The organism is Gracilibacillus pellucidus (assembly GCF_033949965.1).
Classification (GTDB): domain Bacteria; phylum Bacillota; class Bacilli; order Bacillales; family Amphibacillaceae; genus Gracilibacillus; species Gracilibacillus pellucidus.
This window is the reverse complement of sequence record NZ_JAWZSR010000001.1, coordinates 403698-634383: the sequence shown is the minus strand read 5'-3', so window position 1 is coordinate 634383 and position 230686 is coordinate 403698. Positions and strand designations below refer to the sequence as shown.

The window sequence follows — 230686 nt, the reverse complement described above, 5'->3', positions numbered from 1 at the left end:
CGTTTGAAAACCTAAAACACTTGTCACTTGTACACCCTTTTCCTTCAATGTTTTCGCAAGATAGTAGAGTGGTGGAACACCAATTCCACCACCTACGATTAATGCTCGCTCCAATTCTAACTGCTCAATTGGATAATAACTACCACATGGCAAGATAACATCAAGCGAATCACCAGCTTGAAAAGTACTTAATGCACGTGTACCTTCACCAAATATCTTAAAGATAATTGTAAATGTCTCCTGTTGAACGTCAACTCCTGCAACAGATACAGGTCTTCTTAACATATGATGCGCCAGGGCAATGTGTACAAATTGCCCTGGTTTTAATTGTTTTGCTAAAGCTGATTCTAGTACGACTTCATATGTGTCTTGTGCTATTTGTATATGACTTTTAATCGTTAACGATTGTTTCGTGATCATCGTACAACAGCCTTCCCTTCTACTGCTGGTTTCGCATTAAATGTTGTGGAATCAATCACATTGACAATTGCCTCTGCCGTATCTAAGCTTGTCAAACATGGAACACCATGTTCTACCGCTTCACGACGAATTCTAAAGCCATCAGAACGAGGTTTTTTACCAGAAGTCAGTGTGTTAATCACGACTTGCACTTCCCCTTTTTCAATTATCGAGATAACATTCTTATCTTCCGCTCCTACTTTCCCAACTTCTGTGACTGGAATAGATAATTCTCGAATAGTTTGAGCCGTTCCTTCTGTCGCATAAATATGGAAGCCTAATTCATTGAAGCGTTTAGCTAGCTCTGCTGCTTCTTCTTTATCCTTATCTGCAATCGTAATTAAGATCGCACCTTCCGTCGGAATCGTTAATCCAGATGCTGTTAATCCTTTGTATAATGCTTTTTCCAATGTTCGATCTCGTCCAATTGCCTCACCTGTTGATTTCATTTCCGGTCCAAGCATTGTATCAACACTACGTAATTTAGCAAACGAGAAGACAGGCACCTTTACAGATACAGTTGCTGGTTCTGGTAACAAACCTGTTGTGTAATCCATATTTGCAAGTGATTCACCTATGATACAACGTGTAGCAATATTAGCCATTGTTACGCCAGTAATTTTACTTAAAAATGGAATTGTACGGCTTGCTCTCGGATTTACTTCTAATACATATACTTCATTTTCATGTACAACAAATTGCAGATTGATTAGTCCTTTGACTCCTAATTTTTCCGCAATTTTAATCGTGATATCCACACACTTATCCTTAACTTCCTCAGAAAGTCGTTGTGTCGGATAGACAGCGATTGAGTCACCGGAGTGTACACCTGCTCGTTCAATGTGCTCCATTACACCAGGAATGATCGTTGTGTCGCCATCACTAATCGCATCTACTTCTACTTCGATTCCTGTTAAATATTTATCAATTAAAACTGGATGCTTATGTTTTATATGATTTGTCTTCGCTAAATAGCTTTCTAGCTCTGCTTCACTATAAACAATCTCCATCTGGCTTCCACCGATTACATAGGACGGTCTAACAAGAACAGGATATCCAATTGAAGCCGCTACTTCTTTTGCTTGTTCAAGTTGTCTAACACTTTTACCTTTTGGCTGCGGAATGGCCAATTCTTCCAAGAGTTGTTCAAACTTATCACGATCTTCTGCCGTATCGATTGCAGAAAGTGGTGTACCTAAAATCTGTACCCCTCTTCGCTCTAATCCCTCTGCTAGATTAATAGCAGTTTGACCACCAAATTGTACGATAACTCCTTCAGGCTGTTCTAGTTCCACCACATGCATCACGTCTTCTAATGTTAATGGTTCAAAATACAATTTGTCGGATACACTAAAATCTGTTGAAACGGTCTCTGGATTACTATTCATAATAATTGCTTCATATCCTGCTTCTTTTAATGCCAAGACCGAATGAACCGTCGCATAGTCAAATTCAATCCCTTGACCGATACGAATCGGCCCAGAACCAATTACTAAGATCTTCTTACGTTCTGATACAATTGATTCATTTTCTTCTTCATAAGCACTATAGAAGTAAGGTGTTGCTGATTCAAATTCTGCTGCACACGTATCAACCATTTTATAGACAGGCAACATATTTTCTGATTTTCTTAAATGATAAATATCATCTACATCCACATTCCAGATTCTTGCGATATGTGGGTCAGATAACCCTAATATTTTCGCCTCTTTCAACAAGTCTAGGTTTTGTGGAATATCGGCTAATTTAGCTTCAAAATCAATCATTTTCTTCAATTTATTTAAGAAGAAGCGATCGATCTTCGTCATTTGAAAAATTTCTTCAACTGACATACCTTTTCTTAGCACTTCTGCTAATACATAAATACGTTCATCATCCGCATCTACTAAACGATCTTTTAATACTTCCAATGATTGTTCTGATAATTTTGGTAAATAGAAATCCTCCCCACTAATATCTAGTGAGCGAATACCTTTTAGAAACGATTCTTCAAAGTTACGTCCAACTGCCATTACCTCTCCCGTTGCTTTCATTTGCGTACCAAGTTTTCGATTTCCTAGTACAAACTTATCAAATGGAAAACGCGGAAATTTCGTTACAACATAATCTAATGCTGGTTCGTACAAGGCAAAAGTTGTACCAGTGATTGGATTAATAATTTCATCTAGTGTCATACCAATAGAAATTTTCGCCGCAATCTTCGCAATAGGATAACCCGTCGCTTTCGAAGCTAATGCTGATGAACGACTAACACGAGGATTTACCTCAATAATATAATATTGGAAGCTATCAGGGTCTAATGCTAACTGGACGTTGCAACCACCTTCGATTTCTAATGCGCGAATTATTTTTAAAGATGCCGAACGGAGCATTTGATATTCACGATCACTTAATGTTTGTGAAGGAGCTACAACAATTGAGTCACCTGTATGAATTCCTACTGGATCAATATTTTCCATGTTACATACAACAATTGCTTGGTCATTACGATCACGCATTACTTCATATTCAATTTCCTTGAATCCAGCAATATTTCGTTCAATCAAACATTGATCTACTGGTGATAAAGCTAAACCACTTTTGGTAATTTCACATAATTCTGCTTCGTTATAGCACATACCTCCACCAGTACCGCCTAATGTATAGGCAGGCCTTACGATAAGTGGATAGCCAATCTCCTCAGCAAAAGCTACTGCTTCCTGAACGGAATGAACAATTTGACTTTCTGGAACAGGCTCATTAATGTCATTCATTAATGTTCTGAATTTCTCCCGATCCTCTGCTTGTTGAATCGCATCTAATTTTGTTCCGAGTAATTCCACATCATATTCGGCTAAAATACCAGATTCATCTAATGCTACTGCTAGATTTAAACCAGTTTGACCACCTAATGTAGGTAAAACCGCGTCAGGTTGTTCTTTACGAATAATTTTCGATAAGAATTCAACTGTTAATGGCTCCATATATACCGTATCTGCTACTGTATGATCTGTCATAATGGTAGCTGGATTGGAATTTGCTAAAATTACTTTGTAACCTTCCTCTTTTAATGATTGACATGCTTGTGTCCCTGAATAATCAAACTCTGCTGCTTGTCCAATTACAATTGGTCCTGATCCAATCACTAAAATTTTCTCGATATCGTGTCGCTTTGGCATTAGACTTCCTCCTTACATAGTGCTTGATAGCTTGCAATATTCTCGATAAAACGGTCAAACAAATAGTTCGTATCATCTGGTCCTGGGGAGCTTTCGGGATGATATTGGACAGAGAAGGCTGGGTAATTTCTATGCTTCACACCTTCTACCGTTTTATCATTTAAAGCAACCTGTGTAAGCTCTAAATCTGTGGCTGCTAGTGATGCCTCTCTTACGGCATAGCCGTGATTCTGTGATGTTAAGTACGCACGTTTTGTTTCAAAATCGTAAACAGGATGATTAGAACCTCGATGACCAAATATTAATTTTTCCGTGTCTGCTCCACATGCTAATGCTAACAACTGATGCCCTAAACAAATACCAAAGGTTGGTACGTGTGGAATGACCTGTTTGATCATATCAATTGCTTCTGGAACATTTTTCGGGTCACCAGGCCCATTTGTAAGCATAATACCATCTGGTTTCAATCGCAGGATATTTTCAGCACTATAATTATAAGGAACAACCGTAACATGGCAATTACGTTTCGTTAACTCTCGCAGAATACCATGCTTCATACCGAAATCTACTAATACAATTCGATAGCCTCTACCAGGAGATACATACGGTTTTATCGTAGAAACCATTTCTACTTGATTGGTTAATAGCTTGCTCTGAGCTAATTTCTGTGCTGCTTCTTGATCTTCTGCACCTGCTTCTGTGATAATTCCACGCATTGTTCCGTGTTTACGCAAAAGCTTCGTTAACTTTCTCGTATCAATTCCAGCAATACCTGGTATATTGTTCGCTTGAAGATACGCATCTAAATTTTCATCACTTCGAAAGTTTGATGGTGATTGTGCAACTTCTTTTACTACAAATCCAAAAATGGATGGATTGATTGTTTCAAAATCATCACGGTTTACACCGTAATTTCCGATTAGTGGATATGTCATCGTTACAATTTGTCCGCAGTAAGACGGATCGGTTAATATTTCTTGATAACCAGTCATTCCTGTATTAAATACGACTTCACCAATACTCTCTTCTAAAGAACCAAATGCTTCTCCATTAAAAACAGTACCATCTTCCAAAATTAATTGTCTTTTCATTCTGTCCACTCCTCATATACTGTTTCGCCTTGATAGATTGTCATAACGGGTTTCCCTGTTACTTCCCATCCATTAAATGGGGTGTTTTTTCCTTTAGATAGAAAGCTTTGCTTATCAATTGTTTCTTGTGTATCCACACTAAGCAATGTTAAATCGGCACTCACACCAGACTCTATTCGACCGTATGGTAAACCGAAAGTATCCGCTGGCTTCACTGTCATCCAGTCAATTAATTGTTTTAACGTGAAAATTCCTTTTTTCACAAAGTGGGTATGTAAAAGTGAAAATGCTGTTTCGAATCCGACAATACCGAATGGTGCTTCTTCCATTCCATTTGCCTTTTCCTCGGCTGTATGTGGCGCATGATCTGTCGCAATAAAATCGATCGTACCATCAAGCAATCCATCAATTAATGCTTGCTGATCTTCTTTAGCTCGTAGTGGCGGGTTCATTTTAAAATTAGCATCATTTTCTGTGATGGCATGCTCATTTAATAGTAGGTGGTGCGGGGTTACTTCTGCTGTTACGTGAATACCTGCTTTTTTTGCATCACGAATCGTGCGTACAGATTCTTCTGTACTTACGTGGCATACATGGTAATGACAACCTGATGCTTCAGCTAATAGTACATCTCGAGCAATCTGTACCGATTCACAAATAGATGGAATACCTTGTAAGCCTAACTGTTTACTTACTTCTCCATCATGCATTACACCATTATGGATTAGCGTATTTTCTTCGCAATGCGCAACAATCGGCATATTAATGGAAGCGGCTCTTGTCATCGCTTGAAGCATCATATCTGCTGACTGGACACCAACACCATCATCCGTAAAAGCAAACGCTCCTTCTGTTTTTAATGCTTTCATATCTGTTAATTTATTCCCAACAAGGCGCTCTGTAATAGAGGCATATGGCAATACTCGGATTGTAGCCGTTTCATTGATTCTATTTTGAATTGATTGTAAGACATTAGTCGAATCAGGTGTAGGCTGTGTATTCGGCATCGCGCAAACAGTTGTATAACCGCCACGTGCTGCTGCATTAGTTCCGGTCTCAATCGTTTCTTTTGCCTCACCACCTGGCTCTCTTAAGTGAACATGTACATCAACAAAACCTGGTGTAACAAGGTTTCCTTTTCCATCAATCATTTCGGCACCTTGTGCTTCAATTTCTGTTCCAATCGCTTTAATGATTCCATCCTCTATTAATAGTTCACATGCTTGAACCTCACCATTATCCAATATGCGCTTTACGTTTCTTAAAACTTTTTTCATTGGAATAGCCCCCTTTGTTTAATAATGTTTCTATTACTGCCATTCTTGCAGCAACACCATTCTCCATCTGTTTAAATATTCTAGAACGTGCACATTCTACTAAACTACTATCAATTTCTACTCCGCGATTAACAGGAGCAGGATGTAAGATGATAGCATGTTCTTTCATCCTTCTCTCTCTTTCTATTGTTAAACCATATTGTTCTAGATAACTTGCTTGTTGAAGTGCCATTTGATTTTGATGACGTTCATGCTGAATTCTTAGTAACATCAATACATCAGCACATTCTACTGCCTCATCCATCGTGATGTATGGAAGACCGAGTGTTTCATCATGCCATGCTTCCATCCCTGTTAAATAAACTTCACAACCTAATGTCGAAAGAGCAATAGCATTTGACCTCGCAACACGACTATGCTTAATGTCACCTGCAATCACTACTTTCAATCCTTTAAACTGTTGAAAATCTTGATAGATCGTTACTAAATCTAGTAGTGATTGTGTTGGGTGTTCCCCCGTCCCATCACCAGCATTAATGACGGGAATCGATAATGATTCTGCTAATTGCTTTGCAATATTTTCTTCTTGATGCCTAAGTACAATTAAGTTTGCGCCAATCGATTCAAATGTTCTAGCTGTATCATAAATACTTTCTCCTTTTATCACACTAGAAAAATCAGAGACAAAATCAAGAGGTTCAATCCCTAGCTTTCTCTCGGCTACTACAAAACTCATTTTCGTTCGAGTGCTAGGTTCAAAGAAAAGATTAGCAGCAAAATATTGCTTATTGAGTGGCTGAATGCCTTGCTTAGTCATTTCATTCGCTTTTCTAATCAATTGAAGAATTTCTGCTTCTGTTTTATCCTTCATTGTCACAAAATGATTCATACGATTTTCCTCCCGTCAGTTAGTTGATCATTCTTCGTCTGGTGTGGCAAACATATTCCCATTACCATACCCTGATTCTTTTCCTGGTAACACAAGGTTTAAGATTAAGCCGACCAATGCAGATAATGCCATACTAGTGATCTCTACATTTACGTCTCCAAGTGGAATATCTATATATGCTCCACCAATTCCTATTACTAAGATAACTGAGGCAATAACAAGATTTCTTTTTATTCCAAGATCAATTTCATTATCAACCAGCATTCTGAGGCCACTTGAAGCAATAATACCGAAGAGTAAGATGGATACACCACCCATTACTGGAGTCGGGATTGATGCTATCAATTCTGTTACGATACCGATAAATCCGAAGAAAATGGCTAGTACCGCTGCACCCCCAACAACAAACACGCTAAATACTCTCGTTATTGCTAACACACCAATATTTTCACCATATGTTGTATTTGGTGGTCCACCTAATACGGAGGCAATGACCGTTGCTACACCATCACCTAAAATCGAACGATGTAAACCTGGCTGTTTAATAAAGTTTTTGCCTGTTACTTTAGATAACACCATCTGGTCACCAATATGCTCTGCAACTGTTACAACTGCAACAGGTACCATCAATAACACGATACTAAAGTTAATCACTTCTAATGGATTATAATTAACAAATGGGATGACAAACTCTGGCGCAATAAAAATCGCTTGAAAAAATTCTCCCACAGAGTTACTCGAAATAATTTGTTGCCATGCTGCTTGGACACCACTTGTATTTACCACTTGTACATTTGTTATAGCTGAAATAATCAAAGAATAAAGATATCCTGTAATAATTCCAATTAGAATCGGAATTAAGCCGAAAAATCCCCTAAATAGTAATGAGCCGATAATTGTAACAAGTAGCGTTACAAGTGCTGCACTAAGATGGATTCCACTATATTCACCATCTACATTCATCGCCATGTCAATTGCTGTTGGTGCTAATCCTAAACCGATAACAATAATAACTGGTCCTACAACAATTGGAGGAAGCACTTTGACAATCCAATCTGTTCCAAATGCTGTGATTAGTAATGACAAAATTCCATACACAATACCCGCAAGGAAACTTCCGACCATCACTCCGCCGACACCACCAATTGCCATAGCACTAGTAATCGGTGTAATAAAAGCAAAGCTTGATCCTAAGTACGCAGGTATTTGACCTCTTGTAACGATTAAATATGCTAGTGTTCCTAAACCACTAGATACGAGCGCTACTGCGGTTGATAAATCTGTTAAAAACGGAACTAAAATCGTGGAACCAAACATCGCAAATAAATGCTGTAAACTGAATAGCAGCCACTTTGATTTTTTTGGTACATCCCTTACATCTAACACAATATGTTGATTTGACATTATTTTCTCTCCTTTTTCCCATAAAAAAAACCTCTTTGCTGGTCGCAAAGAGGTAGACGTGTAGTAATAAACGATACACGTATCCAAAATATGCGACCTTGCAAGCATCTCTGTACTTGATTAAAGGTCTTTATTCATTTTCATAAATACTGACACTATCTGTTTGATCGATTTCTTCCAACTCTACCGTTACAATTTCATTGTGTGAAGTTGGAATGTTTTTACCGATAAAATCAGCACGAATTGGTAACTCTCTATGGCCTCGGTCCACTAAAACGGCCAATTGCATTTGTGATGGTCTACCTTGATCCATAACTGCGTCCATTGCTGCTCGCACTGTTCTACCCGTGTACAATACATCATCAACCAATATGACTTTTTTGCCAGTAACTTGTTCTTTTAAGTTTGCTTCATTTAATGTTGGTTCCTGCTGATCTTCTTCTGCAGGTGATAAGTCATCACGATAAAGGGTAATGTCCAACTCACCGATTGGAACCTTTACACCTTCAATATCTTCAATTCGTTCTCGAAGTCTTTGGGCAATCGGTACACCTCTTGTCTTAATACCAACAAGCATTAACCCTTCTACCCCTTTATTTCGCTCCAGAATCTCATGAGCAATTCTTGTTAATGCTCTCCTCATTGCTGGTGCGTCGAGTACATTAGCTTTTTTATTCAACATAAAAACCTCACTTTACATTACGTTTTAACTATCTCTTTAGCATGAAAAAAATCCTTATTCTCCATGAGGGAATAAGGATTTTGGGCATACTTATTTTGTAAGATCCGTTTCCTTTTCAGCCTCACGGGACTGTTATTAAAGGTCTTTATGATATTGGTTATATTATGTCAAAAATCGATGTTGAAGTCAATAACTTTTTCGAATATTTTCTAAAGTCGTTGTGAATTTCTCAGGGAGCGGTGCTTCAAATTCCATTTGTTCTTTTGTAACAGGATGTTCAAAGCTAAGCTGATAAGCGTGTAATGCCTGTCCATCCACATCCATCGTTTTTCGCTGACCATACTTTGGATCCCCTACTAATGGATAACCTATATACCTCATATGCACACGAATCTGATGGGTTCTTCCTGTTTCTAGTTTACATTCAATGAACGTATATTTCCCGTGTAATCTTTCTAATACTTCAAAATGTGTCACAGCAGGCTTACCTTTTTCTGTAACAGCCATCAATTGACGATTTTTTTCGCTGCGACCAATCGGGGCATCAATCGATCCATATTCGTGTGGAATATCTCCATGAACAAGAGCCTTATATTTTCGACTAACTTTTTTATCTTTCAACTGCTCTGCTAAACGCTCATGTGCTATATCATGCTTGGCAACCACTAATAATCCACTAGTATCTTTATCAATACGGTGGACAATTCCTGGTCGCTTCACTCCATTAATGCCTGATAAATCTTTTACATGATATAATAGCGCATTTACTAATGTATCTTCCTGATGTCCAGCTGCTGGATGAACAACCATGCCACTTTCTTTATTCACTACTAAAATATCTGCGTCTTCATAGACGATATTGATAGGAATATCTCTTGCTACTATGTCTAATGGTTCCGCTTCAGGTACTGCCCATTCAATTACATCGCCCGTATGACATTTATAATTTTGTTTCACTTCTTGTTCATTAACACGTACGATTTTTTTATCGAACCATGTTTTTATTTGAGATCTAGAAAAGTCTTCCGTTACATCTACTAATAACTTATCTATTCTGACCCCTTCATCTTCTGTTTTAACTATATAAGAAAACTCATTCATTTCTTGTTACTCCTTTTTTTGTTTCTTTCATCGAGAAGCGTGTAAACGAAAATTAGAATTACACCGACTACTAATGCTGAATCTGCCACATTAAATATTGGATAATCATATGTACCAATATACACATCGACAAAGTCAACTACTTCTTGTCTAAATAATCGATCAATAAAGTTACCGATTGCTCCTCCTAAAACAAAAGCTAATGCAAGACGAAGCCACCTGCTTTCCTTACCGAACTTTTGAATGTAAAAAATGATAAAGCCAATAACAACTAAGGTGATGATATAAAAGAAAATCATCTGCCCTTCTAAAATCCCCCATGCCGCACCAGAATTTCGGTGTGATGTTAAATAAAAGAAGGAATCAATGACAGTGATTCTTTCACCTAGGTCCATATTGGCCACAACTAGCCATTTAGTCAATTGATCGACAAAAATTACTGCTAATGCAACTACATATACACGCCACATACTATACCTCCGAAAAAAATTCATTACCTTCCAAATCATACTTTAAACATTATACCATTATACATCACAACGACAAAGTCACAACTCTATACTCTAATCAACAGTTGATAGTACATTTATTAAGCTATGAGGTCGAATGCACTATCGGAAAGTATCTCATGGACACAACTCTTGAGATTGTGAAAGTTATGTCTATGACAGCCCTTCTCATGGACATAACTCTTAAGATCGTGAAAGTTATGTCTATGACAGCTCTTCTCATGGACATAACTCTTGAGAATGCGAAAGTTATGTCTATGAGGAGCTCCTCCAACAAAAATATAAAGCGAAACTTCCTTCAGTAGAAGTAATAAATACTAATAAAACTCATCGGGTTAGCATCCGTAAGTCCCCACTCACAACTCAAAGCTTGAAGTAGGCGTTTACGAACTCATACACCGGGATACATCATTCAGTGCAAAAATTCCGACCATCTATAAATGAATGATGGTCGGAATCTTTTTTGACTAGTTATGTCCTAGGCTCTTGATTATTCTACTAAGTCGGCGTGATTTTCTTTTACAACAGTTGCACATCGAGTACATAGTGTTGGATGTTCTTCATCTTGACCAACTGTGTCTGAGATGATCCAGCAACGTTCACAGGTTTCACCATTATGTTTATCGATTACTACTGTCACATATTGTAATTCTTTACCTTCTGATAATTCATCAACTACTTCTACGTGTGATGCAATTAATAACTGATGTAAGTGAGGAATATCTGTTAATAATTCTTTTACATCTGGATTATTTGCTTTAATCGTAATCGCAGCTTCTAATGATTTACCGATCACTTTTTCGGCACGAGCTTCTTCTAACGCTTTAAGAATATCATCACGCACATTCATGAATAGGGACCATTTCGCCGCTAATTGTTCTTCATCTTTGATCGTTTTTGCTTCAGGCATATCTGCTAATTGTGGACTTTCTTCCTCTACTTCTGGGATATAGTTCCATACTTCTTCCATCGTATGAGTCAGAATCGGTGTCAACAATTTCACTAGAGACGTAACGATCTCATAGTATACCGTTTGAATACTACGTCTTCTCGGATCATTCTCTGCTTCAATGTAAAGAATGTCTTTACCGAAGTCTAGATAGAATGAACTTAAATCAATCGTACAGAAATTGTGGATGGCTTGATAAACAGTTGAGAAATCATATTCATCATACGCTTTACGCGATTTAGCAATGACTTGCTGCAAACGATAAAGCATATAACGATCTGCTTCTTCTAAGTTTTCTTCTTCCACACGGTTACTCAATGAGAAATCAGCTAAATTTCCTAGTAAGAAACGGAACGTGTTACGGATTTTTCGGTAACCTTCAGAAGTTTGTTTAATAATGTCATCAGAGATTCTTACATCTGCTTGATAGTCAACAGAAGCAACCCAAAGTCGTAAAATATCTGCACCATATTGCTTCATAATTTTAGATGGTACAACAACATTCCCAACAGATTTACTCATTTTACGTCCTTGACCATCTAATGCAAACCCATGACTGATGACTGTTTCATAAGGAGCTTTTCCGGTAACTGCTACTGCTGTTGAAATAGATGAGTTAAACCAACCACGATATTGGTCAGAACCTTCTAAATATACATCAGCAGGTCGGCGTAATGATTCTCTACCTTCTAACACACCTTCATGTGAACTACCTGAGTCAAACCATACGTCCATAATGTCTGCTTCTTTCGTAAATTCACCATTTGGACTATGTTCAGACGTAAAGCCTTCCGGTAGTAGATCTTTTGTATCCCACTCGAACCAAATGTTTGAACCGTGTTCTTCAAACAGTTTCGCTACATGTGAGATAGTTTCATCACTAATAATTGGTGTCTTGTCTTCTCCGTAGAATACTGGAATCGGTACTCCCCATGTACGCTGTCTGGAAATACACCAATCTTCTCGATCTCTTACCATGTTAAACAGTCTTGTTTCTCCCCACTTAGGTAACCAATTCACACGGTTAATTTCTGATAAGATTTCTTCACGGAAATCTTTAATGGATGCAAACCACTGATTAGTAGCACGGAAAATAATTGGTTTTTTCGTACGCCAATCATGTGGATAAGAGTGTGTAATGAACTCTAGTTTTAATAATGCATTATTTGCTTCTAGTTTCTCTGTCACTTCTTTATTAGCACTGTCATAGAATAAGCCTTCAAATCCAGGAGCTTCATCAGTAAATACACCTTTTTCATCTACTGGACAAAGTACATCTAAACCATATTTTTTACCAACAATAAAGTCATCTTCCCCGTGACCAGGTGCAGTATGAACAAGTCCTGTACCACTCTCTGTTGTAACATGTTCACCTAAGATAACTAATGATTCACGGTCATAAATTGGATGTTGTGCTACTAATTTTTCTGCTTCGCGACCTTTGAATGTCTTCACTACTTCCGCTTCTTCCCATTCAAATGTCGCTTTTAGATCATTTAACATATCATGAGCAATAACATATTTTTGATCTGCCACTTTAACAACTGCATATTCTAAATCAGGATGGACAGAAATCGCTAAGTTAGCCGGAATAGTCCATGGAGTTGTTGTCCAGATGATGAATTTTTCATCGCCATCTAATAAATCTTTACCGTCTTTCACATCAAATCCTACATAAATAGATGCTGAACGCTTATCTTGGTATTCGATTTCTGCTTCTGCTAATGCAGACTCAGATGATGGAGACCAATATACAGGCTTCATTCCTTTATAGATATAACCTTTTTTCGCCATTTCACCGAATACTTTAATTTGTGAAGCTTCGTACGATTTATTTAACGTGATATAAGGATTATTCCAATCTCCTCTAACCCCTAATTGTTTAAATTGTGTACGTTGATTATCCACCTGCTTTAATGCGTATTCTTCACATTTACGTCTAAATTCAGCAACACTCATTTTCTTACGGTTTACTTTTTTCTTTGCAAGTGCTTGCTCGATCGGTAAACCGTGTGTATCCCAACCAGGAACATATGGTGCATGGAAGCCGGCCATTGATTTATATTTTACAATAAAGTCTTTTAATACTTTATTTAATGCATGCCCCATATGGATATCACCATTGGCATATGGAGGTCCATCATGTAGAACAAATAATGGTCTTCCTTCCGTTCTTTGCTGTACTTTTTCATACAGTTTTTCTTCGTCCCATTGTTTTTGCATTTCTGGTTCTTTGTTCGGTAAATTACCACGCATCGGGAACTTCGTTTGTGGCATTTTCAGCGTTTTTTTATATTCCACTGTCATTCCTCCTAATGTTAATTATTAATAAAAGTAGACTACTCAATGTTTATAGAGTGAAACTCCCACCAATTATTTTGGAAACGAAAAAAACCCCTCATCCCAAAAAGGGACGAGGAGTTCTCGCGGTACCACCCTTATAGATAAAAGAAAAGTCTTCTATCCACTCAGTCATTCGTAACGTGAACGATTCGGTTGCACTTACTATATTCAGCACAACTACTCGCGGGTGATCTTCTAGTAAGGTTCTAAATTAGGCTTTCACCGTCCCTAACTCGCTTTATTAGTTATCCCTTAATATACTTTCCCATTCATAGTATTTCTACCTTATATAAAAGTTTGTAGTAAGAATTATATGTAATAATTTGATTTCCGTCAAGATTTTAAAATTACTTCACTTCTTCTGCTTCCACTTCTGCTTCAGCTTCTTCTTCCTCTTGAAGGTTTAAATCAAATATTGCATCCCAATCCTCATTATCAAGTAAATCTAGTTGCGCTTCAATTAACATTTTTAATCTCGTACGGAATACTTTTGATTGTTTCTTCAATTCTTCCACTTCAAGGGCTACAGATCTCGATTTACTTAAAGCTTCATTGACAATGCGATCCGCGTTTTTTTCTGCTTCTTTAATTATTAATTTTGCTTCTTTACGCGCATTTTCTTTTACTTCTTCAGCAGTTTCCTGTGCGACAAGAATTGATTTATTTAAAGTAGATTCGATATTAGAAAAATGTCCTAATTTTTCATTTAATAAAGCTACTTCTTCTTGTAATTCTTTTTTCTCACGGATAACCGTTTCATAATCTTTAATGACCTGATCAAGAAAATCGTTCACATCATCTTCATCATATCCACGAAATCCTTTAGTAAATTCTTTATTATGAATATCAAGCGGTGATAAAGGCACAACGGCCACCTCCTATAGGATGTCTTACTTTATACAATATCTTATCATACTTTTTTTACAAATCACTATAATTTTGAAGAAAAATTATAATAATTTCTCAAAAACTACTCTAATTTTGTCTTTTTTTGTTCTACCCTGTAATTCTGTTATTCGTGAGCGCCCTTTACCTCGAATCGATATAAGGTCTTCTTCCTCTAACAAATATGCTGACTCTTCGATCGTTTGGAAATTAACTTTAACCAATCCCTTTTTGATCAACGTTACTGCTTGCTGCCTGGACATTTGATACATTTCCTTCAACATCACGTCAAGCCTAAGTGACGCACATGTTGCCGTATGTGATTGCCACTTATCTTGAGAAGGTAATCGTTCTTGCATCGATACACTTACAAACGTAACCGTAGCTTTCTTAATAGATGTTACATTTGTTATCAAATAACCCGTAATATCTTTCGCAACAACGATTTGGATAGTATCATTATGTATGACAATATCGCCAATCTTCTTTCGCTTAATTCCAGCTGACAAAAAAGCCCCCAATACGTCACGATGTTCAATCGAAACGAATTTTTGTGGGAAAGTTGCTTGAAGTAAATCCATTTCGAAAGTTGATTCGCATACTTCTTCATAGTACGGTGCTAAAACAGCACGCTTTCTTTCTGCTTGATTCCAGCCACCGAAAAATGATAATTGTAATTCTTCATCATTTCCAATTACTGTTTCAAATATTTTCTGTTCACGAGGATGAAGAAAATCCGTTAACCTATGTTGATAACGGGTAGTAACTTCCTCACGCCATGATAATACTTGATCAATAAAAGGGTATTCTTCTTTTCGAAAATGTTGATATAAATCCATTTCATCACCTATAAACGAATGAGAAAGCTAAATAAATAATCTAGTCCCCTCATCGCGAATCGTAATACAAACAACGCAACAAGTGGAGAAATATCAATCATCCCACCGATCGGAGGAATAATTTTACGGAATGGTTCCAAATATGGCTCTACAATTGTTGCTAGCACTTGTCCGAAAGAAGATTCTCTTGCTCCTGGAAACCAGGACATTAAAATATAAATAACAATGGCGAATGTATAAATCGTCATTGCAACAGATAAAATGTTGTGTAATAACCCTAACATCTACTCTACTACCACCTTTGTTCTGGATCGATATCTTCCATTATCTCTGTAATATTTCCGGATATCTCCATGTTATCTGGAGTACATAAGAAAGTTTGCGATCCTAACTTTTTTATTTGACCTGATACTGCATATACCGTACCACTTAAGAAATCAACAATTCTTCGCGCTTGATTCGTATCAACTCGTTGTAAATTAATCACAACAGATTTACGATTAACAATCTGGTCGGCAATATCCTGCACCTCATTAAATGACCTTGGTTCAAACAAGACCATTTTGGCATTTTTTTGTACAGATTGTAAGCTTACAACATTTGCTTTTTCTTCTTTTCGTTCACTTCTTCTTTGTGGTTTCGTTTCTTCTTGCACTTCCTCTTCTTCTATAATTTCATATTCTTCATCTTCAAGTCCAAAAAAATTACGGAATTTGCCCTTCATACTCATCGTTCATCCCTCCCCTATTTTTTAATAAGGTCCCACTAGACTTGAACCGATTCGGACATGTGTAGCACCTTCTTCAATCGCAATCTGATAATCATTACTCATGCCCATTGATAAGTAATTACAAGGGGCATGCTCCCAATTCATAGTTTGAATTTGATTTCTTAATTCTCTCAATGATCGGAAAACGTGACGTAAAATTGCTTCATCCTCTACATGTGGTGCCATCGTCATTAAACCAACTACCCTTATATTGGAAAATTCTTGTAAGTTTTGCACAAATGCTTCTACTTCATCTGCCTTAACTCCATGTTTTGATTCTTCTCCACTAACATTAACTTGTACAAAACAATCAATCGGCTTGTTTGCTCGTTTATTAATTTCTTTAGCCAGTGATTTACGATCTAACGAATGAAGATAGTCTATTTGGTCAATCACTTCTTTGACTTTTCGAGATTGTAGTGTCCCGATAAAATGCCACACAGCTTGCTCTTCGATATGCTCGGACTTTTCTAGAAGTCCTTCCATTCTATTTTCACCTAGATGTGTAACGCCGGCATCGACTGCTTCTTTTGCTCTTTCTATTGTAACATATTTCGTTACGCCTATAACCGTAATATCCCCTGCGGCTCGTCCCACTTTCTGGCATGCATCAAGAATCTTTTGCTGTATGTCCATCAAATTTTTTGCTACTTCCATTTGCAATCCCCTTCCACCATTCTATCTTAATGCAATAAATCCTAGCATTCTTCCGGTTGGATGCTGATCTCTTCTATGAGAAAAAAATGCAGAATGATGGTATGTACAATATGCTGTCTTATGTATATGACCAGGAGAGATTCCTGCGTCTAACAATAATTGATTATTCAAACATTGTAAATCTAATTGATATTGTCCATTTTCACCTTCATAGCAATCAGCATATTTCGGATCAATATGCCGGATAACATGATCATTTACTTGGTAGTTGTCTTTACTAATACTAGGGCCAATTACCACTTCAATATCTTTCGGATCTGATGACAGATCCTTAAAGCGTTCGACTGTTTTATTAGCAATATTTGCAACCGTACCTTTCCAACCCGCATGAGAAATACCGACAATTCCTTTCTTTTTATCAGCGAAAAATAGTGGGACACAGTCAGCAAATAAGGCTGCACATACTATATCTTTTTCCTTCGTGATAAGTCCATCAATTTCTGGAATGGCGTTATCTTTCGTAAAAGCACCACTTGCTCTATCATTTGTATCGATAATTTGTACTTCGTTACCATGTACTTGTTCGCCAACAACCCATTTATTTAAAGGTAGGGAAATCGTGTCTGCCAGTTTCTTGCGGTTAGTTAACACAGCTGCTGGATCATCCTCCACATGAAAGCCCATATTATTACTTTCATATGGTGGGATGCTGTAACCTCCCTCTCGAGTGGTAAACCCCGCTACAATATTTGTATCTTTCATCCATTTATTTATCCATAGTATTCCTTCGTCTTCCAGTTGCACAAAGGGCTCTGTCATTATACCCCTCCTATTTTACCTCATTTTATCATATTTTGTTGTATCAATACAGTTTCATTCTATTATTGTTCAAAAGAAGTCGAGGAATCATTTTGCGGTTGAATTTGTAATACGGCATGGTTGCCATTCTTTTTCACTAAAATAACATCATGCCCTATTTTCATCACGTTTTCCCATGGTATAATCACTTCTCTGGATTCACCAAATACACCTAATGTTTTTGTTTTTGTTGCTACAATCAAATTAATGATTTTACCTATATCTACATTTATTTCGATATCTGTCATATTCCCTACCTTTGTACCATCTTCAATATATATAATATCCTTCATTTGCAATGCTGATAACGTAATCACTTATCTCCGCCTCCTTTCTATCAATATATGTTATGACATTAAAAATATGGTGTTTGTGACAATAAAATTCGTTAATCTGCCACTTAGATATGTACATACTAATAACGAGAAATAACGGAAAGGAGGAGAGCGGTATGGGTAGAGATGAGCATAAGCAAAATTCTTCAAGAAATCCATTAGCACAAACACCAAAAGCAGAAAAAACAGATGGAATTGATGTAGAATTCTCGAATGAATTCGCAGACGCTGCTGATTTAGAAGCACTAGAAAGAGGAAAAAAAGCAGACAAGCGCGCTAAAAGAGGCTAAAAGAAGGAAAGAGGAGCAAAACTTTAGCCGTTTTGCTCCTCTTGTTTATTCAAACATTTCTTTATTCATTTCTTTTATAGCTGCTTTTTCTAGTCGTGATACTTGCGCTTGAGAAATACCTATTTCTTCAGCGACTTCCATTTGTGTTTTCCCTTGGAAGAAGCGTTTATTAAGTATCATTTTTTCACGCTTGTTTAGTCGTTGCATTCCTTCTTTTATAGATAAATGATTAATCCAGTCATTATCTTTTATACTATCATCGCTTACCTGATCCATGACATAAATAGGGTCTCCACCATCATTAAAGATCGGTTCAAATAATGAAACAGGATCTTGGATGGCATCTAAAGCAAAAATCACATCTGTAACAGGTACATCTAATTCGTCAGCAATTTCCATAGGAGAAGGATCTTTCGATGTTTTATTTAATAATTTCTCTCTTGCATGTAATGCTTTATAGGCAATATCTCGCAATGATCTAGAAACCCTGATGGGGTTATTATCACGTAAATAACGTCTGATTTCTCCGATAATCATCGGAACAGCATAAGTTGAAAATTTAACATTTTGACCTAAATCAAAATTGTCAATCGATTTTAATAATCCGATACAACCGACTTGAAATAAATCATCACCATACTCTCCACGATTATGGAATCGTTGAATAACACTTAACACTAACCTTAAATTACCGTTCACAAGCTTCTCTCTTGCAGACTGATCCCCGTTCTGCATCGCTCTAAATAAAATACGCATCTCTTCATTCTTTAGTACGGGTAAGGTTGCTGTATCTACCCCACAAATTTCAACTTTATGTCTTGTCATATAATACCCTCCCAATTGGAGATCCTTCTCAAAAATAAGTATCACCAATCAGGAGTTTTTTATGCACTAACCATTCTTTACCAACATGTTAACTAAACCATTTTATCGAACTCTTTTTGCAGACGTTTAATGATCTTTTTCTCTAAGCGCGAAATATAGGATTGAGAAATTCCTAATAGATCTGCAACATCCTTTTGTGTCATTTCCTCTTTATCCACTAAACCAAATCGTAGCTCCATAATTTGTCGCTCTCTACCATTTAGTGATTCTAAAGCTTTTCGAAGTAATGATTTATCAATACTCTGTTCTAAATCTTTAAACGTTATATCTTCATCCGTTCCTAACACATCAGAAAGTAACAGTTCATTACCATCCCAATCAACATTTAATGGCTCATCAAAGGAAACTTCGGTCTTAATTTTATTATTTTTTCGAAGATACATTAAAATTTCATTTTCGATGCACCGTGACGCATACGTAGCAAGCTTGATTTTCTTTTCAGGATTAAACGTGTTAATTGCTTTAATAAGGCCAATTGTACCAATACTAATCAAGTCTTCAATATTTATACCTGTATTTTCAAATTTTCGTGCAATATAAACAACTAGTCGTAAATTTCTTTCAATTAACATAGCGCGGGCAGATTTATCTCCCACAGGCAAACGATGAATTAATTCAAATTCTTCTTCTTTCGATAATGGTGGTGGTAATGCTTCACTTCCACCAATATAATAGATTTCATCTACTTTAAATCCCATTTTCTTTAACACTTTGTAAAAAATTAATTTGTATTTTTGTTGTACAATTAACATGACGCTCACTCCTTTTTCTATCTAATATCACCCTACATGTTGAAATAACTTTGGGTGTAATAAACAGTGATAGCTATCATCAGCAACTAACGTTCCAAATTTAATTCCTATTAACACTTTCTTAAAGGTTTGTTTTGAACCATTAACCTCTATCAGAAATAAATCGGGTTTAAACGCTAGCATAAAGTCTACATTACCTCCTACCCCTTGGAATGGGAGCATTCTAAAAGTAACAGGAGAAAATTGATCTACTCCATCATTCGTTAAATCTTGAGAAGTAGTATGTAATTGACTTACTTCCTCTTCGGTAAACCAATGTAGGAGCACCGTTTCATCTACAATGATGACTGGTGTCTGAGTTAACGGATCAACTAAATGATTACCACTATCTAAATATCCAGTCGTTTCCACCTGTCGTTCCTTCCACTTAATATGAACACGATAAAAAAATTCTTGTTGAAACTGCTCTAATTTGTGCTTGTCCATTCGGATTTTTGTAAAATAATAAATAATTGGAAAGCCGATTAATACAAATAATCCATGGATTTGATCTGATTGCATATTCACTTGAGCGAAAAGGGAGTCTGTTGAGAATAAATAATGAATAGCAAACAAGCCCCCACCTATAGAAAAGGTCATAAAATAAAATGTACATACTACCTTTAAATAAGTAGCAACATTACGGAAACCGAATGCAATGAAAATAATAAGAAATGAATGAGCCACTTTGACTCCCAACATATCAATAGGAAAAGCAGGAAATAGAAATGAGATTGGAACAATTACCGAACCAAAAAAACTGGCGAGTACTATGCGAAACCACTTTGTCATATACTTTGTAATAGATTGGGTTAACAACAGAATCATCCAATCTATCATAAAATTTAGTAACCACACTATTTCTAAGTAAACTACCACCATGTACTTCCTTTCCTACCATACAGGGATTTAGACGGTGACATATCTCGTAAGATAAGCATTTCTTGTCTACATAGTATAAAGAATAGGACGAAAGAAGTCTGTCACAGTTTGTATGCAAAAATCATCTAGTTTTAAGAAAAAATGTTGAAAGGTAATTATAGAGAAGAAAAATTAATGAGTTCACTATCCTAGCACCAAAAAGACCGAAAGGTAACACTCCTTACAGTTATCGACATCGAGTATCAGAGCACTTATCTTGTTCTTCAAGTTACATGTTTTTCATATAGAAAGGCGAGCACTTCATGAATTAAATTGTTTTCTATCTATAAAGTGAGACTTCAATCAGTGAGAGTTTTGGACTCCCACTGATTGTTAGCGAAACTTATCAGGGAGTTAGCGTTCGTTTAATCCCCACTTAGCTTTCTCATTTTCACTCGAACCTTGAAGTGGGGGTTTTACGGATGTTTACACCGTGATAAAGGTGGAGATAGTAACTTTAAGATCACATAAAAAAATCCGTTTCAACTGTAGCTGAAACGGATTTTTTTCGTGCTATTTATCTTCTTTTGTTTCTATTTCGTAAAAATGTCGGAATATCTAATGTATCTTCCTCTTGATTTGATCTTGAAGCTTGCGAAGCTGAAGGTGATGCCGATGTAGACGTCGTATTCTTCGTTTCTTGTTTAGCTTCTGGTTGTTTTTCACGGGGTTTATTATTTGCTTGTAAAACCGATTTTGGTTTATTTTGATTATTTTTGATTTGTGATTCATCAAAACCAGTTGCGATAACTGTAACAACAATTTCGTCTTTTAAGTCTTCATTAATAACAGAACCGAAGATTACATTTACTTCTTGATCTGCTGCAGATGTAACAATATCTGCTGATTCCTGTACTTCATATAGACTTAAATTAGTACCACCTGTAATATTCATAAGAACACCATGCGCACCGTCAATAGATGATTCAAATAACGGTGAAGAAATAGCCTTCTTGGCTGCTTCTACAGCACGGTTCTCACCGGTCGCAATACCAATACCCATCAATGCAGAACCTTTTTCTGCCATGATTGTCTTCACATCGGCAAAGTCGACGTTAATTAATCCAGGTGTTGCAATTAAGTCTGAGATACCTTGGACACCTTGACGTAATACGTTATCCGCTTCACGGAAGGCTTCTAACATAGGTGTATTTTTATCAATAATTTCTAGTAGACGATCATTCGGAATCACAATCAACGTATCTACACTACTTTTCAGACCGTCAATTCCAGATACTGCTTGCGTTGCTCTCTTTCTACCTTCAAAAGTAAATGGACGTGTAACAACACCTACAGTCAATGCACCCAATTCTTTCGCTACTTGTGCAATTACTGGAGCAGCACCTGTACCAGTTCCTCCACCCATTCCAGCAGTTACAAAGACCATATCAGAGCCTTGTAAGATTTCTTCAATTTGTTCTTTACTTTCTTCTGCAGCTTTGCGACCAACCTCAGGGTTAGCTCCAGCTCCTAAACCCCTTGTTAATTTTGTTCCAATTTGCATTTTAACCTCTGCTTTTGAAAGGTTTAATGCTTGTGCATCCGTGTTAACAGCAATAAATTCCACACCTTGCACACCATGTTCTATCATTCGGTTAACGGCGTTGCTTCCGCCACCGCCTACACCGATAACTTTTATCGTTGCTAGCTGATCATCCATATTCGTATCAAAGTCTAACATACCATTTCCTCCCATTTTGCTAGAATAATAGCCTGTCTTTTTCCACGTTTTTCCTTCTTAATCAAAGAAATATTTAAAGAAGTTTGCTATTTTAGGTTCTTTTTTCTCTTTTGGAGTTTGTTTTTTTGTAGTTGTTTTCTTTTGTCTTTTCGGTTTTATTTCTTCTTGAACTACTTCCTCTCTTTCAACAGCTACTACTGCATCAGAAAATTCTTTCCCTTGTATTTTCGCATTCTTATACGCAAATTTCAAGATACCAATACCTGCAGTAAACTGAGGCTCACGTACTCCGATGTAATCAGGAATAGCAATTCTTACATTGCTTTGATAAATATCCTGTGCTAATTCAGCAGCACCAGGCATGCTCATCGTTCCCCCTGTAAGTACTAACCCCCCAGGTAATTCATTATATCCCATTTTCTGAATTTCACGAGCACTATATATCAGAATTTCTTCTAATCTAGCTTCAATAATCTCTGCTAAATCTAGCTGACTATAACGTTCTTTTTGGTTACTGCCAATAATGTTTACTTCAAATTCTTCCTCTTCATTAGCATCACCATAAAAACCATGACCATGGTCTAATTTGATATCTTCAGCTTCTTCTGATGTAGTTCGTAAACCAATGGAAAGGTCTTTTGTAATATTGTCCCCACCAAGTGGAATCACACTAGTAGCCATTAAACCATTATCATCGAATACTGATACAGTAGTACTTCCGCCACCAATATCAAGCATTGCTACACCTAAGTTTTTTTCATCTTGAGATAATGCTACTTCACCAGTTGCTAGTGGTTGTAGACAAATATCCATAATAGTTAATCCAGATTTCTCTACACACTTTAAAATATTATGTAGCATTGTTTTGGAACAAGTAATAATAGTCCCTTCCATTTCAAGGCGTACTCCTATCATTCCTCTTGGATCACGGATTTCATCCAAACCATCTACAATAAATTGTTTTGGAATTACATCGACTACCTCCCGTTCAGGCGGTATCGACATTACCTGAGCAGCATCTATTACACGATGAATATCCTCTTCTGTAATTTCTTTATCCTCACTAGATACTGCTACCACACCATGACAAGGTTGTAATTGTACATGATTCCCATTAATACCTACTATTACTTGATCAATATGTATATCTACCATTCGTTCAGCTTGTTCAACTGCTGTACGGATTGAATGAACAGTCTCATCTATGTCAACAATAGCACCTTTTTTCATACCAAGAGACTTTGCCGTACCTACACCAATGACATTTAAAGAATCATTCATAATTTCACCAATGATCACTTTTATTTTTGATGTACCTATATCCAAGCTGACTAGAATTTCACCGTTATCCATAAGGCACCTCCTATTTCTATGCATTAAACTACATTTGAATTCATATTATTTATTGTATAATAAGCTGTATTAAACACTATTATAATAAAAAACACAATATTTTTACATGAATATATGTAAATTTATCGGAAAAATATTTATTTCGATAATTTAGAGGCTTTTTTAGACTTTTTTATCGTATCATATCTTTCCAATAATCGTCTTCTTATAATAGCTACATTCCGGAATAATCTTATACCGAAAGCAAATACTGCTGCTAAGTATAAGTCCATTCCTAATTGTAGACCTAAAAAGGTTAAGGCCACTGCCAAAATAAAGTTAATGAAAAAACCAGTTATGAACAACCGTTGTTCAAACTTACTATCTAACTGTGCTTTGATTCCTCCAAAAAGTGTATCAAAAGCTGCTAAAATAGCAACTGTTAAATAACTAACATACTCATTTGGTATCGTCATATTTGTGATAAAGCCTAAAATGAGCCCAATCACCAAAAACATTACCGGTAGCCACACTATTCCTCACCTTCTTCTGTGACATCCACAATATCAATATGGTGCAAGTCTATTTGATCATCATATGCTGGTAATGATACCTCATTTTTCGCTTCAATACTAATTGTAACATTTTCTAGTGCAAAATAATCACCAATTTCACTAACTTCAACCTGATTTATCAGTTGCTCAGGATTATCTGTAAGAATAGTTATTTCAATTGGTAAATCTCCAATTGAGCTATTATTAACATAAATGTTATCATTCACATCTCTAATTGGCGTAATATTAATTACTCGCTGATTCTCAATAGCTATTTCAGATGCGCCAGCAGTATTTAGTTCATTTATTAGTAGCTGTAATAATTCAGCGTTTATACTTGGATATTCTTGAGATTCTTCATCTAAGAATAGCGGCTGTAGTGTTACTACCACTCCAGAACCCTGTATTTCTATTAATCCAGCTTGCTCTCTTAATTGTTCAATCGATTGTTTCAATGAATCTATTTGTTGGTGTTCTGTTGATTCTTTATATTGGCGAAGTGTATTTTCTGCCTCCTCTATTTCTTTATAGAGTTCCTGCTGTGCTTGTTGCTCTTCCAATAATGATGTGCGTATTTCCCATGTATCTCTCGTATCTCGTTCAGTTGCTTGATGATTGGAATTTACTACGATAGCGACTAAAAAACCCAGAACCAAGCAAACAATTCCTACCATAAAGCGCTGCACTAGTCTATTTTTTTGCTTCATTCGGTCACATATCCTTTGCATACATTTCAATAGTCGGTTTTTTTTCAATTGTTACTTCAATATTATCTTGTACAAGTAAATCAATCACTCCATTGCGCAAGTTCAAACTCGCATCCAGCACATCCTGATCACCAATTGCCGAAATAACAAACGGAGCTGGATAAGACGTTCCATCTACAGATATTACAGGACCTATACAATTAATATAACTGTTTCGGTATATTCGTTGACCGTTAATGGCAATTGCCTTTGCACCCGCACTATAAAGTTCGTTTACCGTCTGATGTATATGCCTGTCATGAACAATATATTGATTAGCATGTTCTTCTGAAGGAATATAACTAGCATCTCGTAATGTCACACTTATTCCTTTACCACTAACGGAAAGCTCACCAGTAAGTTTTTGCAAATTAGATTTAGTATCTACTAAATCTTTTAAAATATCTGCTTCCCCACCTAGTTCTTGTTCCATTGACTGGACTTCTTGACGAATCTGTCCCAATTCCGCTCTTAATTGCTTATTCTTCTCTTCCATATCTATTAACTGTTTACGGTAATAAAAACTCCGTTCCCACTCTTCACTATCAACTTGAACAACCTGTGCTGTTGAGTTTGTATAGTGGTAACAAAATGGTATTAAGAAACCTACTACTAGAAAGACTATTGCAAAAATAAATCGTCTATTCTTCATGGTCGTTTTCGATCTTCTCCTCTTCTTCCTTTTCTACTTCATATGGCGTGAATACTGCTCCACTTTGGTCAATTTTAATGATACCTTCTTGATCGTTGTCAAGTTGGCTAGCGATGGATGGATAACTATCTAAATGATGCGCTAAATTGCGAATAGTTGATTCGACTTCTTGTCCATCTGTCATATATAACGTAATTCGATAAGGATTAGATTCAGTAGGCTCCCAATATGCTTCTGAAATTAAAGCAGATATATACGGTGACAAGTTACCTAGTTCTTCTGCTATTTCATGTAAATAATTATTATCTTTAAATCCTTTTAAGATAGGAACATCTCCATGGATATCAGAAGATTTAAGCTCATGTAACACATCACCATTTTCTAATAAAGGATTGATTTTTCCATCTAACTCCACATAGGCTACATGGGTAAGCTCCTGTACATCCATAACAATTGTGTTAGGGAAAGATTTTGACACTTCCGCTTCTTTCACTTGAGGATGTGTCATAATATTATCTTCTAATTCTTTCGTTTTTACTCGCCAAAAGTTAACAGGCTCTTCTATCTCACTTTGCTCAATTATCTCTTCTTCCGGCAAGAATTGTAGTCCATTCACAGTAATATTTTTCACATAACTCATAGGTGACTGTAAATAAATTACAATAAAAACTAATACAAAAAAGATGAGTAAATAAAAAATTAATTTTCTGTTTGCTTTTTTTCTACGTTCTTGCTTCAGTTTTGGAATTCGATCTTCTATCGAAACAACTCTTTTTTGTACCATAGCCATTCTTCCTTTTCTTTTATCCAGATACTAGATATTGTATACCTATTTTTTTTATTATAACATAGTCACTACTATCTAGGTATCACCCAAATCTCCCAACTTCATTGTCGATATTTACTAATATTTATCAATATTCCCACAGAGCACAGTGTTAACGTTAAAGAAGAGCCTCCGTAGCTTAAAAATGGTAATGTAATACCTGTAACTGGAATCAAGCCAATTACTACACTAATATTAATCATAACTTGAATAGCAATCATACCTGTAATCCCAATTGCTAACAATTTCGCAAATAAATCTGGTGCATGAATAGCGGTTAAAATACCTCGCCAAATAAACAGAACAAATAAAACGATAACAAACATTCCTCCGATAAAACCTAGCTCTTCTGCAATAATCGCAAAAATAAAATCATTGTGTGGCTCTGGCAAGTAGAAATACTTTTGCAAGCTATTCCCAAATCCTACACCTAATAAACCACCTGGACCAATGGCATACAGTGATTGTATAATTTGAAAACCTGTTCCTAAGGGGTCTTGCCATGGATCTAGAAAAGCGGTAATACGATTGATCCGATATGGAGCAGATATAATCAACAGCAAAAAACCAATCACACCAAATCCAGCTAAAAAGACAAAATGCATAAATTTTGCGCCAGCTACAAAAATTAATAGAAAACAAGTCAGCAAAAATACCATACCTGTCCCTAAATCCGGCTGAAGCATAATAATTAAAAAGATAAAAACAGTTAGAAATAATGGTGGCAAAAAACCTTTTTTAAACTCTGTTATTCTATCTTGATGGTTGACCAAGAACCCACTTAAGAACATGATCATTGCTAGTTTAATAAATTCAGCAGGTTGGATGCTAAAGGCACCTACACCTATCCAACTTCTAGCTCCCCCTCTAACCATACCTATACCCGGAATCAAGACGGCAACTAACATAATTAAGCAACTAATAAATATCCATTTACGATATTTAATCCATTGAAAATAAGGAATATTTGATACAATCAGCATGGCTATAATACCAACACCTGCGAACAATACTTGTCTTTTTAAAAAGTAGAAGGCATCATTAAATTTATACTCTGCCCAAATAGATGATGCACTATAAATCATCAATGTTCCCACTAACAATATCGATAGAATAATAGTAATTAAAAAGTAATCTGGCTTATGTTGATTTTTCATCATTGGCTGCACAAGAAAAAACCCCCAAATCATAAATGAATTAGGGGCTTTCTTTTATCCTATTACACAACATGTATAAATTATAATAGACAAGCCCCTATTATAACTTATGCACCGATTCCATAAACATGTTTCCTCTTTCTTCAAAGGTTTTATACTGATCCCAACTCGCACAGGCAGGTGACAACAATATCACATCATCTCTCAAAGATAATCGATATGCTTCATTAACTGCATCATCCATTGTATCAACAAATTTCACTTGATCAATTCCACACATATCTGCGAGTTTTTTTAGTTTTACACTTGTCTCACCAAATAAAACCATCGCTTTCACATTGGACATCAATGGAACTAACTCATCAAATTCATTACCTCGGTCTAAACCACCCGCAAGTAAAATCGTAGGTTGTTTAAATGCAGACAAAGCCTTAGAAGTTGCAAGTATATTTGTTGCCTTTGAGTCATTATAAAATAAACGTCCATTTAATTCTTTCACAAATTGTAGTCTATGTGATACACCCGAAAAGCTCTTTAACACTGTTTCAATCGCTTGATTATCAATTCCTTCAAGCTTTGCTACCGAAACAGCCGCTAAAATATTTTCTAAATTGTGCTCACCAACTAACGCAATTTCATCTACACTAATAACTTTTTCTCCACGGAAATAAATGAATTTCCCATCGCAATATGTGCCATTTTCTATACTTGTTTTTCGGCTGAACGGAACTAACGTACTATTAGCTGACATTGCTCTTAATGTAACACGCTCATCATCAGCATTATAGACTAAGTATTCTTCACTGGTTTGGTTTTTAAAAATATTTGCTTTTGCATTTTGATAATTTTCCACTGTTTCATGGTAATCTAAATGGGCTTCAAAAAGATTAAGCAATACGGCAATTTTTGGTGTGAACGTTTCAACGCCTAATAATTGAAAAGAACTCAACTCTGTAATCATTGTCGTCTCATCATCCATCTGCTCTGCAACTTCTGATGCAACATGACCAATATTTCCTGCTAAACGTGCTTTTGCATTAGCAACCTTAAACATCTCATAAATAAGCATGGTAGTCGTTGTTTTTCCATTCGATCCGGTAATTCCAACAACTTGTTCTACACCCAAATAAGGAATTAACTCTATTTCTGTTAAAATAGGTACATTTCGTTCTACTGCATGTTCTAATAAAACATTTGTATATGGGATACCTGGATTTTTAATAATAGCATCCACTTCATCCAATAGCTCTAATGGATGGTCCCCAACGATAACATCAATACCTAATGACCGCAAATCTTGCACATTACCATCATCCTCTGATGTTTTCAAGTCATTCGCCACAACGCTAATCCCATTTTTGTTTAACAATTTTGAGACTGCTGTACCGCTTTTAGCAAGCCCTAGTACAAGTACTTTATTAAAAGGAAAGTTACGCAAATTTCTCATCATGCCCACACCTCAATATAAATACCTAATAACGCAAATAAAATACCTACTGCCCAGAAGGTAGTAACTACACGCCATTCAGACCAACCTTTTAATTCATAATGGTGATGAAGTGGACTCATTAAGAAAACTCGTTTTCCTCTCGTTTTAAACGAAATAACTTGAATGATAACAGACAATGTTTCTATTACGAATACTCCACCAATGATAACAAGTAGAATTTCTAATTTTAATAAAATAGCAATGGCAGCGATCGCCCCACCAAGGGATAATGAACCTGTATCACCCATAAATACTTTTGCAGGATGTGCATTAAATACTAAAAATCCTAACAACGCTCCGACAACAGCAAGGCTAAACAACGTCACGTTAGAATTAGGAACACCATACCAAGCTAATATTGCAAATGCACCAAATGCAATCGCTGCTGTACCAGCTAATAGACCGTCAAGGCCATCTGTCAAGTTAACTGCATTTGATGCACCGACTAACATAACAATAATAAAAATAGGATAGAACCAACCTAAATCAAAGGATAGACTTGTACCTGGTACTTCCAAAGTTGTTTGGAAATCTTGTTGTAATAAAACGATATAAAAAATAACCGCGATAATAATTTGTCCTAGAAGTTTTTGTTTAGAAGTTAGGCCTAAATTTCGTTTTAGTACGACTTTGATAAAATCATCTAAAAATCCTAAGAGACCAAAACCTACTAATACCAATAATAATAGCCATACTTCATAGCCAATTTCACCGTTATTCACACGTGCAACGACAATTAAAGTAGTTATCGCGATACTCAGAATAATCATTACCCCACCCATTGTTGGTGTTCCTGATTTTTTCTGGTGTGATTGTGGCCCTTCTTCTCGAATACTTTGTCCAAATTTTAACCTTTTCAGGAAAGGGATTAAAATAGGGGACAGTAAGACAGTAATTAAAAATGCAATCGCTACTGTAATTAAAAATGTATATTCACTCATTCATGTTCTCTCCAATCTTCTCATGTCCAACTATATCTTTTTGGAATGTTCAAAAAGTCACCTATAACATTACGTGGCAACTTTTATTGAACATTCCTATTATTTTCTATACTAAGTATTTTCGTGCTATTTGCTCATCATCAAAGTCTAATACTTCGTCCCCAACAATTTGGTATGTTTCATGACCTTTACCTGCGATTAATATTACATCTTTATCGCCTGCTTGCTTAATTGCATGTTTAATCGCTTCTTCACGGTCAAGCACAACCTGATAATTGTTGTATTTAATCCCCTCCACCATATCATCAATAATTGCCTGTGGTGATTCAGAGCGCGGATTATCGGAAGTAAGGATTGCATGGTCTGCATATTCACACGCCACATTTGCCATTAATGGTCGTTTTCGACGGTCTCTATCTCCACCACATCCGATAATAACATGAATATCTCCTTCACAAAATCGTTTAATCGTAGAAAGGACATTTTCTAACGAATCCGGTGTATGGGCATAATCAATAATAACACCAAAACCTTGACTATGTTCAACTGGCTGGAAACGTCCTTTTACACCTGATGTGTTGTTAAGGACTGTTTGAATAGTCTCCAAGTCAATTCCTGAAGCAAATGAGGCTGCAGCTGCGGCAAGTAAATTATATACACTAAACATCCCCATTAATTTACTATTAATCGAAACATCACCTTTTGGTGTTCTCATCGTAAATGATACACCGTTAGCTCGCAATTCTACATCAATTGCTTGGAAAGAAGCTTTCTCATGAATGCCATACGTGAAAATAGGCTGTGCAGTAACACGTTTTAAAAAGGCTGCATGCTCGTCATCTTGATTGATGATGGCGTATTTCGGTTTTTCATTTTTTAAGCTACTACCAAGCTGTGAAAAAAGTAGACTTTTGGCGTATAAATAACTCTCCATTGTCTCATGATAATCTAGGTGGTCTTGACTTAAATTCGTAAATACGGCAATATCAACATCGACACCATTTGTACGACCTAAATCTAAAGCGTGTGATGATATTTCCATTGAGACAACATCAATATCTTTTTCGACCATTTTGTGAAAGCTTTTTTGCAAATACAATGAATCTGGTGTTGTATTTTTAACTGGATAGCTTTCCTTATCGATCACCATTTCTATCGTACCAATTAAAGCCGTTTTTTGTTTTACGTACTGATGAATTTCATTAATCATATGTGTTACAGATGTTTTCCCGTTTGTACCAGTAACCCCAATTACTTTTAATTGATTAGAAGAATGCCCGTAAAAATGAGTTGACAGCTGCGCAAGAGCTCTTGAACTATCCGGAACAATAACAACTGGAACGGATACATCTAATTCTTTTTCTGCCACAATAAGCGAAGCACCGTTTTCAACTGCTGCTTCAGCAAATTGATGTCCATCAACTGTATAGCCTTTTATACAGATAAATAAGGAGTTCGATTTCAATAATCGGTGATCCATTTCAATTTGGTCTATTTTTATGTTATCAAGACTTTGTTCACATCGATAATCTGATAAACTACTGATTAATTCCTTTGCATTCATTCATGTCACCTTTTCTTTTTTCTTTACATTTTATCACGGTGTAACTGTCCGATATTCCTCGCACTTCAAGATTCAAGTAGCACAAGGAAACTAGATCGAGGCTAAACGGACGCTACCTCTTGATAAGTTTCATTTTATAATCTTACATGAAAGTTAACTTATTCATATACAACTACATCATTATACCAAAGACTTGTAAACTTTACGATAATATTTTTTACCTAATCTTTTGTATTGCAGAATTGTTTTATCACCTGTAATTATACTCAATATCTTAACCCCTGTTGATAGATCTACGGATTACTATTACTGACGAACAGTATAAGTCCTTTGATACTCCGTGTTTATAACCGGAAGTCATTCGTTCTTTCACTCTTTTTAATGGAAAGTGTTAGCATATCACTCCGACAAAACACTACGCTTTCCGCGGTACGGCGGTCTGCTAACTTTGTGAAGAAGAACACTTCCCAAATTGGATCTTCAGCTCGTACTGTTCCCGCAAGAGTCTCCGTGTTTTGTCTCCGCTGTATAATGCACTCTACTGTTTGTAACTGGAAATGCGATGACTCATTTCCGAAAGGACGTGCTTAATCAAACAACATAGAATTTGAGTACTCTTCTCTCAAAAAAATAGAGAATACAATCAAAGCGAAGGCAGAATACTCAAGACTCCTACAGGAATAGCATAAGCTGAAAAAGTTAGTTGAAGCCATGCTGGTGGCATAGAAAACACTATGAAAGCGATTTGTGCTTGAATAGATGTTACACTTGTGCACAGAGGATAAAAATGGCGTATTCTGCTGTAACGACAGTTATTACTTACTAAAGGATAGAATAGATGAGCACAAGTCATCAAGTAAACTACATGGTCTATCTCTCCTTTATACTGTCCGTCCACTTACATAGTCTTTTTGTATGATATAAGCTTTTTATTATTTATCACCTAGCACTAATCGTATTTTGCTACCTTCTTCTACTTTTTCTCCTGCTTCAGGTGCTTGATCGATGATATAATCGCCTTCTCCTATTATATCCAGCTCCAGTGATAGTAAGTATTCTTGTAGTTCTGCTTTTTTAAGGCCGATTAGATCTGGAACTTCAACTGGTGGAGCTTCCGGCCACTCATATTCTTTCTCAATACCGTCTTCTTGTCTTTCCACTCCTAATGCTCGTAAACTATCCTCTATGATAGTGCCTACAATAGGTGCCGCAACTACCCCACCAAATTGTACGGTATCTTTTGGATTATCTACTGCAACATAAACGACAATCTCTGGATCATTGGCTGGTGCAAAACCAATGAATGAAACGATATGATTATTTTCTAGATATCTTCCATTTTCCCCCACTTTCTGTGCTGTCCCTGTCTTACCTCCAATACGATATCCATCGACATATGCTCCTCTACCAGTACCCAATGCGACAACAGACTCTAACGCTTCTCTTACCTCTTCCGATGTTTCCGAGGAAATTATTCGTTGCTTCATCACTGGCTCAGACTTATTAACTTCTTCTCCATTTACAGGATCAAGAAAAGTTTTTGCAACATACGGTTCATACAAGTACCCACCATTTACTGCTGCAGATACTGCCATAACTTGTTGAATCGGAGTAACGGACACACCTTGCCCAAAAGATGTAGTTGCTAATTCCACAGGCCCAACATTATCTAAATCAAACATAATCCCTGTTGCTTCACCTTGCAAATCAATTCCCGTTTTTTGACCGAATCCAAATTGATCGATATATGAAAAAAGTTTTTCTTTCCCTATCTTTTGACCGAGCACGATAAATCCAGGGTTACAAGAGTTTTGGACCACCTCTAAAAAAGTTTGATGCCCATGCCCTCCCTTTTTCCAACAATGCAACTCGGTCCCTCCTACTTCTATCGCACCATCATCCACATATTCATCTTCTTCTAAATCAACCACTCCTTCCTCAAGAGCAGCTGCTAAAGTGATGATCTTAAATGTAGATCCTGGCTCATACGTACTCCAAATCGGTAAATTTCGATTGTATACCTCTGCACTTATTTCTTGATAATTGGCAGGATCAAAGTTGGGTCTTGATGACATGCCAAGAACACTACCATCTTTCGGATTGACCGCAATCGCTATCGCTCCATCAGGATTGTACTTCTCTTCCGCAATATCTAATTCTCTCTCCATGATTGTTTGTACTCGTGAATCAATTGTTAGTTGTAAGTCATATCCATCAACTGGTGGTGTATACTTATCAGCCATTCGTTCCATTCGCTGCCCTTTCGCATCACTATAAAAAGATAAGCTCCCTTCCGTACCACTTAACATATCTTCATACATTAACTCTAAACCTGTTAATCCTTGATTATCAACACCACTAAAGCCTAGTACATGCGATAAGTAGGCACCATTCGGATAATGCCTGATAGAATCATCTGCAATATATATCCCTGCTAGATCTAACATTTGGACAGCCATTGCTTTCTCTTCTGAAATCTTTCTTCCTTCCGGTTGCAAAATAACAATTCGTTCATTTTTTTGCATTGCTTCCAGTGCAGAGTCATATGACATCTCTAACACATCAGCTAATTGTTCTGCAGTTTTTTCAGGATTTTCCACTTGTCTAGGGACTACCATAATGGTTGGTGCAGACACATTTTCTGCTAATACCTCTTCATTTACATCCACTATTCGCCCGCGTTCAGGCTCAAAAACGATATCTCTACTCCATAGCTCTTCTGCCTCTTCGATTAAAAAATCTGACAAAACAAACTGTACATAACCTAACCGGACTGCAATCACAGCCACAACTATTAAGGCAAAAAGAAACACAGTGACTATTCTGCGCTGAATCATAATATTGGTTACTCGTTTCATGACATAACTCCTTTAATCCAAGAAACTGTTTGTCCCAAATATATGATATTGCATTAGTGAATAGAACACTGTGTAAAATATGTTTATTAATCTTCTTCCTTTTCTTCGTCTGCGTCATCATTTTTGTTATTAGGCTGGTTCGGTTCTTCAAGCTCCACCATTAAGTAATCATTTTCGCTTAATGCGGACCCTTTTTTAATACTCTGTTTTTTCACATAACCACTACCTAACCACTCTAGGTCTAATTGTAAGAAGTCTTTAAAACTCATTACATCCCTATATGACCAACCAGACATATTGGGCATTTTCATATTATCTGTCGCAACAAAAATAGTTTGTCGTTTGGTAATCTCCGTACCTGGTTCAACATTTACTTTATCGATCTTTTCACCATCACCAATTACAATCGGTTCTATACCTAAGTCTTTTAATTGCTCTAAATATTTATCCGTCTTTTGCCCTTGCCAATCTGGTAGTTCCACTACTTTAGTAGTTTCTTCTGAACTCTTATCTGGTTCAATGTTTAAGTAGTGTAAACTGTTTTCCATTACACTTTTAAACACGAAAGATACGGGTGCTGAACCTGATTCAGTATCTTCTAATTTTGGTTCTTTTACAGATACATACATAATTAATTCCGGATCATCTGCTGGTGCCATCCCAATAAATGAAAAGATATAACCTTCGCGGCCTGCCTTGTATTTTCCAGTATCTGGATCTACAAAGTTTGCAGTACCTGTCTTACCTGCTACAGTATAATCATTCAAATTATAGATATTGTGACCTGTACCATTTTCAGAAGTAATAACTGTTTCAAGCACTTCCAATGTCTCTTTAGCTGTTTCAGCTGAAATCGGCTCACCCACTACCTCTGGTTGATGTTCTGCTATTACTGTCTTCGTGTCAGGATCTACTGTTCGATCAATAATATAGGGCTTCAACATTTTCCCTTCATTCGTGATTGCCGTTGCTGCTTTAACTAACTGCAGTGGTGTTGTTGTTGAACCTTGACCATATGAAGTTCGTAATTTTTCGTCCACCCAGTTATAAAGTATTTGTCCAGGTACTTCTCCTGGCAAATCAATCCCTGTTTTCTTATCAAAATCAAATGCTTGTAAGTATTCTAAAAACTTATCTGCACCAATTTTTTCATATGCTAGTTTTGCTGCAGCAACATTGGATGATCTTTGGATACCTTCCAGATAACTAATTTTTCCCCATCCTCTACGACCGTTATGATCACCTAACGGAGTTGCTTGTTCTGTTGCTTTATAAGTTCCTGATTGATAGTCCTCTTCAGGATTCCATACGCCCTCTTCAATTGCAGAGGCTAGTGTAAAAATCTTCATCGTTGATCCTGGCTCAATTGGCGTTCCAATTACATCATTATACCAGTTCTCCACCGTACCAATATCATTAGGATTATAACTTGGTCGGTTACTTAGAGCTAATACTTCGCCAGTTTTTGCATTCATTACAACTGCCGTCATTCTGTCTGGTTCATATTGATCATTTGCTTCAGACATCGCGTCTTCTAATAAAGTTTGTATTTTTTGATCAATAGTTAAATAGACATTTTTTCCATTCTCTGGTTCATCGATCACTTCTTTTGGATCTAATAGTTTCATATTGAATTTGTCTCTCTGGTAAGAAATAGATCCTGATTTACCTGTTAGAAGATCATTCATCGATCCTTCTACACCATTGATACCAATAATTTCATCATCTTTTTTTTCTGTTAAACCGATAGTATGAGAGGCAAAAACACCATTCGGATAAAAACGAACAGGTTCTTCTATAAAATTAATACCAGGTAATGCCAGTGCATCAATTTCATCTTTCTGTTTTTGCGTTAATTCCCGACCGGCTGAACCAAACTCAACTTGAAATTTGTCGTTCTCTATTCCATCATTTAAACGTTTAGCAATATCACTCTCTTCCACACCTAATATGGGTGCAAGCTCTGAAGCGGTTTTGTTTACATCTGTTATATGTTTTGGATTAGCTGGGTTCGTTGTATACGATTCGTTAAGTATTGCATATAATCGATAATCAACATGTTCTTGAGCTAATGCCATTCCATTTCGATCGTATATCGTGCCTCGACTTGCCGGAATAGTATAGTTATTGGTTCTTTTTTCATCAGCCAATTCTTGAATAGAAATACCGGCTACCTCTCCCGAAACTTGGATATACAAAAAACGCCCCGCAACAACAAGAAATAGCGTAGTGAAAATTGTAATCCATACAGCAGGCATTGTTTGTGTCGTTTTATTTTTCATTGTTTAACACCTAGTTTGTTACTTCCGACGCTTGTTTGACTTGTGAGTTTTGAATCTTTAAACCATGCTTTTTCGCATTTTCAATAATTCTTTCTGGCTGGCTAAGCTCCTTTTGCTGAAAAGCAAGGTTTTTGTTTTTTGTAGTCTGCTGTTCAATTTGTGAATTCAATGTTTCTACACTACGATTTAATTGATCCATCGAAGCACTATACGATACCAAATAAGAGGAGAAGCTTAAGAAGATAACGGCAAAGATCGAATACATTACTTTTTCTCCTGTTGTAATCCAGCGTTTTTGTACTTTTACTTTCTTCTTAACAACTTTTTGCTTCTGAACTTGCTGATTCGCTTGATGGTTTGTGTAATATGCTCTTGCATGTTGACTGCTCATCGATTTGCCACCCTTCTATTATATTAATGGTTTACATTCCACTCTTTCACTTTTTCAACAATTCTTAATTTAGCTGATCGTGACCTGCGATTTTCATCTAGTTCTTCTTCTTTTGCTATAATCGGCTTGCGATTAACTAAACGGAAAGAAGGCTTAAATTCCTCTGGTATTACTGGTATATTTTTTGGCATTGGAGGTGGAGTACTCCAATCTTTGAATGCTTGTTTACAGATACGGTCTTCTAGTGAATGGAAGGTAATAACTGATATACGTCCACCAATAGCAAGGTATCTACCCGCTTGGTATAGAGCATCTTCAAAAACTTTGAGCTCGTCATTTACAGCAATTCGAATTGCTTGAAAGATACGTTTAGCTGGATGTCCTCCCTTTCTTCTTGCAGGTGCAGGGATAGCTTCTTTAATAAGATCGACTAACTCAAATGTTGTATTAATTGTATTTTCTTCCCGAGCTTTCTCAATTTTTCTAGCGATTTGTTTAGAGAATTTTTCCTCACCATATTTAAAGAAAATCGATACTAAATCTTCATATGGCCAATGGTTGACAACATCAAATGCATTCAAGTCACCTTGTTGGTTCATTCTCATATCTAATGGTGCATCATGCTGGTAACTAAATCCTCTTTCACCACGATCTAGTTGCGGAGAAGACACCCCTAAATCAAATAAGACACCATCTACTTCTGCTATTTGTAATTTATCTAATTCTTCTGCTAAGTGACGGAAATTTCGCTGTACGAAAGTGACTCGGTCAAGTTGATCGTTCAATCTTTCTTTAGCGGCACTAATTGCATCTTTATCTTGATCAAAAGCGATCAAACGCCCTTTTTCACTCAGTTGTTCTAGTATGTATGCGGAATGCCCACCGCCACCTAATGTACAATCAACATATATACCATCAGGATTTATTTGGAGACCATCAACGGTTTCCTTCTTTAGCACTGTATAGTGTTCAAACATGGAGTCACCCCTATCTTTCTTGGTTGTCTTTACAAATCAAAGTCCATCATATTTTCTGCAATTTCTGCGAATGATTCCTCTGATACATCTACAAAATCATTCCATTTATCTTCAGCCCAAAATTCTACTCGGTTCGATACCCCGATAACTGCACATTCCTTCTCAATTCCTGCATATTTACGAAGTGGGGCAGGTATATTTATTCTCCCCTGTTTGTCCAGTTCGCATTCAACTGCTCCTGAGAAGAAGAAACGTGTAAATGCTCGTGCATCTTTTTTTGTAAGTGGTAATTTTTTTAGTTTTTCTTCTAATTGGCGCCATTCATCCATTGGATAAGCAAACAAACATTGATCTAATCCACGAGTTACGACAAACTGCTCTCCTAAATTATCTCTGAACTTGGAAGGAACAATAATACGTCCTTTCGTATCAATGTTATGCTGATATTCACCCATGAACATATCTAGGCACCCCACTTTCTACCCTTATGTTACCACATCCCTCCACTTTTCACCACTATTACTTTTAAAAAAAAAAGAGAGAAAACTTGACTTTTTATTAAACACTAAAAAAACTAATGCTTTTCAACGAACAAGCGTTTCAAGAAAACAAAAAGAAACGAGGAAACCATTAAAAATGATCTCCTCGTTTTATTACTATTAGTCATCATAAATAGACTAAATAATGCTGTTCTTTCCAATCAAACTCATATTTATTGATATAGTTAACCCAATTATATCCGTATACATTTAGAAAATACACGATATTCCAGATTCGTTCTTGTAATCCACCACCTGGTTTCAGGTGCATCTGTATATAATCAAATTCCGTTAACTGCATCTGGTATTTGTTCGCGTGCTCTTTTGTTAGCCTATTAGTTAATTGATCAACGTGCTGTAGTATTAATTGCAAGTTTTTATCTGCATATTGTGTAACATCTGTCGTTAAATCTTCCGTGATTAATTTCAATGGTTGGTGCCCTTTAATAATCGAATCCTTCCATTGATTAGCAAGCTCTTCAATTGGTCTCTCCATTTGAGCCGATAGCCAATTTTGCTTCTCTGTCTGCACACCATGATGAAGAGCTGAATCAATTGCAATGCTATATTTAGTTAACAATTTTTTTACTCTATCCTCAACAAGCGTTAATGATATCCTCGGTAACACTGGTGGCATTTTTACAGAGACACTTTGGAATGCACCTTTTAAAATAGACCAATATGCAGCTTCGCTAGGTCCTGCAAAGAATGCTAACGTCGGAAATAATTTTTCCTGCATCAATGGTCTAGTCACCACGTTATTACTCAACCTTTCTGGTGCCTGTTCTGCAATATTTAGTAGCTCATCACTAGAAAAACTACACTCTTCATTTTTACCGACCCAGTTATCTCCATCTTTCTGTAATAAAATTCGTTCTCCGTCGACTTCAACAAAAAGGTGTGCATCTGACTGACTAGCATCCACACTAACATGATATCCTTTCGTTCTCATGGACTGTAACGAATGATACACCTTTTCACTTATTTCAGGTTGTTTTCGAATAATTTCTGCAAAATAAGGTGATTCCAATTGGCGTACTGCTCTATTACCTGAATCAACTAGAATTAATCCTGTATCACGAAAAATATCATGGATAAAGGATGCAAAGAAATCAACATAGTTTTCTGCTTGTTCTAACATACTTTGTAATTTTTCGAATAAGCTTTTCGTTACAGCTGTTTCTTTCAATGAACGAAAAGTGGATTGTAACCATTTTAGCGCTTGTTCCTTATTTAGCTCCCGATGAGATACAGACGTTTTTTCTCCATATTCATCATCTATACGATATTTTTTCAGCTCGGTATCTTCAGGTAAATATAGATGATTAACTTCAGGAAAATCATGGTCTTCCCCAGCAATCCAAAACACAGGTAAAACTGGCACTCCTAAAGCTTTCTCCTGCTCTTTCGCTAAAGCGATAATAGATATTATTTTATTAATCGTATACAGTGGTCCTGTTAATATACCTGCTTGTTGTCCACCAATAACAACAACACTATTAGGATCTTTCAAACGTTCGATGTTTGCATAGGTAGCCTCGTCCCCGTTCCAACGCTTGTTTAGTAACAATAGTGTATTTGCTAATTCTTCTCTTTGGTACTTTCTCTCTTTCAATTCTTGCATTCGTTGTTCAAACACATTTTCTTGATACGGGTTATAGTCGAAGTGATCTAATAAACTTTTCACTTCAGCTTTATAGTCTAAAATAAATTTATTATGTAAATCGAGTCTTTTGGATTCGATACGCATTAATGAACTGCTCCTTTGTAATCAATATATACAATAGTAATCCATTAGTATTGTACATAATGTAACCGATAAACGCACATATTTTGTTTGCAACTTCTATCCCATTACAACACAATCGTAATATTATAAACAATTCCAACTAACAAAATGAGGATATGTAATGTAAAGAATAATAAAAAAGTAGCTTTCCAAAATCGTTTCCATACATGAGTAAAGACAATATCTGTGTAGGCTCTCCAATGAATAAATACACAAGCAATTAATAAAAACAATAGAAGAAGTATGATATAACTAATAGGATTAATAGAAAATAATGTATATATCATAGCTATAACCGATCCAATGTATAAAATAGTGGTTAGATCGATAGCAAGATGGAAAGAAAAACGCTTCTCACCAACAACCTTACAGGATAGCTTATACACTAAAAAAGTAATAAGAAATGGCAGAGTAATCATTGCCCCAAGCAGATAATAAAATCCCTCAATCATAGCATAGCCTCACTTTTATCTTGTAAAATGATTCTCAAATTACGTTTAGTCATTTTCATATTCATTATATAAGACTTTTTCACTTGTGCAAGTAGTTTACCTAATATTCACGAATGTTATTACTACTTAGAACGAAACAAAAGGACGAAGATAGCGAGAAAGTATCCTCCGCCATTTCGCCCCTTCATAAAGATAAATAAGTATGAATTATTACTCAAGTGCGTTTAAGGCATCTTTTACTTTTGTAACAAATAATCGATACGTTTGTAGTGATTTTTTTAATTGCTCATTTTCTTTTTCCAGATTACGCAGGTCTTCTTTAGACTCTATTTTTTTGTAGTGACTTTGCAAACGTTCTAATGATTCAATTACTTCATAAATAGTTGGTTGACTAACCTGCTCATCCGTCTTTCTTTCCAGTTGTGGTTGATATGCTATGTTCTTTCTATTTTGTTTTGCTAGTTGAATGGCATCGTCATACTGCTTACGTAAAGTCGCATTCCACCTAAAACCACACGCTGCTGAGGTTCGTGATAATTGCTTCCCGACTTCCTTAAATGCTTCAAGCTGTGTTTTGCCTTCTCTAATAAAACGCAATACCGTTTCAGCTAGCAATAAATCTTCATCATTTGTCCATGCATCTTGTCGATTCCCTTGCACAACTCCACCTCCTCTACTCTTGATACAATGTATGCAATTAATAGAGGAGATAGACATCCGAAAAAAATTTCACTTCTAAAAAAACAGTAACACTTACGAAGTCTAAAAGCGTAAGTCTTCTGTAGGTTAGGCTTTCTTCCGTTCTATTTATGAAATGTGCTAGGATAAAGCTCCGACAAAACACTACGCTTTCCACGGGTACGGCTTCAGCTAACTTTGTGAAGAAACCCACTTCCCAAAGTGGATCTTCAGCTCGTACTGTTCCCGCAGGAGTCTTCGTGTTTTGTCTCCGCTATATGATGCGTTTTACTATTTGTGAGTGGAAATACGATGATTCATTTCCGAAAGAGATGCGCTTCGCTAAGGACATATTGTTTGAGTATTCCACTCTCATTCAATAGAGAATATAACCAAAGCGAAGGCAGAATACGGAGACTCCTACAGGAATAGCATGAGCTGAAAATCCACTTTTTCAACCGCTTTTTGTTGAAAAAGTTAGTTGAAGCCATGCCTGTGGCATAGAAAACACTATGAAAGCGATCTGTGCTTGAATAGATGTTGCACTTGTGCCCCGAGGGTGAAAGCGGAGTATTCTGACGTAGCGATAATTCTAGCACTTACAAACAACAGAATGGATGAGCGCATTTCACGGAGTATCAAACATGGAGTAACGTCCACTCTCGCTTTTAGACAACGTAAATAAAATATAAAAAAATAGTGTAAGAGATCTCATCTCCTACACTATTTACAGTACAACATATCAAATTATTGTTCTACTACTTGTTTTCCATCATATTGTCCACAAGCTTTACATACGTGGTGTGGTTTAGTTAACTCACCACAATTTGAACATTCTACCATTCCTGGTACGTGTAATTTTTTATGAGTACGACGTTGATTTTTAACCTTTTTTGAAGTTCTACGCTTAGGTACTGCCATGCCTTACACCTCCTTTAAAGAGAAGCAAAGTTCTATCCTTCACTATCTTTCTCGTTACTTTTGTCGTCTAATAAAGCTTTTAATTTTTCAAGGCGTGGGTCTATTTTCTCTGATTGCTCTTCTTCCGTAATCAGAGTCCAACCTTTACCTTGTTTCACCGTGTTTGCCTCTAGTTGGTCCTTATCAGCAAACACTCTTAATGGTATTTCTAATAGTACATTTTCCTCGATAAATGGAGTTAAGTCAAGTACTTCACCACTTACTAAATGTACGTCTTCTCCTTCACGATAAACAGATGTCGTAAAAGATTCAAATGCTTGTATGGAAAATTCATACGGCACATCTACTAGCGTTCTCGCACAAGGAAGAATCATCGTTCCTTGAATTTGGAAATCACAGTTGATATTTTCACCATCAATCATAGCTGTACCAGTAACTAATACTGGTTCAATTCGCCTTATGTCATTATCTAATTGTGCAATATCTGAGATGTCGACATGTTCACGAAATGATACAGGCTCACCCTGTGATTGTTTAAGTTTTTGGATATATAATTTCATTACATTCACCTCAAGGCAACAAGAAATATTTTAAAATGTATTGACCCATTTGTCAAGATATTTTCTTTACATTAGTTAAGCTTCACCGTTAACACTGAATTATTCTCACCATTTACAGAAAAACTCTCTCGAATTATCAGAATGGACGTATTTCTATGCTATACTATTTACTACAATATTCTTCTTGTTAGTATAAATAATGATGAGGTGATCACAATGAAAGCTTGTGGGCTAATAGTTGAATACAATCCCTATCATAACGGACATCACTATCACTTGCAACAAGCAAAAAAAATAACTGGTGCAGAATGCATGATCGCTGTAATGAGCGGAAACTTCTTACAAAGAGGTGAACCTGCACTTGTAGACAAATTCACTAGAGCTAAGATGGCTATCGAGCAAGGAATTGACCTAGTTGTAGAACTTCCTTATTTTTATGCTGTTCAGCATAGCGAACTCTTTGCAAACGGTGCGATAAAGATATTACATCATTTAGCCACCGACTTTCTCTGTTTCGGTAGTGAACATGGTGAAATAGCGGATTTTAATCATTTATATCATTTTATTCAACAACACCACAAAGCATATGATGTCTCGCTAAACCGTGCATTAAAAGAAGGAAATTCCTATCCTAAAGCACACGATATCGCGTTTCATTCTATTGCTGGCAATGACATAAATATTGATTTTACTCAACCTAATAATATATTGGGATACCAATACATTAAAAATATATATGATCTAGGTACTGGTATAACTCCATTAACGATTAAGCGAAGGAATAGCGATTATCATGACACAGAAATACATGGTTCAATTGCTAGTGCAACAAGTATTCGTCATCTCCTCATGGAGCACCAAGAGCAACAACAATTAGCAAATGTCGTACCACAATCAACAAAAGAAGGGATTGAACAATACAAAGAAAGATTCCAATCTTGGCACGAGTGGCAAGCATATTTTCCACTATTACAATATAAAGTATTAACGATGAAAAAAGAAGAGTGGAAGCAAATTCAAGGGGTGAAAGAAGGAATCGAAAATCGAATCGTTGAAACAGCTAAACGTGCAGACTCATTCCTGTCATGGATGAATTCATTAAAAACCAAAAGATACACATGGACTAGCTTACAACGAATATTCACTCATATTTTGACAAATACATACACCAAAGAAGTAGATGCAGAATTGAGGAAAGAAAAACCTGATGCAATTCGGATTCTAGGAATGAACACAACAGGAAAAACATATTTGAATTCGATCAAGAAAAACAGTGAGGTTAAATGGTACACTAGCAATAAAAAGCCCTATCCATATCAAACAATGGACGATAGAATTGACCACGCTTATTTCAGCATTTTGCCTCCAAGCTATCAATTACAGCTTAAAAAACAAGCTTATCAAAGCCCCATTTTGAAATTCAATTAACATTATCTAACAAAAGCCGAACAACGACATCTTCTGCACTAGCACCGCTAGTTGGATGAGTTGTTCGGCTTTATTGTGTTAGTTAACCTTGTACGTTCTCTAAGTATTCTAATGCATCTGAAAATGTATCAACAGGAACAATTTTCATATCTGTTCCAATATCTTCTGCCGTCTGTTTCGCAATTTGATAATTAGAATCCTCTCGTCCATTTTCGTTAGGAGCAAAGAAAATATCACAACCATCTCGATCTGCAGCTACTACTTTTTTATCAATTCCACCGATTCTTCCAACATTGCCTTGATAATCAATTTCTCCTGTACCAACTACTTGCAAACCATGTGTTAAATCTTCGTCAGTAAGTTGATTATAGATGTCTAAAGAAAACATTAGACCGGCACTAGGTCCCCCAATTCCGCCACTTGAAAACGTTACTTCCGGTGAAACCGTAACTTTTCGATTAGTGACTAACTGGATTCCCATCCCTACGCTACCATCTAATTCCTCGAGGGATTCTAACGTAATTTCTTTATGCAACGTCTCTTCCTCTCGATTGACAGTTAAAGAAATGGTATCTCCTGCTTGTTTAGAACTGACATAATCAATCAAGTCGTCTGCCTCATTTATTTGTTGTCCATCAATTTCGACTATTTCATCTGCAGATTGCAGCACACCATCAGCAGGCATTCCATCTACGACTGAAACGACATAGACTCCATTATAGCTAATATCAATATCTTTACCAGCCGCTTCATAAGCAACAACTGTAGAAGCTTCTTGAGAGCTTTCCATCATCATTAGTTGCATTTCGCGATATTGTTGATCTGTCATCCCTTCTAATAACACATCTTCTACCGGGACAATATCCTCATAATCACGTAAAGATGCTAACAAATATTGAAAAGGTGTCGCTCTTCCACTTTGTATCGTGACAAGGTGCATATCCCCTTCACTTTCTGTTGCTCCTTCTACCTCAATTACACCAGTCAGTGAATCTGCATGACCTGGTTTGTGAATGTAATATGGTAATTGGTAACTAAACAACGCCGCAATAATAACGATACCTGCGATGAAGCCTAGCAATCTTGATGTTCTTTGATTCTTAAACATAGTTACCCCTTCTTTCTCTTGTCATCAAACAGCATCTCATAGTCATATTTCTTCTTTGCCACTGCGTATATTTAATTATAGGACAAACGTTAAAACACTACATATTTTACTACTCATTTTTCGAAAGGTACAGAAAAGTGCTAACAAGGAGGGACAAAGTTGAAGCAAAAGATATTTTCTATTATGTATGCAGGAGCTGCTATTTTTATGGCTGTTATGATTATCACCTTTCCCCAAGAAGTATTGAAAGCTAGTCAAAGAGGGCTTGATGTCTGGGCAAATGTTGTTTTCCCTTCTTTATTACCTTTCTTTATTGTAGCTGAATTATTAATTGCTTTTGGAGTTGTTCATTTTATCGGTGTCTTATGTGAGCCTATCATGCGGCCGTTATTTAATGTCCCTGGTGTCGGAGGATTCGTTTGGACAATGGGGATGGCAAGTGGTTATCCAGCAGGAGCAAAATTTACCGCAAGATTGCGACAGGAAAAAGAATTATCGAGAACGGAAGCAGAACGCCTTGTCAGTTTCACGAATGCATCTAATCCATTATTTATTATCGGCGCCGTATCAATCGGCTTCTTTCATGACCATAAACTGGGGATCTTACTAGCTATTACACATTATGTCAGTAATTTTATCGTTGGCCTTTGCATGCGATTTTATAAACATAAGGAACGCCATTCAGATCATCCTAGTTCTTTTTCTTTCTCAAAGGCAATTCGTGCATTGCATCAAGCACGAATCAAAGAAAAACGAACAATTGGTAAGGTTCTAGGTGATTCGGTAAAACATTCGATTCAAACATTACTACTGATCGGCGGATTTATCATTACTTTTTCAGTAATTACCGAAATTTTACGAGAAGTTCAAATAGCGCAAATCATTTCAAGTGGGATCGCAGTCTTCCTAAACCTATTTCAACTTCCGTCGGATATGGCACTTCCTTTATTTTCTGGATTGTTCGAAATAACAATAGGAGCAAATGAAATATCCCAAGCAGACAATTCTATCCTCATTCAAGCAATCGTTGTATCCGTTATTCTTGCCTTCAACGGATTTTCTGTCCAAGCTCAAGTAGCAAGTATCCTTGCTGAGACAGACATTCGATTTGCTCCTTATTTCTTCGCACGCTTATTACACGGAATGTTTGCTGGCATTCTAGCATGGATTTTATATCGCCCTATTTATCAAGGTTCGCTCTCAAAAGATACGGTTATTTCAGTATGGGCCGAGCCTTCCATCAGCAATATTCAATCTATCTATGTATTATTTGAACAATCCGGTTTTATTATGACATTAGCCGCGCTGTTCATTTATCTTATACTCTTAGTTAAGCCTAAACATTAATATTGATGAAACTTCGCTTTTAGTGCCTCTTCTACAACTTTGGGCACTACATCCGAGACATTTGCTTGGAATTTCGCAATTTCTTTTACCATACTTGAACTTAAAAACGAGTATTGATTATTGGTCATCATGAAAAATGTCTCAATCTCTTCATTCAATTTGCGATTCATCGAAGTTAACTGCATTTCGTATTCAAAATCAGATACAGCTCTTAAACCACGTAATACCGCTTGTGCATTTTTACTCTTCGCATAATCCATTAACAAACCATTACATGCATCAATCGTTACATTTTCGATATCTGCTGTAGCCTTCTCAAGGAGCTCCACTCTTTCTTCCACTGTAAATAGTGGGCTCTTTGACTGGTTGTTAAATACTGCAACAACTACTTCATCAAAAACCTTTGCACCTCTTCTAATAATATCTAAATGTCCATTTGTTACCGGATCAAAACTCCCTGGACAAATTGCAAGTCTAGTCATTACTTGTCACACCTTTCTTAAAAATCGTAATCGCTGTTGTGTTATTATACACTTCATGTTTCCAAATAAAGAATTGGTCATATTTATCCTCTAAGTTATTTTTCGGATCATGCTCACAGATAATAAGCCCATTCTCTTTTACCATATTCATTTGATTAATACTGTCTAATAACTTGTCATAAGAAACTTTATGATATGGTGGGTCTAAAAAAAGTAAATCAAATTGCAATTCTCTTTTTTGAATCGCCTTTAATGCTCGGAATGCGTCATTACGATATACTTCTACTTTATCTGTCATATGTAAATGGTCCATATTTTGATGAATAACAGATACGGCTTTTGCTTGTTTATCAACTAAAATGGCGCTATCAATACCTCTGCTCATCGCTTCAATCGCTAAAGCTCCACTACCTGCGAATAAATCGAGACACGTACCTCCATCAAAAAAAGGACCAATCATTTGGAACAAAGATTCTTTTATCTTATCACCAGTAGGGCGAGTTAATTGGCCAGGGACTGATTGAATTCTGTTCCCCTTTAAATCACCAGCAATTATTCTCAAGGCTTGTTCCCCTCTCTAGAGTTTATTAAATCTATCTTACTATAGCATGAAAAGAATCAATTCCTCAAACATGTTCACTATGTCTAAACGAAGAAGGATGACATACTTACACTTCCATCACATGTTTCTTCACTATGGAAGGTTTACTTTACATACTAAATGTTATGTTATATGTTTTCTTCATGTATAAAAAAAGAAAATTGGGTAAAACTTTAAATATAGCAACATATACGTTGCTAAAACGGAGAAGACTTACATTTCCCCATAAGTTCTTCCTCCGGTTTCTCCTCTCCCTTTAACTTTTTATTTTCTTACGTAAGAAAATAAAAAGAGCCTGCAGTTACTATTAACTGCAGGTTGTTTTTTATTAATAAGATAGGGTGTTTAATGTGACTCTGAGCACTTTTCAATTATTCAAATCCCCATGTTATATTCGTATTCTTTTTCTTTTTTATCCGATGATTTATTTTCGAAATTAGTATTGATAAATGGCTTATATGAATATTCTACCTTTGTTATAAATGGTAATTTCAAAAGTGATTGATATGTATCATCGATATCACTTTGATTAACATATATCATAGCATATTTTAGTTTTTTCGATACATGTACTAAATGGCCATGCTTTTTTATATGTTTAACATGCTTCATTTGATGGAACCAAACAATTAATCCTTGTCTTTTCTCGATCATAAAGCCACCTCACTTTTCAATGTATCTCCTAAGAAGCTTTACAGCCACATCCGCCGCCTGAACCACAACCACAGCCACTATCTGTAAGTGCAGCACCATCCATTGGAACTTTGACTTTATCACTAACACTAAATGCTACTAATTGGCTGATCTCATCTAAAAATCGTTGCAAGTTCGTTTCCGTCAATTTATAAGCAGCAATGGAATCATGCATATCCATTTCACGTTTACTTACACGAAGTTCTTTCATAATTTGGCTATAGTCAGGATGATACCTACCAAAGCGTTGCACCTCTTCATGTTTTTCCTTCACTTCACTAAAGCGTTTGATAAGTTCCTGCGCTTTTGCGTCTTGCTCCATTACTTGCTTCGCTTCATAAAACTCTTGCATTACTTCAGATTCTATTACCATCTGACCAAGAGCTTCTGATTTATCTAATATATCAACAATTTCCATCGTTGCTAACATGTACTGACACCTCCATAACAATATGATACCAATTTTCAGGAAAAATGAAAAGTGGCAGCACTCTATTCATTCCAAGAGCCTGCCATTTGCATTAACATTCTAGCCATTTGTATATTTTGTCCTGTCTTTTCCAAACGTTGCGACCATGTCCTTCCATAAAATTGCTTGGCTTCTGCCTCTAGATCAGTTAAGTCTTCTGGATATCTAGTTAAATGGCGATACCACTCAGGATTTAATCGGATAAATTGCCACAAATCTCTTCGTTCTTGAATAAATCGATATGTTTCAGGCTCCAATCTAGCCCCTCCTAATCTTTTGGCTTGTAGAAGAAATCATTTGCTTGAGACTGCCCTGCTTGACTATTGCGGTATTGCTTAAACTGATCAATTAACGTGACAATATTGCCAATCGCTCCATTCAAATTATGAATATGGCCCTCTACCTGATTTAAGTCTACATTCTCTAAATGCTTCATTACTTTTTGGTAAAATTGACTTGATGAATCTTCTTCAGACTTTTGCTGGTCGTGTTTGCTACCTGACAAGTATTTATTCCAAACGGGGTCTTCTTCACCTAACAAAACATATTTTTCATAAGTTTCTTGCAACGTTATTTTCCCTTGTCGAATTTCTTTAATAAGTAATGGGCGCTCATGTATAAATGCTTTAAATTGTTGTATAGAAGGATTTGACATGTCGTTCATCCGTATTTCTCCTCTCTAGCAACATTTCTATTTATACTATATGCGAATTACCTATTTTTGTGATGACACCCACACTTAGCTTCTTTTATTTTTCTATAAAATTTTGCGTAAAAAATGATTGATACACACCGACTCCTAAGTGGGTGTACTCAGCTTTTAACAGTGCTTCTCTATGCCCTTCACTATTAAGCCAACCATGTATTACAGCAGGCGCATCAATGTAATGGGCTGCGATATTTTCACCAGCCGATAAATAATGAGCATTTGCAGCTAATAATCTTTCCTTCAATCCATCTCCGTTCAAACTATAATGGGAAAAATAATTTTCTGTATACATATCTTCACTATGTGTCTTCGCTGCATGGTGACTATCTTCATCCCACACTAGCTCACCTACATCATATAACCTTCTTACTTCATTTGTTAAATCAAAAATCTGCTGTTCTAGACCAGATTCAACCTCCTCCCATTCCTCTTTGTTTGGCTCCACTAGCTCCTTAACTTCTCCCCAGTAAAAGAGTTCATATGGTCGAATAAGCTCCAATACCTCTTTATTAACAATTCTTATTCCTGCCAGCTTTTCTGTAAACTGATCAATGTATAGTTGAGCGAACAATTCTTCAGTCAGCTGAACGATCGGTCGCTCTAACAAATCGTTTTCCGTTAGTTTAAAACGCAAATGCTCAAACTCTATTTCATCTTGCAATGAGTATATCTCCTTAATTTCCTCTCGTTCTTGGCCAATGGTTAAAGGAGAAAAATCTAAGTTATCTGAATTGGAGTACATACTAATGATCACATCATCTTGTACGGCAATTTGCACATAAACATCATCATCATTATATATCCACCAATCATAACCATAAAGAGATGTATCCTTTCTGACAGGCTCTCCATACAATAATTCAAACTCCTCTACTTTGCGACCGACGAATTTCCAAATAGCATCTTGTTGGGCAATAAGCGTATGCTCTTCGTCGATGTATACTTTCTCATTCTTTACTTCAGCTGGACTTTGATGATAATGAACAAGTTGCTGCTCCTCAGGTTTGTTAACATAAAATAAATAGCTAAATACTAGTGCACTTACTAGAATAATAAAAGCAATAATTTTCAATCTCATTCATTCCCACCTCATAAAAAACATATATTTACTAAAATATATGTCAGTCTCCTATATTCATGAAAATTTTTATGAGGAATCCTTCTTTATAAATTGCATCTTTTAAGATTTCATACTATTATTAATTTAGTGATTATTTTAGATGGGGTGAAGGTATGAAAATTACGAACACTGAATTAGAAGATGTCTTAATTGATTTAAAACCATTAGACCATGTAATGGAACAAGCTAATTTTGTCCGCGCAAGTCAATGGGATTATGAACGTGTTACATATGATTATAAGATTGGTTCACCTGAGAAAAACATCACATATTACATAAGAGTACAAGGCTATGCAGTTGAAGGAGATGTTGATAGAGGGGATGCAGTAATTAAGCTGTTAACACCTATTATTGGTAAGCACTATTATCCTCATGGAATTGAGTATGGTGAGGAGGAGAACTTTCCAACCTCTACTGTTGATAGAGCTGTTACGTTACTACAAAACGCGAAAGAAAACATCCAACCTTTTATGAAGTAATAATCTACTTTTCTAAAGAAACGGCTGTATTATATACAGCCGTTTTTCAGCAAGATATATACAACTAGTTATTGAAAGGAGCCTCGATATTTCCTACATGAAAAATATTAATAAAAAATATATCAAAATATTCTTTGTCATTCTCTTCTTACTGCTAGCTGCTATTTTTATATTACCGGTATCAATACCACTGCTTCTGGCGTTTATTACAGCGTTAATATTAAATCCCGTAATACGATGGTTTATGAGGAAGATGAAGGTAAATCGGAAGCTAGCTGTAACAATTGTTTTCTTCCTCTTTATCATTATTATTAGCACGATTGGTACATATGCAATAACAAGAGCAATTGGTCAAGTAGTAACTTTTGCTGAAAATGCACCTACATATATTATTCAACTTAACAATCAACTGCTTGAATGGGAATCAGATTTAGAACATTTTACTGAAGATTTACCTCCAGAACTTGTTGAGGAAGTAAAAGCTCAAATTCAATCTACCACTATGTCTTTAAGCAATACGACTCGTGACATATTAAATATTGAGGAAATAGCTAAAGTGGCCAGTAAAATACCTGAGTTTTTAGTTAGTCTTATTGTATATTTAATAGCCTTATTTATGTTTATGTTGGAAATTCCACGTTTGAAAGTAAAAGCATATAGTCACTTAAAAGAGAAAACTGCTGAAAAAGTAAAATTCATGAATGAACGCCTATCACATGTTATTTTTGGTTTTTGCAAAGCACAGTTTTTAGTCAGTATCATTATCTTTATCGTAACACTAATCGGATTGTATATAATTGTTCCTCAATATGCTTTAATGATGTCTTTAATCATTTGGGTCATTGACTTTATACCGATTATCGGTTCGATTGTAGTTTTAGGACCATGGGCACTCTACTTATTAATAACCGGTGACATTATGCCTGGCGTGCAATTGGCTATACTCGCAGTTATATTGCTTGCAATTAGAAGAATTGTAGAGCCTAAGGTGATGGGGAAACATATCGGTCTTTCTCCACTCGTAACATTAATCGCCATGTATATTGGTTTAAAACTATTAGGTATTTTAGGCTTTATCATTGGACCATTAATTGTTATCGCCTTTAATTCTGCTAAAGAAGCAGGAATCATTAAGATGAAATTTAAAATATAATCTTAAATAAAGTGAGACTCCACTCATCAGAAATCAGCTTCTTGGCGCTACTCGAGAGGAATCCCTATAATATTATACTTTTCCAAAAAGAAGCAAACACCGTAAATGTGTTTGCTTCTTTTTAGTCTATTGTACTTATGATAAGACTGCCTATCTTAAGTTTACATCTCTTCTTGTTTATCATGTTCCTAAGATTGCTTTTAGTAAGCTTGTTGTTTCTCCACCATGATAGAATACGTATAATAACAAATATACTGCAACACCTGTTATTGCTGTAAAAAACCAGATAACACTCGTTATCGGACCAATTTTTCTGTGTTTTTTTATATTTCTTTTAAATGCTAACACTAGTGTAACAATACCGAAAATTGCTCCTGAAGTTGCTAGGACAATATGAAAAACAAGAAAGATGGTATAATAAATTTCTAGCTCTTCTGGACCTCCAAAACTAGTATTTCCTACAAACACAGTCCTAGACATATAAATAATAAAGAAGATTAATGCACTTACTGCTCCTAGCAGCATTACTTTTTTATGTGCCTTATATCTTTTTTTCACAACTAAGCGCCAACCAATTGCTACAAATATCGCACTAAGCACAATAAAAAATGTGCTTATCGTCGGTAATATTTCCATGTTTTCATTCTGTCCTTCCAACCTTAAATTTGTTCTGTCTGATGATTTGGTGGTAATGGATCCACCGTATCCGCTCCACTGCGAAACCAAGGAAAGAAAATACGAGCCAAGATCGCACCATAGATAATTTCCTGCGTAATTTTCATTACAATACCACCAAGCTGCTGGTCTTCCAGAATACTTAATGGGGAAAACATTTCCGGACCACTTAAAGATAGACTACTTAGAACATCCGATGGTACACATAGTGCCATCGCTTGCATCCACGGACCAGATGCACTATATGTAGAATAAATCGTACCTGTTGCAAAGATAATCAGTGCACAGGCTGGAGTAATTAAAATACCATTAGCAATTATGTAACCTAATTTTAATAAAGGTGGCATCTTATCTAATTCTTTTATTGGAGAAAAAATTGGCCACCAAACAATAAATGCAGCTACCAATATCGTTAATGTAATCGATGTATGTGCAATCTCATTTGCCTTTGCATAGTCAAACACTACCGGAATATGATACATCGAAAATAATCCATTAAATAATAGTAATGCTACTAACGGCTTCGTTAAAATACGTAGAATTGCCCCTACCACAGGCATATTAAATACTTTTTCCCACACCCATACAGGTATTCCTTTGATTATTAAAATAGGGAAAAGTAAATAATAGAGCGCCATCTGGACCATATGTGCTGTAAACATGATATGTGATAGCAAATCAACTGGAGCTCCTTTGATAATGTACAATAACAAGATACCACTATAAAAATATAGTATTTGCTTGTTATCCGCTTTTTTTTCATCCTTTCGATTAATGAAAAGAAAGTAATAAGCAACAGCTAAGCCTACAATAAACAGCATAAAATAAGGGCTCCACAAAGCACGAAAACCGAAAATCTGTATATCTTGGAACATATTTACCACCTCAGTATTACCTTATTATATCGAACACATTTGTGTTAAAACAAGCTATTTCTACGATTTCATCAACAGATAATTGATAACTTACGTATTGTTAAAAAAGCTTGAGAAGTATTGAAAGACTTCTCAAGCTTTTTTTATTACCACCAAACTAATACTAATAGCGCTAGTATCGTAATAAACGCAGCAAATACTCCACCATAGAACATTAAAGCTGGTAGTTCATGCCCTTTATGACTCATGTGCATAAAATAATACAACTGAAAACCAACTTGAATAGCCGCTAACACTAACAGTATCGGTATGACGAATAGTTTATCAAGCTCTGATAAAACCATTGCAAAAGCAATAATCGTAAAAATAATCATTAAAGCAAAAGTAATTACTTGTTGCTTCATCTCTTCTTTTCTTTTTTGCTTCTCAAATTCCAATTGTGCAGCAGTTCCAGATACTTTATCAGCCATTTATTAAAGCACCCCCATTAGATAAACTACTGTAAAAATAAATACCCATACAACATCAATAAAGTGCCAATACAAGCTGGCAATATAAAACTTAGGAGCATTATACAAGTTCAACCCACGTTTGGCATTACGAACCATTAACGTCACAATCCATAAAAGACCGAAAACGACGTGGCCTCCGTGAAATCCAACAAGCGTGTAAAAGGCTGATCCAAAAGCAGATGAACGCATCGTAAATTCATATTCATGGATGTAATGATAAAACTCATAAATTTCAAATCCTAAAAATCCTAAGCCAAGTACTACCGTAATACCAAGCCACAACTGCATTTTTTTGAAATCATTATTCTTCATATGATACATGGCATAAACGCTTGTTAAAGAACTAGTAAGTAATAACATCGTCATAATAAATACTAATTCTAAGCCAAATAATTCTTCTGACGATTTACCACCATTTGTCGCATCTTTCAAAGCTAAATACGTACCAAATAAACTAGCAAATAGGACGGCTTCTCCACCTAGAAAGAACCAAAATCCCATAAATTTGTTTTTGCCTTCTAAAGTAGCTTTCTCAGGATTATGAGGCATGTGTTTCGGATTAAGTACATCTTGTTCACTCATTATTCCTCAGCCTCCTTCTTTAGATCTTCCTTATGGATATGATAACCGAGGTCATCTTTCACAGACCTAATAAACATCGCACCTAGAGTGATCGCCATACCAATGAACAATACGATCAACCACGATAAATCGTTCTTTTGATAAATAAACCCAAATCCTGCAATAAACAGACCTAATGATATAACAAATGGTAAGAAAGAATTGTTAGGCATGTGTATATCAGACAATGGTTCTGCAGCAGTCATCCCTTTTCTTCCATCCATCTTTTCAATCCATAGTGGATCTAAACCACGAACTAATGGCAATTGTTTAAAATTGTAAAATGGTGGAGGTGATGGGATTGCCCATTCTAATGTACGTCCATCCCACGGGTCTCCTCCTACTTTTTTGTTTTGAATAGATGTTTTCACAATGTTATAAAGCAGGATAATGCTCGCTATTCCCATTAAAAAGGCACCGACGGTACTGATTAAGTTACCTAAATCTAGATTTTGATTCTCCATGTACACCCAATAACGTCTTGGCATCCCCATTAGTCCGAGGAAGTGTTGTACAAAGAATGTTAGATGGAAACCAACAAAGAATATCCAGAATGTCGCTTTACCTAATTTCTCATCTAGCATTGTACCAAACATTTTTGGCCACCAATAATGAACACCGGCAAATAATGCGAATACTACCCCACCAACAATTACATAGTGGAAGTGTCCTACAACGAAGTACGTATCATGGTATTGATAATCTGCTGTAGCAGCAGCTAACATTACACCAGTCATTCCACCTAATGTAAAGGAAGGAATAAAGCCTAACGTCCAAAGCATAGGTGTAGTAATCGAAATTCGTCCACCCCACAACGTGAATAGCCAGTTAAAGATTTTTATACCTGTTGGTACAGCAATTGCCATTGTTGCAACTGCAAATATAGAGTTAGCAGCTGGCCCCATACCTACTGTAAACATGTGGTGAGCCCAAACCATAAATCCTAGAAAACCAATTAATACAGTTGCAAAAACCATTGCTGTATAACCGAATAACCTTTTCTTAGAAAACGTTGCAATAATTTCACTAAAAATACCGAAAGCAGGCAACACCAAGATATATACTTCAGGGTGCCCAAAAATCCAAAATAAATGTTGCCAAATAACAGAATTACCGCCCATCGCTGCATCGAAAAAGCCAGAACCAAATAATCTGTCGAACATCATTAAGAACAGCCCTACTGTTAAAGCGGGGAATGCGAATAAAATAAGTGCACTTGTAACAAAAGCTGTCCAAGTAAACAGTGGCATTCTCATATACGTCATACCAGGAGCACGCATATTAACAATTGTTACAAGAAAGTTAATACCACCAATTAATGTTCCCGCACCTGAAATTTGTAATCCTAACACATAATAGTCAACACCTTCACCAGCTGAGATTGTTGAAAGTGGTGCATATGCTGTCCAACCGGCATCTGCTGCCCCACCAGTGAACCAACCGACATTCAGCAAAATACCACCAAATAAAAACAACCAAAAACCTAACGAATTTAAGAATGGAAATGCAACATCTCTTGCCCCGATCTGTAACGGAACAACTGCATTCATAAAAGCAAAGATCAGTGGCATCGCTGCCAAAAAGATCATCGTTGTACCGTGCATAGTGATTAACTCATGATAAAATCCTGCACTTACAAAATCATTCATTGGCTGTACTAATTGCCATCTAATCGCCAATGCTTCTAATCCCCCGAGGATAAAGAAGAATCCACCAGCAACAAGATACATAATAGCGATTTTCTTATGGTCTACTGTCGTTAAGTAATCCCATAAAGTGGCACCGAAGCCCTTTTTATTCGTAGCTACCAGAGTACTCACGTTATGTTAACCTCCCTTTAGTTATCTTTTGCTTCGTCTTCTCGGAATTGTTTTACACTATCTACTGGTTCATCCGTAGCTTTCAATTCCATTAAGAAATCTGCTATGTTTTCTGCTTCTGCTTGCCCAATATTTTCTTGTTCGAGATAAGGTGCATCTAACATACCATTACCTGGTTTAACAGATGCTGGATCTACAATCCACTCCACAATTTCTTCTTTTGAAAAATTACGAACTCCGGCAACCATTGTCCGATTACCAAAATCAGCCATGTTCGGACCTACTACCGGATGATTTGCACTTGCATCAATAGCATGACAACTTAAACAGCTATTTTCAAATAATTCCTGTCCTTCTTGTGCGGAAGCGATGAATTCTGGGTCTGTATTTTGCATCCCATCAACCCATGTATCATATTCATCTTGACTTACTACCACAATTTTAAAGTCCATTAATGAGTGTGAATCACCACAAAACTCTGTACATTTACCCCAGTATACCCCTTCTTCATACGCTTCAATATACATCGTATTTTCGTTTTCTGGATTTACGTCCATTTTCCCTGATATAGATGGCACCCAAAATGAATGAATAACATCACTGGACATCATATTCAGATAAACTTTCTCATTCACAGGAATATACAGTTCTTGACTCGTTTGAATTTCTTCATTTGCATACTCAAAATTCCACCAGAATTGAAGACCTGTTACATTGACATTAATACTATCCTCTTTAGCCGAGTCATCCGCTAAATTGTATGTAGTAGCAACAGTTGGAACAGCAATAATAAGAAGAAGTAAAATCGGAATTACTGTCCAGACAATTTCCAGTGTCTTGTTTCCTTCTGTTTGTTGCGGAACGTAATCTTCCTGCCTTTTCTTCTGGCGGAACTTCAACACAACATACAAATAAATAGCCATTACGACAATAAAGACAACAATCATGACAAGTATGGAAATGATAATGACGTTAAATGATTGATCTGCCCCATATCCTTTTGGCACTAGTGCAGTTAAATTTTCTTTACCACACGCTGAAAGTATAATGACCAAAAAAGAAAATAATGACAGTGTTCGGAGTTTTCCCATCCAATTTTTCATATTTAACCCTCTCTTTCTTTATTAACTTATTATTTAGAAAACTTGATAGTTATCAAGTTCTACTTACAATATTTTTCTCTATTATAACAAATTAGCAGGAAAAGTTATAATAATCATAGACAAGAAAATAACAGTTAAGTAAAGCAATGAATACATAAACATTAGATTAGACCATCTAGCATTGTCTTTTACTTTGACAAACAAGCCTTTTATTCCTAGTGCTAACCAACCTATATTTAATATAGTACCTAATATAACAAAAACAACTCCCAATTCGTGTAAGATAAACGGAATTGGTAATAAACAAACTATGTAAACAAGCATTTGTCTTTTCGTCATCTGCTCTCCATGTATAACTGGTAACATCGGAATATCAGCATCACGATAATCATCTACCTTTTTCATTGCAATAGCTAAAAAGTGAGGTGTCTGCCAAATAAAAATAAGTAAAAATAATACCCATGAAATAGCATGTAAATTAGTGTCTACAGCAGACCAGCCAATTAGTGGTGGAATAGCACCAGACAAACTTCCAACCGCTGTATTAATTGTATAGCGACGTTTAGACCACATTGTATACAACACCACATAGCTAAACCAACCCATAGCACCGATCAAAGCAGTTTGAGTAGATGCTAACATTAATATTAACACACCTGTAACAGATAGAGATATACCGATAATTAATATGTGCGATAACTCGATTGTACCTGTAACACTAGGCCGGCTTTTCGTTCTCTTCATCACTTGATCAATATCACGATCATAGTAATTATTTATCACACAGCCACCTCCAATAACGAAAGCGGTACCGATTAGCGTTACTAATAAAATATGCCAATATTGATTCAAAGAAGATCCTGTATAAAATAAGGCTAACCAAAAACCAGCAAAAGCAGTCATTGTATTGGAATTAATAATTCCTACTTTTAATAGCGATTTCAATTCAGACCATTTATATAAGTATTCGTTTACAGATGTTGCAATAGTCTGGTCATTTGATGTTATACTCAGCTTTTCCATCTACACTTATCCCCCCTTTTCATCTTACACATTTTTTCTCATTTTTGGAATAGTCATCACTATTGTACACTATCATCCCTCGATAGTGTACCCTGTATTTAAGAGTGTTCTATTTATGTTCAAAATTATTTGTATTTTGTGACATTTTTATGAACTCTTCCTTCAATTATTAGTTAATCGACACGAAGACTACATTATTTGATATAATGAATACGATTTTGAAACCGCATCATTTTTATATCTTATTTATTTCTAGCATACTACACTAATACTTTGCAAGGGTTTTACTAACAATGTGAATCATTGTATGATCTTAACGTTTGATGAGGAGATATTATCATGAAGTTGTTAAAAGTTTTATCCGTTTTATCGACATTAGCAATGATATTTGTGCTTGTTGGTGGTGCATTAGTTACGAAAACAGATTCAGGCATGGGATGTGGAGCCAATTGGCCGTTTTGCTATGGTACTTGGTCGATGGAAATGTTCATTGAGCTTAGTCATCGTCTCGTATCATCTGTCGCAGGTATCTTCGTTTTACTGCTTTCTTATTTTTCTTGGAAAAAGATTGGACACATTAGAGAAACAAAATTTTTAGCACTTGTTTCTATCTTATTTCTTGTCATCCAAGGGTTAATTGGAGCTGCTGCCGTATTATGGTCGCAATCTGATTTTGTTCTAGCATTACATTTTGGTATTTCACTCATATCATTTGCAGCTGTATTGTTATTAACATTACTTATTTTTGAGGTCGATCATAAATTTGACGCAGATTCACTAAAGATCACCTCGACCTTTCGCAAACACTTCTTTTGGCTTGCGATTTACATAATGGTAGTGGTTTACTCAGGGGCATTAGTAAGACATATCGATTCAAGCTTAGCATGTCCGAGTTGGCCTTTTTGCGAAAGTGGGCAGCCATTTCGATTCGATTATCACTTAGGACAGTGGGTCCAAATGGGACACAGACTATTAGCTGGTATTGCATTTTTTTGGACACTATACTTACTTTTCCACATTAGAAAGCATTACAGATATAGTCGTGTCATGTATCAAGGATGGGGGATCGCAACGCTATTCGTCACTATTCAAGTGATACTAGGAGCACTCATTATTTTCACGAAGTTAAACTTATTTATCGCATTATTACATGCTCTATTCATCACACTATTTTTCGGTTTACTATGTTACTACCTACTATTGTCTTATCGTAGTAGAAAAAAAGAAGAATAGCACGTTGATATGCTATTCTTCTTTTCTATTGTTATTTACTTAGGCAACAACAAAGATAAGAAAACTTTGTTGTTGCAAGTATTTATCTCTTCATCCACCCAGAGCAAATCTTTTTTTCGATTGTGACGCTGGCTCTTCATTTTCGGCTTCTTCATCATTAAATCGTTGATAATTCACATGGCGTGCAATATTTTGCAAAATTCCAATGGAAAATAGTAATACAATTAAAGATGAGCCACCATTACTAATAAACGGCAATGGAACACCCGTAATTGGCAGTAGTCCACTAATCGCTCCTAAGTTGATCACTGCTTGTATACCTACCATAGAGGAAATCCCAATTGCTACAAGACTTCCAAACGGATTTTCACATTTTTTAGCGATATACAATCCTCTGATTACAATAATACCTAGATTAATTAATACAAATAATACACCAAAAAGACCTAATTCTTCAGCAATTACAGCCATAACAAAATCACTTTCTGCTTGTGTCAAATAACCTAATTTTTGTACACCTTGACCAAGGCCTACACCGAATAAGCCGCCTGTACCAATGGCAATGTAGGATTGAATTAATTGGTATCCACTATCATCTGGATCTTCGAATGGCTGAAACGCTCCAGTAAATCTAGCAATTCTTACATCTGTTACTAAATGAAATCCTACAGCAATTACCAAAATTAGCCCCACTAGCATCAAGATCGATAAATGTTTGAACTTGATACCGGAACTGATAATAACCGTACAAGCAATAGCAAACACGATTGCTGCCGTACCTATATCAGGCTGCTTGATAATAAGAGCAGTCAAAGCGCTTGTAATAACCAAAGGAGGCAAAACAGCCTTAAAAAAATCATCAATATACGCTTGTTTTTTTGTATATACAGCCGCTAAATAAAGAATTAATCCAATTTTCACTAATTCAGCTGGTTGGATAGAAAAAGGACCAATATGTAACCAAGACGTTGCATTATTAATGTTTACCCCGAAAAACTCCAAAGAAAGCAAACTAGCAAACATTACTAATACTATGATTTTAGAAAACTTCAAATATAATGTATATTTGAAATAACTTGCAAACATAAACAAACCAATTCCTACCACTAACCACATGAACTGCTTCAGTGCTAATGAATATGCTGGTTCTCCTTCAAGCAGTTGTGTCACCATACTTGCACTATAAACCATCAAAACACCGAAAGCTGACAATAATAAGGGTGAGAACACTAACAAGAAATCAAATGTTTTTCTTTTCCGTTTCATAACGAATACCTCAGTATCTTCATATATTTATTCTCTTATTTTACCATATAAAAGTAAGTATTTTACATATTATTAACCATAATTATAATAAAATTTAAAAAACTTACCAGTTGAGGCAAAGTTTTTAAACGAACTTACTATACTCTTTGCGATGCCTCATGTAAAATATTCAATTGCCTCTCAAGATTTTCTAACAGTGCTTTCCCATCATTTTCATCTATTAAATCTAATCTTACGGCAAAATCTATTTCTCTAGATAAGCCAAACATCTGCGTATCTAGCACTTCTTCATATAAAGGACATTGCGGCATCGTTAAATTATTTATCTGCACTTTAATTAATTGCAAAATTTTATCAGCATCAGCCTGGAGAAGGGCATAGGCTTGTTCCTTTTTATTAACAGTCGCTTCAGGTATCAAAAGAAAAATCCCCCTCTACTATTCATACTTCTCATTTTATCACGGTGCATGAGTCCGTAATACCCCGACTTCAAGATTCGAGTGAAAATAAAGAAGCTAAGTGGGGAATAAACGGACGCTAACGCCCTGATAAGTTTCGCAAACAATCAATGGAAGGCAAAGACTCCCACTGATTGAAGTCTCACTTTATCTTATCGTGAAATAATCGAAATTGCAAGATAACTGAGGTTACGAGACTTCTAGCTATACGATAAGCCTTCAATCAGGAAGTTAGTGTCCGTCATAAATAAAATAAAGTTAGAAATAATGCATTTTGATTCATTCTTTGCTATCCTTATAGATAACGCATACATAGAAGAGGTGATGGAAATGATTATTCAAGTAAAAGGGAAAGTAACCTATCCAATAACACTAGATCCTAGTGTATGGATTTTTGATGACCGAAAAGTAAAGCTAGAAAATGCTTTTACTACAACTACTAGTACTGATAAAGATTGGATAGAATCTAACAGTAAATTAAACAAGCCACCTGTCCAAAATAGTATACGAAAATATAATAAAAAAGAATTATTATCCCATTCTTACCTTATGCCCATTAAAGATTTTATAGAAAATGCTGAAGTAACTGACGATGCTACAGCAGCATTGCTCAGAACGGAAACAGATGAAATCACTCTTTCACTTCAACAATTATTGGACGCTTACTTACTTTTCTCGATTGACGGTAAGCAAATTAAAGAAAGTGGACCAGCTCATTTATATTTTAAAGACGGATCTAATCAAGATAATCCGATTAAAGGTATTAAAGAAATAATTCTACAGTAATTAACGATCCTTTCCTCTTCTCATAAGTATATTTTTATTGTTTAAACAAAAAATATACGGAGAAGAAGGAGGGATTTTTTTATGAAGTATTTTTATTTGCTATTGTTTGTTGTGCTACTTGCCGGTTGTCAACAAGATGTACAGGACAATGATTTAGCACAAAGTACAGATGACTATGGCGCAGTTCAAGTAAAAAATTCAGGTCCTGCACCTACAGATACAATGGATAATGAAGAAAAAGCACAACACTTAGCAAATGTTGCTAGTCAAGTACCAAACGTCCATAACGCTTCTGCTTTAATTACTAACCGTGGTGTAATCGTTAGTATTGACGTAGATGAAGATTTAGATCGTTCCCATGTAGGATCGATTAAATACTCTGTCATAGAGGCACTAGAACATGATCCTTATGGCAGAAAGGCAATCGTAGTGGCTGATGCAGACTTATATAAACGCATGCAAAACATGGGAGCAAAATTACAAGAAGGTTATCCAATTGAAGCTATTACAGAAGAATTAGCCAATATAACCGGACGCTGGATGCCAGAGCTTCCGCTAATGGAAAAAGGATCCAATCAATCTGATGCCAATAAGCAAATGTTAGATGAGAATGACGAACAAAATCTTGAAGAAATTCATGAGGAACAGTCAAATAATCAAAAAGACCGTTAAAGAATAAAGAAGCCATTTTTGCAGATGGCTTCTTTATTCTTTCATTTTATCATAGTAATTAACACTAAATTGGGAACCTTCTGCAATCATATTTGCGTTCTCTAGTTCTTCTCCTGGATCTATTGCTGCTTCAATTGGCAAGGATGCTTGATTCTGGCGGTTAGGATTGCTATATTTTTTATTATTTATTTTTCTGATTGGCTTATCCAATAATAAATAAGATGCAGTAGCAGCAACTGTAACAGCTCCAATTACTCCAACAACACTACTTTTTCTCATCTATCTCACCTTCCCTTTTACATTTACTATACCCTTCTGTTTAATCATCAAACATCTCTACTTACATGATCGCTTTAGTAATGATGAATTTTATGTTACAATTTAATCAATAAAGTTCTACTAATTTGAGGTGAAATAATGCGAGTTAAATGTGTCATGTGCGATAAGATTAACAATATTAATAATGATTGTGCTCAAGCGAAAAAATTACGAAACCGCTTAATCAGCACGTATATGTGTTCGGCATGTGACGAGCGCATTAAAGAAAAAACGATGCAACGACATCACAGTGGTAATTTTAATTTATATCAGAAAAAAGAAGTACAGGATCAATATATTTCATAACTATAAAACGAGACGTCAATCAGCAGAGTATTACGTGATAACTTAAAGAGGATGAGCAATACTTGCTCATCCTCTTTGTTTACGTTCTTGTGAAAGTCTTAAACGATACACTCCCATAACTAGAGCAATGATGAATAAACTCTCAGCCAGTGGAAGGTTCAAACCGAATATTAACGTTAAAAAGAAAGTTCCAATAAATAGTAGAATGTAAATAATAGCTGATTTAAGTGGCGGTAATTTTTTTGCAAATCCGAACTTATATGCAAGAACAGCAAACACTACTACTGTTAAATAAAGAAGCATAAATCCTTGAATTAAAGTTGTTACCTGTGATTCATCAGCTAAATTCACCTCTCCACCTAGATCTCTCATAAAAAAGTCGGCAACTGGCCATAAATTATCTGGTACTTGAATGATTGTTTCTTTCTGCATACAGGACCTCCAAATTCAACGTTCAAACAAATTAATTATACTTTAAACATTCAATAAATACAATTTATGCAAAATCTATGATATCCTAAAAGTAAGCGATTAAATAATGAGGTGACAAAATGAATATACAATTCTCTAAATTATTATTAGCTATTTGTGTAATCCTATCTTTCTCAGCAGTTGGAGTCGGCATTGCTTTTAGAAGCGCTCTATTTATCATCATCGCACTGCTTATCGGATTCGGATTAATGGGCTACGGTATATCATTAAAAAGAAAAACAGCTCATTGACTATAGGTTTGAAGAGAAGGGGCTTGGAAACTCAACATACTTTATTCCAGATGTATTTTCTCTTTTTGGCCAAGCCCCCCTACCCAAAGGCAATTCATCCCCACTTATCCATTTGACATTCATTAAAAGCTGGGGACTTTTCACCTATTTTAATCAAACAGTTAGTAGCCACATGCACTGTATAAAAAACTAGCAACCAATCTTGACTGCTAGTTTTTTCTTAGTTAAATTCGATATAATGATCGATCACACGATCTTTAATTTGTTTGTTAGTAGTTAAAATTGTACTGTTTTGAAGCAGATTAACCGGCTTTCCAGTCGCTTGAACTGTCACGCCGCCTACTTCTTCAACAAGGACAATTCCTGCCGCAATATCCCAAGGAGCTAATCGCATACTTACATAACCATCTAGAATACCTTCTGCTACATGAGCAAACTCCAAAGCAGCAGAACCATATGATCTTGTTCCACGACAATCGCGAATTAATTGTTGGATCTTCTTCGCATTGTAATACTTATTTTCACATACTAATTGTGCATTTAAGCCAAGAACACTTGTCTCCAGCTTCACATCATCCCTTAACAGAGGAAGCTTGACTTGTTCACGGTATGCACCTTCTCCCTTTTTAGCCGAATAGAGCACGTCATCCATCACATTATAAATTAAGCCAATTTCCCCTATTCCATCATGATAGATGCCAATCGAAATGGCAAAGTTTCGTTTTTGGTGAACAAAATTCATCGTTCCATCAATTGGATCAACAATCCATAATGTTCCATCTAACGATTCGACTTTATCACCATATCCTTCTTCCCCTACAATTGAGTGGCCAGGATATGTCCCTCTTATTTTTTCGGCGAAAAATTGTTCAGTTGATTTATCAACTGCCGTAACTAAATCATTCGCATTAGATTTTGTATCGATTTCATATGGATTATTCATCTGTTCACGGATTTGCTGACCAGCTTGATAAATCCATTCTTTCGCATCTTCGAAGATTTGCTGACGTATTGCTATATCCATTAATGCTCCTCCATTCTCGTTTGAGTACTTCCTATTTTATCAAAAATCAACTTATTTTAAAAATGGATAGTATACCTTTGCAAATACATAATAATTAATATAAAATAAAAACGATACTAATTAGATAGAAAGGTGACGCTCATGACATTTAACGGTTTTGAACAAAAAGATTTTGCCACATTTCATATTGATGGACTTGATGAAAGAATGGAAGCAATTCAAGAACGAATTCAACCAAAATTTCGAAGCATATATGAAACAATCTCAAAAGATATGGACAAGCTTGCCGGCCATGAAATGCACTTGCATATCGCCAAACATGCTAGACGTACAGTAAATCCACCAAAAGATACATGGTCTGCCTATTGCCACAATAAGCGTGGATATAAAAAACACCCACATTTCCAAGTTGGGCTATGGGATGATAACCTCTTTATTTGGCTTGCCTATATATATGAATTACCACATAAAAGTGAAATCGCTGAAAAATTCTTAAGCGAAATCGATGATATTAAACAAACGATTCCAACAGACTTTCATATTTCACTTGACCATATGAAAAATGAAGCTGTTCCACTGCCTGAAGCCGATTTAGATAAAAGCCTGGAACGTTTTAAAAAAGTGAAAAAAGGTGAATTTTTAGTTGGTCGAAAAATCGAGGCCAATGATCCACTATTACAAGATGGCGACAAGCTAATCAAAACAATCAAAGAAACATTCGAGACACTTGCACCATTGTATCGCTCATCTATGGAAATTTAGGAAATTTAAAGTGAAGGTTCTCAATTACTTAGGACACACAACACAACAAAACCAAACAAAAGCTTTCTATCTTTTGTTTGGTTTTTACTATTACATTTTAATTTTATCTTGAGGCTGAAAATCTTTTGCCTTTTTTATTACACGAAATGGTACATAGCCTGATTGTTTTTCAAATTGTTTGTCTAATTGTTTCTCTTCACTTTTTGATGGTACAATTTCTTTATAACGGTTATATGCAGCAATTAAATCTTGTTTTATTATCCCTTTCTCATAAGCCTTCTCAATTACGGAATAATAATTAACAACATCAACAATTTCCTCTGTCGTCCATGATTCGTCAATAGGATAACTATAATTCATTCTTTAACACCTCACGATTAGATTCGAACGTATTTTACCATTTCCATTACCGAAAGTATAGCGATTTAACTAGCTATTCAGATATGGATTTGCTATAATACGTCTTGCTTCATATTACAAAATTAAAGGAGTTCAAACAACAAGCATGAATCAGAATGACACCCCACTTTTTAGTGGTTTACTACAGCATATAGAAACAAAACCGAAAGCATTCCATATTCCTGGACATAAACAGGGAAAAGCGATGCATCCTGATTTTAGACGGTTTATTGGCGATAATGCCCTTGCCATCGATTTAATTAATATAGAACCTTTAGATGATTTACATCACCCTAAAGGAATTATTAAAGAAGCACAAAAATTGGCTGCTGAAGCGTTTGGTGCCGATCATACTTACTTCTCTGTACAAGGTACAAGTGGAGCGATTATGACAATGATACTTAGTGTATGCAACCCTGGAGATAAAATAATTGTCCCGAGAAACATTCATAAGTCTGTTTCTTCAGCTATTATCTTTTCTGGTGCTATACCGATTTTTATTCATCCTGAATTAGATCATTCATTAGGAATATCACACGGCATTACACCAAATGCAGTAATCAAAGCTTTACAAGCACATCCAGATGCCAAAGGTGTCCTCGTTATCAATCCGACTTATTTTGGTATTGCAGCTGATTTACAACAAATTGTAGATATTGCACATCAGTATCAAGTGCCTGTTTTAGTTGATGAGGCACATGGTGTACACATCCATTTCCATGATGACTTACCGTTATCCGCAATGCAAGCTGGTGCAGATATGGCAGCTACAAGTGTCCATAAGCTTGGTGGTTCGCTAACGCAAAGTTCTGTATTAAATGTGAAAGAAGGCTTTGTTAACCCTGATCGTGTCCAAACAGTTATGTCTATGTTAACAACCACTTCGACATCATACATTTTACTTGCGTCATTAGATGCTGCGAGAAAATTTTTATATCAGCATGGTAATGATTTATTATCCGAAACAATTAAACTCTCTGCTAAACTAAGAAAAGATGTAAATCAGTTACCGTATTTGTATAGTCCAGGAATTGAACTGTTAGGGTCTGAAGCAACATTTGACTTTGATCCGACTAAAGTTATCATATCTGTCAAAGATCTCGGTATCACAGGGCATATGGCTGAAGGATGGCTTCGTCAACATTTTCAGATCGAAGTTGAACTATCTGACATGTATAATATTTTATGTATTATTACACCAGCAGATACAGAAGAAGATATCGATTATTTACTAAATGCTTTACAGCAATTAATCCAGTGTTACGAATCAACTGCAAACCACAAAGAGATCGTAATCTCTGTTGCAGATATTCCACTACTTGCGGTTAGTCCTAGAGATGCTTTTTATGCAGATTATGAAGTAATTCCTCTTATTGAATCTGCTGGAAGAATTAGTGCAGAATCAATTATGGTTTATCCTCCCGGGATACCAATCTTTATTCCAGGTGAAATTATTTCGGAAGATAACTTGGATTATATTGCGAAAAATATAAAATCCGGACTACCTGTTCAAGGATTAGAAGATGAAACACTTTCAACAGTGCGAGTATTAAAAGAACGTGGCGCAATCAAATAATTTCCAAAAAGAGACAAAAGAGTAATTAGATAGGAAAAATCCGAACATCTAAGTATGATAATATATCGCTTCGGCAAAACACTTCACTTTCACCCGCTGGGCACAAGTGTTACATCTACTCAAGCAAAGAACGCTCTCGTAGTGTTTTCTATTCCGCGGGCACGGCGGTCTGCTAACTGTGTGAGGAACAGCACTTCACACATTGAATCTTCAGCTCGCGCTGTCCCTGCAGGAGTCTACGTATTTTGCCTACGCTTAACATAGAATTGTTCGGATTTTCATTCTTCCATTTTAATTATGTCCGTGCCTCTTTTGATTATTTACATATCACTTATTTTTTTATTATCTGCATTATTAGTTATATTAAGAATAGTAACTAGGAATATAATGAATGAAGTCGCCATCGTTATAACCCAAATAAGCAATAAACATCCTGCTACGATAGGTAAAATCGACCATTCAAAAACAGAACGACCTAATGCTGTTTGTACACTAATAATTAAGACCATTAATAACCATGCATTACTTCCTATATGGTGGATATTCTTTTTGACTCTTGCATGAATATTGCTTCTCTCTAAAAACCATGCGGGTAATAGTAATGTTTGCAAAGCATGATAAGCTATACCATGTACAATGATTAGATTTCCTGTGTCACCTGTAAAGCGGCTTTGAATCGCTATCATCCAGATACCAGCCAGGTTAGCTACTAATACCGATAAAAATGCATAACGAATTCCTAATAAAATTAGAGGTCTTGAATGTGGAGGTTTTATTCGCAGAAAATGAACAGTAAATACAAGCATAATAGCAACTAATATCAGTGATGCAACTCCAAAAAGCCCACCAAGAACTATATCCAAAATCGATCCTTCTTTTGTAAAACGAGGATTAACCCCCCGAAAATGTTGAATAGTTTCAATAGCATAACTATATAAAGTTACGATGATAAGCGTCCATCGTATATTGCGGCGTTTACGTCCAGTGAATTGTGCCAGTGGCATAATAGCAGCAATTGATAACAAAAAGACTCCTATAGCTGCATTAAATGAAAAAGCCCTTTCCAGATTTCCCTCAGGTAAAATTATAGCTTCATGTGATAAGATATAAACACCTATACCAAGTGCAAGTATGAACCCTAACACTCCCGTATAAATGAGCCATCTCTCACCTTCAAATAATCTTATCTTATTATCATTCCTATTCTGCACGTTTTTCCATCCCCTCCATCAAATTGTAATCTATCTCCAATTAAGTTTGATGCAGTAAAGAGTTAGTGTCAACAAAATAATGGTTAAGTTTTTTTAAAATTTTTCATATGAAATAAAGGGCAGATAAGGTGCGACTTCAATCAGTGGGAGTTTTTGACTCCCGCTGATTGTTAGCGAAACTTATCAGGGCGTTAGCGTCCGTTTATCCCCCACTTAGCTTCCTTGTTTTAACTCGAATCTTGAAACAGGGGTTTTACGGACTCATGCACCGTGATAAAATGAACATTAGGGATTTCAGCTTTCTTTTTTACTTAGTTATGATTTTGAGACGACTTCAGCTAGTGTAGCTTCCTTACAAACACCACTAATTAGTCCAAATGTTTTTAAAACCTTTTTCTATTCGGTTATTTGTATTGTCTCTGGCTCGACAAACTCATAACCTTGCTCTCGTAAACCTTTCACAATATCTTCTAATGCCTCGGCAGTCCAATCACGATCATGCATCAATAATATGGCACCTGGCTTAAGTAATGAATAATCAACACCTGCTTCTGGTCCTTCTCCAGAAATCATTGCTTCTTTCAATTTATCTGCATCCATATATGGTTCAAAGTAATCATATCCATACGTCCAGTTCATTAATAACATACCTTGTTCTTCCACTAATTCTTTTACATAATCGGTATTATCACCATGTGGAGCACGGAAAAATACTGGTTTTTCGTCAATAATCTCTTCAATCAAATCATTTAACTGCAATATTTCCTGCTTTTGTTTATCCTCACCTACATCTGATAACTTCTGATGGTAATAAGTATGATTGCCTATGGCAAAACCCATCTCATATATTTCTCGAAGTTGTTCTTGTTCCTCTTTTGTTTCTAAAAAGTGACCATTCACAAAGAAAATTGCTGGTGCATCTAATTTTTTTAATGTTTTCGCCATATTTAATGCTTGATCTTCCGGGGCATCATCAATCGTCAGTAAAACAACCTGATCATTGATATCATCTTTTAGTGGCTTCAGTGACCACCTATCTGGATGTAATTGATACAAGATCTCTTGGTTCTCTTCTACTTGTTCTGGTTCACTTATGTCTACAAGTTCATTTTCTGCATCAATCACATCTTTCTTATCTTCATCTTTCAGACTCTCATCAACAATGGATGTTTCTTTTGTTGAATTACCTTCACTTATCTCATTATTAACTTCTTGACACCCTGCCAAAGCAAACAAAATAAGCGAGCTGAAAATGACATATGTAATTTTTTTCATCTATTTATCCTCCTTCTTACACGTCCTTCATAGTATATGTTATTTTCAATCTCACCTCTCTAACAGTGTAATCAAAGCTGCAATAATCCATTCAAAAAATAATTCGAACATTTTATCGATATACTAAAAAGGAGCCTGCAAATGCAGACTCCTTTATTAGATTAATGATTATTTTACAATATGGATTGGTGTACCAATAGCTACTTCTGCAGCTTCCATAGTGATTTCACCTAATGTAGGGTGAGCGTGAATTGTAAGAGCAATATCTTCAGCCGTCATACCAGCTTCAATTGCAAGTCCTAGCTCAGAAATCATATCACTCGCGCTTGGTCCAGCGATTTGAGCACCAAGAACTAAACCATCTTCTTTACGAGTTACAAGCTTCATGAATCCATCAGCAGCATTTAATGATAACGCACGACCATTAGCACCGAATGGGAATTTAGATGCTTTAACATCATAACCTGCTTCTTTCGCTTCTGCTTCTGTATAACCAACAGTAGCTAATTCAGGCTCAGCGAATACTACAGCAGGAATTGCATTATAGTCAATTACTGCATTTTCTCCAGCAATTGCTTCTGCAGCAATTTTACCTTCGTAAGAAGCTTTGTGTGCAAGTGGTGGTCCAGCAACAATATCACCGATAGCGTAGATATTTTCTACGTTTGTACGACATTGTTCATCGATCTTAATAAGACCTCTATCGTCCATTTCAATACCAACTTGCTCTAATCCTAACTCATCTGTATTAGGACGACGACCAACTGTTACAAGTACATAATCAGCTTCAACAGTTTCTGTTTTACCGTTAGCTTCATACGTAACTTTCACACCGTCAGCAGTTTCCTCTACACCTTGAGCCATAGCTTCTGTTACGATATTAGCACCTTTAGCTTTAAGGTTTTTCTTCACTAATGCGCTCATTTGTTTTTCAAAGCCGCCAAGGATTTCCTTCGCACCTTCAAGAATTGTTACTTCAGTACCAAAGTTAGCATATGCACTACCTAACTCAGTACCAACATATCCTCCACCGATAACAACAAGTTTCTCAGGAACTTCTTGTAAGTTAAGAGCACCTGTTGAATCAAGGACACGCTCAGAGAATTTGAACGTTGGAATTTCAATTGGACGAGAACCTGTTGCAATAATACAGTTTTTGAATGTATATGTTTGAGAATTCTTATCGTCCATTACTTTTGCAGTGTTTTTGTCAACGAAGTATACTTCTCCACCAACAATATCCACTTTATTACCTTTTAATAAGCCTTCTACACCGCCAGTTAATTTCTTAACAACAGAACCTTTCCATTCTTGAACTTTAGAAAAGTCAAGAGAAACATTCTCAGAAGAAATACCTAAAGTATCATCACCTTTAGCATGATCATAACGGTGACCGGCTTCAATTAGGGCTTTTGATGGGATACAACCTACGTTAAGACATACCCCACCTACAGTACCTTTTTCAACGATTGTTACTTTTTGGCCAGTTTGTGCTGCACGAATTGCTGCAACATATCCCCCTGGACCTGCACCAACAACAAGCGTATCTAATTCAATTGGGAAATCTCCTACTACCATCTCTTATCCCTCCATCATGATTAATTGTGGGTCTGCTAATAGACGTTTAATTTGGTTAAGCGCCATTTGTGCAGTAGCACCATCTACAATTCTATGGTCAAAGCTTAATGATAATGAAAGTACTGGAGCTACAACAATTTCTCCGTCACGTACAACAGGTTTGTCTGCAATACGACCAATACCTAAAATAGCTGCTTCTGGGTAGTTAATAACTGGAGTAAACCATTGACCACCAGCAGAACCAATATTAGAAATTGTGCTTGAAGCACCTTTCATTTCATTTGGAGCTAATTTACCGTCTCTTGCTTTACCAGCAAGTTCATTAATTTCACTAGAAATTGCAAAGATTGACTTAGCATCAGCATTTTTAACAACAGGTACTAATAGACCTTTTTCAGTATCTGCAGCAATACCAATGTTGAAGTAATGTTTGTAGACAATTTCATCTGTTGCATCATCAATAGATGCATTTAAAATTGGATATTTACTTAGAGCAGATGTTAAAGCTTTAACCACATATGGTAAGTAAGTAAGCTTAACGTTTTGCTCAGCTGCAACTGGTTTGAATTTCTTACGGTGAGCTACCAATTCTGTTACATCTACTTCATCATGTAATGTAACGTGTGGTGCTTTATGTTTAGAATTAACCATTGCATTTGCAATAGACTTACGAATTCCACTCATCTTCTCACGAGTTTCAGGGAATTCATCGCCAGCTGGTGTAGAAGTAGTAGTTTTAGCTGCTGCTTCTTTTGTTTCAGCTGGAGCTGCTTTTTCTTCAGTAGCTGGAGCCGCTGCTTGTCCACCATTTAAGAATGCATCGATATCTTCTTTCAATACACGACCATTTTTACCAGTACCTTGTACTTCTGTAATAGCAACATTATTATCACGTGCATATTTACGAACGGAAGGCATAGCAATTACACGGTTATTCGGATCTTTCGCTGCTGGTTTAGCAGGAGTAGCCGCTGCATCTTTTGATTCAGCTTTCGGAGCTTCCTCAGTAGTTGTAGCTGGTCCTTCATAACCGACTGCATCAATAGTTACAATTGTTTGTCCTACTGTTGCAACTGATCCTTCTTCAAAGTGTACTTCTTTTACCGTACCTTCTACTGGACTTGGAATTTCTACGACTGCTTTGTCGTTTTGTACTTCACAAAGTACATCATCTTCTTTAATTTCATCGCCAGCTTTTACGAACCATTTAGCGATTTCTCCTTCATGGATACCTTCACCAATGTCAGGTAATTTGAATTCGAATGCTGAGCTAGAAGCTGCTGCTGGCTCAGAGCTAGGTACTTCTGATTCTGCTGCACTATCTTCATAGCCTTCTGCGTCAATAGTTACAATTGTTTGTCCTACTGTTGCAACTGATCCTTCTTCAAAGTGTACTTCTTTTACTGTACCTTCTACCGGACTTGGAATTTCTACGACTGCTTTGTCGTTTTGTACTTCACAAAGTACGTCATCTTCTTTAATTTCATCACCAGGTTTTACGAACCATTTAGCGATTTCTCCTTCATGGATACCTTCACCAATGTCAGGTAATTTAAATTCAAAAGCCATTCCAATGACCTCCCGTCTCAAATTTATTGTTTAGAAATTAATGACTTTGTTTACTTTTTCAACAATATCGTTATGGTTTGGTAACCAAACTTCTTCTGCTTGTGTAAATGCATATACTGTATCAGGAGCAGCTACTGTTAAGATAGGTGCTTCAAGATGTAAGATAGCACGTTCTTGTACATTAGAGATGATGTAAGAAGCCATACCAGCTTGACGTTGTGCTTCTTGTACCATTACCATACGGTTTGTTTTTTCAACAGATTTGACGATTGTATCGAAATCTACAGGCATTACTGTACGTAAGTCGATAACTTCTGCATCAATTCCTTGTTTTTCTAGTTCTTCAGCAGCTTTCATAGAAGCTTGAACCATTGCACCATATGCAACTAATGTTACGTCTTTACCTTCACGAACAACGTTTGCTTTACCTAATTCTAGTGTGTACTCTTCTTCAGGTACTTCTTCACGGAATGAACGATATAGCTTCATGTGCTCTAAGTAGATTACTGGGTCATTGTCACGGATAGATTGAATTAACAATCCTTTTGCGTCATATGGACCAGATGGAATAACTACTTTAAGACCTGGCTGTTGAGCTACAAGTCCTTCTAAAGAATCAGCGTGAAGTTCAGGAGTGTGTACCCCACCACCAAATGGTGAACGAACTGTGATTGGTGCATTTTGTGTATTACCAGAACGGTAACGTAAACGAGCCATTTGTCCACTGATTGCATCCATTGCTTCATATACGAAACCAAAGAATTGAATCTCAGGAACAGGGCGGAACCCTTGTGTTGCCATACCAACAGCGATACCAGCGATACCAGACTCAGCTAAAGGCGTGTCAAATACACGGTCTTCTCCAAACTCAGCTTGTAAACCTTCTGTTGCACGGAAAACACCACCATTTTGGCCAACGTCTTCTCCGAATACTAATACATTTTCATCATTTTTTAATTCTACACGTAAAGCATCAGTGATTGCTTGAATCATTGTCATTTGAGCCATGATTTACTTCGACTCCTTTGCTTGATATTCTTCCAATTGCTCTTGTAAATGTGCTGGAAGTGTTTCATACATATTTTTCATTAATTGAGTAACCGTTTGTTTAGGCTCCTCATCTGTTTTCTTAATCGCAGCTTTAATTTCTTCTTTAGCTTTTTCGATTACTTCATTCTCTTCTTCTTCAGACCATAGTCCTTTTTCTTCTAAGAACTTACGGAAACGAACGATTGGATCTTTTTTCTCCCACTCGTTATCCATTTCTTCAGTACGATAACGTGTTGGATCATCACCAGCCATTGTGTGTGGACCATAACGATATGTTAATGTTTCGATCAATGTAGGACCTTCACCGTTAACCGCACGCTCACGAGCTTGTTTTGTAGCAGCATATACTGCAAGAACGTCCATACCGTCAACTTGAATACCTTCAATACCAGCACCAACAGCTTTTTGAGCTAATGTTTCAGCAGCAGTTTGCTTTTCAACTGGTACAGAGATAGCAAAACGGTTATTTTGCACAACAAAAATAGCTGGAGCGTTAAATGCACCTGCAAAGTTAATACCTTCATAGAAGTCACCTTGAGATGTACCACCGTCACCAGTATAAGTGATTGCTACCGATTTTTGACCGCGTTTCTTCATACCCATTGCTACACCTGCAGCTTGTGTATATTGCGCACCGATAATGATTTGTGGACTTAGTGCATTAACACCTTCTGGGAATTGATTTCCAACAAAATGTCCACGAGAGAATAAGAATGCTTTATATAGTGGAAGGCCTTGCCAGATTAGCTGTGGCACATCACGATATCCTGGTAAAATAAAGTCTTCTTTTTCAAGTGCATACTGTGTTCCTAATTGTGATGCCTCTTGACCTGCAGTTGGCGCATAGAAACCTAAACGACCTTGACGGTTTAACGCGATTGAACGTTGATCAAGGATTCTTGTATACACCATGCGATACATAATTTCTTTAAGTTCTTCATCTGAAAGTTCTGGCATAGCGTCTTCATTAACAACTTTACCTTCTTCATTCAGAATTTGAAACGTTTCGAACTGTTCTTCCATGTTATTATAAGTACGTTTCAAAAGAATTCACCTCTTCCTTTCCATATAGCCAAATTTAAAATTTATCAAAATTAGCTTTCCCAAAAGATTAAAAATTCTGTACCAAACTCACTATTATTGCTATACCCTATAGGTTGAAAAATAATCAGCTTATGTAATAAAAAAACTGTTACATAAGATACAACTAAAATTACTGGTACAATTTTTATTCATGTATAGTTTAGCTCATTGAACTCAGTTGGTCAAACACTTTGCAACATTTTATATAAATTTTGTTTTATGTAAACTGAATGAAATTACCGACATTTTACTCCTAGTTCCTCTAATCTGTTTCATAAACTTTTATTATCTGTACTATAAATGATTTCAATCAAAAAAGCTTTCGAAAAATCGAAAGCTTTACTCATAAACCACATTTAATTCTGTTGTATCATAAAAATCTTGTTTTAATTGATTATATGTATCTGTCCATTCATTAAACTCTGTATTTATTGAGAGAACTTCATCATATGCTGCATTTACTTGATCAGTTTGTTCGCGAAGATCCTCTTCTGTTAAGTCTTCATCTTTAAACAACTCATATAATGTCATGTCTTCCTCTAAAGAACTTAAGTACGCTTCATTTAATTGTTGATATGCTTCATATCGATTATCCATCGCTTCAACCATATCTTCTGCAACACTTTTTGATTCATCATCTAAATCATCTGTAAATCTTTTTACTAAGTCAAATTCCTCTTCTGCCTCTTCCATCGCTTCAGCTTCTGTCTGAAGTAATTCTTTACGTTCAGCGACTGTAGAAATTGCTTCATCTGCAAGTGTTTGTATCTCATCCATTTCATCTGCTGTTAAATTAATAATTTGATCATACAGGTCCTGTTCTTGCTCTTCTAAAGCAGTAAATGGCGCCTGACCATCAACAAATGGCTGTTCTAATTCAATTGTTTTCTCTAAATGGTTGTACATATTGTTCGCAACTGAATCCCCACTGCAACCAGCTAAGACAAAGCTTAATAGCAAACAAGTTAATAATAATCTTTTCATTCTCTTTAACTCCCCCTAAAGCAACTACTTTAAATTAATTACAAGTGAATACATTATACCATATTCATGGTGTTTTTACATAAATACACGAAATTACAAAGTAGATTTGTATATTTTTTTTTCAATTTTCGTTAATATAGGTTATACGAATATTTATGTGAGGTGTATAGAAATGATTACAATGAAAGATATAGTAAGAGAAGGAAATCCAGTATTAACAGAGGTAGCAAAAGAAGTAGAACTACCTCCAACCGCTGAAGAAAAGGAAACATTAGAAGAAATGTTACAATTCATTAAAAATAGTCAAGACGATGAAATTGCTAAAAAATACGATTTGCGTGCAGGAGTTGGACTAGCAGCTCCACAAATCGGGATTTCTAAACGGATGATGGCAGTACATTTCCAAGACTTTGATGAAAAAATCTACAGCTATGGTCTATTCAATCCAAAAATTATAAGCCATTCTGTTGCAGAAACATTCCTATCCAGCGGTGAAGGTTGTTTATCTGTCGATCGGGAAATACCAGGTTATGTTCCTCGCTATCAAAAAATTACTGTAAAAGCTATTGACCTAGAAGGTAATGAAGTGAAATTAAAACTAAGGGGCTATGCAGCGGTCGTCTTCCAGCATGAAATTGACCATTTGAACGGTGTGATGTTTTATGATCATATTAACAAACAAGACCCATTCTTTGTTCCAGAAAATGCAACGCCATGTGATCAATAATTAGCTCAAAAAATCCCGTTTCTACTTTGATTAGAAACGGGATTTTATTCAATGTTTTTATCATTACTGAGCAGTTCCTAATACTCCTACTGATTGAAGCCTCGCTTTATCTAATTAATCCTAATTTTTTCATTGCTTTACTTAAGCCATCTTCGTCAACATGATCTGTTACAAGAGTTGCTGCATCTTTTACTTCTTGCACACCATTACCTAATGCAACGCCTGTATGTACTTTTTTAATCATTTCTAAATCGTTCAATCCATCACCAAATGCATATGTATCTTCCCAATCTATATTCAACGCTTTAATAAAATTAGCAATTCCATTAGCTTTTGAACCATTTGCCGGCATTACATCACAAGAGAATGGATGCCATCTTACAAAACGTAATTGCTTAAAAGCTTCTTCATACATTGCTTGTTCATCTTGTTCCATAAACACAAGAGCTTGATAAATCTTTTCCTTTGTATAATACTCTGTATCCATTAATGGATGACTACGTTTTAGGCTGTTCATGCCTGCTTCAATATGTGAATGTTCGGATACATTAGATCTCATATCATGTACAGCTTGATAAACTAGTGGATGGTTGTTTTTCACACTAAATGTTGTCAGTTCTTCTAGTTGTTCCGTCTCAATTGGATTTTGATAAATCACATCATCGTTGTGAACAGCATATTGTCCATTAAAGCCAATATATGACTTCAAATTCAACTCTTCTAGAATATCTTGAAACATAAACGGCGCTCGACCAGTTGCAATAGAAACAATAACACCAGCTTCTTGCAATTCATTTACTGCCCGTTTCGTTGCTATAGGTATTTTTTTATCAGAATTTAAGATTGTCCCATCAATATCAAGAAATACAACTTTTTGTCCCAATGTCATTCTCCTCTATATTTTGTATTAAACGATTACCAGTTCTGATTATACCATGAAAAAAATGTATAAGTATACTGAACAAAGATAAAACTAGGTGAAGACTATTCATAGCAGTATTTCAACAGAGCTTCCTAACAAAATATTTCTGATTTTTTAAGCTTTTTTGTTTCAAATTTTCGAAATTCATACTATACTAGTTAGTAATAGGGATTGGATCGGTTCGTTGAATACTTGCTTTTCTTTTCTATTAACATAGGAAGGAGTTGAGCGGTAATTATGTTAAAACGTTTAAGGGAAAAATTAAAACGACGCATGCGGGAATTGTTACGGAGAAAACGTATACCAACAACTATTAATCGTTCTGAGGATGTCAATACATTCAAAACAAACCATAAAATCGAAAACAAAGATTGTTTAAAGGAGAGATAACTTATGATCTATAAAGTACTATATCAAGAAAACAAAACAGAAATTCCAGTACGTGAACATACAAAAAGTTTATATATTGAAGCATCTTCTGAAAGAAAAGTCCGTGAAACATTAAAAGAAAGAAACGTTAATATTGAACTCATCCAAGCATTGAGTGAGGCACACTTAGAATATGAACAACAATCACCTGCTTTCAAAGTGGAGACTGCTTAATAGATGAAATTCGTAAAGAATGACCAAACAGCAGTTTTTGCCCTTGGTGGTTTAGGAGAAATCGGCAAAAACACTTATGGTGTACAATTCCAAGACGAAATCATTCTTATCGATGCAGGAATTAAATTTCCTGAAGATGAATTGTTAGGAATAGATTACGTTATTCCGGATTACACCTACCTTGTACAAAATCAAGACAAAATTAAAGGTTTATTCATCACACATGGTCACGAAGATCATATTGGTGGTTTACCTTACTTACTACGCGAAATAAATGTGCCTATTTATGCTGGTAAATTAGCAATCGGACTTATTCGAAACAAATTGGATGAACACGGATTATTAAGAAAAGCGAAACTTCATACTTTCCAAGAAGAAGATGTTATTAAATTTAGAAAAACAGCTGTGTCGTTTTTCAGAACAACACACAGTATTCCAGATTCTTATGGTATTGTTGTCAAAACACCTCCTGGAAATATTGTTCATACAGGGGACTTTAAATTTGATTTCACTCCAGTTGGGGAACCCGCAAACCTAGCTAGAATGGCTGAAATCGGCAAGGAAGGTGTTCTTTGTCTACTATCAGACAGTACAAACAGTGAAGTTCCCGGCTTCACTTTATCAGAACGAGTAGTTGGTGAAAGTATTAATGACATTTTCTCTAGAGTGGATGGTAGATTAATTTTTGCTACATTCGCTTCAAATATTCATCGTTTGCAGCAAGTCGTTGACGCTGCCGTTAAACATAATCGAAAAATTGCCGTATTCGGTCGAAGCATGGAAGGTTCTATCAAAATCGGACAAGAACTTGGATATATTCGTGCACCAAAAAATACCTTTATTGATGCACACCAAATTAACCAACTTCCTGCTAACGAAGTAACGATCCTATGTACTGGTTCTCAAGGTGAGCCTATGGCAGCATTATCAAGAATAGCGAACGGTACACACCGTCAAATTCAAATTATTCCTGGTGACACAGTTGTATTCTCTTCTTCACCAATCCCTGGAAATACATTAAGTGTCAGCAAAATTATTAACCAATTGTATCGTGCAGGTGCTGAAGTCATCCACGGTCAACTTAATAACATTCATACGTCTGGTCATGGTGGTCAAGAGGAGCAAAAATTAATGCTTCGTCTTATTCAACCGAAATATTTCATGCCTATTCACGGTGAACACCGGATGCAAAGAGAACACGCTAAACTAGCAGAGAGTTGCGGTATTCCACTACAAAATAGCTTCATTATGGATAATGGTGAAGTTCTTGCTCTAGGAAAAGATACTGCTTCCATCGCTGGTAAAATCCCATCTGGTACAGTTTATGTAGATGGAAGCGGAATTGGTGACATTGGTAATATTGTATTACGCGATCGCCGTATTCTATCTGAAGAAGGTCTTGTAATTGTTGTTGTAAGTATTAATATGAAGGAATTCCAAATTGCATCAGGCCCAGATATTATTTCACGAGGATTTGTCTATATGCGTGAGTCAGAAGACTTAATCAATGAAGCTCAAAAGCTTGTTTCTAAACATTTAGCAAAAGTAATGGAGCGCAGAACGACGCAATGGTCAGAAATCAAAAATGAAATAACAGATACAATCGCACCATTCCTATATGACAAAACAAAACGTCGTCCTATGATCTTACCTATTATTATGGAAGTATAAAATAAAAAAGCAATCAGTTAGGTTAACCTAACTGATTGCTTTTTATATATGTTGAATAATTGTCGTAATACCCACTTAGCTTTCTCGTTTTCACTCGAACCTTGATGTGGGGGTTTTACGGATGTTTACACCGTGATAAAAACACTTTAAAACATACTTAATCTTCTACTACTAATTGTTTTTCAAAACGTGCAATATCTCTGTCGGCTCCAATTACAATTAAAATATCATCCTCTTCGATTTCTTGCGTCGCCATTGGAGATACATTTATTCCTTTTTCATCTGCTTCTTTAATTGCTACAACGTTACAACCAAACTGAGCACGAATATCTAATTCTAACAATGTCTTTCCATGCATTTTTTGACCTGCTTTTACCTCGACAATACTATGATCATCTGACAATTCTAAATGATCCAAAATATTAGTAGAAATAATGCTATGCGCAATACGTTTCCCCATATCTCGCTCTGGATGAACTACATGATCAGCACCAATTTTATTCAAAATTTTTGCATGATAATCATTTTGTGCTTTAACCGTGATTTTATTTACACCTAATTCTTTTAACATCAATGTAGTTAATGTACTTGCTTGAATGTCATCACCAATTGCGACTATTACATGATCAATGTTTCGAATACCTAATTCTTTTAACACATTTTCATCTGTCGTATCTGCAATAACTGCATGTGCAGCAATATTTTTAAATTCCTTAATTCTGTCTGCTTGCATATCAATTGCCAATACATCTAAGCCATCGGCACTTAGTTCACGACAAATACTCCCTCCAAATCTTCCTAAACCAATTACAGCAAATTCACGTTTCATTTGAACTCCTCCAACACTTATAATCATACATATCTTATCATACCATAAAAAAGAAGCGAACACTTACGAAGGCAAAAAGCGATAGTGGATGGTGACTCATGTTAGTTACTCAACGAAATACGCTCACTCATTATACTTCTAGTGAGTGGTAGGCAATCGCTACGTCAGAATACTCCGCGTTCACCCTCGGGGCACAAGTGCAACATCTATTCAAGCACAGATCGCTTTCATAGTGTTTTCTATGCCACAGGCTTGTCTTCGCTTTGCTTATATTCTCTATTGGATAAGAGAGGAATACTTACATTTCATGTCCTTTGACTGAGCGCATCTCTTCGGGAAATGAATCATCGTATTTCCACTCGCAAACATTAGAACGCATCATATAGCGGAGACAAAACACGAAGACTCCTTAGGGAACAGTACGAGCTGAAGATCCATTTTCATGAAGCGGTCTTCTTCATGTAAATTAGCTGAAGCCGTACCCTAGGAACGCGTAGTGTTTTGTCGGAGCTTTATCCTAGCACACATCATAAATAGAATGGAAGAAAGCCTAGCCTACAGAAGACTCTTGCTTTTTGACAACGCAAGTGCATTTTATAAGGTAATACCTCAATCCATATGACGAATAGTATTTCAGGCTTATTTTGTATAAAAAAGAAACCAGACTTTTGCTGTCTGATTTCTTTTAAGATTACAATGCATCTAACATATCAAACTGTGATTTAACGAGTTCATAGTACTCGCCTTTTTGCTTCATTAATGTATCATGGTTACCTTGTTCTAAGATACGTCCATGCTCTAAAACAATAATATTATCCGCTTCTCTAATAGTAGAAAGTCTGTGTGCAATCATAATCGCAGTACGGCCTTCTAACAATTTCTTCAAAGCTGTCTGAATCTTTATTTCTGTTTCTGTATCAATACTAGCAGTTGCTTCATCCAATATTAATATTCTCGGATCTGCTAATAAAGCTCGCGCAAATGATAACAATTGTCTTTCACCAGCAGATAAAATATTACCTCGTTCTTCTACCTCTGTCTCATATCCATTGGATAACCTGCTAATAAATTCGTCCGCACCTACCACTTTAGCAGCCTCCATTACCTCTTGATCTGATGCTCCTGGACGCCCAAAACGAATGTTTTCCATAATCGTACCAGAGAAAATGAATGTATCTTGTAATACCACGGAAATATTCGTTCTTAAACTATCTAGTTTCATATCACGTAGATCATGACCATCAATCTTCACTGCACCTTTAGTAGGATCATAAAAACGACTAATCAAGTTAGCAATAGTTGATTTACCAGAACCAGTGTGCCCCACCAGTGCGACCGTCTGACCAGGTTTCATTTCCAATGAAATTTCATGCAAGGCTACTCTATCCTCATTATAAGAGAACTGCACTTTATCAAATACAATATGACCTTTCATATCTTTGAAAACTTTTGCATCTTTTTTCTCTTCTACATTCGGCTCTTCATCAAGAAATTCAAAAATTCTTTCTGATGAAGCCATTGCAACTAATAGTTGATTATAAATTTGACCTAAACGAGAAATTGGCTCCCAGAACATGCCTAAATAAAAGGCGAATGAAACAAATACTCCAATTCCGATTTGGTCAGTAAGTATTAAATGCGCACCGAATGAAATTAAGATTACCGTACCAATGGCATTACTCATTTCAACAAACGGTCCAAAGTAAGCACTTTTTTTCATGGCAATCCGTTCATTTTCATAGTTATCTGTATTCACACCATTGAAAAATTCGGTATTTTCTTTTTCTTGAGAGAAAGATTGGGTAATACGAATACCTTGCATACTTTCATTTAAATGTGAATTCATCCGTGATTTTTGAATTCGTACATTTTGCCATGAACGTCTAATATTTCGACGCATTTTAGTAGAAATAAAGAACATAATTGGCAAGATGATCAGAACTGCTAATGCTAACGGCGGACTAAGTACAAATAGTATGATGATAATACCCGATAACATAATAATGTCCATCAATAAATTGATAATACCATTGGTGAATAATTCTTGTAGGGAGTTTACATCATTTAAAATTCGCACAAGTATGGACCCAGCCGATCGTTTATCAAAAAAGTTATGTGACAAACGCTGAACGTGAGAAAATAATCCTTTTCGCAAATCATGAATAACACGCTGCCCTAAAATATTCACCCATCTAATTCTTAACGTATTTGCTACATAGCTTAATAAATATAAAACAGAGATTGTGATAATTAAGTATGTTAACAGACTAACATTACTTTCTCCTATTGCCTTATCAATCACCCATGTACCGATTAAAATAGGTACCACCAATCGAATAATGGTTGAAACTAACATTGCTATGATGGCTCCAGGCAATAAATTTTTTGTATAAGGCTTTAAGTAAAAAAGTAACCTGAGCATTTGCTTCCAATTGAAAGGCTTTTCCACTTGTTGATCTAATGGATAGTAAAAGCGGTTTAAATGGGAAGCTTGTTTTTTCGTCTGTTTTGCAGTCATTTGATTAGCCAATTCATTTCCCTCCTCTTATTCAACAGATTGCATTACACTATCTCGATCTTGATATTGAATGTTGTAAATTCGTTGATACGGTCCATTCTGATGTATTAACTGATCATGAGTACCGCGCTCTTTTATTTCTCCTTCTTCCAATACAAGAATTTCATCTGCATGTTTTAAAGAAGAGATACGATGGGCAATAATAAAGGTCGTTCTCCCTTCCATTACTTCTTTTAACGCTTTTTGAATTTTGAATTCGGTCTCCATATCAACAGCACTTGTTGCATCATCAAGTACCAAAATGCTCGGATCGATCAAAATAGCACGCGCGATAGCAATTCTTTGCTTTTGTCCACCTGATAATCCCATACCACGTTCTCCTAGCAACGTATCGTAACCTTTAGGCATTTGCATAATAAAGTCATGTGCTTGCGCACGTTTAGCAGCATCAATAATTTCATCCATTGACGCTTCTGGGTTACCATAAGCAATATTTTCTTTAATAGTAGTCGAGAACAAAAATGATTCCTGTAATACAAAACCAATGTGCTTACGTAGCCATTTTAACGGATATGCACTTGTTGGTTTACCATCCACAAGCACTTCTCCTTGTTCAGGCTCATAAAAGCGTGTAATTAATTGAGTAATACTTGTTTTACCCGCACCAGTCGGCCCAATCAAACCGATCACCTTACCTGAAGGTGCATCAAATGAGATATCTTTTAGCGCTGCATCATCATCTTCCACATAAGTTAAAGAAACATTGTTAAATGTCACATGTCCATTGATACGTTCAGGAATCAGGGCATCTTCCTCATCAACAACATCTTCTTTCGCTTCTAAAATTTCTAATAGCCTTTCACCTGAAGCTTTAGCTTGCGAGAACTGATTGACGATAAATCCTAAATTCATTAATGGACCAGTTATATAACTTACTAAACTAAAGAACGCAACTAATTCCCCTAATTGAAGGGAACCATTAATAACAAGATATCCACCGTAAATTAACAATGCAACCATACTTACATTCCCGATGAATTCCATTAAAGGAAAATATCTCGACCAAATTTTCGAAGTGAATATGTTTACATCTTTGTATTCTTCATTATTAGTTGAGAAACGGTCGATTTCAAACGATTCCTTAGATAACGATTTGACCGTATTCATTCCACTTACGTTTTCTTGAATACGTGTGTTTAAGCGGCCTAATGACTTACGAACTCGACGAAAAGCTGGGTGTACCTTCTTATCAAAACGATAAACAACTACAGCTAAAAACGGCATAACAGCCATCGTAACTAATGCTAATGGCACAGAGTAAAAGAACATAACAGTTAAACTAACGCCAATTAATAAAACAACTCGAATTAATTCACTAAAGCCTACTGATAGGAAAAAGCGAAAACCTTCCACATCCATCGTTAAGCGAGACATTAAATCGCCTGTTCGGGCATTGTCATAGTACGTAAACGAAAGCCTTTGCAATTTCTTGTATAGTTCATTACGCAAAACATATACGGTCTTAATCCCAAACAAATCGCCTAAATATGTTTGCAAAAAGTTAGCGATTCCTTTTATAATCATGATTAAAATAAATCCTACTGCAAGTGTCGGAATCAACTGATAATTTCCGTCTAATACAACATCGTCAATCGTTATTTGCAAAATGATTGGGTAAACTACAGTAATTGCTGTCACAACTAAAACAAACAATACAGATAAGAAGAAGAATTTCTTAAACGGTAAATAAAAATGTTTTAATTTTCGAAAAGTTTCCAATCTAGGTGCACCCCCTATTTTTATACGTATGTATTAATATAACGGTATCCGAAATAAATTTCCACCCTTTCGACTCAATTTTTTAAAAATTTTTAAAACTTTTAAAAAACACTAAACTCTATAATAAAATGAGTTTAGTGCTTTCCTGAACTTATCAAAAATTTAACATCTATTTATCCCCTGTTTAGATTCTTGATATTATTCGAATCTTAAAGTAGGGTGTTTTGTATACATTACCCTTTGCGAATCATCGCAGTAACTGCATGGATCCCAATTTGAATAGCATCTTCTTTTGGATTTAATTTACTATGATGCAACCCATTTGTGGAATCGACACCTAGCCAGAACATAAAGCCTGGAATTTCTTTAAGAAAATATCCAAAATCTTCTCCGGTCATTGCTGGATCGGCCTCAACAAATGTAATATTATTCTCTTCCATAACTTGTGCAAATTTCTCGACATATTCGTTATCGTTGCTGACCTGATAGTACATAGCACCATAGTCTACTTCTATATGACAATCATATGCAATTTCGAATCCTTTAATGAAATTTTCAAGTTCCTTTTTTATTATTACCATTGTTTCTGGCTGTAATGTACGTATGGTACCTTCTAGACGTGCTGTTTCCGCAATAATATTTTGTACAGTGCCTGCTGTCATTTTACCTATCGTCACAACACCGCTATCTAGAGGGTCAATTTTTCGTGAAATAATTTGCTGTAATTGTGTGACAAAGCTACTAGCAGTAACAATCATATCTTTTGTCAAGTGGGGGTATGCTGCATGGCCACCCTTCCCTTTAAAATCAATAAACAGCTCACTTGTGTTGGCAAATAAAATACCTGCTCTACTAGATACAGTACCAACTGGTAGTTCAGGTGCAATATGCAAAGCAAAAATTTGGTCAACATTCCATTGTTTAAATGTATCCGAAGCTAGCATTGGTTCTGCTCCACCTGGTCCCTCTTCAGCCGGTTGGAAGATAAATAACACATTGTCATCAATTGGCGTAGCACTTATTTCATCAAGCGCCCCTAAAGCAATTGTCATATGTAAATCATGGCCACATGCATGCATGCGCCCCTCATGCTCAGATGTAAAGGCTAAGCCTGTTTCTTCTGTAATTGGTAAACCATCAATATCTGTTCGATAAGCAATTGTTTTCTTCGGATTTTTTCCTTTAATAAAAACAAATAAACCTGTTTTCCATTTAGTAATGTTGATATTCTCTCGACCCATTTTTTCGATTTCTTCTAATAAAAATGCTTGTGTTTTAACCTCCTGAAAACCAAGCTCAGGAATTTGATGTAAAGAACGTCTAATCTCAATCAATTGTTCTTGATTCATAAAAAATTCTCCTTTTGCTGCATTACTATATCTTACCACTGTAAAAAAGACAGGATCATTGTGACCCTGTCTTTTGATTTGGTAATTAGTCGTTTAATTTTCTTAATGCTTCCATAATTTCTGTTTTTGCTTTTGTTTGGTCATCAATTTCTTTAATTACTTTTGCTGGTGTTCCAGCTACTACTGTATTTGGTGGGACATCTTTTGTGACTACTGCACCTGCAGCCACTACAGCTCCCTCACCAATACGAACACCTTCTAAAACAACTGCATTAGCACCGATAACTACACCATCTTCAACAATAACTGGCTGTGCAGAAGGTGGCTCAATAACACCTGCTAACACGGCGCCCGCACCGATGTGGCAGTTTTTACCAACCGTCGCGCGTCCACCTAATGATGCATTCATATCAATCATGGTACCTTCTCCAATTACGGAACCGATATTAATCATCGCACCGAACATAATAACAGCACCGTCACCAATTTCCACTTGATCACGAATGATAGCTCCTGGCTCGATTCGTGCATTAATATCTTTCATATCTAAAAGTGGAATAGCAGAATTACGACGGTCGTTCTCTACGACGTGATCTGTAATCTGCTCACTATATGTATGTAATAATTCTTTTATTTCATCCCACTCCCCAAAAATAACACCATTTGTTTCATTAAGGAATGTTTGAATAGATCCTGTTGCTTCAATCTTATCTAACTCAGTACCTTTCACATACACTTTAACTGGTGTAGATTTTTTACTGTTCGAAATAAAAGAAATAATCTCATTTGCATCCATTTGCTTCATTGTTTTCTTTCCTCCAATATCAATAGTTATTATAAATGTACCAAAAACCCTATGTTATTTACAAGTATTATTATGTAATAAACACATATAATACTTAAATTTTTAAGCTTAATAGGTGAATTAGCTGCGGCAATTCAATTATAGAGAGACTTATTCACTTCTTTCAATATTGCTCGCCTTGTTAGAATACCAAGAAAGTAGCCATCTTCATCGACCACACATGCAAATGCATGATTAATAACTACTTTTAGGCACGTCAAAAAATCCGTTTCCTTTGTTACGGTTGGTTGTTCAGCTTTCATAACATCTTCTACCTTTATATCTGAAAGCTTTTCCATTTCAAAGCGTTCCATTCCTATGACACTTTTCAATATGGGTGTTTTACCAATTGTGCCTTTGAACTTATAATTTAAGTCTAACACAGGTACAGAAGAGTAACCTGATTCAACTAAAACAAGCAAAGCGTGCTCAACTGGGTTTCCTACTTGAACATGTGCTACTTTTTCAGCTGGGATCATTAATTCCTCGACCGTTAGCGCTGTCAATGTTTTATTTAATAAACTTGTCATACTGTACACTCCTTTTTACTTTGGTGAAGGAGTAAGCTTCGTATCACCTCTTTCTATTTTAACACAAAATGAGCGTTCAATCAGTAAGAGTTTTAAACGGTTACAGATCGTTAGCGAACCATACTATTCATTTGTATACGTTATCCAGAGTCGAAAGTGTGAGATTTACAGAGGGTTGCAACGTGATCAACAACATTCATTTTTACTGAATACATATCATCTTTACTTCCAGCATGTTATAATGTATCACATACATTTCGAACCAATGGAGAGGGCATTACAATATATGAAACGCAGAACTTTTTTGAAGCGATTATTCGGTGGCATCATTGGATTTTTTGGTCTTAGTGGTGGCACATATTATTATGCAAGAGAGATTGAGCCAAGCATGTTAGAAACACATTTTATAGATATAACATCTAAAAACACTCCTACTAGTTTTGATGGATATAAAATAGTACAATTTACTGATACACACCTTGGTTTCCATTATACAATTGAACAGCTGACAGAGCTTATTAATAAAATAAATAGATTAGAACCAGATCTTATCGTATTTACTGGAGATTTAATAGACAACCCACAAACATATCAATTGGATGGGCGTCTAATCCCTCTACTGTCACAATTAACTGCAAAAGATGGGAAATATTGCATCTATGGCAACCATGATCACGGAGGTTATGGAACCGATCTATTAAATGACATTTTCGCACAAAGTGACTTTGAATTATTACAAAATGAGCATAGACAAATTACTAAAAATGGAGATACACTATACATAGCAGGAATAGATGACGCACTGTTAGGTAACCCCGATGTAGAACAAGCTATCACAGGTATTCCCGATGATGCTTTTAAGATTTTACTAGCTCATGAACCTGACTATGCAGATGTAGCAAAAAATTATCCTATTGATATTCAAATATCTGGTCATAGTCATGGTGGGCAAGTACAATTACCATTTATCGGTTATATATACACCCCTAGTTTAGCTCAGAAATATGTAGAAGGTGGTTATACGCTAGGCAATTATCCATTGCAACTATATGTAAGTAGAGGAATTGGAACAACTAGATTACCTTATCGTTTCCTTTGCAAGCCTGAAATTACCGTTTATCAACTAAAAAAATCTTAAGTAAGAGGTGAACTATGGCATACAAATTAATTACAAGCATATTCGTTGTACTAATACTCACAAGTTGTGGCACGGAAAAGTATTCAGGAGATTTTTCTTATCAAGTAGAAGATTTTTCTTATACCAGCCAAGCGGGCGAAACGCTTTCCAAATCAGATTTAGATGGACAGTTTTGGATTGCGAACATGATCTTCACAAATTGTACTTCAATCTGTCCACCTATGACAGCGAATATGGCACGGCTTCAAGGATTGCTCGATGACGCTGGCATTGATGCTCAGTTAGTTTCTTTTAGTGTGGATCCTACCAATGACACACCGGAAATTCTTCAAGAGTATATCGAAGAAAGAGGCGGTAATTTTGACAATTGGCATGCGTTGACTGGCTATAGTGATGATGATATTAAACAATTTGCTAACCAATCGTTTAAAGCTTTTGTTGAAAACCCAGACAACAGCGATCAAGTTATCCATGTTAGTAAATTTTACCTCGTTTCACCAGAAGGAAATACGATAAAAAGTTATGATGGTGAAAAAGCTGCTGATATGACAAAAATAGTTGAAGATATTCAAGCAATGAATTAAAGTAGAAGGGAAAAGAACCTCCTTCTACTTTTCTACTTTACACTTTGCATGAGAAAGAAGGTGAATAGATTGAAAAAAAACGGTGAATCGATTAAACAGATTGGACAAGCACTATTTATTGTCAATCGACATGCAAAAACCGCGTTAGAGCCTAGCCAATTATATCATTTAAAAAATGAAACAATGAGAAAATTAATAAAAGAAAAACAGGCAAAAAAAATTGGTTTACACTACTCTAACAATCCAAAAAAAAGTAGGCAACACTCTGTTCTATTAGTACAAGTCGGAGACTACTACTTTCATAGCCCACCTAATAAGGAAGATATCAAATCATTACCTCATCTAGGAAAGCTGGACGAAAGTTATCGTAATCCTAAACCGACGCTATCTCTAAAAAAAGCGAAGGATATTCTCTTTCATTACTTGCATTGGACCCAACCAAAACCTAAACAAAAACACCGTCCAACGTACCAATCAGCCGTACAAACTCCCTCTACTTTATCGCCTTTCTATCACAAGCGAAAACGTCGGTAATATTATAAAGTATGGCTTCCATCAGTAGGAGTTTTGCATTTCCACTAATAGTTAGCGAAATGTATCAGGAAGCTAGCGTCCGTTTATCCCCCTACTTAGCTTCCATGTTTTAACACAAACCTCGAAATGGAAGTTTGCAAAGTAATGATAAGTACGCTTGCTAGCTTATATTGCATGTAAACTCTTGACTTTCTCAGTTTATCGTACAAGTAATAGACATGGACTAACATATTTCAGCCTGATAACATTAGACGACATCATAGATTGAGACGTCAACCAGTGGGAGTATTAACTCCCACTGGTTGTTTCAGTTGCGAAAGTTGTGTTACATCTAATTAGAATGAGCCTGCTTATCTTTTAATACAGTGAACAATCTATTGACACTTATAATCAATGAAAAGATCGAAATTCCGTATATAATATAACGCCAATTCGGCTCGTCCATATACATATATATAAGATGAAACATACATAATACGACGACTATATATGTAAGGAATGTATGCCACTCTAATGCGACCAAAAACCTGATCAAAGGCTTACATAAATAATACAGTACTACCAGCCCTGTCACTATATAAAATACAAAGAACACTTCCGATTGCATCGTTATTAAAAAATAATCTAGTACGCGTACAATTGTATTCCACCACTCATCAACCATTTATCTGCCCTCCTCTTGTTATTTATGATAAAATAAGCATACATCTTTTCTATACATAAAAGTTATATACTTTGTATTATTTCCACTATCTTCATTCTATATAACTAATAATAAAGGAGGACTTTCATTGGAATCGTACATAAATAACAAAGTGAAAAACATTGAAATTTCTGGAATACGACATTTTTTTAATATGGTGGGCAACAAACCAAATGTGTTATCGTTAACGATTGGGCAACCAGACTTCCCTACCCCTGACCATGTAAAAGAAAAAACAAAGGAAGCAATTGATAACAACCAAACAACTTATACACCAAATGCAGGTATATTAGTACTAAGAGAAGCAATTGCAGATTATATTCAAAGGAGATACCAACTTACCTACAACCCACAAAATGAGATTATCGTCACAGTTGGTGCATCTCAAGCAATCGATATAGCATTAAGAACGATTTTAACAGAAGGCGATGAAGTGCTGTTACCAGGACCTGTATACCCAGGATATGAACCATTGATTAAATTAGCTGGTGGAAAGCCAGTATTTGTAGATACAAGAAAGAATCAATTCAAACTAACAGCAGATTTGATTGAAAAAGCCATAACATCAAAGACAAAAGCTATTATTATTCCATATCCATCTAATCCTACAGGTGTGACTCTATCAGAACAAGAGCTTCAAGATATTGCTACTGTCATTGAAAAACACAACATCTTTTTGATTGCTGATGAGATATATAGTGAGCTAGTCTATGAAGAGAATCATTTCTCCATCGGTAGATTTTCAAGTATCCGTGATAAAGTTATTATCATCAATGGTGTATCTAAATCACATTCTATGACAGGTTATCGGATTGGCTATATTTTAGCAGCGGATTGGTTAACAAAACATCTATTGAAAGTACACCAATACAATGTATCCTGTGCTTCGTCCATTAGCCAATATGGAGCCCTTGAAGCGATCGAAAACGGTCAAGAGGATTCCATTGGTATGAAAAAGGTATATCAAGAACGAAGAGACTTTGTCTATAAACGATTACAACAGATGAATATTGATACGTATTTACCGAATGGTGGATTCTATTTCTTTATCGATATTAGTCATCTGAAAAAAGATTCCTTCTCTGTTGCATTACAGCTTGTAGAGGAGACCAATGTTGCATTAGTACCTGGCAGTGCCTTTTCGTCTTATGGAGAAGGATATTTGCGTTTATCCTATGCATATGACTTCGACACACTCAAAGAAGGTCTTAATCGGATCGAACCGATTATATCGAGAGACAAATAATCTATTAACAAACCCCGAGGTCATTTTATTATCTCGGGGTTTTCGTTAATTATCTTTATTGTGTTTTTGTTTATAATGTTCATAGTGATTTAATAGCTCGTCTAATTCTTGACTAATGTGTAGTGATTCTTCACTCGTCATCCCTTTTTCGAGAGCAACATCGGTCATTTCTTTTCGCAATGTCTCTATTCTGCTTATTAAATTTCTTAAATAAGGTGCCATATACCGAGTTACCCCCTCTATATTGTATTTAATAACAAGCGCTTTAGTTAAGCGTAAATGATTATCCCAAAAAAATACTTTGTTGTAAAGTGAACCGCAAAAAAAGACAATTCTTTCAAAAATAAATAACTAATTCCTCTTATCTCGCTTTATTTCGACATAGTTTCACTTTTTATAAAAATGAGAACAGCTTTCTCACCCAATATTGAAATATATGTATTTAATATAATTTATTTCTAGTTATAATACAAGTAAAAGGAAGTAAATGGATTAAGATTATTGATAGCAATGAAAAAACCTTAATAGATTTTCTCCATTAAGGCTTTTCCCAATATCATTATCTCACTCGATCGAAAATTGTATATCCCATACAACCAATTAGAATCACAAAGCATAATATACCAAACAAGATACTCAAGCTTCACACCCCATTTTTTTCGATTCTTCTTTCCTTATTATACCTAACTTTCTATTATTAGAAAAGTATTTATTCAGAAAGCCCCCTATTAACTTAACCTATCCTTATAGTTAAAGATGGATTCATGCTATAATATTACTATTCAATTTAGTTAATCACGAAAGTGAGGTTTTACCTTGTCTTATTGTCCTAATTGTGGTGGTCAAGTTCAAGATACTGAAAAATTTTGTGTAACCTGTGGTGAACGCTTACCAGATAATATTCATACTAGACTTTCACCAATTAAATCCACAAAAAAATGGTGGTTACTACCTATCAGCTCCCTGATTACTGGTTGTATAATTATTGGTGGTACTTATTTTTTGAGCAACTACCAAACAAATAAGGCTGCTACATTTTATGAAGAGGCTTCAGAAATGGCGTTAATTGGTGATTATGAGCAAGCTTCTACATTGTTAACACATGCTTTAGATTACAAAGACAATTTTCCGGCAGCAAAGGAAGCGGCTGCTTTTTTAAGCATAGCTAAAGAATTAGATGAAAACAGCGAGCAAATACAAGCGTTCAATGAACAGAACGATTTCTCTCAGTCACTTCGTATAATACGGCGATCAGAAAATCAATTGAAACAGTTTAGCGGTGATTTGCCCAATCAATTATTAGAACAAAATATGGAGCTGAAGAATCAAACATTATTAAACCAAGCCACCCATCGATTACATAATGACCCATCTAAAGATGATTTAAAATCATTAGTATGGGAAGTAACTGATATTCAACATGAACAAACTAGTGAGTTACTAGAAGAAATTAAACAAAAACTAATAACGATGACCTATCAGGACGCGACAGCGTTATTAAACGAATTACAGTTTTCTAAAGCCTTACGCACTGTAGATGATACACTTCAAGTAGTAGAAAACTCTGAGCAGTTAAATAGCTTAAGAACTACCATTAACAAAGATAAAACGTCTTTTGAATCGGCTGAGGAACAAAGATTTGAACAAGCTCTTTCGGCATTTGAAGAAGAACAAGAACAAAATAAGAGCGATGCACTTGAAGTAACTGATATGCAACTCGAGCAAGAAAAAGAAAACTGGATTATATCAGGCGAAATAAAAAGTGTCGCTACAGTTCCTATCCATTCTATTTTGGTTCATTACTCCATACGTGATAAAAATGATCAAATAATAGAAGAAAACGAAGTCTATGCTACTCCAGAGACATTGTATTCTGAAGAAATTGGTCATTTCGAGTTTACTCATTTTGATATAAATAAGAAAGCAAAAGATTTAACAGCTAAAATAGAAGAAATTACTTGGTACTTGGACTAAACCTCGGAGGATTATTATGTATATAAATAGAAAATACATTCCCATCTTACTAGCAACTATAATTGGTATGATAGCTATTGTAATAGCAATTATTTTATTTATTAATATGAAACAACAACCTTTAGACGTTGAAAACACCATCGCCAGTGAACTAGAAAAAGATCAAGAAATGAATTTAAAAAATATTATTCATCAAGCACAAAAATCTGTGGTACAAATTGAAAGTACGAATGATCTAACAACCAAAACCGGTTCAGGATTTGTCATAAATAATAAAGGTGATATTGTGACAAATGCCCATGTAATCGAAGAGGCTGATTCCATTATTGTCAAACTTGCCAATGCAAGAGAATATCCTGCTGCTATTGTAGGGATTGGGGAAAATCAAGATTTTGCTGTCATTCGTGTCCAAGAATTAGCTCAATTAGAGCCAATTACAATAGAAACAGATCTACAATTAGATATCGGAGATGAAATTGTCGCAATTGGAAGTCCAATGGGCATTCAAAATAGTGTTTCTTTAGGTTTGATAGTCGGAACGGATAGATCGTTTACCATTAATGATTTTCAATATGAAGATGTTTATCAAATTTCAGCTAACATTACTCATGGCAACAGTGGTGGGCCGCTTATTTTGCGTAGTAATGGAAAAGTGGTCGGGATTAATTCTGCAGGTATTACAGACACAGATGTTGGCTTTAGTATCCCAATAACGCAAATAATCAATACGATAAATGAGTGGATTGATAACGTGGAGGAAGATAATTTAACCTATTTATCCCCTGATAGTCAAGTAGTGAATGAGGAAAAGCTAAAAGAAGACGCCTCTTACTTAACAGATTATTTTCTTGATAATTTGAAATTGCGGGATTATGTTAATGCCTATTCTTTACTTGGAAGCCATTATCAAAAAGAAACGAACTACACAGATTTCAGTCAGTTGTTCCAATCACTAATCGATCTATCAGTAGAAGACAAAACGGTTACCGAAGTTCATGATGATCACGTCAGCATGAACATTACCATTGAAATTAGTAAAAGAGACAATGAATACAATGAAGTGGATGAATCAAGACAGTATGAACTGATTGCTGGATATGAGAACGATCAAATGAAAATTCTTCAGTTAACAGAAATGGAGTAACAAAAAGTTAGACTTATTGGAAGTTAGCACGCGTTTATCCCATACTTAGATTTTTTCTTAAATTCGAATCTTGAAGTGCGCGATTACGGACTTTTACATCGTGATAAAACCACCCTCAGCGAATCCATAATTTCGCTGAGGGTTTTAACTACTGAAAAGATATAGTCGCTTCTGACTTTATATCAATTCGCTCTCCATCAATAAAAAACTGTGTATGTACATATAATGTATGCTCTCCCTTTTCTAATGCTGAAAAATCCATCGGTTGCTGTGGGTAATATTGATGGCCTGGCTCTAATTGTTTTGATATCGGACTTCCGGTAAAAATCGCATTATCCGCGCCTATCGTTACTTGCGTTAATGGTGTGCGATGTTGAATGGTAATCTGTTCATCCCCTGTATACTGAATGGAACGTAAGACTTGAAATCCATTATTGGTACCTTCTACATGTATGTGTATAATAAAATCTTCATATTGTTCCTCCAATTTTACTGACTCCACTAGAGAAGGCTGCTGTATATTCAACATAAGGTACAATATTAACCCGATAAACACAATAAAAGCGGTGACTATAGTGTATTTTTTCAACATAGCCCCATCCTCCCCACCACTACTGTTCTATATAATTTAACGAATTATCTTGCTAAGAAGTTTCATTTTTTTACATTTTCATGTGCATACTTTCCGCAAAATTCTACATGATATCAATAAAAGCATATTTTATTTAGAGAGGACAATTTAAATGAAAATACTACAAATACTTACCTTTGCTTGCATTTTAGTACTTGTTGCATGTAACAATCAGGACCTCCCCCAAACTGCTCAGAAGGATACATCTGATATTGTTATGTTAAGCTCAGAATCCTCTCAATCAAAAGGTCACAGCTCTGCTTCAAGTATAGCACAAAATTATTTGAATAATCAGTCAGAAGATGTTCAATCGTACAAAACTATTCAAATTGATGACAAACTTTTTGTTGCATTTATTGCAACTCCCTTAAAGCAGGCGATCGAACAACAGATCGAGGAAAAAATAAAAAAAGATCTTCAAGCTAAAACAAACTTGAAAGATATCGAAGTAAGCTCTGATCAAAAATTGTATATCGAACTGACAAAATTAGAAAATCAGCAACTTTCAAAAGAAAAGGCAATAAAAAAAATGAAGGAATTAAAGAAACTATCAAAGGAACAAACATAACGGAGGACACACAATGAAACAACAACAAGCAGGTTATAAAAGTTATGAAAAAAGCAAAGAGCCGCCACGACCAATTTTTAAAAATTGTATAAAGGCGTTTATAATTGGTGGATTGATTTGTTTAATTGGCCAAGTTATTTCTACCTTTTATATGTATTTTTTTGACTTCACGGAACAAACAGTTGGAAATCCGACTGTTGCTACATTAATTTTTATTACGATGCTTCTAACTGGCTTTGGCGTATATGATCGAATTGCCCAATTTGCAGGAGCAGGAACAGCTGTACCAGTAACTGGGTTTGGTAATGCAGTCATCTCTGCAGCAATTGAACACCGTACAGAAGGATTTGTCCTAGGTGTTGGAGGAAATATGTTTAAGCTTGCAGGTTCTGTTATTCTATTTGGTGTTTTTTCTGCTTTTGTTATCGCATTAATTAAGACAATCTTTTTATATTGGAGTGGCGCATAATGATTACCGGTAAACAAACATGGCAATTTGATACTCCTCCAACGATTATTGCAACTGGTGTTGTTGGTGGTCCAATGGAAGAGCAAGGTAAGATACCAAATGACTTTGATTATTTTTATACCGATCAATGGATGGACGAAAAATCCTTTGAGATTGCACATCAACATATGATTGAAGATGCTAGCAACTATGCCATTGAAAAAGCTAATTTACAACTTTCAGACATTCAATTTTTTCTACATGGTGATTTAATTAATCAGCTCACTCCATCTAACTTTGCAGCAAAAAGTATTGGCGTCCCTTATTTAGGACTATTTAGTGCTTGTGCAACTTCTATGGAAGGACTGGCAATGGCCGCATTAATTATGAGCCAATTAAAAGCGGATTATGTTATGACTGGTGCTGCCAGCCATAATGCAGCAGTAGAAAGACAATTTAGATACCCGAATGAATATGGTAGTCAAAAGCCTGATACTTCTCAGACAACTGTTACAGGAGCAGGAATCGCTATTCTTTCTAAAAATGGTACAGGTCCTAAAGTAACAGCTGCAACCATCGGAAAAGCTGTAGATAAAGGACTAACAGACCCATTCAATATGGGAGGGGCAATGGCTCCAGCAGCTTACGAAACTATTACACAACATCTACAAGATCGCAACCTTACTCCTGATTATTATGATTACATCATTACAGGTGATCTTGCGAAAATTGGCCGAGAAATATGCTTAGATTTATTTAAACAAAATAATCAGCCAATTCGTAGTGAGCAATTCGTCGATTGTGGACTGGTTATTTATAAAACAGATCAAAATGTATTTGCTGGGGCAAGTGGTGCTGCGTGTTCGGCTGTTGTTACTTACGGGCATTTTATCAATAAATTATTAAAAGGTGAATGTAATCGTATTTTAGTTGTCGCGACTGGGGCACTTCTATCACCGTTAACCGTTCAACAAAACCAATCGATTCCTTGTATTGCACATGCCGTGTCTATTGAAAATGTATAATAAAGAGGTGAGAAATAATGGTATTTTTATGGTCGTTTATTATTGGAGGGCTTATTTGTGTTATAGGCCAACTGATGCTTGATGTCGGAAAGCTAACACCGGCTCATACATTAAGCACGTTAGTAGTAGCAGGAGCAATATTAGACGGATTTGGCTTATATGAACCGTTAATTGATTTTGCAGGTGCTGGAGCAACCGTACCTATTACAAGCTTCGGTAATAATCTTGTTCATGGCGCGATGGCTGAAGCAGAAAAACACGGCATCATTGGTGTCGTAACCGGTATGTTCGAAGTAACCAGTTCTGGTATATCAGCCGCGATCATCTTCGGTATGATCGGCGCACTACTCTTTAAATCAAAAGGATGATTCATCCAGCAAAGGACACTATGTATATGTAATAGCCTAAAAACTTTACTTCCACATAAAAAACAGTAGAAAATGACGAACAGATAAGTATTTGGCTCCCCAGTACCTATAGCTGGAGATAATGCTTTCTTTAAGTACTTTTGTTGGCAAGTGGTAGCACATCACTTCTACAAAACGCTGCACTTTCCCCTTTTGGGCACAAGTGCAACATCTACTCAAACACAGAATGCTCTCGTAGTGTTTTCTATGGCGCGGAGTTTTCTGCCATTGTGACAGTTACCACTTAGTGTGTGAACACAGGTCATCAAATAACTTATATGGTCTATCTCTCACTTATCCTGTTCGTCATATATAGTATAGATGATCACAAACGCTCGCCATTTTTGAGTCTGTGATCGTTCATTTATCAGAGTGCAAACCCCCGTCAACCTTCACTTCAAGATTCGAGTTAAAACAAAGAAGCTAAGTTGGGGATTTTACGGAAGCTAACTTCCTGATACGTTTCACTTTATATGTTTACATACAATTTACCTAGTTGATTTTGGGATGCTAGATAAGTAAAGGCTTGGTCAATTTCATCTAGGTTATAACCACGATCAAGCATTGGCTTAATGTTATGTTTTTCACTAAATGCAATTAATTGTTGTAGCTCTTCTTTACTTCCCATTGTTGAGCCAATCATTTTATATTGACCATAGAAGAATGAACGTAAGTTAAATGTCATTTCATCATTTGTAGATGAACCGAATGTAACGATTCTACCTCCTTTTTTCAACACTTCTAATGACCTATTAAATGTAGAACCACCAATACTTTCTATCACTAAATCAATTTGTTCATCCACTAATGCAGCTTGCCAGTTATCTTCTGTTCCTATTCCTCGATCAAAGCCTAGTTGTTCTGCTTGCTTCAACTTGTCTGGATTTCTAGATGTTGTAATGACTCTTGCTCCAACTGCTTTCGCCATTTGAATAATGAATGATGAAACTCCACCTCCCACCCCAGGAATGAACAATGTCTCCCCTTTCTTAATTTGACCTTGTGTAAATAGAGCACGGAACCCCGTGAGAGCAGACAATGCAAAGACACCTGCTTCTTGCCAATTTAAATGAGTGGGTTTTCGTTCTATGAAATCCTCTGAAATAAGAATATATTCGGCAAATGTCCCATTATAGGGAACACCTACTATTTCAAAATCTTTAGGCGGAGCCTCTGAATTATGATACCAATTTAAACCAGGATTAATGATCACTTCTTCCCCTACTTTAAAATGTTTCGCCTTGACACCAACTTGCTCAATTACTCCAGCACCATCAGAACCCAATATATAATATCCTTCCTGATTTCCAACACGATTTTTAATCATTAAGTCGCGGTGATTAAGTCCAGCTGTTCGGAGCCGCACTATAACTTGATTGCTTTCTGGATCTGGTTGCTCTACATCCTTTAACTGATATTCTCCATTTTGAATAACATAAGCTTTCATATTAGCTTCCCCCTTCTTTATGTATGGCTTTATTATCTTCCAAACTATTTTTCAACAACCTTTGCATGTCACCAATTCCTCTAGTTCCAAGCAATGGATATTGGATTCTTTTCGCTTGTTGAAATGTTTGATTTACAATACGCTGATACTTTTTCCCTGTTAAAGCAATAATATCATCAAACCGAAGTAAATCTTTTTCCACTATTTGCTGTTGTAATGTTTCTAACGTAATCACACGAGGATCATTAGCTTTAAAAGTAAGGTCATAATTTTCTGGAACGATATCGCTTGGTCTTAGCAAGCCATGTTTACCTGATATAATAAGCCAATTATCGCCAAACTGCTCCACATATTGACTGCATAACCTATGTAAAACACCTATATAAGCGTCTTTTGCCTTGGCCGGGCCGACATCAGGATACTTGTCCCATATTTTCTTTTTTCCACAAGGGATAATAAAAAGCTGTGACATATTATCTCTCCTATCTACGAACATTATAAGTCTTATGTAAAAAGTCACCAAACAAAACACATTTTTTCTTTTATGAACGCTTAAATTTTTGCGTGAATTATTAGGTAGATTTACATTCAAATAAAATGAACCATAAAAAGAGTAAGTAAAATAACACAATAAACCAGCTACATTTATAAGCTAAAACGAAAAAAAAAATAAAGTTTGTCAGATAAAGTGACAACAAGGTTGTAATCGTTTTCTGCAATCTTATACTTTAAAAGAAAAGTCAGAAAATTATCAAAAAACGGTTGACCTGCTAGGATTTTGGTTGTATGATTGTCGTCAATCAGATATTTCAGAAAATTAAAGCTTTTTCAAATAATCTGTAGACAAGATACAATCAATCCTTTACCATTATGAATATAAAATATAAAACGTTGACGGGAACAAAGAATAAGGAATCCGTATTTATAGAGAGCCGAGGATGGTGGAAGCTCGGTAATACCCCTTATTCAATTACTCATCCCAGAGTGCTATGTTGAACAGTAATTAAGTAAACATAGCCAGGTGCATATACACCTGTTATCAAAAAGAAGCAATCGATGTTTCGATTGCTTCATAAGACAATATTTGTGAGAATATTGTGAATCAGGGTGGTACCGTGAAAAGAAAGGCCTTTTCTCCCTTGTTATTTGCTTAAAGAGCAATGAAACAAGTTAGAATTGGCCTTTTTTCTATATGATGAAAAGATGATTGATAAATGATAAATATTAGGAGGGATTAAAATGGAAAGAACACAAAAACAGGTAGAATCACAAACCGAACAAAATGAACCTAAGACAGGTGCTGATTTGCTTGTCGAATCATTAATCAATGAAGGTGTGGACACATTATTCGGTTATCCAGGTGGAGCCGCCTTACCTATTTTTGATGCTCTTTACAAAGCACAAGATGCATTTGACCAAATACTTGCCCGCCATGAGCAAGGATCCATTCACGCAGCAGAAGGGTATGCAAGAATTTCAGGAAAACCTGGTGTTGTTGTAGCCACTTCTGGACCAGGAGCGACAAACTTAGTCACTGGTATAGCCGATGCAATGATTGATTCCCTACCTTTGATTGTTATTACTGGTCAAGTTGCACAAGATGTTATTGGTTCGGATGCATTCCAAGAAGTTGATGTAATGGGCGTTACGACACCAATTACAAAGCATAATTATCAAGTTCGAGATTTAAAAGACCTACCTCGAATTGTGAAAGAAGCTTTCCATATTGCTACGACAGGTCGTCCTGGTCCAGTAGTAATCGATATGCCAAAAGACATCTCAGCTGAAATTGTAGATAGTCATTTCAACGTGAAAACAGAAATGGATTTACCAGGATATCAACCAACGACAAAGCCAAATCCATTACAAACGAAAAAACTAGCAGAAGCAATTGGCAAGGCAAAGAAACCTGTCTTACTAACAGGGGCTGGCATATTATTTGCCAATGCCTCAGAGGAAGTTTTAGCATTTGCTGAAAAATATTCCTTACCAGTTGCCTCTACCCTACTTGGGCTTGGTGCTTTCCCTGGGGATCATCCATTATTTACAGGGATGGCTGGAATGCATGGCACATACGCTTCCAACACAGCTATTTATGAATGTGACTTATTAATCAACATCGGAGCAAGATTTGATGACAGGTTAACTGGCAAATTATCCTCTTTTGCACCTAATGCTGTCGTTGCACATATTGACATTGACCCAGCTGAAATTGGTAAAAATGTGGCGACTGATATTCCGATTGTTGGTGATGCGAAAGCAGCACTTAAAAAATTATTAACACATGATATTAACCAGCCTGATCATGATGAGTGGTTAGTCCGCATTCATGAAAACAAAACAAATTATCCTCTCTGGTTTAATAAACCGGACGAAGATATGATTGGGCAATGGGTCATAAAGAAAGTACACGAAGCTACTGAAGGTAAAGCTATTGTTACAACTGATGTTGGACAGCATCAAATGTGGGCAGCACAATTTTATACCTTCACTGAACCTAACAAGTGGGTGTCGTCAGGAGGACTTGGCACAATGGGCTTTGGCTTCCCTGCTGCTATTGGAGCTCAACTTGCAAAACCAGACGAAACAGTAGTTGCAATCGTTGGTGATGGTGGATTCCAAATGACGCTTCAGGAATTATCTATCCTGCAAGAAAAAGGATTACCGGTTAAAGTTATCATCGTTAACAACCAAGCATTAGGAATGGTTAGACAATGGCAAGAAAAATTCTATTCTGAGCGTTATTCGCAATCTATTTTCAGTATTCAACCTGACTTTGTGAAGTTAGCTGAATCATACAATGTGAAAGGATTGCAAGTAAAAACGCAAGATGAATTAATCAATGCATTACCTGAGATTTTTGATTACCAAGGACCAGTTGTTGTTGATGCGCGGGTGCTTCAACAAGAAAATGTATTCCCAATGATTGCACCTGGTAAAGGACTAAACGAAATGATTGGGGTGAAACCATGAAACGTATTATAACAGCAACCGTTAGAAACAGAAGTGGTGTATTAAATCGTATAACAGGTCTCTTACAAAGAAGACAATTCAATATTGAAAGTATCTCTGTTGGAAGAACTGAAACAGAAGGCATGAGTAAGATGACTTTTGTTGTTGACGTAGAAGACGCACAAAAATTAGAACAAGTGACTAAACAGTTAAATAAACAAATTGATATTATCAAAGTTTCTGATATTACAGATAAAGCTATTGTAGCTCGAGAACTAGCATTAATTAAAATAGTAAGCAATGCACCATTGCGTGCTGAAATACAAGGAATTATCGAGCCATTCCGTGCATCGATTATCGATGTCAGTAAAGAAAGCTTATCTATTCAAGTAACAGGTAAACCAGATAAGGTGGAAGCATTAATTGAACTGCTCAGACCATATGGGATTAAAGAACTAGCGAGAACTGGTGTTACTGCCTTCGCTCGTGGTCAACAACCCAATACGAAAGATGGAAACTCAACTTCACTATTAGGCTAATAATAATAACTATTATTATAAATAAAAACTTTTTGGAGAGGATGTAATTTATTATGACAAAGGTACTTTATAACAACAATATTAACGAAGAGGTATTACAAACGAAAAAAATCGCGATTATCGGTTATGGCTCTCAAGGTCATGCACATGCACTTAACCTAAAGGAAAGTGGTTTTGATGTAGTAGTAGGCTTGCGACAAGGTCGTTCTTGGGATAAAGCTGTTGAAGACGGAGTGGAAGTAAAAACTGTTGCTGAAGCATCTAAAGATGCAGATGTAATCATGATTCTTCTTCCAGACGAAAACCAACCTTCTATTTATAAAGAAGCAATCGAACCTAACTTAGAAGCTGGTAATGCACTAGTATTTGCACATGGATTTAACATTCACTTTAATCAAATCGTACCTCCAAGTGATGTAGATGTGTTCTTAGTAGCACCTAAAGGACCTGGTCATTTAGTACGTAGAACGTATGAAGAAGGTGCTGGCGTTCCGGCCCTTTATGGAATTTACCAAGATGCGACTGGTAATGCCAAAGATGTTGCGCTTGCATATGCTAAAGGTATCGGTGCTGGTCGTGCTGGTATTCTTGAAACTTCTTTCCAAGAAGAAACAGAAACAGATTTATTCGGTGAGCAAGCGGTACTTTGTGGTGGTACTTCTGCCCTTGTCAAAGCTGGTTTTGAAACACTTGTTGAAGCTGGTTATCAACCAGAAGTTGCTTATTTCGAATGTTTACATGAATTAAAATTAATTGTTGACTTGTTATATGAAGGTGGACTTGAAAATATGCGCCACTCTATCTCTGATACTGCTGAATGGGGAGACTTCGTATCGGGACCACGTGTTGTAGACGAAAGTACAAAAGCACGTATGAAAGAAGTATTAACAGATATTCAAACAGGTAAATTTGCACAAGGATGGATTCTTGAAAACCAAGCAAACCGCCCTCAATATAGTGCTATTAAGAAAGCAGAAAATGAACATCAAATTGAGAAAGTAGGTAAAGAGCTACGTGAATTAATGCCATTTGTTAAGCAAAAGGCTATTAATAAGAAGGAAGTGGTCTCTAATGACGCAAATTAAGATTTTCGATACGACGCTTCGTGATGGCGAACAATCACCTGGAGTCAATCTAAATCAATTGGAGAAATTAGAGCTTGCGAAACAACTAGAACGCTTTGGAGTAGATGTAATGGAGGCAGGATTTCCTGCTTCCTCCCAAGGCGATTTCGATGCCGTAAAGAAAATAGCTGACACGGTTAAAAACGTTTCTGTCACAGGGCTTGCACGCGCAGTTAAATCTGATATTGACGCATGTCGTGATGCACTTAAAAATGCCACTAATCCTAGACTTCATGTTTTCATTGCTACCTCCCCTATCCATATGGAATACAAATTAAAGAAAACACCTGAGGAAGTAATTGAAACAGCTGTGGAAATGGTTAAATACGGAAAGCAATTTTTTGATCAGATTGAATGGTCTGCAGAAGATGCTTCACGATCAGACTTAGCTTTTCTGGCCAAAATTATTGAAAAAGTGATTGATGCTGGTGCAACTGTAATTAATCTACCCGATACAGTCGGTTATACAATGCCACGTGAATATGGGGCAATGTTTAAGTACATGAAAGAAAATGTACCTAATATTAATAAAGTAGACCTTTCTTGTCATTGTCATGATGACTTAGGAATGGCCGTAGCAAATTCCATTGCAGCTGTTGAAAATGGTGCAACGCAAGTAGAAGGTACCATTAACGGTATTGGTGAACGTGCTGGTAATGCATCATTAGAAGAGTTTGCTGTCGCATTGAAAGTCCGCCATGATTATTATCCTTATCATACAAGCTTGGTGTTAAATGAAATCAAACGAACAAGTGATATGGTGAGTAAATTCACTGGTATGACAGTCCCAGGAAATAAAGCGGTAGTTGGTCGTAATGCCTTTGCGCATGAATCAGGTATTCATCAAGATGGTGTGTTAAAACATGCAGAGACGTATGAAATCATTACACCAGAAATGGTTGGTGTCCACTCTAATAACCTTGTGTTAGGAAAGCATTCTGGACGCCACGCATTTACCGATAAGATCAAGCAACTAGGATATGAGCTTACAGAAGATAAACTTAAAGAAGCATTTAAAGCATTTAAATTGTTAACGGACCGAAAAAAAGAAGTAACAGACGATGATTTGTTTTCGATTCTAACAGATATCCAAACAGATACCTCGAATGTGCAACGTTATCAACTAGACCATTTCCAAGTACAATATGGTTCTACTGATCAACCTAGTGCAACTATTTCGCTTACTACTCCAACTAATCAGCAAGTGAAAGATACAAGTACGGGATCTGGTAGTGTAGAAGCATTGTACAATACGTTAGATCAAATTATTGAAGAAGAAACACATTTAACTGACTTCCAATTAAATTCAATTGGTAAAGGTCGAGATGCACTCGCTGAAGTGCACGTTAGCTTAACAGTAGATGATAAAACAGTCAGTGGCCGTGCGTCTGCACAAGATGTGTTAGAGGCAGCAGTGCAAGCATATATAAACGGTGTTAATCGCGCCATTTATCAAAAGAAAGCAGTCTAAGTTCGTTTGTAGGGGGTAACTAAATTGACAGGAAAAATCGTCCTGCTTCCGGGTGATGGAATTGGTGCAGAAGTTATATATGCTGCCAAAGACGTCCTTGAAGCAATCAGCAAAAAATATCATCATTCTTTTGAATTTTCTTCATATGACATCGGCGGAGTTGCTATTGATAATCATGGCACTCCCCTACCCGATGAAACAGTAACAGCTTGCATGCAAGCAGATGCTGTTCTATTAGGTGCAGTCGGTGGTCCAAAATGGGACAATAACCCTTCTGATTTAAGACCTGAACGAGGTTTATTAGGAATTCGTAAAGCGCTCGATTTATATGCTAACCTAAGGCCTGTAAAAGGATTTGCAAATCTTTTACACGCTTCTCCTTTGAAAGAAGATATTATTAAAGATAGCGATCTATTAATCGTTCGTGAATTAACTGGTGGTTTATATTTCGGTCAACCTAGTAAACGAATAGATAACGGGAACGCTGTCGTTGATACATTAGCCTATACGAAAAAGGAAATGGAACGCATTATCGATAAAGCTTTTCAAAGTGCAGAGTTACGTAATAATCACCTAACTTCTGTGGATAAAGCGAACGTATTAGAATCTAGTAAACTATGGAGAGAAATTGTAGAAGAGAAAAAGAAAGATTATCCCAATGTTACTGTTGATCATGTATTAGTCGATGCTGCAGCGATGAAACTAATCACTAATCCAACACAATTCGATGTAATGGTCACAGAGAATATGTTCGGTGATATTTTAAGTGATGAAGCTTCTGTTCTAACTGGATCACTCGGAATGCTTCCTTCTGCTAGCCTTGCTGAAGATGGTGTTGGTTTATATGAGCCTGCACACGGATCTGCGCCCGATATCGCGGGGAAAGGTATCGCTAATCCAATCGCTATGATTCTCTCAGCAGCTATGATGTTACGTTATTCCTTTAATATGAATACAGAAGCAGAAGCAATTGAAAAAGCTGTAGAAAGTGTATTAAACCAACATTATCATACAGCCGATTTAAAAAATGATAATGGTAAGCTTGTGAATACAAAAGAAATGACACAACTAATCGTTAATGCAATAAGTTAAAAGGAGTTGAAACAGATGAGAAAGCCAAAGACAGTTATTGAAAAGGTTTGGGAAAAACACGTTGTTCACCAAGAAGAAGGTAAACCAGACCTTTTATATATTGACTTACACTTAGTGCATGAGGTAACCTCCCCTCAAGCTTTTGAAGGACTAAGGATGAACAATCGTAAAGTTCGTCGACCTGAACGTACATTTGCAACGATGGATCATAATGTTCCAACTATTCACCGCAATGTAATTAAAGATGTTGTTTCTAAAACACAGATGGAAACATTGAAACAGAACTGTGAAGAATTTGGTGTACCTTTAGCTGACATTCATCATCCAGATCAAGGTATTGTACACGTTATTGGACCAGAATTAGGTTTAACGCAGCCAGGGAAAACAATCGTTTGTGGTGATAGCCATACTTCCACACATGGGGCATTCGGAGCTTTAGCATTCGGGATCGGAACAAGTGAAGTAGAACATGTCTTAGCTACCCAAACAATCTGGCAGCAAAAACCGAAAACATTAAATGTCAAAGTAAACGGCAAACTCGGGACTGGTGTTACAGCAAAAGATTTAATTCTAGCAATCATCGGTAAATTTGGTGTTAAATTTGGTACTGGTTATGTCATTGAATATACTGGTGAAGCAATCCGCAACTTGTCGATGGAAGGTCGTATGACTATTTGTAATATGTCGATTGAAGCAGGTGCACGCGCTGGATTAATCAGTCCTGATGACACAACGGTAGAGTTTTTGCGTGGAAGACGTCATGTTCCTAAAGGTGATGCATTTGATGTGCTTGCAGAGGAATGGAAGGCACTCGCTACAGATGAAGGTGCCGTATATGATGAGCAAGTTGAAATCGATGCAGATGAAATTGAACCTCAAGTTACTTGGGGCACAAATCCTGGTATGTGTATTCCAGTTAGTGCGAATGTACCAACTGTTGCTGATGCTATCGATGACAATGATCGTGAAGAGATAAAACATGCTTTAGAATATATGGGACTTGAAGGTGGCGAATCTATCTCCTCTGTTGCAATTGAACATGTATTCATCGGTTCTTGTACTAACTCTCGATTTGCGGATTTACAGAGAGCAGCAGAAATTGTCAAAGGACACAAAGTAAGTCCTAATGTTCAAGCCATCGTCGTACCTGGTTCTCATAGTGTAAAAGCACAAGCAGAAAAAGAAGGTATCGATGCAATCTTTAAAGAAGCTGGCTTCGAATGGCGTGATGCAGGCTGCAGTATGTGTCTAGCGATGAATGATGACGTAGTACCTGAAGGTGAACGCTGTGCCTCTACTTCCAACCGTAATTTTGAAGGACGCCAAGGTACTGGTGCTAGAACACATTTGGTTAGTCCAGAAATGGCAGCTGCTGCCGCTATTAAAGGTCATTTTGTTGATGTTCGTACGTTAGGTGTTCCAACACTTAGCTAATTGATCAAGGAGGTTTAACATATGGAACCAATTCGAAAGCATAACGGACTTGTCTATCCACTTAATCGGGCGAATGTGGATACGGATCAAATTATTCCGAAACAATTTTTGAAACGTATATCTCGTCAAGGCTTCGGTCAATATGTATTTTATAACTGGCGTTTTGACTCAAAAGATAAATTGCGTGAGGATTTCTCACTAAATCAGCCTAAATATGAAGGTACATCTATTTTAGTTGCAGGTGAAAATTTCGGTTGTGGCTCATCTCGAGAACACGCTCCATGGGCATTACAAGACTATGGATTCCGTGTAATCATCGCACCTAGCTATGCTGACATATTTTACAACAACTGTACAAAGAATGGGATTCTTCCAGTTAAATTAACAGAAGCTGAAGTGCAAACATTAATTACAAATGCTGAGGCAGATCAATATTATTTAACTGTAGACCTTGAAACAAAAAAAGTCTTTGATAACCAAGGATTTGAAGCAACATTTGATTTAGATAACTATAAACGTGAAATGCTACTTAATGGATGGGATGAAATTGCCGTTACATTGACACATGCAGATAAGATATCCCAATTCGAAGAAGCACGGAATTAATGAAAAAACTGGTCTCCTTTTCATACAAGGGATCAGTTTTATTTTTCCTCCTCTCCTCTATTTTATGCAATTCATGAACATCCTAACTCCTTAGCTTGTAAACCATATTTTTCCCTTGGTGAGATAACTATATTTCGGGCACACTATTGTTGTACCTTGTTTAAGGAGGTGTAACAATCGTGCAGCCTAATCAAATAAAACAATGTAAAGACGAATTATTAGCACGGAAAAATCTAATAACGGAACATGCAGGTGACGATTTTGGTTTAAATCAAGCAGCTATGCAAGAGAATGTTTCCGAATTATCCAATTATGACAATCATCCAGCTGATACTGGGACAGAATTATTTGAACGTGAAAAAGATATTGCACTTCATGAGCATGAAGAAAAAGAGCTTGCTGACATTGAACAAGCACTACAAGCAATTAAAAATGGCACATATGGCAAATGTGAAGTATGTCAAACAGAGATACCGGCTGAACGAATGCTAGCAATGCCAACTACAACTCGTTGTATGGAACATGCTGAACAATATGTAGACAAACAACGCCCTATTGAAGAAGATATCCTTCATTCTAATGTAGATGAACAAGAACTAGAAAGTGATGATTATACAATGTTTGATGGTGAAGATGCATGGCAAAGCGTAGAACAGTATGGTTCTTCTGATGGCCCCTCTGATTTTTACGACACTGAAAAGGATTATGACAATATGTATTATCATTCCAATGAACAGGTCGGTAGTGTAGAAGAACTTGAGGGGTTTCTTTTAACTGATATGAATGGTAAATACATTGGTGTTAATGACGCCCATGAAGAATACGAGGATTATTTAGATAATAATGATATCAAGTCTACCTTGTACGATCAATGAATGTAAAATTGTAGGACCACTACTAATAGTAGACGGTCCTACAATTTGTTTACCTTAAATGATCTGGTGGTGGTGTCTGGTGTTTTTTATCTGCTACTTCCTGAAATATATTTTCTTTGTTTGAAGAAGGTTGGTTATTATAGTTTGTTTTTACTGGTACTGGATTTATGGACGTTCGAATTTGTTCTAACTGATTGATCACTTGTTGCAAATCCGCTTTTGTCATTGGTTGAGCTTCAGGTTTTAATGCATAACCCAATTGACCATTTGGTTCTAGGGTTGCCCACTCTACATCACTTATTTGCATTACATTCTTTTGCCTTAGTAACATCTCTAACAGGTCAACGGAAAGACGATATCTTTTTAAATTTTTTTCTATAATTTTCCCATCTTTAATTAAGACATTTGATTTACCTGAAATTATCATCTCTGCTTTATCTGATTTTAACTGTATATACTCTATTACAATAAGTGTTATAATCAAAACCATACATACTCCAAATGTAACCCAAATATTTTCACCAGCTACAGGTTGAATAAGCAATGAACCGATCGCAATCATCAGAACAGTTTGTGCTAAGGTCATCTGAGAGATTGACTTTCTTCCAGCTACACGTAGTAGAAAAGTTCCTACACTGATAATTAAGATAGACTTCCATATCCAATCAAAGTCCAAGAGTAAACATCCTTTCACTATTTGTTAAATGTTATTTTCAATAATCAAGTAACATACTCAAGCCTTGCTTGAGGAAAGAACTTAACTAAATAAATAATCTTTAATTTCCTCTTCTTCCTTAATAGGTTGGCTTGACTGGGAAGGAATATGTATAGTAATCGTTAAACATTTTCCAGCACTATCTTTTAACTATTTACAAGGGGCTGTTACTTATTGTCCTAGTTAAAATACTATTAACAAATGTTATTTTACTCAAATTTGCGGTTTAACTTTGCCGCTGATAACATGCTTAGTAGATGATAGGAATTATCATTCAAGAAAACAAGTTGGTAGCCTGGTAAAATGAAAAATATTTTTATTGAATAAAAAGGCTGGAAACGATATAAGTGTGACTGAAAGCAAATAAAAAATGAAGATATGTTAGATGTGGATCCAGATAATTTGTAGCAGTTCTGACAATCATCCGTTTATTCGTTCGGATGATTGTCAGCTATTAAGTCCTTATAAGATACCTACAGCTATTAGCATGCCTGTGATAGCATATGCGTTCCACAGTATATGCAAGATAATCGGAGCGAATAATGAATTTGTTAATCGATACAATGTAACAAAAATCATCCCCATAATCGTCGCTGATAAAATATGTCCTTCATGAAGCACACCAAAAATAACAGATGAAACAACTAGACCAACAATAAAAGCAACTTTAACATCTAAAAATTTATGTAGTAGTCCTCTAAACATGATTTCTTCCTTAATAGGAGTGATAATAGTGAAGGCCAGATAAATCAATAAAATACTTAACCAACCATCTGCCATACTAGTCATATCAAATGTCTCAATCTGGCTGCCACCTTCTTCTAACTGCCAAACCTCTAAAATAAGAAATTGCACAACATAATTTAACACAAAACCAGCTAGAATATATACATATGTTTTCCATTTTTTTAAAGCTGCTAATGAAAATGCTGTTTTTAGGAATTGGCGTACTTTCTTAAAAATGATAAGAGCGATAAGAATGGCTAAAGCATCAAATAAAAGTAAAATATTATTTTGCTGCAATAAATTTGTGAAAGACCCTTCAACACCGCTATCTAAAATAATGGCAACAATCGCTATAATGAAAGTAATAGCGAAGGCTAATGCAAAGTAAGATGCAAAAAATCCAACCACTCCCCACCAACCTAAGTTTTTCTTTTTGTCTGTAACTGTTACATTTTCCATATAAAATTCTCCTTTTTTCTTAGTACCTACTAATATACGTTGAAAATAGGTATAAAGTTTCAAAAAAATCATTTTTTATAAAGTGAAATTTATCAAGGCGTTAGCATCCGTTTACCCCCTACTTAGCTTCCTCGTTTTCACTCGAACCTTGAAGTGAGGGTTTTGGGTGTTTACACCGTGATAAAGTTAGCACATGGTACAACAAACACTGCGAAAGTAGATGCGTACGCAAAAAAAGATACAGCACTGATCAGTGCTGTATCTTTTCTTCTTTTAATAATCACTATTTGAAGCTTCACCTTTTACAATTGCGACACTTGCACTTGCGCCAATTCGAGATGCTCCTGCATTTATCATTGCTTGAGCTGTTTCGGCATCACGCACTCCACCAGACGCTTTTACGCCAATTTCTGGTCCAACTGTTTTACGCATTAACGCAATGTCTTCCGCTGTTGCTCCTCCAGTTGAGAAACCTGTAGAAGTTTTCACATAATCCGCACCAGCAGCAACAGCTAATTTACACGCCGTTTCTTTTTCTTCATCTGTTAATAAGCATGTTTCAATAATTACTTTTACTAATGCTTTACCAGATGCTGCTTGGACAACTGCTTCGATGTCTTGTTGAACATCTTCATGTTTACCATCCTTAAGTGCAGCAACATTAATAACCATATCTACTTCTGTTGCGCCTTTTTCAATCGTATATTTTGTTTCAAATGCTTTAACAGCTGAAGTAGTTGCACCTAAAGGAAAACCAATAACCGTACACACTTCTACATTACTTCCTTTTAATAATTCTTTCGCATAGCTAACCCATGTAGGATTCACACAAACAGAATAGAAGCCATATTCTTTCGCTTCATTACATAATGTTTCAATTTGCTCATTGGTTGTATCTGGCTTTAGCGCTGTATGATCAATTTTATTTGCAATAATCATTTTCACATCTCCTCTATTATTTTGCATTGGATAAATCTTCCGCAATAAATGCGCCAGGAAGTAATTCTCTAACCGTTGTTTCTAATACATTATCTTCTAAATTCGTTAAAATCACTTTCATGTCAGGGTCACACAACTCTGCTAATACTTGACGACATGCTCCACAAGGTGAAACAGGTCGATCCATATCTGCCACAACAGCCATCATTTTAAATTTTGTCGAGCTATTTGCATAGGCATGAAATAAAGCAGTTCTCTCTCCACAATTGGCCATCGAATAAGCAGCATTCTCTATGTTACAACCATGAAAAACATTGCCATCTTCATCCAACAAAGCCGCCCCTACTTTAAACTTGGAGTAAGGAACATATGCTTTTTCTCTTGCAACTTTTGCTTCTTCTATTAACTGTTTTTCATTCATTGCTCGTTTCCCCCTTATTATTTACCACAGTGCAAACGGATATTATCTTTCTAATTCGTTTCGCCAACAATCAATAAGAGGCTTACCTCCCATCGATCGTAGTAACAAAACACATTAACCAATATCTTGAATCAGTTGTTTCACAAATTGTAAAAAGGATTCTCGTACTTTTTCTGTTGTTTCGATTACTTCATCGTGTGTAAGCGGCTGATCTAAAATACCTGCAGCCATATTAGAGATACAAGAAATACCGACACATTTAATACCTGCGTGACGTGCAACTGTTACTTCTGGTACAGTTGACATTCCTACAGCGTCTCCACCGATTATGTCTAACATACGAATTTCAGCAGGTGTTTCATAGCTTGGTCCAGTGTTCCACACGTAGACTCCTTCTTTAAGCGTAAGATTTAATTTTTCAGCTGCTTGTTTTGCCACTTGTTGCAATTCACGATCATAAGCAGTAGACATATCTGGGAAACGAACACCATGCTCACTTACATTCGCACCTATCAATGGATTTTGACCAGTGTTATTAATATGATCAGTGATTAGCATTAAATCACCAGGTTCTAATGTACGGTCTACTCCACCAGCAGCATTCGTAACAATTAATTTATCTACGCCTAACTCTTTCATTACACGAACAGGAAAAGTTACAGCGTCTAAACCATGACCTTCATAATAGTGAAAACGCCCTTGCATCGCAATAACTTCTACTCCTTGAAGAGTACCAATAACTAATTGTCCCGCATGCCCTTCCACTGTAGATACAGGGAATCCAGGGATTTCTTCATACTTTATTTTTGTTGGATTTTCAATTTCATCGGCAAGCATACCTAAGCCCGAACCCAGAATTAAACCGATTTGTGGTTGAGTTGTAATTTTTCCTTGTAGATATGTTGTTGTTTCTTTTAACTGTGTCATCTGAACAGTCCCCCTTTTATTTAATATCCTTTAAAAAGCTTTGACCGTGTGATGGTATTGTTACATCAAAATTATCTGCAATAGTAGCACCAATATCAGCAAATGTCTTTCTAAGATCTAATTGTTGACCTGAAACAATTTGGTTATGACGTACTAATAACGGTACATATTCTCTTGTATGATCTGTGCCATGGTGAATAGGATCATTACCATGATCTGCTGTGATAATAAACAAGTCATCTTTTCTTAATTTATCCAACATTTCCGGTAATCGCTTGTCAAATGCCTCTAATGCCTCACCATAACCTTGTGGATCACGACGATGTCCATATTTTGCATCAAAATCTACAAGGTTTAAGAAATTCAAACCATGGAATTCTTTATTCATTGATTGGATAAATTTCTCCATACCATCTGCATTGTCTTTCGTTCTGATCGTTTCTGTGACACCTTCTCCATCATAAATATCAGAGATCTTGCCAAGTGCGATTACATCATAACTAGCATCAGCTAATTCATTCATCACTGTCCGACCAAAAGGTTTCAATGCATAATCATGACGATTAGACGTACGTTCAAAAGCTCCAGGTTGTCCAATAAATGGACGAGCAATTACACGTCCAACCATGTATTGATCATTTTTCGTTAGGTCACGAGCAATTTCACAAATGCGATATTGCTCCTCAATTGGAATAATTTCCTCATGTGCGGCAATTTGTAAAACAGAATCTGCTGATGTATAAACAATTAAATCACCAGTCTTCATGTGTTCCTCGCCTAACTCATCTAAAATTTCTGTTCCAGATGCTGGCTTATTCCCAATAATTTTTCTTCCTGTTTTCTCTTCTAATTGCTTCACTAAATCTTCTGGGAATCCATCAGGAAATGTTTGAAAAGGTTGCTCTATGTGTAAACCCATGATCTCCCAATGGCCTGTCATGGTATCTTTTCCATTTGATGCTTCTTGCATCTTTGTATAGTGAGCTTGTGGTTGTTCTGCTTTTTCGATACCTTTAATCTCTCTTATATTGCTTAAGCCCAACTTCGCAATATTTGGCATATTAAGTCCATTCATATGCTCAGCAATATGCCCTAAGGTGTCTGCACCCTTATCATTAAATTGCTCTGCATCAGGTGCTTCACCAATACCAACAGAGTCTAACACAATTAAAAATACACGTTTAAATGGTTTCAAATGTAGTCTTCCTTTCTTGTTTTAACCATATATTTATCACGATGCAAACGTCCGAAATACTCGTTTCACCGTTCGAATGTTACACAGGAACGAAGTCAACGATAACGGACGCTAACTTCCAGATAAGTCATCAGCGAGAGTCAAAAACTGTTACAGGTTGTGGTCTCACTTTAGCTTTACACCTTATTTTATCTTTTTAGGTGTAGGATGTCCAACCTCTTTTCGCTCGTTACTTCTTTAATGAATAATTTCATAAATCAATGGTTGATTATTTACTTCTTCTTGCTCAATAGAGTATGCTTCTATAATTTTTTGTTCTACTTCGTTATTATCTTCTTGGTTACTGTACACTTTTACTAGCGTATCACCTTCTGTTACATTGTCACCGATTTTTTTCTGTAAAACGACACCAACAGCTAAATCTATTTCCGATTCTTTCGTCATACGACCTGCTCCAAGCATACTTGCAGCGATACCAATTTCGTCTGCAATAATCTCGTGAACAACACCCGTTTCTTTTGCTTTCACATCAACAACATATTTTGCTTGTGGTAATTGACTTGGTTGATCAACCATAGACGGGTCACCACCTTGAGATTCTACAAACTCTTTGAATTTCTCTAGTGCTTTGCCTGATGCAATAACTTCTTCAAGCTTTTGTCTAGCCTCTTCAATGGAGGCTGCTTGCTTAGCTAAATATACCATTTGACTTCCTAGTGTTAAGCATAATTCATGCAGATCTTTTGGACCTTTACCTTGTAAAGTATCAATTGCTTCTTTGACTTCAAGAGCATTTCCGACCGCAAAACCAAGCGGCTGATTCATGTCCGAAATAACGGCAATTGTTTCACGTCCTGCCCCATTACCGATATCAACCATTGCTCGAGCTAATTCTTTCGCATCTTCTAACTCTTTCATAAATGCACCTGAACCAGTTTTCACATCAAGTACAATCGCATCTGCACCAGAAGCAATCTTTTTACTCATAATGGAACTTGCGATTAATGGAATAGAATTAACTGTTGCCGTAACATCTCTTAGGCTATACAGTTTCTTATCTGCTGGTGTTAAGTTACCACTTTGTCCTACTACTGCAACTTTTTGTTCATTAACAAGCTTGTTAAATTGTTCAGACGTTAATTCTACTTGGAACCCTTCGATTGATTCTAATTTATCTATCGTTCCTCCAGTATGACCGAGCCCCCTACCTGACATTTTGGCAACAGGTACTCCAACTGAGGCGACTAATGGAGCAAGAATCAAGGTTGTCGTATCACCAACTCCTCCTGTTGAATGCTTATCCACCTTAATACCTTCGATATCAGATAAATCAACCTGATCACCTGATTCAACCATCGCCATCGTTAAATTTACTCGTTCTTCCGTAGTCATTCCTTGAAAGTAAAGCGCCATTGCCATTGCTGACATCTGGTAGTCTGGAATTTGATCATTTGTATAACCATCAATCATAAAATCGATTTCATTTTTCGTTAATGATTTACCATCACGTTTTTTAGCGATTAAATCGACCATTCTCATTATTATAACTTCCCTTCGGATTAATAAACTATGTTGACAATCAACAGCAATCATATCTCGCCTGATTTGCCTTCATTATATAAGTGTGGCATCTATCAAGTCAATTATTTGTTGAATCCTTCGTACTAAGCTAAAGTATTCGTTTTCTTATTACGCTGAAGCTAACTTGATTAGCACGGAAGAAATTTAATGAATACAGTACTGGTTGATCCTTTGTATCATAATGAATCTGTTTTAAAACAAGTAGCGGCTCATCAGGTTCAGCTGCCAATGTTTCAGAGATTTCTTCATGAAAACCAATAGTTTTAATGTCTGCTTTCGCGTAGCTAATGGTAATCCCTTTTTCCGTTTGAAATGAATCTAACATAGACTCCTCATTGAATTGATAATCCTCACCAATAATCGAAACCGGCACTTTATCAATACAATAGACAAGTGGCTCATCATTAGCAGTCCTAACACGCTTAACTAGATATATACGATCAGTTGCGTTTAATTTCAACTCATCAGCATCTTCTACTCTTGGATCAACGACACCTTGAAAAAGCAAATTAGTTCCAGGCTCTTTCCCTTCTCTTTTAATAAAATCTGTAATACTAAACAATTCTTCAATACCACCAGAAAATACTGGCTTCTTATTAATAAATGTACCAATTCCGTGCTTCCGAATAATAATATGCTCTTCTTCTAATATTCGTAGTGCTTCACGTAGTGTGTTCCGAGATACATTTAACTGTTTAGCAAATTCAAGCTCAGAAGGTAATCGTATACCAGGCTCCAACTCTCCTTCACTTATTTTCGCTTTAATTTCCTCCATTACATGTATGTAACGTGGTGTTTGATAATCATAGGTCAATTGCACTTCCCCCCTTTTTCCATTGAACCACTGACACACTTGTCTATATCATATCACATCGTAACATAAAACCTATAACCCTTGACAATAGAAGGAGCATATGGTAATTATTATGTATTAGCACTCAACAAACAAGAGTGCTAATCTACATATAAAAATAGTTAATAGGAGGAGATTATATTGGAAAAAAAGCAATTTCAAGCTGAATCCAAGCGATTACTTGAAATGATGGTCCATTCCATCTATTCACAAAAGGAAATCTTTTTGCGCGAGCTTATTTCAAACGCAAGTGATGCAATTGATAAAATTTACTATAAAGCTTTAACAGATGATAGTATCTCATTCAATCAAGACGATTATTACATCCGTATCGAAACAGATAAAGACAAGCGTACATTAACAGTTAAAGATACTGGTATTGGAATGACGCAAGAAGAATTAGAGGAAAACTTAGGTACGATCGCGAAAAGTGGTTCCCTTTCCTTTAAAAACGAAGTAGAAATGCAAGAAGGACAAGAAATCATCGGTCAATTCGGTGTTGGATTTTATTCTTCCTTTATGGTTGCTGACAAAGTAACGGTTTATACACGTTCACTACATAGTGAGCGTGGATTCAAATGGGAATCAAATGGTGAAGACGGTTATACCATTGAATCCTATGACAAGCAAGATATCGGAACGGAAATTATTCTGCAAATCAAAGAGAATGCAGAAGAAGAAAATTATGACGAATTTCTAGAACAGCATCGTCTAACTTCTATCATTAAAAAGTATTCTGATTTTATCCGCTACCCAATTAAAATGGAAGTAGTAGAACAAAAAGCGAAAGAAGATAATCCAGAAGAGTTAGAAGATATTATTGAAGATAAAACCCTTAATAGCATGGTGCCAATCTGGCGTAAAAATAAACAAGAACTGAATGATGAAGATTATGAAAGCTTCTATCAAGAGAAACATTTCGGATTTGATAAGCCTTTAAGCCACTTACACACTAGTGTCGACGGTATGGTTAGGTTCCAATCCATTCTTTATGTGCCAGAACAATTGCCATTCAATTATTACTCACAAGACTTTGAAAAAGGTTTAGAACTTTATTCTAATGGTGTATTAATCATGGAAAAATGTGCGGATTTATTACCTGATCACTTCAGTTTTGTACGAGGAATTGTGGACTCAGAAGACTTGTCACTCAATATATCCCGTGAAATTTTACAGCAAGACCGTCAAGTCAAATTAATCGCGAAGAATATTGAGAAGAAAATTAAAAACCATTTACAAAGCTTATTGAAAAACGAACGAGAAAAATATGTGCAATTCTTCGAAGCGTTCGGACGCCAATTAAAATATGGTGTTTACGCTGATTTCGGTACTAATAAAGATAAATTGAAGGACTTACTGCTATTCTATTCTTCAAGTGAAGAAAAACTTGTATCACTTAAAGAGTATGTGGAACGCATGCCTGAAGATCAAGAGCATATTTACTATGCTACTGGTGAATCACACGATCGAATTGAGAAATTACCACAAACAGAATTAGTAAAAGAAAAAGGCTATGAAATACTTTATTTCACAGATGAAGTAGATGAATTCGCAATCAGAATGTTAATCAATTATGATGACAAAGAATTCAAAAATGTTTCTAGTGGCGACCTTGACTTAGAGGATGAGGAAACGAAGAAAGAAGCGGAAAAACAAAAAGAAGAGCACAAAGATCTTTTAGCAGAAATGAAGGAAGCATTAGGTAATAAAGTGAAAGATGTGAAACTTTCCACTCGATTAGTAACACACCCTGTCTGTCTATCTGCTGATGGTGAAGTATCAATTGAAATGGAAAAAGTATTAAAACAAATGCCTGATAATCAAAATATTGAAGCATCAAAAGTATTGGAAATTAATAGCAAGCATGACATCTTCCAAACATTAGTCCGTGCACATGAATCAGATAAAGAAAAAGTAACATTATATACAAACATTTTATACAACCAAGCACTACTTATTGAAGGTCTACCTATTGAAGACCCTGTGGCATTAACCAATGATATGTGTAAAGTAATGAGTTGATTAAAAAATGTTGAACCACTTCATTAGCTGTGGTTCAACATTTTTTCTTTATTATGCATGTAAGAATTTCACACAAACAGCTTCGGGTGCTTTTACATCTTTTTGTAATAGTGTAAGTGTTCCGTGCTCTTGATCTCTTTCGAATAATGCTAATGTACCGGTTTCTTGATTTGCTGCTACAACAAACTGTTCTGTTGGATCTAAAACAAAATCACGTGGCCAATCACCTTCTGTATGTGTCCATTCCACAAATTCGACTGTAAAATCGTCTTTCACACGATAAATGGCAATCGAGTTATGGCCACGGTTTCCAGCATAAACAAATTTACCATCTGAAGATAAATGTATGGCACTACCTTGACTATTTTCTGTGAAGTCATCCGGAAGCGTAGAAATATACTGAACATCCTCAAAACTTCCCGCTGCTTCATCATATTTTAAGACAATTACTTCATTGCTTAATTCTGTCATCACATATGCATATTGTTTATTCGGATGGAAGGCAATATGACGCGGGCCACTTCCAGCTCTTACCTTTAATACATGGACTTCTTCTAACTCATCACCATTTGGACGATAAGTAGTGATCGTGTCACTTCCTAAGTCCACTACGATAACATATTGTTCGTCTGGAGTATATCCTGCAAAATGAAGATGTGGTTTTTCTTGACGTTCATGTGGACCATTTCCTTCATGTTCAATAGATTTAGGTGCTTGAATCGATCCATCTGCATTTACCGCAAATGATTCTACCTGCTTCGTATGATAATTAGCTGCAACAACTAATTTATTGTCACTATCTACACTTACGTGACAAGGTGCAGATCCATCCGTACCTTGATTATTAATTGTTTCCAAGGTTCCGCTTTCATCTATGATTTTTAAAGCAGTAATCCCGCCTTGATCGCCTTCTTTTGACACGGCATATACATATTGATTATCAGCACTAATAGTTAAGTATGTAGGGCCATCTAGCTTAGCTGCAGGTTCTACACTAGTAATTTTTTTCGCTTCTGTATCCAATGTAAAACGATAAACACCTTGACTTTCTTTTTTTGTATAAGAACCTATGTAGCCTATGTATTGTTTACTCATCTGCAAAATCCCTTTCTTTCTGTTAAAATTTTCACTCTTTTTATCATCGTGCACACGTCAATAATTCCCACTTCGATTCTCAATAAAGAAAAAGGTAGGAAGGTAGGAATGTAGGAATGAATGACACTAACTTCCAGATAATTTTCTCTAACAATCAGAAGAAGTATTATTTTATTATATCAGACATTTAAAACGAAAGAAAACTTGGCGTTTGGCCAAGTTTTCCATTTGTTATATATTCCCGTTTTTTCTCATTTGATAGTAAGCATATGCTCCAATTCCAATCGAAGCAAGCATCGGTAACATTCTTCTTTTTCTCAATGGATGCACCTCCAATCATTTCGGTACACCTATAGTTTCTCTCAAACATTATTTTTTAAGCAGAGAGATAACAGGATTTATTGGAATTTGCTACCAATAAAAAGAAAGAAAAGAATAAATAGACCAATCGTAAATGGCAATGCCCCAATTAAACTAAGACTCATTCCATTATAACCACCGACTACTTCATTTCCGATTAAATAAATGACAACGCCGACCGCACAACTAACAAATCCCCACCAATAAGATAGTTTTTTCCATAAGCTATAAACAGCCCCAATAATAAATAAGCATAAAAATACCCACGGTAACACAACATATATAAAGTAACTCATAGTATTCACCCTTTTTAAACACATACGATTATATTTCTAATACTTCTTATATTATAAACATATTTAACCAAAAGAAAAACCAGAAACTTTTACGCCCCTGGTTTTAGTGTAGATTCTTTTCTTTGATAATTTTTCTTTAATAGTTGTCGTGTACGGAATATACGGGTTTTCACCGCAGATGGTGTTATTTCCAACGTTTTCGCAATTTGTTCATCATCAAAGCCCATTTTAAATTTCAATTGGAACACAACGTGTAATTTTTCACTCTGATTAACGCATTCTTCTAACTCATCTAAAGTAGATTGCCAATTGATTTGGTCATCTACCTCACTACAAGAGCATAGAGCATGTTCCTCCATCAGTTCTGGTTTTTCCAATAAACCCATATGATGTCGATTTTCTTTCCGTAAGAAATCAATAGCTGTTCGTGACGTAATCGTTCGTAGCCACGCTCCCATCTTCTCAATTGACTCTATATCTATATGTTGTTTCATTACCTTTATCCATGATTCTTGGACGATATCTTCTGCTATTTGGCGATCTTTTACCAATTTAAGTGCAGTACAATGCATCATCGATTGGTATTTAGTAACTAAGGATGAAAAAATATCATTTGTAAACATCCAACACACCCCTACTATCTTTATTTAAAATATTCTGTTACAAAGGCAGGGAGCTCCTCTTCCGATACAATGTGCTCATCTAGCACATAATCCCCTCCTAATCCAAAGTAAACGATTGTCCATGTACCCTTCGGATCGATCTTCATATCTGTTAACTGTTCGATTTCATTTGTATCATTCACTATTAACCAATTTTCGTCATCGCTAAGATCCTCTAGTTCATAGTAATTAGGTATGTCTTCTGTAGAATTAGACACCGCTACTTTAGATACATTTTTGGGATTAATCGCAAATACTTTTGCTAAATCTTGCTCTTCTACTACATCCCATACATTTTCAAAACGATATAACATTGGTACGGAATAATACTCTTGAGGATATACTTCAAACTCGATTTCTTTTCGATCATAGTAATTGGTTTGAACCAAATCTTCATAGCTAGCATTTAAGTAATCTTGTTGATATGCTTGCACAAGCTCGTTTATAGCTTGCTTGTCATTGACAGTTAAACTTAATTGGTAACCATTTACAGAAACAGACTTAATTTCTTCCTGGCTATCAAACAACCAGTTCAAACTCGATTTCTTATACTCTTCTGATTCAATAATTGGTTTAAGATAGGGCTTAAATTCTTCTTCATAATACATAGAATATTGTCTTGTGATCATCTTCCCATTATTCAGATGATAATTAATAAAAATAGAACTATCACTATATACAAACTCCGAATTATCTACAATCTGCTCATGTAACTGAATAACCTTGTTTATTGTCTGCTTATCTGTAATATTATTAAATTTTGTTTTTCCATCTGAATCATAATAACCACCATAAAAAGTATTATCATCAATAAATGACACAGCTTCTACGTCATCAATATTCGGAATATTTGTCTTATACCCATACCAATCAAATACTACTGATAAAACGACAATAAGCGATATAGCTAAATAAGCGATAAGGCCTTTCCAGCTTCCCCATACACGCCATGTTTTTTGAATGATAATCTCTGCTATGATATATCCAAAAACGGCACCCACTACATAACCGAAAGTCATCCATTTTATACTTCCATTTTGGATTAAACCAAAGTATGAACCTCCGAGTAGCATAAAACAAAAAGTTACTCCAAACTTAAAAATGGGCTTTAAAACGGAAAACGTAATCGATTGATGACTTGCTTCTGTATCTCTCCATTTATATAGAACAAAAGTCAAACATATAAAGAAAAGACAAATCAACCAATAATGCCAATTTAAATAAAAATCACCGTCTACTTCAAACATTTGCAAAAAAGGGATAAATGGTAAAAATAAATCAAATGTACCAAATTCTCCACGCTCTCCTGTATATCCAATTAACAATTGCGCTAAATTTGACTGAATAAGCATCGTTATTCCATATGGAAATAAAATAGCAATCAAACTTAATCCGGCTTGAATAATAGAAATACCTGTTATCATACCAATTAAGAATGAGAGAGAATAAGTAAATGTTATTAACATTAAGGAATTATACAACCAAACAACAATATCCTGACTTTTATAAATAAAACTCAAATCAATCGTATAAGGTATGACTAATAAAATAAAACTCATTATAAGTACAGGTAAAACTAACATAGAGTAACCAATCATAAATCGTTGGATAAATAATTGCGATCTTTTCAATGGCAAACTATGCATAAACACTGCAACTTCTTTAACGTGTAGATAGCGACATGCAAACATTGCAGCAATTATTGGCACAGCTACTAGTAACACAAGTTGCAATGGTTGAAACTCAAATAGATTCTCCGGGGAATAATAATATACCTCATTAGACGAATTTACACTTGTATAAATCATTAACATTCTTAACGGCAGAAGAAAAACTAAAGCCAAAAAATAGGCTATTCCAATCCAGCCAAAAGAACGAAATGATTGTTTCCATATTTCTTGCTTAAAGTAAGATGTTGTCGATGGCATAGTTCACACCCTCCATTTCGTAAATAAAGATTTCCTCCAGTGTTAAGGGCAACATATCAAACACAACTGGATGATGTGGTATAATGGCATCTTCTATTTGTTCATAATCGCCCCGAACGATACACATATATACACTGCCACGCTTTTCTTGATGGACAATATCCAGGCCATCAAAGACTGCATCTGTCACTTCTTCTTTAAAAGCAAGCTGGACTTTATGTATATCTGATTTAAGATCATCTAAATCTTTCTCAACGATTAACGAACCTTTATGTAAAATTCCGACAGCATCACACAGGTCTTCTACTTCTTTTAAGTTATGAGAAGAAACAAGCACGGTCATGTCACGCTCTGCAACATCTTGAATAATCCAAGATTTTATCTTTTGGCGAATAACGGCATCCAAGCCATCAAATGGTTCGTCAAGAGCGAGATAATCCGGCATCGCACATAACGCAAGCCAAAAAGCTACTTGACGCTGCATTCCTTTTGAAAAACGATTAATTTTACGATTAATATCTAAATCTAATAATTGATGAATTCGTTCAAAACGTTCTTGATTCCAACGAGGATACATATTTTGATAGAATTGAGCCATTTGTTTTACCGAATAATGAGCAAAAAAGAAAAGTGCGTCCGGAATAAATACGACTCGTTCTTTTATTGATGGATTTTCAAACACACCTTGCTCTTCGATTGTGACTTCTCCACTATTTTGCTTAATAATTCCTGTGATAGTCTTTAATAAGGTTGTTTTTCCAGCACCATTTGAACCGAGTAAGCCATAAATAGAGCCCTTCTTAATTTGCAAATGTACATGATCCAATATATTTTCTTTCTCTATTTTCTTAACGACGTCTTGCACTTGAATCATCTTCATCCCTCCCCTACACTAGATTTTTCCACGTCCTGGATTAATTGTATAAGTTCTTCTGATGTTACTCCTAAAAAAAGCGCTTCAGCTACCTGCTTTTTCAGTTGTTCTTTTACTTTCTTTATTTCCGCTGCATTATCGGTCATTAAACTATTACTCACGAAGCTTCCCTTTCCTTTTACTGAATATATATACCCTTGCGCCTCTAACTCTCGATAGGCTTTTTGAATCGTATTAGGATTAATCGAAAGCTGGCTTGCTAATGTTCGTACTGATGGTAATTTTTCATCTTTTTCTAAAACATTATTGATGATTAATTGCTTCAACCGTTCGACTAACTGCTCATAAATTGGCTTTCGACTTCGCAAATCTAATTCGAACATAACACACTCCCTTTCCAGTGTATTAACTGTATTAACATAATTAGTACAGTTATATTATATTACTTATTTTAGAAAAAGCAAGGTCTATTTGTAGAAAATGTATATAAAAAGCGCTAAAGCAAATTTCACTGCTCTAGCGCTTTTCACTCATTTTTTTTCAATCGTCTTCTCTAAGTAAAGAAAAGATTGATTGTTTTTTGACAAGCTGCTGTAACACTAATTTACCTAGATAGATCATAACGATAGTCGCTACACTCACCAAAAGAAAACGAATCAAATAAAAGTTATACGAATACATCGTATGAACATAGATCATCCAAAAGTTAAATAGAATGAAGCTTATGAATATAGAAACACAAGCTGCTATCATTATTTCTCCATACAGAATATTGATTACTTGTTTTTTCCTCATCCCAAGCGATAACAACATCCCCCATCTTTTCCTTTGCAATTGGTATTCACTAAATAACATTACTATAATTGTCCACATCGTTAAAAATACTGAGATAAGGAACACAAATTTGCCTAAGTACCCGAGAAAATGTGCTATTTTTCCATCCTCCATCATATATTCATCTAAATCGTGATAAATACTTCCCGGATAAAGAGCGGTCAAATCATATACATACGATGCAATTGCTTGATTATTTGCATCACTAATATCTGGATCGGTATAAATAGAAACACTACTATAGCCAGAAAACATCCCACTCTTTAACGCTGTTTCTTTATCTAACACAATGGTTATTTCTGAATGTAAAATCTCTGTTTTACCTTTGATTTCTGCTTTAAATGGTTGATTAACGACTTGAAATATATTAAACTCCCATTCCGTTGTTTCATTGGTTCGTTTACGGACAAACTTCATTGATTCATTTGTTAATAAATGATGATCTGCATGTTCATCAATCTGAGGAATAAACAATGCTACCTTTCCAGCAAAGTCGCTATACTTTTGTTCATCACCAAAAATATCATAAAATTGTTGTTCATCAATAACTTCATATGCAACATATGGGATAATTGTATTGCCTTTATACATCCCATATTGTTCATCTTCTTGATATTCATTAGCCCATCTCTGTAAATCGGGTGTTATGGCATTTGGGGAAAGTAAAGGAATCACATCAACCATAAATGGGCCTTTTTCAACAAAGTTAACTCCGCTCATTCCCTCCAAATAATCAATATTATCTACTGGAAAAACAGGAACGTTATTATTTAAGACTGGTAACCCTTCTTCTAAGTTATAAGAATATAACGAAGTAGAATTAATATAATAACCACCTTCTTCTTCCCAAATACCAGCAGATTCCTTTTCACCCCAAATGGCAACTATTACGATTAATTGAACAAACACTAACATACAAATTGTAAACGATCGTTTTTTTACAATTTGTAACAGACGATCGGTAAAGGAGTTATTCACTAAATTAACTCTCAACATGTTAGTGTTAATGGATTCTTGCTCCTTTATCATTTCCCATATTGAAAATTGTTTGACCTTCTCCACATTTTTATATGCTACAAATAATACCATTGCGAGCAAAACAATTACCCAACACAAGACAAATGTTAAATAGACAGGTTTAAAAATACTTTGATGAAAAGTATTTCCAATAATCATATGATGAAATAAGATATGTAAAGGTACTGCAAATACAACTCCCGCTAAAAATATACATACAGTTTGGTATATATTCATTGCATGAAGATTGATATTTTTTGCACCTACAGATTTTAATATTGCCAGTTTCTTTAAGTGCTTTACATTAAAACTCCTAAAAACGAGAATGATAGGAAACAATGACGATATTAACAATAATAGTTGAAATACAAAAGCAGTATTTGTCACATAGGTATAATCTCTTAATCCTTTGAGAAGCAAATTTTCATTAATGGAACTTTTATTATGATAGTGTGCATTTATATCATACACTTTTTGCTCGATATCTTGATGATTTCCTTCTATTGAATAGATAAAGTTACTAGGATGTTCCGTTACATTATCTTTTTTGGCAATAAATATATTAGGGAAATCATCTACACCAATTTCCACATCGTCAGGAGGAGTCCATTTAGCTGAATAATTATGAACAATACCTACTAATTTAACTTCTTTAAGCCCATTAGCAAATGAAAGAACTCTCTTTTCTCCGACATGCCATGTATCATCAATAAAATCAAGGTAGACTGATTCGATAGCTAGTTCATTTTGATTTTTTGGAAATTCCCCCTCATCTAGCTTAAGATGACCTATATCAATAAATTCTTCATCGACCCAGCCAACTGTGGCTACATGCGGTTCTATTTCCAGTTGGTCGGTAATTTGATATTGACCAACTCCATCTACCTTTCTCTTTAGCGATTCTTTCGATTCATTAACAGCGATTAAAATGCCTGCATGTTCACCATAATTGCGATAAGCTTTGTCTTTTAAACTCTCTTTAATTGCTTCAGAAGCAGTTAAAATAGAAGTTATCGAAGCAATAATAAATGCTAACGATAATACAAGAATGGATAACCATTTTTTACGATGAAGCAACCATTTCACACTTAGTTTAAACATGGTTTTCACCTGTAATAACGCCATTTTCCATCATATAAAGGTCTTGTGTCTCTTTTATTAAGCCTTTTTCATGAGTCACAATCACAAATGCTATACCATGTTTTTTATTTAGTTGTGTAAATAGTTCCACAACTTGTTTCGTTGTTTTACTATCTAAGTTCCCTGTTGGTTCATCGGCAAAAATTATTTTCGGAGCAGTAATTAATGCTCTAGCTATTGCTACTCTTTGCTGTTCACCACCAGATAAACGCCCCGGCAAATATTCTAATTTCGAATCAATTCCTAACTCTTTTGCTACATTATCTGCTGTCCATATAGTATCTTCCTTAGAGAAATTCAATGGTAACTCTATATTCTCTCTAACTGTTAATTCAGGAATCAATTGAAAAGACTGAAAAACAAAACCAAAAGCACTTCCTCTAATATCTGATTGTTCTTCATCAGATAATTGATAAAAAGACTTTCCTTGATAATAAAGCCTTCCTTTTGTAGGTTTTTCTAATCCAGCTAACATACCAAGAAATGTTGACTTTCCTGAACCACTCTTCCCTTCAATAACAGTAATTGACCCTTCATTTACTTGAAAATCACTAGGTTTCACAATTACTCTATTATTATATTTTTTACTAATCTGTTGTGCATCTACTAAACATTTCAATTAGTATTTCTCCTTATAATTTGCTGTCATCCATTTATTATGAGTATTTATTCAAACCGTTATGTATTAATCTAGTGATTGTATATCGTTAATCTGCACTTCCTGCTCTAATTTTTTTAAACAAGAGCCATCCCCCATAACCAGTTATCCCTCCTAATGTATTTACCATTAAATCATTCACGTTAAATGTACGATAACCGAAGCCTGTGATATTTAATAACAACTGCGAAGTTTCAATGCAAAGCGTCGTACAAAACACCAGCATCAATGCTTTTCGTTTACTCTTCACATGAAAAAGCAACCCTAAATAGAAACCTTGTGGTAACAGTAATAAATAATTATAAAAAGTTAATTTAATCGAATTAAGTAAGAACCAACTTCCACTAGCAGCCTCTATATACCAATCATATACAAAATGGAACGGGATTAACTGGTATTTAATCCAGGTAACTTTTGGTGGGATGCTAATCCCATCTAATGACAAATGCATAACTCCAATTACATAAATGATAAAGCTATATTTGATCAGACTTTTTATAGTCAACATAGGATTTTTTTGAAAATATCCCTCACGAAACAGCTAATTAAAAGAATCACCCCTATAATTAAAAAAAGCGGAAAATCTAACATATTTACTTTCTCCTTCCCATCGAACCATCTGTACTACTATGTATAATACAGTTATTATACATTTTTATGCAATTTTTTCAAGTTATTCTATTGCTTGAACTACAAGCTACTTGTAGACTGATAGAAATAGAAGGATTATAGAGGTGTTCAGTTATGACAAACTTTTTACCATTCTTTATTGATTTAAAGGATAAAAAAATAGTGATTATAGGTGGAGGGAACATCGCCGAGAGACGTATCAAAAGACTTTTACCTTTTCGTGAGCATATATCGATTGTTAGCCCAACACTGACAGAATCACTTGAGCAAATGATTCAATCCCATCATATTTCCTGGGTCAAAGAAACCTGTCAAAAACAACATTTACAACATGCAGATTTCATCGTCATTGCGACAAATGACCCTACAACAAATAGATATATAACAGAAAATGCGCCAGCATCAGCATGGGTAAATGCGAGTCACCAGGCAGATGCAGGGAATATTCATTTCCCTACTACTATCGAAAAGGGTAGATTGAAAATAGCAATTTCTACTGGAGGAGCTAGCCCTATTTTGGCAAAAAAAATAAAAGATTCGATTGAACAAGCAATACCTGACCAATATGATAAATACATAGATTTTTTATTTGAGGCGCGTCAACTGATCAAACAATCGAAACTAACTAACATAGAACGGAAACAGCTATTACAAGAACTTGTGGAGTCTCCGATTTATGCTCACACCGAACAACAAAAGTGGCTTGAACAACTTAAGTAAAAACTAGTGCTCGTAACAAAAAAGGCAAATGTGAAGTATTTTACCCTTCACATTTGCCCTCCTGCATGCTATGTAATTTGTTTAAAGCACGTTCAGATCTTATTTGCTCTTTTGCAAGTTCAATTCCTTCTTCAATGGAGTCTGTTATCTTGAATAAATAATAACGCAAGCCTGCATTTAATAATGTTTGATTATAATAGTACGGACATGCTTCTTTTCCTTCTCCAGTAAAAATCGATTCAATGATTGTTGCTTGTTGTTTAGCCGACAATTTCACTGATTTATCAAACTCTTTATAGGATAATCCATACTCAGCTGGTTTGACGATAAATGATTCTAATCCTTCTGGTGTCCAATCAAATACAAAACTATTTCGGTGTACTGGAACATCTTCCGAACCTTCTAATCCTTGGACAATATAGACATGCTCGTAATCAAGCTTTTGAAAAACACCCTCTAATTTATTAATCGCTGTACGATGAAATGCGCCTAACATCACATTTTTCGCTTTCGCTATATTTACTAGCTTTTCCACTGTATTAAATAATGTACGAACTCCGATCTCTTTTCGAATTTCACGCAACCCGCCAAGCTTAGGACTATATTTTTCTGTATCGACAAAAGCAAAATGATTAGTTAGCAATTTACCTTCTGTATCTGCTACATCTTTACCAGCGTTAATACCTAACTCAACGAAGATTTCTTTTAAAGATGTTCCATACTTCGGTGGTAAGGTATCACTCGCAGAAAGAAAGGCTGGCACCTCATGTTCAGCTAGTAAAAGTGAAACAGGAATTGTTGCAGCAAAAGAATTTCGTCCATTATATGGTCCAGCAAAATCAATTGTTTTCGCCTGTACTTCTTCTGCTACACTTAATCTATCACTATGTCGTTGCAATGTATGAATAAAGGCTAATAATTCTTCTGGTGTTTCTGTTTTGATTCGTTCCGCAACTAAATATGCTGCGATTTGTGCCGTTGTTGCTTCACCAGTCAAGATGCTTTCCGCAACTTGGGTTGTTTGTTCATAATCTAAATCTTTTGCACCTTTTTTCCCTCTAGCTACTTCCTTCAACCATTGTTGCATGCTGACTCGCTCCCTCTCTAGCTTCTTTCACTCTATCTGCCAATATATCGACAACATGGTGATGATGTCCTAAATAATCAGCCAACAAAACCTGCTGTCCTGTCTGTAAAGCTAATGATTGAATAAATTCCTTAATCCCTTTATCCAATAAACCGGTGAAAAGTAAATACGGTAAAACAAGTAGAGACTTCCCTTGGGCTACCTTAGCTTGTAATAAAGGCTCAAACTTTGGTTCACTTGCGGCTAAAAAGCATTTTTCAATAGCATTTCCTGGGAAATGTCTTCGTAATAGCGTAGCAAGTTCTTCTGTATCATGAACAGCAGATAAGTCGCTACTACCTCGCCCAACTAATAATATCTCCATCTCTTCTATGTCATTTGTTGCCTGATTAACTCGTTCAACTAAAACACCTATCATACGTTCATCCACTTCGATTGCACGACCATATACAAATTCGACATCTGGGTAGTTGTTTTCTTCTTTTTTAATCATAGTTGGAATGTCTTTTTTCGCATGACCAGCAGTTAGTAATAAAATCGGCATTACATAAATCTTTGTAGCCCCTTTCTTGATTACTTGTTGAACTGTTGCATGTAAATCTGGCTCTTGTAACTCTAAAAAACACGTTTCCTGTATTGCTACTGGAACCTCTTTTTTGACTAGGTCGATTAATGCATATGATTCTTTTTTCGCTTCATCTAGTCTACTTCCGTGACAAATATAAATAACAGCTTCCATTGTTACTCACCCCTAAAAAGCAATAGTCTGTTGTTCTTGTAATCTCTCTTTTAGAAATTGTAGCTTTTCGCCAACTTTTACTACCTCACCAACAATAATCACCGCAGGATTTTTCACTTGATGCTGTTCAACCATTGGCAAAATCGATCGCAATGTACCTGTGACAACTTTTTGGTTAATGGTTGTTCCCTCTTGAATAATCGCAATTGGTGTATCAGCAGATTTACCACAGCTGATTAATTGTTCGGTTATAAAAGGTAGATGGCGCATTCCCATATAGATAGCCAATGTATCTACTGATTTCGCTAAGTAATGCCATTCGATATCGGTTGGTTCACCGTTTTTGCAATGTCCTGTCACAACGGCAAATGACCGACCTAGTTCACGATGTGTAATCGGAATGTCTGCATTAGCAGGTGCCGCAATACCTGAAGTAATTCCTGGTACAACTTCATATTCTAAACCGTTCTCCAGTAATGCTTCGGTTTCTTCTGCACCTCGACCAAACACGAATGGGTCTCCTCCCTTTAAGCGTACTACAATTTGTTTTCTTTTTCCATATTTAATAAGCATATGATTAATCGTTGCTTGATCCATCATATGCATCTTCGGTAACTTTCCACAATAAATGAGCTCTGCCCCTCGTTTTGCTTCCTTTAGTAATTGCTTATTTACAAGGCGATCATATAAAATAACGTCTGCTTGCCTGATTAATTTCAATCCTTTCACCGTAATTAAATCCGGATCACCAGGACCCGCCCCAATCAAATAAACCTTCCCCATTCGATTCCCCTCCAATTATATGATTCTATTGATTTTATGAAGTGAAAAAGTTACAACAAAAGCCATGTATATGTACATGGCTCCTGCTAACTTCGTTATCTTTCTGGAATTTCTACATATACTTGATTGTCTTCAATACTAGTTTTATAAGTTTTGACACAGCCTTCATCAGGTGCTTGCACAAGACCATCTGTTAAGTTGATTTTCCAATCATGTAGTGGGCAAAAAACATGTTCACCACTTACCATTCCTTCTGAAAGCTTTCCACCTCTATGGGGACATTTGTTTTCAATCACTTTAACATTCCCATTCGATAACCGGAACACAGCAAGCTCTTTATCGTCTACTTCCACCGCTTTCCCCAAACTTTCCGGTAAATCTTGATAATTGCCGATTAATACTTTACGCACTGTCTGTTCCATTTCAATGCCCCCATCCATTATTTTGCTGTTACTTTTTCATATAAGTCTTTTAACGTCGTTCCGCTTTCAAGCACTTCGTTCCAAGGTTCTTTGTACACACCAAGTGCTTCATCCATACGCTCATTTAACTCTTTGCGCAATTGTTCATCATTCACAACCTCTTTAATATGCTCAATACCGACACGTTCTACATAATGTGATGTTCTTTCTAAATAAGCGGCATTCTCACGATAATATTGTAAAAAGGCTGCCGTATACTCTAATACTTCTTCTTTTGTTTTTACTTTCACTAATAAATCTGCTTTACGTAATTCTGTACCACCATTACCACCAACATATACTTCCCAAATACCATCTAACCCAACAACCCCAACATCTTTAATTCCACCTTCCGCACAATTACGTGGACAAGCAGATACACCCATCTTCACTTTATGTGGTGTGTTTAAGCCTTCAAATTTTTTCTCTAATTGAATTCCCATCCCTGTAGAATCCTGTGTACCAAATCGACAAAACTCTGCACCGACACATGTTTTAACGGTACGTACTGATTTTCCGTATGCATATCCTGAAGGCATACCCAACTCCTTCCAGACATTCGGTAAATCTTCTTTCTTCACACCTAACAAGTCAATTCGTTGACCACCAGTTAGCTTAATCATCCCTACTTCATATTTATCTGCTACATCCGCAATCGTACGTAAGTCTTCTGCATTTGTTACACCACCATACATTCTTGGTACAACGGAATACGTACCATCTTTTTGTACATTAGCATGTAATCGTTCATTGACAAGACGAGATTCACGTTCGTCTTCATGTTCTTGCGGATTAACCATTCCTAAGTAATAATTAATTGCTGGTCGACACTTCGGACAACCTTCCTCTGTTTTCCACTCTAAAACATTCATGACTTCTTTACTTGTTGTCAATCCTTTTTCTTTCATTTCTGCGACTACTTCATCTCGACTAAAATCTGTACAATTACAAATGGTTTCTTTTGTATTTACTTCATATTCATCCCCTAATGTTTCGGATAATAAATCCGTTACTAGGTTTCTACATGTTCCGCATGAGCGAGAAGCATTCGTCGCTCCTTTTACCTCTTCTAAAGTACTTAATCCATCCGTTTTAATTGCATGGACAATCTCACCTTTGGAAATACCATTACATCCACAAATAATCTCATCATCTGTCATCGATGCAACAATACTTTCATCGTCTAAAGCTGCTTGTTGACTTTCTAAATAATCCTCAACACTTGCTCCTTTTGTAATTAGGCTTTTGAGCTTTGTTCCTTCTTTTGTATTTCCAAATAATACAGCACCAGCTAATTTGTCATCTTGCACAATAATCTTTTTATACGTATTTTGCCATTCATCAAATAATTTGATCGCTTTTGTTTCTGCTGTTTCGTTAATTAACCCAGATGAGAATACATCTACACCGGAAACTTTCAATTGAGTAGATAATACAGAACCTTTATACCCTTGATGGTTCATACCACAAATATGCTTCGCTAATGCTTGCGCTTGTTCATATAATGGTGCTACCAATCCATAAACCATGCCATTGTGTTCTGCACATTCTCCCACTGCATATATGTTAGGGATATTTGTTTCCATATGATCGTTAACGACAATCCCACGATTTACTTCCACTCCCGTTGCTTGTGCTAAAGCAACATTTGGTCTAATCCCTACTGCCATTACAACTAAATCAGCAGGAATAGAACCTCCATCTTTGAATTTCAGGCCTGTAACACGTTTTTCACCAGTAATTTCTGTCGTATGTCTTTCTAAATAAAAATTCATCCCTTGGGCTTCCAATTCTTTTTGTAATAATTCACCTGCTGGACGATCCAACTGACGTTCCATTAAATAGTCGGAAATATGAATAACATCTACTTCCATCCCTAAATTTAATAAACCTCTAGCAGCCTCTAAACCTAGTAATCCACCGCCAATTACAGCTGCTCGCTTGTAATTTTTTGATGCATCGATCATTTTCTCACAGTCTTCAATATCACGGAATGCAGTAACTCCTTCTTTATCAGCACCTGGAAGAGGTAACATAAAAGGATTGGATCCTGTCGCAATGATTAAATGGTCGTAAGGCGTTTCTTTTCCCTTATCGGTATATACAACTTGATTCTCTTTATCAATCTTCGTTACAGTCTCACCTGGATAAAGTAGAATGTCATTGTCTTCATACCATTGCCACTCATTCAACGTAATATCCTTTATCTCTGTATCACCTTGCAACACTTTCGATAATTGAATCCGATTATAATTTGGGTATGGCTCCTTCCCAAATACAGTAATATCAAATTGATCAGGTAACAATTTCAAAATTTCCTCAATCGCTCTAATACCTGCCATACCGTTTCCTATGAGAACAAGCTTTTTCTTCTGCATTTTGAATCCCCCAATTTTATGTTTGGAAATTAATGATGTATTCAGCTTACATGTTTGTCAAACTAGTTTCTATTCTGTTGTTAACTTTTCTCACATCATTTTTATGAATATTCAGATTCTTTCGAAAAATATATCGTGATATTTTCTAACAGACAAAAGGAAATCCATTTTTACTCATGCTATTCTGCAATGGACACAGCCAATGAATGATATTTAGGGGGACTAGTAATGAAGAAACAGCATCTCGTTATGATCGGCAACGGCATGGCTGGCTTAAGAACAATCGAGTTTCTATTAAAAGAAAACAGTGATTTATATGATATAACCATTTTTGGTTCAGAGCCGTACACCAATTATAGTCGAATTATGTTATCTTCCGTTTTACAAGGAGAAGCAACATTCGCTGACATTATGTTAAATGATTGGCATTGGTATGAAGAAAACAACATTACCCTATATCCGAATGAAACAGTTGTACAGATAGATAGTAGCCAACAAGTCATCACCACTGATAAGGAGCGGCAAACATCCTATGACAAGCTGATTATCGCAACAGGCTCTAACCCGTTTATATTACCACTCCCTGGTAATGATAAAGATGGAGTGATGGCATTTAGAACGATAGATGATTGTAAAGCTATGTTTAACGCGGCCAAAAAACATAGCACAGCAACCGTAATCGGTGGCGGATTACTTGGACTTGAAGCCGCTAGAGGCTTGTTGCAATTAAATATGAATGTTCATGTTGTTCATCTCGCTGACAAACTATTAAACAATCAATTAGATACTACCGCTGCAAAATTATTGCAACAGACACTCGAGCAACAAGGAATGACGTTTCATCTAAAAAAAGAGTCAGCAGAAATTTTAGGAGATGCTTCTGTAAAAGGCTTGCGCTTTAAAGATGGTTCCATAATTGATACAGATCTTGTCATTATGGCAGTTGGAATTAGACCTAATGTTAAGTTAGCTCAGTCAGCTGGCCTGCAAATTAACAGAGGAATTCTGGTAAACGACTACCTCGAAACAAATATCGCTAATATATATGCAGTCGGCGAATGTGTGGAACACCGAGGAACAGTGTATGGACTTGTTAAGCCACTATACGAGCAAGCAGAAGTGTTAGCGAAGAAACTGACCAACAACACAGCTAGCTATAATGGTTCAACATTATATACACAATTAAAAATATCTGGTGTTCAGCTTTTCTCCGTTGGAAAAATGAATGAAACGTCCGACACAAAATCGATTTACACTTACGATGAAATCGGTAAAACATACAAAAAAGTATTATTTGAAGAAGATAAAGCTGTTGGCGCGGTATTATACGGTGATACTTCATTAAGCGGAAAGCTATTAGATATTATCCAAAAGCAAAAATTTATCCCAGACCAAAAGAAATCAACCTTACTTCAACCTGTAAAAATAGAAGAATCATACGCGGCAAAGTTACCTAAGAGCGAGCATATTTGTACATGTAATAGTGTATCGAAAGGAGCTATTATTGAGCGCGTCCTAACGAATAACTTACGCTCTGTTAATGAGATAAAACAAGATACGAAAGCTTCCAGTTCTTGTGGTGGTTGCAAGCCAGTTGTGCAAGAGCTATTAACTTATATGCAAAGCGATTATTTCCATGAAACGGTTAAAGACCATCGTTTTTGTACTTGTACGGTGATGACCGAAGATGAAGTAGTAGATGCTATCCAAAAGCAACAATTAACATCATTTGACCTGATTTTTGATCACTTAAATTGGCAGACTACTTCAGGATGTGCCACTTGTCAGCCCGCTCTCCATTATTATTTAGAAATGTTTTATCCTGAACGTCATAGAAACACAGATTTTCTATACGTAGACCCTAAGACAAATGGTTACAAAGAAGAGGATGGGACTTACACCATTGTTCCGCAACTATATAGCGGAAAAGTACCCATAGACCAATTGAAACGGATTAGTGATGGGTTAATAGATTATGATATTGCAGCGATAACCTTGTCTACTGATCAACGGATTAAAATTACTGGTATTAAAAAACAAGATGTACGTTCTCTCTGTAATGCACTCAATATGACATTGCATAGCTTCCAGCCTCATTCACTTAGAAGTATACAAATACCAGAATCTACTCTTAGAAGAGACCAAGAAAAACTTCTTAGCTTAGTAGAAAAAATTGAATCACGGACAGAATTCATTAACTTTCCAGCCACAATGATAATCAAAGCCTTCTGTAGTAAGCAAGATTTATCTGAGCACTTATTTGATTTAGCTCTTTTACAAACAAACGGTGGTTGGGAGCTGGTTTCAAATCGACGAATTCTATGTAAGACGGATAAAGAAGAAGATATCGTACAGCTCGTTCTTGCTTTTCTACAATACTATCGTCGTACAGCAAACTTTACAGAAAAGATCACACAGTGGATGGAACGAAGCGGAATAGTCCATATTCGCGAAGTATTATTTGATGATGAGCTACAGCAAATGTTGAGAGAAGATTTATATCAAGATCAACAGAAACGAAAACATTCATTCGCTCATCAACCACAATAAGCGTTACGCCTACAAAGGAAAGGAAGGAAATTATGACTGAATTAATGCTCAAATATTTTCGCGATAAACAACAAAAAGTCGAATCAGAAAATATATATGACACACAATGCCCGTATTGTAGTATGCAATGTAAAATGCAGCTAATCGAGCAACGTATCGTCTCCAGAAAGAAACAAAAAACAATCGGTAAAGATAACCCTACTTCTCAAGGAAGATTATGTGTGAAAGGAATGAATGCCCACCAGCACGCGTTACACCAAGATCGATTAAAGCAACCAATGCGTCGAATTGGCGATGAATTTGAACCAATTAGCTGGGAAGAAGCTTATCAATTGATCACCGAACAATTTGTCAACATTCAAAGAGAAGATGGAAAGGACGCGTTATCTGTTTATGGGAGTGCCTCCATTACAAATGAAGAGGCTTATTTATTAGGAAAATTTGCTCGCGTAGCACTTGAAACAAAGCACATTGATTACAACGGCAGACTTTGTATGGCATCAGCCGCAACAGCTGCAAACTTAACATTTGGAATTGACCGTGGCTTTACCAACACACTGCAAGAAATACCTGATACACGGTGCATTATTTTAGCAGGTACTAATATCGCAGAATGTCAACCAACGATTATGCCTTATTTCGAAAAGGCGAAGGAAAATGGTGCTTACATTATTGCGATTGACCCACGCGAAACACGGACAACTGAATTAGCCGATCTGCATATCAAAAATATTCCTGGATCAGATATTGCTATCGCTAACGGTATTTTAAAAATTTTAATTGATCTTGATTTAATTGATCACGATTTTATTGCAGAACGTACAGAAGATTTTACTGAAGTAAAAAAATATATAGAGACAATTAATCTAGATGATGTGGTGAAAACGACTGGCGTATCACTAGATTCCTTATACCAAACTGCACTCGTTTTTAGTCGTGAGCCTTCAGGAATGATCTTTACTGCTCGCGGTATTGAACAACAAATTAATGGTACCGAAACCGTTCGTAGCTTTTTAAACCTTTTGCTTGCAACAGGAAAAATTGGCAAAGAAGCTTCTGGGTATGGAGCGATTACTGGTCAAGGGAACGGACAGGGAGCAAGAGAACATGGCCAAAAGGCAGACCAACTTCCAGGTTATCGCTCGATTGAAAATGTAGCTGATCGGCAATACATTGCAAACGTTTGGGGCATAGAGGAACAACAGCTCCCGGGCAAAGGGGTTTCTGCATATGAAATGTTCGAAAAAGTGATTGCCGGTGAAATCACAAGCATGTTTGTTGTTTGCTCTAATCCAATTGTTTCTAATCCAAATGCTAATTTAATCAAAAAAGCACTGAAGCAATTAAGATTCCTTGTCGTTTCCGATTTGTTTTTATCAGAAACCGCCAAACTAGCTGATCTCGTCTTACCTGCAACTTCTTATTTAGAAGATGAAGGAACGGTAACCAATGTCGAAGGACGGGTCATGTTAAGAGAAGCTAGCTATCCAATTCAAGGAGAAGCTAAACATGACTGGGAAATTCTTTGTGACATTGCCCATCAGCTTGGTAAAGGAGATTATTTTGACTTTTCCCATGCAGAAGAAATATTTGAAGAACTACGGATCGCAACCAAAGGTGGAAAAGCAGATTACTCTGGCATTACATATGAAAAGTTACGTCAAGAACAAGGCGTTCTTTGGCCCTGCCCTTCACCTGACAGTACCGGGACAGCTAGACTATTTGAAAAGAACTTTGCTCACAAAAACGGAAAAGCTCAAATGGCCGTTGTTCCTTATCAAAGTATTAAAAACAAACCAAGACTATCTAAGGAATATCCGCTCTATTTAACAACAGGTCGAGTGATGAGTCATTATTTAACTGGAGAACAAACAAGAAAGAGTCCATCACTTGCTGCTAGAGATATTGAAGCATTTTTAGAAATACATCCACACACTGCAGAAAAATATGGCATTGAAGCAGACTCTCTTGTCCGTGTTACTTCTGCTAAAGGATGGATTATCGTTCGATCAAGAATATCTAAAGCTATTCGGAAAGATACCGTATTCGTTCCATTCCATTGGACAGAAAAACAAAACGTCAATCAGTTAGTTTCAGATGAGTTGGATCCTTATTGCCGAATGCCTGGCTTCAAAATGAGTGTTGTTCGCCTTAGCCCAGCCAATTAATCGTCAGTCATTGACTTTATTCATATTAAGATTGCTATTTTCATTAGGAGGTTATTTTACATGAGTTCTGGTTATCAAGGAAATATTAGAACATTAGGATTTACTACCTTAGCATTTTTCATCACCTTTGTTGTTTGGTTTAATATGGCTCCTTTCATGACCACCTTAAAAAGTCAATTCGGTTTATCCAATGATGAAGTTGCCTTACTTGCTGTTGCTAACGTCACGTTAACTATTCCTGCTCGAGTACTAATCGGAATGCTTGTTGACAAACTTGGTCCACGAAAAGTGTATTCGACTTTATTAATTATCCTTAGTATTCCATGTTTCACTTTTGCATTATCGAGCTCCTTTACACAACTGATGATTTCACGGATTTTCTTAGCTCTTATCGGTGCTGGGTTTGTCATTGGTATTCGATTAGTATCGGAATGGTTTTCTGAGAAAAATGTTGGATTTGCCGAAGGGGTTTACGGCGGCTGGGGTAACTTCGGTTCTGCAGTAGCTTCTATGACACTCCCTGCCTTAGCCCTGCTTTTTGGTGGTGAGAACGGCTGGCGCTATGCCGTTGCAATCACAGGGCTTATCAGTTTAGTTTACGGATTTTTATTTTTACGTTTAGTCAAAGATACGCCTGATGGTGTTAGCTATAAAAAACCAAAGAAAAGTGGTGCGCTTGAGGTTACAAGCTACCGTGATTTAATTGGATTAATGCTAATGAGCCTTCCTGTATTCGGCATTCTCATTTTCCAAAGTTATCGTTTGTGGAATTTACATTTTATTAGTTCTTATGTGCTTGCCCTGATTGTTGTTACCTTGCTCGGTTTATTAGTTTATAACCTTCTAAAAATATGGAATGTTAATAAAGACCACTTGAAAAAAGGGGTTCCAGAACAAGATAAATATAAATTCAAGCAAGTAGCTATTTTGAATTTTGCTTACTTTTGTACGTTTGGTTCTGAATTAGCAGTTGTTTCGATGCTCCCACAGTTCTTCGAGGAAACATTTTCACTTGGCGTAGCACAAGCCGGACTTATCGCAGGTAGCTTTGCTTTTATGAATCTCATGTCACGCCCTAGTGGAGGTTGGTTTAGTGATAAATTCGGACGTAAAAAGACATTAATGATTTTCATTGCAGGACTTGCGGTAGGTTACATAGGGATGGCATTAATCGGTTCTGCATGGCCAGTTTGGGTCGCAGTGATCGTCACGATGTGTTGCTCTTTCTTTGTTCAAGCAGGTGAAGGTGCCGTATATGCGATGGTACCATTAATCAAGAAACCAGTAACTGGACAAATTTCCGGCATGGTTGGTGCATACGGAAATATTGGTTCCGTTATATTCCTTACTATCCTAACGATGGTAAACCCAAGCTTATTCTTTATTTTAATCGGGGCCTCAGCAGTGATTTGCTTCTGCTGTATGTTCTTCTTAGATGAACCGGAAGAAGCGGCAGTAAATGCAACTGCTACAGAAACAAGAAAAGCTGCTTCATTATAAAGTGAAACGGTAAGCTGGAAGTTAGCGCTCGTTATCCTCCACTAACGTTAAGCTTAAATAAACAGGCTGGGATATAATTAAATAGGAAGAATGAAAATCCGAACAATTCTATGCTAAGCGTAGGCAAATACGTAGACTCCTGCGGGAATAGCGCGAGCTGAAGATCCACTGTGTGAAGTGCTTTTCTTCACACAGTTAGCTGAAGCCGTGCCCGCGGAAAGCGAAGTGTTTTGCCGAAGCGATGTTTGAGCATGTTTCAATGTTCGGATTTTTCCTATCTAATTATTCTTTTGTCCCAGTCCCTTTTTCCGTGAATCTATCTTTAGTTCATTAGATTCAATCCTGGTTTAATAATTATTTGCCAACAAATAAATAAACTAATCATAATAGCGATAAAGACAATGACACTTTTCACTTCATATGGTAAACGATTAGGTATAAGCTTCAACACCAAACTAACAATTAACCCTGCTAACAACATAAAAATAACAGCATATAATAACATTCCTAAAAAATTGCTTACAGGCAAGGCCATTGCTTCTAAGATTATGTCCATATTAACACCCCATTAACTACGATAAAGTGAGACTTGCAAGAGAAGAACGCTTTTCTCTTCTCTTGTTAGCGAAACTTATCAGGAAGTTAGCGTCCGTTAATCCCCCACCTCGCTCCTTTGTTTTAACTCGAACCTTGAAGTGGGGGTTTTACGGACGTTTGCACCGTGATAAAGTGAGACTTGCAAGAGAAGAGCGCTTTTCTCTTGTTAGCGAAACGCATGATCAAACAAGTCTAAACTCAGCGTTTGTCGCACTGAGCTTTAGTGAAATGCATGCAGTTTTTGGCATTCCCGACAAAGCTGTTTCACTTTTATCGTTTTTATCCATACTACTATCATACAATATTTCATCTATTATGAAAGTGTTTTTTACAAATTTGTTGAGTGAAATAGCTAAAAAAATCAACCGAACCTCTACAAAGGAAATTCGATTGATTTTATCATAACTAGCGATAAAGCTGATCAATTTTGTTATACTCTTCTTCTGTTAGTGTTACATCTAATGTTTTCAGGTTATCAGACACTTGGCTTGGTCGTTTTGCTCCCGGAATGATCGCATCGATAACTGGATTCATTAAATACCACGCTAATACAACATGCGCTGTTTCATATCCTTTTGCTTTTGCAATTTCTGTTATTTGAGCAATTCTGTCTAACTCACGTTCAAAACGTTCCCCTTTAAAATGATCCATATCTTTACGGAGATCATCAAAGTGGTCTTCTTTTTTATACTTACCAGCTAATAAGCCCGCAGCAAGTGGGAAATATGGGACGAATGATATACCATTTTCCTTTAAGTATGGGAATAAGTCGTTTTCTGCTTGACGATTAAGCAAATTATACTCACCTTGTAATACATCTACATGACCATCTTTATTTGCTTCTTTTAATTGTTCCAACGAAAAGTTAGAAACACCAATAGAACGAATTTTCCCTTGCTCTTTTAATTCCGCTAATGCACCGACAGCTTCATCTTTTGGCGTTGTTTCATCTGGGAAATGAATATAAAACAAATCAATATGGTCTGTTTGCAATCGATTTAAACTTTCTTCTACTGTTTGTTGTAAAAATGCCGGTGAATTGTCCATCACTATCTCATTTCCGTTGGGACGATGTGCACCTTTTGTTGCGATTACTACTTCATTTCGCTTACCGGTTTCTTTAAGCACTTCACCGATTAATTCTTCCGAACGTCCAGGACCATAGATATAAGCAGTATCTAAAAAGTTCATCCCTTCGTTCATTGCGGTACGGATTAAGTCTTTTCCTGTCTCTTCATTTAAATTTGGATATAAGTTATGTCCACCTACAGCATTTGTTCCTAGACCAATTGGATTGATGTATAAATCTGTTTTACCTAGTTGAATATTTTTTGACATATAGAAACCTCCATTATTATTGTAACTCTTTAATGATAGCTTCAGGCTTTTCTCCGCTTAAACCTTGCAGCATATTTTTAGCTGCAAAGAATTTCATTTCTTCTCGTGTTTCACTTGTAGCCGATCCTATATGTGGTAAGGTAACAACATTATTCATTTGCAATAATGGATTATTCGTACCCACCGGCTCCTGCTCAAACACATCTAGACCCGCTCCAGCAATTTGCTTCTCTTCTAAAGCATGAATCATTGCCGCTTCGTCTACTATTTTACCTCTTGATGCATTAATAAAAAAACAAGTCTTTTTCATTTTGTCGAAGGCTTTTGCATCGATTAAATGAAATGTTTCTTTTGTTAATGGAGTCATCAATAAAATAAAATCAGATTGCTCCAGTAATGTAGCAAAATCTTGGTATATAACTCCTAACTCTTTTTCCACTTTTTCCTTTCGAGAACGATTGTAATAAGTTACATCCATTTCAAAGCCTAATTTTGCTCTTCTGGCTACTTTCTCACCGATTCTGCCCATTCCGATGATACCTAATTTCTTATGATGAACATTCCGACCAAATAACGTTTCATCAACAGCGTTATTCCATTTACCTTGTTTTACATATTGATCCAACTCGGTAATTCTTCTTGCACTACTAAGGATTAAACCAAAGATCAGATCTGCCACTGTTTCATCTAATACATATGGTGTATGTGTTGCTATTACCTTAAATCGATTTAATGCCTGTACATCGAAATTGTCATAACCAACTGAAATATTACTTACTACTTCTAGCTGCTCTGCTTTTTGCAGTAATTCATCGTCAACATGGTCTTTAGCTGTAATAAGTCCATGATAGTTACTAATTTCGGCTAATAGTTTCTCTCTTGATATTTGTTCTACGCTGTCCCATGTTGTTAATGCAACATGTTCCTGTAAATAACTTTTTACTGTTTCAGGAATTGGTTCTGTAACTAATACTTTTTTTCGCATATCCTCCCCCCCTTTATTTACCAGTTCAACATTATGTTATCATGAACTACTTGAATAATCTAAAAATGCGCTTACAGCGTAACATCTTATTACTAATACAACTTTTCCAGTTTTGAAAGATTATTTTACTAAACAGGAAATAAGTAAATGATGTGCATTTATATCTTTTACAACTGCTTCACAATACTTTTGTGCAATGATGAGCTTAGAACCTAAAAAGAACAATAGAATGATGTAATTAACAGGCGCAAATTTGAAATGAAAATTGCGCCCTTTACTAATTAACGATATATATTTTATTCTACTAAAAGGAAGGACCGATATTCCAATGAACGAGTTAATTAGGCTGTATTCCGAGTTCTTGCGTTTCCTGTAGTAGTATCTGCTTTCTTTATGTTTGATATTAATACACCAGACAAAGTAATTACTCCTCCGATTATTGCTAATAAATACGGAATCTCATTAAGCCATAGCCATGCAATAAGAAAAGCAAAAACAGGTGTTAGATAAAGAGAACTTGTTGCTTCTGATGCTCCTGTTCGTGTGGTAATATACGCAAGAGTAAAGTAAGGAATAACTGTTGGAAAAATTCCTAGATAAACAACCACAAGCGTTGTGTCAATCGGAGCATGCATAATTGCTTCCCCAAGCCCTGGCGAAAAAACCAACATAAAAATGGTACCTGACCAAATTGTATACATCGTGAAGGTAATAACCCCATATTTTCTGAGATAAGCATGCTGGAAAACAAAGTAAATGCTTTCTGCAAGGGATGCTACTAAAATCAACATAACTCCTATATTAAATGAAAAATTTGCAACCGATCCATTTAATGAGATAAATGCTACTCCGAAAAAACCAATTAACGAACCTATCCATCCCCTAAGTCCAAATTTCTCACGAAAAAATATACAAGCTAATAAAGCAGAGAAAATGGGTGTTGTGGAAACTAATAAACTAGCAACACCAGCATTAACTGTTTGTTCACCGTAATTCAGTGCAGTTTGATAGACAGAGAATCCTAAGAAACCTAATAATGCAATAATTGGTATATCTTTTAGTATTGGTAAACGAATTCTTCGAATAATGGCTACCATCATTAATGCTATTGATCCAATCAATAATCGTAAAAGTGATATGTGTTCAGGTGAATATGCAATCAATGCAGCTCTTATCCCAGGGAATGCTGATGCCCATAAACCAATAGTTATCAAGTGAGCAAAAATAATTTTCAAATCTAAAGACCTTATCATAAGTACACCTCAATATTTTTTAAACAACCAGTTAAATGTGATGCTACCTATCTTAATATGGCTATGGTAAAATGTCTGCAACAAGTTAAGTAGAAAAAAACCAACCAGTTAATAGATTTCTAAAAAAGGAGCACGAAATGAAAAAGCCAAAATATCAAATGATCGTAGATTTTATCAAAGAAAAAATCTCTACAGGTGAATGGGTAATTGGAAGTAAAATACCGAGTCAGCGTAAATTAGCGACAATGTTTGAGGTAAATCGGAGCACAGTCATAACGGCATTAGAAGAATTAATGGCAGATGGATTAATTGAAGGAATAGCGGGAAAAGGAACGATTGTCACCAACAACACTTGGACATTGATGGGAAATCGAAATCCAACCAATTGGAATAAAAATATTGCTTTAGGCATTCATAACCCAAGTGTGTCAACAGTACAAGAGATTAATGAAGCCGAGACTAATAATAGCCTTATTCAATTAAGTAAAGGGGAATTATCACCAGACATATTTCCAACCGAAGAAATGAAATGTGTGATGCAAAAGGTCTCCAATCAACTTGAACCTTTTGGTTATGAAGCACCAAAAGGAAATATAAAACTCCGCCAAGCAATTAGCGATTATTTAAAGTTAAGAGGAATTAATGTTTCACCAGCATCTATCTTAATCGTTTCCGGCGCACTTCAGGCTCTACACCTTATTTCCATTGGCCTTTTAGAGAGAAGATCCACTGTGTTCCTGGAAATGCCATCATACCTATACTCTTTAACTATTTTTCAATCAGCAGGTATGGAGCTGTATGGGTTACCTATGGACAGTAAAGGTGTTATGATTGACTCGATTTATCAAACGAGACAAAAGGGGAAAAATATATTATATACTATCCCAACCTTTCATAATCCGACTGGGACTTTAATGCAAGAGAAAAGACGTGAGGAACTAATTAGATACTGCGAAAGGGAACAACTCCCTGTCATTGAAGATGATGTATACCGTGATTTATGGATTGACACCCCACCCCCTGAGCCACTTAAAGCAAGGGATCATCATGGTAATGTGCTATATCTTGGAAGTTTATCAAAAACACTAAGCCCTGGATTACGCATTGGCTGGATAGTTGGATCAGAATCAGTCATTAATCGGTTAGCTGATTTAAAAATGCAGTTGGATTATGGTTCCAGTACATTTTCACAACTTATTGCAGCAGAATGGCTAACTAGTGGTTTATATGACCGTCACCTTGAATATGTCAGAGAGCAGCTTATGATTCGTAGAAAAATAGCTTTAGAAACATTGGACAACTTTTTAAGCCTTTATGCTACATGGGAAGTCCCACAAGGAGGATTTTTTATTTGGGTTAGGATAAAGTCAACTTTTAAGGTGAAAAAACTGTTTGAAAAAGCACTATCTAGACGTATCCTCATCAATCCTGGGAGTATTTATTCAGAAAAATCAGGTCAGTATATCCGATTATCCTATGGATATGCTTCTCTAGAGGAAATTAAAAAGGGAATCATTCAATTAAGTGAAATCATCGAAAACAATCGTAAATGATAATTACATATGTCTCCCCCACCCTTCCACTTTGCTTTAATGGAAGCTCTAAGGAAGAATAAACCGTAATTTAAACCAACATTAATACAATTATAAAGAAAAGAGTGGGACATTATTTAAATATGTAAGCAACCCCTAATAGTAACGCAAATACTAAGCATAGTTAAAATAAGGTAAACTTGTTTGGCTGCATCATGACAGAGTGGTCGAATTTCCTTTCTTTTGTCCCAACCTCTTATCTTTTCATTTAATTGAACTAGTAAAGCTCTCTCCCACCTGTTTAAAAATGTGTCTTACGCTAGGGATTTCTCTTTCCTCGAAATTATCTTATTTAACAATGAATTAATGGTTTATTATGTTCTTTAATACTCCGATCGCATTTTCATTATAACACCTGCTGTTTCTTCAATCGATTTATCAGAAACATTAAGAACTGGACAATTTAGCCTCTTCATTAACTGATTGGCAGTTTTCAATTCCTTTTTAATTTGTTCCATTGATGCATATTTTGATTGCGCAGGTAATCCTAACGTCTTTAATCTTTCCGTTCTAATTTTTAATAAGTGACCTGGATCTATCGTTAATCCAACAATCATACGATCTGCTGGTTGAAGTAACTCTTCAGGTGCTTCCATATCAGGTAAAATAGGTAAATTAGCAGTTTTTACCCCCTTATGTGCTAAGAAAATACTTAATGGCGTTTTAGAAGTTCTGGAAACACCAATTAATACGACATCTGCAAGCAACAAACCTTTCACATCTTTTCCATCATCATATTTAACAGCAAATTCTACTGCATCAATACGTTTAAAATATTCTTCGTCTAACACTTGACGTTGGCCAGGATCCGGCTTCGGATTACCATTGAAAGTATCGATATAAGCTTGCATCATCGGCCCCATTACATCAACAGCACGTATTTCATGACGAATCGCTTCTTGCTGCATTTTCATTCGCAATTCAGGCTGTACTAACGTATAGGCAATAAAGCTTTTTTGCTCACTTACTTCCTTCACAATTACTTCGATTTCTTCTTCTGTTTGAATATGACTATATCTCTTTACTTGGACGGTTTTATTTGTAAATTGCCTAGCAGTAGCACGAACGACTGCCTCTCCTGTTTCCCCTACTGCATCCGAACAGACATATATTACTGATTGATTGTCCCCCATTCTACATCCCCCTTACCGCACTTCTGATTGTAAATCAATCAGCGCTTTTACAATATTTGTTTTCGTAATACGCCCCACTACTTTTACTTTCTGTATATCTGTTTCCTTTTTCACAACTGGCAAACTATCTACTTCATAATAAATCAGTTTTTTCGCTGCTTCATATACACTTTTATCGCCTTCAATCACGTATATTTTCGGCTTTCTAGTCATTACTAGGTGTACTGGCATAGATGATGCTTGTGGGTTACCTAATGTGACTTTCAATAAGTCCTTACGCGATATAACCCCTTCTAAATAATGGTCACCATCGACAACTATTAATGAACCAACATCTTCTAAAAACATCGTAATAACTGCATCATTCACTGTTGTATTACTTTGTACCGTCACTGCAACACCTTGAATATCTTTGACTAGCTTATCTTGCCACATATGTAACGGATATCCTTGCCCTACTTTATTAGCAAGAAAATAACCTACTTTTGGTTTTGCTTCAATTTGACCTGTCATCACTAACACAGCTAAATCTGATCGGAGCGTGCCTTTACTAACACCTAACATATCTGCTATTTGTTCGGCAGTAATTGGTTCATGCTTTGCTAAAATATTCATAATTTCTTTTTGTCTCATTGTAAAATCGATCATCTTTTTCCTCCCGATACCTTCACTACACGATGACAATGATTATACAGACATCATAACATATTTTTCACTGTAAACGGAAAGGGCTTACGTTGTGAATCCTTAAATCTCTGTAAAGATGCAAAAAAAGGCTTTTTCAAAGGTTGAACTCCTCCTTTGAAAAAGCCTTTTAAATTAATAATGAATTCCTGCACCAGGTCCGACTGGTATACCAACTAACATCCAAATGATTAACAAGATTAGCCAACCGATTGTAAAACCAATAGAGTAAGGTAACATAATCGAAATCAACGTACCAATACCTATTTTCTTTTCGTATCGTTGTGCAAAAGCAATAATAACAGGCAAGTAAAGTAATAATGGTGTAACCATATTCGTTACGGAATCTGCTATACGATATAACAACGTAGTAAATTCTGGAGAATACCCTAAATTCATCATAATCGGCACAAATACCGGTGCTAAAATCGTCCATTTAGCAGATGAGCTACCGATAAAGAAATTAATCAACATCGTTAACAAAATAAACGTTAAGATAAGGCCAAAACCATCAAATCCTGTATCTTGTAAAAATTCAGCACCTTTAAATGCTAAAATAGTTCCCATATTTGTTTCGCCAAAATAAGCAATAAATTGTCCGGCGGTGAATGCTAAAGCAATATAGCCTCCCATACTTGCCATTGTTTTACCAAGAAGTTTCGTCAAGTCTTTATCATTCTTAATCTCTTTGGAGACTATTCCGTACACGAGACCAGGAACAAAAAAGATAAGAAAAATGACAAATACTAATGAAGAAAAGAATGGTGATTCAATATACGATCCATCGCCTCTTAATGGTCCAAATGATAAATAAACCATGACAGCTAATGTTATAACAAAACTAAGTCCTGCATATTTTAAGCCTTTTTTCTCTTGCTTGTCCAGTTTATCTACATTTGCTTCTGTTTCACCTTGATATTTTCCTAATCTAGGTTCTACTACTTTATGTGTCACCCATGTACCGATAATTGTGATAAGTACAACAGAAATAGCTGCGAAATACCAGTTCATCGAGACATTAATCGTACCAGCATATTGTGGATCTATTACGCTAGCAGCATCTGCCGTAAGCTCTTGTAAAATAGCATCTGTAGACGTTAGAAATAAATTTGCTCCAAAACCACCAGATACACCCGCAAAAGCAGCTGCTAATCCTGCTATTGGATGGCGACCAAGTCCGAGAAACAGTACCGCTCCTAAAGGTGGTAACACAACATACCCTGCATTAATTGCAAGACTGGACATAACACCAGCAAACACTAATGCAGCAGTAAGTAATTTTTCTGGAAAAGCAAAAACCGTTGCTTTCAATGATGCATTCACTAAACCTGTCTGTTCTGCTAGACCGATTCCTAACATTGTCACGAGTACAGCTCCAAGCGGCGCAAAACCAATAAAATTATCTACAGCGTTGCTAAAAATATATTCAAGGCCAGCAGCACTAAATAAATTTTGGATCTCCATCTCCTCACCTGTACTTGGATTCGTTACCGACACTCCCGAAAAGATCCATGAAAGAAGAACAATAAGAAAAGCTAATATAGCAAAAAGCAGTAATGGTGATGGTAATTTATTTCCTAACCATTCTATTCCATCTAGCCCCCGAAATAATATTTTTTGAAAGAATGGATTCTTTTTCTCTGTTTTCACCATTCTAATTCCTCCTATTCCTAGCAATAAACTATGAATTAAAATACCAAAAGAAAGATGTTTTGTAAAGTAATACATTCCTTTTGTCCCATCAACCATTATTAAAACTGTTCATAAGTGCTGCCATATAGCGATGATGTGAATCATCATCTCTTCCCCCTATAATAAATAGCAGAAGTCTCATTGGGATTAAAAAAGCTAGAGCATATGCTTTTCAGCAATTCACTCTAGCTTTTTATCGTTATTCTGTTAATTCTTCTATATCTATTTTTTCTACGGTTGCTGTACCATTATCCAATATCTGTACATCTGCTTGAATATGATCACCTTGTTTCAAGAAAATAGCTAACGGCGCTTTGCTAGCATTTACAGTATAAATAGTCGGATCATCTGTTAGTAAGAATTGGACAATTTGTCCTTGGTCCGATGAAGTAACTAGTACACGCTCTACTTCACCAGTAACCTGTTCAGTTACCGCATCATCTGTTGCTCCAACATTACTTGGATCTTGTAATAACGCCATCCGATAAGCATCTAATGTTTCACTAGCTGTATCACCAAACACCACAAAATCGGAATCATTTGCTTTAATATATGCATACTGTTTGTGCAAGCCATTTGGATCTAATACATTCACTACCCATGTTGGGTTACCGTCGACATTGTATAGTACAGGCATATACCCTTCCCATTTCTTCTCTGGGAATTCTTTATTAACAATTTGTTTTGCCCCTTCACTATCCATAATTCCATTATTCTTTTCTCCACCATAATAAGTGAGTTCACCAGTTCGAGCGTTTACTAGGGTATAACCTAAAGCCGAATCTATATTTTCTTTAGGTGATGTCATATCCGTAAAGTAGAACATCTCCCCTTCTTCATTAAACATCGGTGTTACTCCTGATTCTGTTCCAGATTCATTCGGTATTTTCACATCTCGTTTACCAAAAACACTATTTAGCCAACCGTGAACATATTTACCGAAATAATCATTTTCTAATGTTGCCATTTCAGAACTTACGGATCCTTGAATGAAATCAGGTGCTTCTTTTGTATCAAACATTTGCATATCACCATTTTGTGGATCAATCACTACTACTTTTATCGCATCTACATTTGGCCTGTTTGTTACATGTACTGGGCGATAGACAGTTTGCACATACCAAGGTTTACCATCATCGTCTACTTCCACTTGGGCTACACCACTCTGAATATATTGTGGGTATTTATTGTAGATAACACGTTGAATATATTTATGGAAATAACTTGAGTTGGTATACTGCATTGGTTCCTCGTGAAATTCTGGCTGCGCATTTACATTTGTTGCAGAAATCTTGAAGTAACCCGCTGTTTCTTTTCCTCGTACAAACTTCCAAAAGTCAGCAAACTCTACTGGTGCAATATAGACAATTTCATCATTCACCTTTTGCACTTGCAATTTACCTAAATCGTAAAATTGTGGATTTGGTACAACACTCATTGCTTTCTGAATTTTATTCCGCGCAAATTCTGGTGCAACGGTAATCGGTGTTTCATCCTTCGATAACGGTTTCGCCTCTGCTTCTTCTTGAATAGAAATACTTTGATGTGCCTGTTGTAATGTAGTAAAACTTAATATAGTAATAACAATCACTCCAATTACAGCGGCACCCAACACAAGAACGAGTGGTGTTACTACCCTTGTTTCTACTTTCTCGCCAGGTTGCACTGCATATAACAAGAGTGGCAATAACACTACCGCAATAATTAAATTAGCAATCAACATATTTGGCACAGTTATCGCTGGCATTACAAAATAAAAGATAATAGCCGTTAACACATAGCCAATAACAAAAATGATAAGACCATGCTTCATTATCCTTGATGTGTTTAATGAAGATATGCTTACTGTTACAATCAATCCTATCACATATAAAATCATCGCAATTAAGCTTGCAATTAATACACCTATCATGACTTTTCCCCCTTTAGCTACTATTTTATACGAATGAAACTAAAGAAAGGTTTCAATTTTAGATAAAATAAGAGGCACAAATGGCAAAACCTTTGTACCTCCATCACACCTATTCATATCTTGTAACATCAATTTGATCCAAAATCATATCCTGCAGCTTTTCATTAACAATTAACTGAAACCTGTGTAATTGCTCACGCTGTTGGGCATTAGCGCTCATCATCATTTTATCGATATCTTGTGCTAATCTTTCTAGCTCTAAATGCGCATTTGTATAATCTTCATTTAACAAAAATTGATTACGGTTAGACATATCTAATTGCTCTTCTGCTTGTTGAATTATATGTTGACCTTCTATTAACAAATTTTCAATCGAATCTCTTGTTGCCATACTAATCACCTCTGGACTTTAGTGTATGACAATCGCGCAATATCATACCCTTTTGTTCGATTGTTTGCTAAAATACAAGTGAAGTTTTTATTCAGACGAGGAGTTATATATGATGAAAGCAATTATCCCTTTTTCCCATCAACTATTAGAAGAAGTAGTTCTTCCAGGAGAAAGTGTTGTCGATGCAACTTGTGGGAATGGTAATGATACGATTATGTTAAGCAAACTAGTCAGCAATACCGGAAGAGTTTATGCATTTGATATTCAAAAGCAAGCAATCGAAAAGACAAGTGCCCGCTTAGCCGAGCAAAAAATTGAACATGTCGAACTGATTCATGATGGCCATGAAAAAGTAGCTACTTATGTAAAAGAAGAAACAATAGCTGGTGGTATTTTCAATCTAGGCTATTTACCCAAAGGTGACCATTCCATTATTACAACACCAGACACCACAATAAAAGCCATTCGAGAAATGCTACCATTACTAAAAAAACAAGGTCGAATTGTGCTCGTTATTTATCACGGTCATCAAGGTGGAAAAGAAGAAAAAGACGAGGTTATATCATTATGTGAAGCATTAGATCAAAAGCAATATCAAGTATTACAGTATCAATTTATTAATCAAGTGAATAATCCACCGTTTATTGTTGCGATTGAAAAGTTAACCCAATAGATAGGAGAGGAAAAATGATAAATTCTCAATCCATAATAGCCAATCACCAACAATTTTTCGCCACTGGTCAAACGAAAGATGTTTCATATCGAATTAAAGCTCTACAATCATTAAAGACAAGTATTAAAGCAAATCAAGAAAAAATCATTGATGCACTAAAACAAGATTTAAATAAATCAGAAGCTGAAGCTTTCATGACTGAAATTGGTTACCTTTATAGTGAAATTGATCATGTTGTCAAAGAATTACCTAAATGGGTAAAACGAAAAAAAGTAAAAACACCTGTTACCCACACTGGGTCTAAAAGCTATATTTATCAGCAACCATATGGTGTTGTGCTTATTATTGCACCTTGGAACTATCCTTTCCAACTTGCACTGGCTCCATTAATTGGTGCGATCGCTGCAGGTAACTGTGCAGTAATTAAGCCCTCTGAATACACACCAACAACATCTGCACTACTTAGCGAGCTTATCACTACTACTTTTTCCGAACAGTATATCTCCGTAGTAGAGGGTGCTGTAGAGACAAGTAAAGCTTTATTAGAGGAAAATGTTGATTACATTTTCTTCACCGGCAGTGTACCTGTTGGTCGAATGGTTATGGAAGCAGCCGCTCAAAATTTAACACCAGTTACATTAGAGCTAGGTGGAAAAAGCCCAGCAATTATTGATAAAGACGCTAATTTATCTGTAGCAGCTAAACGTGTTGCTTGGGGGAAATTCACAAATGCTGGTCAAACATGTGTTGCTCCAGATTATCTCTATGTACACGAGGATGTAAAACATACATTTATCTCTGAATTGAAGCAAGCGATTCAATCCTTATATGGGGAACACCCCCTAGAAAACCTACATTTCGGTCGTGTTGTACACGAAAAACATTTTGATCGTCTACAAGGATTTTTATCAAATGGCACAACCATTTTCGGTGGAAAAAGCAAGCGCGAACAACTAAAAATAGAACCAACATTACTTATAGATATTTCGTGGGACGATGATATTATGCAGGAAGAAATTTTTGGACCACTTCTGCCGATCATGTATTATCAAGATCTTGATGACGTGTTAACCGGTATTGAACACCACCCTAATCCATTAGCCTTTTATTTCTTTTCTGAAAATGATGCTTTAGCAGAAGAAGTTATCGAAAAGGTTTCCTTTGGTGGCGGTTGTATTAATGACACGATGTATCACTTAGCAAGTCCTTACCTACCATTTGGTGGTGTTGGTAACAGCGGTATGGGAGCATATCACGGTAAAGATAGTTTTCTTACCTTCTCCCATCAAAAGAGCGTATTAAAACAAACAACGTCTATTGATTTCCCTTTCCGTTATCCAAATAGGAAAAACGGACTGAAATTATTGAAACGTTTTATGAAATAAAGGTGTTCTCGACGACAAATCTTTCGCTTTGGAGCGAGTTTTGTCTTTGAGACATCTTCTCATGGACATAACTTTCCCTTTGGACTGAGTTTTGTCTTCGAGGCGCTTTCCCATGGACATAACCTTCCCTTTGGAGCGAGTTTTGTCTTTGAGACGTCTTCTCATGGACATAACTTTCCCTTTGGAGCGAGTTTTGTCCGTGAGGCGCTTTCTCATGGACATAACTTTCCCTTTGGACTGAGTTTTGTCCGTGAGACGCTTTCTCATGGACATAACTTTCCCTTTGGACTAAGTTTTGTCCGTGAGACGCTTTCTCATGGACATAACTTTCCCTTTGGACTGAGTTTTGTCCGTGAGACACTTTCTCATAGACATAACTTTCCCTTTGGACTGAGTTTTGTCTTTGAGACACTTTCTCATGGACATAACTTTCCCTTTGGACTAAGTTTTGTTCTCGAGATTGTGTGCTTAATATCTTCCAGCAAGTCGATTGTATATTTTAATATTCCAATGAAAGAATTGTGATTTACGCCCACTTACTTTAATTAATCGTTTTACTATTGTTTCAAATTTTTTCATTCTTTTCACTTTAGGATCTGCTAAGTATAGACCAACTAACCCATGTTGAATCATTTCGTGAAAAGCTTTGTCTGGTAATGTTTGTATGTATTCATTCGTCTTTTCAACAAAGTAAACGAGGCGTTGTTCTAATTCATGATGATCTCGATAATATGTACAGAAGTTTAAATCCCCTTCTTCCTCATCCTCTGCTTGATCAATAAAGTAATCCAACATAATATGTAAGCCTTGTAGAAAAGGGAAATAACTATCAAATATTTTCTCCGCTAGTTCTTCTGTCATATGATTTCCTAGCCCATATGACACCATACAGAAAATTCCTAGTGTCGAACCTGCACAAGCAGAAAATTCATACCAGCTTAACATCGGCCATTGCTCTTGATATTGATCAAACCATTTTTCTAGTCTCGGTATTCGCTGTTCATGGGCAACATGTTTATGCACTTGTAAGTCACTATACATGGACTCTAATTGAACCATACGTGATTGAAAAAGCGAATAATTGTTTACTTTACTTAGTACTTGTTGGCAAGTTTTGACTAAGTCTGTTAAATACTCACCATCAGCTTGCTCTACTCGATATTGATAATAGTTTTTTATTTCGTTTTCAGGTGTTAAAGCGTCTTCCATTGATTGATGAAGCATACGGAAATCTGTTGGATCAAGTGATGTACTACGGTCACATAAATTATCTAAATAGTCACTAATAGTTTGATAGGCAACGATAAAGCGAATGGCTTCCTTCCATTCATCTCCTGCCAGCAAACTATAGACACTTCCACCTTGACAGTGAAATTTTTTGTCTTGAATACTCGCTAATGCTTGTGTTTTAAGTTCCTCATCAGGGATTTCATTTGCACGTTGCTTCCAATAATTCAATTCTCTATTTACTTGTGGAAATATTTTCTTATATACATCTTTCATCAAGATCGATGCTTTCGTTGGGACATGTATAGACACTTTTTTCCCTCACTTTACTATTATTGCTTCTCTTTATTATGATAGCATATTACATCATCCTCCAAAAGAATAAGCACACTCATCACATTAACCAGAGGTATCTTTTTTAACCTTACTCAACTTTTTTAGCAGGTAGATAGTTTGTTGCATTCATCCCCTTATGTTGCTATTGACCCACTCAAAAGCGATTTGCTATTCTATTAACTCAGAAGAAATAACTGGAGGTCTTTGGATGAGTAAAACACCTAAAATTGCTTTTTTGTCCGTATTAAGCAATTCATTTGTTGTCATATTAAAATTAATTGTAGGTGCTTTAACAGGATCTGTTGCTGTCATCTCAGAAGCGATTCATTCTGCACTTGATCTTTTAGCTTCTTTAATTGCCTTTATATCTGTACGAATTTCTGGTAAGCCTGCTGATAAAGAACATCCATTTGGGCACGGTAAAGTGGAAAACATATCTGGAACGATTGAAACATTACTTATTTTTCTAGCAGGCATTTGGATTATTTATGAATGTATCCAAAAATTATTAATGATTGAACCTATTAGATTACCAATTTTAGCTATAGCAGTAATGTTAATAGGTGCTTTTGTTAATTTTATCGTTTCAAAAATTGTGAAGAAAGAAGCAGAAAAAGTAAACTCTATTGCGATGAAATCGAACGCCTTCCATCTACTAACAGATGTTTATACATCACTTGGCGTTGCGGTAGGACTATTTTTTGCCTATCTTACAGGTTGGCATTTTATTGACCCACTAATTGGAATTGCTCTAGCTATTTATATCATGTTCGAAGCCGGGAAATTAATGAAAGAAGCTTTTCCCCCATTACTCGATAGTAGTTTAAGCTTTAGTGAAGTGCAGGATATCTTGCAAATCATCTATGCACATGAGCAGGAATATCTAGAAATTCATGATTTCAAAACGAGACGAGCTGGACCAGATGTATATATTGAATTTCATATGGTTGTTCCTTCCGAAGAAACCATTGGGACTGTACACGCCCTTTGTGATAAAATTGAACAAGAAATTAAACATGAATTTTCCAATGCACATATTCTTATCCATGCTGAACCAGAGCAAGAATTAAAAGGATTATCATAGGGAGGCGACAAGATGTTATATGATTATAACGGAACAACTCCTTTCATTGACAAAACAGCATTTATTGCACCAGATGCTGTTATTACAGGAGATGTTGAAGTGGGTCCGTATGCTAGTATTTGGTTTAAAGCCGTCATTCGTGGTGATGTTGCTCCAGTAAAAATAGGAGCCTATTCTAATGTACAAGATTTATCATTACTCCATCAAAGTCCTGATTTACCATTAATCATTGAAGACTATGTGACAGTGGGACATCAAGTTACCTTACACTCTGCTATTATCCGCAAGCATGCACTTGTCGGAATGGGATCTATTATATTAGATGGCGCGGAAATTGGGGAAGGTGCTTTTATCGGTGCAGGTAGCTTAGTATCACCAGGCAAAAAGATTCCACCTAATACACTCGCATTTGGTAGACCAGCTAAAGTCGTGCGGGATTTAACAAAAAAAGATAAAGAAGAAATGGAAAGAATCCAACAAGAATATACGAGAAAAGCACAATTATATAAAGAGAGTCTCTCATCAGATAATTAATGGAAAAGCGCAGTCATCGTCCACATCCGCTGTTCACACTACATCCTTAGAAATTTGAGTGAGGTAGCTATGAATGATTGTGTTTAATAAAAAATACGCAAACTTATGGTACGATTATATTAACTAATTTTTGTGATTTAACATAATCTCTTATTCAACTAATGGAGCAGGATACTTACAAATGATTAGGAGTCATCAAAATGGTCAAATATAAAAAATTCCCAAATTTAGAAACAGATAGGTTGATATTACGAAATGTAAATAATGAGGATATTGATTTTATTTATAGACTTTTTAATGATGAAAGAGTATGTAAATTTTTATATGATGAAGAATTATTTATAAGTAGAAATGATGCAATAGAGTTTATTGAATGGAATAAAAATCCGGAAGAAAAGGGATACAATCGTTGGGTATTAGTCAAAAAAGGTGCTATGTCAGAACAAATTGGAACCTGTGGATATGATAACTGGGACAGAATGAACAATATTGCAGAAATAGGCTATGATTTATGGCACGAATATTGGGGACAAGGGTATATGAAAGAGGCCTTAATTAGTGCAATTGAAAGTGGATTTAATCATATGAAATTGAATAGAATTAACGCTTATGTTGCTTTAGATAATGTCAACTCTATTAAGTTATTAGAAAAACTTGGATTTGTGAATGAAGGTGTATATAGAGATAAGCATTTATTTAAGGGTGAATATTATGACCATTATTCTTTTTCTTTGTTAAAAAGAGATTGGAATCAGTTCAAAAAAGGAACTAACGAATAGTATTAGTATGTGATTAGTTATACTTATACTATAGGATACTTTCGTTGAAGAGGACTATAACAATACTTCCAGATATAGAAAATGTATAATTTTTATATACTATCAACATTAATCTTTAATAAAGCCATACAGAAAAAGCAAGCTCACTCCTTTGACCGGAGCAAGCTTGCTTTTATTTATTATTATCCTAAAAAGGATTGTAATGCATCTACTTTATCTGTGTTTTCCCAAGGGAAATCGCCGTCTATACGTCCAAAATGACCATATGCTGCTGTATTACGGAAAATTGGTCTTCTTAAGTCTAGCATTTTGATAATTCCTGCTGGACGTAAGTCGAAGTTTTCACGTACTGCCGCAACTAATTCTTCTTCAGAATGTTTACTAGTTCCAAATGTATTAATCGAAATAGATACAGGCTGTGCTACCCCAATTGCATATGCTAATTGCACTTCACATGTTTCGGCTAAACCTGCAGCAACAATATTCTTCGCAACATAACGAGATGCATATGCTGCAGAACGGTCTACTTTTGTCGCATCCTTACCACTGAAGGCACCGCCACCATGACGAGCATATCCACCGTAAGTATCAACAATGATTTTACGTCCTGTTAAACCAGCATCACCTTGTGGTCCACCAATAACAAAACGTCCAGTTGGGTTAATGAAATATTTTGTTTCTTCATCTAATAATTCAGCTGGAACAACTGGTTTAATTACATGTTCTTTTAGATCTGCTTGAATTTGTTCTAATGTTACATCTTGATGGTGCTGTGTAGAAATAACGATCGTATCCACTCGTTGTGGTTTATCATTCTCATCATATTCTACTGTTACTTGTGTTTTCCCATCAGGACGAAGGTAATCTAATGTGTTGTTTTTACGAACATCTGATAACTGCTTCGCTAGACGGTGTGCCATACTAATTGGTAGTGGCATTAATTCAGGTGTCTCATTGTTCGCATAACCAAACATTAGTCCTTGGTCCCCTGCACCAATTGCTTCAATCTCATCATCTGTCATGGTACCTTCACGTGCTTCAAGCGCTTGATCAACACCGCCTGCAATATCAGGTGATTGCTCATCAATAGCGGTAATAACACCACAAGTATCTGCATCAAAGCCATACTTCGCTCTTGTATAACCAATTTCTTTAATGGTATTACGAACGATTTTAGGAATATCCACATATGTAGATGTAGTGATCTCACCAGAAACTAATACTAGTCCTGTTGTTACACTCGTTTCACAAGCAACCCTAGCATTTGGATCCTTTGATAAAATTTCGTCTAATATCGCATCAGAAATCTGGTCACAAATTTTATCCGGATGACCTTCTGTAACTGATTCTGATGTAAATAAGCGTCGATTTTTCGCCATGTTTCCTATTTCCCCCTTCATCTTTTACACCGAGACTTCCATCTTTCCTTCTTTTATCTAAAAGTCTAATCAAAGATTTATTATTTATCACAGATACTAGCTTTTTCATGGATTTATGCACAACCAGCAGGATAAAGCAACTACTGATTGAAGTCTCACTATATGACAAAATCTATATCTTCAACTATACAACTTTTCGCAAAAAAATGCACGAACCAAATGATCAACATGGCGTGCATAATTCCAGAGTATAGTCTCTCGTTGAATTCATAGGATATATCGTACCCGATTCGCGCAGTAAAGTCAATCCATTTGAAAATCTCACTTTACAAAAAAAGTATAGCTAACATTTGTCAGCTATACATCGGTTCAATTACCTTTGTAATATAATCCAAGCTATGTGTTAAGACATCATCTTTCATAATAAAACTATATGTTTCATTACACTTGATATTGGAAGGTAACTGGTCAATTAATACAGGACCATCCGTTTCAAAGTATGAGTCTTGCTTCTGTATGGCGCTCACCTTAGCAAAGTAGATATTTTTAGCTAGCTTTTCTCTTTTTCCTGTGACGAAGTATTGCCCGATATATTGAATACCCTCTACTTCGCCTCCTGTCTCCTCCTGTACTTCCCTGATTGCTGCTTGTTTCGGTGTTTCATTTGTTTCTACTTTACCGCCCGGAAATTCAAGACCTCGATTTTTATGCTTTGTTAGCAACCATTTATTTCGGTAACGACAAATTACCCAAACATGTTTTGGCTCTGGATTAAACGGCTGGTCATCAAAGGATAATTGTATTTTGTTGTTATAGTAATCATAAAAAGTTTTCATAACTCTATACTACCTTTTATTTTTACTTATGGCTAATGTTTGCTATTTTCCATGTGTCCTCTATTTTTTCACATACTATTTCAATCGTGTATTTACCTTGCAAAGCATTTTCCGTTGTTTGCTTCACTGTTACTTTTCCGTCATCTTTCGTTATCTCATATGGCTCATTCTTATCTAACCAAGGTGGTGTTTCAGTAGGAACGATATATAACCCATCATCTTCTTCATAGTAATAATAATCAATATAGGGCTGTATTGCTTCTCTTGTAATATACGGTTCAAACGCTTTTAGTAGCTCTTCCTTCGTATCATATTGCACAACTTTATAATGGTTATCCACTTCTTGAACTAAGAGGGACATAAACATATCAGTCAAGTGCAGTATTTCTTCATGTGTGAGATCTGGATTCACTGTTTTTTGTTCAGCTGCAACGATTCTTTCAACATGTGTATGATACTTCGCATGCTTTTCATCTGTATCAGCATTGTATATCACACCAACTGCAAATATCATCAGTATGACAACCGTCAAACTAGTGATTATTCTTTTCATCGTTTTCCTCCCCCTCCTCTTATTTTTCATTATTCCTTTTTTCTTTGCTTTTAAAACCTGTTACTTTATAGACCTTTCCATCAGACAATTGGTTTCATTTTTTATCAGGGTGCAGTAGCCCCTCATCCCCCTCCTGATTATATATCTAAGTCTGATTCATCCATTGCTTTTTTTGTTTCTGGTGTAGCTAATTGATACAACATTTGTATAACTTGCTGCAAATCTGTATCATATTCATCATTTTCTGTATCCTGATGATACTGTACATATGGAATATGAGCACGAATAAACGTACCAAAGTCATCTTCATGTACTTCATTAAATTTTGCTCTTAATTGCGTAATTTCTTCGTCTGTCGCTTCAATAGTATATGCCGTATTATTACCATATGGAATCTGCGAAATTTCTTGTGACGCAATATTAACGTAATATGTTTTCTTCTCCATGTTTTTTCACCTCTTTATCAATAGTGTATCTCATTTAACCTGAATCAAACTGGAATATTTTAACGCTACTATTTCCCACGTTATTGCATTATAATTAGAACAAATGTTCGTTTTAGGTGGGATAAATTATGGATTATAGTCGTTTTCCTAAACACAATGTACTTTGCATCGATATGCGCTCCTTTTACGCAAGTATTGAATGCGTAAAGCATGGGTTAGACCCAATGACCGCAATGCTTGCAGTTGTTGGAGACAAAAATCGATCAGGCAGTATTATTCTTGCCGCTTCTCCTGCTTTAAAACAGCAACACGGTGTCAAAAATGTTAGTCGATACTTTGAACTCCCTAATGACCCAGCCATTCATGTCGCGGAAGCAAAAATGGGTGATTATGTGAAAGTATCGATGGAAATTACTCATTTATTACATCAGTATGTGCCAAAGGAAGCGATACATCCCTATTCGGTTGATGAAATGTGGATTACAGTTGATGGACTAGAAGACTTATATGGTGATGCTTATCGTATTGCACAAATGATAAAAAAAGAAATATATGAAACGATGGGATTAACTTGTGCAATTGGAATTGGTGATAATAAGTTTTTAGCAAAAGTGGTGATGGACCTTTATGCGAAAAAAACCGGCATCGCTACTTGTCACCATGAAGATGTGGAACGATTGTTATGGCCCGTCCCAATCGAAAAAATATGGGGAATTGGCAGTCAGCTAACGAAACATCTCAACAGAATGGGAATCATCTATTTGGGTCAATTAGCTAATTACCGTTTAGATAGATTGAAAAAAAGATTCGGTGTAATCGGTGAACAATTATACTGGCATGCATGGGGAATTGATTTAAGCCCTGTTTATGATTCATTTGAGAAAGAAAAAGGACAAAAAAGCTTCGGTCACGGTATCACCCTACTACGAGATTATACGGCTGAAGAAACATTAGCATGTATACTGGATTTATGCGAGGAAGTATGCAAACGCGCGAGATCGCATCAACAAGCAGGCAAGACGATTCACTTGAGCATCGGATATGCAGATAATCGTGGTGGCTTCCATCGTTCACGATCTTTACACTTGCCGACTAATGTAACAATGGATATTTATCAAGTATGCTTACAATTATTTCATGAATTTTATAGTCACCATAGTAAAATACGGCGTGTCACTGTTTCATTAAATAATTTATATGATGATATCGATACACAGCTTAATCTTTTTGAAGACCAGTCAAAAAAGAAAGACATCGGTTATGTGATGGATGCTATTCGAAATAAATATGGTTCAACAGCTATCCTACGTGCAACAAGCTATACAAAAGCAGGTATTACGAGAGAACGAAGCAAAAAAATTGGTGGGCATTATGCATAAGAAAAGGACAGCACCTTTGTAATGTGTGTCCTTTTCTTATGATTAGCCTTTCAACAAATGTCGTTGCAATTTATTTGTCGCATTACGTGGTAATTGGTTGCGAAAATGAATTTCTTTTGGCACTTTAAAAGAAGCGAGATGTTCTTGACAATGGAGTAGAAGCTCTTCAGCAGTCACGTTTTCATCCGCTGTCACAACATATGCAACAGGGACTTGTCCCCACTTATTATCTTCTCTTCCTGTCACTCCAGCTTCTTTTACACCTTCATATGACAATAATACTTCTTCTATTTCAGCTGGATAGACATTTTCACCACCAGATATAATCAAGTCATTGCGACGGTCTACTACAAATAAAAATCCTTCTTCATCTAAGTAACCTAAATCACCCGTGTGAAACCAATCTTGCTGAAAGGCTTCTTTGTTAGCTTCCTCACGACCGTAGTAACCTTTCGTTACCATTGGACCTTGGACAACAATTTCACCGATTTGATTTGCTTTAGCTCTACTTCCATCATACTCAATTTGTAATGACGCGGAGAAAAGTGGCTTTCCAGCAGAACCTAGTTTTCGTAAAGCATCCTGTTCACTTAATGTGACAATTTGTGAACTAGTCTCTGTCATACCATACGTTTGGACAATTGGCACATTTTTTTCTTTCGCTTTTTCTAATAAAGGCTTAGGTGCTGGACCTCCACCTAAAAGCATACAACGGAAGGCACTCGGATAATGCCCATCCGCTAATCGTTCCAACAAACGTGAACATGTCACTGCCACAACAGAAATAATCGTCACTTTTCTTTCCATGATTGCATGGTGTACTTTTTCTTCATCAAAACGCTCTAACAAATAAACAGACATGCCATATATCACGCTTTTAAATAGTGTAGATAAACCTCCGATATGGAATAATGGCAGACATAAAAGCCACTTATCATTTGGCATTAACCCTAAATTTAATGCTGATGCTACTGCACTAGACCAGTGGTTATGAAAAGTTTGCATAACTGGCTTTGCCCTACCAGTTGTTCCAGACGTAAACATCATCGAACAAATAGAATCAAGATTTATTTGCGAAGCTATTGGGCATTCCACACTAGTACTCATCCGAATACTAGCAATAGAATAAGAAGGAACAGGCAATGATGACATGCTATCTGTATATTTATCTGCAAAAATAATCGTTTGCACATCTGCATCTTCACATTGCCTTTTCCATTCTCTTGTCGTTAAGCGTGTATTAAGAAACACAACAGGGACTTGTATATATGTACATGCCCAAAAAGCAATAGCCAGATCAAGTGAGTTATCAGATAATATCGCAATATGCCCTCGTTGATGAACTCGATATAATTTAGTGGCAAAATCTTTCGCTTGTTCTGCTAATTGAGCAAATGTGATGGTCTTATCATTACTTAATTCCAATGCAACAAGGTCTGGTGTTAAATGAGCGCGTTTCGTTAACCAATGTTCCATCTCTTATTGACACCTCCTTTATCAAGCTAGTCCTATTCTTAGCTATTGAATGAACTACTTTTCGATTTTTAGCTCTGTTTTGTTTATAAAGTGAGACTTCAATCAGTCCAATTATTCCACTTCGTTTCTTCGTAGGGGTATTACGGACGTTTACACCGTGATAAACACTTTTTTTGTGTTTTTTATTTTATTTTTGTTCATATATCTTTTTATAAACACTTTCTTCACTTTTTCACTCTATTTTTGTTCATATATCTTTTTATAAACACTTTCTTCACTTTTTCACTCTATTTTTGTTCATATATCTGTTTATGAACACTTTCTCCGCTTTTTCACTCTATTTTTGTTCATATATCTGTTTATGAACACTTTCTCCGCTTTTTCACTCTATTTTTGTTCATATATCTGTTTATGAACACTTTCTCCGCTTTTTCACTTCATTTTTGTTCATATATCTGTTTATGAACACTTTCTTCCATTTTACTATAGTTAATATGTAAAAAAAGAATAGGCCAACACATCATGTATTGGCCTTGTTCCTTCTTATGGGAATCGTGGGAATTGTTTGAAGTTCGGTTTGCGTTTTTCTTTAAACGCATCGCGTCCTTCTTTTGCTTCATCGGTTGTATAGTAAAGCAATGTTGCATCGCCACCCATTTGTTGCAAACCAGCTAGTCCATCTGTATCTGCATTGAATGATGCTTTTAAGAAGCGAAGAGCAGTTGGTGATTTTTCTAACATTTCTTCACACCATTGAACAGTCTCTTCTTCTAATTTTTCAAGTGGTACTACTGTATTTACTAAGCCCATATCTAATGCTTCTTGTGCATTATACTGACGGCATAAGTACCAAATTTCGCGAGCTTTCTTATGCCCAACGATACGCGCTAATAAGCCTGCACCGTAACCAGCATCAAAGCTTCCAACTGTTGGCCCAGTTTGACCAAAGATAGCATTATCCGCTGCAATTGTTAAATCACAAACGATATGAAGTACGTGTCCTCCACCAATCGCATAACCAGAAACCATTGCTACTACTGGTTTTGGAATAACACGGATTAAGCGCTGAAGGTCTAATACATTTAGACGAGGAACCTCATCTTCACCAACGTATCCTCCATGCCCACGAACTTTTTGATCTCCGCCAGAACAGAATGCTTTGTCTCCTGCTCCTGCAAGTACGATTACACCAACATTTGAATCATCACGTGCATATGTAAAAGCGTCCAACAATTCATTTACTGTCTGAGGACGAAATGCGTTGCGCACTTCTGGACGATTAATTGTTATTTTTGCAATGCCATTATATGTTTCATATAAAATATCTTCATAGGTACGTTCACTTACCCATTCTACTGTCATTGACTTAAACCTCCTTTAGAAATAAACTCCTCTACTATTGTACCAAATTTTTTCGTTTGTTCCACATGAATTGCATGTCCTGCCTGATTAATTGTTGTAAAATGACTATCTGGCAACAATTCATCCATTTTTTTATTGATATCGATAAATTTCTCATCCCACTCGCCAGTCACTAATAAAACAGGCATACCCAAACGTTCGAGCTTATCCCAGTACGATCCCATGACACCTGTTCCCATTGTCACTAATGAATGTGCTAACCCTTCTCTCGATTGAGCCATTCTTTCTTCACGAATTTGATCTCGTTTTTCCTTTGGTAAACGTTTTTGAGAATCAAACAAGGCTATGTTCTCCCATTTATCGACGAACAATGCAAGTGGATACTGGACGATTTCTTCGGCAAGTCGTTGATCTCTTTGTTCCCTTGCGATACGTTCCTGCTCCACTTTTAAACCTGGAGATGCACTTTCTAATGTTAATGTTCGTACCATTTCAGGAAATGCACACGCAAAGGAAAGCGCTGTTCGTCCTCCCATAGAATACCCAACGAGATCAAACAACTCTAATCCCATTTCTTTAAAAACTCGAGAAAGATCTTCACAACAATCTTTCATTGATTTTACCCTAGCCTTCGTATAGCCATGCCCTGGCAAATCAACAACGATAAATTGATAACTAGAAAAAAAAGGACGAACAGATTGCCACGTTTGACTAGATCCAGTAAAGCCATGCAAAAATACAACTGGACGGCCTTCACCATAAGTTTCTATCCAATAATCATTAATATACATGCCCATCCTCCCCTTAACTGATTCTAGTCTAATTTCTTTTATTTAGGTATTTATCTGGCTTATGAATGACCGAATTCTCACTCTTTCTTTTTTTCGGGCATTCATCCCCGTCCACTAGCGCAAAATAGCTAATACACTCTGCTCAATTTCTTGCCAATTTTGTTGATGCCACTCTACATTTTCCTGTCGATCCGTTTGTACTTCAATAAGTGAAACACCTTTTTTCTCATAGCTAGCTTTTAATGCATCTAAATAAGTAGACCATTCCTTCACAGCTGTATACGGAAAATCATACAGTACTGCTACTTTTTCAAATGAAATGGATTGTGGTGTCCCGAATAACATTTCATAATGCGGATTGTCTTCTTTTGCTTGTGGTAAAAAGGAGAAGATTCCGCCTCCTTGATTATTAATTAATACGATCGTCACATTTAGTGGATAATTCTTTGTCAACAATAAACCGTTCATACTATGTAAGAATGAAATATCCCCAATTAATAATGTTACATGATTACCATTCTTAGCCATACCGAGTGCTGTAGAGATAATACCGTCAATTCCATTCGCACCACGGTTAGCATGGATTGTTATCTTTTTAGCTGTAGCCAACCAAAAAGTATCCACATCCCGAATAGGCATACTGTTACCCACAAATAGTGTACTTTCATCAGGTATAGCATGCTGAATTCCTCGAACAGCTAATCCTTCCGTTAATACTTGCTGTTCTCGATTCAACACTGCTTTAGCTGCATGATTCATCTGTTGCCATGTAGCTAGCCAGTCCTCATCAAATGTTAAGGACAAATCAGCTAATTGATTCGCAATATTTGTTGGCTTGCCATACATATAATGCGCTTGTTTTATCGCAGGATTACGAAATGTTACATCTTCATCAATAATAAATTGTTCAATTTCATTTTCCTGCAAAAGTTGCAAAACAGGCTTAGAGACAGGCATTGCACCAAAACGAATAATAAAATCTATATTAATTTGACTTCTAACTTGTTTCGATTTCAAAATGCTATCATACGTCTCCACTATCACACCCTCATCCGCTACAACACGCATAGAAGACAATGGGTCAGCTAATACAGGTAACTGCCATTTTTTCGCTAAAGATAAGATTGCAGCTCCTAACGCAGGATAGTCATGCGGACCACAAACAATTACACCACGTTTCTTATTTTGCAATTGTTGTTCGATATTTGCTAAAACTTGTGGTGATAGCCTTGTTTCATCTGACTGAAAATGTTGGACATAAGCAGTATCATCCCCCCACACTCCTTCTAAACGAAAATCAGGAATAAGTGGCTCACGGAAAGGAAAATTCAAATGAACTGGTCCTTTCACTTGATAAAGAGATGTCCGTACTGCTCGATCAGCATGATTACGCGCGTATTGCAACATATTTTCGTTCATTTCTGGCATTGCCATTTCATGAAAACTTTTCACATAATCACCAAAAATTTTAATTTGATCAATAGCTTGTGGCGCCCCTACAGAGCGCAATTCATGAGGACGATCAGCTGTTAATACAATTAAAGGAACACGTGCTTGATATGCTTCGATAATCGCTGGAAAATAATTAGCTACAGCCGTGCCAGAAGAACAAACCAACACAACCGGATTATTTGTTTGCTTTACAATCCCTAGCGCGAAATAGCTAGCAGAACGTTCATCAATATCAACTGTGATTTGAAAACGATCATATTCTGCAAACGCAAGAGATAGTGGTGTAGAGCGTGAACCTGGTGATATCACCACATCACGTACACCACTTTTAAATAATTGATCGACAAAATGACCGATATATCTTGATAAAGCTTCTGTATGACTCATCGTGCTCCTCCTAGCGCATGTAGCATCGGCGTGAATTTAACTCCTGTTTCTTCATACTCGATGTCAGGATCGGAATCAACTACTACTCCGCAACCAGCAAATAGTGACGCTTGATCACTTCTTACAAGTGCAGAGCGAATCGCAACAGCAAATTCTCCATTAAATGACTGATCAAACCAACCAATTGGCGCACCATACCAACCACGCTCTAGCTGCTCAAATTTTCTAAGAAAATCTAAAGAACTTTCTCTTGGAAATCCGCATAAAGCAGGCGTTGGATGAAGTTTTTCTACTACATCTAACAACGTATACCCCTCAGCTAATTGTGCTTGTACAGGCGTATATAAATGCTGCAGATTTTTTAATGGATACAATACTGGCGCATTAGGCATCTCTACAGATGTCGCACATGATCTCACCGCACCCTTAATCATATTCACCACAATTTGATGTTCGTGTTGATTTTTCTCATCATCTAATAACTGTTGGCCAATCTCTTTGTCCTCTTCCTCTGTCTTTCCTCTTGGTGCAGTTCCAGCAATACAAGCTGACAACAATTGATCGTTTTCTACTTTGACTAATCGTTCAGGAGTTGCCCCAACAAAGCAAGCATCATCTTTTTCCCACGCAAAGATAAAGCTGTTTTCTTGTTTCTTCTCTAACTCTCGAAGAACTGTCCCTAAGTCACAGACCTCATCAAACTCTAACTGCAATTCCCGCGCTAAAACAATTTTATCGACTTGTTCTGTTTCAATCGTTGTCGTTGCTTTCTTCACAAGTTTCTTCCATTGATTTGGATCGACTTCATGTTGTAAGACAATTCGATTGTCACGATAAGTCGATGTTTCTGCATGCAATAGTCGATTTCTATCAGTAACTAAATCAGTTGCTAGCTTGTCCACATTACTTTCTTTTTCTATATAGACAGTTGTAGTTAAAAATGCTTTATCGTTCTCAACAGTTAACAAAAAAGTCGGGACTCTAAACTTGCTTCCAGTAAAATCAGACCACAATTCCTCGGATTGTTCCTGTGCATCAAACGGAAAACCACCTAAAGCAATAGGGCCTGTTTTATATTGACTAAATTGATTCACGATTTTCGTATTTTTCATCATTTGTTGCCATTTTTCTTGCAACGTTTGATAAGAAGCATCTTCATCATGTAATAGCGCCGCTTCTCCAATGCCCACAAATTGTGTGTTGCGATCAGCACTAGACCAAAAGACTCTATCTCCACCTACTTCTTTACCATTTTGAAAGAAATCAATTGGATTTATCCATTTTATCTGTTCGGTAACACTAACAAAGGTTGGTGCCGAATCAGTAATAGACTGTTGTGCGGATTGTAAAACACCATCTATTTTTATTTCCTTTGTTTCAATCATTGCTAAACCCTCCAATATAATAGGGCATATTTTCCTCTTTTGACGTGCTAGATTTATGACTAACACTGTGTAAAACGCTATTCATTATAGTATAATTTCCACTATTTTTAAAGACAGTCGTAACTTGTTTCGAATATAACCCCTTTAATAGTATAACAAAAATCCTTTTGAAGGTGAGAAATATTGTTTATAATGCTGTGAAGATTAAATAGGTTACTTGACAACCTATAACAATAGTTTGACACACCTATAAGTATTCACTAAAATTATAATGTTACTTAATTTTTATCAAGGAGATTTCTTACAATGGAAACAAAAGCAAACCATTTAAATGAAAAGCCCGGATTTCATGTCTGGTGGCGACTATTACGTCCTCATACATTAACAGCATCCTTTATTCCTGTTTTTGTTGGAACAATGTTAGCTGTATTGGATAATCATTTTCGACCATTAGTATTTATCGCAATGCTTGTAGCAGCAATGTTGATCCAAGCAGCAACAAATATGTTTAACGAGTATTATGATTATAAAAGGGGATTAGACAATGAAAACTCTGTCGGAATCGGAGGTACGATTGTCAGAGATGGTATTAAACCCATTGTCGTAAAAAGACTTGCATTTACCTTCTTCGGTATAGCGGTCTTATTAGGAGTATATATTTGTATGGCTTCTAGCTGGTGGATTGCTTTAATAGGAAGTATCTGTATGTTAATCGGCTATTTATATACTGGCGGACCCATTCCAATTGCTTATACACCGTTTGGTGAATTATTCTCTGGTCTTTTAATGGGAACAGTAATCATTGGAATTAGTTACTACATTCAAACAGAAACACTGACGTGGCAAGTAATCGTTATTTCGATTCCAATCGCCATATTGATCGGTTCCATTCTGTTAGCGAACAACATTCGTGATTTGGATGGCGACAAAGAAAACGGTCGAAAAACAATTGCTATCTTACTCGGTAGAAAAAATGCCATTTACCTGCTATCAACATTAATGTTAATTAGTTATGCTTTAACTGCTGCGTTTATTATCGCCGACTTACTACCAATTTATAGTATTATTAGTTTCTTAAGTATTCCTGTGGCACGTAAAGCCGTACAATTATTCCAAGCAAACACAACAAATGTAGGAATGATTCCTGCGATGGCTACTGTTGCTAAGCTGAATACCATCTATGGAGCGCTTATTGGATTATCGCTATTATTACAAATTATTATCCCGTTACCATTTTAATGAGGAGGTCACACTATGCACACGACGTTAATGGAAGCATTACAAATGCGTGTAAAAGAAAAATCGCAACAACTTGTTAAAATGGAGATGCCCATTACCGGAAATGTCAAACAACCTATGGGCTTCCTTCATGGGGGCGCAACTGTAGCATTAGCTGAAACCGCAGCAAGTATTGGTGGCATGGAGCATGTTAATCCTGATTCACAAGCCATTGTAGGTATCGAGATTAACTGCAATCATATTAAAGCGAAGAAAGATGGCACAATAATTGCTATGGCAACGCCTATCCACATTGGAAAAACAACAATGGTCTGGAATATACAAATTGAGGATGAACGAGAACAATTAATCGCAACATCGCGCTGTACATTAGGAGTTATTAATCGATAGAACAAAGAGTACCAATTGATAATGATTGGTACTCTTTGTTCAAATAGACATATTATTGTAATTTATCTAACAAATTAAAAAAGCAAGAGGACATCCCCTTGCTCTTCTTACACTTATTTTTTTTGAATCCAATTCTTTAATTTACTGAAGATCAGAACAAAAACAACCGCTACAATAATCCCTTTAATTAAATTAAATGGTAAAATACCGGCTAATACAGTAGTTCTTTTGACAGCTTCGGACATCTCTTCCCATCCCATAAACCAGCTATACGCTGGAAGGAACAAGAAATAGTTTAACAGAGATAAACCAATTGTCATAAGCAGTGTACCAATTCCTAAACCTATCCAAACGCTCTTCATCGAACGGTACTTCATATACATAAGGCTGACCGGTACGACATAAAACATTCCTGCAAAGAAGTTCGCTACCACACCAACAGGGTCAGAAATGGCCGTTACGAGTAAGTATAATATATTTTTCACTGCTACAACAAGCACACCTGCGAGCGGAGAAAAAATAACCCCTCCAATTAAAGCTGGAATATCACTTACATCTATTCGCAAATATGCCGGAACAAAAGGTATTGGAAAATTTAAAAACATAAGTAAAACGGATATCGTTCCTAGAATCGAAATAACGATCAAACGATAGAGATTTCCAGTTTTAGCCGATGAATGCAACTTGATCGCCTCCCCATCGAGATTATAAAAGCGCAGAGCGCAACATGGCAACAGCGCGATAATACGTTGTTACCATTTTATGCTTTTCTACGTATAACAATATAATCCTATGGGTTTTATTAGTTGATGTCAATCTTTTAATCTTCTAATGGATTTAAACTTTCCTTACCAGTCATGTTTGTAATCATTTCCACTAATAATGTGATTTCTTCTTCGATATCTTTAATACTTGCTGTTTCAACAGGTGAATGCATGTAACGTAACGGTAAAGAAACTAAGCTAATCGGTACACCTTTACCTGTTAGACGCATCTTATCTGCATCTGTTCCAGTAAGTCTTGGTGTTAACTCATATTGCACATCCATATCCAACTGTTTTGCGTTTTTTTCTAATAACTGATTTAATTTTCGGTTAATCGGTGCACCTTTTGCAAGAACTGGCCCGCCATCTAAACGAATATCTCCATACTTTCCTGTGTCAACAGATGGATAGTCTGTAGCAAAAGTTACATCTAAGGCAAGTGCTGCATCAGGCTCAAGCCCAGCAGCAGCAAAATAAGCACCACCCATATTTGTTTCTTCATTCACGGTACTCACACCATAAACACCGATATTAATATCTTGTTCTGCTAATTTTCTCATTACTTCTGCCACAATAAAAGCACCAGTACGATTATCAAGGCCTCTACCTGATACATAACGATCTTTTAATACTTCTGATTGTCTGCGGTAGACAACTAAATCACCAATTTGTATATCCACTTCTGTTTCTGCTTTATCTTTTGAGCCACAATCAATAAACAAGTCTGCCACATCAAAGTCACCTTTTATACCACCATGATGTTGCGCATTAACACCAATAACTCCTGGTACTTTTTTGTCTTGACCTAAAATTTCTACTTTCATACCGATTGCTGCTTTTGGGTTAATACCGCCCATTTTATCGACATAAACATATCCTCTTTCATCAATGCGGTTAACAACAAAAGCAATTTCATCAGAATGACCAGCTAATAACAAATGGAAATCAGCTTGTTCATTTTTCACCGCAATTACGTTTCCTGCATTATCAGTACGAATTTCATCAGCAAACGGCTCCACATATTTTATCCATTTTTTTTGGATTTCCATTTCCATACTTGATGGTGATGGTGTATGTAATAATTCTTGTAAAAAATCGATTCTTTCCTTTTCCATATTTAACACTCCTCTTTTTAAGAATAACATCATCTAACTTGCCAACACTATATTGTAAAAAAGGTGATCACATGTTATGGCATAAGTTTATCCAATTTTATTTTCATTTACCTGTTACTGTACGGCTATTACTAAGTGTTTCGATATTAATGATTATGTTTGGTTCTATGATTCACCTCATTGAACCTATTCACTTCCCTACTGTATTTGATGGGATTTGGTGGGCAATCGTCACTGGTTCAACAGTAGGTTATGGCGATTACGTTCCATTAAGTGCGATTGGTAAGGTAATCGCGATTTTACTTATACTAGCTGGTGGTGGATTCGTTACATTTTATATGGCTACCTTATCTGCAAGTACAATCAAATATGAGCAAGATTTATCGGAGGGTAAGAACCAATATACCGGAACAAACCACACTATTATTATAGGCTGGAATGAACGAACAAGACAACTAATCGAAATGTTTAAAGACCATAATATTGAAATGGATATCGTCCTAATCGATCATTCCACACAAAAAATAGCGTATCGACAACACCGTCTACATTTTATAAGTGGTGAACCCACCTCCGATCATGCATTACAACAAGCAAATATTAAGCACGCCAAACATGTGATCATTACCGCTGATCCGACATTAACAGAAGAAGAAGCAGACCGCCAAACAATCTTGAGCATTATTGCTAATCGTGGTAATCATGCTTCTATTCATATCATCGCAGAAATATTAACAGAAACACAGAAAAAAAATGCCGTTCGAGCAGGTGCGAATGTGCTCGTCCGCTCTAATAATTTCATGAGTTCGTTATTCTTTCAATCACTTTTTCAAAAAGATTTGCAAGTTACAGACATTATAGCAAACACACTAACAGAACAACAATTTTGCTATGAAGTAATCGATGATGATCTCATCGGTAAAAACTTCTTCTTTTGCGCACAACAAATGCTCCATAAGCGAAAATGGTTAATCGGTATGATGAGGAACGAAGAGATGTTTCTACACCCCGACTTCACATTAGAATTAAAAAAAGGAGATTCTCTGATTTATTTAAAACCAGTAAATCAAATTCAGTTAAAGTGAGCCTCCTACTGATTGTTAGCGAATTTTATTAGGGAGTTAGTGTCCGTTTACAGCGTGATAAAATAGAGTGAAGCGCATATCGTTTTTGGAGAGTTGATATTATATATTGACTTATTTACACTTTAGAGCTTGATCTGCTTCTTTTTTGTTCATAAATGAATTTATTTACACTTTGAGTCTGTTCTACTTACTTTTTTGTTCATAAATGGATTTATTTACACTTTGAGCCTGTTCTGCTTATCTTTTTGTTCATAAATGGATTTATTTACATTTCAAGCAAAAACTAGTTTATTTTTTGTTAATAAATTCCTGTAGAAGGAATGTGTATTCGCCCTTTGTTTTCATTCGTATTAATACGGCGTAAATGTCCCTTTCAATTTTTTTCTATAGCGTTCCAATCTTTTTATTTTTCTAAAAGTTAAAAGGGAACAAATCGTTACTACGATTAGCATTAATTCGTGTTCTTCGCCACGATTATCAATAATTTTATACATAAAGGCCACCTCCTTATGAAAAAAAGCTATCCCCCAACACTTACGCATGGAGGACAGCTCTGGTATGATTATAAACGTTTTTCTAATTTTTCTTTTTCTTCTTCAAATCCTGGTTTACCAAGTAATGCGAACATGTTTTTCTTGTATGCTTCTACACCTGGTTGGTCAAATGGATTTACTCCTAATAGATAACCACTGATTGCACATGCTTTTTCGAAGAAGTATACAACATATCCAAATGTATATGCATCTAGTTTCGGAAGATGAACTAATAAGTTTGGTACTTGTCCATCTGTATGTGCAAGAAGTGTACCTTGGAATGCTTTTTCATTAACGAAGTCTAATGTTTCTCCAGCTAAGTAATTCAAGCCATCCAAATCTTGCTCTTCTTTTTCGATTGTAATATTTGATTTTGGCTCTTCTACATGAAGAACGGTTTCGAAAATATCACGACGACCTTCTTGTACGTACTGACCTAATGAATGAAGGTCTGTTGAGAAGTTTGCAGATGAAGGATAAATTCCTTTGAAATCTTTTCCTTCACTTTCACCAAATAATTGTTTCCACCATTCAGCAAAATATTGAAGTGCTGGTTCATAGTTAATAAGCATTTCAATTGTTTTACCTTTGTTATGAAGGATGTTACGAACTGCAGCATATTGGTATGCAGGGTTTTTAGCAATATCTGCTTCACTTAATTCTTCTTGAGCTTTTTGTGCACCTTGCATCATTTCATCAATATCTACACCACTTACGGCAATTGGTAATAAACCTACCGCTGTAAGAACAGAATAACGTCCTCCTACATCATCAGGAATAACGAAGCTTTCATAGCCTTCTTCTGTTGCTAACGTTTTTAGTGCACCTTTAGCTTTATCTGTTGTTGCATAAATACGTTTTCTTGCTTCTTCCACACCATATTTTTCTTCTAAGAACTTACGGAAAACACGGAAGGCGATAGCTGGTTCTGTTGTTGTACCACTTTTAGAAATAACATTAACAGAAACATCTTTGTCTTTTAATACATCAAATAAATCGTTAATGTATGGAGCACTAATACTGTTACCAACAAAGAATACTTGTGGTGTATCACGTTGTTCTTTTGTTAACTCGTTATAGAAAGAGTGGTTAAGCATTTCAATTGCTGCACGCGCTCCTAAATATGAACCACCAATACCAACAACTAAAAGCACATCTGAGTCTGATTTAATTTTTTCTGCCGCTTTCTTAATGCGAGCAAATTCTTCTTTATCATAATCTGTCGGAAGGTTTACCCAGCCTAAAAAGTCATTACCAGCACCTGTTTTGTTATGTACCATTTCATGTGCTAATTTAACAGGTTCTTTCAAGTAATCTAATTCATGTTCACCGAAAAAGCTTAGGGCTTTCTCATAATCAAAACGTACATGTGTCATGTTCTGCAACCTCCAATATTTATTATCACTCTTTAAATGTACCGAATCCTTCGTGTTAAATCAAGCAATGCAACACCCAACTTAATAAAAATGTTACAACGCCTCCTTAAAAGAATGGAGCATTTGCTAAGTTTTTTAACGGATTCCTTCCTTTTTCCGAAATTTAGCACATGCGAAATTTCTCCCTTACTAACGAGAAATATTCTTTGTATAAAATGAAATCAACTGCAACAAAATAAGGAAGGTATCAACTTTCATGACAGAGAAGAGGGTTATCTATGAAAAAATTTGCTTTAGTCCTTATTATTATCGGTGCGATTAATTGGTTACTAATCGGACTATTTCAGTTCGATTTAGTGGCCGCTATATTTAGTGGTGGTAGTCAAGAAGGTACCTTTGCCAGAATTATTTATACGATTGTCGGAATCGCAGGGATAATTAGTATTGCATCACTTTTTGATTCGAATAAAGAGGCATAAGAAAAAATCGTGGAACTTCATTCAATTTAATGAATTCCACGATTTTTTTCCAGTCAAATTTATCACGATGCAGGAGTCCGTAATACCCCCTCTTCAAGATTCGAGTTAAAACAAAGAAGCTAAGTGGGGGATAAACGGACGCTAACGCCCTGATAAGTTTCGCTAACAATCAGTTGGTGTCAAAAACTCCCACTGATTGAAGTCTCACTTTATCACGATACAGGTATTTCATTTTATTCAGATTGTTTAATCCACTCTTTAAGCTTATCCTTCAATGTGTGAAACCCATGCTCGCCCTCTTTTTCTAAAATAGGATTTATCGCTGCTTCTTGTTTTTCACCTTCTAAAGCTCTGATAGATAGAGCATATTTATTTTCCGATTGGTCGATTTCAATAATTTTTACTTTAACTTGATCTCCTTCTTTCACATGATCATTAATATTTTTTACATAACCATTCGTCACTTCCGATATATGTACAAGTCCTTGTGCCCGCTCCCCCATTGAGACAAAAGCACCATAAGGCTGAACTCCCGTAATTACTCCCTCCACAATGTCACCTATTTGAAATTTCTCTGACATCCTTCCAACTCCTCTAACATTTACTTGCCGATTTTTACTGTTTAAACATTATGTAATGTTAGCATACTTCAGATAAAAATAGCAAAAGATAGCAAGAAACAGATGGATAAACATTCTCTCCGTTAAGCCCAAAAATTATTTTTCAAAAATAGGTTTAAAAAAGTGATAATTGGGCAATTTATAATTGTGTAAGACTTTCTCGTATTCCCCCTGGATAGCAAAGCGATTTATCGCTTTGCTTATTTTTTTTTCGTTACTGAATAGATGATAATCGATATGCGTAACCTACAACAGTACACATACATCTATTCCTTACTTTTCGATAGCGAGGGCGAGGTAATCAATAATGATGCAATATAAAGGACACGACATCAGCTATACTTTTCACAAGCAACCACTTAAACCAGTTATTATTATGCTCCACGGTTTATTAGCTTCTTCCTATAGTTTTCGTAAATTAATCCCTTTGCTACAAACAAACTTTCAAATTCTCACCATTGATATCCCCCCTTTTGGTGAAAGTAGTAAAAATGCTCACTGTTTATTCTGCTATGAAGAAATGGTCGATGCTATTCACCACCTAATGAAAGAGCAATCGATTAAACAAGCAATTTTTGTCGGCCACTCTATGGGAGGACAGATTAGCTTACGTTTTGCATACAAATATCCTGATAATGTCAAGCACCTCTATTTGCTAGCACCATGTAGTTTTATGAGACAACCACCTCCATTTTCCAATATTGTTTATCAAGTCCCTTTTTCTCCATTTGTGCTAAGGGAACTTTTAAAGCGTAAAGGTGTCTATCAAATGCTCCGCCATTCTATCTATCACGATTACTTAATTACGGATGATATGCTGGAGCATTATAAAAAACCTTTTTTAGATAAAACGATCTATCCATGTTTAGTAAAAGTCTTACACGATCATCAAGGTGATTTGTCTGAAGAAGCATTGCTCAACATCTCGATTCCTACTTCCATCGTATGGGGAAGAAAAGATGAAATCGTTCCTTGTCATATAGGCTATGAACTCATAAGGTATTTACCAAACGCAACTCTTACTACTTTTGATCATACCGGTCATTTACTTCCAGAAGAAATACCTAATGAAATAGCGAAATTAATTGGATCCACGTAATGTGAGCTTGAGTATTAGACTTTTTCCATTTAAAGCAATATGATGGAATAGTAGAAAGAATCGTTAATAGTTATAAAGGAGTATCGATAAAGATGACATTTTCTTTTGATAAGCAAATTGAACGAAGAAATACAAGAGCAGTCAAATGGGACCTAGTCCAATCACTTTACGGTTCAAAAGATGTCTTACCAATGTGGGTTGCTGATATGGATTTTGAAGTACCACCAGCAGTAAAAGACGCGCTTGTAGAACGAGTACAACACGGTGTATTTGGCTATACCTTTGCAGATCCAGCTCTCCAAAATGCGATAACGGGATGGTTAGACTATAAACATGATTGGCAAGTCAAAAGCGCTTCGATTCTATATAGCCCAGGAGTCATCACGACGTTATATATGGCAATCCAGACCTTTACTCATCAAGGAGACAAAGTATTAATTCAGACACCTGTCTACCCACCATTTTATGATATTGTGAAACGACACGATCGCCAATTGGTAACAAGTCAGCTTAAAGTTCATGAAGGTAAATATGAAATGGACTTCGATGACTTTGAGGCAAAATTGCAGCAAGGGGTTAAAGCTTTTATCTTATGTAATCCTCACAATCCGGTTGGACGTGTATGGAAACAAGAAGAATTAGAACAAATTGTGGCACTCTGTAAGAAATACAATGTGCTAATCTTAGCAGATGAAATTCATGCTGATCTTGTTTACAAACCGAACAAACATATTCCAATCGCTAAGATTGATGAGGAAATGACAGATCAAATCATTACTTGCATGTCCCCTACAAAAACGTTCAATTTAGCGGGATTACAAGCATCTTATGTGATTGTAACAGATAAAGAAAAACGCGAAGCATTAGAGCAATCGTTTAACAAGCAAGGGGTACATATGTTAAACACAATGGGTATTACAGCTATCGAAGCCGCCTATAACAACGGACGCGAATGGCTTGATGGGTTACTTGCACAGCTAGAAGAAAATATTGACTATGTCGTACATGCATTTCAAGATAACGACAAGGTAGAAATAACTCGTCCTGAAGGTACATACCTCGTCTGGATGGATTTCCGAAAACTAGGTCTTTCTCAAGACGAGTTAAAAGAATTCTTACAAAAAGATGCAAAAATCGGCTTGAATGACGGAGCGACATTTGGTGAAGAAGGTATTGGATTTATGCGAATGAATGTTGCCTGTCCACTATCAACAGTAAAAGAAGGAACGGAGAGAATATTAGCAGCATTAGAAAAACAATGAAGACCTATTAGGAAATGAGCGTCCATTTACACCATGATAAAAAAGAAACGAATTTCCAGCTACTGCTGATGATTCGTTTCTTTTTTCTTTAATTATCATCCTCTTCATCTTCATCAACGTTTGATTCAGTAGGATCTGTTGGTTTTTCCTTGTCTGCTGACTCCTCTATGGAAATAACGCCACAGACAATCCGTTCTCCAGCATTTCCAGCGGGTTGTGAAATACCATCATCTGCATCTGCATGAATAATAATCGAAGTACCATCTTCTCTTAGCAACGATTTATCGCCTTCCATTAAGGTAGCACCTTGGACTTCTAACTCCACATCAGCCGTTCCATCTTCAGCCACTTCAATATTAGGCAAATCACCTAGATGAGCACCATCTGGATGCATCAGTCCATGTTCTTTACCTTCTGGATTAAAATGATTACCTGCAGATTGAAAATCAGGCGCTTCACATTTAGCAAACTCATGAATATGTATTCCATGAAAACCAGGCGCTAAACCTTCTACTTTAATCTCAACTGCGACAGAATCATCTTGCTCCTTAAAATTAGCCGTTCCCACTGCATCAAGATCTTGATTATATAAACGTACCTCTATCGGAGAACGTTCCTCACCTTGGCAGCCAACAAGCAAAATACATAATACAATGGAACAATAATAAAGTAATGAGTATTTCATTTTATCTACCTCTCTTCACTTATCCATTTACTATTATAGACAAGTAGAGGTAAACTTAATCACTCCAGTTGATCGTCATACTCTCGCTTCCATTTTTCTTCTTCTTTTTTAGAAGCTTTCTTGATCAAATACATCGTAATAGCAGCTCCAACCATAAAGATAATCAACATAATGACAGAAGGAATGTACAACGATTTATCCTCTGGAAAATACAAAAATTCCATCATCATAAACCACTTCCTTTTTAGCTATTAGAAACTTTAGTGTTTGTGTGACTAGCTTCTTTTCTTGCTAAATATGCAAAAAAAGCTAGTAATTACTAGCTTTTCCTGTTATTCTCCTAAATGTTCTGCAATTGTTTCTGCAATTCCTGCTAGAGCTTCTCCCTCGTCATTACCATCAACAGTAATACGGATTTCTGCTCCTTTAGGTACACCAAGTGACATAACACCCATAATAGATTTTAAATTAACTGTTTTACCATTGTAATGTAATTCCACATGTGATTCGTATTGACCAGCCTTATTTACTAATAATGTTGCTGGACGTGCATGAATACCTGTGTCACTTTGAATAGTAAATGATTGTTCTTTCATTCTCGATTCCTCCTCGTTCATCTTTAAACAGTCATACAATTGTAACAATTGCGAAATGACTAACTTACAACTATTATATACGAAAAATAAAATTTAAGAAACAAAAAACAGCACTTTTTTGAAAAGGGTTCCACAGAAGTATACTATAGGTTCTATTTGTATTTAATTTTTCATTATGCTATTTTCTAATTATAACAAATTCCCTATTTGAGGAGGACTTTTATTAAATGAGTGTACATATCGGAGCTAAACAAGGAGAAATTGCAGAGACAATTTTACTGCCTGGCGATCCACTGAGAGCAAAATATATCGCCGAAAACTTCTTAGAAAATGCAACTTGCTACAATGAAGTTCGTGGCATGTATGGTTACACAGGTACATATAAAGGAAAAGATATCTCTGTTCAAGGGACTGGTATGGGATTACCGTCTATTTCTATTTATGTAAACGAATTAATCCAAAACTATGGTGTAAAAAATTTAATTCGTGTTGGGTCTTGTGGTGGGATCAAAAAAGATATAAACGTTCGAGATATCATTCTTGCAAGTAGTTCTTCTACAGATTCACAAATGAATAGAATGGTCTTTGGCGGGATTGACTACGCCCCTACCGCTGACTTTGATCTCCTAAAGAAAGCATATGACATCAGTGTAGACAAAGGACTTACACCTAAAGTTGGAAATATTTTCGCAAGTGATAATTTTTATCGTGACAACAATAAAGAACTAGTACAATTACTTGATCAATACAATGTTTTAGGCATTGAAATGGAATCTACAGCTTTATATACATTAGCAGCTAAATTTGACTGTAAAGCATTATCAATTCTAACTGTCTCCGATCATATGATTACCGGCGAAGAAACAACAGCTGAAGAGCGTCAAACTACCTTTAATGACATGATTGAATTGTCACTAGAAACTGCTATTAAGTAGTTATGTATTTCAAACGTTCTTATTCGATAGTATCCAATTATTAAATGCATGTTAAATACTGACCAAATCAATACTAAACACGATCAGGCTGTGCTATAATATTAGTAATGCACATAAGTTATACATAGTATTGTTAAGAACTACATAGTGACGAAACCCAGCTAAGAGACAGGGAGGATGTTCTAATTTGGAGCTTTTTGAAAATTTCCCACTTTGGGCAGCTTTGATTGCCATTGTATTTGCCCAAGTTGTAAAAGTTCCCTTGCATTTTTTTGCTACGAAAGAATTCAATGTCGGCTTAGCCTTTAGTACAGGTGGTATGCCAAGTAGCCATTCCGCTGCGGTTACAGCAGTGACAACAGGAATCGGGATCGAACACGGAGTATCATCAGGGCTTTTCGCTGTATCATGTGTACTAGCTGTTATCATCATGTTTGATGCGACCGGTATTCGTAGACAGGCTGGGGAGCAAGCAATCTTGTTAAACACACTTGTAAAAGATTTTCACCACTTTGTCTCTGAGGCAAAGGGATGGTCAAAAAAAGGGGAATACGAAAAACAAAAGGAGTTAAAAGAACTTCTCGGTCATCAGCCAATCGAAGTATTTTTCGGTGGCTTAACAGGAGTGATATTAGCCTTTCTGCTTTATCCGTTATTCTAAAAAAACAGGAACGAGAGTGCTCACTCCCGTTCCTGTTTTTTTCGTTGTTGGTAAAGAAAGTATTAGTCTAGCTCTGAGTGCTTTTCCTCTATTACTCTGCTTTATATAAATGTCTAAACACTTGTAATGACTCTGTATTATTCAACGTCTCCAGCGCTTCTTCTGTTAGCTCTCCATCACCATATTCAATTACATAGACATCAACATCTTTTTTGCCCCACTCTTCATATACGTCTGCAACAGTAGGATAATATAGGTCAATTTTATTCCCTTTGATCGCCCCACCTTTATCTGCTACAACACCATATCCATAATCAGGGATATAGAGAACGGTACCGAGCGGAAAAATAGTTAAGTCAGCAGCAATCGTAGAATATAAATCACGCGTCACCTTTACACCTGAAAATGTAACACCATATGCTGGATGATCAGCTGTTTTACCTGTTGATTCATGCCCTGCTGTATAGCCAGTGGCTGTAACAGTATGTTTTTCATATTGATCTAAATCTATTGTATCTTCTAATGTTGCCGGACCTGCTATTTCTTCACTAGAAATATACGTAACTCGATTATCACTATGTTGAGCCATTTTTTTGCTCACAGATACTTCTCGACTCTGTTGTAGCTCTGTCATAAACCGTTCTTCTGTCTCTTCTTTCAAACTAGCCATTACTTCTTTAGCCGACAGATTTGACACCATACTAAAACTAGACAATAATGCGCCAATCAATAAACCAATCATACATACATTTTTAGCGATTTTCCATATAAACATAAAAAGATCACACCTCTCTTAGGTGTAATCTTTTCCACTAACTATCAATAATATACCTTTTCTTGTTTAAAACATTTGATAACCATTTCTTCGCAAAAACCTTATCACCATTCCTGCAACAATCGTGCCAATAAAACCAGCTATTAAAATAATCATATCTTGAATATGCAAGGAAACGATTTCATCCCACAATGTAGGAAAAGCATTGCTTGGTTCCGTAAAGTATGTAGAAAAAGGTACATCGTTTACAATAAAGAATACGATAATCGGAAACACCCATACCATTAACCATGTTTGGCGTAGAATCATATTAAGGATAAAACTAATACCGAAAAAAAGCACAAAAAATAATAACACGGAAATAAATAATTGAATCATTAGCCAAATACTCCTCTTCTAACCCATTTCAACCTTATTACTCTTTCTTTATTCTATACTGCCAAACAAACATGTGCAACAATGTTTTTATTAGTTGACATAAAAAAGCAGAGAGATTACCCTCTGCTTTTCGCCATTTTATTAAAAGATATTGAATTTACCTTTTTTCAGTACTAGTCCTACACCACCGATTTTGAATAGTGCACGGTTATCGATTACTTTCTTCATGAATGATGCAGTCCATCCGTAGATTTGTTTTCCTCCAAAGATTGAACCCATTGCATCTTTTTCACCTAAAGAACATACTGTACCACGGTTAATGAATTCAAATTTCTCCATTTCGCCGCCTTTTACAAGTGCTACTAAGTTGTGAGCACAAACTTCCGCTTCTTGCATAGCAATTTGAGCAGTTGGTGGGTATGGACGATCAATTTCTTTATTCCATACTAACGCACAATCTCCTACTACAAATACATCTTCATGTGATGGAGCACGTAATTCTGGTGTAACTTCCACTTTACCACGATTATCTTCTAAAGTAGACTCTTCTACTAAGTGGTTAGCACGAACACCTGCAGCCCATACAGTTGTCATTGTTGCAATATCTTCTTTTTCGCCATTTTGTTCGATTGTAATACCATCTTCACGAACTTCTTTTAACATAGCGCCAAGTTTGAATTCTACCCCACGAGCTTCAAGTGAATTCATTGCATACTCGATTAATTCTGGGTCGAAACCAGGCATAATGGAATTCATACCTTCTACAACAATAAGTCTTACTTTACTGCGGTCAATATCATACTCTTTACAAAGTTCTGGAATACGGTTAGCTAATTCACCAACAAACTCAATACCAGTGAATCCACCACCACCGACAACAATGTTTAAGCGCTCGTCTTTCGGTTCTGCTTCGTTATTGTATGTTGCAAATTGATAATCGATGTGCTCACGGATTTGGCGAGCTTTGTTGATACTACCAATTGTAAGCGCGTGATCTAATAAACCAGGGATGCCAAATGTTGCAGCTTCAAAGCCTAGAGCAACAACTAAGTAATCATACTCAAGAGCATCTCCATCTTCTAATTCTACTTTTTTCTCATCTGGTTTGATCGCTGTTACTGTATCTTGCACAAAGTTAACTTTAGCAGAGTTAATAAGGCTAGAAATTTGTACTCGACTACGATCATGGTGCAATGTACCTGCAGCTGCTTCATGTAACCAAGTTGACTCATAGTGATAATCATGTTTGTTTACAAGAGTAATGTGTGCATCATTTACACCTAATTTTTTTTGTAATTTTGCTACAGTTGTGAGGCCACCGTATCCTGCCCCCAATATAACTATTTTAGGTTTATTCATCTTTCTCACATCCATTTAAGTATTTTTTGTAATAATTCGTGATATATTTCACGTACTATCACATGATGGTACAATATGCTTAATAATTAGTCCAGAGTATATGTTAGACCTTTTTACGACATTTTTCAACCAATATGATTGATTTTATAAATTTTTTTTGAACAATCTTATTCCTTCGCACTTTCAACGCAATTTATGCATGCCAAACTAGTAATAATGACATTCTAATAGAACTTGTGGTAAAATAAGTGGCATTGATGTAATGCATTAGGGGGAATCTAACGATGTCAAATGAAGTTTATGATATAACAATAATCGGTGCAGGTCCTGTCGGCTTGTTTACCGCTTTTTATGGTGGTTTACGACAATCTTCTGTCAAAATCATCGAAAGTTTACCACAAATTGGTGGGCAACTTAGTGCACTCTATCCTGAAAAATATATTTATGATGTTGCTGGTTTTCCAAAAATCAGAGCACAAGAATTAGTCGATAATTTAAAGGAACAAACAGAACTATTTAAACCAGAAATTGTTTTAAATCAATCTGTTGAAACAGTTGAACGTATAGATGAAGAAACATTGCGTATTACAACACCAACAGAAGAACATTTTTCTAAAGTAATCATCATTACTGGTGGTAATGGAGCATTCCAACCACGTAAATTAACTCTTGATAATGCAGAACAATTTGAAGATACAAACCTTCATTATTTTGTTGATACAATGGAAAAATTCCGCGATCAACGTGTTGTATTATTTGGTGGTGGTGACTCAGCAGTAGACTGGGCCTTAATGCTAGAGGATATTGCAAAAGAAGTCACATTAGTACACAGAAGAGATGCCTTCCGCGCACACGAAGCTAGTGTAGAGAACTTAATGAATTCTAAAGTGAACATTATGACACCATATGTACCTGAAAGTTTAATTGGGGAAGATAAAATTGAATCAGTTCGCTTGAAAGAGGTCAAAGGTGACAAAGAAGTTATTTTAGATGTTGACCATGTTCTTGTAAACTATGGATTTATTTCATCTTTAGGCCCAATTAAAAACTGGGGATTAGAAATTGATAAGAACAGTATTGTCGTTAATTCGAAAATGGAAACAAATATCCCTGGCATTTATGCTGCTGGAGATATTTGTACGTATCCAGGTAAGGTAAACCTTATCGCTGCAGGCTTTGGTGAAGGCCCTACAGCTGTTAATAACGCTAAAGCTTTTATGGATCCTAAAGCTAGAATTCAGCCTAAGCACTCTACAAGTATGTTTTAGTAGTAAAAATATAATTATAAAAATACAACAAAACACCTATATATCAGTATTTCGGTGGTTTAGAGAAAATAAGAATAAAACTATTTTTAGGTTAAAACTGTATCATTTATAGTATCACGGAATACAATCAGCACCTACTCAGTCGGTAGGTGCTTTTCTTTTCTTTTCCCTTCTTTTCCTAATAACTCATCTACTTTTTCTATTACAGCGTTTATGGAGTGCGAATGATTTACATGATATCGCAATACATTTAGCAAAGCAAAAAGAGAAAGAAATTCCCGCAGCATTAAGAGATATTCAAGCGACAGAAGTGCCTTCTGAGTTCATTAAAGAGAAAGCATCTGTAAGAGAATTGGATAGTTACCTGCGAATTTTAGGAGGTGCATGAAGTGGGGTATTCCGTTGAAAGGTTACAAAAACAACTTCAAAATCTCAGATTAGCTGAAACATCAAAAGAGCTTCCATCTTTCTTAAGGAAAGCTGAATCACATTCGTGGACATATCAGGAGTTCCTTCGTGAAATGCTTATATACGAAGAAAAACGTCGGGAAGAAAAAATGATAGAAAAGCACTTAAAATGGGCTGCTTTTCCCTATCAGAAGAGTTTAGCTGAATTTAATATTGAGGAACTCCCCTCACTTAGTGAGAGACAACTGAGACAGCTACAAGAGTTAAATTGGCTAGATGAATCATTTAATTTGATATTCTTAGGTCCACCAGGAGTAGGCAAAACGCATATAGCAATCGGATTAGGTTTAGAAGCAATTAATAAAGGGCAACGCGTTTCTTTTGTATCAATGGGGGAATTAGTTCCTTTATTAAAATCGGAGGAATACCTTCGGAAATCTCAGTTGAAAATGAAACGTATTCGAGGTGCCGATTTAGTTATCATTGATGACCTTATGTATATGGCAATGGATCAAAATGAAGCAAACTTATTTTTTCATTTAATCAATCATTTATATGAACGAAGTTCTATCATTCTGACATCAAACAAAGGACCTGAAGAATGGGGAGAATTACTAGGAGATCAAGGGATTACCACGGCGATCCTGGATCGCCTTCTCCACCGTTCTGAAATTCTCCATTTTGATGGAGCAAGTCATAGAATTAAATATCGAGAATCTCTGTTTCAAGCAGAAAGTGTCCAAAATTAATTAGCAAAAAGTGTTCAAAACTACTTGACGGTTACACTCCAATAATGACAATGCAAGATTACTGTCATTTTCATATTTCCATGCTTCAAAAAAAACTGTATTATATTTTTTTGTATTCGAGCCTATGTAACGCATCATTGAGGTCTTACCACTCCCCCAACTACCATACAGACTGATAAAATTGTTACTATCAGAATATTCTATATTACTATCAAGTATTGATGGAATTGTTTCAGCTTTAAACTGTGTTCCAAATAAGTCTGTTTCCTTTGTCAAATCATAAGGGAGGTTATCATAAATTTGACTCTTCATTAAATCACACCTGTCTAATTAAAATTTACAAGCAACATATATATTATTACTACTCTAATAAATAACATCATCACCTATATTACCATAACTTTCTATTTGTATTTTAGAATTTATATTAATTTATAAATGATTTGTTACACTTTAATCAACATGATATTATTATATAACGTTTCTAATAAGGCAAGAAATCGTAAGATATAAAACTGTAAGGATGATTAAGTGAACATTAAATCAAAGATCTATAAGATGTTAAGGATATGGAACGACGTGGATGCGGTTAGAAAAGGTCGCGTTGGAAAGCGTGTTGGTAGAAGAGTGGCTGGAAAAGCAACAGGGAAGATGTTGAGAAAGTTATTTAAATAGTAAGTATTAAGCCCAGTTTTTTAATACCTGGGCTCTTTTATGAATACTGGAATTAATTTAATCCGGCTATTCGAAAGAAACTGCTTTTGATATTGGAGGAATTATTTAAATCACAAGAATTAAAATTAGGAGGCGATTATTAATTATTACAGTGAATGAACGAATAAAAATAAAATTGGATGGTTTAAGTCCCACACAATCCTGAACTCCGACCATCCAATCAGTTGCATAATAAAACTCTAAATTTATGAGAATAGCACCTTCTAGCGGTACTTTCTTATAAAAGGAATATGGGTTTATCTTAATTCTTTAATTAGATATAGGTTTTCTCTATTCTAAATAATTTGATCGTTAACTATTTTTTATAAATAGATTTTTGAACTTAATGAATTATGTTGAATAATTTCTAATTTATATATCCATACTCATCTAACATATGTAGTAAACTAGTATTAATAACCCAAATTAACTTTTCACTACTTAGTTTGCTGCATTGTTTTTCACAAAGTAATCTATACTTATTAAGATCATTAAAATTCAAACCTTGTGTTAGATAATTTAATTTTTTTCTATGTAATTCCATTAAGGAATTTGTAGTTTTTTTATCTAGTAATTTAATTTCACCAACACAAGAACTCTCATCCACCATTTTTTTGTAAGCGCTAGTCTTACCATGTCTCAATTTAATATTCTCTAAGGTGACAGTTGTTTTCAAGAAAGAATCGTCATTTAAGTTATCAACATGTTTATATGACTCAACCATTGGATAGTTTAAGAACAACTTCCCCTTATCTGTAGAGTTGTCGAAATTCTCAAGAAGTTCAATTAGTGAATCACGATGAAACTGCGGATCATGTGGATCAAAATCAAATATTAATATAATATCAGAAAAATCCACTTCACTTAGAGGATTATCAGAATTTATTTTTAAATAATCATTTAAAAATAAAGGTAAATCAATACTATCAAAATCTATGTTTCCTTGTCGATCAGAAAAGTCCTTTCTTAATCTATTATAGAAAGCATAAATATTTGTTTTATAAGACACTATTTCAATATGTTTTAGCCCGTATAGTGTATATAAATGATCAAACAGTTCTTTTTCTACTTTCTCTCCCTCAACTAATAATAAGACCTTTTTTGTTTTAACCATTTAGTTTCCCCTCTTTAAATAAATTCTCCACTTTGATAAAGCTTCTCTAAATTGTGACCTTGTCGCAGCTCTCTAGGGGTTGCGTCTGGCATTGTAATGATCTTATTCGGGAGCATTAAATAATAACAATCTGGTCTCATAAATTTATTGTTCATTAAGTCTGTATTATGGGTTGTAACTATAATTTGACAATCATTTATTTCCTTTAATCTTTCCAACATGCTTTCAGCTAACTCATAATGAAAATTAGCGTCAAATTCATCAATAAACAAAAATTTAATCTCACTCAAATTTGATAGGACTAAAAATATTGCTGTTAGAGCTTTAGTCCCACTCGATGCATTAGTCACAAATTCAATAGGACGTTTATAATTTATGTATAGTTTCTCATCTCCATCGGGTGTAGAATCAACCTTTAGTTTGATGTCTATACCATTTCTAATGAGAAATTTTTCTAAATCATCTATTAGATTGTTGTTTATTAAAGTTTTAATTATACCCTCATCACTAAATTTCGGTCCTAAAAATCGCGTAGTTTGATCAGTTGGTCGAAGAGTTGCCATACCATTAATAAACTCTCTTAACTGCTTCAATATATATAAATTATTTAACTTTGAATTGGTTAGTATATATCTTAATATAGAAATATCCGTATCCCACTCATCAAGGTTTAAATGTAATAAATCCTTATATTTTTTTAAGTTCTCAAAATTCCCCCTCATCTCCTCGAAATCATAGCTGTAAAGCTCTTGATTATCTATCTTTAGACATTCAAATTTCAATTCATTTGCAGACTTTTTTTCATATATATAATTTATAACTTGGCCGTCGATTATAAAAACATAATCAAACTTTGCAAAATTATATTTACTGTTAGCATTCAAAAAACCGATATTTGTTGGATATTTTATTTCATTAGGTAGTACTGTGAACCTAATATCTATAATCGCTTTCCCTAAGTTAGTTTTTCCAACTGCATTTTTTCCATAAATCATTCCTTTGTTAACTAAATCGTCTTTAATGCACTCTGGATTAAACGTATAGTCTCTTACATTAGAAAAATCTATCGTTATAGGCTCTTCAAATATTCTATAATTTGATACTGTGAATTTTTTCAGCATCATACTCACTCCCGTAATTTTTTTACGTTTTCATTTATAGTATATCATACCATATTTAAATTATACTTTTAAACAATTAAAATTATTAAAAATTTCTTTTGATTTCCTTATAGTTAAAAGGATCTCTCGCCAAATTCGTTCCTTTTAACTATTTTCAGCAAAATTATTTTCACCATTTAACTTAAAAATGTTGACTTAATTTGTTTAAAATATATTTTTAATCAAACTTTTTTGTAATTCTGTAACCATCAATGACGCCTTACCGATCTTACCATCAACTGGTGTACCAAGATGTTTTTGTAATGCGCGTACTGTGTTAGGCCCTAACAAGCCATCTGCTTTAGAGCCTACTTTGCGTTGTAATGCCCTAATGACTGTGCTACTGCCATTACCAAATGTAATACCACTCACAATAGCTGCAGTAACCTTGTTTCGTGATTGATTGCTAATTACTCCATCTTGAACAGTACCTAGAGCTTTTTGCAATGCTTTAGTTGTCGCTGTTCCCCAATATCCATCTACTTTCAAATTAGCTTTTTTGCTTTTATTAGAACTACCACCAGATCCACTATATTTCTTAGCCTTCCCTAAATTAATCACTTGTCCAACTCTCAGCTTAGTCGGATCTACTTTCGGATTAGCTTTTTTCAGATCATCTACAGATAAATCCTTCATACCTTTAGCAATACTCCAGAACGTATCACCTTCTTGAATCTTATAAGTAGATGGTAAACTAGACTGACTAGGAATAGATCCTTTTTCATTCAGAATCTTTTTATAATCAAACTCTTGGCATGCTTTCCACTCATAACCACTAAATTCATGATGTCCTTTAATATGTTTTAGGCTAGAGTATTCTTTTTGTAATGCATACACTAAACGACGTAAGCTGTCCTCTTGCTCTTTTGTTGGGTCCTCATAACGGAAATCTCCCGTTAATACAATACCTACGCAATAGTTATTATGATTACCTACATGGTACGTTCTTAATTCAAGGTCATTACACCATTTAATAGTTCCGTCTGGCTCAATGCAATAATGATAGCCAATACCTGGCCATCCGTGTGTATCGACATGATACCTTGCATAGCCTTCTGCGTTTGAGCCACCTGCTCCCTGTTTTGTTAACTGTGGTGCAAAGCAATTGTTGTCTTGCCTGCTAAGGTTAATACAGGGAACTTTTTAGCTGGATGTTTTTTTAAGCTTATTTCTTACGTCTTTGAATTTTGGTAAATGTGATAGATTTCCAGACATTACTTTTCCTCCTTTTCAAAATAAAAAGCCATCTCATAAGAGATGATGTGCACCCCAAAAGTTGGACCACTTCTAACTTTTGGGGTGTTTTTTATGGTCAAATACGATGAAGCTTTCAAACAAAATAATAGTGGATGCTTATCTAGCAGGGGAAGGTGGGTATACTAGTTTAGCTAAGAGATTTGGAGTTCGAAGCCGAACGAATATAAAAAAATGGGTTATCGCCTTCCAGCAATTTGGGGGAGAGGGTTTAGCTACCAAAAAAACAAATGCAATATATTCTGTTCAATTTAAGTTAGATGTCTTAAACTATAAGTTAAGAACAAGAGATTCCTTTCAAGAAGTAGCTAGAAAGTTTGGCATCACAGAACCAACTATCATTTATAATTGGTGGAGAAAATGGCAAACGGAAGACATTGAAGGACTCTCTAAATCAAAGGGGCGGCCATCCATGTCCAATAAAAAAACAAAAAAGAATACAACGAAGAAAAATATGACAAAGGAACAACAACTTTTAAAAGAAATAGAATTACTGCGTGCAGAGAATGCCTATTTAAAAAAGCTCCGAGCTTCAGGGATAAATATTCCGATCCGACTGCTAAAACAGAATCCAGAATCATCCAAGAACTCAGAAAAGAATTCAAATTAGCGGTTATTCTTGAAGCAACAGGTTTTCCAAAGGCGACCTATATGTATTGGCAAAAACGGTTTGCGGAACCCAATCCAACTGAAGAGATCGAAAAAGTGATTCAAGATATAATAGCCAAACATAATGGAAACTATGGCTATCGCCGTATAGATATGGAATTGCGCAAGAGAGGTTCTATCGTCAATCATAAAAAGATTTTACGGATTACGAATAAACTTGGCATTACTTGTTCCTCCTATACCCGTAAATCTCGTAAATATAGCACGTATAAAGGAACTATAGGGAGGATTTCGAAAAACATTATCAATCGTAGATTTTATACAAGCATACCACGTCAAAAATTAACAACGGACACATCGGAGTTCAAATATTATACAACGGATTCAAAAGGAACGTTAATGATAAAGAAGGCTTATTTAAATCCGTTTCTAGATATGTTTAATGGTGAAATTCTATCCTTTCGTTTATCCAAACGCCCGAACGCAAGAGCGATTATGGATGCTTTAGATGAAACAATGGAAGCTATAAAGAATTGCCCCTATCGAACAACTATACATTCAGATCAAGGCTGGGATTACCAAATGAAACAATATGTAAACAAATTAAAAGCGAATGGGATATTTCAAAGTATGTTCCGAAAAGGCAACTGTCTAGATAATTCACCAATGGAAAATTTCTTTGGGATAATGAAACAGGAAATGTATTATGGTAAAGTGTATCGATCATTTGAGGAGCTTGAACAAGCAGTTAATGATTACATTTTTCACTATAATAATCATCGAATAAAAGCAAAATTGACTGGTATGAGTTCAGTTGAATACCGTCTCCATACCAGCCAATTAGCTACTTAAATATTTCAGTCTAACTTTTGGGGTTCAGCACATTATTCGGATGCTTTTTTCCTGTCATCTAAGTCATTTAAAAAGACTCTTAACAAGTCTCCTCTTTCAACGTTCTTATCTTTATGACCTAGATCTTTTCGAATTTCAATTATTAATTGTTCAAATTCGTACAAACCTTCAATTGGATCTTCTTTAGTTTCTTCTGGTTGATTTGCATTACGAACTAATCTCGTTCTCCACAATCCATACTTTTTAACAACATCTTTAGAGCCCCAAATTAATAGATTGTGATTGAACTCTTTTGAAAATCCTTGAACTTCTTTTGTGGAGACATCTCCTTCTGAAGCTAAAACACCTAACATAAATTCTAAAAATCTATTGTATATAGGAATTTTCTTTAATCTGTTTTCTTCTTTAATTTTTGACTTACTTTCATAACTTCTGGACACCAAGATAGACGCTGAGGTCAATAATATCGTAAAAGCACCAGTGAGAATGGTTGCTGCAACCTGAGGTTGAATAGTTGAAACTACCCAAACCACCAGTTTATAGCCTCCATATAAAAACGCAATAATCATTAAAAATCCTAAGATCGATTGAAATGTTTCTTTTTTCACTTTTGTTTCCCCCTTTCGTCTACTATATTCGACAAAAAGAAGGGAATTCCTGCATTATTTTCTATTATTTATGATTACCTCACCCTTACTACACTTGTACGTATCACGGTTAGCGCCCTTAATTCTAACCAATCCTTTTCAGTCATTTACGTAGAAAAAGACGCCTCCCTCATTTGAAAGAGCGCCTTTATTGTATTGCCTAATATCATATTAACTTATCTATAACCAAATTGCCTGCCATCATTCTGCCATTTGTCCGCCAAAGTTATATGTCTTGTACAATTCGTTTGAAATCTGTTTCATTAGAAACATTTTGCAAGTTATTAGAAGATTTCTTTCTTAAATATTCTAACACTTGCAGCAATTTAGGATCAGCCACTCTAGGTATAAATTTCTCAATAAGTTCCTTATAAGCACTAGCACATCGGTTGAATTGTAACTTTGATTTAAAATCGCTATCGTTTACAAGTTTAGCGAATTCTCTAATTTGAACTTCAGTGAATCGATTAAGCATCTCCTCATAATAAGGATAAGCAGCATTAGATGTGCCCCAAGCATTACCAACAGCGCACATTGTAAGTACCTTAACATACTTACTCAATAACGATAGTGGTACATCACCAGTGTTTGGTACATACGCAGCGATTAAACGAGCATGCGGTGGCTCATTATGGAAATTATTCATGCCATTGTGAACCATAAGTAAACTGTCTAATGCTGTATCCATATCAACAGCTATATGTTCTTTTGGCAAGAACATAAGGCCTTCAACAAATTGTAAAAATTCATGAGCATTTGCTTTTCTAGGTAGATCCGCATTTGCTGAATATATAGCATATTTTAATCCTAAATCTTTTTTAGTTTCTTCGGAGCAGTTTATCCATAAAGATGGAGCAACAAGCTTTAAATTGTTTCTTATTCGAGCATCTAGAGATGGGTCAACATACATTCCAAATACAGCTCTTAACGTGGAATCTACTAATTCCACTGGAAGCATACTTATATTTGTCTTAATAGGAGGTAAATCATCAGTTGTTAACTGGTTTGTTCTAAGATTATTTAATAACCTTTTAACTTCTAAAACAGGTCCTTCAGGATCTTTGGCTAAAACTTCTTTTATACAGGTATTTAACCAACTTGTCAGCTGCCAACCGTCCACATCGTTGTGATTTGGGTGTGCTGCACTTGCGTGATTTCTCATATCCCTAATATAATCCAAATGCTTATAACCTATTTCAGTAATAATACCTGTATCCTTACAACCTTTAATTAGCTCCCATTCATCAAGCTTTTTCAAGTCATCTTCTGATTTAAATGTAGCTCTTCTCTTGGTATCTGTTACGGTACTATCTAAGAAATAATTAATATCAAATCTGATTACTTTAGTTCTTAGGTTTATGACTGTTTCGTTCCAAAGAAAATTTAGTGCGGCATCAAACAAACCCGCACTACAAGCAGCAATAAATTTTGAAATGTATAGAGATCTATCTTTTAACTCTTGATCTAAATCCCCTACAACTCTCGGAACGTTATCTAATACATTAAGTCTTTCTTCTGGTTGCACCAATACATCATTCGATGGTAAATTCAGCGTTTCTAAGTATTGTTGAAGACCTTTTGAGAATGAATCAACTAATGGGCCTACCTCAGTAATCTCCTTTTGCTGAACAATTACTGGATTATTATCTTTCATGTAAATCCCTCCTAGACTAATTTAATTACCCATATCTTATATTGTGTGTAATTCGAATATATACTGAACCCTACGTCCTGCTTGCATTCTGCTAATATAAGTAAGATAGATTACACATTTGTTATTTATGGGTAATTATAACTGAAATAACTAATAATTAGTAGGTGTTTTCCTTATATTATAAAATCTCTTCTATAGTGAAAACGCTAACTATTAAAATAATATATCACATGTATTTTGTTATTTCTGTATACCACCAACATTTCGCATTTTATACGCTAAGCAAGTTTCGATTTTTTTGGTTGGCTTCTTCAAGTTAAGCTACCGTTATTAAAACTACCTTATGATTTAATAAAAGGATAAATAATATACATATTAATAATTATAGACCTGAGGAATTTTGTATTTATTAAGTAATTTCAGACCATCGTGAAATGACATTATGATAAAAGATATTTAAAAAGTCGAACTGTTCAAGAAAAGGGACCTTTGTCAATCGAATTTATAACCAAGAAAATTAAAAAAGCGAAATCCTATTTAGAAGGATTTCGCTTTTTTAATAATAATAATAATATACAATCTCATTGGGATATTGCTTCTACAATTCCTTTTGCCTTTGCAGGTAATGGCCCAATAATTTCTATCTTTTCTGTTGGAGTTTCATTTTCAATCACCATATATTTACGATAAAAGTTCCATGTATTTACGTCAAAATTAATTAAAGTATCATGTTTTTGTCCATTATCTCCTGGTGGAGCAATAAAATCATGTGTAAAAAAACCAACATATAAATCTTCATTTTCAGGAGTAAGTAATCTAACTTCCACATCAAAATGTCGTTTGTTACCGCCATTTCCAATTCCACGAGATTTTTTAGTATCTTCTTGCTGAGGTTCTAATCTAGGTGTTTCATCATATTCTTGATGAACATCTCTTGTCCAAATTAATCTGAATGTAAAGCCTGGAAATCCTTCAACATCATCATGGGTATAATTCTTAATGGTAAGTTTATGGCGTTTTGTAAACTTTTCCTTACCAAGCTTTGTATCTTTAGGCATTGACCCTACCTCCTAAAAAGAACTTATTTATATTATCTTGTTATTAATTCACTTTTATACAATAAATATAAAAAAGCATATTTAATTAATAATCTAATAAGTATAATTTAACCCCAAAACAATTGAACTCATCAGGAAGTGATTACATGACATTTGATTATTCAAGCTTGAATGGCAAAATAATTGAGAAATTTGGAAGTCAGTACAACTTTGCCAGAGCTATGGGTTTATCTGAGCGTTCAATTTCTCGCAGATGTCTTAAAATTAATAAAATAGTATCATACACTGTATCACACTTTTGAAGAGCGCCTATGCATCAATGTTCAGATGACTAAACAATGCATACTACAAGTATGTTTTAAGCTTAAAAAGCATCGAGTTTTGAACTGCACCCCGATTGTTAGACACAATCTAACAATTGGAGGTGCTATTTTTTATGAAGGCTATAACTCGAAAGCAATTTCTCAAAAAGAGTATGCAAAACAAATGGGCGTCACCAGAGCGCAATTCCAATATTGGTTAAAGTTATATGAATTACACGGAGAAGAAGGACTTAAAAACACCTATACAAACTATTCTGTTAGGTTTAAACTAGACGTATTAAACTACATGGTTCAATCTGGTGCGTCATTAATGGATACAGCTGCTCTTTTTAAAATCTCTAGCTATACAATGGTATATGATTGGCAGAAAAAGTTGGAGACTGGTGATGTAGAAGCTCTTGAACCGAGAGAAAAGGGGAGTCCATCTATGAAAAAGAAATCTACTCAACAACTAAAACACACACCGGCTAAAGGGTCAGTGGAAGCACTGGAAGCTCGTATTATACAACTAGAGATGGAAAATGAGTACTTAAAAAAGTTGAATGCCTTAGTTCAAAACAAAGAAAAGTCACCAAACAAGACAAAGCAGAAGTAGTCTATGAGTTAAGGTATAAATATTCGGTGAAGGAGCTTGTAAAGCTCGCTGGTATTCCACGTAGTACCTATTATGATTTAGTAAAGAAAAGGAACCAACCGGATCCAGATGCTGATTTAAAAGTAGAAATCAAATCCATTTACAATGAACATGAAGGGCGTTATGGGTATCGTCGTATTCGTGATGAGTTAGCCAATCGTGGGAAGAAAGTGAATCATAAGAAGGTAAAACGCATCATGAAAGAACTAGGTTTAAAATGCCTTGTGCGAATGAAAAAGTATAAATCTTATAAAGGAACAGTGGGTAAAGTCGCCCCTAATCATTTAGCTCGCCAATTTAACGCGGACGCCCCAAACGAAAAGTGGGTTATGGATATTACGGAGTTTAAATTATTTGGAGAAAAGTTATATTTATCACCTGTATTAGATTTATTTAATGGAGAAATTATTACGTATACAATCGGCTCTAGACCTACCTATTCACTTGTTTCAGAAATGTTAGAGAATGCATTAGAGAGTCTACCAGAAGATCATCAACTTCTAATGCATTCAGACCAGGGGTGGCATTATCAGATGAAACAATATCGTCATACCCTCCAAGAAAGAGGCATTAAACAAAGTATGTCTCGTAAAGGAAACTGTTATGATAATTCGGTGATAGAGAATTTCTTTGGAATAATGAAATCTGAATTCCTTTATTATAAAGATTTTGAAAGTGTAGAGCATTTTAAACAAGAGCTTGAAAAATATATGGAATATTATAATATGAAACGGATGAAGGCAAAATTAAAATTGAGTCCGGTACAATACCGAACTCATTTTAAGCAAGCAGCCTAACGAAATAACCGTGTCTAACTTTTTGGGGGCACTTCATTTTTTCGTCTCGATGCTTTTTTATTCTTTTTAGTGATAGGAATATTTCGTAAAATATGTTACATTAGAACTAACAAATGAAAGCGCATTACAGGATGTTTTTTGAAATGAGGTGAAAAATTGAATACCGAAAAAAAGGCGTTAGGTGTCGGAAGTTTAGCATTACTATTTTTCTTAGTAGGAGTGACATTTTCTGGTACGACCATTAACAGGAAGGAGCTCATTGAGCATTTATCTGATTTTCTTGGATTTTCAATAGCAGAAGGCTTGATTGTCATTGGTCTACTTATTTTGTCCATAATAGTTGGTATCAAGTATAAAGAGCATTTATTTGCCAAAATAGGCGCCATTCTTTCCGCGATCATATTAAGTCTTTTAGTTATTTTTCAAACGATCTCATGGATACAAAATTTGTTTAGTTAATTTCCTTGATTCGTTATTTCGTTGTCAAAAAAGCAAAAAGACTTGCTATACTAAAAATGTATAGCAAGTCTTTTTATTAACAACTCTCTGGTGCTCCTTCTCTTTCCTTCGCTTTAAAGGAAGAGCCACAGCCACATGAGATAATAGCGTTCGGGTTATCAATCGTGAATCCTCCGCCCATCATGTTTTGTTTGAAATCAATTGTTGTTCCTTCAATAACATTGATATCAAATTTTTTAATAGTTACTGGGATTCCATTTGCTTCTTCCATATGATCTAATTCTTCATTTACATCGTAATCAAAGCCTAATGAATAAGAAAGACCACTACATCCGCCACCCTTAACTCCGAAACGAAGGCGAACACTATCTGCATCCTCTTCTTTCAACATTTCAAAGATTTGATTTCTAGCACTATCTGTAATATTAAGAACCATAGAAAAAACTCCTTTTTCTAAGTAATTTACTTTTTGTTGTAACTATCAGTATACAAACTACCAAAAGTTAATTCAATGAATTTGCTTTTACTTATGCTCTAATAAACGTTCCTTCAATCGTTGTTTCTGCTTTACCACGCATCCAAACATGGTCATCTTCTGCCCAAGTAATATACAAATCTCCACCAGCTAAATGAACCGTAATTTCTTGACCTTTCGCTAACTTCTCATTTAAAACAGAAGCTACAACGGAGGCACAAGCACCAGTACCACACGCTTGTGTTACTCCAGAGCCTCTTTCCCATACTCGGAAGTGAATCTCATGATCATTTACCTTTTCAATAAACTCCACATTCACACTCTCAGGGAAACGTTCATCTTTTTCAATAACTGGTCCCAATGTAGTTAATGGAGCTTCATTAATACCTTCAACAAAGAATACAGCATGTGGATTCCCCATTGAAACAGTTGTCACCGCTAGTGTTTCATCACCTACTAGGAATGGTTCAGCAACTACTTGCTCTTTATCTTCCCCTAGCATAGGAATTTCTGAACGTTTCAACAATGGTTTGCCCATATCAATGGTTACTTCTTCAACATGAGTGTGATCTCCGTGCACTTCTGCACTAACATTGCCTGCTTTCGTTTCAATCGTAAATTGCTTTGTATCAACTAACTGGTTTTCATAAGCATACTTCGCTACACAACGAAGGCCATTGCCACAATTTTTTCCTTCTGAACCATCTTTATTAAAAATACGCATGCCTACTTCTGCATGTTCTGTTGGATGAATTAAAATTAAACCATCTGAACCAATACCAGTATCTTTATCAGATACTGCTCTTGCCAAATCAGCTAGCATTTCCTCTTCTAATGTAAAATCAAATACATTAATAAAAATATAACTATTGCCTAAACCATGCATTTTCGTAAAAGGTATATTCATTTCTGTCTGTCCTCTCTTCATAACTGATCGATTAATACATTATCAATATATTCATTAATATTCTCTAATAATTGGTCTGGTGTATCTGCTTTAACCGGTTTGCCTTCCACAACCGCAACATGGTATTTTCGACAAATCCCACAATTACTCGTGCACCCATATTCCATTACTTCTAAGTCTGGATCTTTTACTAATTGTTGCCGTACTTGTTCCGTACCTTTTGCTAGATTTTTCACACAGAAACCAACATTAATAGTTACCCTCATTATATCACACCTTCACAAAATCAGAACGTCTTACTTCCTATATATATTTGTAACACAAGATCATTTACAAATAAATCAGAAAACAGTAAAATAAAGTTGAAAATGTTTATCATTTATGTAACACTTACTATAGAGATAGTAGCGATGAAGGGGGAATCTCCACTCATGGAAGAACAAACAGCACAAGTTCAAGAAGTATTAAATAAATTACGCCCATTCTTATTACGTGATGGTGGCGACGTCGAATTAGTAGAGGTAGAAGACGGAATCGTACGTTTACGTTTGATGGGGGCATGTGGTAACTGCCCAAGTTCTACCATTACACTTAAAGCTGGTATCGAGCGCGCTTTGATGGCTGAAATACCTGGTGTTATGGAAATCGAACAAGTTTTTTAATTCATATCTTTAGCAGGAAACGTTTCTACTACTAGAGACGTTTCCTTTTTACGTTTTCAAAAAAATCAACAAAAAGGTGATATCATTGAGTAGAAGTGAACAAGCAATCTTTACAAATATGTGTATGATTTATGATAGTACTGGACAAATTCTCGTACAAGATCGAGTAAAATCTGATTGGTCTGGTATCACTTTTCCAGGTGGGCATGTCCAACAAGCAGAGTCATTCACTACTTCTGTTATACGTGAAGTGTATGAGGAGACGGGCTTAACGATATCATCCCCCACTCTTTGTGGAATCAAGCAATTCCAGACAAGCGCCGGAGAGCGTTATGTTGTCTTTCTATATAAAACAAATGAGTTTACTGGAGAACTACAATCATCACGTGAAGGAAAAGTATTTTGGATCAAAAAGGAAAATCTTTTCGACTATCAGTTAGCTCATGACTTCGAAAAAATGGTTCATATATTTGAGTCAGAAGACGATAGCGAATTATATTATTACCAGGACGGCGAACACTCTTACTCAAAATTTCTATAAAATAAGAAAACAAGTTTGTGTTTCTGTATCAAAAAAAAAGGATAACACCACTATAATTGTGGCATTATCCTTTTTTTATTTATATTTTTTCTACAACGGATCCTCTATGCTCTACTTGTAAAGCAAACCAGTCATAATCTGGATATCCTTCTTTCCACTTATCTACAAGTGAATTTGCCTTTTCTTCTTCCACAACTGCTAGCATAGTCGGGCCTGCTCCACTTAAAAAGACGCCATAAGCACCTTGCTCTTTCAAATAATGATGGAGCTCATCATAGTGTGGTATGAGAGCTTTACGGTATGGCTGATGAAATGGGTCCTTGTCCATCATTTCCCCCAATGTTTGCCAATCACCTTGGCAAAGTGCCGCAATACTCACGTTGGCTACACTACTAGCTTGCACACTTTCTTTAAAACTGAACTGAACAGGCAGGGCATTACGAGCATCTTTTGTTTTTAATTCAAAATTAGGAATACAAGCGACAAAGGTAACACCTTTAATTGCAACTTGTGAATAGGTTACCGTTCCGTCATAATGACCGATTACACAACCTCCTAATAATGATGGAGCAACATTATCAGGATGGCCTTCCATGTCTGTTGCAATTTGCACTTTATCTGCTTCAGTGAGGTGTAAATCCAACAGAACATTAGCTAATTCAATACCAGCAACAACGGCTGTCGCACTACTTCCCAACCCTCTCGCAAGTGGAATTTCACTTTTCATCGTGACATGGCAAGCAGGAATCTGATTTTCTTTACCATACAACTTCGCTACTTGCTCAACAATTTGATAAACTAAATTCTCTTTTCCAATCGGAATACCTTCTAAACAAGCGGATGCAGCAATAAACTGCCATTCATCCGCTTCTTCTATGTTCAATTCTAAATATAAATTAAGAGCAAGACCAATGGAATCAAATCCCGCTCCTAAATTTGCTGTGCTAGAAGGTACTTTTATTGACCAACTCATGCCTCAACACTACCCATAATTTCATTGATAATGACTTCTTCATCATTTGGGAGTACGGTTGGTTTAACTTCACTATAATTAATCGCTGTATCTGGATCTTTCAATCCATTACCTGTTAACACCGTAACAACGGTTGAGCCTTTTGCTACTTTACCTTCTTCTAACTTTTTCAATAAACCTGCTACAGAGGCACATGATGCTGGTTCAGCAAAAACTCCTTCATTCTGCGCAATCCATTTGTACGCTGCGATCATTTCTTCATCTGTGACTTCATCAATTTCACCATTCGATTCATCACGTGCATTTACCGCTCCTTGCCAGGTTGCAGGATTTCCGATCCGAATCGCTGTACCAACGGTTTCTGGATTTTCAAAGACACGGTCATGTACGATAGCTGCCGCACCACTTGCCTCAAATCCCATCATTTGTGGCAAGCCTGTAGATCTTTCTTCATTGTATTCTTTGAATCCTTTCCAATATGCCGTAATATTTCCTGCATTACCAACCGGGATAAACAAATACTCTGGTGCTTTACCAAGTGCATCACAAACTTCAAATGCAGCAGTTTTTTGTCCTTCAATACGATATGGGTTAACCGAATTAACAAGCGCTACTTTCCCACTCTCTGCTAATTTACGAACATAACGCAGTGCATCATCAAAATTCCCTTTAATCGAATAAATATCTGCACCATACATAACTGCTTGTGCTAATTTCCCTTGTGCAATTTTTCCTTCGGGAATAACGACAATACATTTAAGTCCAGCACGTGCAGCAAAAGCCGCAGCAGATGCGGATGTATTACCTGTTGATGCACAGATGACTGCCTTTGCACCACTTTCTACTGCTTTGGCCATCGCCATTACCATTCCTCGATCTTTAAAAGAACCAGTAGGGTTTAACCCTTCATATTTTGCATATGCATGAATGCCATACTTTTCTGATAATTTTTCTAATTTAATTAGTGGCGTATTTCCTTCATGCAAACTAATTAACGGGGTATTATCTTCTAGTGGTAAATACGTTTTATATTCTTGTAACAATCCTTGCCATGCCATTTTTATTTATCCTCCCCATCGACGCGATAACAACTGATTATTTCATTAACAACGTCTAATCCATTTAGATTTTCTCTACTATTTAATAGTTGTTGCTTACTAATTTGGTGTGTAACCATAACGATTTCGGCCATGTTATCTTTTTCCGATGGCAACTGTAAAATCTTTTGGAAGCTTACTTGTTCATCTGTGAAAACATTTGTTATCTCCTGGAATGTACCTGCTTCATCCGCAACTTCCATTCGAATAAAATACTGCATATATTTATCTTTATCTTCTTTTAATTGTTTTTCATATTGTGGTAAGACATATTCATTACCAGTAATACCTAGACGGATATTTTTTACGACATCCATTAAATCTGATACAACGGCTGTAGCTGTCGGCATGCTTCCCGCACCAGGTCCATAGAACATTGTTTCGCCAACTGCCTCTCCATAGACATAAACTGCATTAAACTCGTTTTTCACTAGTGCAAGTGGGTGCTCTTGTGGTAATAGTGTTGGCTCCACACTTACTTCTACTTTTCCATTCTGTGATGATGCAATACCGATTAATTTAATCGTATAACCTAAGCTTGTAGCGAATGATATATCCTCTTGTGAAATAGTCCGAATTCCCGAAACTTCTACATCCTCTAAACCAATTTCCATTTTGAAAGCTAAATTCGCTAGTAGTGCCATTTTGCGCGCTGCATCCAGTCCATCAACGTCAGATGTTGGATCTGCTTCAGCAAAACCTAACTCCTGCGCTTCTTGTAATACCGGCTCGAATGCCAATTCCTCATCTGTCATTTTCGTTAAGATATAATTCGTTGTTCCATTGACAATCCCCATAATTTTTTGGATTTTATCCGAAGCCAATCCTTCTGTTAAGGAACGAATAATCGGTATCCCGCCAGCAACACTAGCATCATATAAGATATCACAATTATTTTCTTTTGCTAATCGTAACAATTTTTGTCCGTGAACAGCCATTAAATCTTTATTAGCTGTCACAATATGTTTCTTATTACGAACAGCTTTTTCTAATAAAAGATTCGTATCTTCAATACCACCCATTACTTCAATGATAATATCGATCTCAGGATTACTTACTAATTCTTCCGGATCAGCTGTCAACCACTCTGGTTGAATAGCTACATCACGTTTCTTTTCTATATCATGAACTAAAATTTTATTAATTTGAATCTCGCAGCCTACCTTGTATTTAATTTCATCTGCATGGCTTTGCAAAAGCTTCACAACACCAGTTCCAACCGTGCCTAAACCACACAATCCAACATTAACTTGATTCATCTAGACGTCCTCCCCCATGTATACTTTACGTGAACAGTTGTTTATATATAGTGGACATTATACATCTGAATAGTGGCTTTAGCAAGATGAATTTAACCAAAAATTAAGAAAACTTAGATAATACGAGAAAGATGCCTATCATTCATTTTCTTTGTTACTGACAAAAACTGATCGTATTTTCTTTTATTTTTGTCAGCAAATTGATTTTATGACATTTTGATGCTAGTTCTCCTCTTTTTTGTCAGCAAACTAATTTGCTTAGTCTTCGAAAACTAGTTCTTTTCACACACTGTTATCATCATAATAGAGCGTTGAAACTTGCCTTTATCTATCCACTAACCAATCTAATTGTATACTATTTGTTTCTCTCACATCAATGCCCATTTTGTAAAAAAATGTCCGCAAATGTTCTTCATAATAGGTCTGAATGTTGATAAATTCTTCGATACTAGCGGAAGAAATAGTATCATGCTGAACTTGGTCAATGAAATCAAATAAATGAATTGGAAAGAGCAACCTTGCATATAATAACTTCCAGCCAAAAATAGATAATGGTAACTTCGTAAGATAACCGTGCAAAAATTGCTGACTGTCATGAGAAGACAACCCTTCAGATGTTTGCATAAAATATCGCATTTTCTCAGCGATATCACGAACAGGATGATCATATATCAATCTGTCACTCCATATAAATTCATCTAGTAAATCTCGCTGATAACGACCAAACGTCATTGATGGTTGATCACTTTCGTTAAATTGTGTTTCTTGCTCCACAAGATAAAGGTATTGAATAGCATTTTCCGCTAAACCAATAATATAAGGAAACATATCAACCAATTCTCGAAGAAAAGGTGTAGATGGTCGCTTTTGATATAATTGTTTAAACATTCCTTCATACTGATCGATTTTTGCTATCCATAAATCTTTCCAGCTACCATAACTATTAATCGTGCTTGGTTGATAGGGATAACGAAAACCTGCTTGATGAAAATCTGCAAGCTTGATTGATTCTGTGCGGTCATCTTCTCTCTGTATCCCGTAGCATAATAAATAAGTGTCTTTACCGATCGTTGTTAAGAATTGGTTATGCACATTCGGAATAGGGCATGTTACATTTGTCCAGCCTTGTTGATGATAATGAGTAGCAATCGTATATAATTCAAGCGCAACTCGCTCTGTAACGTTAGTCGGTATAATGAAATAGTAATAAGATTGATCGGCGAATGTCATATATGGTTTTTCTGATACTTGTTTAGTCGGGACCTGAATTGGGTAATGTAAAAATATTGGGTGCATCGTATTTCCCCCTCTATAATTCATATAGTAAAATATATGTGAAACAAGAAATGAAAATGATGAATATAGGATGTGAGCTAATGGCAACAGAACGTAAACAATCACCACTAGAGCAAAAAGCACGTAAATGGTTAACAGAACGTGGGGTAAAACTAGAGGATATTGCAGACTTAGTTTATTTTCTTCAAAACAAATATCAAGAAAATTTAACGATGGAAGAATGTCTAGAAAATGTGGAACGAGTCTTGCGAAAACGCGAAGTGCAAAACGCGATCATTACCGGTATTCACCTGGATGTTCTTGCTGAAGAGAATAAATTAGAACAGCCACTCCAAGAAATATTAGAAACAGATGAAAGCTTATACGGTATAGATGAAGTGATCGCTTTATCTATTGTTAACGTCTATGGTTCGATCGGATTTACTAATTACGGATATATCGACAAAGTGAAACCAGGTATTTTAGAAAAACTAAACGATAAATCACAGGGATGTCATACGTTCCTAGATGATATCGTCGGAGCGATTGCAGCAGCAGCCTCCTCACGACTTGCACATAGTCAAACCAACGATAGTATATTAGATGAGGATGAATAAATGAATTAACGCACATACAACGCAGGATAAATTCCTTTGTATGTGCGTTTTTCTTATCATTTATTACTAGATGCTTCATACTCTTGTTTACTCTTCAAAATCGGAGAGGTGAAGATAAAAATCGATACAAAACTTGCAACGAAAAGCATCAAAATCCTCACGAATAATAATGGGATTGTAATCAGTGTTACAAGCATGCTTAGCCAGACACTTACAACCGCTATCACTTTTATTTTAAAAGGTACACCTTTTCCCTTTTGGTAATCTTGAATATAATGACCAAAGTATTTATTCATAATCAGCCACTGGTGTAATGTTTTCGATGACTTACTAAAACAAAAAGCAGCTAATATGATAAGAGGTGTGGTTGGTACAAGCGGAGCTACAACTCCAATAAAGCCTATTAATAGACTTATGCCTCCACCAATTAACCAACCAATTCGTTTTAGATTCTTCATTTCTTCCTCACTCTTTCATGTACAGCTCATATTCTTCCTGCGTATTAATGTTTCGAAAGGCATGTGCATCATCATCTGTAAAATCAACATACTCTACTCGAAGTACGTCTAACAAGCTGTGCATCGAACGTTTTTCTGCTATTAAGTGTTTATGTATAACATCGCAAATACTTCGGTGATATACTGCCACTAATGGTTGGATTTTATCACGTATTCGAGCTACAACTCCATTTACCTCTTTCATACGGTGGGCAATTAACGTTTTAATAATACTCGAATCGATAAACGGCATATCTACAGGTAACACAACGTACCATTCCGCTTCTTTGGCGATCATCGCTGAATATATTCCTGCAAGTGGCCCTTGACCTTGAAAACGAGCTACATCACTTATCACCTGAACATGATCGTCTACTTTCTGTTTATCATGTGCCACAACAATTGTGCTCTCTACATGAGAAGAGATCACTTCGAATATATGTTCATAAAAGTATTTCCCATCATATATAGCATAAGCTTTATCCTTATTGAACCTTGAGGACTTACCGCCCATTAATAGAATTCCTGCTATTTGTTGCACATTGACACACCCTTTTTACTTGTCAAAATACCGCCTTAATCTTCTCCCAATCAAATAGATGCCAATTCGCTTCTACTGTATGAAAAAGCTGTTTTGTATCTCCTTGATAAACATATTGCACATTCGTTAACTTATCTTGTAGTCTGTCCGAATCATTTGGCAGGACAATTTTAGGTAAAGGGAGCTGTTTATAACCTTCTATAATGACTACCTCCACTCCTAAAGAATGATAAAGTTGTAATAATGGCTTCATTGGCAGTTTTCGCTTATCGGCCGTAAGCAACAGTTCGTTTTCACCTACTACTGCAGAAAGACTCGCACCACTTACGAAATGGCGGTAATGATCTGTTTCTTTGATTTGTTCTGGTTCACCACCATGACCATGATGTTTAATCGTAGCAGTCTCGTACCCTTTTTCACTTAAATACGTTAACCATTCCGAAATAAGTGTTGTTTTACCACTGTTCTTATATCCAACTACTTGGACGACATACATATTAACCACCACTTACAGGCGGAATAATCGCTACTGTGTCGCCTGTTTGTATCAGGTCATCTTCTAATGCGTATGCTTCATTGACTGCTACCATTGACTCCTTCAATTGGCTTAAATGATACTCTTCTTGTAGTTCTCGTTTTATTTCTTTTACCGTAATGGATTGTTTATCTATTTGTAACTTATCGGTACCAGCTTCTTCTTGTAATTGAGCAAATAATAATACATCAATCATCACTTTCACCCTTTACTTCTGGTTTTCCTGTAGGATATGGCACGTTTCCTAATTGATCACCAATCCATGCTTCTCCATCTTCCCATCGTTCTTTCTTCCAAATCGGCACAATTTGTTTAATTCGTTCAATTGCATATTCATTCGCTTGATAGGCTGCCTTGCGATGTGGTGATGAAACGGCAATGACAACAGCAATTTCTGTTATATCTAATGAACCGATTCGGTGCGTGATCGCTACTTTCGTATTTTCCCACTTATCATTGATTTCTTTTCCAATTTGTGCAAGCATTTTCTCTGCCATCGGTACATATGCTTGATATTCTAAATAAACGGTTTTCTTTTCACCCGTCAGTTCACGCACTGTACCAATAAAAGTTGTGATCGCACCGGCATTACGACTTTCTACTTTTTTTATTAATGCCTCTACAGAAATTGGTTCTTCTATTACTTCAAATAATTTATCTACCATATCTATTCTCCTAACTACAATAGATGAATCGTCACATGATCCCCTTGTTTGTAACCAGCTACTCCACCAGTTAATTGAATCAAACAGTTGGCACTTGCTAAGCTGTGCACCATATTTGATTTATCTTTACCAGCCGGCCTGGCAATAAGTTCGCCATCCTCTATTTCATACACACCTCGAACAAACCGATCAAATGGATTTGCCTTTGGAAAGTCTACTGCTAACGTTGCTTGCATTTGCTTCATACCTACTACCTCTTTAGCAAGAAAGGCATCAATCACTGGTTTCGTAAACAGTTCAAAACCTACGTAACATGCAGAAGGATTACCTGACAAACCAAACAAAAGTATTTCATCAGTAGCTGTAACTGTTGTAACACTACCAGGTCTCATTGCCACCTTATTAAATAATACTTTTCCTTCTAAACGTTGATAAATTTCGGGTAGCAAATCAAAATCTCCGACAGATACACCACCAGTTGTAATGAAGAAGTCTACCTCCTCGATTACTTTCGATATTTTTTGCACACTTTGCTCTAGATCATCTTCTAATTGACCATAATATTTCGGTATAGCTCCTGCTCTTTCAATTTGACTAATGATCATGTATGCATTACTATTTCGAATTTTACCTGGTTCTAACAGCTGATCTACCTCTAGCAATTCACTCCCTGTTGCAATCACACCAATTACAGGCTTTCTTGCAACAGGGACTTTAGCATAACCAAAAGTCGCAAGTAAGGCGATAATTCCTGGGTTAATGACAGTACCTTTCTTCACTAAAGAAGTACCTTTTTCAACATCTTCCCCTTTAAACGAAATATTTTGATGATATTGTAGTTGTTTTTTTATCGATACATAGTTTTTTCCGTTTCTTTCAAAGGTTTCTGTATCTTCTAGCATAATAACTGCATCTGCACCACGTGGAATCGGTGCACCTGTCATAATACGAACAGCTTGATCACTAGCAATTGCCTCATTATGTACACTCCCTGCTCCAATATGTCCGATAACTTCTAATACAACAGGGGATTCTTCTTTTGCCTGTTTCGTTGAAGCTGATTGGAGTGCATATCCATCATAGGGAGAACGGTCAAAAATAGGCACGTCATGATCTGCTAGTAAATCCTCTGCAAGCACACGTTGATGAGCATCAGTTAGTGCAACATATTCTATTTCACCTGTTTTCTTGTATGCCATTACACGTTGGACTGCCTCTGAAACAGGTATTGGATGACGTTCATTTAACATAATACATACTCCTATCCGACAATTTGATAATATATTTTTTTAGCCGCTTCAATCGAGTTCGTTCCATGTACAAAGGTGCGACCATCATGAAAAAATACGACCCTTTTCTCTTGTATTTCCACTGATACTAAAAAAGGATTTACTTGTACCTTCCCAAGCAAACGCAATTTATCCGCTAATTGAGCAAGCGGGTACTGTTTTCCACGAATTTGTACTGTATCGCGACCACAGAGCGCTTCTGTTTTCGTTCTATTCTGATAAGATAAACAAGGATATGTTGGCTTTTTCCCACAACTTGCGCAATCATCTCGCTTCGCTCTACTGACATCAACTGTTTGATAATGATTATTCCAAAGATCAAAGATAAGCAACTTACTCATTATTTTTGATTCCACACCAGAAAGCAATTTTAAGGCTTCTGTCACTTGATGGGTTACAACCATTTGTACTGCTGGACCAATCACACCAACCGCATCACATGTTGCACCAAACATTGGTGTTACTTTTAGTAAACAATCTAAACAAGGAGTTTGATTAGGAATAATCGTAAATGCCATTCCAGAACTGCCAACACACGCACCAAAAATCCATGTTTTATTATATTTTTGAACAAGATCGTTCATTATAAAGCGTGTATCAAAATTATCGGTAGCATCGATCACGAGATCTGCAGCTTGTATATAAGTAGCTAAATTGTCTGCTGTTGCATCAACGACAACTGGCTGGATATCAATTCCACTATTAATCTCTCTTAATTTGTTTGAAGCAGCAATTGCCTTTGGTATTTGCTGTTCCACATCTGACTCTGTAAACAAATGCTGTCTTTGCAAATTTGACCATTCGACATAGTCACGATCAATGATCGTTAGTTTTCCGATACCTGCTCTTGCTAACATCTCTGCTACCGAAGAACCGAGCGCACCGCAGCCAATAATCAGTACATGCTTAGTTAATAACCGCCTTTGACCTTTTTCGCCAATACCTTGAAAAAGTGTTTGACGATGATACCTATCTTTATTCGACATTCTAACTACGCCCCTTTTTCACCCACCGATATAAGACATTTCAATTTTCTTACGGTTTTTCGCTGTTTCTTCTGTACGTAGATCTGAATAACGATCATCACGGTACTTCCAGCCTGATACAATCGTATCTTTCACCTCATCATCTGTTGCACCGTCACGTAAAATATCTTTTACATTTAATCCTTCCCCAGCAAAGAGACACGTAAAGAAATGACCGTCCGCTGCAATTCTTGCCCTTGTACAAGAAGAACAAAAAGACTCTGATACAGATGTGATAAAACCTACTTCTATATCTGTTCCTTTATAACGGTAACGTTTTGCCACCTCACCAAAATAAGCAGGATTGACTGGTTCTAGATCAAAGCGCTTGGATATTTCCTCATATATTTCTTTTTTCGTTACGACATGTTCAAAGTTCCAGCCATTCGTTTGTCCAACATCCATAAATTCAATAAATCGTAATGTGATGCCTAACTCTTTAAAAAACTTGGCCATTGGTAACAGTTGATGCTCATTCATCCCTTTTTTCACAACCATGTTTACTTTTACGGCTAAACCTACTTCTTTTGCTTTGATAATACTATTAATAACAGGTTGTGTTTTGACATTACTATCGTTTATTTGCATAAACGTCTGGTCTTCGATTGCATCCAGACTAACATTTACACGTTTTAATCCGGCTTCTTTCAAATCGCTTGCCATCTTACCAAGCAAGACTGCGTTTGTTGTTAAACCAATATCTTGCAAACCTTCTAATTGGGCTAATCGCTTAATTAACGTAGTAATATCTCGCCTTAGCAGTGGTTCTCCACCAGTTAAACGTACCTTTCGCACACCTAGTTGCAGGAATATTTTCGTTAAGCGTTCGATTTCTTCAAAGGTTAATAAATGTTCTTTCGGTAAAAAGGCAAAGTCCTTACCGAATATCTCTCTTGGCATACAGTAACGACAACGAAAATTGCAACGATCTGTCACGGAAATACGCAAATCCTGTAATGCTCGTCCAAACTTATCTGTAATGACTGATTGTTGCATCATACATCGCTCCATTTCTTTAATCTGGTTATATACAAACTGTGTAACTCCAACTCATGTTATTGATTTTCACCTTTGTTATTTAACCACATTTTCGCTTAATTCTTTGTGAGAAAACTCACAACATATACCACGCAAAGGTTTTGAATATTCTAAATTTTATCATTGTAATAAGACCATCTTATTGTTATGGTCTTATTTATCAGCTGTAGCGGTAAAAGTATTTGCTACACCCATCTCAGAAGCTAAATAGGCACGTATATTCGAGCTAAAACGGGCTAAAATAGGCATATTCTCTTCAATCACTTTTGATACATGATCATGGTCAATCTGTCTGAAATTCTGTACGAGCATTTTTCTCATATTGATTACTGCTTCGTATCCATCGTTTTCTTCTGCTGGAATAACTTTTTCATCAACTAAAATATGGATGATATCTACATAACTACCTGGATCACGCATGATAAAACCATCAATCATCATATTCCCAATATCTATCATACTCTCAATTAGAACGTGAGAAATTCGTTCCAATGCGAAATGTTCGATAGGCGTTTGAAACTGACTATCTTTTACTAATGCTAATGTTTGATCAAAATAATCTAATATTTCATTCATTTTTCTCATATCAACAAAATACATAATGATTTCCCCCTACCGCTCATAACTTATTTATATATATCTACTATCATACCATATTAATGAAAGCCTCGTCATGATTTGCCTTTTGAATACCATTGCATATTTACATATGCACTAGAAATAATTATACTATGAAAAAAAGGAGGGATAACATGAGTGATGAAAAAAAGATGTTTATTAAAAATGAAAAAGAACAAAGTGTCACACGATTTGTAAGCTTCATGGGAGATACAGAAAGATTTGACCTAGCCGTTACTTCTTCACCTAGCTTAGGAGATGATTTTCTCGTCGTTAACCTCAATACCAACAAATACTCACGAATCAATTTAGAAAAATTAATGGAAAGTAATTTTGTGGAGCACGCTTTTCATTTTAACGAAATGGAAGCAGAGGATTTTCGCTCTTACATAAAGACGTTACTACATAAAGAAAACTAACACAATCAACTTGTGTTAGTTTTCCATTTGCTTCAAAATAAAAAAACGGCATCCAAAATTACAATACTCATATAAATAGTCTTCACAAGTACTTATTTTCGTATCAAACGTTGCTTTAGGATTTTGATCATCATAAAATCCTTTCAACCTAAGCTGTTCATAGCCCCAATCGCCTACGATAAAATCATATTTACTTAAAACATCTGTATATCTTTCTTTAAATGCTTTCTCCTCAAATCCGTCACGATAATCCTTTATAATCTCGTAACGATGCCCTTGTACTTCAACCACGACTTTTCACACCTTTTTTCACATAGTTAAATTAACAAAAGTTTCTAGCATGAAATCAACGCATATGACCAAAACTACTTGTATCAATTTGATAAATATACAAGGGAGGCCTATTCCTTTGATTCAGCGTTCTTTACTATTGATATTTACATGTTTTATTCTTCTTACTACTATAGCACATGCAGAAGAAAATGTGGATAATGAACAAGAAAAAATCAATCTCTATAAGCAAATGGAAGCAATTACCTTCATACCATGGTATTATTTAGCAGCGATTGACCGTTACGAAGCTAACATTCAGTCTGAAGAAGAAGAACAAGACTCGATTATTAGCATCCGCATATCTGATTTAAAATGGTATGGATTAACACCTACTACAGAGCCAACATCAGAAGAAATCATTGAGATGTTTGGTGGAATCGGAAAAGATGGAACTGGTGATGGCATAGCAGACCCTACTAATGATTATGATATTCTATATACCATGGCACATTACGTACAACAATACGGACCGTCAGAGCAAGATATTCGAACAGCTCTTTGGAATTACTATCACCGTGAATTAACGGTATTATCCATTATGAATTATGCTCGTTTATTTAAAACTTACCAAACGATTAGTCTTGATGACACTGCTTTTCCCATTCCAAAAGGCTACAATTACAGTTACCGTAACACATGGGGAGATGCTCGAGGGTTTGGTGGTAGACGTATTCACGAAGGAACAGATATATTTGCAAACTACGGAACCCCTGTAAGAGCTACTACGCATGGTGTTGTTGAATTAAAAGGTTGGAATAAATATGGTGGATGGCGTGTAGGTATTCGTGATATTTACAATAGGTATCATTATTATGCCCATTTAAATGGTTTTGCTGAAGGACTCGAAATTGGAGATATTGTAGAAGCAGGACAAACGATTGGCTCTGTCGGTGCTTCTGGTTATGGACCTCCAGGAACCTCAGGGAAATTCCCACCACATTTACATTATGGAATGTACAAGGATAACGGTAAAACAGAATGGTCCTTTGATCCTTATCCACATTTAAACAAATGGGAAAGAAATAATCCGTAAAGCAAATAAAGTGAGACTTCAATCAGTGGGAGTTTTTGACTCCCACTGATTGTTAGCGTCTGTTTATCCCCACTTATCTTCTTTGTTTCACTCGAAGCTTGAAGTGGGGGTATTACAGACGTTTACTCCGTGATAAATGCTTTACGGATTATTTTTATTATTTTGCAGCTATTTTTGCTCGCACAATACTTGCGATTAAACCGCCCCAGATGATAACTGCGCCAACGATTGCCATAACAATTGCACTTGCAGACATGAATAAATCCTCCTTCTACTCTATAACTAGACAGCCAATCTGTTCCGACTATCTATGCTTGATTATCTTTTGTCGGCCATTTCTTCAATGTAAATAACGTACCGATAAACATAACACCAATTGCGACAAGCCAACCATATGTGAATAGGAATTCAAATGGATAATCGCCATACGGACGAGTTAAATCTGTTTTAAGATTTTGCAACATCATATAGCCTAATACGATTGGTGTAATAATTCCTAAACAAATTCTCCACCAGATACCTAATTTAATATCTGATACAGCATCAGCATGTGATTGTAAGTCTTGTAATGAGCGAGCAAACCAAGCAATTGCCACTACTTCAAATAAACCAGCAAGTGCTACACCATAATTATTAATAAAGTAATCGACCGTATCTAATAAGTTTAAACCACCTTGTGTTGCGTAAAATAAGGAGGCAATTAGCGACAAGCCGCCACCAAACAATACTGCTTTCCCACGCGAAATCGAAAACTTCTCTTGTACTCCAGCAATATAAGTCTCCGAAATCGAAACCATCGAGGACAAACCAGCCAAGAACAAGGATGCAAAGAAAAGGAAACCGAAAAAGCTAGCAGCTGGCATTTGACTAATGATTTCTGGAAACACCATAAAGGCTAATCCTACACCACCTTCTACTACCTCAGCTACACCTGTACCTGATTGAACTGCCATAAACCCTAATACAGCAAAGACTCCAATACCTGCCAATAATTCAAAAGATGAATTGGCAAATCCTGTTATAAACGCATTGTTTGTTATATCAGATTTTTTCGGTAAGTAAGACGAATACGTAATCATAATCGCAAAAGCGATAGATAAACTAAAGAAAATTTGGCCGTATGCCGCTACCCATACAGAGCCATCAGCAATTTTATTCCAATCAGGCTTAAAGAAAGCATCTAATCCTTCCATTGCACCTGGCAATGTAACGGCACGAATAACGATAATTAAAAATACAATAAACAATGTCGGGATGAAAATACGGTTGGCTATTTCAATCCCTTTCTTTACACCTCGTCCTAAAATAAATAATACTAGTACCCATACAACCAACAACGGAATCATTACATTAGGTACGATAGAACCAAATGTACCTGGATCAGCAAGATTTAAAAAATCACCGGTAAAGAATGCGGTAGGATCGTCTCCCCATTTAGTTCCTAGAGAAAAATAAGCATACATCATTGCCCAGGCAATAATTATCGGATAATACGTAGAAATAACAAAAGAAATAAGTACTTGCCACCAACCAATCCATTCCATCCCTTTACTAATCTTCGAAAAACTTCTCGGTGATGAACTACGATATTTATGTCCGATTGTATATTCCATAATTAACAGCGGAATACCCGCTGTTAATAAGGCAAACAAATACGGAATAAAGAAAGCACCTCCACCATTCTCAAAGGCAGTTGCAGGGAAACGCCAAATGTTTCCTAATCCAATAGCAGATCCAACTGCAGCTAGAAGAAAACCAAGGCGGGTCCCCCACTGTGATCTATTCTCCATTTCCCCAACTCCTCTATTTATTTACTAATCTTTTTGTTTAGTAGTCATTATAGTAGTTGAAATTATATATTATTTCTAAATATTCTGTCAAATGCAAAAATAGGAAATTAGAATTAGCGTAAAGTTGGGTCTATAGGAATAGATAAATCTGTTCCTTCTCCACCATCGTTATAATAATATGGTACTTCGCCTGGATAGAACACTTTTGTAACCGGGATATCCTGTACTACTCTAGCAGGTTCTGACGCAAAAGGAATGACTACCATCATCTCAACTGCAATATGAACATTCACATGGATATACGCACCATTTATGCCCGTTTCGACTATTTCACTAGTAATCTCTGTTGCTACACTTCCGATCACTTCCATATTGACAGGTACTTTAGGACCTAAATTAGCTAACACCGGAATACCTAGCGCTTGCCCAATTGGTACTTCCACCAGTAACCCTTTCTCTCTTACATCATCCAACAGTTCTTGTTCAGAAGGGTCTAGTTCCAACTCAACTTCAAGTGGTACACCTGTTTCTGGTCTTTCCCCCTTTTCTAATAATTTCAAAAAGTTTTCCACACGGTACTGTACATTGCGCTGGACACGATTCTCCACAACAGCATTAAAAATATAGTTTGTTACTCTTCCTTCTTCATCGTATTGTACTTGGATTAAGTCACCTGCTTCCAGGTCATCTGATAGTTTTTTGCTAACAGCAATCCCCATCGCCTGATTCGCAATCTGTTCAACACGAACTTTTGCATAATTCATCAAGACTGGTTTAATTCCTTCATTAACGATTAAAATGCTTACAATCATCACCACAATAAATATAAAAAAAGAAATAAATATTAACTGATTAACTGGAGGTGACCCCATCCTTCTTTTCTTATGTCTTCTTATTACCATAAAAATCCCCCCAATCTATTCTTATGATTGAGGAGACCTAATTAGATATATTATTTTCAATCCTGTTTGTGTAAATTGTCTGTGCTAACAATCGTTACATCCAATACATCTTTCATATCAAGATCATAAGGATTGACATTCCTATCATTTTCTTGCAGAATCCGAACTACTGGCCGGTCAAATAGCTGTCGATTTTGTCGTGCAACTACGCCTACTCTACCATCACTTAATTTTACTGTTAAGCCATTAGGATACAAAGCAACTGTTTTCTTAAATGTTTCGACTAAATGTTTATCAAACTGTGTTCCCGCTCCACTATATAAAATATCTAATCCTTCATGCGGTAACATTGCATCTCTATACACACGATTACTTGTCACAGCATCAAACACATCCGCTACACCAATTATTTTAGCAAAAGGATGTATCTCATTTTGCTGGATACCTCTTGGATAGCCCGAACCATCCATTCTCTCATGATGTTGGTAAGCACAATGAGCAACTAAAAGTGGTATATTATGCGCATGTCTCAATATTTCAAATCCATATTCCGTATGAGCCTGCACGATCTTCCATTCATCTTTTTCCAACTTACCTGGCTTATTAATAATTTCATCCGGTATCATTGTTTTACCTATATCATGTAATACTGCTCCTAAGCCGAGTTGTTCAAGATCGCTACTATTTACATGTAACTCCTGAGCTAAAGCAAGTGTATACATACTAACATTTAAAGAATGGGCAAATAAGTAATCATCAACAATTAATAAATCAGATAAATAGTGAATAACTTCCTCATTTTTGCTCAATTCTGTCGTTAATTCTTTCACTAAGACTTCTAATTTCACTGCTGCTTTTTCTAACAAATGATTACTATTCATCAAATAGTCTGACTTTACATTTTGAAATGTATGTTTAATTTGCTGGATTGCTTCTATTCTTTGTTCATCTGGTATAGGCGAGTGAATCAAAATATCGTCTGTATTTTCCTCTCGAATCACCGCATAGGTTATATTCATATTTTTTAACCGTTTGATCATAACTTCTGTTAACTGCATATTTGTTTGTACTAAAACTCGACCATGTTCATCATATACTGGTTTTGCTAATTCAACACCTGGTCTAATATTTTTTACTGGGACTACCCTCATTATCATACACCTAATTATATTATTTTTGATAAAATTTTATCAGAGATTGTCAGTTTAATCCACTATTTTAATCAATATTTCGACATTTATTTTACAATTTTCAATAAAGCTTCCTCTATTTCCATCCCTTCAAACCAACCATATTGTTTTGCATAATTCGTTATTTTATCTAATTTTGCTTGTTGTAATTCTGCTATTGTTTTTACTCCAACTGCCCGTCCTGCCACAATTGGACGGTCTTTCAAACGTTCATTTAATAATTCAACATCGAGTGCTCCACACATGACATATCCGATCTCATTGGTGATAACTAATAAATTAGTGTGAGGCAATTGTACAGAAATCGCCGTAAACGGATGACCTTTAATCATCACTGGTTTCATTTCCATCATAAAAAAACACACTCCTTTCCATATAAAATATGTTAGAAGTGTGTTAATGTTTACTGTTTATCACGAGACAGACATCCATAAAACCATCACTGACGGAATTTTCTCTTTATTTACTTTAATTCATCTACTAACAAGTCTCTCATAAACTCGGGTAAATAAAACTTTTTCGTTGTCGATCTAGCAATCTCAGGGAACATTTGACCAAAAGTAAACATATCTGGTGTAGCAAATGTGTATAGTCTCTCTCGATCAATTTCTTGACCATTGATTGATACAAGTTTCACACGTTCTTCACCTTGTTGATCTATTTCTGTATCTATTTCAATCCCACTAAAATGAAATGCTCCAATTACTTTACCACGAAATCCGAATCCTTTTAACTCAAACTGTTGCAACGCCTTATCTAACGTGCCACGAACTACTTCGATAATCTCTATCCCTCGTAATTTTACAGTGCACGGATTAATAGGATGTGGACAAATACGATGAATATCACCATATGTAACCTTTCCTTTTTCAAGACTTTCTAAAAGCAATCCTGCATTTAACATACTAATATCGGCTTTTGTCCAATCTTTTAATTTATCTGTTAATCTTTCAAGAATCGGTGTTGTCTCAAACCAGTCGACTGTTAAACCCTCATCCAAATAGGTCACTTCTTTTTCCAAAACAGTTTGTGCGGATTCATTTAATGTATCAAGCTGTTTAACCGTATGGATATCCTGCTCCACACTATCTGTTTGCACAGTAAATGCCTGTTTATTCACTATTTTTCCTTGATCATGATCCCAGCCTATGTGTACTTCTCCAATATATTTTCCGTACTTACCTGCTGCTGTTAGAAGGGTATTATTCACTTGTTCTCCATTCTTCAGTAAGTGATGTGTATGACCACCAATGATAAGATCGATTTCTGGATATCTTTCCGCAATTAATTGATCTTCAGAATAGCCTAAATGTGAGAGCAAAATCAGGATATCTGCATCTTTTTTCAATGCCTGTATTTCACGTGCTAAAAAATCATGTGGAAGCTCTACATTCCAGCCTAACGGATGATAAAAAGGATTAAAAGGAGCAGTTAGCCCAAATAATCTAATATGTAGATTACTTTTTGTTCGGATAGATATACTATCTTGTAACCAACTTGGCTTATCGTTATCTAATGGCTGTAGATTACTACATGTCACTTGAAATTTAGCTTGATCGTACAAATGAAAGAGATCATCATATTCCAGCGTAATCCCTTCATTATTACCAATTGTTGCAAAGTTAACCTCAGCATCATTTAATAACTCTATGTTTGCCTTGCCATTATAAGCTTCTGCAATTGGATGAAAACGATCAACGTGATCACCGATATCTATACGGTAACTATGTTCTCCATCTCGAGCATGCTGCAGTCTCTTACTGTTGAAATAATGAACAATACTCGGCCATTGTTCAAAGTGGCTGTGCAAGTCATTACAATAATAAAAATGTATATATTCGACCATAGTGGAATCCTCCTAAAACATACCTTGCCAAATTAAACGCAATCCTATAAATAGTACAACTGCCTTTAATAAAAACTCTATCGCTTTACTTGATAGTTGTTGATTAATTTTCGCTCCTACAATACCTCCTAATAACGCTCCTGGTATAAACGCCCAAACATATTGCCATTCAACATGACCTAGGATAATGTGTGTACCAGAACTAACAAAACTTAGCACAAAAATGATAAACATCGATGTCGCCGTTGCAATATGAGGTGGGAAATAGAATAAAATCATCATAGCGGGAACCATCAATGAACCTCCACCTATACCAAAGAAACCAGAAAGCATTCCGACTATAAAAGCTATTATAAATGCAATGATAGGTGAAAAGGAGTAGTGATATGTCGTCTCCCCTACTATCATTTCTCTGGCTACTTTATGTGATTTCACTTTGTCTACCTGACCATCAAGTTGTTTTGGCTCTTTTTTCAAAAAGAACATCGCAAAAATGATAATCATAAATATCCCTAAAAAGAGGGAAAACGTATCTGTTTCGACAAATTGATTCAGTAACGCTCCTACAATACCTCCAGGTAAACTACCTATAATAAAATAGAACCCACTTTTATAATCAATTTGCTTTCTTTTCGCATAGGCATATGTAGAAGAAAAACCCGTAAATATCATAATCACTAACGATATACCAACAATTGTACTAGAATCAGCCCAATCAAATAATGGTGTTGTTGTATGAAGAATTAACAAAACAGGTACAAGAATAACTCCGCCACCAAACCCTACAATACTTCCTAGGGCTGCGGATAGTAATCCAACTAATAAACAAATGAGAATAACCAAATGTACACCTACTATCTGTTGGTTTAAATTGTGTTGTAATATTACTCCTTTTCATTATAAACGTAACAATGATATTTATCCAATTGTGAATTTTATCGATCGCATATAGCAATAATTGAACAAAAAGTAATATATTGCCGAAATAACTTATGATATAATATTATCCGCATTTCAATTTTTGAAAAGAAAAAATTCAGATAAAAAAGGGGGAATTCTCTTCTATGAGACAGTAGTTAACAAGTTTTACTATTGTTATATGGTTGGTTCACATTTTTACTAAGTTATATTTGACTATACATATCAAGGCGTTAGCGTCCGTGATAAGCGAGAAAAACGGAATAACCATAAACAAAATACTGGTTGTTATCATAAGCTTCGGAAATAATTATTTATTATGATAACATCACTGAACACCAAGGAGGAGATCATGGAACTAACAAGTAAAGGGACAGGAAATATATTAAAGGCGTTGTTAACCATAGGAATAGTGCTTAGTGGCGTTTTAGTGTTTACATCATTTTTCGAAATTTATTATAATGATTTATTTGAAAGATCTTTAGTAAGAATAGATCGAATAGTCGCTTCCGTTTATTTGATTATATGGGTTATTAGTGCAATAACGTATTTGATTTGGATTTTTAAAGTTCATCGAGATTTAAGGAATTTTCATTCCAACTATCCAATAACATCAGGTGGCGCTCTCGCTAGAATATTAATTCCTATTTACAATATTTTTGGACTATGGAATGTATTCTCAACCATAGGCAACTATCTCAGAGAGCGTACTAACACAGCAAAGCATGCTAATATTATTCTTACTTTAATTCCATACTATTACATATTGTATTGGTTAACGAATATATTGAATCGATTAATTAGTAATGAGCAGGTCATTAACATCCATGTCATCATGTCGTCATATGTACTGGATACAGTATTAATGGTTGTTTATTTATACATGACTAAGTATATTTTCGAATCATTACAGATTATAAATAACGAAACAACATCAAACAATAATTCGTAAAACAATACTTCAAGCCAAAAAACACTGAAAAAATCTTATCGACTACTCATAACTTAAAAATATAATCCCCCTTGCCAGATCACATTCAAAATGGTGACAAGGGGGTATTTTAAATCAATAGTACCTATAACTAATCTCTCTGGTTTAAAATCGTATTATTCCCTCTTGTTTACTGAAGAGATATAATGTTCCACTGTTTTTGATAAAGCGAGACTTATCAGGGAGTTAGCTTCCGTTTATCTACCACTTAACTTCCTCGTTTTGACTTGAACCTTGAAGTGGGGGGATTACGGACGTTTGCACCGTGATAAAAAGATAACGACTCCGCACAAAAACTGCACGAACTCGTTATCGTCAAATTAAACATACACTAGCTAAATATCTCCACCCGGATTCTCCAATTGAGCCTTCCATTTTAAACTTGATCAAACGGTGCAACTCTGCTGCACATTCCATTGGAAGTTCTGTTGTGAATGGTTCTCAATCTGTTCTATACTCTTAACTACCAAATGCTTTTTGCCTTGTCGATATCTTGAAGGCTAATCACATTTTTTTGCATAGAAGTTGGACACATCGTATTATATTTAGCAATTTTCTTATTAATTACTTTCACCTCTGACTCAGATGTACACGAATGAACCAAGCTAGAGATTTCCTTTTGTAACCGCAACCATATTGGTAAGTAACCTGCATCTCGTGCTGTCTTTTGAAAATGTTGAAATGTATCCATTTGCAAATATTCTTTCGATAATGGTTTACCTTTTCCTTTGACACGATCTTTTTCTCCTGATGCTTCTAGAATATCTCCTATTAAATCATTGTATTCTCTATCCATCTAATCTCCTCTTTTCATATGATTTTCATTGAATTCATGATAAAAATGGTTTTTATTTGGATGCAATATTACAACAGAAAAAGCATTCTATACACTATATACATTACATAATCCGAAATGAATGTTAAATAATTTCTGGTTTTTAATGGATAATATTTAGTTTCGCTTGTAAAAAAACCCTTGTCACAAAAATATGACAAGGGTGTATTTTATTATCCAATTGAGCCTTCCATTTCGAACTTAATCAAACGGTTCATCTCTACCGCATATTCCATTGGAAGTTCTTTTGTAAATGGTTCAATGAAGCCCATTACGATCATTTCTGTTGCTTCTTCTTCAGAAAGACCACGGCTCATTAGGTAGAATAATTGTTCTTCAGACACTTTCGATACTTTCGCTTCGTGCTCTAATGAGATATTATCGTTTAGAATCTCATTGTAAGGGATCGTATCTGAAGTTGATTTATTATCCATAATTAACGTATCACACTCGATGTTAGAGCGAGCGCCCTCTGCTTTACGTCCAAAGTGAACCATACCAAGGTATGTTACTTTACCACCTTGTTTAGCAATTGATTTAGAAACAATCGTTGAAGACGTATTTGGTGCTAAGTGGTGCATTTTCGCTCCAGCGTGTTGGTGCTGTCCTTTACCTGCTAACGCAATAGATAACGTATTACCACGAGCACCTTCACCTTTTAGAATGATTGCAGGATATTTCATTGTTAATTTAGAACCAATGTTACCATCAATCCATTCCATTGTTGCATTCGCATCACATGTTGCACGTTTTGTAACTAGGTTGTATACATTGTTAGCCCAGTTTTGGATCGTCGTATAACGGCAATATGCGTCTTTCTTAACGAAGATTTCAACTACAGCACTGTGAAGTGAGTTAGTTGTATAGGTTGGTGCTGTACAGCCTTCTACATAGTGTACAGAAGCACCTTCATCAACGATAATTAATGTACGCTCAAACTGTCCCATATTTTCAGAGTTAATACGGAAATATGCTTGAAGTGGTGTATCAGCTTTTACGCCTTTAGGTACGTAAATAAATGAACCACCAGACCAAACTGCAGTGTTCAAAGCAGCGAATTTATTATCAGAAGCTGGGATTACTTTCCCGAAATATTCTTTGAAAAGATCTTCGTTTTCTTTTAGTGCTGTATCCGTATCTTTAAAGATAATACCTAGCTCTTCTAAATCTTCTTTTAAGTTGTGATAAACAACTTCTGATTCATATTGAGCAGATACACCAGCAAGATATTTTTGTTCTGCTTCAGGGATACCTAATTTATCAAATGTTTGTTTAATTTCATCAGGCACTTCATCCCAAGAACGTTCAGAACGTTCAGATGGTTTTACGTAATACGTAATTTCATCAAAATCTAATTCTGAAAGGTCGCCACCCCATTGTGGCATTGGTTTTTTGTAAAACTGCTCTAATGCTTTCAAACGATGTTCTAACATCCATTCTGGTTCTTCCTTCATGCGAGAAATTTCTTCTACAACATTTTTAGTAAGACCCTTTTCAGTACGGAAAATAGAAACATCTCTATCATGAAAGCCATATTTATATTCGCCTATCTCAGGTGCTTTTTTAGCCATATTATTACCTCCTAATTAGGATTTCTTTGTGCTTACTCATCTTCGTTCTCTTTATCCTCAGCGACAGCTTTTTCCATCGCTTTCCACGCCAATGTTGCACACTTAATTCTTGCAGGGAACTTAGATACACCTTGCAGTGCCTCAATATCCCCGAGATCGAAATCCACTTCTTCTACGTCTTCACCTAACATCATTTGCGAAAAGATATGAGACATTTGCAATGCATCATCCATATCTTTTCCTTTTATTGCTTGTGTCATCATTGAAGCGGATGACATACTGATGGAACATCCTTCACCTTCAAATTTAGCGTCTTTTACTTTGCCGTCTTCTATTTGAAGATGCAATTCAATACGGTCCCCACAGGTTGGGTTGTTCATATTGATTGTAATCGAATCATCATCCAATCCACCTCTATTTCGTGGGTTCTTATAATGATCCATAATTACCTGTCTATATAACGTATCTAAATTATCAAATGACATCTCCGAAATACTCCTTCGCTCGCCTTATTCCTTCAACTAAGCGGTCCACATCACTTTCATCATTATATAGGTAAAAGCTAGCCCTTGCTGTTGCTGTTACATCTAGCCATTTCATTAGAGGCTGTGCACAATGGTGACCGGCTCTAACGGCAATACCTTCCGCATCTAGTACTGTTGCTGTATCGTGTGGATGGACTCCGTCAATGTTAAAGGTTACCAAGCCTCCACGCTCTTTCGGTCCATAGATAGTAATACCATCTACTTCTGAAAGTTTTTCTTGTGCGTATTTCGTAATTTTCTGTTCGTGCTCTGCAATGTTATCCATACCAAATTCTGATAAGAAATCAATTGCAGCGCCTAAACCAATTGCTCCAGCGATAATCGGTGTACCACCTTCAAACTTCCAAGGAAGCTCTTTCCAAGTAGAATCATAAAGGTCGACGAAATCAATCATTTCTCCACCGAATTCAACTGGCTCCATCTTTTCTAAAATAGCTTTTTTACCATATAGTACGCCAACACCTGTTGGACCACACATTTTATGGCCAGAGAAAGCATAGAAATCACAATCTAAGTCCTGCACATCTACTTGCATATGAGGAATACCTTGCGCACCATCTACAACTATGATTGCTCCATGCTCGTGGGCAATTTTCGCTACTTCTTTAATTGGGTTAATTGTTCCTAACACATTAGAAACATGTGTCATAGCAACCATTTTCGTATTGTCTGAAACAGCGGAACGAACAGAGTCAAGCGTGATCGTCCCATCTTCTTCCATCGGAATATACTTTAATGTTGCTCCTGTATACTTAGCTACTTGTTGCCAAGGAATAATATTACTATGATGCTCCATTTGTGTAAGAGCGATTTCGTCTCCTTCTTTTAAGAAGTGACGAGCATATCCATACGCAACCATATTAAGTGCTGTTGTTGTTCCACGAGTAAAAATCACTTCTGCTGTAGAACGAGCATTAATAAATTGTTTCACCTTCTCACGAGCACCTTCATATTGATCTGTTGCTCTTGTACCAAGTGTATGCACACCACGGTGTACATTAGAATTATGGTTTCGATAATAAGCATCCATTGATTCTATTACAGAAATTGGCTTTTGTGATGTTGCTGCAGAATCAAGGTAAACGAGCGGATGCCCATTTACTTCTTGATTCAAGACTGGAAACTCTTCACGAATAGATTTAATCGTCATTAGTAGACTTTCCTTTCGATTACCTCAGTCAATTGCTCACGAACTGCTTCAATCGGAATTTCTTTAACAACTGGCGCTAAGAAACCATGAATAATTAATCTTTCTGCTTCTTGTTGAGAAATACCACGACTCATTAAATAATAAAGTTGATTTGGATCAACACGCCCTACTGAAGCTGCGTGACCAGCTGTTACATCATCTTCATCAATTAGAAGAATTGGGTTTGCATCACCACGTGCATCTTTATTAAGCATTAAAACACGAGACTCTTGCTCTGCATCTGCTTTAGAAGCACCATGTTCGATTTTACCAATTCCATTAAAGATTGAAGAAGCACTATCTTTCATTACACCATGTTGTAAAATATACCCTTGACTGTTCTTACCAAAGTGAACGATTTTCGCTGTATAATTCTGTGACTGGTTACCACGTCCTACAGATACAGTTTTTGCGTAAGAATAAGAGTTATCACCAAGTAAATGTGTAATGTTTTCTGATACGGTATTACCATCATTCATTTGACCAAGATTCCATTCAATTTTCGCATCACGATGTGCTACACCACGACGGTTTACATAGACAGTAGTACCTGATGCAAAATTGTCTACAGAACCAAAATTAATATTCGCATTATCGTGAGCAATTACTTCTGTCACGATATTTGCTACTGCACGCTCATCTGTATTTTGAGAAATATAATTTTCCACATATGTTAAAGAACTATTCTCTTCTGCTACGACAATAACATGATTAAAAGTAGCCGCTTCTGCATTTTCTTGCCAGAAGATTGCTTGTAGTGGTTCTTCAACTTGCACATTTTTCGGTACGTAAACAAACACGCCACCATTCATTAATGCAGTGTGAAGTGCAGTTAATTTATGTTCATCTACTTGCACAGCATCTTTCATATAATAACGCTCTACCAAGTCACTATGTTTTTGTAAAGCAGTTTGGATATCTGTTAAGATTACCCCTTTATCTGCTAAATCAGAAGCAAGTGACTGATATGCTAGTGATTGATTACGCTGGATAACAATGTTTTCACTATGGTTTTCCATATCTAAAAACACTTTTATATCTTCTGGTAATTCTGTTAATGAATTAATCGTTTCTCCATTAATATCATGTTTGTAATCGTCAAAATTCCAACGAACAATACTTGTTTTATCTGGTTTTGGCATGTCAAGTCCTTCTGCCAAATCTAAAGCTCGTAAACGAAGCTCTTTCATCCATTCTGGTTCATTTCTATTTTCTGAAAATGATCGAACATAGTCCTGATCATATGGCAGCTTAGTTTCCACAGTCATACGATACCTCCTACCTTATGCGTTTTGTCCAACAGTTTCATCTTCGATACCAAGTTCTTCCTTAATCCATTCATAACCTTCTGCCTCAAGGCGTTCTGCTAATTCTGGTCCTCCAGATTTAACAACACGACCATTCATCATTACATGCACTTTATCAGGTGTAATGTAATCTAATAGACGTTGGTAGTGTGTGATGATTAAGCAACCAAATGACTCATCACGTAGCTTATTGATACCTTTTGATACAATCTTAAGTGCATCAATATCAAGACCAGAGTCAATCTCATCAAGAATACCGATTGCTGGTTTAATCATCATTAATTGAAGAATTTCGTTACGTTTTTTCT

The 230686-nt window shown here is 35.9% G+C and carries 234 protein-coding genes, 3 pseudogenes and 1 other annotated feature (2 of these 238 only partly in view); of the genes and pseudogenes, 67 read left to right on the top strand and 170 right to left on the bottom strand.

Annotated features, from left to right (window positions below):
* The 17 genes from SH601_RS03055 to SH601_RS02975 form a co-directional block, all read right to left on the bottom strand.
* Positions 1–420 carry the 5' portion of a dihydroorotate dehydrogenase electron transfer subunit gene (locus SH601_RS03055; protein ID WP_319956756.1) on the bottom strand. The gene continues 342 nt to the left of window position 1, outside the view, so the window shows 420 of its 762 coding nt (coding positions 1–420); its start codon is at positions 418–420; its stop codon lies beyond the left edge, outside the window.
* On the bottom strand, positions 417–3617 hold the full coding sequence (carB, locus tag SH601_RS03050; protein WP_319956755.1) for a carbamoyl-phosphate synthase large subunit: 3201 nt from the start codon (positions 3615–3617) through the stop codon (positions 417–419). Before carB ends, SH601_RS03055 begins: the two co-directional genes overlap by 4 nt.
* Complete coding sequence (locus tag SH601_RS03045; protein ID WP_319956754.1) at positions 3617–4708, bottom strand: carbamoyl phosphate synthase small subunit; 1092 nt, start codon at positions 4706–4708, stop codon at positions 3617–3619. Before SH601_RS03045 ends, carB begins: the two co-directional genes overlap by 1 nt.
* A complete protein-coding gene (locus SH601_RS03040) occupies positions 4705–5985 on the bottom strand; it encodes a dihydroorotase (RefSeq protein ID WP_319956753.1) in 1281 nt (426 codons plus the stop codon). The genes SH601_RS03045 and SH601_RS03040 overlap by 4 nt, the downstream gene beginning before the upstream one ends.
* Positions 5945–6874, bottom strand: a complete 930-nt coding sequence (locus SH601_RS03035; RefSeq protein ID WP_319956752.1) for an aspartate carbamoyltransferase catalytic subunit — start codon at positions 6872–6874, stop codon at positions 5945–5947. The genes SH601_RS03040 and SH601_RS03035 overlap by 41 nt, the downstream gene beginning before the upstream one ends.
* A 27-nt stretch (positions 6875–6901) precedes the next feature.
* Positions 6902–8278 carry a uracil-xanthine permease family protein gene (locus SH601_RS03030; protein ID WP_319956750.1) on the bottom strand — a complete coding sequence of 459 codons (1377 nt, stop codon included), beginning with the start codon at positions 8276–8278 and terminating at the stop codon, positions 6902–6904.
* A 130-nt stretch (positions 8279–8408) separates the two neighbouring features.
* Entirely contained in the window at positions 8409–8957 is a 549-nt protein-coding gene (pyrR, locus tag SH601_RS03025; protein WP_319956845.1) for a bifunctional pyr operon transcriptional regulator/uracil phosphoribosyltransferase PyrR, read from the bottom strand.
* Between the two features lie 189 nt (positions 8958–9146).
* Positions 9147–10061 carry an RluA family pseudouridine synthase gene (locus tag SH601_RS03020; RefSeq protein ID WP_319956749.1) on the bottom strand — a complete coding sequence of 305 codons (915 nt, stop codon included), beginning with the start codon at positions 10059–10061 and terminating at the stop codon, positions 9147–9149.
* The gene (gene lspA / locus SH601_RS03015) at positions 10058–10531 is read right to left on the bottom strand and encodes a signal peptidase II (RefSeq protein ID WP_319956748.1); all 474 of its coding nucleotides are present in this window, start codon (positions 10529–10531) and stop codon (positions 10058–10060) included. Before lspA ends, SH601_RS03020 begins: the two co-directional genes overlap by 4 nt.
* Before the next feature lie 529 nt (positions 10532–11060).
* A complete protein-coding gene (gene ileS, locus SH601_RS03010; RefSeq protein WP_319956747.1) occupies positions 11061–13820 on the bottom strand; it encodes an isoleucine--tRNA ligase in 2760 nt (919 codons plus the stop codon).
* A gap of 105 nt (positions 13821–13925) precedes the next feature.
* Positions 13926–14144: a binding site (T-box leader), on the bottom strand.
* Between the two features lie 65 nt (positions 14145–14209).
* Complete coding sequence (locus tag SH601_RS03005) at positions 14210–14728, bottom strand: DivIVA domain-containing protein (protein ID WP_319956746.1); 519 nt, start codon at positions 14726–14728, stop codon at positions 14210–14212.
* Positions 14729–14812: 84 nt separating this feature from the next.
* Positions 14813–15586, bottom strand: coding sequence for a YlmH family RNA-binding protein (locus SH601_RS03000; RefSeq protein WP_319956745.1), 774 nt, complete (start codon positions 15584–15586; stop codon positions 14813–14815).
* An 8-nt stretch (positions 15587–15594) separates the two neighbouring features.
* Positions 15595–15870, bottom strand: a complete 276-nt coding sequence (locus SH601_RS02995; protein ID WP_319956744.1) for a YggT family protein — start codon at positions 15868–15870, stop codon at positions 15595–15597.
* 8 nt (positions 15871–15878) lie between these two features.
* Positions 15879–16316: a cell division protein SepF gene (locus tag SH601_RS02990; protein ID WP_319956743.1), complete on the bottom strand. Its 438-nt coding sequence runs from the start codon at positions 16314–16316 to the stop codon at positions 15879–15881.
* Between the two features lie 21 nt (positions 16317–16337).
* Complete coding sequence (locus SH601_RS02985) at positions 16338–17012, bottom strand: YggS family pyridoxal phosphate-dependent enzyme (protein WP_319956742.1); 675 nt, start codon at positions 17010–17012, stop codon at positions 16338–16340.
* Between the two features lie 21 nt (positions 17013–17033).
* Positions 17034–17831 (bottom strand): peptidoglycan editing factor PgeF, encoded by a 798-nt coding sequence (gene pgeF / locus SH601_RS02980; RefSeq protein WP_319956741.1) that lies wholly within the window; start codon positions 17829–17831, stop codon positions 17034–17036.
* Positions 17832–17893: 62 nt separating this feature from the next.
* Positions 17894–18187 (bottom strand): YlmC/YmxH family sporulation protein, encoded by a 294-nt coding sequence (locus SH601_RS02975; protein ID WP_319956740.1) that lies wholly within the window; start codon positions 18185–18187, stop codon positions 17894–17896.
* A gap of 134 nt (positions 18188–18321) precedes the next feature.
* On the opposite strand from SH601_RS02975, the gene SH601_RS02970 reads away from it, so the two are divergent.
* Complete coding sequence (locus tag SH601_RS02970; RefSeq protein WP_319956739.1) at positions 18322–18495, top strand: YfhD family protein; 174 nt, start codon at positions 18322–18324, stop codon at positions 18493–18495.
* Positions 18496–18540: 45 nt separating this feature from the next.
* Here SH601_RS02970 and sigG read toward each other — a convergent pair whose 3' ends face one another.
* The 23 genes from sigG to SH601_RS02855 form a co-directional block, all read right to left on the bottom strand.
* Positions 18541–19320 (bottom strand): RNA polymerase sporulation sigma factor SigG, encoded by a 780-nt coding sequence (gene sigG, locus SH601_RS02965; protein WP_319956738.1) that lies wholly within the window; start codon positions 19318–19320, stop codon positions 18541–18543.
* 92 nt (positions 19321–19412) lie between these two features.
* On the bottom strand, positions 19413–20132 hold the full coding sequence (sigE, locus tag SH601_RS02960) for an RNA polymerase sporulation sigma factor SigE (RefSeq protein ID WP_319956737.1): 720 nt from the start codon (positions 20130–20132) through the stop codon (positions 19413–19415).
* Positions 20133–20159: 27 nt separating this feature from the next.
* Positions 20160–21053 carry a sigma-E processing peptidase SpoIIGA gene (spoIIGA, locus tag SH601_RS02955; RefSeq protein WP_319956736.1) on the bottom strand — a complete coding sequence of 298 codons (894 nt, stop codon included), beginning with the start codon at positions 21051–21053 and terminating at the stop codon, positions 20160–20162.
* A gap of 556 nt (positions 21054–21609) precedes the next feature.
* Positions 21610–22773 (bottom strand): cell division protein FtsZ, encoded by a 1164-nt coding sequence (ftsZ, locus tag SH601_RS02950; protein WP_319956735.1) that lies wholly within the window; start codon positions 22771–22773, stop codon positions 21610–21612.
* 57 nt (positions 22774–22830) lie between these two features.
* Positions 22831–24126, bottom strand: a complete 1296-nt coding sequence (gene ftsA / locus SH601_RS02945; protein WP_319956733.1) for a cell division protein FtsA — start codon at positions 24124–24126, stop codon at positions 22831–22833.
* 137 nt (positions 24127–24263) lie between these two features.
* Positions 24264–24638 (bottom strand): small basic family protein, encoded by a 375-nt coding sequence (locus SH601_RS02940; protein ID WP_319956732.1) that lies wholly within the window; start codon positions 24636–24638, stop codon positions 24264–24266.
* Entirely contained in the window at positions 24638–25366 is a 729-nt protein-coding gene (locus SH601_RS02935; RefSeq protein WP_319956731.1) for a DUF881 domain-containing protein, read from the bottom strand. Before SH601_RS02935 ends, SH601_RS02940 begins: the two co-directional genes overlap by 1 nt.
* A gap of 4 nt (positions 25367–25370) precedes the next feature.
* A complete protein-coding gene (locus SH601_RS02930) occupies positions 25371–26057 on the bottom strand; it encodes a DUF881 domain-containing protein (protein ID WP_319956730.1) in 687 nt (228 codons plus the stop codon).
* Positions 26047–26841, bottom strand: a complete 795-nt coding sequence (locus tag SH601_RS02925) for a cell division protein FtsQ/DivIB (RefSeq protein WP_319956729.1) — start codon at positions 26839–26841, stop codon at positions 26047–26049. Before SH601_RS02925 ends, SH601_RS02930 begins: the two co-directional genes overlap by 11 nt.
* Positions 26842–26945: 104 nt before the next feature.
* On the bottom strand, positions 26946–28043 hold the full coding sequence (gene spoVE, locus SH601_RS02920) for a stage V sporulation protein E (protein ID WP_319956844.1): 1098 nt from the start codon (positions 28041–28043) through the stop codon (positions 26946–26948).
* A gap of 97 nt (positions 28044–28140) precedes the next feature.
* Positions 28141–29490, bottom strand: coding sequence for a UDP-N-acetylmuramoyl-L-alanine--D-glutamate ligase (gene murD / locus SH601_RS02915; RefSeq protein WP_319956728.1), 1350 nt, complete (start codon positions 29488–29490; stop codon positions 28141–28143).
* Complete coding sequence (gene mraY / locus SH601_RS02910) at positions 29487–30470, bottom strand: phospho-N-acetylmuramoyl-pentapeptide-transferase (protein WP_319956727.1); 984 nt, start codon at positions 30468–30470, stop codon at positions 29487–29489. Before mraY ends, murD begins: the two co-directional genes overlap by 4 nt.
* Before the next feature lie 106 nt (positions 30471–30576).
* A complete protein-coding gene (locus SH601_RS02905; protein WP_319956726.1) occupies positions 30577–32034 on the bottom strand; it encodes a UDP-N-acetylmuramoyl-L-alanyl-D-glutamate--2,6-diaminopimelate ligase in 1458 nt (485 codons plus the stop codon).
* 932 nt (positions 32035–32966) lie between these two features.
* The gene (locus SH601_RS02900; RefSeq protein ID WP_319956725.1) at positions 32967–34892 is read right to left on the bottom strand and encodes a stage V sporulation protein D; all 1926 of its coding nucleotides are present in this window, start codon (positions 34890–34892) and stop codon (positions 32967–32969) included.
* An 86-nt stretch (positions 34893–34978) separates the two neighbouring features.
* Positions 34979–37174: a penicillin-binding protein gene (locus SH601_RS02895; protein ID WP_319956724.1), complete on the bottom strand. Its 2196-nt coding sequence runs from the start codon at positions 37172–37174 to the stop codon at positions 34979–34981.
* A 10-nt stretch (positions 37175–37184) separates the two neighbouring features.
* Positions 37185–37565, bottom strand: a complete 381-nt coding sequence (gene ftsL / locus SH601_RS02890; RefSeq protein ID WP_319956723.1) for a cell division protein FtsL — start codon at positions 37563–37565, stop codon at positions 37185–37187.
* A gap of 23 nt (positions 37566–37588) precedes the next feature.
* Complete coding sequence (gene rsmH / locus SH601_RS02885) at positions 37589–38542, bottom strand: 16S rRNA (cytosine(1402)-N(4))-methyltransferase RsmH (protein WP_319956722.1); 954 nt, start codon at positions 38540–38542, stop codon at positions 37589–37591.
* 29 nt (positions 38543–38571) lie between these two features.
* Positions 38572–39003, bottom strand: a complete 432-nt coding sequence (gene mraZ / locus SH601_RS02880) for a division/cell wall cluster transcriptional repressor MraZ (RefSeq protein WP_319956721.1) — start codon at positions 39001–39003, stop codon at positions 38572–38574.
* Between the two features lie 205 nt (positions 39004–39208).
* Positions 39209–40831, bottom strand: a complete 1623-nt coding sequence (bshC, locus tag SH601_RS02875) for a bacillithiol biosynthesis cysteine-adding enzyme BshC (protein WP_319956720.1) — start codon at positions 40829–40831, stop codon at positions 39209–39211.
* A gap of 104 nt (positions 40832–40935) precedes the next feature.
* On the bottom strand, positions 40936–41322 hold the full coding sequence (locus SH601_RS02870) for a DUF3397 domain-containing protein (protein WP_319956719.1): 387 nt from the start codon (positions 41320–41322) through the stop codon (positions 40936–40938).
* A gap of 210 nt (positions 41323–41532) precedes the next feature.
* Entirely contained in the window at positions 41533–41982 is a 450-nt protein-coding gene (locus tag SH601_RS02865) for an RsfA family transcriptional regulator (protein WP_319956718.1), read from the bottom strand.
* Positions 41983–42747: 765 nt separating this feature from the next.
* Positions 42748–42921, bottom strand: a complete 174-nt coding sequence (gene rpmF / locus SH601_RS02860) for a 50S ribosomal protein L32 (protein WP_319956717.1) — start codon at positions 42919–42921, stop codon at positions 42748–42750.
* A 32-nt stretch (positions 42922–42953) separates the two neighbouring features.
* Entirely contained in the window at positions 42954–43481 is a 528-nt protein-coding gene (locus SH601_RS02855; protein WP_319956716.1) for a YceD family protein, read from the bottom strand.
* A 216-nt stretch (positions 43482–43697) separates the two neighbouring features.
* On the opposite strand from SH601_RS02855, the gene SH601_RS02850 reads away from it, so the two are divergent.
* Positions 43698–44909, top strand: a complete 1212-nt coding sequence (locus SH601_RS02850) for a nucleotidyltransferase (RefSeq protein ID WP_319956715.1) — start codon at positions 43698–43700, stop codon at positions 44907–44909.
* An 82-nt stretch (positions 44910–44991) separates the two neighbouring features.
* On the opposite strand, the gene SH601_RS02845 is transcribed toward SH601_RS02850, so the two are convergent.
* Positions 44992–46017, bottom strand: a complete 1026-nt coding sequence (locus tag SH601_RS02845) for a SepM family pheromone-processing serine protease (protein ID WP_319956714.1) — start codon at positions 46015–46017, stop codon at positions 44992–44994.
* 159 nt (positions 46018–46176) lie between these two features.
* Between SH601_RS02845 and ylbJ the strand changes: the two genes are divergently transcribed.
* On the top strand, positions 46177–47364 hold the full coding sequence (ylbJ, locus tag SH601_RS02840) for a sporulation integral membrane protein YlbJ (RefSeq protein ID WP_319956713.1): 1188 nt from the start codon (positions 46177–46179) through the stop codon (positions 47362–47364).
* Here ylbJ and coaD read toward each other — a convergent pair.
* From coaD to SH601_RS02805, 7 genes are all read right to left on the bottom strand, one after another.
* Positions 47361–47846, bottom strand: coding sequence for a pantetheine-phosphate adenylyltransferase (gene coaD, locus SH601_RS02835; RefSeq protein ID WP_319956712.1), 486 nt, complete (start codon positions 47844–47846; stop codon positions 47361–47363). The genes ylbJ and coaD overlap by 4 nt on opposite strands.
* Positions 47839–48408: a 16S rRNA (guanine(966)-N(2))-methyltransferase RsmD gene (gene rsmD, locus SH601_RS02830; protein ID WP_319956711.1), complete on the bottom strand. Its 570-nt coding sequence runs from the start codon at positions 48406–48408 to the stop codon at positions 47839–47841. Before rsmD ends, coaD begins: the two co-directional genes overlap by 8 nt.
* Positions 48409–48822: 414 nt before the next feature.
* On the bottom strand, positions 48823–49101 hold the full coding sequence (locus SH601_RS02825; RefSeq protein WP_319956710.1) for a YlbG family protein: 279 nt from the start codon (positions 49099–49101) through the stop codon (positions 48823–48825).
* A gap of 28 nt (positions 49102–49129) precedes the next feature.
* Positions 49130–49570, bottom strand: coding sequence for a YlbF/YmcA family competence regulator (locus tag SH601_RS02820; RefSeq protein WP_319956709.1), 441 nt, complete (start codon positions 49568–49570; stop codon positions 49130–49132).
* A gap of 62 nt (positions 49571–49632) precedes the next feature.
* Positions 49633–49866 (bottom strand): YlbE-like family protein, encoded by a 234-nt coding sequence (locus SH601_RS02815; protein WP_319956708.1) that lies wholly within the window; start codon positions 49864–49866, stop codon positions 49633–49635.
* An 11-nt stretch (positions 49867–49877) separates the two neighbouring features.
* Entirely contained in the window at positions 49878–50273 is a 396-nt protein-coding gene (gene ylbD / locus SH601_RS02810; protein ID WP_319956707.1) for a spore coat protein YlbD, read from the bottom strand.
* Positions 50274–50358: 85 nt separating this feature from the next.
* A complete protein-coding gene (locus tag SH601_RS02805) occupies positions 50359–51396 on the bottom strand; it encodes a CAP domain-containing protein (RefSeq protein ID WP_319956706.1) in 1038 nt (345 codons plus the stop codon).
* Between the two features lie 155 nt (positions 51397–51551).
* Between SH601_RS02805 and SH601_RS02800 the strand changes: the two genes are divergently transcribed.
* Both SH601_RS02800 and ytvI read left to right on the top strand, forming a co-directional pair.
* Complete coding sequence (locus SH601_RS02800) at positions 51552–51917, top strand: YugN family protein (RefSeq protein ID WP_319956705.1); 366 nt, start codon at positions 51552–51554, stop codon at positions 51915–51917.
* 97 nt (positions 51918–52014) lie between these two features.
* Complete coding sequence (ytvI, locus tag SH601_RS02795) at positions 52015–53070, top strand: sporulation integral membrane protein YtvI (RefSeq protein ID WP_319956704.1); 1056 nt, start codon at positions 52015–52017, stop codon at positions 53068–53070.
* 180 nt (positions 53071–53250) lie between these two features.
* On the opposite strand, the gene SH601_RS02790 is transcribed toward ytvI, so the two are convergent.
* The 7 genes from SH601_RS02790 to cyoE all read right to left on the bottom strand — a co-directional run bounded on the left by SH601_RS02790 (position 53251) and on the right by cyoE (position 59699).
* The gene (locus tag SH601_RS02790) at positions 53251–53706 is read right to left on the bottom strand and encodes a DUF420 domain-containing protein (protein ID WP_319956703.1); all 456 of its coding nucleotides are present in this window, start codon (positions 53704–53706) and stop codon (positions 53251–53253) included.
* 23 nt (positions 53707–53729) lie between these two features.
* Positions 53730–54620, bottom strand: coding sequence for a cytochrome c oxidase assembly factor CtaG (ctaG, locus tag SH601_RS02785; protein ID WP_319956702.1), 891 nt, complete (start codon positions 54618–54620; stop codon positions 53730–53732).
* Between the two features lie 146 nt (positions 54621–54766).
* Positions 54767–55090: a cytochrome c oxidase subunit IVB gene (gene ctaF / locus SH601_RS02780; protein ID WP_319956701.1), complete on the bottom strand. Its 324-nt coding sequence runs from the start codon at positions 55088–55090 to the stop codon at positions 54767–54769.
* 3 nt (positions 55091–55093) lie between these two features.
* Positions 55094–55714, bottom strand: coding sequence for a cytochrome (ubi)quinol oxidase subunit III (locus SH601_RS02775; RefSeq protein WP_319956700.1), 621 nt, complete (start codon positions 55712–55714; stop codon positions 55094–55096).
* Positions 55714–57573 (bottom strand): cytochrome c oxidase subunit I, encoded by a 1860-nt coding sequence (gene ctaD, locus SH601_RS02770; protein ID WP_319956699.1) that lies wholly within the window; start codon positions 57571–57573, stop codon positions 55714–55716. The genes SH601_RS02775 and ctaD overlap by 1 nt, the downstream gene beginning before the upstream one ends.
* Positions 57574–57590: 17 nt before the next feature.
* Entirely contained in the window at positions 57591–58676 is a 1086-nt protein-coding gene (coxB, locus tag SH601_RS02765) for a cytochrome c oxidase subunit II (protein ID WP_319956698.1), read from the bottom strand.
* 81 nt (positions 58677–58757) lie between these two features.
* On the bottom strand, positions 58758–59699 hold the full coding sequence (gene cyoE / locus SH601_RS02760) for a heme o synthase (protein WP_319956697.1): 942 nt from the start codon (positions 59697–59699) through the stop codon (positions 58758–58760).
* Positions 59700–60038: 339 nt separating this feature from the next.
* Between cyoE and SH601_RS02755 the strand changes: the two genes are divergently transcribed.
* Positions 60039–60932, top strand: a complete 894-nt coding sequence (locus SH601_RS02755) for a COX15/CtaA family protein (RefSeq protein WP_319956696.1) — start codon at positions 60039–60041, stop codon at positions 60930–60932.
* 90 nt (positions 60933–61022) lie between these two features.
* Here SH601_RS02755 and SH601_RS02750 read toward each other — a convergent pair whose 3' ends face one another.
* On the bottom strand, positions 61023–62198 hold the full coding sequence (locus tag SH601_RS02750) for an FtsW/RodA/SpoVE family cell cycle protein (RefSeq protein WP_319956695.1): 1176 nt from the start codon (positions 62196–62198) through the stop codon (positions 61023–61025).
* Between the two features lie 137 nt (positions 62199–62335).
* On the bottom strand, positions 62336–62617 hold the full coding sequence (locus SH601_RS02745; RefSeq protein ID WP_319956693.1) for an Fpa/YlaN family protein: 282 nt from the start codon (positions 62615–62617) through the stop codon (positions 62336–62338).
* Positions 62618–62986: 369 nt separating this feature from the next.
* On the opposite strand from SH601_RS02745, the gene SH601_RS02740 reads away from it, so the two are divergent.
* A complete protein-coding gene (locus tag SH601_RS02740) occupies positions 62987–63442 on the top strand; it encodes a hypothetical protein (RefSeq protein WP_319956692.1) in 456 nt (151 codons plus the stop codon).
* A gap of 81 nt (positions 63443–63523) precedes the next feature.
* Positions 63524–64114: a YhcN/YlaJ family sporulation lipoprotein gene (locus SH601_RS02735; protein ID WP_319956691.1), complete on the top strand. Its 591-nt coding sequence runs from the start codon at positions 63524–63526 to the stop codon at positions 64112–64114.
* Between the two features lie 33 nt (positions 64115–64147).
* On the opposite strand, the gene SH601_RS02730 is transcribed toward SH601_RS02735, so the two are convergent.
* Positions 64148–64393 (bottom strand): hypothetical protein, encoded by a 246-nt coding sequence (locus tag SH601_RS02730; protein WP_319956690.1) that lies wholly within the window; start codon positions 64391–64393, stop codon positions 64148–64150.
* A gap of 138 nt (positions 64394–64531) precedes the next feature.
* Here SH601_RS02730 and SH601_RS02725 point away from each other — a divergent pair, with 138 nt between their 5' ends.
* A complete protein-coding gene (locus SH601_RS02725) occupies positions 64532–64738 on the top strand; it encodes a YlaI family protein (protein ID WP_319956689.1) in 207 nt (68 codons plus the stop codon).
* A 66-nt stretch (positions 64739–64804) separates the two neighbouring features.
* Here the strand turns inward: SH601_RS02725 and SH601_RS02720 are convergent, their stop codons facing one another.
* Positions 64805–65170 (bottom strand): YlaH-like family protein, encoded by a 366-nt coding sequence (locus SH601_RS02720; RefSeq protein ID WP_319956688.1) that lies wholly within the window; start codon positions 65168–65170, stop codon positions 64805–64807.
* 119 nt (positions 65171–65289) lie between these two features.
* On the opposite strand from SH601_RS02720, the gene SH601_RS02715 reads away from it, so the two are divergent.
* Positions 65290–65460, top strand: a complete 171-nt coding sequence (locus SH601_RS02715; RefSeq protein WP_319956687.1) for a DUF5325 family protein — start codon at positions 65290–65292, stop codon at positions 65458–65460.
* Positions 65461–65680: 220 nt separating this feature from the next.
* Here SH601_RS02715 and SH601_RS02710 read toward each other — a convergent pair whose 3' ends face one another.
* On the bottom strand, positions 65681–66484 hold the full coding sequence (locus SH601_RS02710) for an inositol monophosphatase family protein (RefSeq protein WP_319956686.1): 804 nt from the start codon (positions 66482–66484) through the stop codon (positions 65681–65683).
* Between the two features lie 141 nt (positions 66485–66625).
* On the opposite strand from SH601_RS02710, the gene SH601_RS02705 reads away from it, so the two are divergent.
* A complete protein-coding gene (locus SH601_RS02705; protein ID WP_319956685.1) occupies positions 66626–67246 on the top strand; it encodes a YktB family protein in 621 nt (206 codons plus the stop codon).
* Between the two features lie 90 nt (positions 67247–67336).
* On the opposite strand, the gene SH601_RS02700 is transcribed toward SH601_RS02705, so the two are convergent.
* Complete coding sequence (locus SH601_RS02700; RefSeq protein ID WP_319956684.1) at positions 67337–67606, bottom strand: UPF0223 family protein; 270 nt, start codon at positions 67604–67606, stop codon at positions 67337–67339.
* 145 nt (positions 67607–67751) lie between these two features.
* Between SH601_RS02700 and SH601_RS02695 the strand changes: the two genes are divergently transcribed.
* Positions 67752–69221: an aminotransferase class I/II-fold pyridoxal phosphate-dependent enzyme gene (locus tag SH601_RS02695; RefSeq protein WP_319956683.1), complete on the top strand. Its 1470-nt coding sequence runs from the start codon at positions 67752–67754 to the stop codon at positions 69219–69221.
* A gap of 320 nt (positions 69222–69541) precedes the next feature.
* Here the strand turns inward: SH601_RS02695 and SH601_RS02690 are convergent, their stop codons facing one another.
* The 7 genes from SH601_RS02690 to SH601_RS02660 form a co-directional block, all read right to left on the bottom strand.
* Positions 69542–70432, bottom strand: a complete 891-nt coding sequence (locus tag SH601_RS02690) for a hypothetical protein (protein WP_319956682.1) — start codon at positions 70430–70432, stop codon at positions 69542–69544.
* A gap of 396 nt (positions 70433–70828) precedes the next feature.
* Complete coding sequence (locus SH601_RS02685; RefSeq protein ID WP_319956681.1) at positions 70829–71707, bottom strand: polysaccharide deacetylase family protein; 879 nt, start codon at positions 71705–71707, stop codon at positions 70829–70831.
* Between the two features lie 168 nt (positions 71708–71875).
* The gene (gene lpdA / locus SH601_RS02680; protein ID WP_319956680.1) at positions 71876–73285 is read right to left on the bottom strand and encodes a dihydrolipoyl dehydrogenase; all 1410 of its coding nucleotides are present in this window, start codon (positions 73283–73285) and stop codon (positions 71876–71878) included.
* 3 nt (positions 73286–73288) lie between these two features.
* A complete protein-coding gene (locus SH601_RS02675) occupies positions 73289–74854 on the bottom strand; it encodes a dihydrolipoyllysine-residue acetyltransferase (protein ID WP_319956679.1) in 1566 nt (521 codons plus the stop codon).
* A gap of 30 nt (positions 74855–74884) precedes the next feature.
* Entirely contained in the window at positions 74885–75862 is a 978-nt protein-coding gene (locus tag SH601_RS02670) for an alpha-ketoacid dehydrogenase subunit beta (RefSeq protein ID WP_319956678.1), read from the bottom strand.
* Between the two features lie 3 nt (positions 75863–75865).
* Positions 75866–76927, bottom strand: coding sequence for a pyruvate dehydrogenase (acetyl-transferring) E1 component subunit alpha (gene pdhA / locus SH601_RS02665; RefSeq protein ID WP_319956843.1), 1062 nt, complete (start codon positions 76925–76927; stop codon positions 75866–75868).
* A 399-nt stretch (positions 76928–77326) separates the two neighbouring features.
* A complete protein-coding gene (locus tag SH601_RS02660) occupies positions 77327–77971 on the bottom strand; it encodes a YkyA family protein (protein ID WP_319956677.1) in 645 nt (214 codons plus the stop codon).
* Positions 77972–78143: 172 nt separating this feature from the next.
* On the opposite strand from SH601_RS02660, the gene def reads away from it, so the two are divergent.
* The gene (gene def / locus SH601_RS02655) at positions 78144–78698 is read left to right on the top strand and encodes a peptide deformylase (protein ID WP_319956676.1); all 555 of its coding nucleotides are present in this window, start codon (positions 78144–78146) and stop codon (positions 78696–78698) included.
* Between the two features lie 106 nt (positions 78699–78804).
* Here the strand turns inward: def and SH601_RS02650 are convergent, their stop codons facing one another.
* A complete protein-coding gene (locus tag SH601_RS02650) occupies positions 78805–79587 on the bottom strand; it encodes a Cof-type HAD-IIB family hydrolase (RefSeq protein ID WP_319956675.1) in 783 nt (260 codons plus the stop codon).
* 426 nt (positions 79588–80013) lie between these two features.
* Here SH601_RS02650 and SH601_RS02645 point away from each other — a divergent pair, with 426 nt between their 5' ends.
* Positions 80014–80223 (top strand): DNA-dependent RNA polymerase subunit epsilon, encoded by a 210-nt coding sequence (locus SH601_RS02645; protein WP_319956674.1) that lies wholly within the window; start codon positions 80014–80016, stop codon positions 80221–80223.
* A 3-nt stretch (positions 80224–80226) separates the two neighbouring features.
* Positions 80227–81894, top strand: a complete 1668-nt coding sequence (gene rnjA, locus SH601_RS02640) for a ribonuclease J1 (RefSeq protein ID WP_319956673.1) — start codon at positions 80227–80229, stop codon at positions 81892–81894.
* Between the two features lie 157 nt (positions 81895–82051).
* On the opposite strand, the gene SH601_RS02635 is transcribed toward rnjA, so the two are convergent.
* From SH601_RS02635 to cbpB, 6 genes are all read right to left on the bottom strand, one after another.
* Complete coding sequence (locus SH601_RS02635) at positions 82052–82723, bottom strand: potassium channel family protein (RefSeq protein ID WP_319956672.1); 672 nt, start codon at positions 82721–82723, stop codon at positions 82052–82054.
* Positions 82724–83414: 691 nt separating this feature from the next.
* Positions 83415–85241, bottom strand: coding sequence for an ABC transporter ATP-binding protein (locus SH601_RS02630; RefSeq protein ID WP_319956842.1), 1827 nt, complete (start codon positions 85239–85241; stop codon positions 83415–83417).
* Between the two features lie 27 nt (positions 85242–85268).
* The gene (locus SH601_RS02625; RefSeq protein WP_319956671.1) at positions 85269–87020 is read right to left on the bottom strand and encodes an ABC transporter ATP-binding protein; all 1752 of its coding nucleotides are present in this window, start codon (positions 87018–87020) and stop codon (positions 85269–85271) included.
* 233 nt (positions 87021–87253) lie between these two features.
* The gene (locus SH601_RS02620) at positions 87254–88369 is read right to left on the bottom strand and encodes an N-acetyldiaminopimelate deacetylase (protein WP_319956670.1); all 1116 of its coding nucleotides are present in this window, start codon (positions 88367–88369) and stop codon (positions 87254–87256) included.
* An 85-nt stretch (positions 88370–88454) separates the two neighbouring features.
* Complete coding sequence (gene dapD, locus SH601_RS02615; RefSeq protein WP_319956669.1) at positions 88455–89174, bottom strand: 2,3,4,5-tetrahydropyridine-2,6-dicarboxylate N-acetyltransferase; 720 nt, start codon at positions 89172–89174, stop codon at positions 88455–88457.
* Positions 89175–89308: 134 nt separating this feature from the next.
* Entirely contained in the window at positions 89309–89743 is a 435-nt protein-coding gene (gene cbpB / locus SH601_RS02610) for a cyclic-di-AMP-binding protein CbpB (RefSeq protein WP_319956668.1), read from the bottom strand.
* A gap of 286 nt (positions 89744–90029) precedes the next feature.
* On the opposite strand from cbpB, the gene SH601_RS02605 reads away from it, so the two are divergent.
* The 3 genes from SH601_RS02605 to SH601_RS02595 all read left to right on the top strand — a co-directional run bounded on the left by SH601_RS02605 (position 90030) and on the right by SH601_RS02595 (position 91999).
* Positions 90030–90881: a metallophosphoesterase gene (locus tag SH601_RS02605; protein ID WP_319956667.1), complete on the top strand. Its 852-nt coding sequence runs from the start codon at positions 90030–90032 to the stop codon at positions 90879–90881.
* A 14-nt stretch (positions 90882–90895) separates the two neighbouring features.
* Positions 90896–91465 carry an SCO family protein gene (locus tag SH601_RS02600; protein ID WP_319956666.1) on the top strand — a complete coding sequence of 190 codons (570 nt, stop codon included), beginning with the start codon at positions 90896–90898 and terminating at the stop codon, positions 91463–91465.
* A 69-nt stretch (positions 91466–91534) separates the two neighbouring features.
* The gene (locus tag SH601_RS02595; protein WP_319956665.1) at positions 91535–91999 is read left to right on the top strand and encodes a YkyB family protein; all 465 of its coding nucleotides are present in this window, start codon (positions 91535–91537) and stop codon (positions 91997–91999) included.
* 331 nt (positions 92000–92330) lie between these two features.
* Here the strand turns inward: SH601_RS02595 and SH601_RS02590 are convergent, their stop codons facing one another.
* Positions 92331–92663, bottom strand: coding sequence for a hypothetical protein (locus SH601_RS02590; protein WP_319956664.1), 333 nt, complete (start codon positions 92661–92663; stop codon positions 92331–92333).
* A 127-nt stretch (positions 92664–92790) separates the two neighbouring features.
* Between SH601_RS02590 and SH601_RS02585 the strand changes: the two genes are divergently transcribed.
* Positions 92791–93948 (top strand): aminotransferase A, encoded by a 1158-nt coding sequence (locus tag SH601_RS02585; RefSeq protein ID WP_319956663.1) that lies wholly within the window; start codon positions 92791–92793, stop codon positions 93946–93948.
* Between the two features lie 45 nt (positions 93949–93993).
* Here SH601_RS02585 and SH601_RS02580 read toward each other — a convergent pair whose 3' ends face one another.
* On the bottom strand, positions 93994–94170 hold the full coding sequence (locus SH601_RS02580; RefSeq protein ID WP_319956662.1) for an aspartyl-phosphate phosphatase Spo0E family protein: 177 nt from the start codon (positions 94168–94170) through the stop codon (positions 93994–93996).
* A 594-nt stretch (positions 94171–94764) separates the two neighbouring features.
* Between SH601_RS02580 and SH601_RS02575 the strand changes: the two genes are divergently transcribed.
* Both SH601_RS02575 and SH601_RS02570 read left to right on the top strand, forming a co-directional pair.
* The gene (locus SH601_RS02575) at positions 94765–95922 is read left to right on the top strand and encodes a zinc-ribbon domain-containing protein (RefSeq protein ID WP_319956661.1); all 1158 of its coding nucleotides are present in this window, start codon (positions 94765–94767) and stop codon (positions 95920–95922) included.
* Positions 95923–95938: 16 nt separating this feature from the next.
* Entirely contained in the window at positions 95939–97066 is a 1128-nt protein-coding gene (locus SH601_RS02570; RefSeq protein ID WP_319956660.1) for a S1C family serine protease, read from the top strand.
* A 148-nt stretch (positions 97067–97214) separates the two neighbouring features.
* Here SH601_RS02570 and SH601_RS02565 read toward each other — a convergent pair whose 3' ends face one another.
* Positions 97215–97658: a hypothetical protein gene (locus tag SH601_RS02565; RefSeq protein ID WP_319956659.1), complete on the bottom strand. Its 444-nt coding sequence runs from the start codon at positions 97656–97658 to the stop codon at positions 97215–97217.
* 151 nt (positions 97659–97809) lie between these two features.
* On the opposite strand from SH601_RS02565, the gene SH601_RS02560 reads away from it, so the two are divergent.
* Genes SH601_RS02560 through spoVAE form a run of 4 tightly spaced genes read left to right on the top strand, consistent with a single transcriptional unit; the run spans position 97810 to position 100106 of the window.
* On the top strand, positions 97810–98265 hold the full coding sequence (locus SH601_RS02560) for a hypothetical protein (protein WP_319956658.1): 456 nt from the start codon (positions 97810–97812) through the stop codon (positions 98263–98265).
* A gap of 13 nt (positions 98266–98278) precedes the next feature.
* On the top strand, positions 98279–98734 hold the full coding sequence (spoVAC, locus tag SH601_RS02555; RefSeq protein ID WP_319956657.1) for a stage V sporulation protein AC: 456 nt from the start codon (positions 98279–98281) through the stop codon (positions 98732–98734).
* Positions 98734–99738 (top strand): stage V sporulation protein AD, encoded by a 1005-nt coding sequence (gene spoVAD, locus SH601_RS02550; RefSeq protein ID WP_319956656.1) that lies wholly within the window; start codon positions 98734–98736, stop codon positions 99736–99738. The genes spoVAC and spoVAD overlap by 1 nt, the downstream gene beginning before the upstream one ends.
* Positions 99739–99755: 17 nt before the next feature.
* A complete protein-coding gene (gene spoVAE, locus SH601_RS02545) occupies positions 99756–100106 on the top strand; it encodes a stage V sporulation protein AE (RefSeq protein ID WP_319956655.1) in 351 nt (116 codons plus the stop codon).
* A gap of 508 nt (positions 100107–100614) precedes the next feature.
* On the opposite strand, the gene SH601_RS02540 is transcribed toward spoVAE, so the two are convergent.
* Together SH601_RS02540 and SH601_RS02535 are read right to left on the bottom strand one after the other, a co-directional pair.
* The gene (locus tag SH601_RS02540; RefSeq protein WP_319956654.1) at positions 100615–101592 is read right to left on the bottom strand and encodes a zinc-binding dehydrogenase; all 978 of its coding nucleotides are present in this window, start codon (positions 101590–101592) and stop codon (positions 100615–100617) included.
* A gap of 1 nt (position 101593) precedes the next feature.
* Positions 101594–102064 (bottom strand): DUF6884 domain-containing protein, encoded by a 471-nt coding sequence (locus tag SH601_RS02535; protein WP_319956653.1) that lies wholly within the window; start codon positions 102062–102064, stop codon positions 101594–101596.
* A 767-nt stretch (positions 102065–102831) separates the two neighbouring features.
* On the opposite strand from SH601_RS02535, the gene ilvB reads away from it, so the two are divergent.
* The 8 genes from ilvB to SH601_RS02495 all read left to right on the top strand — a co-directional run bounded on the left by ilvB (position 102832) and on the right by SH601_RS02495 (position 111685).
* Entirely contained in the window at positions 102832–104565 is a 1734-nt protein-coding gene (ilvB, locus tag SH601_RS02530; RefSeq protein WP_319956652.1) for a biosynthetic-type acetolactate synthase large subunit, read from the top strand.
* Positions 104562–105083, top strand: coding sequence for an acetolactate synthase small subunit (gene ilvN / locus SH601_RS02525; protein WP_319956651.1), 522 nt, complete (start codon positions 104562–104564; stop codon positions 105081–105083). The genes ilvB and ilvN overlap by 4 nt, the downstream gene beginning before the upstream one ends.
* A gap of 53 nt (positions 105084–105136) precedes the next feature.
* Positions 105137–106168 carry a ketol-acid reductoisomerase gene (gene ilvC / locus SH601_RS02520; RefSeq protein WP_319956650.1) on the top strand — a complete coding sequence of 344 codons (1032 nt, stop codon included), beginning with the start codon at positions 105137–105139 and terminating at the stop codon, positions 106166–106168.
* A complete protein-coding gene (locus SH601_RS02515) occupies positions 106155–107678 on the top strand; it encodes a 2-isopropylmalate synthase (protein WP_319956649.1) in 1524 nt (507 codons plus the stop codon). The genes ilvC and SH601_RS02515 overlap by 14 nt, the downstream gene beginning before the upstream one ends.
* A gap of 24 nt (positions 107679–107702) precedes the next feature.
* Positions 107703–108770 carry a 3-isopropylmalate dehydrogenase gene (gene leuB / locus SH601_RS02510; protein ID WP_319956648.1) on the top strand — a complete coding sequence of 356 codons (1068 nt, stop codon included), beginning with the start codon at positions 107703–107705 and terminating at the stop codon, positions 108768–108770.
* Between the two features lie 15 nt (positions 108771–108785).
* Entirely contained in the window at positions 108786–110204 is a 1419-nt protein-coding gene (gene leuC / locus SH601_RS02505; protein ID WP_319956647.1) for a 3-isopropylmalate dehydratase large subunit, read from the top strand.
* A gap of 21 nt (positions 110205–110225) precedes the next feature.
* Positions 110226–110810, top strand: coding sequence for a 3-isopropylmalate dehydratase small subunit (leuD, locus tag SH601_RS02500; protein WP_319956646.1), 585 nt, complete (start codon positions 110226–110228; stop codon positions 110808–110810).
* A gap of 179 nt (positions 110811–110989) precedes the next feature.
* Positions 110990–111685 (top strand): TraR/DksA C4-type zinc finger protein, encoded by a 696-nt coding sequence (locus SH601_RS02495; protein WP_319956645.1) that lies wholly within the window; start codon positions 110990–110992, stop codon positions 111683–111685.
* A 49-nt stretch (positions 111686–111734) separates the two neighbouring features.
* Here the strand turns inward: SH601_RS02495 and SH601_RS02490 are convergent, their stop codons facing one another.
* From SH601_RS02490 to SH601_RS02455, 8 genes are all read right to left on the bottom strand, one after another.
* Positions 111735–112361, bottom strand: coding sequence for a DUF421 domain-containing protein (locus tag SH601_RS02490; protein WP_319956644.1), 627 nt, complete (start codon positions 112359–112361; stop codon positions 111735–111737).
* Between the two features lie 501 nt (positions 112362–112862).
* A complete protein-coding gene (locus SH601_RS02485; RefSeq protein WP_319956643.1) occupies positions 112863–113585 on the bottom strand; it encodes a CPBP family intramembrane glutamic endopeptidase in 723 nt (240 codons plus the stop codon).
* Between the two features lie 273 nt (positions 113586–113858).
* Positions 113859–114551 carry a deoxyribose-phosphate aldolase gene (deoC, locus tag SH601_RS02480; RefSeq protein WP_413775087.1) on the bottom strand — a complete coding sequence of 231 codons (693 nt, stop codon included), beginning with the start codon at positions 114549–114551 and terminating at the stop codon, positions 113859–113861.
* On the bottom strand, positions 114541–114945 hold the full coding sequence (locus SH601_RS02475; protein ID WP_319956641.1) for a cytidine deaminase: 405 nt from the start codon (positions 114943–114945) through the stop codon (positions 114541–114543). The genes deoC and SH601_RS02475 overlap by 11 nt, the downstream gene beginning before the upstream one ends.
* Positions 114946–115059: 114 nt before the next feature.
* Positions 115060–115872: a purine-nucleoside phosphorylase gene (locus SH601_RS02470; protein ID WP_319956640.1), complete on the bottom strand. Its 813-nt coding sequence runs from the start codon at positions 115870–115872 to the stop codon at positions 115060–115062.
* 16 nt (positions 115873–115888) lie between these two features.
* Entirely contained in the window at positions 115889–117067 is a 1179-nt protein-coding gene (gene deoB / locus SH601_RS02465; protein WP_319956638.1) for a phosphopentomutase, read from the bottom strand.
* A 237-nt stretch (positions 117068–117304) separates the two neighbouring features.
* Complete coding sequence (locus SH601_RS02460) at positions 117305–118606, bottom strand: pyrimidine-nucleoside phosphorylase (protein ID WP_319956637.1); 1302 nt, start codon at positions 118604–118606, stop codon at positions 117305–117307.
* 130 nt (positions 118607–118736) lie between these two features.
* The gene (locus tag SH601_RS02455) at positions 118737–119462 is read right to left on the bottom strand and encodes a GntR family transcriptional regulator (RefSeq protein WP_319956635.1); all 726 of its coding nucleotides are present in this window, start codon (positions 119460–119462) and stop codon (positions 118737–118739) included.
* A gap of 180 nt (positions 119463–119642) precedes the next feature.
* Between SH601_RS02455 and htpG the strand changes: the two genes are divergently transcribed.
* A complete protein-coding gene (gene htpG / locus SH601_RS02450) occupies positions 119643–121523 on the top strand; it encodes a molecular chaperone HtpG (RefSeq protein WP_319956633.1) in 1881 nt (626 codons plus the stop codon).
* Positions 121524–121574: 51 nt separating this feature from the next.
* Here htpG and SH601_RS02445 read toward each other — a convergent pair whose 3' ends face one another.
* The 9 genes from SH601_RS02445 to SH601_RS02405 all read right to left on the bottom strand — a co-directional run bounded on the left by SH601_RS02445 (position 121575) and on the right by SH601_RS02405 (position 130895).
* On the bottom strand, positions 121575–122618 hold the full coding sequence (locus SH601_RS02445) for a lactonase family protein (RefSeq protein WP_319956632.1): 1044 nt from the start codon (positions 122616–122618) through the stop codon (positions 121575–121577).
* 398 nt (positions 122619–123016) lie between these two features.
* On the bottom strand, positions 123017–123274 hold the full coding sequence (locus tag SH601_RS02440) for a hypothetical protein (RefSeq protein WP_319956631.1): 258 nt from the start codon (positions 123272–123274) through the stop codon (positions 123017–123019).
* 89 nt (positions 123275–123363) lie between these two features.
* The gene (locus SH601_RS02435) at positions 123364–123897 is read right to left on the bottom strand and encodes an RNA polymerase sigma factor (protein WP_319956630.1); all 534 of its coding nucleotides are present in this window, start codon (positions 123895–123897) and stop codon (positions 123364–123366) included.
* Positions 123898–123917: 20 nt separating this feature from the next.
* The gene (locus SH601_RS02430) at positions 123918–125864 is read right to left on the bottom strand and encodes a DUF6449 domain-containing protein (protein WP_319956629.1); all 1947 of its coding nucleotides are present in this window, start codon (positions 125862–125864) and stop codon (positions 123918–123920) included.
* The gene (locus SH601_RS02425) at positions 125839–126738 is read right to left on the bottom strand and encodes an ABC transporter ATP-binding protein (RefSeq protein ID WP_319956628.1); all 900 of its coding nucleotides are present in this window, start codon (positions 126736–126738) and stop codon (positions 125839–125841) included. Before SH601_RS02425 ends, SH601_RS02430 begins: the two co-directional genes overlap by 26 nt.
* Before the next feature lie 2 nt (positions 126739–126740).
* On the bottom strand, positions 126741–127121 hold the full coding sequence (locus tag SH601_RS02420) for a GntR family transcriptional regulator (protein ID WP_319956627.1): 381 nt from the start codon (positions 127119–127121) through the stop codon (positions 126741–126743).
* Between the two features lie 157 nt (positions 127122–127278).
* Positions 127279–129690 (bottom strand): ABC transporter permease, encoded by a 2412-nt coding sequence (locus SH601_RS02415; RefSeq protein ID WP_319956626.1) that lies wholly within the window; start codon positions 129688–129690, stop codon positions 127279–127281.
* Positions 129683–130348, bottom strand: coding sequence for an ABC transporter ATP-binding protein (locus SH601_RS02410; RefSeq protein WP_319956625.1), 666 nt, complete (start codon positions 130346–130348; stop codon positions 129683–129685). Before SH601_RS02410 ends, SH601_RS02415 begins: the two co-directional genes overlap by 8 nt.
* Before the next feature lie 88 nt (positions 130349–130436).
* Positions 130437–130895: a VanZ family protein gene (locus SH601_RS02405; RefSeq protein ID WP_319956624.1), complete on the bottom strand. Its 459-nt coding sequence runs from the start codon at positions 130893–130895 to the stop codon at positions 130437–130439.
* A 236-nt stretch (positions 130896–131131) separates the two neighbouring features.
* Between SH601_RS02405 and SH601_RS02400 the strand changes: the two genes are divergently transcribed.
* Complete coding sequence (locus tag SH601_RS02400; protein ID WP_319956623.1) at positions 131132–131737, top strand: NAD(P)-binding protein; 606 nt, start codon at positions 131132–131134, stop codon at positions 131735–131737.
* Between the two features lie 40 nt (positions 131738–131777).
* Here SH601_RS02400 and SH601_RS02395 read toward each other — a convergent pair whose 3' ends face one another.
* From SH601_RS02395 to nirB (SH601_RS02375), 5 genes are all read right to left on the bottom strand, one after another.
* Positions 131778–132824 carry an anthranilate phosphoribosyltransferase gene (locus SH601_RS02395; RefSeq protein WP_319956622.1) on the bottom strand — a complete coding sequence of 349 codons (1047 nt, stop codon included), beginning with the start codon at positions 132822–132824 and terminating at the stop codon, positions 131778–131780.
* A complete protein-coding gene (locus SH601_RS02390; protein ID WP_319956621.1) occupies positions 132796–133563 on the bottom strand; it encodes a sirohydrochlorin chelatase in 768 nt (255 codons plus the stop codon). The genes SH601_RS02395 and SH601_RS02390 overlap by 29 nt, the downstream gene beginning before the upstream one ends.
* 12 nt (positions 133564–133575) lie before the next feature.
* Positions 133576–134346 carry a uroporphyrinogen-III C-methyltransferase gene (cobA, locus tag SH601_RS02385; protein WP_319956620.1) on the bottom strand — a complete coding sequence of 257 codons (771 nt, stop codon included), beginning with the start codon at positions 134344–134346 and terminating at the stop codon, positions 133576–133578.
* Between the two features lie 95 nt (positions 134347–134441).
* On the bottom strand, positions 134442–134768 hold the full coding sequence (gene nirD / locus SH601_RS02380) for a nitrite reductase small subunit NirD (RefSeq protein WP_319956619.1): 327 nt from the start codon (positions 134766–134768) through the stop codon (positions 134442–134444).
* A 17-nt stretch (positions 134769–134785) separates the two neighbouring features.
* Entirely contained in the window at positions 134786–137185 is a 2400-nt protein-coding gene (gene nirB / locus SH601_RS02375) for a nitrite reductase large subunit NirB (protein ID WP_319956618.1), read from the bottom strand.
* Between the two features lie 228 nt (positions 137186–137413).
* Between nirB (SH601_RS02375) and nirB (SH601_RS02370) the strand changes: the two genes are divergently transcribed.
* The 3 genes from nirB (SH601_RS02370) to SH601_RS02360 are packed head-to-tail and all read left to right on the top strand — an operon-like array spanning position 137414 to position 143403.
* Positions 137414–139735, top strand: coding sequence for a nitrite reductase large subunit NirB (nirB, locus tag SH601_RS02370; RefSeq protein ID WP_319956617.1), 2322 nt, complete (start codon positions 137414–137416; stop codon positions 139733–139735).
* 32 nt (positions 139736–139767) lie between these two features.
* Positions 139768–141903 (top strand): assimilatory nitrate reductase catalytic subunit NasC, encoded by a 2136-nt coding sequence (nasC, locus tag SH601_RS02365; protein WP_319956616.1) that lies wholly within the window; start codon positions 139768–139770, stop codon positions 141901–141903.
* Between the two features lie 60 nt (positions 141904–141963).
* Positions 141964–143403 (top strand): NarK family nitrate/nitrite MFS transporter, encoded by a 1440-nt coding sequence (locus tag SH601_RS02360; protein WP_319956615.1) that lies wholly within the window; start codon positions 141964–141966, stop codon positions 143401–143403.
* A 322-nt stretch (positions 143404–143725) separates the two neighbouring features.
* Here the strand turns inward: SH601_RS02360 and SH601_RS02355 are convergent, their stop codons facing one another.
* Positions 143726–143959, bottom strand: coding sequence for a hypothetical protein (locus SH601_RS02355; RefSeq protein ID WP_319956614.1), 234 nt, complete (start codon positions 143957–143959; stop codon positions 143726–143728).
* Positions 143960–144117: 158 nt separating this feature from the next.
* On the opposite strand from SH601_RS02355, the gene SH601_RS02350 reads away from it, so the two are divergent.
* The gene (locus SH601_RS02350; RefSeq protein ID WP_319956613.1) at positions 144118–144405 is read left to right on the top strand and encodes a hypothetical protein; all 288 of its coding nucleotides are present in this window, start codon (positions 144118–144120) and stop codon (positions 144403–144405) included.
* Here SH601_RS02350 and SH601_RS02345 read toward each other — a convergent pair whose 3' ends face one another.
* From SH601_RS02345 to SH601_RS02335, 3 genes are all read right to left on the bottom strand, one after another.
* Complete coding sequence (locus SH601_RS02345) at positions 144406–145338, bottom strand: aldo/keto reductase (RefSeq protein WP_319956612.1); 933 nt, start codon at positions 145336–145338, stop codon at positions 144406–144408.
* Positions 145339–145354: 16 nt separating this feature from the next.
* Positions 145355–146323, bottom strand: a complete 969-nt coding sequence (locus tag SH601_RS02340; protein ID WP_319956611.1) for a 2-hydroxyacid dehydrogenase — start codon at positions 146321–146323, stop codon at positions 145355–145357.
* A 341-nt stretch (positions 146324–146664) separates the two neighbouring features.
* Positions 146665–147576 carry a DMT family transporter gene (locus SH601_RS02335; RefSeq protein WP_319956610.1) on the bottom strand — a complete coding sequence of 304 codons (912 nt, stop codon included), beginning with the start codon at positions 147574–147576 and terminating at the stop codon, positions 146665–146667.
* A 137-nt stretch (positions 147577–147713) separates the two neighbouring features.
* On the opposite strand from SH601_RS02335, the gene pdxR reads away from it, so the two are divergent.
* On the top strand, positions 147714–149129 hold the full coding sequence (gene pdxR / locus SH601_RS02330) for a MocR-like pyridoxine biosynthesis transcription factor PdxR (RefSeq protein ID WP_319956609.1): 1416 nt from the start codon (positions 147714–147716) through the stop codon (positions 149127–149129).
* A gap of 362 nt (positions 149130–149491) precedes the next feature.
* Here pdxR and SH601_RS02325 read toward each other — a convergent pair whose 3' ends face one another.
* The 5 genes from SH601_RS02325 to SH601_RS02305 all read right to left on the bottom strand — a co-directional run bounded on the left by SH601_RS02325 (position 149492) and on the right by SH601_RS02305 (position 154980).
* Positions 149492–150301 carry a pyruvate, water dikinase regulatory protein gene (locus tag SH601_RS02325; protein ID WP_319956608.1) on the bottom strand — a complete coding sequence of 270 codons (810 nt, stop codon included), beginning with the start codon at positions 150299–150301 and terminating at the stop codon, positions 149492–149494.
* Positions 150302–150313: 12 nt separating this feature from the next.
* Complete coding sequence (locus SH601_RS02320; protein ID WP_319956607.1) at positions 150314–150949, bottom strand: helix-turn-helix transcriptional regulator; 636 nt, start codon at positions 150947–150949, stop codon at positions 150314–150316.
* 171 nt (positions 150950–151120) lie between these two features.
* Positions 151121–152638: an AbgT family transporter gene (locus SH601_RS02315; RefSeq protein WP_319956606.1), complete on the bottom strand. Its 1518-nt coding sequence runs from the start codon at positions 152636–152638 to the stop codon at positions 151121–151123.
* Positions 152639–152876: 238 nt separating this feature from the next.
* Positions 152877–154589 (bottom strand): MFS transporter, encoded by a 1713-nt coding sequence (locus SH601_RS02310; RefSeq protein ID WP_319956605.1) that lies wholly within the window; start codon positions 154587–154589, stop codon positions 152877–152879.
* A gap of 109 nt (positions 154590–154698) precedes the next feature.
* Positions 154699–154980, bottom strand: a complete 282-nt coding sequence (locus SH601_RS02305; RefSeq protein WP_319956604.1) for a DUF2524 family protein — start codon at positions 154978–154980, stop codon at positions 154699–154701.
* Between the two features lie 109 nt (positions 154981–155089).
* On the opposite strand from SH601_RS02305, the gene mnmM reads away from it, so the two are divergent.
* Both mnmM and SH601_RS02295 read left to right on the top strand, forming a co-directional pair.
* Entirely contained in the window at positions 155090–155653 is a 564-nt protein-coding gene (gene mnmM, locus SH601_RS02300; RefSeq protein WP_319956603.1) for a tRNA 5-(aminomethyl)-2-thiouridylate-methyltransferase MnmM, read from the top strand.
* A 14-nt stretch (positions 155654–155667) separates the two neighbouring features.
* Entirely contained in the window at positions 155668–157038 is a 1371-nt protein-coding gene (locus tag SH601_RS02295) for an aldehyde dehydrogenase (RefSeq protein WP_319956602.1), read from the top strand.
* 468 nt (positions 157039–157506) lie between these two features.
* Here SH601_RS02295 and SH601_RS02290 read toward each other — a convergent pair whose 3' ends face one another.
* Positions 157507–158571 (bottom strand): tetraprenyl-beta-curcumene synthase family protein, encoded by a 1065-nt coding sequence (locus SH601_RS02290; protein WP_413775089.1) that lies wholly within the window; start codon positions 158569–158571, stop codon positions 157507–157509.
* A gap of 238 nt (positions 158572–158809) precedes the next feature.
* Between SH601_RS02290 and SH601_RS02285 the strand changes: the two genes are divergently transcribed.
* From SH601_RS02285 to SH601_RS02275, 3 genes are all read left to right on the top strand, one after another.
* Positions 158810–159685 (top strand): cation diffusion facilitator family transporter, encoded by an 876-nt coding sequence (locus SH601_RS02285; RefSeq protein WP_319956601.1) that lies wholly within the window; start codon positions 158810–158812, stop codon positions 159683–159685.
* A 12-nt stretch (positions 159686–159697) separates the two neighbouring features.
* Positions 159698–160219 (top strand): gamma carbonic anhydrase, encoded by a 522-nt coding sequence (locus SH601_RS02280; RefSeq protein WP_319956600.1) that lies wholly within the window; start codon positions 159698–159700, stop codon positions 160217–160219.
* 200 nt (positions 160220–160419) lie between these two features.
* The gene (locus SH601_RS02275) at positions 160420–160998 is read left to right on the top strand and encodes a GNAT family N-acetyltransferase (RefSeq protein WP_319956599.1); all 579 of its coding nucleotides are present in this window, start codon (positions 160420–160422) and stop codon (positions 160996–160998) included.
* A gap of 182 nt (positions 160999–161180) precedes the next feature.
* On the opposite strand, the gene metK is transcribed toward SH601_RS02275, so the two are convergent.
* The 4 genes from metK to SH601_RS02255 all read right to left on the bottom strand — a co-directional run bounded on the left by metK (position 161181) and on the right by SH601_RS02255 (position 164212).
* The gene (gene metK / locus SH601_RS02270) at positions 161181–162377 is read right to left on the bottom strand and encodes a methionine adenosyltransferase (protein ID WP_319956598.1); all 1197 of its coding nucleotides are present in this window, start codon (positions 162375–162377) and stop codon (positions 161181–161183) included.
* Positions 162378–162730: 353 nt separating this feature from the next.
* Positions 162731–163213: an RNA deprotection pyrophosphohydrolase gene (ytkD, locus tag SH601_RS02265; protein WP_319956597.1), complete on the bottom strand. Its 483-nt coding sequence runs from the start codon at positions 163211–163213 to the stop codon at positions 162731–162733.
* Positions 163214–163235: 22 nt separating this feature from the next.
* Positions 163236–163766 (bottom strand): hypothetical protein, encoded by a 531-nt coding sequence (locus SH601_RS02260; protein WP_319956596.1) that lies wholly within the window; start codon positions 163764–163766, stop codon positions 163236–163238.
* Between the two features lie 137 nt (positions 163767–163903).
* Positions 163904–164212, bottom strand: a complete 309-nt coding sequence (locus tag SH601_RS02255; protein ID WP_319956595.1) for a hydrolase — start codon at positions 164210–164212, stop codon at positions 163904–163906.
* 128 nt (positions 164213–164340) lie between these two features.
* Between SH601_RS02255 and SH601_RS02250 the strand changes: the two genes are divergently transcribed.
* On the top strand, positions 164341–165591 hold the full coding sequence (locus SH601_RS02250; protein WP_319956594.1) for a DNA polymerase IV: 1251 nt from the start codon (positions 164341–164343) through the stop codon (positions 165589–165591).
* 42 nt (positions 165592–165633) lie between these two features.
* On the opposite strand, the gene SH601_RS02245 is transcribed toward SH601_RS02250, so the two are convergent.
* The 5 genes from SH601_RS02245 to SH601_RS02225 form a co-directional block, all read right to left on the bottom strand.
* Entirely contained in the window at positions 165634–167067 is a 1434-nt protein-coding gene (locus SH601_RS02245) for an o-succinylbenzoate--CoA ligase (RefSeq protein WP_319956593.1), read from the bottom strand.
* A gap of 543 nt (positions 167068–167610) precedes the next feature.
* Positions 167611–168429 (bottom strand): 1,4-dihydroxy-2-naphthoyl-CoA synthase, encoded by an 819-nt coding sequence (gene menB / locus SH601_RS02240; RefSeq protein ID WP_319956592.1) that lies wholly within the window; start codon positions 168427–168429, stop codon positions 167611–167613.
* Positions 168426–169220 (bottom strand): 2-succinyl-6-hydroxy-2,4-cyclohexadiene-1-carboxylate synthase, encoded by a 795-nt coding sequence (menH, locus tag SH601_RS02235; protein ID WP_319956591.1) that lies wholly within the window; start codon positions 169218–169220, stop codon positions 168426–168428. Before menH ends, menB begins: the two co-directional genes overlap by 4 nt.
* A 114-nt stretch (positions 169221–169334) precedes the next feature.
* Positions 169335–171059, bottom strand: coding sequence for a 2-succinyl-5-enolpyruvyl-6-hydroxy-3-cyclohexene-1-carboxylic-acid synthase (gene menD / locus SH601_RS02230; RefSeq protein ID WP_319956590.1), 1725 nt, complete (start codon positions 171057–171059; stop codon positions 169335–169337).
* The gene (locus tag SH601_RS02225; RefSeq protein ID WP_319956589.1) at positions 171056–172444 is read right to left on the bottom strand and encodes an isochorismate synthase; all 1389 of its coding nucleotides are present in this window, start codon (positions 172442–172444) and stop codon (positions 171056–171058) included. Before SH601_RS02225 ends, menD begins: the two co-directional genes overlap by 4 nt.
* A 306-nt stretch (positions 172445–172750) precedes the next feature.
* On the opposite strand from SH601_RS02225, the gene SH601_RS02220 reads away from it, so the two are divergent.
* Both SH601_RS02220 and SH601_RS02215 read left to right on the top strand, forming a co-directional pair.
* A complete protein-coding gene (locus SH601_RS02220) occupies positions 172751–173683 on the top strand; it encodes a 1,4-dihydroxy-2-naphthoate polyprenyltransferase (RefSeq protein ID WP_319956588.1) in 933 nt (310 codons plus the stop codon).
* A gap of 15 nt (positions 173684–173698) precedes the next feature.
* A complete protein-coding gene (locus SH601_RS02215) occupies positions 173699–174073 on the top strand; it encodes a hotdog fold thioesterase (RefSeq protein ID WP_319956587.1) in 375 nt (124 codons plus the stop codon).
* 113 nt (positions 174074–174186) lie between these two features.
* Here SH601_RS02215 and SH601_RS02210 read toward each other — a convergent pair whose 3' ends face one another.
* A complete protein-coding gene (locus tag SH601_RS02210; protein WP_319956586.1) occupies positions 174187–174756 on the bottom strand; it encodes an ECF transporter S component in 570 nt (189 codons plus the stop codon).
* A gap of 137 nt (positions 174757–174893) precedes the next feature.
* The gene (locus SH601_RS02205) at positions 174894–175952 is read right to left on the bottom strand and encodes a M20/M25/M40 family metallo-hydrolase (RefSeq protein ID WP_319956585.1); all 1059 of its coding nucleotides are present in this window, start codon (positions 175950–175952) and stop codon (positions 174894–174896) included.
* 71 nt (positions 175953–176023) lie between these two features.
* Here SH601_RS02205 and SH601_RS02200 point away from each other — a divergent pair, with 71 nt between their 5' ends.
* On the top strand, positions 176024–177037 hold the full coding sequence (locus SH601_RS02200; RefSeq protein ID WP_319956584.1) for a potassium channel family protein: 1014 nt from the start codon (positions 176024–176026) through the stop codon (positions 177035–177037).
* Positions 177038–177387: 350 nt separating this feature from the next.
* Here SH601_RS02200 and SH601_RS02195 read toward each other — a convergent pair whose 3' ends face one another.
* Positions 177388–177531: a hypothetical protein gene (locus SH601_RS02195; RefSeq protein ID WP_319956583.1), complete on the bottom strand. Its 144-nt coding sequence runs from the start codon at positions 177529–177531 to the stop codon at positions 177388–177390.
* 68 nt (positions 177532–177599) lie between these two features.
* Positions 177600–178946 (bottom strand): glucose-6-phosphate isomerase, encoded by a 1347-nt coding sequence (locus SH601_RS02190; RefSeq protein WP_319956582.1) that lies wholly within the window; start codon positions 178944–178946, stop codon positions 177600–177602.
* A gap of 278 nt (positions 178947–179224) precedes the next feature.
* Here SH601_RS02190 and SH601_RS02185 point away from each other — a divergent pair, with 278 nt between their 5' ends.
* Positions 179225–179425 (top strand): DUF378 domain-containing protein, encoded by a 201-nt coding sequence (locus tag SH601_RS02185; protein WP_319956581.1) that lies wholly within the window; start codon positions 179225–179227, stop codon positions 179423–179425.
* Between the two features lie 233 nt (positions 179426–179658).
* On the opposite strand, the gene yugI is transcribed toward SH601_RS02185, so the two are convergent.
* The gene (yugI, locus tag SH601_RS02180) at positions 179659–180006 is read right to left on the bottom strand and encodes a S1 domain-containing post-transcriptional regulator GSP13 (RefSeq protein WP_319956580.1); all 348 of its coding nucleotides are present in this window, start codon (positions 180004–180006) and stop codon (positions 179659–179661) included.
* Positions 180007–180352: 346 nt separating this feature from the next.
* Between yugI and SH601_RS02175 the strand changes: the two genes are divergently transcribed.
* Both SH601_RS02175 and SH601_RS02170 read left to right on the top strand, forming a co-directional pair.
* Entirely contained in the window at positions 180353–181144 is a 792-nt protein-coding gene (locus SH601_RS02175) for an alpha/beta fold hydrolase (RefSeq protein WP_319956579.1), read from the top strand.
* 92 nt (positions 181145–181236) lie between these two features.
* Positions 181237–182406, top strand: a complete 1170-nt coding sequence (locus SH601_RS02170; RefSeq protein ID WP_319956578.1) for a MalY/PatB family protein — start codon at positions 181237–181239, stop codon at positions 182404–182406.
* Positions 182407–182494: 88 nt separating this feature from the next.
* Here SH601_RS02170 and SH601_RS02165 read toward each other — a convergent pair whose 3' ends face one another.
* The 3 genes from SH601_RS02165 to SH601_RS02155 form a co-directional block, all read right to left on the bottom strand.
* Entirely contained in the window at positions 182495–183091 is a 597-nt protein-coding gene (locus SH601_RS02165; RefSeq protein ID WP_319956577.1) for a superoxide dismutase family protein, read from the bottom strand.
* A 59-nt stretch (positions 183092–183150) separates the two neighbouring features.
* Entirely contained in the window at positions 183151–183321 is a 171-nt protein-coding gene (locus SH601_RS02160) for a hypothetical protein (protein ID WP_319956849.1), read from the bottom strand.
* Between the two features lie 102 nt (positions 183322–183423).
* The gene (locus tag SH601_RS02155) at positions 183424–183687 is read right to left on the bottom strand and encodes a phosphocarrier protein HPr (RefSeq protein ID WP_319956576.1); all 264 of its coding nucleotides are present in this window, start codon (positions 183685–183687) and stop codon (positions 183424–183426) included.
* A 227-nt stretch (positions 183688–183914) separates the two neighbouring features.
* Here SH601_RS02155 and deoD point away from each other — a divergent pair, with 227 nt between their 5' ends.
* Positions 183915–184622, top strand: coding sequence for a purine-nucleoside phosphorylase (deoD, locus tag SH601_RS02150; RefSeq protein WP_319956575.1), 708 nt, complete (start codon positions 183915–183917; stop codon positions 184620–184622).
* Positions 184623–184809: 187 nt separating this feature from the next.
* Complete coding sequence (locus SH601_RS02145; RefSeq protein ID WP_319956574.1) at positions 184810–185283, top strand: divergent PAP2 family protein; 474 nt, start codon at positions 184810–184812, stop codon at positions 185281–185283.
* Positions 185284–185374: 91 nt separating this feature from the next.
* Here SH601_RS02145 and SH601_RS02140 read toward each other — a convergent pair whose 3' ends face one another.
* From SH601_RS02140 to SH601_RS02130, 3 genes are all read right to left on the bottom strand, one after another.
* The gene (locus SH601_RS02140) at positions 185375–186058 is read right to left on the bottom strand and encodes a 3D domain-containing protein (protein ID WP_319956573.1); all 684 of its coding nucleotides are present in this window, start codon (positions 186056–186058) and stop codon (positions 185375–185377) included.
* Between the two features lie 66 nt (positions 186059–186124).
* A complete protein-coding gene (locus SH601_RS02135) occupies positions 186125–186436 on the bottom strand; it encodes a YuiB family protein (RefSeq protein ID WP_319956572.1) in 312 nt (103 codons plus the stop codon).
* A gap of 141 nt (positions 186437–186577) precedes the next feature.
* On the bottom strand, positions 186578–187795 hold the full coding sequence (locus SH601_RS02130) for an NAD(P)/FAD-dependent oxidoreductase (protein ID WP_319956571.1): 1218 nt from the start codon (positions 187793–187795) through the stop codon (positions 186578–186580).
* 284 nt (positions 187796–188079) lie between these two features.
* Here SH601_RS02130 and SH601_RS02125 point away from each other — a divergent pair, with 284 nt between their 5' ends.
* Together SH601_RS02125 and istB are read left to right on the top strand one after the other, a co-directional pair.
* Entirely contained in the window at positions 188080–189063 is a 984-nt protein-coding gene (locus SH601_RS02125) for an NAD(P)/FAD-dependent oxidoreductase (RefSeq protein WP_319956570.1), read from the top strand.
* Between the two features lie 389 nt (positions 189064–189452).
* Positions 189453–190220, top strand: a complete 768-nt coding sequence (gene istB, locus SH601_RS02120) for an IS21-like element helper ATPase IstB (RefSeq protein WP_319956569.1) — start codon at positions 189453–189455, stop codon at positions 190218–190220.
* On the opposite strand, the gene SH601_RS02115 is transcribed toward istB, so the two are convergent.
* The 4 genes from SH601_RS02115 to SH601_RS02100 all read right to left on the bottom strand — a co-directional run bounded on the left by SH601_RS02115 (position 190221) and on the right by SH601_RS02100 (position 194339).
* On the bottom strand, positions 190221–190532 hold the full coding sequence (locus tag SH601_RS02115) for a P-loop NTPase fold protein (protein ID WP_319956568.1): 312 nt from the start codon (positions 190530–190532) through the stop codon (positions 190221–190223).
* Positions 190533–191301: 769 nt separating this feature from the next.
* Complete coding sequence (locus SH601_RS02110; protein WP_319956567.1) at positions 191302–192048, bottom strand: hypothetical protein; 747 nt, start codon at positions 192046–192048, stop codon at positions 191302–191304.
* A gap of 14 nt (positions 192049–192062) precedes the next feature.
* Entirely contained in the window at positions 192063–193169 is a 1107-nt protein-coding gene (locus SH601_RS02105) for an AAA family ATPase (RefSeq protein WP_319956566.1), read from the bottom strand.
* 204 nt (positions 193170–193373) lie between these two features.
* The gene (locus SH601_RS02100) at positions 193374–194339 is read right to left on the bottom strand and encodes an N-acetylmuramoyl-L-alanine amidase (protein WP_319956840.1); all 966 of its coding nucleotides are present in this window, start codon (positions 194337–194339) and stop codon (positions 193374–193376) included.
* Positions 194340–194529: 190 nt separating this feature from the next.
* Between SH601_RS02100 and SH601_RS02095 the strand changes: the two are divergent.
* Positions 194530–194811 (top strand): annotated as a pseudogene (locus SH601_RS02095) (helix-turn-helix domain-containing protein); the annotation flags it as partial.
* 140 nt (positions 194812–194951) lie between these two features.
* Positions 194952–195923 (top strand): IS3 family transposase, encoded by a 972-nt coding sequence (locus SH601_RS02090; RefSeq protein ID WP_319956839.1) that lies wholly within the window; start codon positions 194952–194954, stop codon positions 195921–195923.
* Between the two features lie 32 nt (positions 195924–195955).
* On the opposite strand, the gene SH601_RS02085 is transcribed toward SH601_RS02090, so the two are convergent.
* From SH601_RS02085 to SH601_RS02075, 3 genes are all read right to left on the bottom strand, one after another.
* Positions 195956–196531 (bottom strand): hypothetical protein, encoded by a 576-nt coding sequence (locus SH601_RS02085; RefSeq protein ID WP_319956565.1) that lies wholly within the window; start codon positions 196529–196531, stop codon positions 195956–195958.
* Between the two features lie 265 nt (positions 196532–196796).
* Positions 196797–198224 (bottom strand): hypothetical protein, encoded by a 1428-nt coding sequence (locus tag SH601_RS02080; protein WP_319956564.1) that lies wholly within the window; start codon positions 198222–198224, stop codon positions 196797–196799.
* A 581-nt stretch (positions 198225–198805) separates the two neighbouring features.
* Positions 198806–199282, bottom strand: coding sequence for a hypothetical protein (locus SH601_RS02075; protein ID WP_319956563.1), 477 nt, complete (start codon positions 199280–199282; stop codon positions 198806–198808).
* A gap of 146 nt (positions 199283–199428) precedes the next feature.
* Between SH601_RS02075 and SH601_RS02070 the strand changes: the two are divergent.
* The 3 genes and pseudogenes from SH601_RS02070 to SH601_RS02060 form a co-directional block, all read left to right on the top strand.
* Positions 199429–199566 (top strand): annotated as a pseudogene (locus tag SH601_RS02070) (DUF739 family protein); the annotation flags it as partial.
* Positions 199567–199699: 133 nt separating this feature from the next.
* Positions 199700–201036, top strand: a protein-coding gene (locus tag SH601_RS02065) for an IS3 family transposase (protein ID WP_413775088.1) whose coding sequence is annotated in 2 segments (ribosomal slippage) — positions 199700–200150 and positions 200150–201036 — 1338 coding nt in all. Because the reading frame shifts where the segments join, the coding sequence is not laid out codon by codon here.
* A gap of 156 nt (positions 201037–201192) precedes the next feature.
* On the top strand, positions 201193–201495 hold the full coding sequence (locus SH601_RS02060) for a hypothetical protein (RefSeq protein ID WP_319956562.1): 303 nt from the start codon (positions 201193–201195) through the stop codon (positions 201493–201495).
* A gap of 76 nt (positions 201496–201571) precedes the next feature.
* On the opposite strand, the gene SH601_RS02055 is transcribed toward SH601_RS02060, so the two are convergent.
* The 3 genes from SH601_RS02055 to SH601_RS02045 all read right to left on the bottom strand — a co-directional run bounded on the left by SH601_RS02055 (position 201572) and on the right by SH601_RS02045 (position 203143).
* A complete protein-coding gene (locus tag SH601_RS02055; protein WP_319956561.1) occupies positions 201572–201931 on the bottom strand; it encodes a HesB/IscA family protein in 360 nt (119 codons plus the stop codon).
* A gap of 91 nt (positions 201932–202022) precedes the next feature.
* Complete coding sequence (gene dapF / locus SH601_RS02050; RefSeq protein WP_319956560.1) at positions 202023–202877, bottom strand: diaminopimelate epimerase; 855 nt, start codon at positions 202875–202877, stop codon at positions 202023–202025.
* A 17-nt stretch (positions 202878–202894) separates the two neighbouring features.
* Entirely contained in the window at positions 202895–203143 is a 249-nt protein-coding gene (locus SH601_RS02045; RefSeq protein WP_319956559.1) for a DUF1450 domain-containing protein, read from the bottom strand.
* A 144-nt stretch (positions 203144–203287) separates the two neighbouring features.
* Between SH601_RS02045 and SH601_RS02040 the strand changes: the two genes are divergently transcribed.
* Both SH601_RS02040 and SH601_RS02035 read left to right on the top strand, forming a co-directional pair.
* Complete coding sequence (locus tag SH601_RS02040) at positions 203288–203539, top strand: NifU family protein (RefSeq protein ID WP_319956558.1); 252 nt, start codon at positions 203288–203290, stop codon at positions 203537–203539.
* Between the two features lie 76 nt (positions 203540–203615).
* Positions 203616–204080, top strand: a complete 465-nt coding sequence (locus SH601_RS02035) for an 8-oxo-dGTP diphosphatase (RefSeq protein WP_413775086.1) — start codon at positions 203616–203618, stop codon at positions 204078–204080.
* A 79-nt stretch (positions 204081–204159) separates the two neighbouring features.
* Here SH601_RS02035 and thrB read toward each other — a convergent pair whose 3' ends face one another.
* The 4 genes from thrB to SH601_RS02015 all read right to left on the bottom strand — a co-directional run bounded on the left by thrB (position 204160) and on the right by SH601_RS02015 (position 208705).
* Positions 204160–205053, bottom strand: a complete 894-nt coding sequence (gene thrB / locus SH601_RS02030) for a homoserine kinase (protein WP_319956556.1) — start codon at positions 205051–205053, stop codon at positions 204160–204162.
* Complete coding sequence (gene thrC / locus SH601_RS02025; RefSeq protein ID WP_319956555.1) at positions 205050–206111, bottom strand: threonine synthase; 1062 nt, start codon at positions 206109–206111, stop codon at positions 205050–205052. Before thrC ends, thrB begins: the two co-directional genes overlap by 4 nt.
* Positions 206112–206113: 2 nt before the next feature.
* Positions 206114–207409 (bottom strand): homoserine dehydrogenase, encoded by a 1296-nt coding sequence (locus SH601_RS02020; protein WP_319956554.1) that lies wholly within the window; start codon positions 207407–207409, stop codon positions 206114–206116.
* Positions 207410–207733: 324 nt separating this feature from the next.
* Entirely contained in the window at positions 207734–208705 is a 972-nt protein-coding gene (locus tag SH601_RS02015) for a protein kinase family protein (protein ID WP_319956553.1), read from the bottom strand.
* Positions 208706–208785: 80 nt separating this feature from the next.
* On the opposite strand from SH601_RS02015, the gene SH601_RS02010 reads away from it, so the two are divergent.
* Positions 208786–209301 (top strand): phosphatidylglycerophosphatase A family protein, encoded by a 516-nt coding sequence (locus SH601_RS02010; protein ID WP_319956552.1) that lies wholly within the window; start codon positions 208786–208788, stop codon positions 209299–209301.
* 56 nt (positions 209302–209357) lie between these two features.
* On the opposite strand, the gene SH601_RS02005 is transcribed toward SH601_RS02010, so the two are convergent.
* The 9 genes from SH601_RS02005 to SH601_RS01965 form a co-directional block, all read right to left on the bottom strand.
* Positions 209358–209759 (bottom strand): YbaN family protein, encoded by a 402-nt coding sequence (locus tag SH601_RS02005; protein WP_319956551.1) that lies wholly within the window; start codon positions 209757–209759, stop codon positions 209358–209360.
* Positions 209760–209766: 7 nt separating this feature from the next.
* Positions 209767–210339, bottom strand: coding sequence for a molybdenum cofactor guanylyltransferase (locus tag SH601_RS02000; protein ID WP_319956550.1), 573 nt, complete (start codon positions 210337–210339; stop codon positions 209767–209769).
* Positions 210340–210361: 22 nt separating this feature from the next.
* Positions 210362–210835, bottom strand: a complete 474-nt coding sequence (gene mobB, locus SH601_RS01995; protein ID WP_319956549.1) for a molybdopterin-guanine dinucleotide biosynthesis protein B — start codon at positions 210833–210835, stop codon at positions 210362–210364.
* A 1-nt stretch (position 210836) separates the two neighbouring features.
* Complete coding sequence (gene moaD / locus SH601_RS01990; RefSeq protein ID WP_319956548.1) at positions 210837–211070, bottom strand: molybdopterin converting factor subunit 1; 234 nt, start codon at positions 211068–211070, stop codon at positions 210837–210839.
* Positions 211063–211539, bottom strand: coding sequence for a molybdenum cofactor biosynthesis protein MoaE (locus SH601_RS01985; RefSeq protein ID WP_319956547.1), 477 nt, complete (start codon positions 211537–211539; stop codon positions 211063–211065). Before SH601_RS01985 ends, moaD begins: the two co-directional genes overlap by 8 nt.
* Before the next feature lie 14 nt (positions 211540–211553).
* Positions 211554–212789 carry a molybdopterin molybdotransferase MoeA gene (locus SH601_RS01980; RefSeq protein WP_319956546.1) on the bottom strand — a complete coding sequence of 412 codons (1236 nt, stop codon included), beginning with the start codon at positions 212787–212789 and terminating at the stop codon, positions 211554–211556.
* Positions 212790–212800: 11 nt separating this feature from the next.
* Positions 212801–213814, bottom strand: coding sequence for a ThiF family adenylyltransferase (locus SH601_RS01975; protein ID WP_319956545.1), 1014 nt, complete (start codon positions 213812–213814; stop codon positions 212801–212803).
* Between the two features lie 18 nt (positions 213815–213832).
* The gene (moaA, locus tag SH601_RS01970; RefSeq protein WP_413775085.1) at positions 213833–214852 is read right to left on the bottom strand and encodes a GTP 3',8-cyclase MoaA; all 1020 of its coding nucleotides are present in this window, start codon (positions 214850–214852) and stop codon (positions 213833–213835) included.
* Between the two features lie 192 nt (positions 214853–215044).
* Positions 215045–215491, bottom strand: coding sequence for a DUF86 domain-containing protein (locus SH601_RS01965; RefSeq protein ID WP_319956543.1), 447 nt, complete (start codon positions 215489–215491; stop codon positions 215045–215047).
* Positions 215492–215643: 152 nt separating this feature from the next.
* Between SH601_RS01965 and SH601_RS01960 the strand changes: the two genes are divergently transcribed.
* A complete protein-coding gene (locus SH601_RS01960; protein ID WP_319956542.1) occupies positions 215644–215928 on the top strand; it encodes an SAV0927 family protein in 285 nt (94 codons plus the stop codon).
* 15 nt (positions 215929–215943) lie between these two features.
* On the opposite strand, the gene SH601_RS01955 is transcribed toward SH601_RS01960, so the two are convergent.
* Positions 215944–216219, bottom strand: coding sequence for a YutD family protein (locus SH601_RS01955; RefSeq protein WP_319956541.1), 276 nt, complete (start codon positions 216217–216219; stop codon positions 215944–215946).
* Positions 216220–216337: 118 nt separating this feature from the next.
* On the opposite strand from SH601_RS01955, the gene SH601_RS01950 reads away from it, so the two are divergent.
* Positions 216338–217294 carry a M23 family metallopeptidase gene (locus SH601_RS01950; RefSeq protein ID WP_319956540.1) on the top strand — a complete coding sequence of 319 codons (957 nt, stop codon included), beginning with the start codon at positions 216338–216340 and terminating at the stop codon, positions 217292–217294.
* Between the two features lie 157 nt (positions 217295–217451).
* On the opposite strand, the gene SH601_RS01945 is transcribed toward SH601_RS01950, so the two are convergent.
* The 7 genes from SH601_RS01945 to SH601_RS01915 all read right to left on the bottom strand — a co-directional run bounded on the left by SH601_RS01945 (position 217452) and on the right by SH601_RS01915 (position 223865).
* Positions 217452–217550 carry a MetS family NSS transporter small subunit gene (locus SH601_RS01945; protein ID WP_319956539.1) on the bottom strand — a complete coding sequence of 33 codons (99 nt, stop codon included), beginning with the start codon at positions 217548–217550 and terminating at the stop codon, positions 217452–217454.
* Between the two features lie 52 nt (positions 217551–217602).
* Complete coding sequence (locus tag SH601_RS01940) at positions 217603–219084, bottom strand: sodium-dependent transporter (protein ID WP_319956538.1); 1482 nt, start codon at positions 219082–219084, stop codon at positions 217603–217605.
* 113 nt (positions 219085–219197) lie between these two features.
* Positions 219198–219986, bottom strand: coding sequence for a sporulation protein YunB (gene yunB, locus SH601_RS01935; protein WP_319956537.1), 789 nt, complete (start codon positions 219984–219986; stop codon positions 219198–219200).
* A 56-nt stretch (positions 219987–220042) separates the two neighbouring features.
* Positions 220043–221137 carry an HD-GYP domain-containing protein gene (locus SH601_RS01930; protein ID WP_319956536.1) on the bottom strand — a complete coding sequence of 365 codons (1095 nt, stop codon included), beginning with the start codon at positions 221135–221137 and terminating at the stop codon, positions 220043–220045.
* A gap of 86 nt (positions 221138–221223) precedes the next feature.
* On the bottom strand, positions 221224–221529 hold the full coding sequence (locus SH601_RS01925) for a YunC family protein (RefSeq protein WP_319956535.1): 306 nt from the start codon (positions 221527–221529) through the stop codon (positions 221224–221226).
* Between the two features lie 110 nt (positions 221530–221639).
* The gene (locus SH601_RS01920; RefSeq protein WP_319956534.1) at positions 221640–223022 is read right to left on the bottom strand and encodes a bifunctional metallophosphatase/5'-nucleotidase; all 1383 of its coding nucleotides are present in this window, start codon (positions 223020–223022) and stop codon (positions 221640–221642) included.
* A 12-nt stretch (positions 223023–223034) separates the two neighbouring features.
* Positions 223035–223865, bottom strand: coding sequence for a sulfite exporter TauE/SafE family protein (locus SH601_RS01915; RefSeq protein WP_319956533.1), 831 nt, complete (start codon positions 223863–223865; stop codon positions 223035–223037).
* Positions 223866–224292: 427 nt separating this feature from the next.
* Here SH601_RS01915 and SH601_RS01910 point away from each other — a divergent pair, with 427 nt between their 5' ends.
* Positions 224293–224892: a hypothetical protein gene (locus tag SH601_RS01910; protein ID WP_319956532.1), complete on the top strand. Its 600-nt coding sequence runs from the start codon at positions 224293–224295 to the stop codon at positions 224890–224892.
* A 354-nt stretch (positions 224893–225246) separates the two neighbouring features.
* Here the strand turns inward: SH601_RS01910 and SH601_RS17590 are convergent.
* From SH601_RS17590 to sufC, 7 genes and pseudogenes are all read right to left on the bottom strand, one after another.
* Positions 225247–225372 (bottom strand): annotated as a pseudogene (locus SH601_RS17590) (hypothetical protein); the annotation flags it as partial.
* A gap of 22 nt (positions 225373–225394) precedes the next feature.
* A complete protein-coding gene (locus tag SH601_RS01905) occupies positions 225395–225727 on the bottom strand; it encodes a DnaJ family domain-containing protein (protein ID WP_319956531.1) in 333 nt (110 codons plus the stop codon).
* Positions 225728–225939: 212 nt separating this feature from the next.
* Positions 225940–227337 carry a Fe-S cluster assembly protein SufB gene (gene sufB / locus SH601_RS01900; protein ID WP_319956530.1) on the bottom strand — a complete coding sequence of 466 codons (1398 nt, stop codon included), beginning with the start codon at positions 227335–227337 and terminating at the stop codon, positions 225940–225942.
* Positions 227338–227369: 32 nt separating this feature from the next.
* Entirely contained in the window at positions 227370–227822 is a 453-nt protein-coding gene (gene sufU / locus SH601_RS01895; protein ID WP_319956529.1) for a Fe-S cluster assembly sulfur transfer protein SufU, read from the bottom strand.
* Entirely contained in the window at positions 227812–229032 is a 1221-nt protein-coding gene (locus SH601_RS01890; RefSeq protein WP_319956528.1) for a cysteine desulfurase, read from the bottom strand. The genes sufU and SH601_RS01890 overlap by 11 nt, the downstream gene beginning before the upstream one ends.
* The gene (gene sufD / locus SH601_RS01885) at positions 229032–230339 is read right to left on the bottom strand and encodes a Fe-S cluster assembly protein SufD (RefSeq protein ID WP_319956527.1); all 1308 of its coding nucleotides are present in this window, start codon (positions 230337–230339) and stop codon (positions 229032–229034) included. The genes SH601_RS01890 and sufD overlap by 1 nt, the downstream gene beginning before the upstream one ends.
* Positions 230340–230354: 15 nt before the next feature.
* A protein-coding gene (gene sufC, locus SH601_RS01880) for a Fe-S cluster assembly ATPase SufC (protein WP_319956526.1) crosses the window boundary here: on the bottom strand, positions 230355–230686 show its final stretch. The gene runs 454 nt beyond the window's last position; 332 of the gene's 786 nt are visible here — the last part of the coding sequence; its start codon lies off the right edge, out of view; the stop codon is at positions 230355–230357.

Excerpts from the sequence above, each read along its gene's own strand:
- SH601_RS02130 (WP_319956571.1), bottom strand. The coding sequence starts at position 187,795 with ATGAATAAACCTAAAATAGTTATATTGGGGGCAGGATACGGTGGCCTC.
- mobB (WP_319956549.1), bottom strand. The coding sequence starts at position 210,835 with ATGTATGTCGTCCAAGTAGTTGGATATAAGAACAGTGGTAAAACAACA.
- menD (WP_319956590.1), bottom strand. The coding sequence starts at position 171,059 with ATGAGTCATACAGAAGCTTTATCAAGATATATCGGTCATTTTGTCGAT.
- SH601_RS02855 (WP_319956716.1), bottom strand. The coding sequence starts at position 43,481 with ATGAAATTATATATCCAAAAACTTAAACAATCACAGGGTGAGCCTGTA.
- SH601_RS02015 (WP_319956553.1), bottom strand. The coding sequence starts at position 208,705 with ATGCACCCAATATTTTTACATTACCCAATTCAGGTCCCGACTAAACAA.
- SH601_RS01975 (WP_319956545.1), bottom strand. The coding sequence starts at position 213,814 with ATGTCGAATAAAGATAGGTATCATCGTCAAACACTTTTTCAAGGTATT.
- SH601_RS03045 (WP_319956754.1), bottom strand. The coding sequence starts at position 4,708 with ATGAAAAGACAATTAATTTTGGAAGATGGTACTGTTTTTAATGGAGAA.
- SH601_RS02735 (WP_319956691.1), top strand. The coding sequence starts at position 63,524 with ATGAAGTATTTTTATTTGCTATTGTTTGTTGTGCTACTTGCCGGTTGT.
- bshC (WP_319956720.1), bottom strand. The coding sequence starts at position 40,831 with ATGCGTATCGAATCCAAAAGACTCGATTTACATAATAAATTTATTTTA.
- cyoE (WP_319956697.1), bottom strand. The coding sequence starts at position 59,699 with ATGGAAAAGCTGAGTATAACATCAAATGACCAGACTATTGCAACATCT.
- SH601_RS02105 (WP_319956566.1), bottom strand. The coding sequence starts at position 193,169 with ATGCTGAAAAAATTCACAGTATCAAATTATAGAATATTTGAAGAGCCT.
- SH601_RS02740 (WP_319956692.1), top strand. The coding sequence starts at position 62,987 with ATGATTATTCAAGTAAAAGGGAAAGTAACCTATCCAATAACACTAGAT.
- SH601_RS03040 (WP_319956753.1), bottom strand. The coding sequence starts at position 5,985 with ATGAAAAAAGTTTTAAGAAACGTAAAGCGCATATTGGATAATGGTGAG.
- thrC (WP_319956555.1), bottom strand. The coding sequence starts at position 206,111 with ATGGCATGGCAAGGATTGTTACAAGAATATAAAACGTATTTACCACTA.
- SH601_RS02160 (WP_319956849.1), bottom strand. The coding sequence starts at position 183,321 with ATGATGATGGAATTTTTGTATTTTCCAGAGGATAAATCGTTGTACATT.
- SH601_RS02475 (WP_319956641.1), bottom strand. The coding sequence starts at position 114,945 with ATGAATGAAAAACAGTTAATAGAAGAAGCAAAAGTTGCAAGAGAAAAA.
- SH601_RS02710 (WP_319956686.1), bottom strand. The coding sequence starts at position 66,484 with ATGGATATAGCAATACGTCAGCAAATCTTCGAAGATGCGAAAGAATGG.
- ilvN (WP_319956651.1), top strand. The coding sequence starts at position 104,562 with ATGAAACGTATTATAACAGCAACCGTTAGAAACAGAAGTGGTGTATTA.
- SH601_RS02805 (WP_319956706.1), bottom strand. The coding sequence starts at position 51,396 with ATGAGATTGAAAATTATTGCTTTTATTATTCTAGTAAGTGCACTAGTA.
- SH601_RS02560 (WP_319956658.1), top strand. The coding sequence starts at position 97,810 with ATGAAAATACTACAAATACTTACCTTTGCTTGCATTTTAGTACTTGTT.
- spoIIGA (WP_319956736.1), bottom strand. The coding sequence starts at position 21,053 with ATGGTGGTAGTTTACTTAGAAATAGTGTGGTTACTAAATTTTATGATA.
- deoD (WP_319956575.1), top strand. The coding sequence starts at position 183,915 with ATGAGTGTACATATCGGAGCTAAACAAGGAGAAATTGCAGAGACAATT.
- SH601_RS02345 (WP_319956612.1), bottom strand. The coding sequence starts at position 145,338 with ATGTCAAAAAATATTCAACTAGGTAAAACAGATTTATACATCAATCCA.
- sufD (WP_319956527.1), bottom strand. The coding sequence starts at position 230,339 with ATGACTGTGGAAACTAAGCTGCCATATGATCAGGACTATGTTCGATCA.
- leuD (WP_319956646.1), top strand. The coding sequence starts at position 110,226 with ATGGAACCAATTCGAAAGCATAACGGACTTGTCTATCCACTTAATCGG.
- SH601_RS03020 (WP_319956749.1), bottom strand. The coding sequence starts at position 10,061 with ATGAATGAGTTTTCTTATATAGTTAAAACAGAAGATGAAGGGGTCAGA.
- SH601_RS01925 (WP_319956535.1), bottom strand. The coding sequence starts at position 221,529 with ATGATGGAAATGAAACCAGTGATGATTAAAGGTCATCCGTTTACGGCG.
- def (WP_319956676.1), top strand. The coding sequence starts at position 78,144 with ATGATTACAATGAAAGATATAGTAAGAGAAGGAAATCCAGTATTAACA.
- SH601_RS02705 (WP_319956685.1), top strand. The coding sequence starts at position 66,626 with ATGACATTTAACGGTTTTGAACAAAAAGATTTTGCCACATTTCATATT.
- SH601_RS02590 (WP_319956664.1), bottom strand. The coding sequence starts at position 92,663 with ATGGTTGATGAGTGGTGGAATACAATTGTACGCGTACTAGATTATTTT.
- leuC (WP_319956647.1), top strand. The coding sequence starts at position 108,786 with ATGAGAAAGCCAAAGACAGTTATTGAAAAGGTTTGGGAAAAACACGTT.
- SH601_RS02900 (WP_319956725.1), bottom strand. The coding sequence starts at position 34,892 with ATGAAACGAGTAACCAATATTATGATTCAGCGCAGAATAGTCACTGTG.
- SH601_RS02140 (WP_319956573.1), bottom strand. The coding sequence starts at position 186,058 with ATGTTTATATGGAAAATCGCTAAAAATGTATGTATGATTGGTTTATTG.
- SH601_RS02220 (WP_319956588.1), top strand. The coding sequence starts at position 172,751 with ATGGAAACAAAAGCAAACCATTTAAATGAAAAGCCCGGATTTCATGTC.
- SH601_RS02485 (WP_319956643.1), bottom strand. The coding sequence starts at position 113,585 with ATGGAAAATGTAACAGTTACAGACAAAAAGAAAAACTTAGGTTGGTGG.
- moaA (WP_413775085.1), bottom strand. The coding sequence starts at position 214,852 with ATGATGCAACAATCAGTCATTACAGATAAGTTTGGACGAGCATTACAG.
- yugI (WP_319956580.1), bottom strand. The coding sequence starts at position 180,006 with ATGTCAGAGAAATTTCAAATAGGTGACATTGTGGAGGGAGTAATTACG.
- SH601_RS02395 (WP_319956622.1), bottom strand. The coding sequence starts at position 132,824 with ATGCAACAATGGTTGAAGGAAGTAGCTAGAGGGAAAAAAGGTGCAAAA.
- SH601_RS01905 (WP_319956531.1), bottom strand. The coding sequence starts at position 225,727 with ATGGATAGAGAATACAATGATTTAATAGGAGATATTCTAGAAGCATCA.
- ytkD (WP_319956597.1), bottom strand. The coding sequence starts at position 163,213 with ATGAAAACTTTTTATGATTACTATAACAACAAAATACAATTATCCTTT.
- SH601_RS02435 (WP_319956630.1), bottom strand. The coding sequence starts at position 123,897 with ATGTTTACAAATGATATTTTTTCATCCTTAGTTACTAAATACCAATCG.
- SH601_RS03000 (WP_319956745.1), bottom strand. The coding sequence starts at position 15,586 with ATGGATTTATATCAACATTTTCGAAAAGAAGAATACCCTTTTATTGAT.
- SH601_RS02310 (WP_319956605.1), bottom strand. The coding sequence starts at position 154,589 with ATGATAGGTGTATTAATTGCAAGCTTAATTGCGATGATTTTATATGTG.
- SH601_RS02020 (WP_319956554.1), bottom strand. The coding sequence starts at position 207,409 with ATGAATCAAGTTAATGTTGGATTGTGTGGTTTAGGCACGGTTGGAACT.
- pdxR (WP_319956609.1), top strand. The coding sequence starts at position 147,714 with ATGAAAAAGCCAAAATATCAAATGATCGTAGATTTTATCAAAGAAAAA.
- nirD (WP_319956619.1), bottom strand. The coding sequence starts at position 134,768 with ATGGAACAGACAGTGCGTAAAGTATTAATCGGCAATTATCAAGATTTA.
- SH601_RS01985 (WP_319956547.1), bottom strand. The coding sequence starts at position 211,539 with ATGGTAGATAAATTATTTGAAGTAATAGAAGAACCAATTTCTGTAGAG.
- carB (WP_319956755.1), bottom strand. The coding sequence starts at position 3,617 with ATGCCAAAGCGACACGATATCGAGAAAATTTTAGTGATTGGATCAGGA.
- SH601_RS02400 (WP_319956623.1), top strand. The coding sequence starts at position 131,132 with ATGACAAACTTTTTACCATTCTTTATTGATTTAAAGGATAAAAAAATA.
- SH601_RS02080 (WP_319956564.1), bottom strand. The coding sequence starts at position 198,224 with ATGAAAGATAATAATCCAGTAATTGTTCAGCAAAAGGAGATTACTGAG.
- SH601_RS02165 (WP_319956577.1), bottom strand. The coding sequence starts at position 183,091 with ATGAAATACTCATTACTTTATTATTGTTCCATTGTATTATGTATTTTG.
- metK (WP_319956598.1), bottom strand. The coding sequence starts at position 162,377 with ATGGCGAAAAATCGACGCTTATTTACATCAGAATCAGTTACAGAAGGT.
- SH601_RS02335 (WP_319956610.1), bottom strand. The coding sequence starts at position 147,576 with ATGATAAGGTCTTTAGATTTGAAAATTATTTTTGCTCACTTGATAACT.
- SH601_RS02985 (WP_319956742.1), bottom strand. The coding sequence starts at position 17,012 with ATGGAAGTAGCAAAAAATTTGATGGACATACAGCAAAAGATTCTTGAT.
- SH601_RS01910 (WP_319956532.1), top strand. The coding sequence starts at position 224,293 with ATGGAACTAACAAGTAAAGGGACAGGAAATATATTAAAGGCGTTGTTA.
- SH601_RS02695 (WP_319956683.1), top strand. The coding sequence starts at position 67,752 with ATGAATCAGAATGACACCCCACTTTTTAGTGGTTTACTACAGCATATA.
- SH601_RS02115 (WP_319956568.1), bottom strand. The coding sequence starts at position 190,532 with ATGAAGAGTCAAATTTATGATAACCTCCCTTATGATTTGACAAAGGAA.
- SH601_RS02055 (WP_319956561.1), bottom strand. The coding sequence starts at position 201,931 with ATGGTTCTTAATATTACAGATAGTGCTAGAAATCAAATCTTTGAAATG.
- SH601_RS02660 (WP_319956677.1), bottom strand. The coding sequence starts at position 77,971 with ATGAAAAGATTATTATTAACTTGTTTGCTATTAAGCTTTGTCTTAGCT.
- SH601_RS02325 (WP_319956608.1), bottom strand. The coding sequence starts at position 150,301 with ATGGGGGACAATCAATCAGTAATATATGTCTGTTCGGATGCAGTAGGG.
- SH601_RS02440 (WP_319956631.1), bottom strand. The coding sequence starts at position 123,274 with ATGAGTTACTTTATATATGTTGTGTTACCGTGGGTATTTTTATGCTTA.
- SH601_RS02990 (WP_319956743.1), bottom strand. The coding sequence starts at position 16,316 with ATGAGTATGAAGGGCAAATTCCGTAATTTTTTTGGACTTGAAGATGAA.
- SH601_RS02135 (WP_319956572.1), bottom strand. The coding sequence starts at position 186,436 with ATGATTCAATTATTTATTTCCGTGTTATTATTTTTTGTGCTTTTTTTC.
- SH601_RS02645 (WP_319956674.1), top strand. The coding sequence starts at position 80,014 with ATGATCTATAAAGTACTATATCAAGAAAACAAAACAGAAATTCCAGTA.
- SH601_RS02175 (WP_319956579.1), top strand. The coding sequence starts at position 180,353 with ATGATGCAATATAAAGGACACGACATCAGCTATACTTTTCACAAGCAA.
- SH601_RS02725 (WP_319956689.1), top strand. The coding sequence starts at position 64,532 with ATGCGAGTTAAATGTGTCATGTGCGATAAGATTAACAATATTAATAAT.
- SH601_RS02540 (WP_319956654.1), bottom strand. The coding sequence starts at position 101,592 with ATGAAAGCTTATGTTATTCAAAATGGAGAATATCAGTTAAAGGATGTA.
- sufB (WP_319956530.1), bottom strand. The coding sequence starts at position 227,337 with ATGGCTAAAAAAGCACCTGAGATAGGCGAATATAAATATGGCTTTCAT.
- SH601_RS02190 (WP_319956582.1), bottom strand. The coding sequence starts at position 178,946 with ATGACACATGTACGTTTTGATTATGAGAAAGCCCTAAGCTTTTTCGGT.
- SH601_RS02715 (WP_319956687.1), top strand. The coding sequence starts at position 65,290 with ATGAATATACAATTCTCTAAATTATTATTAGCTATTTGTGTAATCCTA.
- spoVAD (WP_319956656.1), top strand. The coding sequence starts at position 98,734 with ATGATTACCGGTAAACAAACATGGCAATTTGATACTCCTCCAACGATT.
- SH601_RS02650 (WP_319956675.1), bottom strand. The coding sequence starts at position 79,587 with ATGACATTGGGACAAAAAGTTGTATTTCTTGATATTGATGGGACAATC.
- pdhA (WP_319956843.1), bottom strand. The coding sequence starts at position 76,927 with ATGGAAGAACAGTTCGAAACGTTTCAAATTCTGAATGAAGAAGGTAAA.
- coaD (WP_319956712.1), bottom strand. The coding sequence starts at position 47,846 with ATGACTAGACTTGCAATTTGTCCAGGGAGTTTTGATCCGGTAACAAAT.
- ctaF (WP_319956701.1), bottom strand. The coding sequence starts at position 55,090 with ATGGCTGATAAAGTATCTGGAACTGCTGCACAATTGGAATTTGAGAAG.
- dapF (WP_319956560.1), bottom strand. The coding sequence starts at position 202,877 with ATGAATATACCTTTTACGAAAATGCATGGTTTAGGCAATAGTTATATT.
- SH601_RS02895 (WP_319956724.1), bottom strand. The coding sequence starts at position 37,174 with ATGAAAAATAAAACGACACAAACAATGCCTGCTGTATGGATTACAATT.
- SH601_RS02445 (WP_319956632.1), bottom strand. The coding sequence starts at position 122,618 with ATGAGTAAACAATACATAGGCTACATAGGTTCTTATACAAAAAAAGAA.
- SH601_RS02685 (WP_319956681.1), bottom strand. The coding sequence starts at position 71,707 with ATGAAAAAAATTACATATGTCATTTTCAGCTCGCTTATTTTGTTTGCT.
- cobA (WP_319956620.1), bottom strand. The coding sequence starts at position 134,346 with ATGGGGAAGGTTTATTTGATTGGGGCGGGTCCTGGTGATCCGGATTTA.
- coxB (WP_319956698.1), bottom strand. The coding sequence starts at position 58,676 with ATGAAAAATTGGATGGGAAAACTCCGAACACTGTCATTATTTTCTTTT.
- SH601_RS02305 (WP_319956604.1), bottom strand. The coding sequence starts at position 154,980 with ATGGCAACAAGAGATTCGATTGAAAATTTGTTAATAGAAGGTCAACAT.
- SH601_RS02110 (WP_319956567.1), bottom strand. The coding sequence starts at position 192,048 with ATGGTTAAAACAAAAAAGGTCTTATTATTAGTTGAGGGAGAGAAAGTA.
- ylbD (WP_319956707.1), bottom strand. The coding sequence starts at position 50,273 with ATGAACGACATGTCAAATCCTTCTATACAACAATTTAAAGCATTTATA.
- dapD (WP_319956669.1), bottom strand. The coding sequence starts at position 89,174 with ATGAAGCAAATGGATGCAAATGAGATTATTTCTTTTATTTCGAACAGT.
- rnjA (WP_319956673.1), top strand. The coding sequence starts at position 80,227 with ATGAAATTCGTAAAGAATGACCAAACAGCAGTTTTTGCCCTTGGTGGT.
- SH601_RS02185 (WP_319956581.1), top strand. The coding sequence starts at position 179,225 with ATGAAAAAATTTGCTTTAGTCCTTATTATTATCGGTGCGATTAATTGG.
- SH601_RS02075 (WP_319956563.1), bottom strand. The coding sequence starts at position 199,282 with ATGCCTAAAGATACAAAGCTTGGTAAGGAAAAGTTTACAAAACGCCAT.
- SH601_RS02930 (WP_319956730.1), bottom strand. The coding sequence starts at position 26,057 with ATGAAGAATAGACGATTTATTTTTGCAATAGTCTTTCTAGTAGTAGGT.
- SH601_RS02600 (WP_319956666.1), top strand. The coding sequence starts at position 90,896 with ATGGCATACAAATTAATTACAAGCATATTCGTTGTACTAATACTCACA.
- ftsA (WP_319956733.1), bottom strand. The coding sequence starts at position 24,126 with ATGGATAACGGTGAAATTCTAGTCAGCTTGGATATAGGTACATCAAAA.
- SH601_RS02820 (WP_319956709.1), bottom strand. The coding sequence starts at position 49,570 with ATGTTAGCAACGATGGAAATTGTTGATATATTAGATAAATCAGAAGCT.
- SH601_RS02215 (WP_319956587.1), top strand. The coding sequence starts at position 173,699 with ATGCACACGACGTTAATGGAAGCATTACAAATGCGTGTAAAAGAAAAA.
- yunB (WP_319956537.1), bottom strand. The coding sequence starts at position 219,986 with ATGGTAATAAGAAGACATAAGAAAAGAAGGATGGGGTCACCTCCAGTT.
- menB (WP_319956592.1), bottom strand. The coding sequence starts at position 168,429 with ATGACAGTAGAATGGGTAAGTGAACGTACCTATGAAGATATTTTATAT.
- SH601_RS01890 (WP_319956528.1), bottom strand. The coding sequence starts at position 229,032 with ATGACGATTAAATCTATTCGTGAAGAGTTTCCAGTCTTGAATCAAGAA.
- nirB (WP_319956618.1), bottom strand. The coding sequence starts at position 137,185 with ATGCAGAAGAAAAAGCTTGTTCTCATAGGAAACGGTATGGCAGGTATT.
- SH601_RS02285 (WP_319956601.1), top strand. The coding sequence starts at position 158,810 with ATGAGTAAAACACCTAAAATTGCTTTTTTGTCCGTATTAAGCAATTCA.
- menH (WP_319956591.1), bottom strand. The coding sequence starts at position 169,220 with ATGTATATTAATGATTATTGGATAGAAACTTATGGTGAAGGCCGTCCA.
- moaD (WP_319956548.1), bottom strand. The coding sequence starts at position 211,070 with ATGATTGATGTATTATTATTTGCTCAATTACAAGAAGAAGCTGGTACC.
- SH601_RS02670 (WP_319956678.1), bottom strand. The coding sequence starts at position 75,862 with ATGGCTCAAATGACAATGATTCAAGCAATCACTGATGCTTTACGTGTA.
- SH601_RS02340 (WP_319956611.1), bottom strand. The coding sequence starts at position 146,323 with ATGCGAAAAAAAGTATTAGTTACAGAACCAATTCCTGAAACAGTAAAA.
- sigG (WP_319956738.1), bottom strand. The coding sequence starts at position 19,320 with ATGACAAGACATAAAGTTGAAATTTGTGGGGTAGATACAGCAACCTTA.
- SH601_RS01960 (WP_319956542.1), top strand. The coding sequence starts at position 215,644 with ATGAGTGATGAAAAAAAGATGTTTATTAAAAATGAAAAAGAACAAAGT.
- SH601_RS02635 (WP_319956672.1), bottom strand. The coding sequence starts at position 82,723 with ATGAAACGTGAATTTGCTGTAATTGGTTTAGGAAGATTTGGAGGGAGT.
- SH601_RS03035 (WP_319956752.1), bottom strand. The coding sequence starts at position 6,874 with ATGAATCATTTTGTGACAATGAAGGATAAAACAGAAGCAGAAATTCTT.
- SH601_RS02425 (WP_319956628.1), bottom strand. The coding sequence starts at position 126,738 with ATGATTCAAGTGCAAGACGTCGTTAAGAAAATAGAGAAAGAAAATATA.
- SH601_RS02700 (WP_319956684.1), bottom strand. The coding sequence starts at position 67,606 with ATGAATTATAGTTATCCTATTGACGAATCATGGACGACAGAGGAAATT.
- SH601_RS02605 (WP_319956667.1), top strand. The coding sequence starts at position 90,030 with ATGAAACGCAGAACTTTTTTGAAGCGATTATTCGGTGGCATCATTGGA.
- ytvI (WP_319956704.1), top strand. The coding sequence starts at position 52,015 with ATGAAAAATATTAATAAAAAATATATCAAAATATTCTTTGTCATTCTC.
- SH601_RS02040 (WP_319956558.1), top strand. The coding sequence starts at position 203,288 with ATGAAGGGGGAATCTCCACTCATGGAAGAACAAACAGCACAAGTTCAA.
- SH601_RS02280 (WP_319956600.1), top strand. The coding sequence starts at position 159,698 with ATGTTATATGATTATAACGGAACAACTCCTTTCATTGACAAAACAGCA.
- SH601_RS02570 (WP_319956660.1), top strand. The coding sequence starts at position 95,939 with ATGTATATAAATAGAAAATACATTCCCATCTTACTAGCAACTATAATT.
- SH601_RS02420 (WP_319956627.1), bottom strand. The coding sequence starts at position 127,121 with ATGTTCGAATTAGATTTGCGAAGTCGAAAGCCAATTTATGAGCAGTTA.
- nasC (WP_319956616.1), top strand. The coding sequence starts at position 139,768 with ATGACTGAATTAATGCTCAAATATTTTCGCGATAAACAACAAAAAGTC.
- SH601_RS02775 (WP_319956700.1), bottom strand. The coding sequence starts at position 55,714 with ATGAGTGAACAAGATGTACTTAATCCGAAACACATGCCTCATAATCCT.
- SH601_RS02155 (WP_319956576.1), bottom strand. The coding sequence starts at position 183,687 with ATGAAAGAACAATCATTTACTATTCAAAGTGACACAGGTATTCATGCA.
- SH601_RS02415 (WP_319956626.1), bottom strand. The coding sequence starts at position 129,690 with ATGTTTAAACTAAGTGTGAAATGGTTGCTTCATCGTAAAAAATGGTTA.
- mraY (WP_319956727.1), bottom strand. The coding sequence starts at position 30,470 with ATGAGTGAATATACATTTTTAATTACAGTAGCGATTGCATTTTTAATT.
- SH601_RS02360 (WP_319956615.1), top strand. The coding sequence starts at position 141,964 with ATGAGTTCTGGTTATCAAGGAAATATTAGAACATTAGGATTTACTACC.
- SH601_RS02225 (WP_319956589.1), bottom strand. The coding sequence starts at position 172,444 with ATGATTGAAACAAAGGAAATAAAAATAGATGGTGTTTTACAATCCGCA.
- spoVE (WP_319956844.1), bottom strand. The coding sequence starts at position 28,043 with ATGATGAAAAATCAACATAAGCCAGATTACTTTTTAATTACTATTATT.
- deoC (WP_413775087.1), bottom strand. The coding sequence starts at position 114,551 with ATGCAAAATAATAGAGGAGATGTGAAAATGATTATTGCAAATAAAATT.
- mraZ (WP_319956721.1), bottom strand. The coding sequence starts at position 39,003 with ATGTTCATGGGTGAATATCAGCATAACATTGATACGAAAGGACGTATT.
- spoVAE (WP_319956655.1), top strand. The coding sequence starts at position 99,756 with ATGGTATTTTTATGGTCGTTTATTATTGGAGGGCTTATTTGTGTTATA.
- SH601_RS02245 (WP_319956593.1), bottom strand. The coding sequence starts at position 167,067 with ATGGAACATTGGTTAACGAAACGCGCTCATTTAACACCAGACCTTGTT.
- SH601_RS02675 (WP_319956679.1), bottom strand. The coding sequence starts at position 74,854 with ATGGCTTTTGAATTTAAATTACCTGACATTGGTGAAGGTATCCATGAA.
- SH601_RS02800 (WP_319956705.1), top strand. The coding sequence starts at position 51,552 with ATGAAAATTACGAACACTGAATTAGAAGATGTCTTAATTGATTTAAAA.
- rpmF (WP_319956717.1), bottom strand. The coding sequence starts at position 42,921 with ATGGCAGTACCTAAGCGTAGAACTTCAAAAAAGGTTAAAAATCAACGT.
- SH601_RS02045 (WP_319956559.1), bottom strand. The coding sequence starts at position 203,143 with ATGAGGGTAACTATTAATGTTGGTTTCTGTGTGAAAAATCTAGCAAAA.
- thrB (WP_319956556.1), bottom strand. The coding sequence starts at position 205,053 with ATGAGTTGGTCAATAAAAGTACCTTCTAGCACAGCAAATTTAGGAGCG.
- SH601_RS02970 (WP_319956739.1), top strand. The coding sequence starts at position 18,322 with ATGGGTAGAGATGAGCATAAGCAAAATTCTTCAAGAAATCCATTAGCA.
- pgeF (WP_319956741.1), bottom strand. The coding sequence starts at position 17,831 with ATGACAGAGCCCTTTGTGCAACTGGAAGACGAAGGAATACTATGGATA.
- SH601_RS02580 (WP_319956662.1), bottom strand. The coding sequence starts at position 94,170 with ATGGCACCTTATTTAAGAAATTTAATAAGCAGAATAGAGACATTGCGA.
- ftsZ (WP_319956735.1), bottom strand. The coding sequence starts at position 22,773 with ATGTTAGACTTTGATACGAATATGGATGATCAGCTAGCAACGATAAAA.
- SH601_RS01920 (WP_319956534.1), bottom strand. The coding sequence starts at position 223,022 with ATGGTCGAATATATACATTTTTATTATTGTAATGACTTGCACAGCCAC.
- rsmH (WP_319956722.1), bottom strand. The coding sequence starts at position 38,542 with ATGTTTGAACACTATACAGTGCTAAAGAAGGAAACCGTTGATGGTCTC.
- ftsL (WP_319956723.1), bottom strand. The coding sequence starts at position 37,565 with ATGAGCAGTCAACATGCAAGAGCATATTACACAAACCATCAAGCGAAT.
- SH601_RS02170 (WP_319956578.1), top strand. The coding sequence starts at position 181,237 with ATGACATTTTCTTTTGATAAGCAAATTGAACGAAGAAATACAAGAGCA.
- SH601_RS02825 (WP_319956710.1), bottom strand. The coding sequence starts at position 49,101 with ATGATCGAGAAAAGACAAGGATTAATTGTTTGGTTCCATCAAATGAAG.
- SH601_RS02750 (WP_319956695.1), bottom strand. The coding sequence starts at position 62,198 with ATGAAACGGAAAAGAAAAACATTTGATTTCTTGTTAGTGTTCTCACCC.
- SH601_RS02315 (WP_319956606.1), bottom strand. The coding sequence starts at position 152,638 with ATGGTGAAAACAGAGAAAAAGAATCCATTCTTTCAAAAAATATTATTT.
- SH601_RS02010 (WP_319956552.1), top strand. The coding sequence starts at position 208,786 with ATGGCAACAGAACGTAAACAATCACCACTAGAGCAAAAAGCACGTAAA.
- SH601_RS01930 (WP_319956536.1), bottom strand. The coding sequence starts at position 221,137 with ATGAGGGTAGTCCCAGTAAAAAATATTAGACCAGGTGTTGAATTAGCA.
- SH601_RS02320 (WP_319956607.1), bottom strand. The coding sequence starts at position 150,949 with ATGATCGATTTTACAATGAGACAAAAAGAAATTATGAATATTTTAGCA.
- SH601_RS02905 (WP_319956726.1), bottom strand. The coding sequence starts at position 32,034 with ATGAATGCAAAGGAATTAATCAGTAGTTTATCAGATTATCGATGTGAA.
- SH601_RS02730 (WP_319956690.1), bottom strand. The coding sequence starts at position 64,393 with ATGAGAAAAAGTAGTGTTGTTGGAGTAATTGGAGCTGTTACAGTTGCT.
- sufU (WP_319956529.1), bottom strand. The coding sequence starts at position 227,822 with ATGTCATTTGATAATTTAGATACGTTATATAGACAGGTAATTATGGAT.
- SH601_RS02870 (WP_319956719.1), bottom strand. The coding sequence starts at position 41,322 with ATGATTGAGGGATTTTATTATCTGCTTGGGGCAATGATTACTCTGCCA.
- SH601_RS02405 (WP_319956624.1), bottom strand. The coding sequence starts at position 130,895 with ATGTTGACTATAAAAAGTCTGATCAAATATAGCTTTATCATTTATGTA.
- SH601_RS02205 (WP_319956585.1), bottom strand. The coding sequence starts at position 175,952 with ATGGAAAAGGAAAGAATCGATTTTTTACAAGAATTATTACATACACCA.
- murD (WP_319956728.1), bottom strand. The coding sequence starts at position 29,490 with ATGATGAGAAATTTGCGTAACTTTCCTTTTAATAAAGTACTTGTACTA.
- SH601_RS02460 (WP_319956637.1), bottom strand. The coding sequence starts at position 118,606 with ATGAGAATGGTCGATTTAATCGCTAAAAAACGTGATGGTAAATCATTA.
- ctaG (WP_319956702.1), bottom strand. The coding sequence starts at position 54,620 with ATGTTCCAAGATATACAGATTTTCGGTTTTCGTGCTTTGTGGAGCCCT.
- ilvB (WP_319956652.1), top strand. The coding sequence starts at position 102,832 with ATGGAAAGAACACAAAAACAGGTAGAATCACAAACCGAACAAAATGAA.
- SH601_RS01980 (WP_319956546.1), bottom strand. The coding sequence starts at position 212,789 with ATGTTAAATGAACGTCATCCAATACCTGTTTCAGAGGCAGTCCAACGT.
- SH601_RS02565 (WP_319956659.1), bottom strand. The coding sequence starts at position 97,658 with ATGTTGAAAAAATACACTATAGTCACCGCTTTTATTGTGTTTATCGGG.
- cbpB (WP_319956668.1), bottom strand. The coding sequence starts at position 89,743 with ATGACAAGTTTATTAAATAAAACATTGACAGCGCTAACGGTCGAGGAA.
- SH601_RS02995 (WP_319956744.1), bottom strand. The coding sequence starts at position 15,870 with ATGTTAGGGTTATTACACAACATTTTATCTGTTGCAATGACGATTTAT.
- SH601_RS02390 (WP_319956621.1), bottom strand. The coding sequence starts at position 133,563 with ATGGAAGCTGTTATTTATATTTGTCACGGAAGTAGACTAGATGAAGCG.
- SH601_RS01965 (WP_319956543.1), bottom strand. The coding sequence starts at position 215,491 with ATGTATTTTGTTGATATGAGAAAAATGAATGAAATATTAGATTATTTT.
- SH601_RS02535 (WP_319956653.1), bottom strand. The coding sequence starts at position 102,064 with ATGTCACAGCTTTTTATTATCCCTTGTGGAAAAAAGAAAATATGGGAC.
- lspA (WP_319956748.1), bottom strand. The coding sequence starts at position 10,531 with ATGTGGCGTGTATATGTAGTTGCATTAGCAGTAATTTTTGTCGATCAA.
- SH601_RS02200 (WP_319956584.1), top strand. The coding sequence starts at position 176,024 with ATGTTATGGCATAAGTTTATCCAATTTTATTTTCATTTACCTGTTACT.
- SH601_RS02925 (WP_319956729.1), bottom strand. The coding sequence starts at position 26,841 with ATGGTACAAAAAAGAGTTGTTTCGATAGAAGATCGAATTCCAAAACTG.
- SH601_RS02195 (WP_319956583.1), bottom strand. The coding sequence starts at position 177,531 with ATGTATAAAATTATTGATAATCGTGGCGAAGAACACGAATTAATGCTA.
- SH601_RS02005 (WP_319956551.1), bottom strand. The coding sequence starts at position 209,759 with ATGAAGAATCTAAAACGAATTGGTTGGTTAATTGGTGGAGGCATAAGT.
- SH601_RS02275 (WP_319956599.1), top strand. The coding sequence starts at position 160,420 with ATGGTCAAATATAAAAAATTCCCAAATTTAGAAACAGATAGGTTGATA.
- SH601_RS02630 (WP_319956842.1), bottom strand. The coding sequence starts at position 85,241 with ATGACTGCAAAACAGACGAAAAAACAAGCTTCCCATTTAAACCGCTTT.
- SH601_RS02260 (WP_319956596.1), bottom strand. The coding sequence starts at position 163,766 with ATGAAAAGAATAATCACTAGTTTGACGGTTGTCATACTGATGATATTT.
- SH601_RS02125 (WP_319956570.1), top strand. The coding sequence starts at position 188,080 with ATGTCAAATGAAGTTTATGATATAACAATAATCGGTGCAGGTCCTGTC.
- nirB (WP_319956617.1), top strand. The coding sequence starts at position 137,414 with ATGAAGAAACAGCATCTCGTTATGATCGGCAACGGCATGGCTGGCTTA.
- SH601_RS02250 (WP_319956594.1), top strand. The coding sequence starts at position 164,341 with ATGGATTATAGTCGTTTTCCTAAACACAATGTACTTTGCATCGATATG.
- SH601_RS02850 (WP_319956715.1), top strand. The coding sequence starts at position 43,698 with ATGAAAGCTTGTGGGCTAATAGTTGAATACAATCCCTATCATAACGGA.
- SH601_RS02430 (WP_319956629.1), bottom strand. The coding sequence starts at position 125,864 with ATGCCATCGACAACATCTTACTTTAAGCAAGAAATATGGAAACAATCA.
- SH601_RS02255 (WP_319956595.1), bottom strand. The coding sequence starts at position 164,212 with ATGGAGAAGAAAACATATTACGTTAATATTGCGTCACAAGAAATTTCG.
- SH601_RS02845 (WP_319956714.1), bottom strand. The coding sequence starts at position 46,017 with ATGTTTAAGAATCAAAGAACATCAAGATTGCTAGGCTTCATCGCAGGT.
- SH601_RS02355 (WP_319956614.1), bottom strand. The coding sequence starts at position 143,959 with ATGGACATAATCTTAGAAGCAATGGCCTTGCCTGTAAGCAATTTTTTA.
- SH601_RS02935 (WP_319956731.1), bottom strand. The coding sequence starts at position 25,366 with ATGAAGCAAAAAAATAGACTAGTGCAGCGCTTTATGGTAGGAATTGTT.
- SH601_RS02515 (WP_319956649.1), top strand. The coding sequence starts at position 106,155 with ATGACGCAAATTAAGATTTTCGATACGACGCTTCGTGATGGCGAACAA.
- sigE (WP_319956737.1), bottom strand. The coding sequence starts at position 20,132 with ATGTTAATTGTACAACAAAAATACAAATTAATTTTTTACAAAGTGTTA.
- mnmM (WP_319956603.1), top strand. The coding sequence starts at position 155,090 with ATGATGAAAGCAATTATCCCTTTTTCCCATCAACTATTAGAAGAAGTA.
- ilvC (WP_319956650.1), top strand. The coding sequence starts at position 105,137 with ATGACAAAGGTACTTTATAACAACAATATTAACGAAGAGGTATTACAA.
- SH601_RS01940 (WP_319956538.1), bottom strand. The coding sequence starts at position 219,084 with ATGGAGAATAGATCACAGTGGGGGACCCGCCTTGGTTTTCTTCTAGCT.
- lpdA (WP_319956680.1), bottom strand. The coding sequence starts at position 73,285 with ATGGTAGTAGGAGATTTCCCAATTGAATTAGATACGCTTGTTGTTGGT.
- SH601_RS02295 (WP_319956602.1), top strand. The coding sequence starts at position 155,668 with ATGATAAATTCTCAATCCATAATAGCCAATCACCAACAATTTTTCGCC.
- SH601_RS02790 (WP_319956703.1), bottom strand. The coding sequence starts at position 53,706 with ATGGAAATATTACCGACGATAAGCACATTTTTTATTGTGCTTAGTGCG.
- SH601_RS02755 (WP_319956696.1), top strand. The coding sequence starts at position 60,039 with ATGAAGTTGTTAAAAGTTTTATCCGTTTTATCGACATTAGCAATGATA.
- SH601_RS02720 (WP_319956688.1), bottom strand. The coding sequence starts at position 65,170 with ATGCAGAAAGAAACAATCATTCAAGTACCAGATAATTTATGGCCAGTT.
- SH601_RS02620 (WP_319956670.1), bottom strand. The coding sequence starts at position 88,369 with ATGAATCAAGAACAATTGATTGAGATTAGACGTTCTTTACATCAAATT.
- SH601_RS02470 (WP_319956640.1), bottom strand. The coding sequence starts at position 115,872 with ATGACACAGTTAAAAGAAACAACAACATATCTACAAGGAAAAATTACA.
- SH601_RS03030 (WP_319956750.1), bottom strand. The coding sequence starts at position 8,278 with ATGTCAAATCAACATATTGTGTTAGATGTAAGGGATGTACCAAAAAAA.
- SH601_RS01945 (WP_319956539.1), bottom strand. The coding sequence starts at position 217,550 with ATGTCTGCAAGTGCAATTGTTATGGCAATCGTTGGCGCAGTTATCATC.
- spoVAC (WP_319956657.1), top strand. The coding sequence starts at position 98,279 with ATGAAACAACAACAAGCAGGTTATAAAAGTTATGAAAAAAGCAAAGAG.